The sequence below is a fragment of the Rhizobium quercicola genome (assembly GCF_021168455.1).
Classification (GTDB): domain Bacteria; phylum Pseudomonadota; class Alphaproteobacteria; order Rhizobiales; family Rhizobiaceae; genus Ferranicluibacter; species Ferranicluibacter quercicola.
On record NZ_JAJOZR010000006.1, the window covers coordinates 55,300 to 282,049 of the forward strand.

General features: G+C 64.3%; 211 protein-coding genes, 2 pseudogenes and 1 riboswitch (2 of these 214 running past the window's edge). Of the genes and pseudogenes, 144 read left to right on the forward strand and 69 right to left on the reverse strand.

What is annotated here, in order from left to right; translation table 11 throughout:
• The 4 genes in view from pxpB to LRX75_RS10390 are tightly spaced (at most 38 nt apart) and all read left to right on the forward strand, a layout consistent with a single transcriptional unit that may run on beyond the window.
• On the forward strand, window positions 1-375 hold the 3' portion of the coding sequence (pxpB, locus tag LRX75_RS10375) for a 5-oxoprolinase subunit PxpB (RefSeq protein ID WP_231814086.1). Its footprint begins 321 nt before the window's first position; the window shows 375 of its 696 coding nt (coding positions 322-696); its start codon lies beyond the left edge, outside the window; the stop codon is at window positions 373-375.
• Window positions 372-1,367, forward strand: a complete 996-nt coding sequence (locus LRX75_RS10380) for a 5-oxoprolinase subunit C family protein (RefSeq protein WP_231814088.1) — start codon at window positions 372-374, stop codon at window positions 1,365-1,367. The genes pxpB and LRX75_RS10380 overlap by 4 nt, the downstream gene beginning before the upstream one ends.
• A gap of 14 nt (window positions 1,368-1,381) precedes the next feature.
• A complete protein-coding gene (locus tag LRX75_RS10385; protein WP_231814090.1) occupies window positions 1,382-2,152 on the forward strand; it encodes a 5-oxoprolinase subunit PxpA in 771 nt (256 codons plus the stop codon).
• 38 nt (window positions 2,153-2,190) lie between these two features.
• Window positions 2,191-3,393: a pyridoxal phosphate-dependent aminotransferase gene (locus tag LRX75_RS10390; protein WP_231814092.1), complete on the forward strand. Its 1,203-nt coding sequence runs from the start codon at window positions 2,191-2,193 to the stop codon at window positions 3,391-3,393.
• Window positions 3,394-3,402: 9 nt separating this feature from the next.
• Here LRX75_RS10390 and nac read toward each other — a convergent pair whose 3' ends face one another.
• The gene (gene nac, locus LRX75_RS10395; protein WP_231814094.1) at window positions 3,403-4,317 is read right to left on the reverse strand and encodes a nitrogen assimilation transcriptional regulator NAC; all 915 of its coding nucleotides are present in this window, start codon (window positions 4,315-4,317) and stop codon (window positions 3,403-3,405) included.
• Between the two features lie 256 nt (window positions 4,318-4,573).
• Here nac and LRX75_RS10400 point away from each other — a divergent pair, with 256 nt between their 5' ends.
• The 8 genes from LRX75_RS10400 (at window position 4,574) to LRX75_RS10435 (ending at window position 11,226) form a co-directional block, all read left to right on the forward strand.
• Window positions 4,574-5,353 (forward strand): SDR family oxidoreductase, encoded by a 780-nt coding sequence (locus LRX75_RS10400; protein ID WP_231814096.1) that lies wholly within the window; start codon window positions 4,574-4,576, stop codon window positions 5,351-5,353.
• Window positions 5,350-6,057 (forward strand): amino acid ABC transporter permease, encoded by a 708-nt coding sequence (locus tag LRX75_RS10405; protein WP_231814098.1) that lies wholly within the window; start codon window positions 5,350-5,352, stop codon window positions 6,055-6,057. Before LRX75_RS10400 ends, LRX75_RS10405 begins: the two co-directional genes overlap by 4 nt.
• Window positions 6,054-6,815, forward strand: coding sequence for an amino acid ABC transporter permease (locus LRX75_RS10410; protein WP_231814100.1), 762 nt, complete (start codon window positions 6,054-6,056; stop codon window positions 6,813-6,815). Before LRX75_RS10405 ends, LRX75_RS10410 begins: the two co-directional genes overlap by 4 nt.
• A complete protein-coding gene (locus LRX75_RS10415) occupies window positions 6,812-7,591 on the forward strand; it encodes an amino acid ABC transporter ATP-binding protein (RefSeq protein ID WP_231814102.1) in 780 nt (259 codons plus the stop codon). Before LRX75_RS10410 ends, LRX75_RS10415 begins: the two co-directional genes overlap by 4 nt.
• 41 nt (window positions 7,592-7,632) lie before the next feature.
• Window positions 7,633-8,469, forward strand: coding sequence for an ABC transporter substrate-binding protein (locus LRX75_RS10420; RefSeq protein WP_231814104.1), 837 nt, complete (start codon window positions 7,633-7,635; stop codon window positions 8,467-8,469).
• 282 nt (window positions 8,470-8,751) lie between these two features.
• Window positions 8,752-9,024, forward strand: coding sequence for a hypothetical protein (locus LRX75_RS10425; RefSeq protein ID WP_231814106.1), 273 nt, complete (start codon window positions 8,752-8,754; stop codon window positions 9,022-9,024).
• Window positions 9,025-9,122: 98 nt separating this feature from the next.
• Window positions 9,123-9,644, forward strand: coding sequence for an RNase H family protein (locus LRX75_RS10430; RefSeq protein WP_231814108.1), 522 nt, complete (start codon window positions 9,123-9,125; stop codon window positions 9,642-9,644).
• A gap of 211 nt (window positions 9,645-9,855) precedes the next feature.
• Window positions 9,856-11,226: an ISNCY family transposase gene (locus tag LRX75_RS10435; protein WP_231814110.1), complete on the forward strand. Its 1,371-nt coding sequence runs from the start codon at window positions 9,856-9,858 to the stop codon at window positions 11,224-11,226.
• 288 nt (window positions 11,227-11,514) lie between these two features.
• Here LRX75_RS10435 and LRX75_RS10440 read toward each other — a convergent pair whose 3' ends face one another.
• Together LRX75_RS10440 and LRX75_RS10445 are read right to left on the reverse strand one after the other, a co-directional pair.
• Window positions 11,515-11,919 carry a hypothetical protein gene (locus tag LRX75_RS10440; RefSeq protein WP_231814112.1) on the reverse strand — a complete coding sequence of 135 codons (405 nt, stop codon included), beginning with the start codon at window positions 11,917-11,919 and terminating at the stop codon, window positions 11,515-11,517.
• A 60-nt stretch (window positions 11,920-11,979) separates the two neighbouring features.
• Window positions 11,980-12,585 carry a BA14K family protein gene (locus LRX75_RS10445; RefSeq protein ID WP_231814113.1) on the reverse strand — a complete coding sequence of 202 codons (606 nt, stop codon included), beginning with the start codon at window positions 12,583-12,585 and terminating at the stop codon, window positions 11,980-11,982.
• A 380-nt stretch (window positions 12,586-12,965) separates the two neighbouring features.
• On the opposite strand from LRX75_RS10445, the gene LRX75_RS10450 reads away from it, so the two are divergent.
• Window positions 12,966-13,430: a hypothetical protein gene (locus LRX75_RS10450; protein ID WP_231814114.1), complete on the forward strand. Its 465-nt coding sequence runs from the start codon at window positions 12,966-12,968 to the stop codon at window positions 13,428-13,430.
• Between the two features lie 42 nt (window positions 13,431-13,472).
• Here the strand turns inward: LRX75_RS10450 and LRX75_RS10455 are convergent, their stop codons facing one another.
• Together LRX75_RS10455 and LRX75_RS10460 are read right to left on the reverse strand one after the other, a co-directional pair.
• Window positions 13,473-14,123 (reverse strand): LuxR C-terminal-related transcriptional regulator, encoded by a 651-nt coding sequence (locus tag LRX75_RS10455; RefSeq protein WP_231814116.1) that lies wholly within the window; start codon window positions 14,121-14,123, stop codon window positions 13,473-13,475.
• Entirely contained in the window at window positions 14,120-15,532 is a 1,413-nt protein-coding gene (locus LRX75_RS10460) for a sensor histidine kinase (RefSeq protein ID WP_231814118.1), read from the reverse strand. The genes LRX75_RS10455 and LRX75_RS10460 overlap by 4 nt, the downstream gene beginning before the upstream one ends.
• Window positions 15,533-15,959: 427 nt before the next feature.
• Between LRX75_RS10460 and LRX75_RS10465 the strand changes: the two genes are divergently transcribed.
• Window positions 15,960-16,205: a hypothetical protein gene (locus tag LRX75_RS10465; protein WP_231814120.1), complete on the forward strand. Its 246-nt coding sequence runs from the start codon at window positions 15,960-15,962 to the stop codon at window positions 16,203-16,205.
• A 7-nt stretch (window positions 16,206-16,212) separates the two neighbouring features.
• On the opposite strand, the gene LRX75_RS10470 is transcribed toward LRX75_RS10465, so the two are convergent.
• Together LRX75_RS10470 and LRX75_RS10475 are read right to left on the reverse strand one after the other, a co-directional pair.
• On the reverse strand, window positions 16,213-18,099 hold the full coding sequence (locus LRX75_RS10470; protein WP_231814122.1) for a putative bifunctional diguanylate cyclase/phosphodiesterase: 1,887 nt from the start codon (window positions 18,097-18,099) through the stop codon (window positions 16,213-16,215).
• Window positions 18,096-19,919: a CHASE4 domain-containing protein gene (locus LRX75_RS10475; RefSeq protein WP_231814124.1), complete on the reverse strand. Its 1,824-nt coding sequence runs from the start codon at window positions 19,917-19,919 to the stop codon at window positions 18,096-18,098. Before LRX75_RS10475 ends, LRX75_RS10470 begins: the two co-directional genes overlap by 4 nt.
• A 279-nt stretch (window positions 19,920-20,198) precedes the next feature.
• On the opposite strand from LRX75_RS10475, the gene LRX75_RS10480 reads away from it, so the two are divergent.
• Window positions 20,199-20,600 carry a DUF1236 domain-containing protein gene (locus LRX75_RS10480; RefSeq protein WP_231814126.1) on the forward strand — a complete coding sequence of 134 codons (402 nt, stop codon included), beginning with the start codon at window positions 20,199-20,201 and terminating at the stop codon, window positions 20,598-20,600.
• Window positions 20,601-20,680: 80 nt separating this feature from the next.
• Here LRX75_RS10480 and LRX75_RS10485 read toward each other — a convergent pair whose 3' ends face one another.
• Window positions 20,681-21,568, reverse strand: a complete 888-nt coding sequence (locus LRX75_RS10485) for a LysR family transcriptional regulator (protein ID WP_231814128.1) — start codon at window positions 21,566-21,568, stop codon at window positions 20,681-20,683.
• A gap of 95 nt (window positions 21,569-21,663) precedes the next feature.
• Between LRX75_RS10485 and LRX75_RS10490 the strand changes: the two genes are divergently transcribed.
• The 4 genes from LRX75_RS10490 to LRX75_RS10505 all read left to right on the forward strand — a co-directional run bounded on the left by LRX75_RS10490 (window position 21,664) and on the right by LRX75_RS10505 (window position 26,399).
• A complete protein-coding gene (locus tag LRX75_RS10490; RefSeq protein ID WP_420851183.1) occupies window positions 21,664-22,968 on the forward strand; it encodes an MFS transporter in 1,305 nt (434 codons plus the stop codon).
• Window positions 22,965-24,065, forward strand: a complete 1,101-nt coding sequence (locus tag LRX75_RS10495; protein ID WP_231814130.1) for an alpha/beta hydrolase — start codon at window positions 22,965-22,967, stop codon at window positions 24,063-24,065. Before LRX75_RS10490 ends, LRX75_RS10495 begins: the two co-directional genes overlap by 4 nt.
• 74 nt (window positions 24,066-24,139) lie before the next feature.
• Complete coding sequence (locus LRX75_RS10500) at window positions 24,140-24,559, forward strand: cyclophilin-like fold protein (protein WP_231814132.1); 420 nt, start codon at window positions 24,140-24,142, stop codon at window positions 24,557-24,559.
• Window positions 24,560-24,692: 133 nt separating this feature from the next.
• Window positions 24,693-26,399, forward strand: coding sequence for a hybrid sensor histidine kinase/response regulator (locus LRX75_RS10505; protein ID WP_231814134.1), 1,707 nt, complete (start codon window positions 24,693-24,695; stop codon window positions 26,397-26,399).
• A gap of 28 nt (window positions 26,400-26,427) precedes the next feature.
• On the opposite strand, the gene LRX75_RS10510 is transcribed toward LRX75_RS10505, so the two are convergent.
• The 4 genes from LRX75_RS10510 to LRX75_RS10525 all read right to left on the reverse strand — a co-directional run bounded on the left by LRX75_RS10510 (window position 26,428) and on the right by LRX75_RS10525 (window position 32,243).
• Window positions 26,428-27,078: a LuxR C-terminal-related transcriptional regulator gene (locus LRX75_RS10510; protein WP_231814136.1), complete on the reverse strand. Its 651-nt coding sequence runs from the start codon at window positions 27,076-27,078 to the stop codon at window positions 26,428-26,430.
• A 154-nt stretch (window positions 27,079-27,232) separates the two neighbouring features.
• Entirely contained in the window at window positions 27,233-27,805 is a 573-nt protein-coding gene (locus LRX75_RS10515; RefSeq protein WP_231814138.1) for an invasion associated locus B family protein, read from the reverse strand.
• Window positions 27,805-31,098 carry an autotransporter outer membrane beta-barrel domain-containing protein gene (locus LRX75_RS10520; RefSeq protein WP_231814140.1) on the reverse strand — a complete coding sequence of 1,098 codons (3,294 nt, stop codon included), beginning with the start codon at window positions 31,096-31,098 and terminating at the stop codon, window positions 27,805-27,807. The genes LRX75_RS10515 and LRX75_RS10520 overlap by 1 nt, the downstream gene beginning before the upstream one ends.
• 245 nt (window positions 31,099-31,343) lie before the next feature.
• On the reverse strand, window positions 31,344-32,243 hold the full coding sequence (locus tag LRX75_RS10525) for a LysR family transcriptional regulator (protein WP_231814142.1): 900 nt from the start codon (window positions 32,241-32,243) through the stop codon (window positions 31,344-31,346).
• 328 nt (window positions 32,244-32,571) lie between these two features.
• On the opposite strand from LRX75_RS10525, the gene LRX75_RS10530 reads away from it, so the two are divergent.
• The 3 genes from LRX75_RS10530 to LRX75_RS10540 all read left to right on the forward strand — a co-directional run bounded on the left by LRX75_RS10530 (window position 32,572) and on the right by LRX75_RS10540 (window position 35,596).
• Complete coding sequence (locus LRX75_RS10530; RefSeq protein ID WP_231814144.1) at window positions 32,572-33,261, forward strand: hydrolase; 690 nt, start codon at window positions 32,572-32,574, stop codon at window positions 33,259-33,261.
• Between the two features lie 65 nt (window positions 33,262-33,326).
• A complete protein-coding gene (locus tag LRX75_RS10535; protein ID WP_231814145.1) occupies window positions 33,327-33,614 on the forward strand; it encodes a XapX domain-containing protein in 288 nt (95 codons plus the stop codon).
• Window positions 33,614-35,596: an amidohydrolase gene (locus tag LRX75_RS10540; RefSeq protein WP_231814146.1), complete on the forward strand. Its 1,983-nt coding sequence runs from the start codon at window positions 33,614-33,616 to the stop codon at window positions 35,594-35,596. Before LRX75_RS10535 ends, LRX75_RS10540 begins: the two co-directional genes overlap by 1 nt.
• Before the next feature lie 87 nt (window positions 35,597-35,683).
• On the opposite strand, the gene LRX75_RS10545 is transcribed toward LRX75_RS10540, so the two are convergent.
• Window positions 35,684-35,992, reverse strand: coding sequence for a HigA family addiction module antitoxin (locus LRX75_RS10545; protein WP_231814148.1), 309 nt, complete (start codon window positions 35,990-35,992; stop codon window positions 35,684-35,686).
• Between the two features lie 9 nt (window positions 35,993-36,001).
• Window positions 36,002-36,298, reverse strand: coding sequence for a type II toxin-antitoxin system RelE/ParE family toxin (locus tag LRX75_RS10550; protein ID WP_231814150.1), 297 nt, complete (start codon window positions 36,296-36,298; stop codon window positions 36,002-36,004).
• Between the two features lie 202 nt (window positions 36,299-36,500).
• Here LRX75_RS10550 and LRX75_RS10555 point away from each other — a divergent pair, with 202 nt between their 5' ends.
• The 5 genes from LRX75_RS10555 (at window position 36,501) to LRX75_RS10575 (ending at window position 41,790) form a co-directional block, all read left to right on the forward strand.
• Window positions 36,501-36,953: a DoxX family protein gene (locus tag LRX75_RS10555; RefSeq protein ID WP_231814152.1), complete on the forward strand. Its 453-nt coding sequence runs from the start codon at window positions 36,501-36,503 to the stop codon at window positions 36,951-36,953.
• A complete protein-coding gene (locus LRX75_RS10560; protein WP_231814154.1) occupies window positions 36,950-38,548 on the forward strand; it encodes an MFS transporter in 1,599 nt (532 codons plus the stop codon). Before LRX75_RS10555 ends, LRX75_RS10560 begins: the two co-directional genes overlap by 4 nt.
• 179 nt (window positions 38,549-38,727) lie before the next feature.
• Window positions 38,728-39,564, forward strand: coding sequence for an alpha/beta fold hydrolase (locus LRX75_RS10565; protein ID WP_231814156.1), 837 nt, complete (start codon window positions 38,728-38,730; stop codon window positions 39,562-39,564).
• A 121-nt stretch (window positions 39,565-39,685) separates the two neighbouring features.
• Window positions 39,686-40,378 carry a gamma-glutamylcyclotransferase gene (locus tag LRX75_RS10570; RefSeq protein ID WP_231814158.1) on the forward strand — a complete coding sequence of 231 codons (693 nt, stop codon included), beginning with the start codon at window positions 39,686-39,688 and terminating at the stop codon, window positions 40,376-40,378.
• A gap of 296 nt (window positions 40,379-40,674) precedes the next feature.
• Complete coding sequence (locus tag LRX75_RS10575; protein WP_231814160.1) at window positions 40,675-41,790, forward strand: branched-chain amino acid ABC transporter substrate-binding protein; 1,116 nt, start codon at window positions 40,675-40,677, stop codon at window positions 41,788-41,790.
• 152 nt (window positions 41,791-41,942) lie between these two features.
• Here the strand turns inward: LRX75_RS10575 and LRX75_RS10580 are convergent, their stop codons facing one another.
• Window positions 41,943-42,491, reverse strand: a complete 549-nt coding sequence (locus tag LRX75_RS10580; RefSeq protein ID WP_231814162.1) for a cysteine hydrolase family protein — start codon at window positions 42,489-42,491, stop codon at window positions 41,943-41,945.
• A gap of 84 nt (window positions 42,492-42,575) precedes the next feature.
• On the opposite strand from LRX75_RS10580, the gene LRX75_RS10585 reads away from it, so the two are divergent.
• Window positions 42,576-43,559: a GlxA family transcriptional regulator gene (locus tag LRX75_RS10585; RefSeq protein ID WP_231814164.1), complete on the forward strand. Its 984-nt coding sequence runs from the start codon at window positions 42,576-42,578 to the stop codon at window positions 43,557-43,559.
• 84 nt (window positions 43,560-43,643) lie between these two features.
• Window positions 43,644-43,889: a DUF982 domain-containing protein gene (locus LRX75_RS10590; protein ID WP_231814166.1), complete on the forward strand. Its 246-nt coding sequence runs from the start codon at window positions 43,644-43,646 to the stop codon at window positions 43,887-43,889.
• Window positions 43,890-43,994: 105 nt separating this feature from the next.
• Here LRX75_RS10590 and LRX75_RS10595 read toward each other — a convergent pair whose 3' ends face one another.
• Window positions 43,995-44,720 (reverse strand): anti-sigma factor, encoded by a 726-nt coding sequence (locus tag LRX75_RS10595; RefSeq protein WP_231814168.1) that lies wholly within the window; start codon window positions 44,718-44,720, stop codon window positions 43,995-43,997.
• Entirely contained in the window at window positions 44,717-45,268 is a 552-nt protein-coding gene (locus tag LRX75_RS10600) for a sigma-70 family RNA polymerase sigma factor (RefSeq protein WP_231814170.1), read from the reverse strand. The genes LRX75_RS10595 and LRX75_RS10600 overlap by 4 nt, the downstream gene beginning before the upstream one ends.
• 199 nt (window positions 45,269-45,467) lie before the next feature.
• Between LRX75_RS10600 and LRX75_RS10605 the strand changes: the two genes are divergently transcribed.
• Window positions 45,468-46,256, forward strand: a complete 789-nt coding sequence (locus tag LRX75_RS10605; protein WP_231814172.1) for a DUF4394 domain-containing protein — start codon at window positions 45,468-45,470, stop codon at window positions 46,254-46,256.
• A 56-nt stretch (window positions 46,257-46,312) separates the two neighbouring features.
• Here LRX75_RS10605 and LRX75_RS10610 read toward each other — a convergent pair whose 3' ends face one another.
• On the reverse strand, window positions 46,313-47,413 hold the full coding sequence (locus tag LRX75_RS10610) for a LacI family DNA-binding transcriptional regulator (RefSeq protein ID WP_231814174.1): 1,101 nt from the start codon (window positions 47,411-47,413) through the stop codon (window positions 46,313-46,315).
• Between the two features lie 224 nt (window positions 47,414-47,637).
• Here LRX75_RS10610 and LRX75_RS10615 point away from each other — a divergent pair, with 224 nt between their 5' ends.
• The 3 genes from LRX75_RS10615 to LRX75_RS10630 all read left to right on the forward strand — a co-directional run bounded on the left by LRX75_RS10615 (window position 47,638) and on the right by LRX75_RS10630 (window position 51,299).
• Window positions 47,638-48,477 (forward strand): ABC transporter substrate-binding protein, encoded by an 840-nt coding sequence (locus LRX75_RS10615; protein WP_231814176.1) that lies wholly within the window; start codon window positions 47,638-47,640, stop codon window positions 48,475-48,477.
• A gap of 99 nt (window positions 48,478-48,576) precedes the next feature.
• Window positions 48,577-50,091 carry an amino acid ABC transporter permease/ATP-binding protein gene (locus LRX75_RS23285; RefSeq protein ID WP_269456158.1) on the forward strand — a complete coding sequence of 505 codons (1,515 nt, stop codon included), beginning with the start codon at window positions 48,577-48,579 and terminating at the stop codon, window positions 50,089-50,091.
• 83 nt (window positions 50,092-50,174) lie between these two features.
• The gene (locus LRX75_RS10630; RefSeq protein ID WP_231814178.1) at window positions 50,175-51,299 is read left to right on the forward strand and encodes an NAD(P)/FAD-dependent oxidoreductase; all 1,125 of its coding nucleotides are present in this window, start codon (window positions 50,175-50,177) and stop codon (window positions 51,297-51,299) included.
• 122 nt (window positions 51,300-51,421) lie between these two features.
• Here LRX75_RS10630 and LRX75_RS10635 read toward each other — a convergent pair whose 3' ends face one another.
• A complete protein-coding gene (locus tag LRX75_RS10635; protein WP_231814180.1) occupies window positions 51,422-51,736 on the reverse strand; it encodes a hypothetical protein in 315 nt (104 codons plus the stop codon).
• Between the two features lie 287 nt (window positions 51,737-52,023).
• Here LRX75_RS10635 and LRX75_RS10640 point away from each other — a divergent pair, with 287 nt between their 5' ends.
• The 5 genes from LRX75_RS10640 to LRX75_RS10660 all read left to right on the forward strand — a co-directional run bounded on the left by LRX75_RS10640 (window position 52,024) and on the right by LRX75_RS10660 (window position 54,359).
• Window positions 52,024-52,341 carry a PepSY domain-containing protein gene (locus tag LRX75_RS10640; RefSeq protein WP_231814182.1) on the forward strand — a complete coding sequence of 106 codons (318 nt, stop codon included), beginning with the start codon at window positions 52,024-52,026 and terminating at the stop codon, window positions 52,339-52,341.
• Between the two features lie 29 nt (window positions 52,342-52,370).
• The gene (locus LRX75_RS10645; protein WP_231814184.1) at window positions 52,371-52,982 is read left to right on the forward strand and encodes a general stress protein; all 612 of its coding nucleotides are present in this window, start codon (window positions 52,371-52,373) and stop codon (window positions 52,980-52,982) included.
• 227 nt (window positions 52,983-53,209) lie between these two features.
• A complete protein-coding gene (locus tag LRX75_RS10650) occupies window positions 53,210-53,353 on the forward strand; it encodes a hypothetical protein (protein ID WP_162743140.1) in 144 nt (47 codons plus the stop codon).
• A gap of 176 nt (window positions 53,354-53,529) precedes the next feature.
• Entirely contained in the window at window positions 53,530-53,880 is a 351-nt protein-coding gene (locus tag LRX75_RS10655; protein WP_231814186.1) for a hypothetical protein, read from the forward strand.
• Between the two features lie 98 nt (window positions 53,881-53,978).
• Window positions 53,979-54,359 carry a DUF6180 family protein gene (locus LRX75_RS10660; protein ID WP_231814188.1) on the forward strand — a complete coding sequence of 127 codons (381 nt, stop codon included), beginning with the start codon at window positions 53,979-53,981 and terminating at the stop codon, window positions 54,357-54,359.
• 36 nt (window positions 54,360-54,395) lie between these two features.
• Here LRX75_RS10660 and LRX75_RS10665 read toward each other — a convergent pair whose 3' ends face one another.
• A complete protein-coding gene (locus LRX75_RS10665; protein ID WP_231814190.1) occupies window positions 54,396-54,728 on the reverse strand; it encodes an ArsR/SmtB family transcription factor in 333 nt (110 codons plus the stop codon).
• A gap of 76 nt (window positions 54,729-54,804) precedes the next feature.
• Here LRX75_RS10665 and LRX75_RS10670 point away from each other — a divergent pair, with 76 nt between their 5' ends.
• Both LRX75_RS10670 and LRX75_RS10675 read left to right on the forward strand, forming a co-directional pair.
• A complete protein-coding gene (locus LRX75_RS10670) occupies window positions 54,805-56,001 on the forward strand; it encodes an MFS transporter (RefSeq protein WP_231814192.1) in 1,197 nt (398 codons plus the stop codon).
• Between the two features lie 136 nt (window positions 56,002-56,137).
• Entirely contained in the window at window positions 56,138-57,025 is an 888-nt protein-coding gene (locus LRX75_RS10675) for a DMT family transporter (RefSeq protein WP_231814521.1), read from the forward strand.
• Window positions 57,026-57,096: 71 nt separating this feature from the next.
• Here LRX75_RS10675 and LRX75_RS10680 read toward each other — a convergent pair whose 3' ends face one another.
• Window positions 57,097-57,690 (reverse strand): TetR/AcrR family transcriptional regulator, encoded by a 594-nt coding sequence (locus LRX75_RS10680; protein WP_231814194.1) that lies wholly within the window; start codon window positions 57,688-57,690, stop codon window positions 57,097-57,099.
• Window positions 57,691-57,827: 137 nt separating this feature from the next.
• Between LRX75_RS10680 and LRX75_RS10685 the strand changes: the two genes are divergently transcribed.
• Entirely contained in the window at window positions 57,828-58,217 is a 390-nt protein-coding gene (locus LRX75_RS10685; RefSeq protein ID WP_231814196.1) for a RidA family protein, read from the forward strand.
• Between the two features lie 65 nt (window positions 58,218-58,282).
• Here LRX75_RS10685 and LRX75_RS10690 read toward each other — a convergent pair whose 3' ends face one another.
• The gene (locus LRX75_RS10690; protein ID WP_231814197.1) at window positions 58,283-59,017 is read right to left on the reverse strand and encodes an SDR family NAD(P)-dependent oxidoreductase; all 735 of its coding nucleotides are present in this window, start codon (window positions 59,015-59,017) and stop codon (window positions 58,283-58,285) included.
• Between the two features lie 83 nt (window positions 59,018-59,100).
• Between LRX75_RS10690 and LRX75_RS10695 the strand changes: the two genes are divergently transcribed.
• Complete coding sequence (locus LRX75_RS10695; RefSeq protein WP_231814198.1) at window positions 59,101-59,541, forward strand: winged helix-turn-helix transcriptional regulator; 441 nt, start codon at window positions 59,101-59,103, stop codon at window positions 59,539-59,541.
• Between the two features lie 21 nt (window positions 59,542-59,562).
• Here the strand turns inward: LRX75_RS10695 and LRX75_RS10700 are convergent, their stop codons facing one another.
• Window positions 59,563-60,456 (reverse strand): LysR substrate-binding domain-containing protein, encoded by an 894-nt coding sequence (locus LRX75_RS10700; protein ID WP_231814523.1) that lies wholly within the window; start codon window positions 60,454-60,456, stop codon window positions 59,563-59,565.
• A 133-nt stretch (window positions 60,457-60,589) separates the two neighbouring features.
• Between LRX75_RS10700 and LRX75_RS10705 the strand changes: the two genes are divergently transcribed.
• A complete protein-coding gene (locus tag LRX75_RS10705) occupies window positions 60,590-61,462 on the forward strand; it encodes an oxidoreductase (RefSeq protein WP_231814199.1) in 873 nt (290 codons plus the stop codon).
• Window positions 61,463-61,526: 64 nt separating this feature from the next.
• Here the strand turns inward: LRX75_RS10705 and LRX75_RS10710 are convergent, their stop codons facing one another.
• The 4 genes from LRX75_RS10710 to LRX75_RS10725 all read right to left on the reverse strand — a co-directional run bounded on the left by LRX75_RS10710 (window position 61,527) and on the right by LRX75_RS10725 (window position 65,648).
• Window positions 61,527-62,618 (reverse strand): quaternary amine ABC transporter ATP-binding protein, encoded by a 1,092-nt coding sequence (locus LRX75_RS10710; RefSeq protein WP_231814201.1) that lies wholly within the window; start codon window positions 62,616-62,618, stop codon window positions 61,527-61,529.
• Window positions 62,611-63,498, reverse strand: coding sequence for an ABC transporter permease (locus LRX75_RS10715; protein ID WP_231814203.1), 888 nt, complete (start codon window positions 63,496-63,498; stop codon window positions 62,611-62,613). Before LRX75_RS10715 ends, LRX75_RS10710 begins: the two co-directional genes overlap by 8 nt.
• Before the next feature lie 100 nt (window positions 63,499-63,598).
• Complete coding sequence (locus LRX75_RS10720) at window positions 63,599-64,600, reverse strand: ABC transporter substrate-binding protein (protein WP_231814205.1); 1,002 nt, start codon at window positions 64,598-64,600, stop codon at window positions 63,599-63,601.
• Between the two features lie 418 nt (window positions 64,601-65,018).
• Window positions 65,019-65,648, reverse strand: a complete 630-nt coding sequence (locus LRX75_RS10725; RefSeq protein WP_231814207.1) for a TetR/AcrR family transcriptional regulator — start codon at window positions 65,646-65,648, stop codon at window positions 65,019-65,021.
• Window positions 65,649-65,772: 124 nt separating this feature from the next.
• Between LRX75_RS10725 and LRX75_RS10730 the strand changes: the two genes are divergently transcribed.
• Window positions 65,773-67,824 (forward strand): NADH:flavin oxidoreductase, encoded by a 2,052-nt coding sequence (locus LRX75_RS10730; RefSeq protein WP_231814209.1) that lies wholly within the window; start codon window positions 65,773-65,775, stop codon window positions 67,822-67,824.
• A gap of 123 nt (window positions 67,825-67,947) precedes the next feature.
• On the forward strand, window positions 67,948-68,148 hold the full coding sequence (locus LRX75_RS10735; RefSeq protein WP_113152573.1) for a hypothetical protein: 201 nt from the start codon (window positions 67,948-67,950) through the stop codon (window positions 68,146-68,148).
• 205 nt (window positions 68,149-68,353) lie between these two features.
• Here the strand turns inward: LRX75_RS10735 and LRX75_RS10740 are convergent, their stop codons facing one another.
• Entirely contained in the window at window positions 68,354-70,315 is a 1,962-nt protein-coding gene (locus LRX75_RS10740; RefSeq protein WP_231814211.1) for a methyl-accepting chemotaxis protein, read from the reverse strand.
• A 508-nt stretch (window positions 70,316-70,823) separates the two neighbouring features.
• Here LRX75_RS10740 and LRX75_RS10745 point away from each other — a divergent pair.
• Complete coding sequence (locus tag LRX75_RS10745; RefSeq protein ID WP_231814213.1) at window positions 70,824-71,909, forward strand: PAS domain-containing protein; 1,086 nt, start codon at window positions 70,824-70,826, stop codon at window positions 71,907-71,909.
• A 66-nt stretch (window positions 71,910-71,975) separates the two neighbouring features.
• Here the strand turns inward: LRX75_RS10745 and LRX75_RS10750 are convergent, their stop codons facing one another.
• From LRX75_RS10750 to thiC, 3 genes are all read right to left on the reverse strand, one after another.
• A complete protein-coding gene (locus LRX75_RS10750; RefSeq protein ID WP_231814215.1) occupies window positions 71,976-74,333 on the reverse strand; it encodes a methyl-accepting chemotaxis protein in 2,358 nt (785 codons plus the stop codon).
• A gap of 304 nt (window positions 74,334-74,637) precedes the next feature.
• Entirely contained in the window at window positions 74,638-74,916 is a 279-nt protein-coding gene (locus LRX75_RS10755; RefSeq protein WP_231814217.1) for a hypothetical protein, read from the reverse strand.
• 285 nt (window positions 74,917-75,201) lie between these two features.
• The gene (gene thiC / locus LRX75_RS10760; RefSeq protein WP_231814219.1) at window positions 75,202-77,070 is read right to left on the reverse strand and encodes a phosphomethylpyrimidine synthase ThiC; all 1,869 of its coding nucleotides are present in this window, start codon (window positions 77,068-77,070) and stop codon (window positions 75,202-75,204) included.
• 91 nt (window positions 77,071-77,161) lie between these two features.
• Window positions 77,162-77,272, reverse strand: a riboswitch (TPP riboswitch).
• Window positions 77,273-77,439: 167 nt separating this feature from the next.
• On the opposite strand from thiC, the gene LRX75_RS10765 reads away from it, so the two are divergent.
• The 11 genes from LRX75_RS10765 (at window position 77,440) to LRX75_RS10815 (ending at window position 90,275) form a co-directional block, all read left to right on the forward strand.
• On the forward strand, window positions 77,440-77,715 hold the full coding sequence (locus LRX75_RS10765; RefSeq protein ID WP_231814221.1) for a WGR domain-containing protein: 276 nt from the start codon (window positions 77,440-77,442) through the stop codon (window positions 77,713-77,715).
• A 479-nt stretch (window positions 77,716-78,194) separates the two neighbouring features.
• Window positions 78,195-79,466, forward strand: coding sequence for a plasmid partitioning protein RepA (gene repA / locus LRX75_RS10770; RefSeq protein WP_231814222.1), 1,272 nt, complete (start codon window positions 78,195-78,197; stop codon window positions 79,464-79,466).
• Window positions 79,467-79,570: 104 nt separating this feature from the next.
• The gene (gene repB / locus LRX75_RS10775) at window positions 79,571-80,743 is read left to right on the forward strand and encodes a plasmid partitioning protein RepB (protein ID WP_231814224.1); all 1,173 of its coding nucleotides are present in this window, start codon (window positions 79,571-79,573) and stop codon (window positions 80,741-80,743) included.
• 340 nt (window positions 80,744-81,083) lie between these two features.
• The gene (gene repC / locus LRX75_RS10780) at window positions 81,084-82,295 is read left to right on the forward strand and encodes a plasmid replication protein RepC (RefSeq protein ID WP_231814226.1); all 1,212 of its coding nucleotides are present in this window, start codon (window positions 81,084-81,086) and stop codon (window positions 82,293-82,295) included.
• 220 nt (window positions 82,296-82,515) lie between these two features.
• A complete protein-coding gene (gene sfnG, locus LRX75_RS10785; protein ID WP_231814228.1) occupies window positions 82,516-83,619 on the forward strand; it encodes a dimethylsulfone monooxygenase SfnG in 1,104 nt (367 codons plus the stop codon).
• A gap of 132 nt (window positions 83,620-83,751) precedes the next feature.
• Window positions 83,752-84,747 (forward strand): ABC transporter ATP-binding protein, encoded by a 996-nt coding sequence (locus tag LRX75_RS10790; RefSeq protein WP_231814230.1) that lies wholly within the window; start codon window positions 83,752-83,754, stop codon window positions 84,745-84,747.
• Window positions 84,747-85,643, forward strand: a complete 897-nt coding sequence (locus LRX75_RS10795; protein WP_231814232.1) for a branched-chain amino acid ABC transporter permease — start codon at window positions 84,747-84,749, stop codon at window positions 85,641-85,643. Before LRX75_RS10790 ends, LRX75_RS10795 begins: the two co-directional genes overlap by 1 nt.
• Before the next feature lie 2 nt (window positions 85,644-85,645).
• The gene (locus tag LRX75_RS10800) at window positions 85,646-86,698 is read left to right on the forward strand and encodes a branched-chain amino acid ABC transporter permease (protein ID WP_231814233.1); all 1,053 of its coding nucleotides are present in this window, start codon (window positions 85,646-85,648) and stop codon (window positions 86,696-86,698) included.
• 82 nt (window positions 86,699-86,780) lie between these two features.
• On the forward strand, window positions 86,781-88,127 hold the full coding sequence (locus tag LRX75_RS10805) for an ABC transporter substrate-binding protein (protein WP_231814235.1): 1,347 nt from the start codon (window positions 86,781-86,783) through the stop codon (window positions 88,125-88,127).
• A gap of 79 nt (window positions 88,128-88,206) precedes the next feature.
• On the forward strand, window positions 88,207-89,004 hold the full coding sequence (locus LRX75_RS10810) for an ABC transporter ATP-binding protein (RefSeq protein ID WP_231814236.1): 798 nt from the start codon (window positions 88,207-88,209) through the stop codon (window positions 89,002-89,004).
• A 23-nt stretch (window positions 89,005-89,027) separates the two neighbouring features.
• Window positions 89,028-90,275 carry an SfnB family sulfur acquisition oxidoreductase gene (locus LRX75_RS10815; protein ID WP_231814238.1) on the forward strand — a complete coding sequence of 416 codons (1,248 nt, stop codon included), beginning with the start codon at window positions 89,028-89,030 and terminating at the stop codon, window positions 90,273-90,275.
• Window positions 90,276-90,304: 29 nt separating this feature from the next.
• On the opposite strand, the gene guaD is transcribed toward LRX75_RS10815, so the two are convergent.
• The 6 genes from guaD to LRX75_RS10845 all read right to left on the reverse strand — a co-directional run bounded on the left by guaD (window position 90,305) and on the right by LRX75_RS10845 (window position 97,605).
• Window positions 90,305-91,717 carry a guanine deaminase gene (gene guaD / locus LRX75_RS10820; protein ID WP_231814240.1) on the reverse strand — a complete coding sequence of 471 codons (1,413 nt, stop codon included), beginning with the start codon at window positions 91,715-91,717 and terminating at the stop codon, window positions 90,305-90,307.
• On the reverse strand, window positions 91,714-92,571 hold the full coding sequence (locus LRX75_RS10825) for an aromatic ring-hydroxylating oxygenase subunit alpha (protein ID WP_231814242.1): 858 nt from the start codon (window positions 92,569-92,571) through the stop codon (window positions 91,714-91,716). The genes guaD and LRX75_RS10825 overlap by 4 nt, the downstream gene beginning before the upstream one ends.
• A gap of 135 nt (window positions 92,572-92,706) precedes the next feature.
• Window positions 92,707-93,642 carry an ABC transporter permease gene (locus LRX75_RS10830; RefSeq protein WP_231814244.1) on the reverse strand — a complete coding sequence of 312 codons (936 nt, stop codon included), beginning with the start codon at window positions 93,640-93,642 and terminating at the stop codon, window positions 92,707-92,709.
• Window positions 93,643-93,653: 11 nt separating this feature from the next.
• Window positions 93,654-94,694, reverse strand: a complete 1,041-nt coding sequence (locus LRX75_RS10835; protein ID WP_231814246.1) for an ABC transporter permease — start codon at window positions 94,692-94,694, stop codon at window positions 93,654-93,656.
• A 1-nt stretch (window position 94,695) separates the two neighbouring features.
• Complete coding sequence (locus LRX75_RS10840) at window positions 94,696-96,219, reverse strand: ABC transporter ATP-binding protein (protein WP_231814248.1); 1,524 nt, start codon at window positions 96,217-96,219, stop codon at window positions 94,696-94,698.
• A gap of 264 nt (window positions 96,220-96,483) precedes the next feature.
• Window positions 96,484-97,605: a BMP family ABC transporter substrate-binding protein gene (locus LRX75_RS10845; RefSeq protein ID WP_231814250.1), complete on the reverse strand. Its 1,122-nt coding sequence runs from the start codon at window positions 97,603-97,605 to the stop codon at window positions 96,484-96,486.
• 436 nt (window positions 97,606-98,041) lie between these two features.
• On the opposite strand from LRX75_RS10845, the gene LRX75_RS10850 reads away from it, so the two are divergent.
• From LRX75_RS10850 to LRX75_RS10910, 13 genes are all read left to right on the forward strand, one after another.
• Entirely contained in the window at window positions 98,042-98,281 is a 240-nt protein-coding gene (locus LRX75_RS10850) for a hypothetical protein (protein WP_231814252.1), read from the forward strand.
• A gap of 21 nt (window positions 98,282-98,302) precedes the next feature.
• Window positions 98,303-98,956 carry a Rieske (2Fe-2S) protein gene (locus LRX75_RS10855; protein WP_231814254.1) on the forward strand — a complete coding sequence of 218 codons (654 nt, stop codon included), beginning with the start codon at window positions 98,303-98,305 and terminating at the stop codon, window positions 98,954-98,956.
• Window positions 98,956-99,588 carry a glutathione S-transferase family protein gene (locus LRX75_RS10860; RefSeq protein WP_231814256.1) on the forward strand — a complete coding sequence of 211 codons (633 nt, stop codon included), beginning with the start codon at window positions 98,956-98,958 and terminating at the stop codon, window positions 99,586-99,588. The genes LRX75_RS10855 and LRX75_RS10860 overlap by 1 nt, the downstream gene beginning before the upstream one ends.
• Before the next feature lie 59 nt (window positions 99,589-99,647).
• The gene (locus LRX75_RS10865; protein ID WP_231814258.1) at window positions 99,648-101,447 is read left to right on the forward strand and encodes an adenine deaminase C-terminal domain-containing protein; all 1,800 of its coding nucleotides are present in this window, start codon (window positions 99,648-99,650) and stop codon (window positions 101,445-101,447) included.
• On the forward strand, window positions 101,447-102,385 hold the full coding sequence (locus LRX75_RS10870) for a LysR family transcriptional regulator (RefSeq protein ID WP_231814260.1): 939 nt from the start codon (window positions 101,447-101,449) through the stop codon (window positions 102,383-102,385). The genes LRX75_RS10865 and LRX75_RS10870 overlap by 1 nt, the downstream gene beginning before the upstream one ends.
• A 93-nt stretch (window positions 102,386-102,478) precedes the next feature.
• On the forward strand, window positions 102,479-102,979 hold the full coding sequence (locus tag LRX75_RS10875) for a thiamine pyrophosphate-binding protein (protein ID WP_231814262.1): 501 nt from the start codon (window positions 102,479-102,481) through the stop codon (window positions 102,977-102,979).
• Window positions 102,976-103,584, forward strand: a complete 609-nt coding sequence (locus tag LRX75_RS10880) for a thiamine pyrophosphate-dependent enzyme (RefSeq protein WP_113152504.1) — start codon at window positions 102,976-102,978, stop codon at window positions 103,582-103,584. The genes LRX75_RS10875 and LRX75_RS10880 overlap by 4 nt, the downstream gene beginning before the upstream one ends.
• 3 nt (window positions 103,585-103,587) lie before the next feature.
• Window positions 103,588-105,153 carry a GMC family oxidoreductase gene (locus LRX75_RS10885; RefSeq protein WP_231814264.1) on the forward strand — a complete coding sequence of 522 codons (1,566 nt, stop codon included), beginning with the start codon at window positions 103,588-103,590 and terminating at the stop codon, window positions 105,151-105,153.
• 41 nt (window positions 105,154-105,194) lie between these two features.
• Complete coding sequence (locus LRX75_RS10890; RefSeq protein ID WP_231814266.1) at window positions 105,195-106,580, forward strand: amidohydrolase family protein; 1,386 nt, start codon at window positions 105,195-105,197, stop codon at window positions 106,578-106,580.
• A gap of 37 nt (window positions 106,581-106,617) precedes the next feature.
• Entirely contained in the window at window positions 106,618-107,472 is an 855-nt protein-coding gene (locus tag LRX75_RS10895) for an aromatic ring-hydroxylating dioxygenase subunit alpha (protein WP_231814268.1), read from the forward strand.
• Between the two features lie 2 nt (window positions 107,473-107,474).
• Window positions 107,475-110,657 carry a molybdopterin cofactor-binding domain-containing protein gene (locus LRX75_RS10900; RefSeq protein WP_231814270.1) on the forward strand — a complete coding sequence of 1,061 codons (3,183 nt, stop codon included), beginning with the start codon at window positions 107,475-107,477 and terminating at the stop codon, window positions 110,655-110,657.
• Complete coding sequence (locus tag LRX75_RS10905; RefSeq protein ID WP_231814272.1) at window positions 110,654-111,151, forward strand: (2Fe-2S)-binding protein; 498 nt, start codon at window positions 110,654-110,656, stop codon at window positions 111,149-111,151. The genes LRX75_RS10900 and LRX75_RS10905 overlap by 4 nt, the downstream gene beginning before the upstream one ends.
• Window positions 111,148-112,662, forward strand: coding sequence for an aldehyde dehydrogenase family protein (locus LRX75_RS10910; protein WP_231814274.1), 1,515 nt, complete (start codon window positions 111,148-111,150; stop codon window positions 112,660-112,662). Before LRX75_RS10905 ends, LRX75_RS10910 begins: the two co-directional genes overlap by 4 nt.
• A 45-nt stretch (window positions 112,663-112,707) precedes the next feature.
• On the opposite strand, the gene LRX75_RS10915 is transcribed toward LRX75_RS10910, so the two are convergent.
• Window positions 112,708-114,042, reverse strand: a complete 1,335-nt coding sequence (locus LRX75_RS10915; RefSeq protein ID WP_231814276.1) for an MFS transporter — start codon at window positions 114,040-114,042, stop codon at window positions 112,708-112,710.
• Between the two features lie 109 nt (window positions 114,043-114,151).
• Here LRX75_RS10915 and LRX75_RS10920 point away from each other — a divergent pair, with 109 nt between their 5' ends.
• From LRX75_RS10920 to LRX75_RS10950, 7 genes are all read left to right on the forward strand, one after another.
• Window positions 114,152-114,595 carry a winged helix-turn-helix transcriptional regulator gene (locus LRX75_RS10920; RefSeq protein ID WP_231814278.1) on the forward strand — a complete coding sequence of 148 codons (444 nt, stop codon included), beginning with the start codon at window positions 114,152-114,154 and terminating at the stop codon, window positions 114,593-114,595.
• 522 nt (window positions 114,596-115,117) lie between these two features.
• Window positions 115,118-115,528 (forward strand): carboxymuconolactone decarboxylase family protein, encoded by a 411-nt coding sequence (locus LRX75_RS10925; protein WP_231814279.1) that lies wholly within the window; start codon window positions 115,118-115,120, stop codon window positions 115,526-115,528.
• 254 nt (window positions 115,529-115,782) lie between these two features.
• Window positions 115,783-116,529, forward strand: a complete 747-nt coding sequence (locus LRX75_RS10930) for a GntR family transcriptional regulator (RefSeq protein ID WP_231814281.1) — start codon at window positions 115,783-115,785, stop codon at window positions 116,527-116,529.
• A 68-nt stretch (window positions 116,530-116,597) separates the two neighbouring features.
• Window positions 116,598-118,154, forward strand: a complete 1,557-nt coding sequence (locus LRX75_RS10935; protein WP_231814282.1) for a putative N-acetylmannosamine-6-phosphate 2-epimerase — start codon at window positions 116,598-116,600, stop codon at window positions 118,152-118,154.
• Between the two features lie 36 nt (window positions 118,155-118,190).
• The gene (locus LRX75_RS10940) at window positions 118,191-119,522 is read left to right on the forward strand and encodes an extracellular solute-binding protein (protein ID WP_231814283.1); all 1,332 of its coding nucleotides are present in this window, start codon (window positions 118,191-118,193) and stop codon (window positions 119,520-119,522) included.
• Between the two features lie 55 nt (window positions 119,523-119,577).
• A complete protein-coding gene (locus LRX75_RS10945; protein WP_231814285.1) occupies window positions 119,578-120,447 on the forward strand; it encodes a carbohydrate ABC transporter permease in 870 nt (289 codons plus the stop codon).
• Between the two features lie 3 nt (window positions 120,448-120,450).
• Window positions 120,451-121,272, forward strand: coding sequence for a carbohydrate ABC transporter permease (locus LRX75_RS10950; RefSeq protein WP_231814287.1), 822 nt, complete (start codon window positions 120,451-120,453; stop codon window positions 121,270-121,272).
• Between the two features lie 56 nt (window positions 121,273-121,328).
• Here the strand turns inward: LRX75_RS10950 and LRX75_RS10955 are convergent, their stop codons facing one another.
• Complete coding sequence (locus tag LRX75_RS10955) at window positions 121,329-122,501, reverse strand: ROK family transcriptional regulator (protein WP_231814525.1); 1,173 nt, start codon at window positions 122,499-122,501, stop codon at window positions 121,329-121,331.
• Window positions 122,502-122,904: 403 nt separating this feature from the next.
• Here LRX75_RS10955 and LRX75_RS10960 point away from each other — a divergent pair, with 403 nt between their 5' ends.
• From LRX75_RS10960 to LRX75_RS10985, 6 genes are all read left to right on the forward strand, one after another.
• Entirely contained in the window at window positions 122,905-124,368 is a 1,464-nt protein-coding gene (locus tag LRX75_RS10960) for an ABC transporter substrate-binding protein (protein WP_231814289.1), read from the forward strand.
• 75 nt (window positions 124,369-124,443) lie between these two features.
• Window positions 124,444-125,373 carry a carbohydrate ABC transporter permease gene (locus LRX75_RS10965; protein ID WP_231814291.1) on the forward strand — a complete coding sequence of 310 codons (930 nt, stop codon included), beginning with the start codon at window positions 124,444-124,446 and terminating at the stop codon, window positions 125,371-125,373.
• Between the two features lies 1 nt (window position 125,374).
• A complete protein-coding gene (locus tag LRX75_RS10970; RefSeq protein WP_231814292.1) occupies window positions 125,375-126,208 on the forward strand; it encodes a carbohydrate ABC transporter permease in 834 nt (277 codons plus the stop codon).
• 28 nt (window positions 126,209-126,236) lie between these two features.
• Complete coding sequence (locus LRX75_RS10975; RefSeq protein WP_231814294.1) at window positions 126,237-127,262, forward strand: Gfo/Idh/MocA family protein; 1,026 nt, start codon at window positions 126,237-126,239, stop codon at window positions 127,260-127,262.
• 71 nt (window positions 127,263-127,333) lie between these two features.
• Entirely contained in the window at window positions 127,334-128,497 is a 1,164-nt protein-coding gene (locus LRX75_RS10980) for an ABC transporter ATP-binding protein (RefSeq protein WP_231814296.1), read from the forward strand.
• A 168-nt stretch (window positions 128,498-128,665) separates the two neighbouring features.
• Complete coding sequence (locus tag LRX75_RS10985; protein WP_231814298.1) at window positions 128,666-129,700, forward strand: LacI family DNA-binding transcriptional regulator; 1,035 nt, start codon at window positions 128,666-128,668, stop codon at window positions 129,698-129,700.
• A 3-nt stretch (window positions 129,701-129,703) separates the two neighbouring features.
• Here LRX75_RS10985 and LRX75_RS10990 read toward each other — a convergent pair whose 3' ends face one another.
• Complete coding sequence (locus tag LRX75_RS10990; RefSeq protein WP_231814300.1) at window positions 129,704-130,651, reverse strand: alpha/beta hydrolase; 948 nt, start codon at window positions 130,649-130,651, stop codon at window positions 129,704-129,706.
• A complete protein-coding gene (locus tag LRX75_RS10995) occupies window positions 130,648-131,796 on the reverse strand; it encodes a Gfo/Idh/MocA family protein (RefSeq protein ID WP_231814302.1) in 1,149 nt (382 codons plus the stop codon). The genes LRX75_RS10990 and LRX75_RS10995 overlap by 4 nt, the downstream gene beginning before the upstream one ends.
• A gap of 290 nt (window positions 131,797-132,086) precedes the next feature.
• Between LRX75_RS10995 and LRX75_RS11000 the strand changes: the two genes are divergently transcribed.
• Genes LRX75_RS11000 through LRX75_RS11025 form a run of 6 tightly spaced genes read left to right on the forward strand, consistent with a single transcriptional unit; the run spans window position 132,087 to window position 137,280 of the window.
• A complete protein-coding gene (locus LRX75_RS11000; protein WP_231814304.1) occupies window positions 132,087-132,932 on the forward strand; it encodes a sugar phosphate isomerase/epimerase family protein in 846 nt (281 codons plus the stop codon).
• Window positions 132,929-134,005 (forward strand): Gfo/Idh/MocA family protein, encoded by a 1,077-nt coding sequence (locus LRX75_RS11005; RefSeq protein WP_231814306.1) that lies wholly within the window; start codon window positions 132,929-132,931, stop codon window positions 134,003-134,005. Before LRX75_RS11000 ends, LRX75_RS11005 begins: the two co-directional genes overlap by 4 nt.
• Window positions 134,005-134,841, forward strand: coding sequence for a sugar phosphate isomerase/epimerase family protein (locus tag LRX75_RS11010; protein WP_231814308.1), 837 nt, complete (start codon window positions 134,005-134,007; stop codon window positions 134,839-134,841). Before LRX75_RS11005 ends, LRX75_RS11010 begins: the two co-directional genes overlap by 1 nt.
• Window positions 134,838-135,593: an alpha/beta fold hydrolase gene (locus LRX75_RS11015; RefSeq protein WP_231814310.1), complete on the forward strand. Its 756-nt coding sequence runs from the start codon at window positions 134,838-134,840 to the stop codon at window positions 135,591-135,593. The genes LRX75_RS11010 and LRX75_RS11015 overlap by 4 nt, the downstream gene beginning before the upstream one ends.
• Complete coding sequence (locus LRX75_RS11020; RefSeq protein ID WP_231814312.1) at window positions 135,590-136,303, forward strand: ribulose-phosphate 3-epimerase; 714 nt, start codon at window positions 135,590-135,592, stop codon at window positions 136,301-136,303. The genes LRX75_RS11015 and LRX75_RS11020 overlap by 4 nt, the downstream gene beginning before the upstream one ends.
• Window positions 136,300-137,280: an ROK family protein gene (locus LRX75_RS11025; RefSeq protein ID WP_231814314.1), complete on the forward strand. Its 981-nt coding sequence runs from the start codon at window positions 136,300-136,302 to the stop codon at window positions 137,278-137,280. Before LRX75_RS11020 ends, LRX75_RS11025 begins: the two co-directional genes overlap by 4 nt.
• Here LRX75_RS11025 and LRX75_RS11030 read toward each other — a convergent pair.
• Window positions 137,271-138,032 (reverse strand): DeoR/GlpR family DNA-binding transcription regulator, encoded by a 762-nt coding sequence (locus tag LRX75_RS11030; protein WP_231814316.1) that lies wholly within the window; start codon window positions 138,030-138,032, stop codon window positions 137,271-137,273. The genes LRX75_RS11025 and LRX75_RS11030 overlap by 10 nt on opposite strands.
• Window positions 138,033-138,239: 207 nt before the next feature.
• Between LRX75_RS11030 and LRX75_RS11035 the strand changes: the two genes are divergently transcribed.
• The 6 genes from LRX75_RS11035 (at window position 138,240) to LRX75_RS11060 (ending at window position 144,887) form a co-directional block, all read left to right on the forward strand.
• Window positions 138,240-139,040, forward strand: coding sequence for a class I fructose-bisphosphate aldolase (locus LRX75_RS11035; RefSeq protein WP_231814318.1), 801 nt, complete (start codon window positions 138,240-138,242; stop codon window positions 139,038-139,040).
• A 4-nt stretch (window positions 139,041-139,044) separates the two neighbouring features.
• On the forward strand, window positions 139,045-139,974 hold the full coding sequence (locus LRX75_RS11040) for a PfkB family carbohydrate kinase (RefSeq protein ID WP_231814320.1): 930 nt from the start codon (window positions 139,045-139,047) through the stop codon (window positions 139,972-139,974).
• 257 nt (window positions 139,975-140,231) lie between these two features.
• Window positions 140,232-141,377, forward strand: coding sequence for an ABC transporter ATP-binding protein (locus LRX75_RS11045; protein ID WP_231814322.1), 1,146 nt, complete (start codon window positions 140,232-140,234; stop codon window positions 141,375-141,377).
• Between the two features lie 377 nt (window positions 141,378-141,754).
• Entirely contained in the window at window positions 141,755-142,990 is a 1,236-nt protein-coding gene (locus tag LRX75_RS11050) for an ABC transporter substrate-binding protein (RefSeq protein WP_231814324.1), read from the forward strand.
• Window positions 142,991-143,098: 108 nt separating this feature from the next.
• Window positions 143,099-144,025 (forward strand): carbohydrate ABC transporter permease, encoded by a 927-nt coding sequence (locus LRX75_RS11055; RefSeq protein WP_420851187.1) that lies wholly within the window; start codon window positions 143,099-143,101, stop codon window positions 144,023-144,025.
• Window positions 144,026-144,029: 4 nt separating this feature from the next.
• Entirely contained in the window at window positions 144,030-144,887 is an 858-nt protein-coding gene (locus tag LRX75_RS11060; RefSeq protein WP_231814328.1) for a carbohydrate ABC transporter permease, read from the forward strand.
• A gap of 132 nt (window positions 144,888-145,019) precedes the next feature.
• On the opposite strand, the gene LRX75_RS11065 is transcribed toward LRX75_RS11060, so the two are convergent.
• Window positions 145,020-146,045: a LacI family DNA-binding transcriptional regulator gene (locus LRX75_RS11065; protein WP_231814330.1), complete on the reverse strand. Its 1,026-nt coding sequence runs from the start codon at window positions 146,043-146,045 to the stop codon at window positions 145,020-145,022.
• 271 nt (window positions 146,046-146,316) lie between these two features.
• Between LRX75_RS11065 and LRX75_RS11070 the strand changes: the two genes are divergently transcribed.
• The 5 genes from LRX75_RS11070 to LRX75_RS11090 all read left to right on the forward strand — a co-directional run bounded on the left by LRX75_RS11070 (window position 146,317) and on the right by LRX75_RS11090 (window position 152,037).
• A complete protein-coding gene (locus LRX75_RS11070; protein ID WP_231814332.1) occupies window positions 146,317-147,360 on the forward strand; it encodes an ABC transporter substrate-binding protein in 1,044 nt (347 codons plus the stop codon).
• A gap of 72 nt (window positions 147,361-147,432) precedes the next feature.
• On the forward strand, window positions 147,433-148,251 hold the full coding sequence (locus LRX75_RS11075; protein ID WP_231814334.1) for an ATP-binding cassette domain-containing protein: 819 nt from the start codon (window positions 147,433-147,435) through the stop codon (window positions 148,249-148,251).
• Window positions 148,248-149,498, forward strand: a complete 1,251-nt coding sequence (locus LRX75_RS11080; protein ID WP_231814336.1) for a sugar ABC transporter permease — start codon at window positions 148,248-148,250, stop codon at window positions 149,496-149,498. The genes LRX75_RS11075 and LRX75_RS11080 overlap by 4 nt, the downstream gene beginning before the upstream one ends.
• A gap of 125 nt (window positions 149,499-149,623) precedes the next feature.
• The gene (locus LRX75_RS11085; protein WP_231814338.1) at window positions 149,624-150,352 is read left to right on the forward strand and encodes an SDR family oxidoreductase; all 729 of its coding nucleotides are present in this window, start codon (window positions 149,624-149,626) and stop codon (window positions 150,350-150,352) included.
• A 47-nt stretch (window positions 150,353-150,399) separates the two neighbouring features.
• Window positions 150,400-152,037 carry an FGGY-family carbohydrate kinase gene (locus LRX75_RS11090; protein WP_231814340.1) on the forward strand — a complete coding sequence of 546 codons (1,638 nt, stop codon included), beginning with the start codon at window positions 150,400-150,402 and terminating at the stop codon, window positions 152,035-152,037.
• A 135-nt stretch (window positions 152,038-152,172) separates the two neighbouring features.
• Here the strand turns inward: LRX75_RS11090 and LRX75_RS11095 are convergent, their stop codons facing one another.
• From LRX75_RS11095 to LRX75_RS11135, 9 genes and pseudogenes are all read right to left on the reverse strand, one after another.
• A complete protein-coding gene (locus LRX75_RS11095) occupies window positions 152,173-152,445 on the reverse strand; it encodes an ArsR/SmtB family transcription factor (protein WP_231814342.1) in 273 nt (90 codons plus the stop codon).
• A gap of 448 nt (window positions 152,446-152,893) precedes the next feature.
• Window positions 152,894-153,472, reverse strand: a complete 579-nt coding sequence (locus tag LRX75_RS11100) for a PIN domain-containing protein (RefSeq protein WP_231814344.1) — start codon at window positions 153,470-153,472, stop codon at window positions 152,894-152,896.
• On the reverse strand, window positions 153,462-153,908 hold the full coding sequence (locus tag LRX75_RS11105; protein ID WP_231814346.1) for a MerR family transcriptional regulator: 447 nt from the start codon (window positions 153,906-153,908) through the stop codon (window positions 153,462-153,464). The genes LRX75_RS11100 and LRX75_RS11105 overlap by 11 nt, the downstream gene beginning before the upstream one ends.
• A 444-nt stretch (window positions 153,909-154,352) precedes the next feature.
• Window positions 154,353-154,685 (reverse strand): transposase, encoded by a 333-nt coding sequence (locus LRX75_RS11110; protein ID WP_231814527.1) that lies wholly within the window; start codon window positions 154,683-154,685, stop codon window positions 154,353-154,355.
• Window positions 154,686-154,730: 45 nt separating this feature from the next.
• Window positions 154,731-155,117 carry a helix-turn-helix domain-containing protein gene (locus tag LRX75_RS11115; protein ID WP_231814348.1) on the reverse strand — a complete coding sequence of 129 codons (387 nt, stop codon included), beginning with the start codon at window positions 155,115-155,117 and terminating at the stop codon, window positions 154,731-154,733.
• Window positions 155,118-155,132: 15 nt separating this feature from the next.
• The gene (locus LRX75_RS11120; protein WP_231814350.1) at window positions 155,133-155,279 is read right to left on the reverse strand and encodes a hypothetical protein; all 147 of its coding nucleotides are present in this window, start codon (window positions 155,277-155,279) and stop codon (window positions 155,133-155,135) included.
• Window positions 155,280-155,595: 316 nt separating this feature from the next.
• Window positions 155,596-156,525, reverse strand: coding sequence for a hypothetical protein (locus LRX75_RS11125; protein ID WP_231814352.1), 930 nt, complete (start codon window positions 156,523-156,525; stop codon window positions 155,596-155,598).
• A gap of 436 nt (window positions 156,526-156,961) precedes the next feature.
• Window positions 156,962-157,355: pseudogene (locus LRX75_RS11130) on the reverse strand (transposase); the annotation flags it as partial.
• Window positions 157,356-157,514: 159 nt separating this feature from the next.
• Complete coding sequence (locus LRX75_RS11135; RefSeq protein ID WP_231814354.1) at window positions 157,515-158,681, reverse strand: dihydrodipicolinate synthase family protein; 1,167 nt, start codon at window positions 158,679-158,681, stop codon at window positions 157,515-157,517.
• 256 nt (window positions 158,682-158,937) lie between these two features.
• Between LRX75_RS11135 and LRX75_RS11140 the strand changes: the two genes are divergently transcribed.
• From LRX75_RS11140 to LRX75_RS11210, 15 genes are all read left to right on the forward strand, one after another.
• Entirely contained in the window at window positions 158,938-159,984 is a 1,047-nt protein-coding gene (locus LRX75_RS11140) for a LacI family DNA-binding transcriptional regulator (protein ID WP_231814356.1), read from the forward strand.
• The gene (locus LRX75_RS11145) at window positions 159,981-160,985 is read left to right on the forward strand and encodes a Gfo/Idh/MocA family protein (RefSeq protein WP_231814358.1); all 1,005 of its coding nucleotides are present in this window, start codon (window positions 159,981-159,983) and stop codon (window positions 160,983-160,985) included. Before LRX75_RS11140 ends, LRX75_RS11145 begins: the two co-directional genes overlap by 4 nt.
• Before the next feature lie 8 nt (window positions 160,986-160,993).
• Window positions 160,994-162,604, forward strand: coding sequence for an acyl CoA:acetate/3-ketoacid CoA transferase (locus tag LRX75_RS11150; RefSeq protein ID WP_231814360.1), 1,611 nt, complete (start codon window positions 160,994-160,996; stop codon window positions 162,602-162,604).
• The gene (locus LRX75_RS11155; RefSeq protein WP_231814362.1) at window positions 162,597-163,376 is read left to right on the forward strand and encodes an enoyl-CoA hydratase/isomerase family protein; all 780 of its coding nucleotides are present in this window, start codon (window positions 162,597-162,599) and stop codon (window positions 163,374-163,376) included. Before LRX75_RS11150 ends, LRX75_RS11155 begins: the two co-directional genes overlap by 8 nt.
• Window positions 163,376-164,896: an aldehyde dehydrogenase family protein gene (locus LRX75_RS11160; RefSeq protein ID WP_231814364.1), complete on the forward strand. Its 1,521-nt coding sequence runs from the start codon at window positions 163,376-163,378 to the stop codon at window positions 164,894-164,896. Before LRX75_RS11155 ends, LRX75_RS11160 begins: the two co-directional genes overlap by 1 nt.
• A 183-nt stretch (window positions 164,897-165,079) precedes the next feature.
• A complete protein-coding gene (locus LRX75_RS11165) occupies window positions 165,080-166,279 on the forward strand; it encodes an ABC transporter substrate-binding protein (protein WP_231814528.1) in 1,200 nt (399 codons plus the stop codon).
• A 163-nt stretch (window positions 166,280-166,442) separates the two neighbouring features.
• The gene (locus LRX75_RS11170; RefSeq protein WP_231814366.1) at window positions 166,443-167,321 is read left to right on the forward strand and encodes a carbohydrate ABC transporter permease; all 879 of its coding nucleotides are present in this window, start codon (window positions 166,443-166,445) and stop codon (window positions 167,319-167,321) included.
• Window positions 167,321-168,205 (forward strand): carbohydrate ABC transporter permease, encoded by an 885-nt coding sequence (locus LRX75_RS11175; protein ID WP_231814368.1) that lies wholly within the window; start codon window positions 167,321-167,323, stop codon window positions 168,203-168,205. Before LRX75_RS11170 ends, LRX75_RS11175 begins: the two co-directional genes overlap by 1 nt.
• Window positions 168,206-168,210: 5 nt before the next feature.
• Window positions 168,211-169,326 (forward strand): ABC transporter ATP-binding protein, encoded by a 1,116-nt coding sequence (locus LRX75_RS11180; RefSeq protein WP_231814370.1) that lies wholly within the window; start codon window positions 168,211-168,213, stop codon window positions 169,324-169,326.
• Between the two features lie 13 nt (window positions 169,327-169,339).
• Complete coding sequence (locus LRX75_RS11185; protein WP_231814372.1) at window positions 169,340-170,866, forward strand: GMC oxidoreductase; 1,527 nt, start codon at window positions 169,340-169,342, stop codon at window positions 170,864-170,866.
• Window positions 170,863-171,642 carry a 3-ketoacyl-ACP reductase gene (locus tag LRX75_RS11190; protein ID WP_231814374.1) on the forward strand — a complete coding sequence of 260 codons (780 nt, stop codon included), beginning with the start codon at window positions 170,863-170,865 and terminating at the stop codon, window positions 171,640-171,642. The genes LRX75_RS11185 and LRX75_RS11190 overlap by 4 nt, the downstream gene beginning before the upstream one ends.
• Window positions 171,643-171,656: 14 nt before the next feature.
• Entirely contained in the window at window positions 171,657-173,312 is a 1,656-nt protein-coding gene (locus LRX75_RS11195) for a GMC family oxidoreductase (RefSeq protein ID WP_231814376.1), read from the forward strand.
• Between the two features lie 78 nt (window positions 173,313-173,390).
• Window positions 173,391-174,656 (forward strand): glycerate kinase type-2 family protein, encoded by a 1,266-nt coding sequence (locus tag LRX75_RS11200; protein WP_231814378.1) that lies wholly within the window; start codon window positions 173,391-173,393, stop codon window positions 174,654-174,656.
• A 59-nt stretch (window positions 174,657-174,715) separates the two neighbouring features.
• Window positions 174,716-175,195 carry a heme-degrading domain-containing protein gene (locus LRX75_RS11205; protein WP_231814380.1) on the forward strand — a complete coding sequence of 160 codons (480 nt, stop codon included), beginning with the start codon at window positions 174,716-174,718 and terminating at the stop codon, window positions 175,193-175,195.
• Window positions 175,196-175,486: 291 nt separating this feature from the next.
• Entirely contained in the window at window positions 175,487-175,897 is a 411-nt protein-coding gene (locus LRX75_RS11210) for a carboxymuconolactone decarboxylase family protein (RefSeq protein ID WP_110807826.1), read from the forward strand.
• Window positions 175,898-175,945: 48 nt separating this feature from the next.
• Here LRX75_RS11210 and LRX75_RS11215 read toward each other — a convergent pair whose 3' ends face one another.
• A complete protein-coding gene (locus LRX75_RS11215; protein ID WP_231814382.1) occupies window positions 175,946-177,325 on the reverse strand; it encodes an amidohydrolase in 1,380 nt (459 codons plus the stop codon).
• A gap of 350 nt (window positions 177,326-177,675) precedes the next feature.
• On the opposite strand from LRX75_RS11215, the gene LRX75_RS11220 reads away from it, so the two are divergent.
• The 5 genes from LRX75_RS11220 (at window position 177,676) to LRX75_RS11240 (ending at window position 182,875) form a co-directional block, all read left to right on the forward strand.
• A complete protein-coding gene (locus tag LRX75_RS11220) occupies window positions 177,676-179,202 on the forward strand; it encodes an ABC transporter substrate-binding protein (protein WP_231814529.1) in 1,527 nt (508 codons plus the stop codon).
• A gap of 96 nt (window positions 179,203-179,298) precedes the next feature.
• Window positions 179,299-180,240 carry an ABC transporter permease gene (locus LRX75_RS11225; RefSeq protein WP_231814383.1) on the forward strand — a complete coding sequence of 314 codons (942 nt, stop codon included), beginning with the start codon at window positions 179,299-179,301 and terminating at the stop codon, window positions 180,238-180,240.
• Window positions 180,240-181,115: an ABC transporter permease gene (locus LRX75_RS11230; protein ID WP_231814384.1), complete on the forward strand. Its 876-nt coding sequence runs from the start codon at window positions 180,240-180,242 to the stop codon at window positions 181,113-181,115. The genes LRX75_RS11225 and LRX75_RS11230 overlap by 1 nt, the downstream gene beginning before the upstream one ends.
• A 1-nt stretch (window position 181,116) precedes the next feature.
• Entirely contained in the window at window positions 181,117-182,346 is a 1,230-nt protein-coding gene (locus LRX75_RS11235; protein WP_231814386.1) for an amidohydrolase/deacetylase family metallohydrolase, read from the forward strand.
• A gap of 31 nt (window positions 182,347-182,377) precedes the next feature.
• Window positions 182,378-182,875 carry a RidA family protein gene (locus LRX75_RS11240; RefSeq protein WP_110736571.1) on the forward strand — a complete coding sequence of 166 codons (498 nt, stop codon included), beginning with the start codon at window positions 182,378-182,380 and terminating at the stop codon, window positions 182,873-182,875.
• On the opposite strand, the gene LRX75_RS11245 is transcribed toward LRX75_RS11240, so the two are convergent.
• Window positions 182,865-183,653 carry an IclR family transcriptional regulator gene (locus tag LRX75_RS11245; RefSeq protein WP_231814387.1) on the reverse strand — a complete coding sequence of 263 codons (789 nt, stop codon included), beginning with the start codon at window positions 183,651-183,653 and terminating at the stop codon, window positions 182,865-182,867. The two genes, LRX75_RS11240 and LRX75_RS11245, sit on opposite strands and share 11 nt — an antisense overlap.
• A 157-nt stretch (window positions 183,654-183,810) precedes the next feature.
• Between LRX75_RS11245 and LRX75_RS11250 the strand changes: the two genes are divergently transcribed.
• From LRX75_RS11250 to LRX75_RS11290, 9 genes are all read left to right on the forward strand, one after another.
• A complete protein-coding gene (locus LRX75_RS11250) occupies window positions 183,811-185,007 on the forward strand; it encodes an aminotransferase class V-fold PLP-dependent enzyme (protein WP_231814389.1) in 1,197 nt (398 codons plus the stop codon).
• 50 nt (window positions 185,008-185,057) lie between these two features.
• A complete protein-coding gene (locus LRX75_RS11255) occupies window positions 185,058-186,905 on the forward strand; it encodes an ABC transporter ATP-binding protein (protein ID WP_231814390.1) in 1,848 nt (615 codons plus the stop codon).
• 492 nt (window positions 186,906-187,397) lie between these two features.
• The gene (locus LRX75_RS11260; RefSeq protein ID WP_231814392.1) at window positions 187,398-188,591 is read left to right on the forward strand and encodes a carbohydrate kinase family protein; all 1,194 of its coding nucleotides are present in this window, start codon (window positions 187,398-187,400) and stop codon (window positions 188,589-188,591) included.
• Window positions 188,592-188,629: 38 nt separating this feature from the next.
• Window positions 188,630-189,415, forward strand: a complete 786-nt coding sequence (locus tag LRX75_RS11265) for a glutamine amidotransferase (RefSeq protein ID WP_231814393.1) — start codon at window positions 188,630-188,632, stop codon at window positions 189,413-189,415.
• Window positions 189,416-189,443: 28 nt separating this feature from the next.
• Complete coding sequence (locus tag LRX75_RS11270) at window positions 189,444-190,217, forward strand: ATP-binding cassette domain-containing protein (RefSeq protein ID WP_231814395.1); 774 nt, start codon at window positions 189,444-189,446, stop codon at window positions 190,215-190,217.
• Between the two features lie 30 nt (window positions 190,218-190,247).
• Window positions 190,248-191,234, forward strand: a complete 987-nt coding sequence (locus LRX75_RS11275; RefSeq protein WP_231814397.1) for an autoinducer 2 ABC transporter substrate-binding protein — start codon at window positions 190,248-190,250, stop codon at window positions 191,232-191,234.
• A gap of 18 nt (window positions 191,235-191,252) precedes the next feature.
• Complete coding sequence (locus tag LRX75_RS11280; RefSeq protein WP_231814398.1) at window positions 191,253-192,230, forward strand: ABC transporter permease; 978 nt, start codon at window positions 191,253-191,255, stop codon at window positions 192,228-192,230.
• A complete protein-coding gene (locus LRX75_RS11285) occupies window positions 192,227-193,183 on the forward strand; it encodes an ABC transporter permease (RefSeq protein WP_231814400.1) in 957 nt (318 codons plus the stop codon). Before LRX75_RS11280 ends, LRX75_RS11285 begins: the two co-directional genes overlap by 4 nt.
• 2 nt (window positions 193,184-193,185) lie before the next feature.
• Window positions 193,186-194,502 (forward strand): M20 family metallopeptidase, encoded by a 1,317-nt coding sequence (locus LRX75_RS11290; RefSeq protein WP_231814402.1) that lies wholly within the window; start codon window positions 193,186-193,188, stop codon window positions 194,500-194,502.
• A 744-nt stretch (window positions 194,503-195,246) separates the two neighbouring features.
• Here the strand turns inward: LRX75_RS11290 and LRX75_RS11300 are convergent.
• The 3 genes from LRX75_RS11300 to LRX75_RS11310 are packed head-to-tail and all read right to left on the reverse strand — an operon-like array spanning window position 195,247 to window position 198,027.
• Window positions 195,247-196,386, reverse strand: coding sequence for a mandelate racemase/muconate lactonizing enzyme family protein (locus LRX75_RS11300; protein ID WP_231814404.1), 1,140 nt, complete (start codon window positions 196,384-196,386; stop codon window positions 195,247-195,249).
• 14 nt (window positions 196,387-196,400) lie between these two features.
• Window positions 196,401-197,321 carry a dihydrodipicolinate synthase family protein gene (locus LRX75_RS11305; RefSeq protein ID WP_231814406.1) on the reverse strand — a complete coding sequence of 307 codons (921 nt, stop codon included), beginning with the start codon at window positions 197,319-197,321 and terminating at the stop codon, window positions 196,401-196,403.
• Between the two features lies 1 nt (window position 197,322).
• Entirely contained in the window at window positions 197,323-198,027 is a 705-nt protein-coding gene (locus LRX75_RS11310) for a GntR family transcriptional regulator (RefSeq protein ID WP_113152549.1), read from the reverse strand.
• Window positions 198,028-198,147: 120 nt separating this feature from the next.
• On the opposite strand from LRX75_RS11310, the gene LRX75_RS11315 reads away from it, so the two are divergent.
• The 5 genes from LRX75_RS11315 to LRX75_RS11335 are packed head-to-tail and all read left to right on the forward strand — an operon-like array spanning window position 198,148 to window position 203,418.
• On the forward strand, window positions 198,148-199,743 hold the full coding sequence (locus tag LRX75_RS11315; protein WP_231814408.1) for an ABC transporter substrate-binding protein: 1,596 nt from the start codon (window positions 198,148-198,150) through the stop codon (window positions 199,741-199,743).
• A gap of 13 nt (window positions 199,744-199,756) precedes the next feature.
• Window positions 199,757-200,851, forward strand: coding sequence for an ABC transporter permease (locus LRX75_RS11320; protein ID WP_113152551.1), 1,095 nt, complete (start codon window positions 199,757-199,759; stop codon window positions 200,849-200,851).
• A complete protein-coding gene (locus LRX75_RS11325) occupies window positions 200,848-201,765 on the forward strand; it encodes an ABC transporter permease (RefSeq protein ID WP_269456160.1) in 918 nt (305 codons plus the stop codon). Before LRX75_RS11320 ends, LRX75_RS11325 begins: the two co-directional genes overlap by 4 nt.
• Complete coding sequence (locus tag LRX75_RS11330) at window positions 201,758-202,618, forward strand: ABC transporter ATP-binding protein (protein ID WP_231814410.1); 861 nt, start codon at window positions 201,758-201,760, stop codon at window positions 202,616-202,618. Before LRX75_RS11325 ends, LRX75_RS11330 begins: the two co-directional genes overlap by 8 nt.
• Window positions 202,619-202,626: 8 nt before the next feature.
• Window positions 202,627-203,418: an ABC transporter ATP-binding protein gene (locus tag LRX75_RS11335; protein WP_162743159.1), complete on the forward strand. Its 792-nt coding sequence runs from the start codon at window positions 202,627-202,629 to the stop codon at window positions 203,416-203,418.
• 673 nt (window positions 203,419-204,091) lie between these two features.
• Here the strand turns inward: LRX75_RS11335 and LRX75_RS11340 are convergent.
• Complete coding sequence (locus LRX75_RS11340; RefSeq protein ID WP_231814412.1) at window positions 204,092-204,439, reverse strand: hypothetical protein; 348 nt, start codon at window positions 204,437-204,439, stop codon at window positions 204,092-204,094.
• A 197-nt stretch (window positions 204,440-204,636) separates the two neighbouring features.
• Here LRX75_RS11340 and LRX75_RS23405 point away from each other — a divergent pair, with 197 nt between their 5' ends.
• Window positions 204,637-204,957, forward strand: a complete 321-nt coding sequence (locus LRX75_RS23405) for an ArsR/SmtB family transcription factor (RefSeq protein WP_420851184.1) — start codon at window positions 204,637-204,639, stop codon at window positions 204,955-204,957.
• A gap of 628 nt (window positions 204,958-205,585) precedes the next feature.
• Here LRX75_RS23405 and LRX75_RS23290 read toward each other — a convergent pair.
• Window positions 205,586-205,714: a hypothetical protein gene (locus LRX75_RS23290; RefSeq protein WP_269456161.1), complete on the reverse strand. Its 129-nt coding sequence runs from the start codon at window positions 205,712-205,714 to the stop codon at window positions 205,586-205,588.
• Window positions 205,715-206,504: 790 nt separating this feature from the next.
• On the opposite strand from LRX75_RS23290, the gene LRX75_RS11345 reads away from it, so the two are divergent.
• Window positions 206,505-206,804, forward strand: a complete 300-nt coding sequence (locus tag LRX75_RS11345) for a DUF736 domain-containing protein (protein WP_231814414.1) — start codon at window positions 206,505-206,507, stop codon at window positions 206,802-206,804.
• Window positions 206,805-207,325: 521 nt separating this feature from the next.
• On the opposite strand, the gene LRX75_RS11350 is transcribed toward LRX75_RS11345, so the two are convergent.
• The 3 genes from LRX75_RS11350 to LRX75_RS11365 all read right to left on the reverse strand — a co-directional run bounded on the left by LRX75_RS11350 (window position 207,326) and on the right by LRX75_RS11365 (window position 210,836).
• A complete protein-coding gene (locus LRX75_RS11350; RefSeq protein ID WP_231814416.1) occupies window positions 207,326-208,045 on the reverse strand; it encodes a hypothetical protein in 720 nt (239 codons plus the stop codon).
• A gap of 749 nt (window positions 208,046-208,794) precedes the next feature.
• Window positions 208,795-210,468 carry a type IV secretory system conjugative DNA transfer family protein gene (locus tag LRX75_RS11360; RefSeq protein ID WP_231814420.1) on the reverse strand — a complete coding sequence of 558 codons (1,674 nt, stop codon included), beginning with the start codon at window positions 210,466-210,468 and terminating at the stop codon, window positions 208,795-208,797.
• On the reverse strand, window positions 210,465-210,836 hold the full coding sequence (locus LRX75_RS11365; protein ID WP_231814422.1) for a mobilization protein: 372 nt from the start codon (window positions 210,834-210,836) through the stop codon (window positions 210,465-210,467). The genes LRX75_RS11360 and LRX75_RS11365 overlap by 4 nt, the downstream gene beginning before the upstream one ends.
• 208 nt (window positions 210,837-211,044) lie before the next feature.
• On the opposite strand from LRX75_RS11365, the gene traA reads away from it, so the two are divergent.
• Window positions 211,045-214,596: a Ti-type conjugative transfer relaxase TraA gene (traA, locus tag LRX75_RS11370; RefSeq protein WP_231814424.1), complete on the forward strand. Its 3,552-nt coding sequence runs from the start codon at window positions 211,045-211,047 to the stop codon at window positions 214,594-214,596.
• Between the two features lie 12 nt (window positions 214,597-214,608).
• Here traA and LRX75_RS11375 read toward each other — a convergent pair whose 3' ends face one another.
• On the reverse strand, window positions 214,609-214,863 hold the full coding sequence (locus LRX75_RS11375) for a hypothetical protein (RefSeq protein ID WP_110803020.1): 255 nt from the start codon (window positions 214,861-214,863) through the stop codon (window positions 214,609-214,611).
• A gap of 557 nt (window positions 214,864-215,420) precedes the next feature.
• On the opposite strand from LRX75_RS11375, the gene LRX75_RS11380 reads away from it, so the two are divergent.
• The 5 genes from LRX75_RS11380 to LRX75_RS11405 all read left to right on the forward strand — a co-directional run bounded on the left by LRX75_RS11380 (window position 215,421) and on the right by LRX75_RS11405 (window position 219,338).
• Complete coding sequence (locus tag LRX75_RS11380; RefSeq protein ID WP_231814426.1) at window positions 215,421-216,014, forward strand: DUF6088 family protein; 594 nt, start codon at window positions 215,421-215,423, stop codon at window positions 216,012-216,014.
• Window positions 216,007-217,017 (forward strand): nucleotidyl transferase AbiEii/AbiGii toxin family protein, encoded by a 1,011-nt coding sequence (locus tag LRX75_RS11385; RefSeq protein ID WP_231814427.1) that lies wholly within the window; start codon window positions 216,007-216,009, stop codon window positions 217,015-217,017. Before LRX75_RS11380 ends, LRX75_RS11385 begins: the two co-directional genes overlap by 8 nt.
• 21 nt (window positions 217,018-217,038) lie before the next feature.
• On the forward strand, window positions 217,039-218,424 hold the full coding sequence (locus LRX75_RS11390; RefSeq protein WP_231814428.1) for a hypothetical protein: 1,386 nt from the start codon (window positions 217,039-217,041) through the stop codon (window positions 218,422-218,424).
• A gap of 182 nt (window positions 218,425-218,606) precedes the next feature.
• Window positions 218,607-218,783, forward strand: coding sequence for a hypothetical protein (locus tag LRX75_RS11400; RefSeq protein ID WP_231814430.1), 177 nt, complete (start codon window positions 218,607-218,609; stop codon window positions 218,781-218,783).
• 207 nt (window positions 218,784-218,990) lie between these two features.
• The gene (locus LRX75_RS11405) at window positions 218,991-219,338 is read left to right on the forward strand and encodes a hypothetical protein (protein ID WP_231814432.1); all 348 of its coding nucleotides are present in this window, start codon (window positions 218,991-218,993) and stop codon (window positions 219,336-219,338) included.
• Window positions 219,339-219,441: 103 nt separating this feature from the next.
• On the opposite strand, the gene LRX75_RS11410 is transcribed toward LRX75_RS11405, so the two are convergent.
• From LRX75_RS11410 to LRX75_RS11425, 4 genes are all read right to left on the reverse strand, one after another.
• Window positions 219,442-220,365: a glycosyltransferase family 2 protein gene (locus LRX75_RS11410; RefSeq protein WP_231814434.1), complete on the reverse strand. Its 924-nt coding sequence runs from the start codon at window positions 220,363-220,365 to the stop codon at window positions 219,442-219,444.
• 45 nt (window positions 220,366-220,410) lie between these two features.
• Entirely contained in the window at window positions 220,411-221,715 is a 1,305-nt protein-coding gene (locus LRX75_RS11415) for a fascin domain-containing protein (protein ID WP_231814436.1), read from the reverse strand.
• The gene (locus tag LRX75_RS11420) at window positions 221,712-222,662 is read right to left on the reverse strand and encodes an O-fucosyltransferase family protein (RefSeq protein WP_231814438.1); all 951 of its coding nucleotides are present in this window, start codon (window positions 222,660-222,662) and stop codon (window positions 221,712-221,714) included. Before LRX75_RS11420 ends, LRX75_RS11415 begins: the two co-directional genes overlap by 4 nt.
• A gap of 374 nt (window positions 222,663-223,036) precedes the next feature.
• Complete coding sequence (locus LRX75_RS11425) at window positions 223,037-224,074, reverse strand: hypothetical protein (RefSeq protein ID WP_231814440.1); 1,038 nt, start codon at window positions 224,072-224,074, stop codon at window positions 223,037-223,039.
• A gap of 185 nt (window positions 224,075-224,259) precedes the next feature.
• Here LRX75_RS11425 and LRX75_RS11430 point away from each other — a divergent pair, with 185 nt between their 5' ends.
• Window positions 224,260-225,063, forward strand: a complete 804-nt coding sequence (locus LRX75_RS11430) for a hypothetical protein (protein WP_231814442.1) — start codon at window positions 224,260-224,262, stop codon at window positions 225,061-225,063.
• Between the two features lie 170 nt (window positions 225,064-225,233).
• Window positions 225,234-225,378: pseudogene (locus LRX75_RS11435) on the forward strand (IS3 family transposase); the annotation flags it as partial.
• Here the strand turns inward: LRX75_RS11435 and LRX75_RS11440 are convergent.
• Window positions 225,317-225,787, reverse strand: coding sequence for a zinc-binding metallopeptidase family protein (locus tag LRX75_RS11440; RefSeq protein ID WP_231814444.1), 471 nt, complete (start codon window positions 225,785-225,787; stop codon window positions 225,317-225,319). The pseudogene LRX75_RS11435 and the gene LRX75_RS11440 overlap by 62 nt on opposite strands.
• A 192-nt stretch (window positions 225,788-225,979) precedes the next feature.
• Window positions 225,980-226,750: the 3' end of an FAD-dependent oxidoreductase gene (locus LRX75_RS11445; protein WP_231814446.1), read on the reverse strand. 819 nt of this gene lie beyond the right edge of the window; the window shows 771 of its 1,590 coding nt (coding positions 820-1,590); its start codon lies off the right edge, out of view; its stop codon occupies window positions 225,980-225,982.

The window sequence follows — 226,750 nt, forward strand, 5'->3', positions numbered from 1 at the left end:
TATGGCGGCGCGCATGCAACCGATCTCGCAGCCCTCTGCGATCTCTCCGGCCTCTCCGACAGGGAGGTCGTGCGGCTGCACCATCAGGGCAGCTATACGGTGTTCGCGCTCGGCAGCGCGCCGGGCTTCGGCTATCTGCACGGGCTCGACCCGCGCATCCACATGCCGCGCAAGACCGTGCCGTCGCTGCGGATGGAAAAGGGGTGCGTCACCATCGGCGGCATGCAGACCGGGGTTGCGGTTCTCACCGGACCGAACGGCTGGAATTCCATCGGCTTTGCCGACCTGCCGATGTTCGACCCCGCGGCCGCGGTGCCCGCCCTGATGGCGCCGGGCGATATCGTGCGCTTTCTTCCCGAAAGGATCGAGCTGTGATCGAGATCGTCGACACCGGACCGCTGAACACGATCCAGGACCTCGGCCGCCCGGGCTACCGCGATATCGGCGTGACGGTGAGCGGCGCGATGGACCCGCTGGCCCTCAGGATCGCCAACCTGCTCGTCGGCAACGATGCGGCGGCGGCAGGGGTCGAACTCCAGACCTTTCCCGTTCGCATCCGTTTCCAGGAGAAGACGGCGTTTGCGGTCACGGGTGGCGGCACCGCGACGCTCGACGGGGAAACGCTTCCGCCCTGGTGGATGCAGACGGCTGACGCCGGCCAGATCCTCGACATCGGGCCGTCGAAGGCATCGGCCCGCGCCTATCTGGCCCTTGGTGGCGGTGTCGATATCGTGCCGGTCATGGGCTCGCGCAGCACGTCGTTGCGCGGGGCGTTCGGCGGTCATGAGGGTCGCGCGCTGCGCAAGGGGGATGTGCTTCGGCTGGGCTCTGCTGCCGCTGGCCTGCGCCCCGCAGGCGGGTTCGGCGTCGTGCCGCCGTTGCGCGAACTGGCGCCGCTTTTCCCTGTGGCCGACGATGGCGCCCTGCTGATCCGGGCGCTGCCGGCCGGCGAACACGATCTGTTCGGACCGGATGCCGAGCGGTTCTGGAGCGAGGACTGGAAGATCTCGCCGCAGAGCGACCGCACGGGCTATCGCCTCTCGGGGCAGGCCCTCCGTCTGACCGAGCCGGTCGAGATGCGCTCCCACGGCATCGTCGCCGGTGTCGTTCAGGTGCCACCGGGCGGCGAGCCCATCGTGCAGATGAGCGATGCCAATACGGCGGGCGGCTATCCGAAGATCGCCGGCATCATCGAGGCCGATCTCTGGCGGCTGGGCCAGGCGCGCATCGGCAGCCGTCTGCGCTTCGTGCGCGCAACCTACGCGCAGGCGCGGATGCTGGATCAGGCGATTGCCGCCTATATCGGCGACGTCGAGACCACGGCGGGGCAGGTCGGGCGGGCGCTGACGGCGATGGCCGGTCGATGACAGGAGGAGAAGGCGTGAAGATCGACATCAATTCCGACATGGGGGAGGGCTTCGGGCCCTACAGGCTGTGCGACGACGAAGCGCTGATGACGGTCGTCTCCTCCGCCAATATCGCCTGCGGCTTTCATGCCGGCGATCCCGAAACGATGGCGCGGATGGTGCGGCTCGCCAAGGCCAACGGCGTCGGTGTCGGTGCGCATCCGGGCCTGGCCGACAGACAAGGTTTCGGCCGCCGCGAGATTCCCGCCTCGCACGACGAACTTCGCCAGCAGATGCTCTACCAGCTCGGCGCGCTGACGGCGGTGGCGAAAGGGGAGGGCGTGCCCGTCGCGCATATCAGCTTCCACGCCGCCATGGGCACTATGGTCAACCGCGAGCCCGTGCTCGCCGACCTGATGATGGACGCTGTCCGCTCCATCGATCCGAACCTCATCGTCTTTGCCATGCCGGACAGCGTCATCGCGACGGCCGCCGCCCGTGCCGGGCTGAAGACGCTGCTGCTGTTCCTTGCCGACCGGGCCTATGATGCGGACGGCAAGCTGGTTGCCCGCGGCCTGCCGGGCGCCGTCATCAAGCAGGAGGACGCGCTGCGCGCCCGCGTTCGCCAGTTCCTCCGGCACGGCACCGTGACCACCATCGACGGCGCGACGCGCGCCATGCCGGCACGCTCCATCCTCGTCCACAGCGACACGCCGGGGTCGCTCGACCTCGCGCGGATCGTCCGCAGCGAGGTCGAGGCCAGCGGCGCGACCGTCGCCCCGGCCGCAACGATCATCGAATCCTGATCCGAACCCCAACCACACAGACCGAAAGCGCAACCCCGATGCCCGCCATTGCCGACCGCCTGAAACACGTCTCCATCTCCGCCTCCGCCGCCATGACCCAGCGCGCGCGCGATCTCGCCGCGCAGGGCATCGGCGTCATCAGCCTTTCGGCCGGCGAACCGGATTTCGCAACGCCCGCCCATGCGACAGAAGCGGCCCATGCCGCAGCGCTTGCCGGCGACACGAAATATCCGTCGATGGACGGGACGCCGGCGCTGAAGGCCGCAATCGCGCGAAAATTCAAGCGCGACAATCATCTCGATTACGATGCCAGCCAGATCGTCGTCTGCGGCGGCGGCAAGCAGGTGATCTTCAACGCCATTCTCGCCACTTGCAATCCCGGCGACGAGGTCGTCATCCCCACGCCGTCCTGGATCAGCTATGCCGATATCGTGCGCTTTGCCGGTGCCGTGCCGGTGCCGGTCGCCTGCCCGCAGCAGGCCGGCTTCAAGATCCGGCCGGGAGATCTGGAAGCGGCGATCACGCCGCGCACCAAGTGGCTTTTTCTCAATTTTCCCAACAACCCGACAGGCGCTGCCTGCTCGCGGGCGGAGATGAAGGCGATCGCCGAGGTGATGCTGCGCCATCCCGACGTCTGGATCATGACCGACGATATCTACGAGCACCTGATCTATGACGGTTTCGAATTCTGCACCATCGCCGAGGTCGAGCCCCGTCTCTACGACCGGGTCCTGACCATGAACGGCGCCTCGAAGGCCTATGCCATGACCGGCTGGCGGCTCGGCTTCTGCGGCGGCCCCAAGGATCTGATCAAGGCGATCAGCAACGTCAACGGCCAGAACGGCGGAGGCACCGCGACCGTCGTGCAGGCGGCAGCCGTGGCCGTGCTCGACGGACCGCAGGATCTCCTGAAAGAGCGCGCCGGCATCTACGAGCAGCGGCGCGATTTCGTGCTCGGCAAGCTGGCGGAGATCGACGGCATCCGCTGCCACAAGCCGGAAGGTGCCTTCTACATCTTCCCCAACATCGCCGGCCTGCTCGGCAAGACGTCGAAGGGCGGCCGCAAAATCGAGACGGATACCGACTTCGTCATGACGCTGGTCGAGGAACATCACGTCGCGACCGTCCAGGGCGCGGCCTATGGCATGAGCCCGTTCTTCCGCATCTCCTACGCCACCAGCATGGAGAAGCTGGAAGAGGCCTGCGCCCGGCTTGCCCAGTTCTGCGCCGATCTGCGGTAATATCGGATCTCAGCCGCGCGGCAGTTTCAGCCGCGCGGTGAGCTCCAGCAGAATGTCGCGCACGGCGGCTGCGGGTTCCGACAGCGACATGCCGTCCGCCACGCAGAGCGACAGCGTTTCCTCGATGCGCGGCGTGACCATGCGGCAGACCAGCGGCTCGCCGGATTCGGTCACGATCCGGTCCGCGATCGCCTTCGGCATGATCGTCGCACCGAGACCGTCGCTGACGGCACGGGTAAGCGTGCGCACGATCTCCACTTCGCCGACGACCTTCAGAGTGACCCGGCTGCGGGTGAAGGCCGTATCGACCGCCCGACGCACGAAATTGTAGGCCGGCGGCATCAGCAGCGGCAGGCCGTCCAGCGCCGCGACCGCGATCGGCTTCTCGTCGGCCTCGATGGCGAAATTCGGATGGGCGACGAGGAAGAATTCCTCGCTGAGGATCGGCTCGAACTTCACGCCCTTCAAGGGCCCGACGCCATGGATCAGCGCCATCTCCAGACGGCCGGTCATGATCATCTGGCTATAGGTCTGCCCGACGCTTTCCGTCAGATGCAGGAGAATGCCGGGATGCCGCTTGCGGGTTTCGGCCAGTAGATCGACCGACAGCGTCGCCGCGCTGCTGAAGGGCACGAGCCCGACGGAGACGCGCCCCGCAAGCGAATTTCCGGCGGCCGAGGCGTCGGCCTGCGCCTGGTCCATCTGTCGCAGGATGATCTGCGCATGGCGATACACCGCATGGCCCGCATCCGTCATGCTGACGCCCTGCTGGCTGCGCAGCAGCAGCTTCTGGCCGAAGTGCTCCTCCAGCGAGGCCAGCTGCTGGCTGAGGGCCGGCTGGGCGACATGCAGGATGTCGGCCGCCCGCGTGATGCTGCCGGTGTCCACGATGACGATGAAAGATTTTAACCGTCTGATATCCACGTTCTGCCTACAGATCGCCCCACTCGCCGCCACTCTACAATCCGGCTCCGATATTTCAAAGCCAAATCCATCACTTAGCAGATCGACGCATGGGACATTGCAAGCGTGTTCTGCTGTATTTCCAAGCGTTTGCGCGAGCGGCTGCCTATTTTATGATCACCATAAGGCTTGCTTATTGCTCCAGAGATAATCGGTCTTATTCAGGTCCGGACAGTTCCGGTACTGTGCAACAAACACACGGTGAAGGGGAACAAGCATGTCATTTTCCGACTACAGGACAGCCCTCGTCACCGGCGCCTCGTCCGGAATCGGTGCTGCCGTGGTGGAGCGCCTTCGCCGCGAGAATATCGAGGTGCATGCGCTGGCGCGCAGTGCCGCGCCGCTGGAGGCGCTGGCCGCGAAGACGGGCTGCATCCCCCATGTCATCGACGTCACGGACCGCGCGGCGCTGGCCCGGCTGACCGCCGGAACCGACTTCGACATCCTCGTCAACAATGCCGGCGTCGACCGGCCGAAGAAATTTCTGGAGGCCGACGAAGCCGACATCGATCTCCTCGTCGACGTCAACCTGCGCGCCGTCCTGCACCTTTGCCGCATGGTCGTGCCGGGCATGGTGGCGCGCGACAACGGCCACGTGATCAACATCTCCTCCATCGCGGGCGCCTACAATTTCGGCGGAAATTCCTCCTACCACGCGACGAAGGCCGGGGTGAGCATGCTGTCCAACCAGCTGCGCATCGATGCGTTCGGCAAGCGGGTGAGGGTGACCGAGATCTGCCCCGGCCGTGTGGCGACCGATATCTTCACCCATGTGCACGGCGACGACCCGTCCATCCGCGAACGTTTCATCGACGGCTTCGAACTGCCGGAAGCCGCCGATGTCGCCGAGGCCATCGCCTTTGCCATCGCAGCCCCTATCGCCGTCAATATCGGCCATATGGAAATCACGCCGACGCTTCAGGTCATGGGTGGCCTGCAGACCGCGCGCCCGGAAACGGTGCGCCCCAGGGCGCCGGCGCCGGACCAGACGCCGTGAGCGGGTTCGACATCACGGCGATCCTGTCCAATCCGGACTATGTCGCGATGCTGATCGAAGGCATCGAGATGACCTTCGTCATCGCCATCGGCTCCTGGGTGCTGGCAATGACGCTCGCCGTGCTGCTGCTGGCGCTGCGCTTTTCACCCGGCCGCTTCGGCAATGGCTTCGTTTCGGCCTACGTCTCCTATCACCGCAACGTGCCGACGCTGGTGCAGCTGATGCTCTGGTATTTCGGCATCTTCACGCTGCTGCCGGACGCGCTGACCTTCTGGCTGTCGAACCACAATGCCGAGGCGATCTTCGCCGTGGTGGGGCTCGGCCTCTGCCAGGCGGCCTATTTCAGCGAGGATCTGCGCTCCGGCCTTCGCTCCGTCGGCCCCGGGCAGATGGAGGCGGCGCGGGCTCTCGGCCACGGCTATCTCTCGGCCATGCGTTACGTGCTGATGCCGCAGGGGGTTCGCAACGCCCTGCCGCCGCTCATCAACCACAGCGTTTCCCTGTTCAAGAACAGCAGCCTCGGCATCGTCATCGGCGCGTCCGAGCTGACGCATGCGGTAAAAGAGGTCGAGAACCTGAGTTTCCGCACCTTCGAGATCTACGTGATCGGAACCGTGCTCTACCTCGCCTTTACCCTGCTGATCATGGCGGCCGGCGCCGTGATCACCCTGCGCACCGACGTCTCGCGGAGGGCGCGGCCATGATCTCCGATATCGTCACGATCTTTCAGGACTACTGGCTGCTGCTGCTGATCGGCCAGTATCCCAATGGTCCGCTCGGCGGTCTCGCCAACACGCTGATCCTGTCGGCGCTCAGCATCGCGCTCGCCTTTCCCGTCAGCATTCTCCTGGCGCTCGCGCGGCTGTCGAAATGGCGGCTGCTGCGCTGGCCGGTCACGGTGCTGGTCTATGTCACACGCGGCGTGCCGCTGCTCATGCTGATCCTCTGGAGCTATTTTCTCGTTCCGCTCCTGACGGGTGCCGACGTGCCGAGCTTCGTCACCATGCTGACGACGCTCGTCATCTATCAGGGCGCCTTTCTCAGCGAGGTCGTGCGCGGCGGCATCGTCGCTCTCAGCCACGGGCAGATGGATGCGGCGAAGGCGCTCGGTCACAGCTATCTCGGGGCGATGCGCTTCGTCATTCTGCCGCAGGCGCTCTACAATATGATTCCGAGCATCCTCTCCACCTTCGTGTCCACCATCAAGGATACGACGCTCGGCTATGTCATCAACGTTCCCGACCTCACCTTTGCGGCGAGCCAGGTGAACAACCAGCTGCTGACGCAGCCCTTCCAGGTCTTCCTCATTCTGGCCGTGATCTACTACGTGATCTGCTGGAGCCTGACCCACGCCACCCATCGTCTCGAACGCCGCATCACCCGCAGGCGTGCCGGCCTCACGGCAGGCGGCACCGCCGCCGTGGTTGCGGCGCCGGTCAAAATCGCAACGGAGCAGCCATGACAAGCCTCGATCAGACAGTCCCTCACGATGGACAGGATCCGACGGCCATCCGGATCGCCGGCGTCTCCAAGACCTACGGAACCTATCAGGTGCTCAAGGGCATCGACGCCGAGGTGGCGCGGGGCGAGGTCGTCGTCATCTGCGGCCCTTCGGGCTCCGGCAAATCAACGCTGATCCGCACGATCAACCGGCTGGAGGAGATCGACCGCGGCACGATCACCTTCGACGGCCAGAACATCCACGCGCCAATGAAGACGCGGGACCTGAACCGCCTGCGCAGCCGCATCGGCTTCGTCTTCCAGAGCTTCAACCTCTTTCCGCATCTCTCCGTGGTCGACAACGTCTCGATGTCGCCGATCCGGGTGAAGGGTGTTGCCCGCGACGTCGCCTACGACAAGGCCCTGCTGCTGCTCGACCGCGTCGGCCTGGCCGACAAGGCCAGTGCCTATCCGGGCCAGCTTTCCGGCGGACAGCAACAGCGCGTCGCCATCGCCCGCGCTTTGGCCATGGAGCCCCCGGTGATGCTCTTCGACGAGCCGACCAGCGCGCTCGATCCCGAGATGGTCGGCGAGGTGCTCGCCGTCATGAAGGGCCTCGCCAAGGACGGCATGACCATGCTCTGCGTCACCCACGAGATGGGCTTTGCGCGCGATGTCGCCGACCGGATCTGGTTCATCGATGCCGGCGAGATCATCGAGAAGGCGACGCCCGAAGAATTCTTCACCCATCCCCGCCATCCGCGCGCCCAGCGCTTCCTTGCCGACCTGCGGCACTGATGGACGTCTATCTTCGACCCATAATAACAAAGGAGAACAGCATGACCCTGACACGCATCACCCTCGGCCTCGTTCTGGCGGCGACCGCGCTTGCCGCACCGGCAAAGGCCGATCAGCTCGCCGATATCCTGTCGGCAAAGACCCTGCGGTGCGCGACCTTCGCCGACGTTCCGCCGTTCGCATCCCCCGACCCGAAGACCCGCGAAATGGCCGGCTTCGACGTCGATCTCTGCAATGCCATCGCCAAGGAGCTCGGCGTCAAGGCCGAGGTGAAGCCCGTGTCGGTTGAGGCGCGCGTGCCGGAGGTCAAGCTCGGCCGCGTCGACATCACCGTCGCCAATCTTGCCTACACGCTCAGCCGCGCCGAGCAGATCCAGTTCAGCGATCCCTACTATCTCGCCAAGGAAATGCTGATCGTTCCGGAGGAGGATCCGGGCAAGACCAAGGCCGACTTCGAAGGCCAGCGCATCGCGTCCACCAAGGGCTCGACCTCGGAAATGTCGATCAAGCTCAACAAGTCCACGCCGCTGACCTTCCAGGACACGGCATCGGCCTACCTCGCCGTCCAGCAGGGCAAGGCCCGCGGCATGGTCGCCAACACGATGACGACGACGAAGTTCGTCAACCAGTCCCAGACGCAGGGCAAGAAGATGCGGATGATCCCGGATCCGATGATCTTCCAGCCGATCGGCATCGGCATGCAGAAGGACCAGCCGGCCCTGACGGCCAAGATCAACGAGGTGCTGCGCAAGCTCGACACGTCCGGCGAACTCGGCAACATCTGGAACAAGTGGCTCGGCCCGGATACGGAATACAAGATCGTCCGGAACGACAAGGTCGTCCCCTTGAGCGAACTGAAGTTCGAGCCGATCCCCTGACGCCCGATCCCCGGATCTCGAAAGCGGATCTCGAAATCCCCGTGCGTCCTTTGGCGTCGTGGAAGGGGTCTTGCGGTCATCGATGAAGCCGACGCGACACGCTGCTTGAGCCGCGTGTCGCGTCAAGCCGTTCTAACGCCACTCTGTCACCTTGCTCTAACGGAAATTTTATCGCCGGTATCGATGGCGTGATGGCCCGGCCTCACCATCTTCCTGCTACCTCAAGGAGGTTCCGTCCGGCGCGTGCCGGCGCTTAGACGAAAACGTAAAAAGGAAACATCGATGACCACAGCGCTTGGGCCGCACGTTCAGATGGCGGAGCTCGCAAGACACCTGGCGCTGATGTACGAAGCCGACAAGAATCTCGATCTCGCACAGCTGGTGTCGCACTATGTGGAGGAGGTCGACGTGAACGTCCAGTCTGACGTCTTCGATCATTCGAGCTTTGTCGGCAGGATCCGCGACGGGCTTGCGGCGGAAGCGACCTTGGCGGGCGACTGCCGGCGCCGGGACTATCTGTTGGCTGTCGTCGAGGCGCTTGACGGCCGAGGATAGCCGTCTCACGATGACGGGCGCGCCGGATTTGCCGTCGCGGGACGGTTGTCTTGCGCACGACGCCACATCTGCCGGCATGGCGTCTCGGTTGCAGTCCGATGGAGATCAATCTGAGGGACGTTTTCGCCGATGGGTCGTTCCGACCGCAGTCTTCACGAGGAGGGTGGGCATTCGTCGCCTATGAAGACGGGCAGGACATCTACCGACAGCACGGATGTGCGGCCGGCGGATCGAACAGCCGCTTCGAGCTGATGGCGGTCGTCAAAGCCGCGCACTGGATCGTGACCGAGGGCCTCGTCACGCCGTCCACGATCTGGACCGACTCCCGCGAAACGGTCAGAGGATGCCAGATCTCCCGAACGATCTGGAGAAACAATGGCTGGCGCCGTATCGAGCCGAACCCGAAAAAGCGGAAACGCCCGATACCGGACGCGGCCTTATGGCAGGAGCTCGACCACCTGCTGCTTTCGAACCCCTTCATTCGGATCGATTGGTGCCGAGGTCACGACGGCGTGGCCGGCAACGAACTGGCCGACACCATCGCGCGCGCCGCCGCAATCGGCGCTATATCCCCACCAGCGGTCCGGGAAGCATCCGTCCGTGATCCTTTGCAGGGATGAGGACGCTTGGCCTGCAACAGATGCTCGGCCTCGGGCGGGGTTCGCCGAAGGTGCGGCTCAAGCCGGATCGTCCGGAAGTTGCTCCTCTCGTAATCGATGTTCCATAAGATCCCTTATCCAATCCGGATGTGTAGCCGCAAAGTTAAAGTGTCCTGTTTCTGCAAAGTTGGAATGTCACACTCCCCGTGTTTGATAACGCGGAGACGAGCGGATGGGATTGATAGCGATGAGCGAGCGGGATCTGCAGCGGATCGAGGTTTTGTCGAAGGTGATGGGCGGAGGCATGACGATGGTGTCGGCTTCGCGTGTGCTGGATCTGAGCGAGCGGCAGGTGCGCCGGCTGCTGGAGCGGATACGGACGGGTGGCGCGGCAGCGATCCGGCACAAGGCCATCGGCCGGCCGTCGAACAATCGGATCAGTGAGGGTGTTCGGGATTACGCGGTGACGCTGGTACGCGAGCGGTATGCGGATTTCGGGCCGACGCTGGCGACCGAGAAGCTGACCGAGCGCGATGGCCTGCATGTCTCGCGAGAGACCGTGCGCGGCTGGATGGTCGATGCCGGCCTCTGGCTGTCGCGCAAGCAGCGCCGGACGTTTCATCGGCCGCGATTGCGACGTGAGGCCTATGGCGAGCTGGTGCAGATCGACGGGTCGGAGCATCGCTGGTTCGAGGATCGGGGACCGGCGTGCTCGCTTCTGGTATTCGTCGACGATGCGACCGGCAGATTGATGCAGTTGCGTTTCGTGCGTTCGGAAAGTGCCTTTACCTATTTCGAGGCGCTGGCGCTCTATCTCCAGCGTCACGGTGCGCCGATCGCCTTTTATTCCGACAAGCATTCGGTGTTTCGGGTGGCGAGACAAGATGCCAAAGGCGGCCAGGGCATGACTCAGTTCGGGCGTGCGCTGTGTGAGCTGAACATCGAGATTCTTTGTGCAAATTCCAGCCAGGCCAAGGGCCGCGTCGAGCGGATGAACCGGACGTTGCAGGACCGGTTGGTCAAGGAGCTCCGGCTTGCCGGGATCGACAGCATGGAGTCCGGCAACGTGTTTTTGCCGGACTTCATGGAGGATTACAACGCGCGGTTTGCGGTCGTCCCTGCCCGATCCGACGATCTGCACCGGCCGATGAACCTGGCGCCGGACCGATTGACCGAGATCCTGTGCAAGCGTGAGCAGCGTTATGTCGGATCGCAGCTGACGTTTTCGTTCGAGCGCAAGCGGATCATGCTGGAGGAGACGGAGATGACGCGCGGTCTGGTCGGTCGCTATGTAGAAACCTATGCGTACGCGGATGGTCGGCTGGATGTACGCTGGAAGGGACATTCCCTACCCTACACGGTGTTCGACAAGGACCAGCGGGTGACGCATGCGGCGATCACCGAGAACAAGCTGCTGGGTGACGTTCTTGCGTATGTGAAGGAGCGCCAGGACCAGCAGGTGCCGCCGGTCGTCAAAACCAACAGTGACAAGAATGGCTATCAGCCGAGAGGCCGCAAACCCGGTCAGCGCACGGATGATAGGAACGATCCGGCCGTGATTGCCCGGCGGGAGAAAGCACTGTTAAGACCTGCGGCGGAATGAATGTTCGTTCGAACAACCTCAAAGCGGTGTGCTTATCACCCGCCCCGATCCGATCCTGCAAGCGGGATGAGCCGCTCGGATCGGGGCTGGCCGGTTGGCGACCTCTCGGACATTTCGACTTTGCACAACAGCGGACAGTTCAACACCGCCGCCACAGGATGTAGCCGCAAAGTTGAAATGTCCTGTTTCTGCAAAGTGGCAATGTCACACCCCCCCGGCGTTTGCGAACGCGGAGACGAGCCTATGGGATGGATCGCGATGCGTGCGCGGTTTGCGGCAGGTCGTCGCTTACGGATGTGCCGGGAGGCCGGTGAAGAGGACTTCGACGGCGGAGGACAGGGTGTCCGTGGGGTTGGCGGCGCAGTAGGTTCGCACGTGGCGCAGGATCGACGCTTCCGAGACGGCCGCGATGTCGCGCTGGCGGGATGGTTCGCCCAGCGCTTCCGCGTTGGAGCCGCTGATGAAGCCCGAACTCCATGCGGTGACGATGCGGTCGAAATGGGCGTCGCCCAGCATTTCGATCGTGGATGCGCAGGAATGGGCGCCGATCCCGACATCGGTCGGCGCATGCGCGGCGAATGTTCCCATCGCATAACCCATGCCGAGGAACGCCGCGAGGCTTCCGGCGGCAATCTTGAGCCCTGGCCGGCGGCGCTGTCGTGGCTGTTTCTGATCGTCGAAGGTCTGTGTCATATCGGTCTCTCCGACGCCGATATGACCCCTGCCAGATGAACGTAAACTGAATCCGCCGGATCAGAAGCCCTCCAGCGTGCAAAGCCGGCGTGGACCGCTGAACGGTTGATAGGTGTTGTCGGAGGCGCGATAGGAGGCATATCGCGCGCGGCAGCGGGCAACACGGCCATCGTCGTCGGACACCGCCTCGGCAAGTCCCTGCGGTTCGCCGCCATCGAGGCTGGCCTCCGCAATGAGGTCCGCCATGGGCGAGATGCAGTCCTTCCGGCTTCCGCCATAGGATGTGTAGGTGTTGTCGGACGACCGGTAGGAACGGTATCGGCTCCTGCACCAGCTTTCGTGCGCCGTGCGGTCCGCGATGCCGGCGCTGTCCTCCGCCTCGGTCGCCGGGATGGGCTCCGCCTCCGTCGTGAGCGAGATGCGGGTCGGCGTCGGGCTTGTCGCATCGGAGCGCGCGGCCGCCGTCGTGCCCGTCATCGCCGGCGTTCCGCCCTGCCCGGCCGCCCGCACCCGCCGGACGTCGGCCGGCCACAGATCGGGGCTCTGCAGGTTGGACAGATGCTGGGGTGCGGGCTTCGACACCAGGGCGAAGGCGCTGAGGAAACCCGAACAGACCAGGATCGATGCCCCGAAAAGACAGGCGGGAAGGACGGTCGTTGCTCTCATGGCGGGGCTCCTGGCGCTGTGCGATGGCCTGCGGCATGCCGATCGTTCGGATCGTGGGCGGACAGGTCCGTTCGCCGGGCCGCCGAAACCCGCCGGGACCGCCGAACGTCTGCCTGCCGTGTCATGCCGGATGTTCGAACAGGCAACGGATGTCATTTCCGCCGGTTCCCCGGCCGGGACTTCAGTCTCCCTGCCCTCAGACCTTTGTCGGCGGACGACGGCCTTTGGTTCGATGCCGTGCCGCGGACGGGAACCTTGACGGCCTCCGGGCTTTCATCGAGGACCCCTGTTATCGGGTTCGGCCATGTCGGCATAGTCCGATCGGGCAGGCCGTGCGTATCGTGTCATGTGCTGATGACGCCCCCGGGATCCGGATGGAGATGATGAACGGCAATCTGTTTCTCGCAGGCCTGCTCGGTGGCCTTCTGGCCATGGCGCCCGTTCGCCTTGTTCTCGATCACGCCGCCCTCCTCGAGACCGCATCGGCCTTTGCCAAGAACGGCAGTGGCGGCGGGAACGGTAACGGTAACGGCAATGGCGGTGGGAACGGCAATGGCAATGGCGGCGGCAACAACGGCAACGGCAACGGCAATGGCGGCAGCCGCGGCAATGGCGGTTCGACGGGCGGCGGGAATGCCGGCGCGGCCTCCGACGCGCCGGCCGCATCCAAGCCGGACGAGGGGGCGGCGGATGCCCAGGCCCTGAGCGTCCGGCACCGGAACGGCTTCCGGGAGCAACTGACCGGCGGGCGCTACGTGATGCGGGACGCGCAGGGGCGGGTCGTCGTCGATCGCCGCGCCACGCGTGCCGATCGCGACCGCTTGAAGCGGCTGACGATCCGCTGACGCAAGCTTTCGAGGCGGCAGGGCGACGGGTGGTTCATCGCGTCATCGCGGCGGGTTCGCGTCCCGCATGGCCAGGGCCGCCTCGGTGCGGTTCTTCACGTTGAGCTTCACGAAGATCCGCGTCATGTGGTGCTTGATCGTCTTTTCGTGCAGGTTCAGATCGCGAGCGACCATCTTGTTGCTGAGGCCGGACGCCACGAGCTTCAGCACGTCCTGCTCGCGTGACGTCAGGCTCGCAAGCGCGGTCTCGTCGGCGGGCTTTGCATGCGCCTCCGTCATGTCGGCCACCAGTTTGAAGGAAAGGGCCGGCGCGATATAGCTTTCTCCGGCAAAGACCGTCCGGATGATATCGGCGAGCGTGCGCGACCCCACGCCCTTCAGCACATAGCCCCTGGCGCCGCGCTGGATGGCGGTCTTCAGGTCGTCGGCACTTTCCGACACCGTCAGCATGATGAGAATGCGCTTGGGACAGTCCTCGAGGATCGGTTCGATCGCCTCCAGACCGCCGCCGGGCAGCGAGATGTCGAGAAGCATGACATCCGGCGCGCATTCCCGCGACAGGCGCACGGCATCGGCACTGCTGCTCCCCTCGCCGACGATGCGGAATCCGCCGATCTCGTTCAGGCTGCGCGCCACGCCCTCGCGAAACAAGGGGTGATCGTCCACCACGGCGATGCTGATCGTCTGCGTCATGCCTGTTCTCCCTCCTCCAGCCCGAGACGCATCGTGACCACGGTGCCCTGCGGGGTGGCGCTTATATTGAACTGTCCACCGAGGCTTTCAATCCGTTCGCGCAGGCCGGCGAGGCCCAGGCTCTTCGGCTGCACCGCGGCCACGTCGAAGCCGGGCCCCGTATCGGCCGTCTCTACGGTGAGCGTGTGCCCCGTCACGCTCAGCCGGACGCTCTGCCCTTCCGCCCGCGCGTGCCGATAGCCGTTGTTCAGCGTTTCCTGCACGAAGCGGTAGACGCAGATGCGCACGGCCGTGGGCGGTGCCGGCAGGTCGCCGGACACCTCCTGCACCAGCGTCACGCGCGCGCCCGTGCGCTGGCGATAGGCGCGAACGGCGCGCTCGACCACCTCCCCCACGCCGAGCGCCTCGATATCGGGCAGGACGAGGCCGGTGCAGATGCTGCGGATTTCGTGCATGGCCTCGTCGAGGCTGTCCTTGATCGCCGTGATCTCCTGTTCGCGGCGGGCGCGCGACACGGCGGGATCGAGCAGCACCTCGCTGTCGATCCGCAGGCCGGCGAAGGCCACCAGCTGGGCCGGCCCGTCATGCAGGTCGGCGCCCACGCGGCGCAGAAAATTCTCGTTCAGCGCGGCGGTGCGCTGCGCGGCGCGCTGCACCCGCGCGCTCAACGCCGTGTTCTGTGCCAGAAGCGACGACAGTTCCGCGATCCGGTCGGCCAGCGCCAGACGCTGCCGCTCGATCGTCCGGTTGCCGCGAAAGACGATGAGGGAGAGGACGCTGAAGAACAGCAGGGTCACCAGAATGACGGCCGCCCAGGTGGCGAGGCGCGCGCTGCGAATGTCGTTTTCGAACTCGTTGGACACCTCGTAGAATTCGAGGACCGCGACGATCTCGCCCGACCAGGGCTGCAGCACGGGATTGTAGATCTCCAGCAGCCGCTTGCCCGTCGCCCGTTCCGTCGTGCTCTCCTCATCGTCCGCGTGGTCGAAATGCGCGACGATCTCGCCGGAGAATGCCCGCTGGAGATCGCCGTTCGGCGCAAAGCGCCGGCCCATCAGCGCCTTGTCGTTGGAATAGAGGACCGTGCCGTCCTGTCGCCAGAGCCGGAACGAGATCAACCGCTGGCCGAGCGCGCCCTGGCTCAGCGTCTCGTCGAGAGCCCGCTCCACGGTCTCGTCGAGCGCCAGCGCGGTCTTCAGATCCGGCAGGATGGGCGCGATGATGCTATCCACGTAGAGCGCGGTCGCCGCGGCCGAATTGCGCGTCACGGTGGCTTCGATCAGGTTCGTGACGAACGCCCCGACGAGCGCGATGGCCAGAAGCGCCACCGCGCCGCCTGCGACGAAGAACTGCCGCGCGAGCGACTGCGCATTCCACCGGTCCGTCATTGTCTGAATGTGCAGGCGCATGGGTCCTCGAGATCCGCCGGCCTCCACCAGCATCGTCACTGTGCGATTACATGGAATGCGGCGTCGGAAGGGCAAGCGCAAGCCGGGCGCGCGGGCAAACCGGTCGGAAACGCCGATATCGGACCTAAGTCCGAGGCAGGGAGCAAAGGTCTGAGCGCCGGAACGGGTCGTCAGGGTGCGGGTTGAGAGGCGCGGGTCGAGGCATATCGCACCGATGCACGGACGGGATTGCCCTCTCGTCCGTCGCCGACACGCTCGATCGCTTCGATCACACGACGCTCTTGAACCCCTTGCGAGCGCCGTGGCCTGCGGCAGGCCGCCCCGGCGGCGGCCTGCCGCAGACGGGTATGCAGGGGGCGGAATGTCTTCAACCCGGCGGAAATCCTTCGGCCGGGTCGAAACCAGTGAACCGGAAAGTCGATGCACCATGGCCAGGGATGAGAAAAAGGACCCGTTTCGCGAGATCGAGAAGTTCCACCTGCTTCACGAGGCCCAGCTTCTGGCGCTGGTCGCGACCTTCGAGCAGGCGGGCACGCTGAAGGGCGGCCACTACAAGGCGAATGTGCTCGCCCTTTCGGAAAGCATGAAGGGCACGCCGAACTATGGCGTCGCGGACGCGCTGGTCGCCTTTTCCGGCCAGCTCGGTTCCGACAAGGGCGCTGCCGGCAAGTAGATCCGCGTCAGGCGGCATCCTCTCGGGCAAGGGTCTCGCGGTGAAGGATCGCCTCCACCTCGCTGCGCGAGCAGGGCCGGTGGAAGAGAAAGCCCTGCAACTGATGACAGCCGACGGCTTTGAGGATGTCGTGCTGGATCACGTCCTCCACGCCTTCCGCGGTGATGGTCAGCCCCATGGCCGCGCCGAGGCTGACGATCGAGCGGATCATCCGGTCGGAGTCGGGCTTTGTCGAGAGGGCGCTGACGAAGGACCGGTCGATCTTCAGCTTGTGGAAGTTGAGGCGCGAGAGATAGCCGATGCTCGCGTAACCGCTGCCGAAATCATCGAGCGCGAACCGGAAGCCGGCTTCCCGCAGGATCTCCACCTGCACAAGAAGCGAGGCGATGTCGTTCGTCATCGCCGTTTCGGTGATCTCGAACTCGACCTTTTCAGCCGCGACCTGCATATCCCCCGCGAGCCTCAGCACCGTTTCGGCAAAATCCGGCTTTGCGAACTGCAGCACCGACAGGTTGATCGAGGTGGTCACCTCGGGCCACGCCCGGGCGTCCTCGAAGGCCCGTCTCAGGACCCATTCGCCAAGCTCTCCCATCAGCCCGTTCTTCTCCGCGATCGTGACGAAGATCTCGGGCGAGATGAGCCCGTGGGCGTCGTGATCCCAGCGCAGCAAGGCTTCGACGCCGGTCACCCGCTTCCCGTCGATGCACATCAGCGGCTGGTAGCTGAGACGGAGGCCATTGCCGTCGATCGCCGCTTTCAGGTCGCGGGCCAGCGTCTGGTCGCGCAGGAAGATCCGGTCGAGATCCGGATCGAAGGGCCGCGCGACGCCGCGACCGGCCTCCTTGGCGACGTAGAGCGCGACATCGGCCCGGCGCATGTGCTCCTGCAGGTCGATACCGCCCCCGCCCTCGTCCCCGCCTCGCGAATAGCCGACGGAGAAGCTGACCGGAAGCACATGCCCATCCGTGAGGAAGGGCTCGTCCGCCATGGCGAGGATGCGGCCGAGCACCGCGTCGAGCCTCGGCGATCCGCAGACGATGGCGAACTCGTCTCCCCCGAGGCGGGCGGCGAAACCATCCTGCGCAACGGCATTCGACAGCCGCCGGGCGACCTCGCAGATCAGCCGGTCGCCGATCCCATGGCCGTAGGTGTCGTTGACCCGCTTGAAGCGGTCGAGATCCAGATAGAGGAGCGAGGCCCCGGCGCCATTGTCCCGCGCCTGCCGGTCGACGCTGTCGAAATGCTCCCGCAGGCCGGTCCGGTTGAGGAGGCGCGTCAGGGGATCGCGCCGGGCGGCGTCGTGCGCGGAGGCTTCGCTGGCGCGCAGGGCCTCGTTCAGTGTCTCCAGCGCGGCGACCTGCGCGGCGAGTTCGCCGGCGATGCGGCTGTCGCTCGTCCAGCGGTTGACGAGGGTGGTCGCCATCTGGCGCACCTCGTCCGCATCGAACGGTTTGACCAGATAGAAGAGCCGGTCCACCGTTCCCACCTTGGAGGCGATCTCGGTCGGCCGATGGTCGGAATAGCCGGTGACGATGACGATGTTGATGACCGGTTCAAGGGCGCGGATCTGCCGTGCGGCCTCCACGCCGTCGATGCCGGGCGGCATGCGCACGTCGAGGAACACGACGCCGAACGGCTTCCCGGCCGCTTTCGCCGCGCGCACCGCCTCCACCGCCTCCTCGCCCTGGCGGCAGGTGACGATCTCGTCGATCACGGCCGCCGCGTGTTCCGGCGCGTCGCCGAACAGATCGGCCGACAGGGCGTCGTAGTCGCTGGCGCCGTCGTCGGCCGTCTGGGCGACGAGGTCGGAAAAGATCCGGCAGTAGGCGTCGAGAATGCCCGCCTCGTCGTCGCAGATCAGGATCCGGCGCGTCTCGTGGGTCGGTATCGTCATGCCGCATCTCGTTTCGAAAGGGCCGCGGGAAGGATGATCCGGAAGGTCGCGCCCCGTTGCGGCCCTTCGCTTTCGACGGACAGGCGTCCGCCCATGGCGTTCACGGCATTCGCGCACCAGTGCAACCCGACGCCGCGCTTGCCGCCGCTTTTCGTCGTAAAGCCTTTTTCGAACAGCCGGACCCGGTTTTCCGCATCGATGCCGACGCCGTCATCGCTCACGGTCAGCTCGATGCTGGCAGTGCCCTCGGCGTCCGCGATCCGTCGCGCCGCGATCCGCACCTGCCCCGCGCCCGAACCGGACGCCTCGATGGCCTCGGCCGCGTTGACGACCAGATTGCCGAGCACCTGTTCGAGCGGAACCCGGTGGCCGAATGCGGTGAGGCTGCAAAGCGCGCTGACATCGACCGCGATGCCGCGGCGGTGCGCGATGAGCGGCAGCGCATTGCGCAGCGATGCCGCGATATCCACCGCGTCCAGCACGCGGTCGCGCTGGGCGGAACGGTCCTGCTCCTTCAGGATGTCGTCGACATGGCGAAGCATGGCGACGAGCGACCCCACCTCCTCCTGCCGGGCCCTGTCCTCGTCCATCAGCCGGGCGGATGACAGGGCGACGAACTGCTGGAGCTTCGCCGCGCGGTCCGGCGCAAGGTCGGGCTCGGCCAGCTGGTCGAGGGCCTTGGTCAGGTTCTGCTTCCAGGGCGCGGCATTCGCCTTCGCCAGACCCCAGGCGGCGACCGAGATGGGGCTGAGCGCGTTGCGGACATTGTGGAGAAGGCCGGCCGCCTCGTCCGCCGCGCCGTGATCGTAATCCTGCCGCCGCAATCTGTCGCGAAGCTCGTCAAGCTGCCCGGCCATTGCGTTGAAGGAGAACACGGTCTCGCTCAACTCGTCGCCCTTCCTGTCCTCCGGCATCGCGTCGAGATGACCCGTCGCCGCAACGGACAGGAGGTGGGAGCGCAGCGTCTCGATGCGGCGAATGACGATATGGCGCAGGATGACCCCCAGCGCGAGAAGCAGGATCGTGGCGCCGGCAAGCAGCATGAGCAGCGTCGTCAGGATCGTCTTTTCGCCGAGTGCGGTGATGTCGCGCGTCGTGTGCGACCGGATCATGGCGAGCGCCCGTCCATCCGGACCGAGCAGCGGATCGACCCTGTCGACCGTCCTGCCGCTTACCGCCAGCGGCCGTGTGGGGAAGGTGGAGGTCGCCAGAAGATCGAAATCGACGCGGGTCGCCGACCGGATCGCGCCCATGTCGAGGAGCCGGCCGAGCACCAGCGTCCCCGTCTGCGTGCCGGACCTGTCGGAGCGCAGGATGGGCGAGATGCCGATGACGGCGAGCCCCTGCGGAGTCTGGATCAGCGACGAGCGGATCTCGACATCCCGCGCGCGCGACAGGAGCGGACTGTCGGGCGGCAGACTGTCGGCAGACAGCAGTTTGAGCGGCCGGGGTTCGTCGGCATCGAAGACGAAGCCGCTGTCGAGAACCACCCGGCCCGCAACGTCGATCGCGACGAAATAATTGACGCCGAGCGTCTTCAGGGACTCGGCCGTGACGTTCTTTTCCTCGTAAGCGGGCGCCACGCCCGCCATGAAGTCGTAGGTGTCATCCCAGATGGCATAGTCGCCCGCGCTGCTGGCGACCTGGTCCTTCTGCAGCTGGATGGCTTCCAGAACGCGGCTCTGGTTTCGCTCGGCCGCCTGCTCCTCGAGCGCCGAGAAGCTCGGCAGCACGGCAAGCCGCAGCGTGGCGAAGTTGAGAACGGCGGAAACGGCGACGACGCCGACAAGCGCAACGTTCAGTTTGGTGACAAGACGCATGAAAGATCCCCTCGGGACAGGCTTACACTGTCTTCGTAAAGCCGCGGTTGCAGAGGGTGGTTAATGCGTTCGCCCGGACCGAAAGATATTGACCCCGTCACAGTCTCGTTTGCGAAAGGTGACTGTTTTACTTCGGTAATAGCTGACGCGACGTCGGTTCGCCGGCGTCCGACTTAAGTCCGACGCGCCGGGCGGGATCCATGGACTGAAGTCCCGGGCAGGAACCAATGCTGCCGGCAAAGCCTTTCCCTGCCGAACCACAACACAAGGATCAGAACCATGAAAACCGCTCTTCTCATTCCCTTCGCCGTCCTGTCGCTCGGTTTCTCCACGGCCGCTTTTGCTGACGGCAGCGGCACCGTCACCGGCCTTGCCGGCGGCGCGGCAACGGGCGCCGTCGTCGGTGGTCCGGTGGGTGCCGTGGTCGGGGGTGCCGTCGGCGCCATCGCCGGCGCAGCGATCGACCCGCCGCCGGAACGCGTGGTGACCTATGTGCGCCAGCAGCCCATGCCGACGCAGCGCGTCGTGGTGGAAGAGCCGATCGTGGTCGGCAAGCGCGTGCCGCAGACGGTCGTCCTCACGCCCATCCCCGAGGATCCGACCTATTCCTACGCCATCGTCGACCAGCAGCGCCTGATCGTCGATCCGCAGACGGGCCAGGTCGTCCAGATCGTTCAGTAAGCATCGCGCGACACAAAAACGGAAAGGCTCCTCGCAAGGGGAGCCTTTTTCGCGTTCGCCTTCCGCGCGGACACGCATCGTCATGCCTTGAGGGCATCCACGACGATCTTGAAGGCCGGGGAGTTCTGCCGGCGGCTCGGATAATAGAGGTAATAGCCGGGAAACAGCGGGCACCAGTCATGAAGGATCTGGACGAGCCTGCCGGCGGCGATTTCGGACGTGACCAGACTTTCCGGGACATAGGCGATGCCGTAGCCCGCCACCGCCGCATCGATCATGGCATAGGAGGTGTTGAACGTCAGCTGTCCGTCCACGCGGACCCGAACCTCCCGTCCGTCCTTTTCGAATTCCCAGGCATAGAGGCCGCCGGCGCGGGCTTGCCGATGGTTGATGCAGACGTGGCCGACGAGCTCCTGCGGTGTCTTCGGTATCGCGCGCGTCGCAAGATAGTCCGGCGATGCGACGGCGACCAGCCGCCAATCCGGGCCGATGCGAACCGCGATCATGTCCTTGTCGACACTCTCGCCCAGCCGCACGCCGGCATCGAACTTCTCCTCCACGATGTTGCGGAACCCGTTGTCGCTGTTCAGCTCGACCTTGATGTCGGGATAGGCGCGCAGCAGCGGGCGGAGCTTCGGCCAGACAACGCTTTCCTGCGCATGGTCGGACAGGGTGATGCGGACGGAGCCTGTCGGCGTGTCGCGGATTTCCATCAGCTGGTCGATCTCGGTCTCAAGCTCCTCGATGCGCGGCGCGAGCGCGCGGATCAGGCGCTCGCCGGCCTCCGTCGGTACGACGCTACGCGTCGTGCGGGTGAGGAGCCGCAGTCCGAGCCGAGCCTCCAGCTTCTTGATCGTGTGGCTGATGGTCGATTGCGACGTCCCGAGCTTGGCTGCCGCCTTGGTAAAGCTCCGCTCCTCCGCAACGGCGAGAAACCAGAGCATATCGTTGAGATCTTCGCGCTTCATCGTCTTCCCATGCCCTCGATTGATGTTCATCATCGATAAGTCCATGTGAATTGCAACGGCTAATTCCGGAACTGAATCCGGATTATCGTGCCGGCATGACCCATACGGCACCGACTGAGCACATCGCAGACCCCGATCCCGGCACCACCGGCCACAGGGACGCTTCCGTTCCCGCCGTGCCCAGGGCCGCCTGGGGCGCCGTCGTCTCCATGGCGCTCTGCGTCGCCGTCCTCATCGCATCCGAATTCCTGCCGGTCAGCCTTCTCTCCCCCATCGCCGCCGAGCTCGGGGTGACGGAAGGCCGAGCCGGACAGGCGATTTCCGTTTCCGGCATCTTCGCCGTCGTGACGAGCCTGTTCGTGGCGGGCCTCACGCGCCGGGTCGACCGGCGGCTGGTGCTCGCGTCCTTCTCGCTCCTGCTCGTGATGTCGGGCGTGATCGTCACGGTCTCGCCGAACTATCTCGTCCTGATGATCGGGCGCGCCCTGCTCGGCGTGGCGATCGGCGGGTTCTGGTCGATGTCGACCGCGATCGTCATGCGGCTCGTCCCCGAGGACGCCGTTCCCAGAGGGCTGGCCATGCTGAATGCCGGCAATGCCATCGCTGCGACGATCTCGGCGCCGCTCGTCAGCCTGCTCGGAGCCTCCATCGGCTGGCGCGGTGCCTTCTTCGCCGTCGTTCCGATGGCGCTGGTGGCGCTCGTCTGGCAGTGGATCAGCCTGCCGTCGCTGCCGCCACGCCGCGCCCGACGCGACGAGGGATCGCTCACCGTGTTCCGGCTTCTCCTGCGGCGGCAGGTCGCGATCGGCATGGCGTCGATCCTGTCCTTCTTCATGGGGCAATTCGCGCTGTTCACCTATCTCCGGCCCTTCCTGGAAACGGTCACGGCGGTGTCGATCTCGACCCTCTCGCTGCTTCTCCTGCTGATGGGCCTGGCCGGCGTTCTCGGCACGGTGCTCGTCAGTCGCCTCCTGCGCGGCCGGCTGTATCCGGTTCTCGTCGCGATCCCGCTGGTCATGGCCGTTATCGCGCTGGGGCTCATCGCTTTCGGCACGTCCGCCACCGCGACCGCCGCCCTGCTCGTCGGCTGGGGCCTGTTCGGCACGGCGGCACCCGTCGGCTGGGGCACCTGGCTGAGCCGGACCATGCCCGAGGATGCCGAGGCCGGGGGCGGGTTGCAGGTCGCCACCATCCAGCTCGCCATCACGCTCGGGGCGTCCACGGGCGGCCTGCTGTTCGATGCGATGGGCTGGTGGACGACCTTCCTGTTCGCAGCTGCGCTTCTGGCCGGTTCGTCCCTTCTTGCCGTGACGGCCTGGCCGTCCGAGCGCCGCCGCCAAGAGGCAGCCCCCTCGCCGACCCTCCCCCACACCCACCCCGCACAAGGACCATGGACATGACCGATGACATCCACCGCGACGCCTCGAAGACCGGCATCGATCGCCGTTCCCTTCTCAAGATGACGAGCGCCGGCGTTGCCGCGCTCGGGGCGACATCCTTTTTCGACATGATCGCAGCAAGGGCTCAAGACATGACCAACGGCGCCTCCAATTTCTACACCAGCGACCGGGTGACCGTTCAAAAGGCGCGGTTTCCGACCCAGTACCGGACGATGGTCGCGGGCAACCTCTTCCTGCCCGAGGACATGGACCGGGCGGCCAGGAACCCGGCGATCGTCGTCGGCCACCCGATGGGTGCGGTGAAGGAACAGAGCGCCAATCTCTACGCCACGAAGATGGCCGAGCAGGGCTTCGTCGCCATGTCGATCGACCTGCCCTTCTGGGGCGAGAGCGAGGGCCAGCCGCGCAATCTGGTGTCGCCCGAGGCTTACGCCGAAGCCTTCAGCGCCGGTGTGGATTTCCTCGGGTCGCAGGCCTTCGTGGATCGCGGCAACATCGGCGCCATCGGCGTGTGCGGCAGCGGCAGCTTCGTCATCAGCGCGGCCAAGATCGACCCGCGCATCAAGGCCATCGCCACCGTCAGCATGTACGATATGGGTGCCGCCTTCCGCGACGCGCTGAACAAGGGGCAGACGGTCGAGCAGCGCAAGGCCTTCATCGCCACGGCCGCCGAGCAGCGCTGGGCGGAAGCGGATGGCGCCGACATCCGCTACATCGGCGGCACCACGCTGCAACTGACGGCGGACACCGATCCGATCCAGCGCGAGTTCTACGACTTCTACCGCACGCCGCGCGGTGCCTTCACGCCGGCCGGCGTTGCCCCGGAGACGACGACGAAGCCCACGCTCGCCAGCAGTGTCAAGTTCATGAACTTCTATCCGTTCAACGACATCGAGACGATCTCCCCGCGCCCGATGCTGTTCATCTCGGGCGATCGGGCCCATTCCAGGGAGTTCAGCCAGGATGCCTACAACAGGGCATCGGAGCCGAAGGCGCTCGTCTGGGTCGAGGGTGCGGGCCATGTCGATCTCTACGATCGCGTGGATCTCATTCCCTTCGACACGCTCAAGGGTTTCTTCGATCAGCACCTGGCCTGAACGCGAAAGCAGGCGAGACCCGCCCGCCCGCCGGTGCGGCCGCCGAACACCTCACCGCAGGGGAAAGGCCGAAGATGAAACATATCGCAGCGCCGGCACGGATCGGTATCCTGCTCACGCTTCTCATGGGAGGACCAGCCATGGCCGAGGATCGTATCCGCATTGCGTCGGATTGGGGTGACGTGACGGCGAACCTGACCGGCAACGTTGCCGCACGGGCGCTATCCGCCATGCTGCCGCTGACGATCGAGATGGATGACCATCTGCGTCAGGAAAAGACCGGCACCCTGCCGCAGGCTCTGCCGGCCGCCCCGCGCCAGCGCGCGTTCTCCGCCGGCACCCTCGGCCTGTGGAGCTCCGGCGACTTCGTCATCTACTATCGGGAGGGACGCGTGCCCCCGCCGGGCATCGTCGTTCTGGGGCAGATCGACGGCGACGTCTCGATCTTCGACCGGCCCGGAAAGGTCACGATCACTGTGGACAAGGCCCGCTGAGCCTCGCCGCCCTGCCGCGCGACGGCAGGGCGGCGGCGGCCCCCCGTTCCTGAAAAGGTTGATTCCGGCTTACATGGCTTGTACCCCTGCACGCACACGAAACCGTGATGAACCGGAATGAATGGGTGGCGGGATGGCTTTGACGGATCGCGTGAACGTCGGCTTCGGCCGGGTCCTCGACAGGTTTTCGGCCTCGTCCACCGGCCAGGAGGAGGGTGAGGACCTGAAGCAGGCGGTGGTGCGGATCATCGTCTCCGGCATCGCCTTCGTCACCGTCGTGCCGGGCACGCTCGCCGGCTACTGGCGGGATCTGCCGACCGGGATCCTCTGGCTCTTCGTGATCTACCTGCCGTTCTCCTGTGCGGTCTGGTGGTGGATGAAGACGCATCCGGGCGATCAGCCGTGGCGGCGAACGATCGCCATCGTCTGCGACATCCCGGCGCTGACCTATACGCTGGCCAATGGCGGCGCGGGCATGTTGCCGCTGTTTGCGCTTCTTCTCTGGGTCACCGTCGGCAACGGGCTGCGGTTCGGGCCGCGCATCCTGATCGCCTCGACGGTGATGGCGCTCGGCTCGATCGCCACTGCCGCCGTGTTCAACGATTACATGCGGCAGAACCCGTATATCGCGGTGACGCTGATCGCGACGGCCGTGCTGGTGCCGGCCTATATTTTCGTGCTCATGAAGCGTGTCCACAAGGCCTATATCGCGGCGCGCGAGGCCAACCTGTCCAAGTCCCGCTTTCTGGCGCAGGCCAGCCACGATCTCCGCCAGCCCGTCCATGCCATCAGCCTCTTCACCGCCTGCCTTCGCGATGCCGATCTGCGGCAGAGCGAGCTGGGCATGGTCGACAATATCGACCGCTCGCTCCAGAGCATCTCGCGCCTGTTCAAGTCGCTGCTCGACGTCTCGACGCTCGACAGCGGCAAGGTGGTGCCGCGATACGAGGCCGTCGCGATCGCCGACATTCTCGACGACGTGCTGCAGCAGAACACCGACATGGCACAGGCGAACGATTGCAAGCTCGGCGTCAGCAACTGCAAGAGCGTCGTCATCACCGACCGCGCGCTGCTGACGACCATGCTGCAGAACATCGTCAGCAACGCGATCAAATATGCGCCGGGCCGCGCCATCATGATCGGCTGCCGGCGGGAAAACGGCATGCTCTCCGTACAGGTCTGCGACCAGGGACCCGGCATTTCGCCGGAACACCAGCAGCGGGTCTTCGAGGAGTTCTATCAGGTGCGCGCGCGCGGCGATCGCGATATCGAGGGCGTCGGCCTCGGCCTGTCGATCGTCAAGCGGCTGGCCCAGCTGATGGACATGAAGGTCAGGCTGCGCTCGACGCCGGGACGCGGCACCAGCGTGACGCTGGCCGGGCTGACGATCTCCGCGCGTGACGCTCCGGTTCCGCGCCGTGCGGTGCGCACCGCGCATGCGGCACCCGGCATAGACGGCCTGCGCATTCTGCTGGTGGAGGATGACGGTGCCGTGCTGTGCGCGACCGCGAGCCTGCTGCGGAAATGGGGCTGCGCGGTGCAGGCGGAAACCGGCGTTCCCGCCGAGGTCGCGCCCTGCGACCTCGTCATCGCCGATTTCGACCTCGGCGAAGGCACGACCGGCAGCGACTGCATCAAGGCCGTGCGCCGCATCCTCGGGCGGCTGGTCCCCGCCGTGGTCATGAGCGGCCACGATCCCGGCCGCGTTCGCGACGAACTCGGCGACGACGATATCCCCATCCTGTCGAAGCCTGTGCGCCCCGCCGAACTGCGTTCCGTCATCATGGCCGCAGCCATGGAAGCCGAGGGGCGGGCGACCGGGAAAGCCGCGCTCTCGTAGCGAAGCGATCCCGCCTCGGCGGCGCGCGCTATGGCTGGCGCGTCACCAGCAGCCCTTCGGCCGCACCCTTGGCAACGGCGGCGGCCCGGGAGGCGACTCCGAGCGCGCGGAACAGGGCCGATACGTGAATGCGGACGGTGAAGGGCGATATGCCGAGCGCGATGCCGATCTCCTTGTTGCTCTTGCCCTCGGCAATCAGCATGAGAACGGCCGACTGGCGGTCTGTCAGGCTCAGGGGCCGTGCCTCCGCCTCGCCCGCGGCGCCCTCACCTCCCGCCGTGTCGGGAAGCAGCAGCACCAGATCGCCGTTCCGCACGGCCTCGATCGCCGCGATCATCGCCTCCGGCGACACGGCCTTGTTGATGAAGCCGTTGATGCCGCAGGCCATGGCCGCATCCACCGTCGCCAGCGCGTCGGTCATGGAGATGATGACGATGGACGATTGCCGGAATTCCTGACGAAGGGCCGGGAGCGTCTCCAGAATGCTGTGCCGGGAGAAGAACAGGTCGAGCAGGAACATGGACGGCGGCTTGCCGCCCCGCCTGGCGATCGCGAGGGCATCGTCCAGCGTGTCGCTCGCAATCACCGTCGCCAGCGGCAGTCTTCGCCCGATCAGGGCGCGCAATCCGTCGCGAAACACAGGATGGTCATCGACCACGATGATGGTTTCTGTCGTCAAATCGGGATCTCCCGGGTCTTGCGACCGAACATCTAGCAGCCCGCACCCTCAAAAGACATCTCCGTCTTCGCGCCCGTAGCGCGGGGGAGGCTCTGTCCGGATCGTGTTGAAACAACGAGATAGGCGTCTTGCACCCCGCGGCGCGGTAAGAGTGTCACTCCGGCTTCGACAGGGCCACGGTGCGCTGGAGGGCGGCGTCGAACCCCTTGAGCGAGATGGAAAAGGGAACCTCCGTCTCGGGATCGCTGGCCTGCGCCTTGACGGTCAGCGTCGTGCCGGACCGGAGCGACTGCGTAATGCCATCCGTGAAGAGAAGGGAGACGACACAGCCGACCGGCAGACAGGTGCGAAACGGCGCCGGTTTTCCCGGCGGCAGGTCGTCCACGGCAAAGGTCGCGCCCTTCTGCAGGGCGAGACCGAAGGGCAGGACGAGATTGCCGCGCAGACGACCATCCTCGGCCGGGCGCAGCTCGACCAGCAGCACGCGCTGGCCGTTTGCATTGGTCTGGCTCTGGGAGAGCGAGCATTCCCGCGCGCCCGCGCTGCGGCCACCCTTGGCCGGGTCGCCGGCCGTCTCCGCCGGAGCACCCTGCGTCGCGCAGCGCACGGTCCAGTCGTCATAGCTTTCCGACAAGGCGGAAGGCTTTGCGGCCGTCTGGGCGGAAACGCCGGTCACGGCGGCGCATGCAAGCGCCGCCGTGACAGACAGGAGGGACAGGCGGCGCATCAGAAGCGCACGCGCAGCTTCGCATCGACGCCGTTGGCGATGCCATCGTCGCCGAACTCGCCGTTGTAGGAGAGGCCGAGCGTCGTCGTCGGCGACAGCGTCATGTCCAGTCCGACCTGGACGATGAAGGCATCCTGCGAGACCGGCGCGCCCTTCACGGCAAAGCTGTCGCTGCCGGCAAAGGCGAGACGCGAGGCGGGATCGATGTCGCCGAAGGCATGCCGCCAGCCGAGCGTGCCGCTCGCGACTGTGGGAAGACCACCGAGCGTGACGTCCGACGAGGCACGCAGGCCGAGCGTCGTGAACGTCGTGTTGGTCGTGTCGCCATCCCCCCGCAGCGCGGCGGAGCCGCCCTTCTCGCGGAAGCCGTCGGTATCCAAATTGACATGCGCCACGTTCACGAAGGGCTCGAAGGCCGCGAACGTCGTCTGGATCTCGTAGCCGAGTTCGCCATAGACCTGCACGGAGCCGGCATCGTAGTCGGCTTTGAGATCCTGCGAGACGCCGGGGAAATCCACCGACCGCTTCGTGGAGATCTGGTGGTTGGTGTAGGAGAGGCCGGAGCGCAGCGACAGCGCGCCCAGCTGCGTGCCACCATAGAGACCGATGGTGTAGTTGTCGCTGTCGGCCGAGGACGACCGGCTGTCGACGTCGATGCTGGTGCGGCTGTAGCCGAGGAAAGCACCGAGCCGCGAGACCGGACCGACCAGCGTGTCGATACCCGTGACGAGGCCGCCGGTCGCGACGTCCGCATCCGCCACGCCATTGCCGGCGTCGATATTGCTCCACGAGCCGAACGCCTGGCCCCAGACGGACCATGCCGGGTCCACCGTCTTCGGCGTGACGGCCGACATGGGATCGTCCGTCCAGCGTCCATTGTCCCAATAATTGTTGACGGGCACGGGCTTGGCCGCAACGTCGCCCGCGGCGGCGCGCAGACGATCATTGGTCGCATCGCGCGTCTGGCGGTCTCCGGCGATCAGGCCGGATTTGACAGAGGCATGTGCCTCGCCCGACAGCCGGTCGAAAGCGCCCCGCGCCTCGTCGGCACTCAGCAGCAACAGGCTGTTGTAGAGCGCCAGCGATCCGCCGCTCTGCTCGAGCGTGTTGAGCGACCGCGCCACGGCAACCTGGTTGCGCGTGTCGGCAACGCTGTCGAACAGGCCGGTTTCCGGCGGTTCCGGGTTCGTGGGCGGTTCCGGGTTCGTTGGAGGTTCCGGGTTGGTCGGGGGCTCGGGGTTGGTGGGCGGCTCCGGCGTCGTCGGAGGCTGGGGATTGGTCGGGGGTTCCGGCGTCGGCGGGTTCGGGTTCGTCGGCGGCTCCGGGTTGGTCGGGGGCGTCGTCGGAGGTTCCGGATTGGTGGGGGGTGTCGTAGGCGGTTCCGGGTTCGTCGGCGGTGTTGTCGGCGGTTCCGGGTTGGGTTGGCCGTTGCCCGGATCCTTGACGGAAATCCTCAGATCCACGTCCTTGGCGGTCTGGTCGAGCGCGACGTCGAGGAAGGCGGATTTCGACACGGCCTGGGCGAAGGTGCCGGTGATGCCGCCCTGCGCCGTGAGGATCTTGTAGGTCTGGCCGGACTGGTAGCTGGTCGCCGCGTCGAGCGCCGTCACCTGCACCGTGCTGTCCTTGCCGATCGTCGCGCGGCCGAGGGCATCGACCGTGATCTTGTTGCCGGCGGCGTCCGTGCCGGCATATTGCTTGACGGTTTCCACTGAAATGCGGTCGCTCGCGCCGTTGCCGGCGACGTCGACATCGTAGATCGCGCCTTCGGCGAAATCGAGATCGCCGCGCACGGTGAACGTTCCCAGGGGATTGCCCGTGTCGCCGGGCGAGATCGTCGCGCCGCGATCGACGAAGGTGGTGCCGATGGTGCCGAAGCCGGCAAGCTTTCCATAGGCGCCCGTCACGTTGCGCTGGCCGTTCAGCGTGTCGCCCCAGACATCGATGGTGCTCGTATAGATCTCGCTGCCGAGGAAATTGGTGATGACCTGACCGGTCTGGCCCGCGATGACCAGTGTGCCGTTCTTCACGTCGAAATTCGTGCGGTCCGGGGTGACGGTATCTGTGTCGGCAAGCGCGGTGCCGAGGTCGCCCTTCAGCACCAGCCGGCTGTTTCCATCCACGATCACGCCGCCGGCATAGCTGTCGAGCGAGGCGAAGCCCGTGAGGTCGCCGGAGAGGATCGTCTCCCCGGACAGGCTGACGATCGATCCGTCGCCGACGATCTTGTTGGCGAAGTCGTAGCCCGTATTGGTGTGGTTGAAGACCAGGCGGCCGGAGCCAGAGGTGCCGAAGTTCACCACGGTGCCCGTGCTGACCGTGCCGGCGGCCTGCGTGTCGAGCGCGCGGGGAAGGCCCTGCAGCGCACTCGTATCGATCTGCCCGCCGATGACGAGATAGCCGTCCGAGCCGATATTGATGCCATTGGCGACATTCAGGGTACCGCCATTGGCGACCACAATATGACTGTCGGCGATGACGCTCATCGTGTTCGTTGCGGTAAAGGACGATCCCGCGCCGGTAACGGTCAGGTTGCCGCTGTCGTCGAGAACAGCGCGCGACGTGCTCATCTGGCCACCGTCTGCGATCGTCAGATTGCCGGTAAGGTCGAGCCGACCCGTATTAATCCAACTCGAGCCCGTCCCCGTGACGATCGCGCCGCTCTCGGCCGTGGTCGTCGTGAACTGGCCGATCGAGGCGCTGTTCGTCAGAATCGCACCGCCCTGCTCGACCTTGATGAGGCTCGGTGTTGCGAGCAGACCCTGCATGCCGAGGTAGTCGGCCGAAACGACCGATCCCGCGCCGGTGACCAGCAGCTTGCCCTGCGAGCCCGATCCCTCACTGACATAGATGTTCTTGGCATCCACTTTGCCGCCGCCTTCGACGATCAGCGTGCCGTCGCCGCCGCCAATGCACATGACGGAGTATCCGTTACAGCCGCCGCCGATGGTCAGGCTGTTGCCCAGCACGTAAGGCGTGCGCACCACGTTCAGGGCGGAGCCGGGGCCGGAGACGGTCACGGTCGCCTGCGAGCCGCCGAGGCCTGCGATGATGCCGCGATTGGCGATCACCACATCCGCACCATTGTTGATGGTCAGCGTGGTGCCCTTGTTCTCAAGGCCGATGATCATGTCGTCGGCAAAGCTCTGGTCGGTGCTCCAGACGACGTTGCCGCTGTCCTGGATGTAATCCTTGTCGTCCAGCGCCAGCACCGGGCCGGCCAGAAGCGAGGCGGAGACCGGCAGCAGCAGGAGGGAGCGGCGGGTGACGGTCAGTGCCGTCGAACTGCGCAAGCCACGATTCCGGTTTCGCAATTGCTCTTGTCGTCCCATGCTTTCCATCTCCACTGCTCAAGCAGACCTCCCAGAATTCGGGTAAATTCGGTAAGGTCGAGATAGCGGATAAAACACAGTCCAACGGGCACGGCCATTAGCACGCATGTGCTAGTCTTTTCAGGCGAAACGCGGATGACTTGCTCGTTTGTCGTTCAACCAGCGCGGCGGCGCGCTCCGCTGAGTATCGCATGTCGCGGACGCGTTCAGTCCAGAGATGGCATATGGGCGGGCAGTTGCTCCTCGAAATATTTGCAGAACGAGGCGATCCGCGGGGGGAGCGTCTGGTAGGGCGGATAGAACAGGGTCAGCCAGAGGTCCGGCGGGGCCCAGCCCTTGAAGACGTGGACCAGGCGTCCGGCGCGGATGTGTTCGGCGATGTTGAAGCCCGGAAGCAGGGCCACCCCTGCCCCGTCGGCGGCCATGTCGGCGAGGACCTCGCCGCTGTTGGCGCTGAAGCCGCGACCGGCGGAGATCACGATGCTCGAGCCGCCATCGGAGAGAGACCAGCTTTCCCGCCGGCTCTCGCCGCTATAGGCGAGGCAATCGTCCGGTTTCAGTTCGTTCGGATGCGCCATCTCGACGAAGCGGCTGCCCGGTGCGGCCACCAGAATGCGCGGCACGACCCGGATCTTGCGCCAGATGGTGAACTTGTCCGAGGGCTGCGCGGAGATGCGGATCGCGAGATCATAGTCGTCGTTGACGATGTTGATCAACCCGTCCGACAGCGAGATCTCGAAGCTCATCTTCGGAAACTTCGTCTTGAAGCCGGACAGGATCGGCGGCAGCACGGCCTTGCCGAACCAGGTGGGCGCGCTGATCCGCAGGCGTCCCTGGTCGGCCTTGTGCGCGTTCATGACGTCGCGCCGTGCGGCCTCCAGCGTCTTGACCGCCGGCTGGATCTGCGCGGCGAAGACCGCCCCATCGGTGGTCAGCGAGACCTGACGCGTGGTGCGCACGAACAGCTGTACACCCAGTTCCGCCTCCAGCGCCGCGATCGCCCGCGTGACGGCGGCGGGCGTCATGTCGAGCTCGCGCGCCACCTGGGCGAAATTGCGCTTTTCCGCGGCAAGGAGAAAGGTTCGCAGAGCCTTGTAGTCGTTCATGGCAGTGTTTCACCCGTGGCCATTCAAGAGACTGTCCCTATTGCGATCCGGCATCGCGATCAATGGCCACCCGCATCGGCCCGACGGCGTCACCCGGTAAGAAGCCCTGCGATATTATTGCGATATCCGGCATGCATTCGCAATATTTATTGCAATTCCGAAGAGGTAAGTTCCGGCGTAGGTTCTTGTTCAGCAGCAGACAGGGCGGCGCATCGCTTCTCCCGACGGCGGACACGCCGCAAGGGCGCGCAAGCAGACCCGCCGGACGACCGATCGCTGCCGACAGCTGAGACACCCGCAGACGCGGCGAAACCACAAGGAAGAGACCATGTCCAAGTTCGACGTCCTGACCCCTGAGAACAGCCAGCTCATCTTCATCGACCAGCAGCCCCAGATGGCTTTCGGCGTTCAGTCGATCGACCGCCAGGCGCTGAAGAACAACGTCGTCGGTCTCGCCAAGGCCGGCAAGATCTTCGACATTCCCACGACGATCACGACGGTGGAGACCGAGAGCTTCTCCGGCCACACCTACCCCGAACTCCTGGCCGTGCACCCGGACAACGACATTCTCGAGCGCACCTCGATGAATTCCTGGGACGACCAGAACGTGCGGGATGCGCTGGCGCGGAACGCCGCGAACGGCCGCAGGAAGATCGTCGTTTCCGGTCTCTGGACCGAAGTATGCAACACCACCTTCGCCCTGTCGGCGCTGCGGGACGTGCCGGATTATGAAATCTACATGGTGGCCGACGCCTCCGGCGGCACCTCGCTCGAAGCGCACAATCGCGCCATGGACCGCATGGTCCAGGCCGGCGTCATTCCCGTCACCTGGCAGCAGGTCCTCTTGGAATGGCAGCGCGACTGGGCCCGCAAGGACACCTACGATGCGGTCACCACGCTGGTGAAGGAGCATTCCGGCGCCTATGGCATGGGCATCGACTATGCCTACACCATGGTTCACGGTGCCAAGGAGCGCGTCGGCCATGGCAAGCGCATCGGCCCGAACCCCGCGAAGTAGACGCGTCCCGCAACCGCCCCGATCACCCGTCGGGGCGGCCTTTCCGCCATCGTGGAGGATCTCCCGTGAAAGTCTATCTCCTGTCTCTCGGTGCCGGGCTGCTCGTCGGCATCGTCTATAGCCTGCTCAATGTCCGCTCGCCGGCACCGCCCGTCATCGCTCTCGTCGGCCTTCTCGGCATTCTCGTCGGCGAGCAGGTCATCCCGCTCGCAAAATCGCTCTGGACGCGCGAGCCGGCGGCCGTCTCCTGGCTCCATCAGATCAAGCCGCATATGTTCGGGCATCTGCCGAAGGGCGGGGCAGGCGTCGAGGTTGCCGGCCACCCGACATCGTCGGACAAGGCGGCCAGCTGATGGCGACGCGTCGAACCTTCCTGGGCGGTGCGTCGAGCCTGGCGCTCTCCAACCTCTTCCCGCCGGCCAAGGCCGCCGATCCCTACCAGACCGGAGTGAACCCCATGCATCCAGACCGCATTCTCCAGAACGGTCGCGTCACCACGCTCGACCGCGCCAACCCCGCCGCCACGGCCATCGCCATCAAGGACGGGCTGTTCCTGGCGGTCGGCTCCGACAGCGAGATCATGGCGCTGGCCGGGCCCGACACGGAGATCATCGACCTCAAGGGCCGGCGCGTGCTGCCCGGTCTGATCGACAACCACACCCACGTCATCCGTGGCGGCCTCAACTACAATATGGAGCTGCGGTGGGATGGCGTGCGGTCGCTGGCCGACGCGATGGACATGCTCAAGCGTCAGGTGGCGATCACGCCGGCGCCGCAATGGGTGCGCGTCGTCGGCGGCTTCAGCGAGCATCAGTTCACGGAAAAGCGCCTGCCGACGATCGCGGAGATCAATGCGATCGCCCCGGATACGCCGGTCTTCCTGCTCCACCTCTATGATCGCGCGCTGCTGAACGGCGCCGCCCTGCGTGCGGTCGGCTATACCAGGGACACGCCGAACCCGCCCGGCGGCGAGATCACCCGCGACGCCAACGGCAACCCGACGGGCATGCTGCTGGCCAAGCCGAATGCCGGCATCCTCTATTCGACGCTTGCCAAGGGCCCGAAGCTGCCGCTCGACTATCAAGTGAATTCGACCCGGCACTTCCTGCGCGAGCTGAACCGGCTGGGCGTGACGGGCGTCATCGATGCCGGTGGCGGCTTCCAGAACTATCCGGACGACTATGTCGTCATCCAGAAACTGTCGGACGAGGGGCAGATGACGGTGCGGCTCGCCTACAACCTCTTCACCCAGAAGCCGAAGGAGGAAAAGCAGGACTTTCTCGACTGGACGGCGAGCGTCAAATACAAGCAGGGCAACGACTATTTCCGGCACAACGGGGCGGGTGAGATGCTCGTTTTCTCCGCCGCCGATTTCGAGGATTTTCGCCAGCCGCGCCCGGACATGGCGCCGGAGATGGAAGGCGAGCTCGAAGAGATCGTCCGGGTGCTGGCCGAAAACCGCTGGCCCTGGCGCCTGCACGCCACCTATGACGAGACCATCTCCCGCTCGCTCGACGTGTTCGAAAAGGTCAACAAGGACATTCCGCTCGAAGGCCTCAACTGGTTCTTCGACCATGCCGAGACGATCTCGGACCGCTCCATCGACCGAATCGCCGCCTTGGGCGGTGGCATCGCCACCCAGCACCGCATGGCCTATCAGGGCGAATATTTCATCGAGCGCTATGGCCATGGCGTTGCCGAAGCGACGCCGCCGATCCGGAAAATGCTCGACAAGGGCGTCAATGTCTCGGCCGGCACCGATGCGACGCGCGTCGCCTCCTACAACCCCTGGGTCTCCCTGTCCTGGATGGTAACGGGCAAGACGGTCGGCGGCATGCAGCTCTATCCCAGAGCCAATTGCCTCGATCGCGAGACGGCGCTGCGCATGTGGACGGAGAAGGTTACCTGGTTCTCCAACGAGGAGGGCAAGAAGGGCCGCATCGAAAAGGGCCAGTTCGCCGATCTCGTCGTGCCGGACAAGGATTTCTTCGCCTGCGCCGAGGACGAGATCTCGTTTCTGGTGTCGGAACTGACCATGGTCGGCGGCAAGGTGGTCTACGGCGCCGGCGACTTCAAGGCGCTGGACGAGAACGACGTGCCGCCGGCGATGCCGGACTGGTCGCCCGTGCGCAGCTTCGGCGGATATGCCGCCTGGGGCGAGCCGGAGGGCGCCGGCGCACGCTCGCTGCGCCGCACGGCGATTTCCACCTGCGGCTGCGCCAGCGATTGCGGCGTCCACGGCCATGACCATGCCGGTGCCTGGACGTCGAAACTGCCGATCTCGGACCTCAAGGGCTTCTTCGGGGCGCTCGGCTGCTCTTGCTGGGCGGTTTGACCGCGACGAAAGGCGGGCGGCCCATGCCGCCCGTCAGATGTCGCCTGCTCGACGCAGCGCCGGGGATCGGGACGGGATCGTCGCCCGCTATGCCGCGGTCGCCAAAGGCCTGGCCCGATCGATCCGCGCCCGCTGGTCGGGCGAATTCATGACCGTCCACAGGTCGCAGCGCCGCTGCGTGTTCAGCCAGAAGTCCGGACTGTTGCCGAACACGCGCGCCAGAATGAGCGCCGTCGCCGCCGTCACAGTGCGCCGGTCGTTGCAGAGTTCGTTCACATGCTTGCGCTGCACGCCCATTGCCTCAGCCAGCACGGCCTGCGTCAGGCCGAGCGGCTGCAGGAACTCTTCCGTCAGAATTTCGCCGACCGTGGCCGGCCTGCGTGTGGTCATTAACATGGCATTTCCTCATCGATAGCTGTGGTCGTCGAGATAGACATCCGACGCCTCGCCGCGACCGTCGTCCCATCGGAAGATCAATCGCCATTGCTTGTTGACGCGGATCGAATGCAGGCCCTCAAGAGAACCGCGCAGCTTCTCGAAATGATTGCTGGGCGGCGCACGCAAATCCTGATCGCTCATGGCGTCGTCAATCATCTGGAGCTTACGGAACAACCGCCCTTCGAGATCAGACGGAATATTGCGGGAACGGACATCGCTCACAAAGAAGGCCCGCAGCCATCCGTCCCGAAACCCGACGATCATTTCACACCTCTCTTGATCAGGTCATTGTACCACTCTATGGGTCATACTACAATACCCCCGCGACGCGAGAACTCGCCGCCGGATTATTCCATTTATCGAAATAAAATCGTGAGTATTCCTTCAATTGTGTGACGGGGTGCAACCGAGCATGATCGCTCCATCGACTGCAGCCGATCGTCCCGGCCAATGCCAAGGAGCAGACATGACCCTACCACCTACGGACACGATGCGCAGCCAGGCCGCGCGTCTTATCGGATCGCCGGTGACGCGCACGCTTTCGCTTCTGGCGCTCTGCGCGGCCTATATCCAGGGCCCGCTGACCAAGATCCTCGACTTCGACGGCGCGCTGGCGGAGATGGATCATTTCGGCCTCCATCCGGCCGGCTTTTTCGCCCTGACCGTCATCGCGTTCGAACTGACCGCCTCCGCCATGGTGGTCTCGGGCGTCCTGCGCTGGGCCGGTGCGCTGGCGCTGGCCGGCTTCACGCTTCTCGCCACGCTCATCGCCCTGCGCTTCTGGGAGATGGCGCCGGGCATGGCGCGCATGATGGCGACCAACGCCTTCTTCGAACATCTCGGCCTTGCCGGCGCCTTCGTGCTGGTCGCCGCCCGCGACCTCGACACGACGAACCTCACCACGGGAGCACGCACATGACCGCCGCAAAACCGACCGGGGGCAGCTTCGCACCGCTCGCCCAGCCCGTCTTCGCCGTTCTCTGGATCGCCACGGTCCTCGGCAATACGGGAAGCTTCATGCGCGACGTCGCCAGCTCCTGGCTGATGACCGACCTCTCCGCCTCGCCGGCCGCCGTCGCCATGGTGCAGGCGGCGGGAACCCTGCCCATCTTCCTGCTCGCCATTCCCGCCGGCGTGCTCACCGATATTCTCGACCGGCGCAAGTTCCTGATCGCGGTCCAGCTGTTGCTGGCCTCCGTCAGTATTTCGCTGATGGTTCTGTCGCAGGCCGGCATGCTCTCCGTCAGCGCATTGATCGGTCTGACCTTCCTCGGCGGCATCGGCGCCGCCCTGATGGGGCCGACCTGGCAGGCGATTGTGCCGGAACTGGTCAAGCGCGAGGACGTGAAGAGCGCCGTGGCACTCAATTCGCTCGGCATCAACATCGCGCGCTCCATCGGCCCGGCCGCGGGCGGCCTGCTGCTGGCGGCCTTTGGCGCCGGCATCACCTATGGTGCCGACGTCGCCAGCTATATCGTCGTCATCGCCGCGCTCGTCTGGTGGCCGCGCGCCAAAAAGGCGGACGACGCGCTGCAGGAGAACTTCTTCGGTGCCTTCCGGGCCGGGCTTCGCTACACCCGGTCGAGCCGGCCGTTGCATGTCGTCCTGGTTCGGGCCTTCGTCTTCTTCGCCTTCGCCAGCGCCGTCTGGGCGCTTCTGCCGCTGGTCGCGCGCCAGCTGCTCGGCGGCGATGCAGGCTTCTACGGCATCCTGCTCGGCGCGGTCGGCGCCGGTGCAATCGCCGGCGCGCTCCTGATGCCGCGGCTGCGCGCGCGCCTCAGCGCCGACGGCCTCCTCCTGTCCTCCGCCCTCACCACCGCCGCCGTCATGGGCATCCTGTCGCTCGCCCCGCCGAAAGCGGTCGCAATCGTCGCCCTGCTCTTTCTCGGCGCCGCCTGGATCACGGCTCTGACCACGCTGAACGGCACCGCCCAGGCGGTGCTGCCCAACTGGGTGCGCGGCCGTGGCCTTGCCGTCTACCTCACCGTGTTCAACGGCGCGATGACGGCGGGCAGCCTCGGCTGGGGTGCCGTGGGCGAAGCCGTGGGCATCCGCTCGACGCTGGTGATCGGCGCGGCAGGTCTTCTGCTCGCCGGCGTCCTCATGCACCGGGTCAAGCTGCCGGCCGGCGATGCCGACATGGTGCCGTCCAACCATTGGCCCGAACCCCTCGTCGCCGAACCCGTCGCCCATGATCGCGGACCGGTTCTGATCCTCATCGAATACACCGTCGACAGCCACAACCGCCGTGCCTTCCTCCACGCTCTCGACGGCCTGTCCCACGAGCGTCGCCGCGACGGTGCCTATGGCTGGGGCGTGACCGAGGACTCGGCGGATCCGGAAAGGATCGTCGAATGGTTCATGGTCGAATCCTGGGCGGAGCACCTGCGCCAGCACAAGCGGGTGTCCCAGGCTGATGCCGACCTGCAGGGCCAGGTTCTCGCCTATCATCGCGGCCCGGAACGGCCGGTCGTCCGTCACTTCCTCACGATCAACCGCCCCGGTACGGCTTGAGGCCAGACGGGAGGCGAAACAACCGCCTCCCGATCATTGCGGAAATCGCAATGAATTCGACACGATTGTCGCAATTGTGTTAGCCTGCGCTTTCCGACAAAATCGCCTCATCGGACAGGCGGTCGCCAATGTCGCACCGGTCACACCTAGCCGACCCAACTCCAGAAGGAATCACGAGCATGAGCACGATCACCACCACGGACGGCGTCGAGATCTTCTTCAAGGACTGGGGCGCAAATGATGCGCAGCCGATCGTCTTCCACCACGGCTGGCCGCTGTCCTCCGACGACTGGGACGCGCAGATGCTGTTCTTCGTCTCCAAGGGCTACCGCGTCGTCGCCCACGACCGGCGCGGCCATGGCCGCTCGGCCCAGGTCGCGGAGGGTCACGACATGGATCACTACGCCGCCGACGCCTTTGCGGTCGTCGAACATCTCGACCTCAAGAACGCGGTCCACATCGGTCACTCGACCGGCGGCGGCGAAGTCGCGCGCTACGTGGCCAAGCATGGCCAGCCGGCCGGCCGTGTCGCCAAGGCCGTGCTCGTTTCCGCCGTGCCGCCGCTGATGCTGAAGACCGCAGGCAACCCGGACGGGCTGCCGATGGAGGTGTTCGACGGCTTCCGTTCGGCGCTTGCAGCCAACCGGGCCCAGTTCTTCCGCGATGTCCCGGCCGGCCCGTTCTACGGCTTCAACCGCGACGGCGCGACGGCACAGGAAGGCGTGATCCAGAATTGGTGGCGTCAGGGCATGGCGGGCAGCGCGAAGGCCCATTACGACGGCATCAAGGCCTTCTCGGAAACCGACCAGACCGAAGATCTGAAGGCGATCACCGTTCCCACGCTCGTGCTGCACGGCGAGGACGACCAGATCGTGCCGATCGGCGCCTCGGCCCACGCCTCCGTGAAGCTCCTGAAGAACGGTACGCTGAAGACCTATCCCGGCTTCTCGCACGGCATGCTGACCGTCAATGCCGATGTGCTGAACGCCGATCTCCTGGCCTTCGTACAAGCCTGACCCCGCGGACTGAGCCGCCACGCGGCGACGGGTGCATGCACCGCATCCGTCGCCGCCCTCCCTCTCCGCCCGGCCGGGACGATCATCGTCCCTCCGGGCGACCGAACGAAACGGTGACGACATGACCCGCAACCCCGCCGCCCTGCGGCTCACGCCCGAGCTGGTCGCCAAGACGTTGCGGGTCGTCGAGGATCAGGGCCCGGAACCGGGTCGCACGCCGATCTCGCCCGCGCAGCTGGACGAGATCGTGCACCGTGTCGAGGCCCAGGCCGAGGGCGAGATCTGGGTGTTCGCCTATGGCTCCCTGATGTGGAACCCGGGCTTTGCGGTCGCGGCCAGCGAACCCGCCACCGCCTATGGCTGGCACCGCGCGTTCTCGCTGCGGATCGAGCGCCTGCGGGCGACCACGGCGGCACCCGGGCTGATGCTCGCGCTGCGGCCGGGCGGAAGCTGTGCCGGCCGGATCCTGAAACTGCCGGCGGAAACGCAGCGTCAGGACCTGCGCACGCTTCTCGCCCGCGAGATCCGCTATGCGGAAGTGTCCGGCATGGTGCGCTGGATCCCGGTGCGCACGCCGGCCGGCCCGCGCAGGGTTCTGACGTTCTGGGCGAGCACCCGGCAGTGTCCGCTGACCGAAGACGTGCCCCTCGAGGAGGCCGCCACGCTCATCGCCCAGGCCTGCGGCCCCGCCGGCTCCTGCGCGCAATATCTTCACCGCACGGTCTCGGATCTCGGCGAACGCAATATCGTCGACCGCAACCTCTGGCGCCTGCAGGAAATGGTCGCCGCCCGGCTGACCGCGCTTCCCGCCTGACGCGGAGGATCGCGGGCTAACGCGCGCTTCACGTCTGCGCGAGAACCGGCGAAATTCCCTGTCGAAGCGGTGCGGATCCCGGTCATCTTCTTGCGCGAACGCCCGAATATTTTTACAGATCTGTCGCTGACGACGCGAGCCAAACATGGCCGCGTCGCGGGACGGGCCCCTGCCCTCGTCGTCCTGCGCCACGCGCCGCGGACCCCGAGCCGGGACCTCGAACGACGGGAGAGCCCCAAGCAGCATCACGCGCGGGTCGGGAGGCCCGCCTCCCCCCGCGTCCCAAGGAGACGGACATGACATTGAAGACCATCACGGCGGCGCTCGCCGCCACGCTCGCCTTTTCGCCGCTTGCCGCAACGCTGGCCCATGCCGACATCACCATCGGCCTCGTCGCACCGCTGACCGGCCCGGTCGCGGCCATCGGCGCGCAGATCAAGAACGGCGCGGAAACCGCTGTCGCGGAGCTGAACAAGAAGGGCGGCGTCAATGGCGAGACGCTCGTTCTGAAGATCGCCGACGATGCGGGCGAGCCCAAGCAGGGCGTGTCGGCTGCCAACCAGCTGATCGCCGAGAATATCCGCTTCGTCGTCGGCCCGGTTACCTCCGGCGTCTCGATTCCGGCCTCCGTCGCCTTCGCCGAGAACGGCACGCTGATGGTCACGCCCACCGCGACCTCGCCGGAACTGACCGCGCGTGGCCTCACCACCGTTTTCCGCACATGCGGCCGTGACGACCAGCAGGCCGACGTCGCCGCGAAATATGTGGTCGAGAATTTCAAGGACAAGAAGATCGCGATCCTTAACGACAAGGGCCAGTACGGCAAGGGCCTTGCCGACGCCTTCAAGACTTCGCTGAACGCCGCCGGCATCACGGAAATCTTCAACGATGCGCTGACGGCCGGCGACAAGGATTTCAGCGCTCTCGTGACGCGCATGAAGGCGGAAGGCGTCGAGGTTCTCTACTTCGGCGGCTACCACCCGGAAGCGGGCCTTCTGGTGCGCCAGATGAAGGATGCCGGCATGAGCGTGCAGCTGATCGCCGGCGATGGCCTGTCGAACAGCGAATTCATCGCCACCGGCGGCGATGACGCCAACGGCACGATCTACACCAACGCCGCCGACGCACTGAAGAGCGCCGACAGCAAGGCCGCAGCCGACGCGCTGACCGCCCGCAACATCCCGGTCGAAGCCTTCACGCTCAACGCCTATGCCGCCGTCGAAGTCATCGCCGCCGGCATCGCCAAGGCCGGCAGCAAGGACGACGCCGAAGCCGTCGCCCAGGCCCTGAAGGACGGCACTCCCATCAAGACCGCCATCGGCGACCTCACCTATGGCGAGACCGGCGACCTCACCTCGCAGAGCTTCTCCGTCTACAAATGGGAAGGCGGCAAGACCGTCGCCGCCGAGTAATCCGGCCTACGACCGATCCGCAGCGGGCGCCGACACGGCGCCCGTTTGCGTTTCGGGCCATGGTCCCGTTTCCGCGATCGGCACGCGCTCAGCGCCTATTGTCTTGCCGCAACGTCCGCCATCGAAACGATTTCGCTTCGGCGGGACATGCTTTAGCGGGACCTAAGATAATCGTCCGTCGTCGTGACCTCGGCATAGCCGTAGGCGAGTGCGGCCATGAAGGCGGCGTGGACCTTGGCGGCCGGCACGGTCTCGCCCCGAAAGACGAGGTCGCGCGTGGCGCACGCGTCCTCAATGACGGTGAGCGCGTAGCCGAGATCGGCAGCCGCGCGTGCGGTCGCATCGATGCACATGTGGCTCATGGCACCGACGATCGTCACGTTCACGATGCCCGCCGCCTTCAGCAGGGCATCGAGCTCCGTCGCGCGAAAGGCGTTCGGATGCGCTTTCACGACGACAGCCTCGCCCTCTGCCGGCGCCATCGCGGGGACGATCTCGGCACCCTCCGTCCCCGCGACGAAGAAGGGCGAGCCCTGCGGGCTTTCGTGGCGCACATGGATCACGAGATCCTGCGCGTGCCGGGCGGCGGCGAGCACCGCCGCGGCGCGCGGGATGGCAGCATCGATTCCCGTGAGCGGAAACCGGCCAGAGGCCAAATAGTCCTTCTGCAGATCGACGATGATGATGGCGCGTTTGCTCATGCTGTGTTCTTTCCGATGGAGGGGCTAGACTAGCGCGCCCGGAGGTTGGACAAGAGTGGCGGGATCGACAGATATCGGGGCGATATGGACAAACATGCGTGTATGGTCGAGATCGGCATTCTCGGATATGCGGGCGCGCAGGCGGCCGCTCGTCTCGGCATGACCGATCTTCTGATCGCCGCGAACGGCATCGCCGGTCGGGCGCGTGCGCCCGGACAGCCGCAGTTTCGCGTGACGCACTTGTCTCTGGAGGCGGGGCGATCCGAACCCGGCCGAACCTTCGATACCGACCCTGAGGGTGTCGGCCATCCCGCCGTGATCATCCTGCCGCCGGGGCTCGGCGAACCCCTGGCGGCGCCGGAGGCGAGGATCCATGCCGACTGGCTGACCCGGCAGCATGCGCAGGGCGCGATCCTGTGCTCGATCTGCAAGGGCGCCTTCCTGCTCGGGGAAACGGGCCTGCTCGACGGCCGGCCGGTCACGACGCACTGGAGCTACGAGGAGCCCTTGATGGCGCGGTTCCCCGCGATACGGCTGAACACCGACCGTCTTATCATCGATGACGGCGACATCATCACGGCCGGCGGCATGATGGCCTGGATCGACCTCTGCTTGATCCTCGTTTCCCGCTTTCTCGGCCCGGCCGTCATGATGAACACCGCGCGGGCCTTTCTGGTCGATCCGCCCGGACGGGAGCAGAGCTTCTACAGCCCGTTCTTCCCGCGCCTGCATCATGGCGACGGGGCCGTGCTCAAGGTTCAGCACTGGCTTCAAGCCACTGGCGGCGCCGAGATGCGTCTGTCGGTCCTCGCCGGTCATGCCGGGTTGGAAGCGCGCACCTTCACGCGCCGGTTTCAGAAGGCGACCGGACACACGAGCGGCGACTATGTGCAGCGCCTGCGCGTGACGCGGGCGCGCGACCTGCTGCAGCTGACGCGCGACCCGATCGACGCCATCGCGTGGGCGGTGCATTACGCAGATCCCGGCGCCTTCAGAAAGGTCTTCACCCGCATCGTCGGTCTCTCCCCGGGCGAGTATCGCCAGCGCTTTCGCGTGACGGCGGCATAGGCTTATGGCATCCCTCCCGAATCGATTCCGGTTCGCGGAGTTTTGCCGTAAGAGACGGACCAACCGGCATTTGGAGGCCATGACGTGAGCAATGACTGGAACAAGGGTGTGTCGCTAGCGCTGGAAGGACCCGGCATGTTCACCACCATCACCAACAATCAGCAGGCATCCTGGGCGCTCATCGAAGACTGGCCTCTGGAGGACGGCGAAGCGCTGGACGCGGCGCTCCTGACCCTGGAGGCGGCGATGAAGGGCAAGAAGTCGGCCGAAGCCGCCCGGCTGTCGTTCATTGCCGCCGCCCATGAGGCGGGCATCGAGATCAGGGAGTAGCGGTTCCGCCCGCACCGAGCGCGCCCGAGAGCCGGCGAGCCGTCTCTCGCGGTCATGCGACGGCCATCCGGACGCAGGCCGCTGCTCCCTTCCGGGGGAACGACGCTAGCGTGTGATCCGGGCCAATCCTTTCGCAAGGATGACGCCCGTCGGCCGGCCGGTCGGGGAGCCGCCCGCCGGCTCCAGGGTCAGCTCGTAGAGCTGGCTGTCGCGCGGCAGGGGCAGGCCGGATCCGGCAGCAGCATGCCCTTGCAGGCGCACCGAGCGGGCATCCTCGATCAGCCCGAGCGAAACCGGGCCGCGTTCGGGCGACGGCAGGGTCCAGACCTCGATCGTCTTGTCCGCGGGCACCGTAAAGTCCGCCAGCAGCCGGACGGCCGCCGTCTCGTTGCCGAAATCCTCCACGATCGCCTGGATCTCGCCGGCCTCGTTGACGAGAACCGCCACGACGAGCGGCTCGACGGTGCGCAGGAGGTTGAACGACAGCGCCACGGCCAGAAGCACCGCCGCAGCCAGCGCCGCAAGCGCCGTCGCCCGCCACCGCCGCCCGCCCGGGCTGTTGTCGTTGGCCGTCGGCCGGCGCGTTTCGGCCGATGCAGCGCCCTGCACCGGCAGCGCGGCGTCGATGCGGCTCCACAGATCGTCACCGACGACGGCAGGGTCGGCCGTATCGTCCAGCGGCAGGAACCGGTCCCGGCTGGCGGCGATGGCCGCCTTGAGGTCGGGATCGCGGTCCATCTCGGCCTCGACCTGCCGCGCCTCCGCCGGCTCCAGCAGTCCGAGCACATATTCGTCGGCCATGGCGGCGATCTCGGTCCGGTCCTTGCTCATGCCATGCACTCCCGCAATGCGGAGAGGCCGCGCCGGATCCAGGACTTCGTCGTGCCGAGCGGGATACGCAGCTGGCCGGCGATCTCGCCATGGGAATATCCGCCGATATAGGCCATGAGAATGCCGCGCCTCTTGGTGTCGTCGAGGGCGCCCAGGCAATCGTGCAGCCGGGAGGTCCGATCGAGCCGGTGCCATGCGGCCATCACGTGATCCACCTGATCGCGCTCGCGCAGCCCCTCGACATCCTCGACCGTATATTCCCGCCTGCCGTCGCGCAGCAGGTTGAGGGCGCGGTTTCGCACGATGGCATAGATCCAGCCGCGGGCGGAGCCGCGATCCGGCCGGTACTGATGCGCCTGCGTCCAGATGCGGATGAAGCTGTCCTGAACCACCTCTTCGGCCAGATCGCGCCGCCGCACGATGCGCTCGGCAATCGTCACCAGCCGGCCGGCCTCCCGATCGAAGATGCTGCGCAAGGCCGTGCGATCCCCCTGCGCACAGGCGGCAAGGGCCGTCGTCAGATCGTCCGGCGCTGAACCCGTCACCATGCAAACCCTTTTCCCGTCACCCGCACCGTCGGTGCGTCCCGACATACTCTACCCGCCGGAACGCCGGAATGGATGCGGCCGGCAAATTTTTTTCGATGGCCTGCATCCAAACGGGTCCTCTCCGGTGTCTTCACCACAGGAAGCATCGTCATCCACGCCGAGATGCCTTCTCAACTGGATCAACACACGGGAGATTTCCATGAAGACCGTTCGTTTTGCCCTGCTCACCTCCACCCTCCTCGTCGCCAGCGCCGGCAGCCTTCTCGCCGCGCCCGTCCTCGGCCTGACCGGCGACAAGACCCTCGTCCTGTTCGACACGGAGAAACCCGCCGTCACGAAGAGCATGGACGTCACCGGCATCGACAAGCTCGTCGGCATCGATCTTCGTCCGGGAACCAAGACCATCATCGGCGTCACGCCGGAGCACGAGATCGTCTCGATCGATCTTGAGACGGGTGCCGCGACGTCTGTCGCCAGGATGGACAAGATGCTGACGATGACGGCCGCGCCCGTTGTGGTCGATTTCAACCCGATGGCCGATCGCCTGCGCTTCATGACCGGCACCACCAACCATCGCGTCCACCCCGATACCGGCGCCGTCACGGTCGATGGCACCCTCGCCTTCGAGGACGGCGACATGCACAAGGGCGAGACGCCGGACATCGTCGCGGCGGCCTATACCAATTCGATCGGCAAGCCGGAGAAGACGGCGATGTACAACATCGACGCGACGATCGGCGCCCTGATCCAGCAGACGAAGCCGAACGACGGCACCTTGAAGGCCATCGGCAAGCTCGGCCTGAAGGACAAGCCGGCCACCTATGCCTTCGATATCCAGGGCATGGAGAACGGTGGAAACGCTGCCTATCTCGCCGCCGGCAAGACGCTCTATACGGTCAACCTGGAAACCGGTGCGGCGACCGAAGTCGGTGCGATCACGGGCCTCGACGGCGATCTGCGCGATATCGCGATCCTGCCGGCGATGTAAGGCTTTGGCAGACCGGTGCGGCCGTGCCGATGCGCGGCCGCACTTCCCCCCGTCGTCTACAGACGGCGAATGCGGGGACCCGCATCCGCCGTGCCCGGCACGGCGACGGAGGCACGCTCCACCAGCTGCGTCGGCAGGATCAGGCGGCGCGGGGCGCATGTCTCGCCGTTCAGCCGCTCGATGAGCATTCTCGCCGCCGCCTCTCCCATGTCGTAGACGGGCTGGCGGACGACCGTCACCGATGGCGTCGTCACCGCCGTCCATGCGGCATCGTGGAAGGTGACGAGCGACAGCGCATCGGGCATGGCGATGCCCTGCTCGCGCGCGATCTTGAAGATTTCCAGCGCGATGAGGCTGTCCGAGGCGATGATGGCGCTGGGGGGCGTGGCCGCGCCCAGCAGGTCGATCGTCAGGCGGCGCGCCGCATCGGAGGTGTTCGCACCGAGCCGCACCCATCGCGGCATATCCGCTATGCCGGCCTGCGCGCCGACCTGCAGGAACCCCTCGATCCGCTCGCGCACCGACGCCGTCAGGATGTCGCGCGTGTCGCGATAGAGATGCGTCGGCGTATCGCAGGCCGTGACATAGGCGATGTGGCGATGGCCGCGCTCGACCAGCAGACGCGTGACGGCTTCCGCCGCCTGCCTGTCGTCCGCCGTGACGCTGTCGACGGCCAGGGCGGCGATGGCGCGATCCAGAAGAACCAGCGGCCGGCCGGCGTGCCCGATGTCTTCGAGATGGCCGATCGCGCTGTCCTGCGCCGGGGAGACGATCAGGCCGTCGACCCGCTTGGCCACCAGCGTCTCGATCGCCATGCGCTCGGCGGCGACATCCTCGCCGGAATTGGCAAGCACCACATTGAAGCCGCTCGCGCGCGCCGCATCCGAAATGCCGCGGACGGCCGAGCCGAAAAACGGGTTCTCGATATCCCCGACGACGACGCCGATCGTTCCCGACCGGCCGGTGGTCATGCTGCGGGCCAGTTCGTTGGGCCGATAGCCGAGCGCCTGCGCGGCCTGCATCACCGTGTCGCGCGCCTTGTCGCTCACGGTGCCATAGCCGCCGAGCACGCGTGCGGCGGTGGCTTTCGACACCCCCGACAGACGCGCCACGTCGGCCACGGTCGCGGCAGTCGTTTTCGGCTGAGCTTCTTTCATCCGCCCAGCTTTACAAGAGATATTGACGACGGGTCAACGCGTATATATCAATCGTGAAAGCGCAAAGAGACCGGTCTCTTTCAAGAAGAAACCGGTCTCACGCTCATGATAACGAGATTGGCTCATGACATCACGGTCATGGCGGAGGGAGATCCTCTGTCTGGCGACGCCGCGGCGTGTCCTGCAAAGCCGATCCGCCCCAACCCCAGAGACGGAGAACCATCATGACGATTTCAGCTGTGTCCAAACCCTCGCTTTCGGCCCGCCTGCGGCAGGCGGCCGTCGCCGCCACGCTCGCTTTCACGGGCGCCCTTTCCACGACGGCGCTTGCCGCCGAGAACCCCTATGGCCTGATCGACCCGCAGACCATCAGCGTCGGCACTATGGGCGATGCCAAGCCCTACACCTTCACCACGGTCGATGGCGGCTTCACGGGCTTCGACATCGAGTTGTTCCTCGACGTCGCCCGGCGCATGGGGTTCACGAAGGAACAGGTGATCTTCACCGGCCAGGAGTTCTCCGCCCTGATGCCGTCCGTGGCGAACGGCCGCTTCGACGTCGCGGTCGCCGCCATCGGCACGACGGACAAGCGCAAGCAGACGGTCGATTTTTCCGACGGCTATCTCGCCGGCTACCTTTCCATCGTCACGCCGGAAGCGGCCATCACGGATGCCGCCGCGCTCAAGGGCAAGCGCCTCGGCGTCGTGCAGGGCACACTGCAGGAGATCTACGCCGAAAAGACCTTCACCGGCACCGATCTCGTCAAGTTCCCGGACAACAATTCCGCGATCTCCGGACTGAACAACGGCACCGTGGACGCGCATTTCCTCGACTACGAGGCCGCCAAGGACTACACGGCGCGCTATCCCGCCCTGAAGGTCGCCATCAACATTCCGAGCTTCGACGCCCCGGCCGGCTTCGTCATCCGCAAGGGCAACGACGCGCTGCGCACGGCCTTCAACACGGCGCTCCACGACGCCATGCAGGACGGCACCTGGAAGACGCTGTACGAAAAGTGGTTCCCGGGCTCGCCGATGCCGGACGCCTACCTCCCCAAGAAGTGACGCCTGAACCCGGTCGCATGTCGCGGCCGGGTATTCACCTGCCGCCGCCCGGCATTGCGTGTGCCGGCGGCGGCTGGAGACACGCTGAAGGAAGACTGCATGACCTGGTTCGACAATATCAGCCGGAGCTTCTTCGATTGGACCGCGATGGCCGAGGTTCTGCCGACGATGATCACGGTCGGGCTCAAGAACACCCTCATCCTTGCGGCCGCATCCACGGTCTTCGGCGTCGTCATCGGCATGATCCTCGCCATCATGGGCATATCGCGCTCGGCCTGGCTGCGCATTCCCGCCCGGCTCTACACCGATATCTTCCGCGGCCTTCCCGCCATCGTCACGATCCTGCTGATCGGCCAGGGCTTCGCCCGGATCGGGCGGGACCTGTTCGGCCCCTCGCCCTATCCGCTCGGCATTCTCGCGCTCAGCCTCATCGCCGGGGCCTATATCGGCGAGATCTTCCGCTCGGGCATCCAGAGCGTCGATCGCGGGCAGATGGAGGCGTCGCGGGCGCTCAGCATGAGCTATTCCCAGGGCATGCGCATCATCGTCGTGCCGCAGGGCGTGCGCCGGGTGCTGCCGGCGCTGGTCAACCAGTTCATCGGCAATGTGAAGGATTCGAGCCTCGTCTACTTCCTCGGCCTTCTCGCGTCAGAGCGCGAAATCTTCCGGGTCGGCCAGGATCAGGCCGTCGTCACCGGCAACCTCTCGCCGCTGCTGCTGGCCGGCATCTTCTACCTCGTCATTACCGTGCCGCTGACGCATGTGGTCAACACCATCGATAACCGCCTGCGGATCGGCAAGCAGAAGACGACCACGGTGGCGAGCGGGCTGGAGGAAGTCTCCGAACTCGACCGCGCGCAACAGGCCCGGGACACCAGCGCCGGCTTCAAGGGCGGCAGCATCGCGGTGCGCGATTTGACCATGGCCTATGGCGAGCTCGACGTGCTGAAGGGCGTCGATCTCACCGTCCGGCCGGGCAGCGTCACCTGCATCATCGGCCCGTCAGGCTCCGGCAAATCGACGCTGCTGCGCTGCCTCAACCGCCTCGTCGAGCCGAAAGGCGGAACGCTGCTTCTCGACGGCGACAGCATTCTCGCGATGAAGCCGGAGACGCTGCGCCGGCGCGTCGGCATGGTGTTCCAGCATTTCAATCTCTTTCCCGATCACACCGCCCTCGACAACGTCATGCTGTCTCTGACCCGGATCAAGCATATGCCGCGCGGCGAGGCCGAGCGCATTGCCAAGGCCCGGCTGGCCGATGTCGGCCTTGCCAGCCGCCAGCATCACCGGCCCGGCGGCCTGTCCGGCGGCCAGCAGCAGCGCGTCGCCATCGCCCGGGCGCTGGCCATGGAGCCCGAAGTCATCCTGTTCGACGAGGTCACGAGCGCGCTGGATCCGGAGCTGGTCAAGGGCGTGCTCAACCTCATGGCGGATCTCGGCGGGCGCGGCATGACCATGGTCGTCGTCACCCATGAAATGGGCTTTGCCCGGCGCGTGGCCGATCAGGTCGTGTTCATGGACGAGGGCCGCGTGGTGGAGGCCGGCACGCCGGCGCAGATCTTCGACGACCCGCAGAGCCCGCGCCTGCGCCGCTTCCTGGCCGAAGTGCTGTGACGCGCAGACCATCAGAAGGCCGCCGCTTCCCTTCGCCGGGGTCCCGTTTCCATTCCATCCGCAAGCAGTGAAAGACACGTTCCATGTCCGACAACACCATCTCATCCGCCGTCATCATCGGCGCCGGCATCTTCGGCGTCTCGACCGCCGTGCAGCTTCTGCGGCGCGGCGTTTCCGCGACCCTCGTCAATGACGGCCCGGTCGCCAACGGCGCATCCGGCCGCTCGCTCTCCTGGCTGAACTCCGCCCGCATGCGCTCGAACCCCTATCACCTGCTGCGCATGGCGGGCATCGACCGCTACAGAACATTGTCGAGCCGGATCGGTCCGGTCGACTGGCTCCGCTTCGATGGCGGCCTCACCTGGGATGCGGATGACGCGACCAACGAGATCGCGGCGGCCTATGCCCATGAAGTCTCGCTCGCCTACGACGCGCAACATCTGGCACCTGGCGCGGTAGAGGCGGCGACGCCCGGCGTCGATGCCGCGGCCATCACGGGACATGCGGCGATCTTCAATCCCGGCGAGGGCTGGGTCGATCTTCCCGCGCTGATCGCCCTGCTGCTGGCCGAGTTCGACACCCTCGGCGGCACGCTCGTCACCGGGCAAGGCAGCGCCCGCGTGCTCGTCGAAAACGGCCGCGCGGCCGGCGTCGAGACGACGGCGGGCGTGCGGCACGGCGCGGATGCCGTGCTGATCGCCACCGGCCCCGCCGTGCCGGCCATGGCCGCCGAGCTCGGCGCGACGATCGCCGACGGCACGCCGGTCGCCCTTCTCCTGACGACGAAGCCGATCGACCATCCGCTGAAAGCCGTGCTCAACACGCCGCGCGTCGCCGTGCGCCCGGCCCCGGGCGGCGCTTTCGTCATCGATGCCGACTGGGCCGCAAACGAGGTCGTCCCGCAGGCCGACGGCACCTATGCGGTGAAGGACACGACCCTGTCGGGCCTTCTGGCCGAGGCGTCCAAAGTTCTCTCCGGGCACCCCCGGCTGGAGCTCGCGTCCTACGCTGCCGGACGCAAGCCCATCCCGGCCGATGGCGATCCGGTGCTCGGCCGCCTCCCCGGCATCCCCGGCTGCCATGTCGCCTTCAGCCACAGCGGCGCAACCCTCGGCCTCATCGTCGGCGAACTCACCGCCTACGAAATGGCAACCGGCCAACGCCACCCCCTCCTCGAAACCTTCCGCCCGGAGCGCTTCGGCGCCTGACGGGAGGAACGCGCGATTCGCGAGCGATACGACTTGCCATTTCCGCGAGACACCGTCGATCACCCGGCACGCTCGCAGCGCGCGTAAGGCCCTTGGCCTTCACGTGCGCTGCGACAGAACTTTTATCGGGTCGCGACATGTTCGGCGCCGGCGTCCCGCAGTGCGGCCTGGGCCTTGTCGATATCGTCGAGTGCGAGATCGACGGAGACGAGCAGCCGGCCTCCGAGTGCCGCATCCGTTCGCACGCCGTCGCCGTCCGGGTTCTCGACGTCGCCACCCGAAGGCTTCGTTCCCGCGGTGTTGTCGGCCCCCGCCGCCTCCACGAAGACATCGCTGCGGTCGATGCCATATTGCTGGACGAGATGTTCGATGGCGCGATCGGCGGCCTCGCGGGTGTCGAAGGTGGCGGTAAGGGTTTTCACATTGTCGCTGGACATGCATCGTCTCCTGTTGCGTCCCCGGGGGAACGACGGGAGGCGTCGGTGGTTCCCGCGCGACGGCGGAGACGCCGCCCGCGCTTCGCTCGTCTCCGTCGTGCTGGGAGACTACATCGGTCGTTTTCCCAGGTTCCTGGCATGGTCATCGCACCGCAACGACACATCCTGAGCGATAGATGCGCACTCTCTTAAGTAAAATCGACAGTCGAAAGCGACGGAACATTCGGCAGGGGAAAGGGTTTTCGATCCGAGACCTGAAACATGGTCTGGGAATAAAGGACCAACACATGAAAAAGCTTTTCCTCGCCACGGCTATTCTTGCCGCATCCGCATTCGGCGTCAACGCCCAGACGACACCGGCACCGTCGGCCAATGGCGACACCCCGGCCGTCGCGACCCCTGAGAGCGGCAATGTCACGGCACCGGTCGAAGGCGCCAACTCGTTCACCGAAGCCCAGGCCAAGGAACGCATCGAGGCGGCCGGCTACACCGAACTTGACGGTCTGATGCTCGACGACAAGGGCATCTGGCAGGCGAAGGCCATGAAGGACGGAAAATCGGCAGCGGTTTCCATGGACTATCAGGGCAACATCGTCTCGAAATAACAGGCGCTCTGCGCTGGAAGGTACGTATCATGAAGACCGTTACAGGACTGTTCGACGACTATAGCGATGCAAGTGCCGCCGTGAGCGCACTGGAAGCCCGCGGCATCCATTCCGACAATATCAGCATCGTCTCCAACAATGCCGACGGCCGCTACAAGGATGGCGACCATGACAGCAATGCGGCCGAGGGTGCCGGAACCGGCGCCGGCATCGGTGCCGTGGTCGGCGGTGCCGGGGGCCTGCTCACAGGTCTCGGCATCATGGCCATCCCCGGCGTCGGCCCCGTGGTCGCAGCCGGCTGGCTGGCGGCAACGGCGCTCGGCGCAGTAGCGGGTGCCGCGGCCGGCGGTGCGACGGGCGGCCTGATCGGCGCGCTGACCTCGTCGGGCGTCGATGAAGACCATGCCCATGTCTATGCCGAAGGCGTGCGCCGCGGTGGCACGCTCGTCACGGCCAAGGTCGATGACGCGCTCCATGCGGAGGCGGAAGCCATCCTCAAGAAGTCGAATTGGGTCGATCCCGTCGAGCGGCGCAACGCCTATTCCGAACAGGGCTGGACGAAGTTCGACGACACGGCAGCACCTTATGGCGCGACCGAGGTCGAGGAAGAGCGCGCGCGCTATCCGCGTCGCACGCTGTAATCAGGCGTCATTTCGTCAAGGCAAAGGGCTGGAGCAATCCGGCCCTTTCGCCATGCCTTGCGTCCCGTGGCAGCACTCGGGCCCGTCCGGCGCGCGCGATTCTCGCCGCGACGCCTTGCCTTCGCCGGGTTCGCTCTCTATCTCATGTCCACCACCAAAAAGCTCGAGGCTCATGCTCGCTTTGCGAGATCCTGACCCTGCGCGCATGTCTCCCGAAGGATAATGCCTTGACCACGATCGAAAAACCGTACGAACCCGTCGCCTTTGCCAAGAAACACCGGATCTCCGTGGAAGACGCGACCGCCATCCTGAAGCAGGCCGACGGCAACAAGAAGCTGGCAGACAAGGAAGGCCGCCGCGTCGCCGTCTGAGCGGCCGAAGCCTTCCAGAGGGCCGTGAGCGTTGCGTTCGCGGCGAGGCCCTCTCACCCGCGATCATCGTGGGTGACAGCGGGGAACCTGCGCGGACCGGAAGACCCCGTCGCGCCCCGCCGCTGCCACAAAACCGACCCTTCCCGCGCTAGCGATCGCCCCGCAACGAGGAATCGATGATGCGCCTGCCCCTACCAAACCTCCCCCTTCTCAGCCTGCCCTTGCTCACCCTTCCCCTCCTGATGGCGGCACCCTCTGCCCATGCATCGTCCGACGACGCCTGGGCGAAGCTGAACCTCACCGTCGCCCAGACCTGTGCGGCGGCGAGCGGGCTGAAGCATGCGCATGTCTCCGAGATCGTCGCGTTCGACGATACGCTCGGCAAGGTGGCGACGCTGGTCAGCGGCGTCTTTCCGCAGAAGGCGCTGAAGGGCGCGCATGGCAAGATGCTCTGCATCTTCGACAAGACCTCGGGCAAGGCCTGGATCGACGAGGCCAAGGGCTGGAGCGCGCCCGACCTGCGCTGATCGCCAAAAATGGAGCCGGAGCCTGACCGGAAACGATGCGCACGGGCGGCGATCCCGAAGCCCGTGCCGCAAGACCTCAACACCAGAAGGATCACCCCATGAAAGCTGTCACCCTGTCGCTTGCCGCGCTTGCATCTCTCGGCCTGTCCGCGGCGTCCCGGGCGGCCGACCAGGACTTTACGCTGACCTACCATGTCGAGCGTCTTCCCGCGGCAAAGCTGAGCATCGAGACCTGCGGCAGCGTCGTTTCCGGCGTTGCGCAGAGTGCCGGCCTGAGCGCCGCGCTCCAGAGCTTTCCGGGCCAGCTCGTCACCGTACAGGGCGGCACCTCCGGCAGCGGCGCCTTCGTCGTGCAGTGCATCGCGGTCGATGCGACGACGGTGGCGGTGGTGCAGGGGTTCGATTACCGCAGCACGAAGGGTCCGCTCGGCGATGCGGCGGACCAGATGATCGCCGCCGTGAAGGCGCAGGCGCAATAAGGCGCAGAGGTCTTTCTCAAACCTGAAAATGCCGCCTCATGCCGTCCCGTCGGATGTGTCGGCGAGCACGCAGGCGAGCAGGCCCGGAAAGCGGGCCTCGAGATCGTCCCGACGCAGGGTCAGCCGGCGTCCCCGGCCGGCGGCCGCGTTGTGGATGATGCCCGCCTCGCGCAGCACCTTCATGAGATGCGACTTGGTCGATTTCGGCGTCGCGGCGTCGGAAGGATGGCATTGGGCCATGTCGAGCGGGCCCGCAGCAAGCTGCCGCACAATCGCCAGCCGCTCGGGATCGCTGAGCGCGAAGAGCACCTGCGTCAGTTTGAGGTCGCCTCGGTCGGGATGCGGGAGGGGCGCGATATCGGACGTCATGGTTCGAATTTAGTTGAACCGAGACCGCTTTGCCAGTAGAGATGTGTTCGAAAAATCTCGAACCGTCAGGGGCCTCATGACCGACGTGCTGCGCAAGACGCCGGCAGAGACGCGCGCCGGATTCCGCATCACCCTTGCCGGCATGGCGGTGATGATGGCCGGCGCCAGCGCGCCCTCGCCGTTTTATCCCACGCTCCAGCAGGAGATCGGTTTCACGTCGATGACGCTGACCGCCGTTTTCGCGGTGTACACGGTCACGCTGCTGGCGGCGCTGCTCGTCATGGGATCGCTGTCCGATCATGTCGGCCGGCGGCCGGTCATTTCGGCGGGCTTCGCGCTGATGGCGGTCAGCCTTTTTCTGTTCTGGCACGCGCAGGACGTCGGCAGCCTCGTCGTCGCGCGCATCCTGCAGGGCATTGCCGCAGGCCTGCTCCTGTCGACGCTGTCGGCCGCCGTCGTCGATTTCGAGCCGGGAGACAAGCCTGGCAGCGCCTCCGTCTGGAATTCCGTCGTGCCGCTCAGCGGGCTGGCCGTGGGGGCGCTGGTCGCGGGGCTGCTGATGGATGCGACGTCGGGGGCGAAGGCGAGCGTCTTCGGCGCGCTGGTTGCCGGCTCCGCGCTCTTTGCCGGTCTCATCTGGTGCGTGCCGGAAACCGCGCCGCGCCATGAGGGCGTCTGGGCGTCGCTGCGGCCGCGCATCGGCGTGCCCGCAGCCGCGGCCACGGCCTTCTGGCGCAGCGCGCCGGCCGTCATCGCCGGCTGGGCCACCGGCGGGCTCTATCTGGCGCTGGGCGCGCCGCTGGTGCGCCACGTCTTCGGCGCGCAGGACCATACGAGGCAGGCGATCGTCATCGTCATCCTCTGCGGTGCAGGTGCGGCCGCCTGCTATGTCGCGCGCGGCCGCTCGTCGCGCAGCGTCACGCTGTTCGGCACCTCCGCGCTCGCGCTCGGCACCACGCTCACGCTCGCCGCGATGGTCTGGACGTCCCTCCCCGCCTATCTCCTGGCCCTCGTCGTCGCCGGGGCCGGCTTCGGCACCTGCTTTTACGGCGTCCTGCGCTCCGTCGTACCGGTCGTGCGCCCGCAGGAGCGCGGTGAGCTCTTTGCCGCCCTATTCACGCTCAGCTATCTCGCCTTCGGCCTGCCGACCCTTCTGGCGGGCGTCGCCATCGGTGCCTTCGGTCTCGCCCCCACGGTCCTCGTCTATGGCGGGCTCATCGTGCTCTTCTCGTCCGTTGCGGGGCTGCTGCGGCGGTTCGGCACGCGGGATTGAGCCCGTCGCGGCGGCCGTCGCGCCTGTGGGCGCCGATGTCGTGACCGCACTGGCCTTCGCCCTGTCCGGGGCGTAGAGAGGAAGACCCCCACCCGAACGCCCGCATCACCGCGCCGGCACGGATACCCGGTCGATGATGACACAGAAGACACGCGGCTACCTTTACGTTCTCCTCGCCGTGACGATTTTCGCGGGGCAGGATGCCTTCTCCAAGCTGCTCGGGGAAAAATACCCGCCAATCATGGTCGTCATGGTCCGCTTCTGGGCCTTCGCCGTGTTCGTCATGATCATGGCCGCCTTCGCGCCGGGCGGGCTGCGGCGCGCCTTCGTCACGCGGCGGCCGGTTCTGCAGGCGTTTCGCGGCGTGCTGCTGGTCGGCGAGGTCGTCATCGTCGTCTTTGCCTTCGTCACGGCAGGCCTCGCCATGAGCCAGTCCATCCTGCAGGCGACGCCGCTGATCGTGACGGTCCTGTCCGTGCCGCTGCTCGGCGAGAAGGTCGGCTGGCGGCGCGGCCTTGCGGTGGTCGCTGGCCTCGTCGGCGTGCTCGTCATTCTCGATCCGCTGTCGGTCGCGTTCGATCTTCGCCTGCTCGTCCCGCTCGTCGCCGCCTTCATGTACGGCTTCTACAGCATCGCGACACGCGCGGTCAGCCGGGACGATTCGGCCATGACGAGCGTTCTGTATGCCGGCGTCTTCGGCGCGCTGGCGGCAACCCTCGTCGGCCCGTTCTACTGGACGCCGATCGCCCCGGCCGACTGGCCGGCCATGATCGCGCTCTGCATCTGCGGCGCCACCAGCCACTATTTCCTCATCAAGGCCTATGGCCTGCTGACGGCCGTCGAGGTGCAGCCGCTGACCTATCTGCAGCTCGTCCTCAGCGGCGGTGTCGCGGTCCTGTTCTTCGGCGAAACGGTGACGGTCAACATGATCGTCGGCGCCCTCATCGTCGTCGGCGCCGGGCTTTTCACCGTCTGGCGCGAGCACCGGGTCGGCCTGCGGCCAGAGCCCGCAGCAGACATCTAGAGCCTGTCTTTGCCGCATTGTCCGGCGCCGCATCGTCCGACACCGAAGCGATGTCGCTTTGGAGGGGCATTCTAGCGCGGCGCGGCGAGAAGTCCGCCCGCCAGCACCCGGAAGGCCTCGATCGCGTTCGGCAGCACGCGCGCCGCATCGTCGCTGGCGGCGACCCAGAGGGCCGCGTTGAGGGCGGCGCCGCTGAGAAGCCGGGCGGCCGCCTCCGGATCGACCGGCTTGACGATACCGTCCCCGATCAGCCGCTCGATCGCGCGCTGCGTCACCTGCAGGCAGCTGTCCTGGCTCGGCCATTTCGACGGATCGCCCAGCACCGCCGGCCCGTCGAGAAGCACGATGCGCTGCACGTCGGGGTCGAGCGACATCTCGATATAGGCCGTTCCCTCCGCCAGAAGGCCCGCCCATTCGTCCTCCATGCCGGCGCCGATCGCCTGCGCGCGCGCCGCCATCTCGCCGTCGATCTGATCGACGACGGCGGCCAGCAGCCCCTTCTTGTCGCCGAAATTGTGGTAGAGCGCGCCCCGCGTGAGCCCCACCTCCGCCGTCAGCTCGTCCATGGAGGCTGCCGCATAGCCCTTGTCGGCAAAGGCCCGCCGGCCGGCCGCGATCAGCTTGGCCCGGTTCTCCTCCATCGTCTGTGCCCGTGATCTCGCCATCTCACCCCTCATTTCACATACGGCGCGTATCTTGAATTGACATACGCGCCGTATGCGACTATCTCTCTGCATACGCATCGTATCTGAAAACTGGCGCGACCGGAAGCCGGCCGCCGCAACCCTTGAGGATCTCCCCCATGACCGCACGTCAGGCCATCATGCCCGCAGACCGCCATGCGCTCTATGAGAAGCACGGCTACTCCGCCGCCATCCGCTCCGGCGAGCTTCTGTTCGTCTCCGGCCAGGTCGGCAGCCGCCCGGACGGCTCGCCCGAGCCCGACTTCTCAGCCCAGGTCGAACGCGCCTTCGAAAACCTGAAGGCGACGCTGGCCGCTGCCGGCTGCACGCTGGACGACGTGCTGGACGTGACGACGTTCCACACCGATCCCGAACGCCAGTTCGACACCGTCCTGCCGATCAAGGCGCGGCATTTCGACACGAAGCCCTACCCCGCCTGGACCGCCCTCGGCGTCACCTGGCTTGCCGGCTTCGATTTCGAAATCAAGGTGATCGCCCGCATTCCCTGAGCTGCAAAACGCGCAGGAGCCGGCGCCCGTCGCAACGGGCGCCGGCTCTTGAAGCCTTGGGCGCGTCAGACCTGCGCCAGTCCACCGTCCACGAACACCTCGGCACCCGTCATGAAGCTGCTGTCGGCGGAGGCGAGAAAGGCGGCGACCGCACCGGTCTCGGAGGCGTCTCCCACGCGGCCGAGAACGGTCGTCGCGCCGATCGCGTCCATGCCGTCCGCGCCCAGCACCTCCTGCGCCAGCTCGGTGGAGATCGGCCCCGGCGACATCACGTTCACGCGGATGCCCGTGCCGCGCAGGTCGAGCGCCCAGCTGCGCGCCAGGTTGCGCACGGCCGCCTTCGTGGCGCTGTAGACGCTGAAGGCCGGCGTGCCCTTCACTCCGGTGCTGGAGCCGGTCAGGATGATCGAGCCGCCGGCGCCCATCAGCGGCAGCGCCTTCTGGACGGTGAAGATCAGCCCTTTGACATTAAGGCCGAAGGTCTCGTCCACATGCTCGGGCGTGATGCTGCCGAGGGCCGCGAAGGCACCCGTGCCGGCATTGGCCAGCACGATGTCGAGCCCGCCCCGTTCGGCTTTCACCGTTTCGTAGAGGCGGTCGAGATCGGGCAGATGGGTGACCGAACCCTGCACGGCGCGTGCCGAAGGCCCGAGCTGCGCCACCGCCGCATCCAGCATTTCCTGTCGCCGGCCGAAGATGTAGACGAAGGCGCCTTCCTCGATGAAGCGCTTGGCGGCTCCGAGCCCGATGCCCGTTGCGCCTCCGGTGATGACGGCGGTTTTCCCTGAAAGTCTGGTCATGATGTGCTCCTTGGTTGAGACCACTCCAAGGTGGCCAGCTGCACACCGCTTGACAAGTATGCACCTTTTGGTAAGTACCTCTCATGACCACGGAAACGCAAAAACGACCGACGCCCGAACCCGCCACCTGCACGCCCACGCTGCCCGGTTTCACCTGCGGACTGGATGCCACGCTGCGCGTGATCGCCGGCAAGTGGAAACCGCTGATCCTCTATTTCGTCGCCCAGGACGGCCCGACCCGCTATGGCGCCCTGCGCCGCGCCGTGCGCGATGTCAGCGACAAGATGCTGATCCAGCATCTGAAGGAACTGGAGGCCGACGGCCTCGTGAAGCGCACCGACTACAAGGAAATCCCGCCGCGCGTGGATTACAGCCTGACGCCGCTCGGCCACAGCCTTGCGCAGGCGCTCGTGCCGCTCTGCACCTGGGGGACCGAAAACATGGCCGAAGTGGCCCGCGTCTTTGCCGAACGCGACGCCATGGTCCTGCCGGAGGAGGCCGGACGCGCGCGGCAGGACGGCTGATACCGCCGCCGACGAAGCGGTCTACCCCTCCCGCCGCGCCTTGAGGAAATCGACGAAGGCGCGCAGCGGCGTGGGGACGAGGCGGCGGCCGGGATAGTAGAGAAAGGGGCCGGGAAAGCTCGGCCACCAGTCCTGCAGCACCGGCTCCAGCGCGCCCGCGTCGAAATGCGGCTGCAGCCAGGTCTGAAAGAGCGAGACGATGCCGAGCCCGTCGATGGCGGCGGCGACACCGAGATCCGATCCGCCGCCGGCCTGCACGATCAGCTGCGCCGCAGGATCGACCTTCACCGTCTCGTCCCCGCGCTCGAATTCCCAGGGCGTGATGGCCCGCCCGGCAAAGCGGCTGCGAATGCAGACATGGGACAGGAGGTCGCGCGGATGCGCCGGCCGTCCCCGGGCCGCGAGATAGGCCGGCGATGCGGCGCTGGCAAAGCGCTGGACGCGCGGGCCGATCGGCACCGCGATCATGTCCTGCTCCAGACGCTCGTCATAGCGGATGCCGGCATCGCAGCCGGCGGCGGTGATATCGACAAAGGTCTCGTCCGTGAGAATTTCCAGCCGGATATCCGGATAGGCCTTGAGGAAGGCGGGGACGATCTGCGGCAGGATCAGCCGTGCCGCGCTGATCGGCACGTTGAGCTTCAGGTTTCCCGCGGGCCTTTCTCCCAGGCCGACGACATGGCGGAGGGCGGCATCGATCTCGCGCATGGCCGGATTCACCCGCGCCATCAGCGCGCGCCCGGCCTCCGTCGGCACGACGCTGCGCGTCGTCCGGTTGAGAAGGCGGATGCCGAGCTCAGCCTCGAGCCGGCGCACCGCATCGCTGAGCGCCGAGGCGCTGCTGCCCGACGCCCGCGCCGCCTCGCGAAAGCCGCCGGCCGATGCCACCGCCAGAAACGCCCTGATATCGCCCATCTCGAACGCATCGTCCTGCACGACCACCCCTCCCCGCATTGTCCGCCAAACCGGACACGCTGTGCACATTACCACGGATTATCAGGCGGACGCGCGCGCTCTATCTTGGTCTCATCGTCACAAGGAGAATCCCATGACCGATATCCGGAACGCCAGCACATTTAAGCTCGGCAGCTTCACCGTCAAACGCCTCGGCTACGGCGCCATGCAGCTGGCCGGTCAGGGCGTCTTCGGCCCGCCGCGCGATCGCGCCGAGGCCGTCGCGGTGCTGCGGGAGGCGGTGGACAGCGGCGTCGATCACATCGACACCAGCGATTTCTACGGCCCGCACATCACCAACCAGATCATCCGCGAGGCGCTTCACCCCTATTCCGACGATCTCGTCATCGTCACCAAGGTCGGCGCCGTGCGCGGCACGGACGCCTCTTGGAACCCGGCCTTCTCGAAGGAGGCGCTGACGAAGGCGGTGCACGAAAACCTCGACAATCTCGGGCTCGAAACGCTTCCCGTGGTCAACCTGCGCGCCATGTTCGATGTGCATGGCCCGGCCGAAGGGTCGATCGAGGCGCCGCTGACGGTGCTGGCCGAGCTGCAGGCGGCGGGTCTCATCCGCCATATCGGCCTGTCCAACGTCACCCCGACGCAGATCGCCGAGGGCCGCGCCATCGCCGAGATCGTCTGCGTGCAGAACCAGTACAATCTCGCCCATCGCGACGACGACGCGCTGATCGATGCGCTCGCCGCCGCGGGCACGGCCTATGTGCCCTTCTTCCCGCTCGGCGGCTTCTCGCCGCTGCAGTCGGCGGCGCTGACGGACGTGGCGAAAGAACAGGCGGCCACACCGATGCAGGTGGCCCTTGCCTGGCTCCTGCAGCGGTCGCCCAACATCCTGCTCATCCCCGGCACGTCCTCCCGCCCGCACCTGCGCGAAAACCTCGCCGCCGCCGGTCTCGCGCTGCCGGCCGATGCTCTGGCGCGTCTCGACGCCATCGCGATGGCGGTGTGACGGCGCGCGCCTTTCCCCTCCCCGGCCTGCGCCGGGGATGGAGTTCGCCAACGGATGCGGCGCCTCAGGCGACGTTCGCCCGGCTTTCCCCCGCCTGCCCGGCGATGTCGTGGGCGTTGACCATGGCGCCAGCAAGCTGGCGGAAGCTGACGGTGCCCACGGGCTTGCCCGTCGCATCCACCACGGTCGCTTCGTCTTCCGGCACGCCGACCAGCAGGCGGAGCGCCTCCTCGATCGTGACATTGGCGGCGATGCTCCGGCCGCCATGCGTGTACCCGCCGCCCGCCGCTGCGCGCAGCGGCGTCATCACCGCCTCGACATGCACGACGCGGCCGCGATTCACCTCGCGCACGAAGCTCGCCACATAGTCGTCGGCGGGCCTGAGCACGATGTCCTGGCTGGTGCCCTGCTGGATTACCTCGCCGTCGCGCAGGATGACGATCCGGTCGCCAAGCCGCAGGGCCTCGTCGAGGTCGTGCGTGATGAACACGATCGTCTTGCGGATCTCGGCCTGGATGTCGAGCAGCACGGACTGCATGTCCATGCGGATCAGCGGGTCGAGCGCGGAATAGGCCTCGTCCATCAACAGCACGGGCGCGTCGTTGGAGAGCGCGCGGGCAAGCCCCACTCGCTGCTGCATGCCGCCGGAAAGCTGGTTGGGATATTTGTTCTCGAAGCCCTTCAGCCCCACCCGCTCCAGCCAGCGCATGGCGATCTCGCGCGCCTGCGCCCGCTCCGTGCCCTGGATCTCCAGGCCGAACATGGTGTTGTCGAGCACGCTGCGATGCGGCAGCAGCGCGAACTTCTGGAACACCATGGCCGTCTGGTGGCGGCGGAAGGTGCGCAGGTCGGCAGCGCCCATCTTCACCACGTCGACGCCATCCACCAGCACCTCGCCGGCCGTCGGGTCGATCAGCCGGTTGATGTGGCGGATCAGCGTGGACTTGCCCGAGCCCGACAGGCCCATGATCACCTGGATCGAGCCGGAGGCGATCTCGATATTGATGTCGCGCAGGCCGAGCACATGGCCGTGCACGGCGTTGAGCTCCGTCTTCGTCATGCCGTTGCGCACCGCCTCCACATGGGCGGCGGCGTTGGGGCCGAAGATCTTGTAGAGATTGCGGACGGCGATGCCGCCGAAAGCCGGATCAGCCATGGATGATCTCCCGGTGCTTCTGCAACCGTTTGCCATAGGCCTGGCTGACGCGGTCGAAGATGATGGCGATGCCGACGATGGCGAGCCCGTTGAAGATGCCGAGCGTGAAATACTGGTTGGCGATGGCCTTGAGCACCGGCTGGCCCAGTCCCTGAACGCCGATCATCGAGGCCACCACGACCATGGCGAGCGCCATCATGATCGTCTGGTTGATGCCGGCCATGATGGTGGGAAGGGCAAGCGGCAGCTGAACCTTGAAGAGTTTCTGCGCCTCCGAGGTGCCGAACGCGTCGGCTGCCTCCAGCACGTCCTTGTCCACCAGCCGGATGCCGAGGTCGGTGAGACGGATCATCGGGGGAATGGCGTAGATCACCACGGCGATGAGGCCGGGAACGCGGCCGATGCCGAGCAGCATGACGACCGGGATGAGATAGACGAAGCTCGGCATGGTCTGCATCACGTCGAGGATCGGATTGACGATCCGCTGGACGGTGTTCGACCGCGCCATGAGGATGCCGATCGGCAAGCCCACCGCGATGGACAGCACCGTGCAGACGAAGATCATCGCCACCGTGCGCATGGTGTCGGTCCACATGTCGAAATAGCCGATGAGCAGCAGCGTCACGAGACAGCTGAGCACGATCTTCACGTTGCGGCTGGCAAACCAGGCGATCACCAGAATGATGGCAGTGATGATCGGCCAGGGCGTCTGCGTCATGAAGCGATCGGTGGCGAGCAGGAAGCTCTGCAGCGGCGAGAACAGGCTCTCGATCGCGTCGCCATAGCTGCGGGTGAAGCCTCTGAATCCCTCGTCGATGGCTTTCTTGAGGTTGCGAAGCGCGTCGTCATCCATGTGTGGAAATGTGTAAAACCATTCCATGCGGGTTCCTTTCTCTGGAAGGAGCCGTGCGACGTCTTTTTCTTCTTCTGACGGCAAGCGGAAAGGCGGCGCGCCGTGCGCACCGCCCTGGAAGCATCGACTAGAGCGCCGCTTCGATCTTCGCGGCGGCGTCGGCCGAAACCCACTTGGTCCAGATGTCCTTGTTCTCCTTCAGGAAGTGCTTGGCGCCGTCTTCGCCGCTCGCCTGGTTGTCGGTCATCCAGGCCATCAGCTTGCCGATCGTCTCGTTGCTCCAGGAGCGCTTTTCGAGATAGGCCATGACCTCGGGACCGGCCTTTTCCGAGAAGGGCTTGGCGACGAGGGTGACGATCGTGTCCACCGGCCAGGCATTGGGCTTGGGGTCCGGGCAATCGGCAACCGTGTTGCAGCGCTTCCACTCGGCCGCATCCGCGTCCACGCCGGCTTCCAGCTTCACCATCGGATACTTGCCGAGCAGGGCCGTCGGCGCCCAGTAATAGGCGGCAAAGCCCTTTTCGCGCTCATAGGCCTTGGCGATGGCACCGTCGAGGCCGGCGGCCGAGCCGGTATCGACCAGCGTGAAGTTGGCCTTCTCGCCGTCATAGGCCTTGAAGAGCTGCGTCGTCACCACCGTGCCGCCCCAGCCTTGCGGGCCGTTGAGAACCGCGCCCTTGCTCGGGTCTTCCTCGCTCGGAAAGAGGTCGGGATGCTTGAGCAGGTCGGGAATGGTCTTGATGTCGGGATGCTTGTCGGCGATGTATTTGGGGATCCACCAGCCCTGATTGCCGCCGTCCGGCAGGGGCGAGCCGACCTTGACGATGCGGCCCTCTTCCGTGCCCTTGGCGACGACGTCGGGAAGCAGGTCGATCCACGCCTCGGGCGCGATGTCCGGCTGGCCCTTCTCGGCCATGGAGGTGATGGTGGGAACGGTATCGCCGACGGTGATTTCGGCCTGACAGCCATAGCCTTCGTTGAGGATCAGCTTGTCGAGATTGGAGATGACCTCCGCGCTCTGCCAGTTCATGCTGGCGATGGTGACGCTGCCGCACTCGGCGGCACTGGCAGCCGACAGGCCGGCAAACAGGCCCATCGTCAGGCAGCTCGAAGCCAGAAGTTTCTTCATTGTCGTTCCCCTTTGTTTTTAGCGGCAAGGCGTGAAAAGCGGGGCGCCGCGGATACCCGCTTCATGGGCTGTGAAGGACGGTCTCCTCATCCTTGAAAACGGATGCAGGACACGCCTGCGATGCGAACGTCTTGCCCTCCCCCACGGCCCGGGCCGGATGGAGGGTCAGTCGATTGTGGCGGATGGGCCGGGCGACCGGCATCCCTGTCGCGCCATTCCAGGGCGCGATTAGACGGGCGAGCGCGCGATGCGCCGCGACCGGACGCGGCGAGACGGGCGACGAACAGGAGGAAACGGCCTGGGTGCGTGAGGACGGGCGGGGCGCGGGGGCTGCGCTGTCGAAAGGGTGCCGCGCGGTCGTCATGGGAGCGGTCGTCATAGGAAACGTGTTCGATATAGCCACGGCCGCCATCCTCCGCTACGCCTGCCCGTAGCCGTGCCGGGCATGGAAGCGGTCGAGCTCCCGCGGCTGCGGCTCCTGCCCGGTAAAGATCGAGACGTAATGCGGAATGCGCTGCATCCGCAGCGCCACGTCCTCTCGGGCCTGCATGGAGATATAGCCGATCTGCACGAGATAGGTCGTGCGCGCCCGGACATCGGCGGCGACCTCGTCATGGCCGAAGCGCGCGAACATGCGGGCGAGCGCCTGCATCCGCGCCGCATCCGCCCGCTGCACCTCCGCCTCGATCTCCGCCGATTGCAGCGCCCAGCTGCGCACCGCGAACTCGAACCGCGCGTCGAACAGCCCGGTGTCGATCCAGCAGTCGAACACGTTCAGCATCGCCTCCGCGAGGGTCTCCGCATAAGCCTCCGACTGCCGGACGACATTGGCGGTGTTGGTGTCGCGCCAGCGGGCGATCAGAGCGTCCAGCAGCGCCTCGCGGTCCTTGAAGAACCAGTAGAAACTGGTGCGCGACAGACCGAGCCGCTTGGCAAGCGGCAGGATCTTTACCGAATCGACGCCCGATTCCAGCAGCACGGCGTAAGCGGCGGCAAACCACCCCTCGTAAGACCCGCGCCAGCCGCTCTCGTTCACCGCCTGCTCCATGCCGTCCTTTCTAACAAAAGCCGCCGCTGCCGACAAGCGGAATGTACACCCCTGTTTTTAATGTTGACACTCCTGTACATTTCTCGCTAGCCTCGCCCGCATCCCCCTCATCGGAGCTCAAGGCATGTCCAGCGACCCCCTCCTGCAGCCCTACACCCTGAAGCACCTCACGCTGCGCAACCGCATCATCGTGACGTCGCACGAACCGGCCTATCCCGAGGACGGCATGCCGAAGGAGCGCTACCGCGCCTATACGGTGGAGCGGGCCAAAGGCGGCGTCGCGCTGACCATGACGGCGGGATCGGCCGCCGTGTCGAAGGACAGTCCGCCGGTTTTCAACAACCTGCTCGCCTACAAGGACGAGATCGTGCCGTGGATCCGGCAGATGACCGATGCCGTGCACGAGGAAGGTGCGGCGATCATGATCCAGCTCACCCATCTCGGCCGGCGGACGCGCTGGGACAAGGGCGACTGGCTGCCGGTCCTCGCCCCCTCGCACCAGCGGGAGGCCGCCCACCGCGCCTTTCCGAAGAAGCTCGAGGACTGGGACATCGCCCGCGTGATCGCCGACTTTGCGGACGCGGCCGAGCGCATGAAGGCCGGCGGCATGGACGGCGTCGAGCTGGAGGCCTATGGCCACCTCATCGACCAGTTCACCTCGCCCGTGACCAACGAACTCGACGGCCCCTATGGCGCCGCCTCGCTCGACACGCGCCTGCGCTTCTGTCTCGACGTGTTCCGCGCCATGCGCGCCCGGGTGGGCGACGATTTCATTCTCGGCGTGCGCTATACGGCGGACGAGTGTCTTCCCGGCGGCACGGGACAGGCCGAAGGGCTGGAGATCTCGCGCCGCCTGCGCGACAGCGGCCTCATCGACTATCTCAACGTCATCCGCGGCCATATCGACACCGATCCCGGCCTCACCGACGTGATCCCCATCCAGGGCATGGCCAATTCGCCGCATCTCGACTTCGCCGGGCAGATTCGCGCGGCGACCAACTTTCCCACCTTCCACGCCGCCAAGATCCCCGATGTCGCCACCGCCCGCCACGCGATCGCCAGCGGCAAGGTGGACATGGTCGGCATGACGCGGGCGCACATGACCGACCCGCATATCGTGCGCAAGATCATCGAGAAGCGCGAGGAGGACATCCGCCCCTGCGTCGGCGCCAATTACTGTCTCGACCGGATCTACCAGGGCGGCATGGCCTTCTGCATCCACAATGCGGCGACGGGCCGCGAGGAGACCATGCCGCATGCGATTCCCGCAGCGGAAACGAAGCGCCGAATCGTCATCGTCGGCGCCGGACCTGCGGGGCTGGAGGCCGCCCGCGTCTCGGCCGAGCGCGGCCATGCCGTCGTCGTCTTCGAGGCGGCCAGCCAGCCCGGCGGCCAGATCCGCCTCACCGCCCGTAGCGCGCGCCGCCGCGAGATGATGAGCATCATCGACTGGCGCATGGCCCAGTGCGAAAAGCACGGCGTCACCTTCCATTTCAACAGCTGGGCGGATGCCGACACGATCTCGGCGGAAAACCCCGACGTCGTCATCATCGCGACCGGCGGCCTGCCGCACACGGAGGTGCTCACCGCCGGCAACGATCTCGTGGTATCCTCCTGGGACATCATTTCCGGCGATGTAAAGCCGGGCACCAACGTGCTCGTCTTCGACGACGCCGGCGACCATGCCGGCCTGCAGGCCGCCGAGATCATCGCGGCCGCGGGCGCCAGGGTCGAGATCATGACGCCGGACCGCGCCTTCGCGCCGGAGGTGATGGCCATGAACCTCGTGCCCTACATGCGCGCGCTGCAGGCGCTCGACGCCACCTTCACCGTCACCTACAGGCTGCAGGCCGCCGAGCGGCGCGGCAACACCCTCGTCGCCCGCGTCGGCAGCGATTACGGCGGCGATCTGAGCCTCGGGGCCAAGGAGCGCATCGTCGACCAGATCGTCGTCAACCACGGCACCATCCCGCTCGACGACCTCTATTTCGACCTCCGCCCCGGCTCCACCAACCTCGGCGAAGTCGCCTACGACGCCCTCATCGCCGGCACACCCCAGACCGTCACCCGCAACCCCGACGGCACCTACCAGCTCTTCCGCATCGGCGACGCCGTGGCGGCGCGCAACACGCATGCGGCGATCTACGATGCGCTTCGGCTGGCCAAGGATTTGTAAGGCAATGGCCCGGCTGGCGTGAAACCCCTTCTGGAGCGCGACATGCGGTCATTGCGGCGGCGCGGATGAAACGCTATGCGTGGCGACGTGCATGAGCCAGGGACGAACACGATGATCAAGATCATGGTCTTGCTCCACAGCGCCGACGGTCTGGAGTGGCAGACGCCGCCCAAGGGAACGAGCCTGAAGACGCTGAGCGAAGCCGAGGAGCAGGGCTTCATCCTGATCCGCGGAGAGTACCAGAAACGCCAGTTCCGTCTGACCGAGCGGGGACACCGCCACGTCGAACACGACCGGCAGCGCCTCGCGGCGCGCAAGCTCTGAGCGGCCACGACCTGCCCACGACCGGGCAGGAAACGCCTCGGAGAGTACGCGGTATGACCGTGTGACGAGGGAACTGTGACACGGCGACATCCCTCACGATTGACGGTGGGCGTAAACTTTTCGTCTGCATCCGCCGTCGCTGTGAAATGTTGCGACACCCGTCAGGCCCGCGCCCTTGTCTGGCCGCGGGCCTTTTCGTTGTCGCTCAGAAATCCTCCCACGTCTCCTGGATCGCGGCGTTGCCGGAGAAGGCCTGGGCGACGTGGCCGGCGAGGCGTTTTGCCGGGGAGGGCACCGGGCGGTGGGTGGGGGTGGCGGCCATGGCGGTGGCGGTGTGGCGCAGGGCGGTGCCGAGTTCGAACTGCGCGATCAGCGTGCGCAGGCGCTGGGCCTCGCCGGCCAGCGTCGCGCTGGCGGCCGTGCTTTCCTCCACCATGGCGGCGTTCTGCTGGGTCACCTGGTCCATCTGGTTGACGGCCGTGTTGACCTCCGACAGCCCGACCGACTGTTCGCGGGCGGAGGTGGCGATGGCGTCCATATGCTGGTTGACGGTGACGATATAGCCTTCGATCGTCTTCAGGGCCTCGCCCGTTTCGCTGACCAGCCGGACGCCGCTCTGAACCTCCTCGGAGGAGTTGCGGATCAGGTCCTTGATCTCCTTGGCGGCCTTGGCCGAGCGCTGGGCGAGCTCGCGCACCTCCTGCGCCACGACAGCGAAGCCCTTGCCCGCATCGCCCGCCCGCGCCGCCTCGACGCCGGCATTCAGCGCGAGCAGGTTGGTCTGGAAGGCGATTTCGTCGATCACGCCGATGATGCTGGAGATCTCGTTGGAGGACTGTTCGATCTTCTGCATGGCGTCCACCGCATTGGCGACGACCGCGCCGGAATGGGCCGCGCTCTCATTGGCCAGCAGGGCCGTCCGGCGCGCCTCCTCGGCCCGCTTGGAGGCGTTGGCGACATTGGCGGTGATCTCGTCCAGGGCCGCGGCCGTCTCCTCGAGCGAGGCGGCCTGCTGCTCGGTGCGCTTGGAGAGGTCCTGGGTGCTGGCGCTGATCTCGCGCGTGCCGGTGTCGATCTGGGTGCTGGCATCGGCCACGGCGCCCAGCGTTTGCGCCAGCTGTCCGACCGCGCCGTTCAGATCGTGGCGCAGCGCCTCGAAATCCGGGGCGAAGGCCTGGTCGAGTTGGAAGCCGAGATCGCCGGCCGCCAGCCGGCGAAGACCGGCCGCGAGACCGGAGGTCGCCTCCTGGAGACGCTGCCGGGCAGCGGCGTCCGCCTCCGCGGTCAGGCGGGCGCGATCGGCCTCCGCCTGGCGGCGGGCGGCGTCCGCCTCCTGCTCCAGGCGCGCCTTGTCGATCGCCGCCTGACGGAACACCGCGACGGCGCCGGCCATGTCGCCGATCTCGTCCCTGCGTCCGGTCGAGGGGAGATCGATATCGGTGTGGCCTTCGGCGAGCTTGCGCATGGCCTGCGTCATCCCGCGGATGGGCCGCCCGACGCTGCGGATCAGCAGGACGGCCGAGAGCAGGAGGACGAGCACGATGGCAAGGCCGATGCCGAGCGCCACCGTATTGGCCTGCGCGACCGTGGAGCCCAGCGTGGCCTTCGCGCCGTTGGTGAAGCGGGTGGCGTTCGCCTTCGCCTGTTCGATGGCGACCGCCGCATCGTCGGCGATCTTCTTGCTGTCGGCGGCCGACACGACGGCCATGGCAAGCTCCATCTCTGCGTCCGTCAGCTGCACGCCGCCCTTCTTCCGGAAGGCGGTCTCCACCGCGGTCGCCCGCTTCGCCACGGTCGTCTCGAACGCCTTGAGCCCGTTGCGGATCTGCACGAGCACGTCCGGGATCATGGCGAGCGCGATCGGCTGCTCGAGCGCGTTCCAGCCGCTCTCGCTGTTTGCCCGTACATCCGCAAAGGCCTCCGCCACGCCGCTCGTCGTTTTGGCGAGATTGATGCCGCGCGAGGCGAAGCGCATCCGGAGGAGCGCCAGTTCGGCATTGACGATGCCGTTGAGGATCGTCTGCTCGTGTTCCACGATCTCGTTCGCCGCCGTAACCCGCAGACGGGCGATCTGCTGGTTGGCGATCATGCCGGCGATCAACAGGATGCCGATGCCCGAGGACACGAGCAATTTGGTTCCGACCTTCATATTCTGCAGTACTGACATCAGGATCTCCTGGGGATGAAGCCCGCTGCCTCTGTCCGGGCGGCGGACGCCGGGCGGCACACTCATTCTGCCGGCGGCTCTGGGACACACGGAGGTCATGTCCGTATGCATCATGCGAAAGCGGCGGCCCCGCTTGGGGGTCGCCTCGACGACGAACCGGGCGGAGCCGCCGGTCGTCATTAGCGGTCATGCGCGCGCATCGGCGACCGCGGGCGCGGCGTTAGCCGGAGGATGAAACATTGCTCATGGCGACCTTCTGGCGGAACGGATGGCCGTCGGGCGGCAGGGCGCGACACGCGTTTTCCCGTCGCCGAACGCGATGCGCGATCATCGGATTTATGTGTTGTATTTCAGATAATCCTTGATTTAAGAAGGGCATAGACCCTGCGCTTTCGACGCGAAAAATGGGTCGTTTCCAACGCAGCGTGCCGGGCCAACTCTGGATTTGACCGAAAACCGGTCACGGACCGCCGGCATCGACGGCCGGCGGCCGGGGAGATGACGCGCAATGCCGACGACAGGACTTTTCGGGCGCGAGACACCCCCCGCCGGGCCGGGCCGGGAGAGCGCCCGCCCGCGCCCGTCGGGCATTTCCTCGCGGCATTTTCTCAAGCTGGTGGAGGATCAGGGCCGGGTGGGCTTCTGGTCGATCGATTTCGGCATCGGCGACATCAACGGCTCGGTGGGGCTCTTCCGCCTTCTCGGCCTCTCGCCCTTCGCGCGGCTCGACTTCGCCGATGTGGTGCGCATGATCCACCCGGCCGACCGGGGCGCGAACGCCGATATGCTGGCGGTGATCCGCGCCGGACAGGCGATCGAGCGGGAGTTCCGCATCATCCGCCCCGATGGGAGCCTGCGCTGGATCCAGAACACGGCGGAGGTCCTCGTCGATCCCGACGGCGTGCCCCTGCGCGCGCTCGGCATGATGACGGATGTCACCGAACAGCACGAGGCGCGGCTGATGGCCGGCGAGGGATGGCAGAGCTACCAGCGCCTGATCGCGGCCATCGCCGCCGTCAAATGGCGCATGCTGCCCGACGGCAAGATCCTGTCTCTGCTGAAATGGGAGGAGCTGACGGGCCAGACGCTGGCGGCGGCGGACCATTGGGGCTGGCTGGAGGCGATCCACCCGGACGAGCGCGAGGAGGTTCGCGCGCTCTGGGCCGATTGCACGCGCACGGGGCAGCCCAACTCCGTCGATCTGCGCATCCGGTGCCTGGACGGCGCTTTCCGGCGCTATCTGATGCGCGGCGCGCCGCTCTGCAACGCGGACGGTGCCGTGCGGGAGTGGATCGGCGTGCTCATCGAAACGGCGCCGCTGCCGTCGGCGGCGTCGCGCCTGGCGGTCCTCCAGACGCTGGACGGCGCCCATATCCGGGCGGCGCGGGCGCTTCTGGACTGGAGCGTGGAAGATCTGTCGGCCAAGGCCGGCGTCTCCGTCTCCACCATCCGGCGGCTGGAACATGGCACGGGCAACCGCACGCGGCTGCCGCATGTCGAAGCGCTTCGCGAGGCCCTGCAGACGGGCGGCGTCCGCTTCGGCCTCGGTTCGCAGGGCGAGATCGCGGTCAGCCTCGGCCGGCGCGAGGGCTGAGCGCCGGCGCCGGGCGAGACGGGCGGACCCGGGGGTGCGGCCGCTGCGCCCGCCGGTCCGGGCGGCTCAGAACTCTTCCCAGCTTTCCTGCAGCGCGGCGTTGCCGGCGACGGCGCGGGTCACCTGTGCGGCCGGATGGCGGACCGGTGCGGCGGCGGTGTGCGGGGCCGGACGCCCGGAGGCACCCCCCGATGCGCGCGGCGCTGCCCGCGTCGGGGTCGGGCCGGCCGCCATCGCCGTGGCGGTGAGGCGCAGAGCGGTGCCCAGCTGGAACTGCGCGATCAGCGCGCGCAGCCGGCCGCTTTCCGTGGCGAGCGTCGCGCCGGCGGCGCTGGTCTCCTCGACCATGGCCGCGTTCTGCTGGGTCACCTGGTCCATCTGGTTGACGGCCGTGTTCACCTCGGCCAGACCCACCGACTGTTCGCCCGCCGATGTGGCGATCGAGGCCATGTGCTGGTTGACGGTGATGATGTAGCCTTCGATCAGCCGCAGCGCCTCGCCCGTGTCGCTGACCAGCCGGACGCCGTTCTGCACTTCGTTGGAAGAGGTGCGGATAAGGTCCTTGATGTCCTTGGCGGCCTTGGCCGAGCGCTGGGCGAGCTCGCGCACTTCCTGCGCGACGACCGCGAAGCCCTTGCCCGCCTCCCCTGCCCGCGCCGCTTCCACGCCGGCATTCAGAGCCAGAAGATTGGTCTGGAAGGCGATTTCGTCGATGACGCCGATGATGTTGGACACCTCGTTGGACGAGGCCTCGATCTTCTGCATCGCATCCACCGCATTGGCGACGACACGACCGGACTGGGCCGCGCTGTCATTGGCGAGAATGGCGACCTTGCGGGCCTCGTCGGCGCGCTTGGAGGAATTGGTGACGTTGACGGTGATCTGGTCGAGAGCGGCGGCGGTTTCCTCCAGCGACGCCGCCTGCTGCTCGGTGCGTCTGGAGAGATCCTCGGCGCTGCTGCTGACCTCGCGGCTGCCGGTGTCGATGGCGTCGGTGGCCTGCGCCACGGCCGCGAGGGTCTGCGACAGCTGCGTCACCGCGGCGTTGAAATCTGCGCGCAGCGTCTCGAAATCGGCGGCGAAGGGGTCGGCCAGCTGGAAGGTCAGGTCGCCATCGGCCAGATGCCGCAGGCCTTCGCCCAGGCCCGATGTCGCCTGCGCCATGTCGGCGGCGCGCCTGCGATCGGCTTCGGCCTTGCGCTGGCGTTCCTCCTCGCTCAGGCTGCGGTTGGCGGCGGCTTCCTGTTCCAGCCGCATGCGGGCGACCGTGCTGTCGCGCAGCACCTCCAGCGAGCGCGCCATGTCGCCGATCTCGTCTTTCGCGGTCGTGTCGGAGAGATCCGCATCCACGCGGCCCGCCGCAATCGAATTCGTCGCGGCGATGACCTTGCCGAGGCGGTTGCGGAAGCGGTTGGCGAGCGCGGTGGCGACGGCGATCAGAAGCACGGTGGCGATGCCGACGACGACGAGCGAGGTCAGGGCAAGGCTCTTCAGCCCGGCGAACAGCGCGGGAACGGGCACGGAGACGACCGTGTACCAGGTGGTTCCCGGAAGGATGTTGACCGGCACGGCGACGGCGAGGTTCTGCGATCCGTCGGCATTGGCCATCTCCACCGGCGTGCCGGGACGCGCGACCACCTGTTCCCAGGCCGCCGCATCGAGCCCGGAGTCCTTCAGCGACTTGCCGAGCAGCGCCGGATCGGGATAGGCGACGATGCTGCCGCTCTGGCTGATCAGCGCGACGAAGCCGGCACCCAGGGGCTTGAGGCTCGAGAGATCCCGGGACAGGCTGTCGAGGGCGGTATCCACACCGGTGACGCCGACGAAGCGGCCGTCCTTCAGCAGCGGCACCATGAAGGAGGTCATGAGCACGTTCTTGCCGTCAATGGCATACTGATAGGGCTCGGTGAAGAAATCCCGGCCGGTCTGCTTGGGCACCTGATAATAGTCGCCGGCGCCGGGCTTGTCGTAGTCGATCAGCGGATCGTGCAGGATGGTTTCGCCCGAGCGCGCGAAATAGGGAACGTAGCGGCCGGTCGCATCATGGCCGGGCTTGCCCTTGAACGCGGCATCCTTGCCGTCGAACGCGTCGGGCTCCCAGCCGGTGCTGACGCCGACGGCCGCGGGCGTGTCGATCAGCAGCTGGCGCAGAAACGCATCCGTCTCCTCGCGCGAGGGGGCGCCGGTCCGCGTGGCGGCGACGAGATAGGAGCGCATGTTGAAGCTCAGCGCCTTCAGCGCGCCGAAGCGGGTCTCGACATTGGCGGCGCTGGTGGCGGCCGCATTGGTCATCTCGGCGATCGAGCGGTCCCGCACCTCGTGATAGGCGAGGTAAAGAAGAATGCCGGCCGTCGCCACCGTCGTGGTGACCCCGGTGGCGACGATGGCGAACATATTGCGGCCCGTGGCCGTTTTCGGGAACATCCGGCGTCTCCAAACGAGGTCTTTGCTTCAACGGTTCGGCGATAGACTTGGGCACGCCATCGTAGGCGACGGCACGGTTCTGTCCATTCTGCCAGTTTTACAAAGGTTTGGTTGAAATACGCTTAACGCAACCGCCGCACCGTGATGTGGGCAAGCTCCGTGGCGGCGTTTACCGTATCGCTGCGAGGTCTACCTGATATTTAGGGTAGAAACGTCTGTCGTCTCCGGCGGAATGTCCAGGGAAGGACGCGACGGGACCGAAGGCATACTGTATTGCCCCCTCCCCTCTTCTTGTCCGCGCGGGTCAGAGGCGATCTGGCCGCCGCGCCGACGCGCGTCGTTCGGCAAGAACGAGCAGCCGGCCGAGCGCCATCAGCGCGATGCCGATCGGCACGGCGGGGGTGGTGGTGAGCGTCTGCAGGACGGCGAGGAAGACATAGGGGTGGATGCCGGTGATCAGCGCCAGAGGCACGAGACCGGCGACGAAGATCAGAAGACCCGCGAGAATGGTCGCCCCACCGGGAGACCGCAGGCAGCCGAAGAGGAGAAGGAGCAGGAAGAGGACGGCGACGAGGGTTCCCATGACAGCCTTTCGCACGGTTCGGACCATGCGCCATTGAACCCTCGCAGCGGGAGAAAGGCAAGGCGCGGGTTTCGAAGCGGCAGGTCCGGTTTCCGGGAGGGTCGGCGTGCCGGCAGGCACCTCGGCCCCGTCTGTCAGCGAAGCGGTCTTGCGCGGGCAGCACGACACGCCGTCGGTCCGGGTCGAGCCCGGAGCGACGGCGTGTGCGAACCCGCCTTCAGACCACGTCGTGACGGTGAGCAGATGTCGCCTTGGCGCATCCGAAGGCCAACGACCGGAACCGTCTCACGCCTCCCCTTCCCGCCCCGGGCCCGCTCCGACGCCTGCGCCCTCTCCCTCTCCCTTGCCCTCGCCGACGGGCATGTAGAGATCGCCGCCATCGCGGTATTTCGCGGCCATGGCCGCCAGACCGTCCTTCTGGGCTTCGGCGCGGATGTCGTGGGAGATGCGCATCGAACAGAATTTCGGGCCGCACATGGAGCAGAAATGCGCGACCTTGTGCGCCTCCTTCGGCAGGGTCTCGTCATGGAAGGCGCGGGCCGTATCGGGGTCGAGCGAGAGGTTGAACTGATCCTCCCAGCGGAACTCGAAGCGTGCGCGCGACAGCGCATCGTCGCGCAGGCGGGCGGCCGGGTGGCCCTTGGCGAGGTCGGCGGCGTGGGCGGCGATCTTGTAGGTGATGACGCCGGTCTTCACGTCGTTGCGGTCGGGCAGGCCCAGATGCTCCTTCGGCGTGACGTAGCAGAGCATGGCCGTGCCGAACCAGCCGATCATCGCCGCCCCGATGCCCGAGGTGATGTGGTCGTAGCCGGGCGCGATATCGGTGGTGAGCGGCCCGAGCGTGTAGAACGGCGCCTCGCCGCAAACGGCCAGCTGCTTGTCCATATTGGCCTTGATCTTGTGCATCGGCACATGGCCGGGCCCTTCGATCATCACCTGGCAATCGTGGCCCCAGGCGATCTTCGTCAGCTCGCCCAGCGTCTCCAGCTCGGCGAACTGCGCCGCGTCGTTCGCATCGGCGATCGAGCCGGGGCGCAGCCCGTCGCCCAGCGAGAAGGAGACGTCATAGGCGCGCGCAATCTCGCAGATCTCCTCGAAATGCTCGTAGAGAAAGTTCTCCCGGTGGTGATGCAGGCACCACTTGGCCATGATGGAGCCGCCGCGCGAGACGATGCCGGTCACCCGGTTCACCGTCAGCGGGATATAGGAGAGCCGCACGCCGGCATGGATGGTGAAATAGTCCACCCCCTGCTCCGCCTGCTCGATCAGCGTGTCGCGATAGACCTCCCAGGTAAGATCCTCGGCGATGCCGTTGACCTTTTCCAGCGCCTGATAGAGCGGCACGGTGCCGATGGGCACGGGGGCGTTGCGCAGGATCCAGTCGCGGATATTGTGGATGTTGCGGCCGGTGGACAGGTCCATCACCGTATCCGCCCCCCAGCGGATGGCCCAGACCATCTTGTCCACCTCCTCCGCCATGGACGAGGTCACGGCGGAATTGCCGATATTGGCATTGATCTTCACGAGAAAATTCCGGCCGATGATCATCGGCTCGAGCTCGGGGTGGTTGATGTTGGCGGGAATGATCGCCCGGCCCTCCGCCACCTCGCGCCGCACGAATTCCGGCGTGACGACATCCGGGATGTGGGCGCCGAAACTCTCGCCGTCGCGCTGCAGGGCCGCGATCTGCGCCTGCCGCCCGAGGTTTTCGCGGATGGCGACGAACTCCATTTCCGCGGTGACGATGCCGGCGCGGGCATAGGCGAGCTGCGTCACGGCGCCGCCTGCGACCGCCTTTCGCGGCCGGGCGCGAAGGGGAAACGCGGGCGTCAGGCGGTCGCCGGCGACGAAGCCGTTATCGGCCGCAGTCACCGCCCGGCCTTCATAGGCCACGGTGTCGGCACGCGCGGTGAGCCAATCGGTGCGCAGGCGCGGCAGGCCGCGATCGATGGAGACGGCATAGGCCGGATCGGTATAGGGGCCGGAGGGATCGTAGACCGTGACCGCGGGTTCGCCGGCGGTTGGGTGCAGCGCGATCTCGCGCATCGGCACGCGCAGGCCGGGATGAAGGATCCCGGGTTTGAACACCTTGGTCGAGGCGGGCAGGGCGCCGGTGGTCACGCTCGGCAGGGGGGTGGGAATGGCAATCGTCATGGCAGGCTCTCCGGGTTGGAGACCCAGTCCGCCTGGCGACGAGAGCCGAGAAAACGCGATGCCGGCCACAAGGCGAGGGATCGCCGGAGAGCCTGCAAGCGCCTCACCGTCCCTCCGCCAGTATGAACTGGATCAGGTTCAACGGGTCACTGCGCGTACAGCAGTATCTCAGCCCCTTGGCGGGACCCCCCTGGTGAATATGCGGAAGGTTGCATGGAGCCGTGGCCATGGTCAAGCCGGCTTTTGCCGATGGCGTCCGGCTGTCGCGGGGTGGATGGCGCCCGTTCGATCACCACCGTGAATCGATCGGCCCGGATCGATTCACAAGTCTCGTTGGACCTCGGCTTCCCGGCGCGCGACTCTCTGCCCATGACCCACGCATCCTACCGCCTGCATCTGGAACGCTGCGACCCCGCGCGCAACATGGCGCGCTTCTACGCCCTGTCGCTCGAACCCTCGCTCTTCGGCGAGATCGTGCTGGTGCGCCGCTGGGGACGGATCGGCGCACCCGGCCGATCGCGCCTCGAGGTCTTCGCCGACGAGCGGGCGGCGGTAACAGCGATGATGGCGCTGCTCAGGCAGAAGCGGGCGCGCGGATATGCGGTGGGGCAGTGGGGTTTGCGGCCGGTGGCGCGGCGGAGTTGACAGCTGTCAACTTTCGATAGGGCGCAATGCACTTTGTCACGGCATCCAAAGTTGACAGCTGTCAACTTTGAAGGCGTGCGTTCCCGCGGGGAGAAAAACGGCCAATCCGCCTTGTTCTTCAATGCCACCGGCCTCGATTTTTCCCCGCGGTTCGCCGACCCCTTATCCTGTCGGGGCTGCGAGGCGGGAAAAGGCGGTGCCGGACCGCTGTGGACAGGCAGAAGGATTCGGATTTGGGCATCCAGAAATCGCTTGACGCGACTCAGCAACAGACCTCAACCTCTAACGGCTGGAGACGAATATCGACGGCTCCGGCGTAACAGGCCGTCCCCTCTGTAGATGACGCGCCCCGACGTATACACTGATGCATGAGAATCGCCGCCGACGGCACCAACCGGACGACAGGATCGGCCATCCGCCCACGGGAGACCAGTGCGGCGGGGCCCCGTGAGCCCGGAAACGATGAGGAAAGACGCAACATGGCCCCAACGGCCCACACGACACGCACCGGCCCGAAGGACGCGGCGCCGGCACCATCGGCGGATCTGACGATCGCGGCGGATGCGAGCGCGCTGTCGGAACAGCTGAAGGCGATGCGCGAGCGGCTGTTTCCGCCGACCTCGACGAAGACGCTTCGGCCGTTCTCCTCCGGCGAGGCGGCCAAGCTGATCGGCGTTTCCGACGGCTATCTGCGCCAGCTGTCGCTGGCCGGCGAGGGGCCGCAGCCGGAAACCGGCGCCGGCGGACGGCGCTTCTATTCGCTTGCCGATATCAACGCGCTGCGCCTGCACCTGTCGGAACAGGCGCTCGCCAAGGGCAACGCCGCCAAGGCGCGGGCCTATCTGCCGCGACGGGATGCGGCGGCCGGCGAACGGCTGCAGGTCATCTCCGTCACCAATTTCAAGGGCGGCTCCGGCAAGACCACGTCGGCGGTGCATCTCGCGCAATATCTGGCGCTGACCGGCCACCGGGTGCTGGCCATCGACCTCGATCCGCAGGCCTCGCTGTCGGCGCTGTTCGGCTACCAGCCGGAGCTGGATCTGACCGGCAACGACACGCTCTACGGCGCCATCCGCTACGATGCGGAGCAGCGGCCGCTGTCCGATGTGATCCGCCAGACCTATTTTCCCGGTCTCGACCTCGTGCCCGGCAATATCGAGCTGCAGGAATTCGAGCATGTGACGCCGCAGGCGCTGGCCGACCGGCAGTCCGGCCGCGAGGGTGCGGCGGGGGGCGGGCCCTTGTTCTTCGCCCGCATCCAGGCGGTGCTCGACACGGTGGAGGCGGATTACGACGTGGTCGTGATCGATTGCCCGCCGCAGCTCGGCTATCTCACGCTGTCGGCGCTCTGCGCCTCCACCTCCGTCATCGTCACCGTGCATCCCCAGATGCTGGACATCGCCTCGATGAACCAGTTCCTGTTCATGACGGCCGACCTGCTGTCGGTCGTGCGGGATGCCGGGGGCACGCTGAATTTCGACTTCCTGCGCTACCTCGTCACCCGCTTCGAGCCGAATGACGGGCCGCAGGCACAGATCGTCGGCTTCATGCGCTCGCTGTTCGGCGAACGCGTGCTGACGGCCCCCATGGTGAAATCGACCGCCGTGTCGGATGCCGGTCTCACCAAGCAGACGCTCTACGAGGTCGGCCGCGAGAACTTTACCCGCGCGACCTACGACCGGGCGGTGGAATCGATGAATGCCGTCAACAGCGAGATCGAAGCGCTGGTGCATGCGGTGTGGAACCGCTGACGGACTGTGGCGACCGGCGAGGGGGCGATCGGCCCCGGACCCGGTCGGATCGGCAGACAGATGAAGCGAGAGGCCTCCGGGCCGGAATCGCGGGAAGGAACGGAATGATGGCGGGGAACCGCAAGAGCGAGTTGAAGGCGTTGTTCGGGGGCGGGCTGAGCCCGGCCGACGTCGCGCGTGCGGCTGGCGCACGCCCGTCCGGCGAGAGCGACGGGGCCGCACCCGAGCGCAAATCGGCCGACGGGTCGCAGACGGCCGGCACGGCTACGGGCGGCACGGGCCCGGCAGGGGAGGGCGCGACGCCGGTTCCCCCGGCCCGCAGCGCCTCCGGCGCCGTCAAGGCCATGGGACTGTCGCTGAACGCCATCACCCGCGAGGCCGAGGAGGCGCGCGTGCTGCGCCAGGCGCTGTCGGACGGCGAGCGCGTCGTCGGCATCGACCCCGCGCGGATCGAGGCCTCCTTCGTCGAGGACCGGCTCGTGATCGACGGGCCGACGGACGAGGATTTCGAGGCGCTGGTGGAGAGCATGCGCGAGGCGGGCCAGCAGGTGCCCGTGCTTCTGCGGCCGCATCCGGACAAGCAGGGCGTCTACCAGACGGCCTATGGCCACCGCCGCATCCGCGCCGCCGCCCGGCTCGGCCGCCCGGTCAAGGCGATCATCCGCGCGCTGACCGACGACGAGCTGGTGCTGGCGCAGGGCAAGGAGAATGCCGAGCGCCGCAACCTCTCCTTCATCGAGCGCGCTGTGTTTGCCCGCAACCTCACCGAGCGCGGTTTCGACCGCAAGACGATCGGCGATGCGCTGGCCGTGCAGAAGAGCGAGCTGTCGCGGCTGATGCAGGTGGCCGAGGGCGTGCCCGACCGGTTCATCCGCTTCATCGGCCCGGCGCCGAAGGTCGGGCGGGACCGCTGGATGAAGCTCGGCGAGATCCTGCAGAGCGACGCCCGGCAGGTGCAGGCGATCGACGTCGTCTACTCCGACAGGTTCAAGGCGGCCGACAGCGACCGGCGGTTCCAGATCCTGTTTTCCCATCTGGATGCCCTGGGCAAGCCGGTCAAGACCAGGCGCCGCGCCGGGGAGGTCGATAGCACCGGCGCGAGGACGCTGACGGATGGCCGTGGCCGGGTCTTTGCCCGGCTGACGGTGGAGAACGGGGCGACGCGCATCGAATTTGCCGCGGACACGCCACCGGCCTTCATCGACGCCGCCGCCAGCCTTCTGGCCGAGGCGCATGACAGCGTCGATCGCGCGGCGGACGGCGAAAGCCGGGCCTGACGGCGCAAACCCCTTGCCGCGCTGACGATCGGCGCGGCCGCAAACGACATGAACCAGAAAAGGACGACCAAGAGAGCAAGAAAAAAGGCCCCCAAAACGTCACCGTCATGGAAGCCCTCTTCAATCTAAGCAGTTCGAGAGAATCACTTCCAGCCATCAAAGTCAAGAGTCAGCGGCAGAAATGCCGACGGGCGGAGCCATGACCGGAGGTTTCCGGGCGCTCGGCAACGCCGTCTGACATCGAGGACATCCGTGCCTGAATGCCCAGAAAGAAAGGGCGTCAGCGAAGGCAGATGCGTGCCGTGCCGGGGGAGGCTTGCCTCCCAACGGAGATGGAGAGATGGAGAGATTTGCAACGACGCCCTTTGGCGGCGCACGGCTGACTGCGCGCAATTTCGCGCTTCGGGCCGACCTCGAGAAGCGACAGGCGCGCCTGCGCGACGGCGAGTGCGGAAATACCACCGGTCAGGCGGAGAAATACGGGATCATCCGGGCGCTCAGCGAGGCCCGCACCGCCTGGAACCTGTCCGACCGGGCGATCGCCGTGCTCGAGGCGCTGGCGAGCTTCCATCAGGATCGCCATCTCGACGGCCGCGCGCCGATCATCGTCTTTCCCTCCAATGCCGAGCTGTCGCTGCGCGCGCGCGGCATGTCGCCCGCCACGCTGCGCCGGCATCTGGCGAGCCTCGTCGATGCCGGGCTGATCCTGCGCCGCGACAGCGCCAACGGCAAGCGCTACTGCCGCCGCGACGATCACGGCGACGTGGAGACGGCCTTCGGCTTCGATCTCGCGCCGCTGGCCCTGCGCGCCGAGGATATCCTTGCGACGGCCGCCGCCGCCCGCGACGCCGCACGCCGGATCTCGCGCCTGCGCGCCGAAATCACGCTGCATCTGCGCGATATCGCCAAGACCATTGCCGCAGCGCTTGCCGAAGGTCGCACCGAGCCGGGTGCCGAGCTGTGGCAGGGCTTTATCGAGCGCCTGCGCAACCTCTCCGGCCGCGTCCAGCGCAACGGCACGGAGGACGACCTGTCCGCCCGTCGCGACGCGCTTGTGCGCCTGCGTGCCGAGGTGGAAACCGCCTATCTCGCCGCCCTGACGGACGAAGAAATGAGCGCCAATGACCATCAGTCTGAGCACCATATTCAGACTTCAAAATCAGACCATTTCTTTGATAAAAACGGCCAAAGACCTAATACAGGAGGCGAAGCCGGTATTCCCATCGCACCGGAGCGGAAATCGGCAGGCATCGCGCTGAAGGATTTTCTCGGGCTTTGCCCCGATATCGCGGATTACGCCCGCGGCGGCGTCTCCGGCTGGCAGGATGTGATCGGCGCGGCGGAGGTCGTCCGCTCCATGCTCGGCATCAGCCCCAGCGCCTGGGCCGCCGCCCGGGCCGCGATGGGTCCGATCGCCGCCGCCATCGTCCTCGCCGCCATCCTGCAACGCAGCAGTGCCATCCGCTCGCCCGGCGGCTATCTGCGCGACCTCACCGCCAAGGCCGAACAAGGCCGCTTCTCGATCGGCCCGATGCTGAAGGCGCTGGGATGAGCGTTTGGCGGGGCAAGGAGGGCGGGACGGGGCAGGGCGCTGGGATGCGGGCGTTTCGCGGGGTCACGCACCGGCCTTTCCCGCGGGCGGAGTTCAATCATCCGCTTTCCCTGCCGGATCGCGAGATCTTTATTCCACATTCGACCGGAACATTAGCAAGCGTTTGTTACCAGTAACCTACAAAATCCATAGAGTAAAAGGAGCCAACGAGGAGACCATCATGTCCTATTCCAGCCGCGCGCCGGTCAAATTCGCCTATTGGGTGCCCAATGTCTCGGGCGGCCTCGTCATTTCCGACATCGAGCAGCGGACGAGCTGGACGATCGAATACAACCGGAAGCTGGCGCAGATCGCCGAGGCGAACGGGTTCGACTATGCGCTGAGCCAGATCCGCTTCACGGCCGGCTATGGCGCCGAATTCCAGCATGAATCGGTCTCCTTCAGCCATGCGCTGCTGGAATCCACCACGACGCTGAAGGTGATCGCCGCGATCCTGCCGGGGCCGTGGAACCCGACGCTGGCGGCCAAGCAGATCGCCACGATCAACCACCTGACCAATGGCCGCGTCGCGGTCAACGTGGTCAGCGGCTGGTTCCGGGGCGAGTTCCACGCCATCGGCGAGCACTGGCTCGACCATGACGAGCGCTACCGCCGCTCCGAGGAGTTCATCCGGGCCCTGCGCGGCATCTGGACTCAGGACAATTTCACCTTCCATGGCGATTTCTATCGCTTCAACGACTATTCGCTGAAGCCGAAGCCGATCGATCCGCAGCCGGAGATCTTCCAGGGCGGCTCGTCCCGCGCCGCCCGCGACATGGCCGCGCGCGTGTCCGACTGGTACTTCACCAATGGCAACACGCCGGCGGAGATCGGCAAGCAGGTGGCCGACATCCAGGCGAAGGCCAGGGAGAACGGCCACAGCGTGCGCGTCGGGGTGAACGCCTTCGCCATCGTGCGCGACACGGAGGAGGAGGCCAGGGCGGTGCTGGCCGAAATCATCGAGAAGGCCAATCCGGAGGCCGTCAACGCCTTCGGCCACGAGGTGAAGAATGCCGGCAAGGCCTCGCCGGAAGGTGAAGGCAACTGGGCGAAATCCTCCTTCGACGATCTCGTGCAGTACAATGACGGCTTCCGCTCCAACCTCATCGGCACGCCGGAACAGGTGGCCCAGCGCGTGGTGGACCTGAAGCGCGCCGGCGCGGATCTCATCCTGCTCGGCTTCCTCCATTTCCAGGAAGAGGTCGAATATTTCGGCAAACACGTCATTCCCCTGGTGCGGGCGATCGAGGATGCCGAGGCGGCGAGCGCGATCGCGGCGGAATGACGCCATGAAGGCGGCGACCGGCTGACGGTCGCCACGACAGGCTTGCGACAATCGAAACGGTCGACACCGCGGCGCCGCACGGCGCGATCGCGGAGGGGATCCCGCGCGCCGATGGGCCGGGGAAGAGGGGCGATGACAGAGGTGCTGACACGGGTTCTCGACGGGGTGACGAACGGCGCGGCAGCGTCCGTGCAGACGGTGGCGCGCGCGCGGCCCGGTCTTGCGGCGGATGCGGATGCCGATGCGCAGCTGCATCCCGCCGCCAAGCCGCCGGCGGCTTTGGAGACCGTCGCCGGGAACGGGACCGCCGAAAATGGGGCAGCACGGGCCATCGTGCTCGAACTCGCTGGCATCTCCCTGTCCTTCGGCGGCGTTGCGGCATTGTCGGAGGTCCATCTGTCGGTGCGGCGGGGCGAGATCCTCGCGATCATCGGGCCGAACGGCGCCGGCAAGAGCTCGATCCTCAACATTATCAGCGGCGTCTACCGGGCCGATCGCGGTCATGTCCGGCTCAAGGGACAAAGCTATGCCCAGGTTCCGACGCAGGCGCTTGCGGATCTCGGCATTGCCCGCACCTTCCAGAATCTGGCGCTGTTTCCGGGGCTGAGCGTGCTCGACAATGTGGTGGCGGGCCGGGCGCACAGGGTGCGCTCCAGCTTCGTCGAGCAGATCGCCGGCGTCGGCCGGGCGCGGCGGGAGAGGCTCGACGCACGGGCACGCGCGATCGAGGTGATCGATTTCCTGCAGCTGTCCGCGCTTGCGGCGCGCCCGGCCGGCACGCTGCCCTATGGGTTGCAGAAGCGCGTGGAACTGGCCCGCGCGCTCGTCGCCGAGCCCGAGATCCTGCTGCTCGACGAGCCGATGGCCGGGATGACGGCCAGCGAGAAGGCCGAGATGGCGGGCTTCGTGACCGCCGCGCGCGACAGGTTCGGCACGACGGTCGTGCTGATCGAGCACGATATCGGCGTCGTCATGAGCCTGTCCGACCGCGTCGCCGTGTTCGACCACGGCCGCACCATCGCGCTGGGAACGCCGGCCGAGGTGCAGCGCGATCCGCGCGTCATCGACGCTTATCTGGGCGTCGCCGTCGAGGACGACGGGGATGTCGCGCGCGGGGAGGGGCTGTGATGGACGGGTTCGACGGTCTGTTCTTCCTCGAGGTGCTCGCAGGCGGTCTGCTCTCCGGCGTCATGTATGCGCTGGTGGCGATCGGCTTCGTGCTGATCTACAAGACGTCCGGCGTGCTCAATTTCGCGCAAGGGGCCATGCTGCTCTTTGCCGCGCTCACCTTCGTCAGCCTGACGGAGCGGGGCCTCTCATTTCCGCTCGCCTTCGCCGTCACCTTTTCGATCATGGTCGCGCTCGGCATCGCCATCGAGCGCACGGTGCTGCGGCCCCTGACGAACCGGCCGCCGATCACCCTGTTCATGGCGACGCTCGGCCTCTCCTATGTCATCGAGGGTGCGGCGCAGCTGATCTGGGGCACGCAGGTGCACGGGCTCGATCTCGGCATCGAGGATGTGCCCTTCGATGTCGGCGGCGTCTTCATCAGCCAGTTCGATCTCTTCGCTGCCGCCGTCGCCGCCACGCTGGTGGCCGTGCTCTCCGTCTTCTTCCGCTATACCCGCATCGGGCTCGGCTTCCGGGCCGTGGCGGACGATCCCTTCGCGGCACTCGCCGTCGGGCTGCGGCTGCCCTTCATCTGGGCGACCGTGTGGGCGGCGGCCGGGCTCGTGGCGCTGGTGGCGGGGCTTCTCTGGGGCGCGCGCGTCGGCGTCCAGTTCTCCCTGTCGCTGGTGGTGTTGAAGGCCCTGCCGGTGCTGGTGCTCGGCGGCTTCGATTCCATTCCCGGCGCCATCGTCGGCGGCCTGCTGATCGGTGCGGCCGAAAAGCTCGCGGAGGTCTATCTCGGCGACTATGTCGGCGGCGGCATCGAGAGCTGGTTTGCCTATGGGCTGGCGCTCGTCGTGCTGCTCGTGCGGCCCTCCGGCCTGTTCGGCCAGAAGCGTGTGGAAAGGGTGTGACCATGACCGCCTTTGCGACCGATCTGGTGCCCGAAGCACGGCCCGCGCGCGGCCTGCCCGGCTGGGCGCTGCCCGTGGCGACACTCGTTGTTGCCTATCTCGCCGTGCCCCTGCTTGCGACGAACTATCTCTTCGAGGCGATCCTGCTGCCCTTTCTGGCGCTGTCGCTCGCCGGCGTCGGGCTCAACATTCTCACCGGCTATGCCGGTCAGGTCTCGCTCGGCAGTGCCGCCTTCATGGCGGTCGGCGCCTATGCCGCCTATAATGTCCATCTGCGCGTCGAGGGGTTGCCGCTGATCGGCAGCATCGTCGCCGCCGGCCTGTCGGCGGCCGCCATCGGTCTTGCTTTCGGGCTTCCAAGCCTGCGGCTGAAGGGCTTCTATCTCGCCGTTTCCACGCTCGCCGCCCAGTTCTTCGTGCAATGGGCGCTGACGAAATTCAGCTGGTTTTCCAACGACAGCGCCTCCGGCGTCATCGATGCGCCGCCGCTGCAGATCGCGGGCTTGACTGTGGAGGGGCCGGTCGGGCGCTATCTCTTCGCGCTCACCGTCGTCGCCGTGATGACCTTTCTCAGCCACCGGCTGGTGATCTCCCAGACCGGCCGCAACTTCATCGCCGTGCGCGACAACGAAACGGCGGCGCGCATTATCGGCGTTCCCGTGCTGAAGACCAAGCTTCTGGCCTTCGCGGTCTCCTCCTTCATCATCGGCATCGCCGGCGTGCTCTGGGCGTTTGCCTATCTGCGCACGGTGGAGCCGGCCGGCTTCAATCTCGACCGGTCGTTCCAGATCCTGTTCATCGTCATCATCGGCGGGCTCGCCACCATTCGCGGCGCCTTTTTCGGCGCGGCGCTCATCGTCGTCTTTCCGCTCGTGCTCTCGCGCCTCGGCGCCCTCGTGCTCGGCGACGTGTTCGATTCCGGCGTGCTCGACATGAGCCAGCGCATCGTGCTCGGCGCGCTCATCATCCTCTTTCTGGTGCTGGAACCCGACGGGCTCGCAGCCCTGTCCGATCGCCTCCGGCGCCGCATCGCGACCGGGCTCCGGCGAGGCTGACCCGCCGCCACACGACATCCCAGACCTTCGAACGCCAACAGGACCGGCATCGCGCCGGCCGACACCAGGAGTGTGCCCAGACATGACCATCCTCAGCAAAGTCAGAACCGCGGCGCTTGCCGCCGGCCTCGCCGTCACGGCAGGGCTGACCGCCGGCCTGTCCGCGGCTCATGCCGGCGAGCAGTATTTTCCGCTGCAGAGCTACCGCGTCGGGCCTTATGCGGCCGGCGGCACGGGCTTCTTCGGCGGCTTCATCGACTATCTCAACCTCATCAACACCCGCGACGGCGGCGTGGGCGGCGTCAAGCTGACCTGGTCGGAGGCCGAAACGCAGTACGAGGTGGAGCGCGGCGTCGAGGCCTACGAGCGGCTGAAGAGCAACCCGAACGTCGCCGCCTGGAACCCGCTCTCCGTCGGCATCGCCTATGCGATGATCGACCGGATCACCGCCGACAAGGTGCCGCTGATCACCATCAATCACGGCCGCACGGACTCCACCGACGGTCGCGTCTTCCCCTATGTCTTCCCGCTGCTGCTCAACCCCTACAGCGAGACCTCCGGTATCGTGAACTACATCGCCGGCAAGGAGGGCGGGCTGGAGAAGCTGAAGGGCAAGAAGATCGCCGTGCTCTATCACGGCTCGCCCTATGGCAAGGAAACCATTCCGATCTACGAGCTTCTGGCGCAGAAATACGGCTTCGAGCTGCAGCAGATCGAGGTGCCGCATCCCGGCAACGAGCAGCAGTCGCAATGGCTGACGATCCGCCGTTCCAAGCCTGATTACGTCGTGCTGCGCGGCTGGGGCGTGATGAACCCGGTGGCGCTGAAGACGGCGGCCAAGACCGGCTTCCCGGTCGATCACATCATCGGCAATGTCTGGTCGAATTCGGAAGAGGACGCCATTCCCGCCGGTGCGGCCGCCAAGGGCTATACCGCCATCACCACCCAGGCCTCCGGCACGGAATATCCCGTGGTGCAGGAGATCGTGAAGACGCTCTACGACGCCGGCAAGGGCAATCTCGCCGACAAGGCCCGCATCGGCTCGGTGTACCACAATCTCGGCATCGTCAACGGTATCCTGAACGTCGAGGCGATCCGCATCGCGCAGGCGAAGTTCGGCCAGCGCACGCTGACCGGCGACGAGGTGCGCTGGGGCTTCGAGCACCTGCAGCTCGATCCGGCCCGCGTCGAGGCGCTGGGCGCCAAGGGGCTGTTCCACTCGATCAACGTCACCTGGGACAATCACGAGGGCAATGGTTACGTGACCTTCCAGCAGTGGGATGGCACGAAGTGGAAGGTCGTCTCCGACTGGATCGCCCCGGACTGGGCGCTGCTGCGGCCGATCATCGAAAAATCCTCGCAGGCCTATGCGGCCGAAAAGGGCATCAAGCTGCGCACGGCGGAAGAAGCCGAAGCGGCCCTGAACTGACGCCCCCATGCACCCCCCGCGCCGGCTGCCGGCGCGGACCCCTTCCGTCCCGCCCGTTTGCGGCAGAGGAACGCTCGCGATGTCCGACCCTACCCTCCTTGTCGTCGATGGCCTGAAGGCGACCTATGTCCATGCGATCACGGCGCTTCACGATGTCGGCTTCACGCTGGCCGAGGGCGAGATCGTGGCGCTGCTCGGCGCCAACGGGGCCGGCAAGACAACGGTGCTGAAGGCGCTGTCGAACCTTCTGTCGGCGGCACGCGGGCAGATCCGGGCCGGCAGCATCCGCTTTGCCGGCCGCGACGTGACCGCGACGCGCCCGGCCGATCTCGTGCGCGCCGGCCTCGTGCCGGTGCTGGAGGGCCGGCACTGCTTTCCGAGCCTGACGGTGGAGGAGAACCTGATCTCCGGCGGGCTCGGGCGCGGCAGCACCCGCCGGGAGATCGCGGCCGATCTCGACAAGGTCTATGCGCATTTTCCGCAGCTGGCGGAGAAGCGCCGGACGGCAAGCGGACTGACCTCCGGCGGCGAGCAGCAGATGACGGCGATCGGCCGGGCGCTGATGTCGCGCCCGCGGCTCCTCGTCCTCGACGAGCCCTCCATGGGGCTCGCCCCCCTCGTCGTGCAGGATATCTTCGCCACGCTGCAGCGGCTGAACCGCGAGGAGGGGCTCTCCCTGCTCGTGGCCGAGCAGAATGCGGCGGTGGCGCTGCGCGTCGCGCACCGGGCGATCGTGCTCGAAAACGGCGTCACGGTTCTTTCTGGCACCGCGGCGGAGCTGACGGCCCGCGACGACATCAAGGCCTTCTATCTCGGCCACAAGGCCCCGGTGCCAGTCCCGTCCAGAGCGTCCTCAACCCCGGCCTTCGCCGGCTAACCGATGTCACAGGAGTGATCGACATGACGATTTCCAACATCAAGACCGAGAATGCCGCCAGAGCGGTGCCGGCCGTGGCGCGCCCCGCCGAGCCCGCCCATATCGTTTCGAGCGATGCCGAGGCGATCGCGATCGCGAAACGGCTCGCGGCCGATTTCGTCAAGGAGGCCGCGCTTCGCGACCGCGACCGCATCTGGCCCGTGAAGGAACTCGACGCCTTCTCGCAGAGCGGCCTCTGGTCGATCAATGTGCCCAGGGCCTTCGGCGGGCCGGAGGTGTCCTATGCGACGCTCGCCAAGGTGATCGAGATCATTTCGGCGGCCGATCCCTCGATCGGGCAGGTGGCGCAGAACCATCTGGGCGTCGTCGCCGCCATCCGCACCGTCTCCGATCCGGCGCAACAGGCGCTGCTGTTTGCCGAGGTGCTGCGCGGCACCCGCTTCGGCAATGCCTTTTCCGAGTTCGGCTCCAGGCGCGCGGTGGATTTCGAGACGCGCTTCGTGGATGCCGGCGATCACGTGGTGGTCACGGGTCAGAAGTTCTACGCGTCCGGCGCGCTGCTCGCCCATCTCGTGCCGATCGTCGCGCTCGATGACGCGGGCCGGGCCTGGTACGCGATCGCCGAGCGCGATGCGCCGGGGCTGACGGTGATCGACGACTGGTCCGCCTTCGGGCAGCGCACGACCCTGTCGGGCACCGTGCTGCTGGACAATGTGAAGGTATCGAAGACCCATCTCGTACCCGGCTACAAGGGTTACGAGGTGCCGACCGCCGACGGGGCGATCTTCCAGATCATCCAGGTGGCGGTGGACACCGGCATCGCGCAGGCCGCAATCGATGAGACCGTGTCCTTCGTGCGCACCAAGAGCCGCGCCTGGGTGGATTCCGGCGTCGACAATGCCTGGGACGATCCCTACACGATCCAGGCGGTGGGCGATCTGACGCTGCGGCTGCATGCGGCGCAGGCGCTGCTGGAAAAGGCCGGATACGCCATCGACCGGGCGATCCTCGACCCCAATGCCGAGACGGTCGCGGAAGCGCAGATCGTGACGGCGGAGGCGAAGATCCTCTCCACCGAGATCGCCATCGCCGCCACCAACAAGCTCTTCGAGCTGGCCGGCACGCGCTCGACGCTTGCCGAACACGGCCTAGACCGCCACTGGCGCAACGCCCGCACCCACACGCTGCACGATCCGGTGCGCTGGAAATATGCCATTCTTGGCAAGTATTTCCTCAATGGCGAAAAGCCGCCGCTCCACGCCTGGAGCTGAGCGGGGGCCGGACACCCGGGTCGGGGGGCTCACACCCCGCGCCCGCCGACCCAGACAGTGGCGATGTTCGCGGTCGAGGCGGTGTAGAGGATCTTGTCGAGAATGCCCCCGGCATCGGTCTCGTCGAACAGGCGGATGGTGCCGCGCTCGGCCTGCGTGTCGACCGCCAGCGCATCGAACTGGTAGCCGACCGCGAACCGGCCGACCGGCAGATCGAGCGCATCGCCCCCGCCGGCCGTGGCGAGGTGAAAGGCCGTGCGGATATCGATCCGGGCGGCCGGGCCCGTTCCGCGCTCCGCCGGCGGCCGTGCTGGATCCACGCCGCTCTCCAGCATGCGCGAGGCCTGCACGGCGCTGCGGCAGGTGTCGAGCATGAAGGCGCTCGGACCGCCCGAAATATCGGTGCCCAGCCCGACATGCAGGCCCTTTTCGAGCGCGGCGCGCAGCGGGAAGACGGCATTGGCGAAATAGATGTTGGACAGCGGGCAATGGGCGACGGCCGCCTGCCGCAGCCGCGTGGTCTCCATGTCCGCCTCCGTCAGGAAATTGGCATGGGCCATCACCGTGCGCCGGCCGAGAAGACCGAAGCGGTCGAGCATGGTGGTGTCGGTGGCGCCGAAGCGGGCAAGCACATGGCCGTGCTCCCAGTCGCTTTCCGAGCCATGGGTCTGGACATGGCAGCCGCAGTCGGCCGCCAGCTGCCCGAGCCCTTCGAGCGTCGCATCGGTGCAGGCGGGAATGAACCGCGGCGTGACGACGGGCAGGACGCGGGCCTCGCCATTGTCGGCATGCGCGCGCACATAATCGATCAGCGCCCGCGTGCCCGCGATCGCCGCCTCCGGCGAGGCATCGCGGTAGGTATCCGGGCAGCTTTCGGGATGGTCCATCGCCACCTTGCCGATCAGCGCCCTCTGGCCCCTCTCCAGACAGGTATCGACCAGAATGCGGGTCGCGTCCTGATGCAGCGTGGCGAAATAGAGCGCGGTCGTCGTGCCGCCGGCCAGCAGATCCGCGACCAGCAGGCCGTAACTCCGGCGAGAGAAGGCGAGATCGGCATAGCGGGCTTCGAGCGGGAAGGTGTAGGTCTGCAGCCAGACCTCGAGCGGCACGTCCAGCGCCAGCCCGAGCTGGGGATATTGCGGGGCATGCACATGCAGATCGACGAAGCCCGGCAGCAGATAGGTGCCTTGCGGCAGGGTCTTAAGCGTCCCCTCCGCCAGGCGCGCGGCGCGCACGTCGTCGTAGACGGCATCGCCCGGCCGGTGGATGGCCTCGATCGCCCCGTCCGCGCCGATCGCGATCAGCGCATCCTCCAGCACGTCGATCGTGCCGCGGTCGGGCGCGTGAAAGCCGGAGGCGAGCAGCGTGCGGCCACGCAAATGCGGTCCGGTTTGCCGTCCCGCGCGTTCGTTGGTCGGCTTTGCGGTCTGCGGCGCCGTCACGCGGCCATCGCGGTCGTGCCGTAGGTGATGCCCTTCTCCTTCAGCCAGCGGCGATAGGCGATGGACGAGGCGTCGGCCCGCGTCGGGATCTCCGCGCGGGGCTCCATCGGCAGGAGCAGGGGCCGCTGGTTTTCCAGAATGATCCGGTCCTGCAGGAAGATCAGTTGCTGGAACTGCACGAGCTCGGTGGTGGTCGAGACATCGTCGATCAGGAACATCACGGGATGGGCGATGCAGCGGTCGGGATCGAGCGGTTGGACGAACAGGCAGATCACGTCCCAGCGGTTGGCGGCATTCGGGCAGGTCTTGTACAGGAGCGTCGCGAACGGGGTCATCACCCGGTAGATATAGTCGGTCATGATGCCGGATGTGGCGGACAGGGCGGCCTGCGGCTGGAAGAACTGGCAATTGGTCGCCCAGACCTCGTCCACGTCGCGGCGGATCTCGGCATTGTAATGCAGCACCTCGGTGTGCGGTTCGGCGCCGAGAATATCGGTATGGACGAAGGGAAAATGCGCCATGTCGAGGAAATTCTCCACGATGCGCAGGCCGGAGGCGTGCACCGCGACCGTGCCGCAATTGACCACGCGCCGGTCGGGCTCGTCCGCTTCGGGCAGCGAGAACAGGCCGCCGGCGGGCGTGCCGGGCGTCGCCCAGAGAAGGCCGAAGCGGCGGAGGGTCGGCAGCGGATCGTCCCGCCCCTTTGCCCTCACGGTGAGGGTGCCGTCGTCGGCGCGCGTGACGGCGAGGTCCGTGCCGAGAAGCCGGGTCGCGGACGTGCCGCGGGGCAGGTCCGCCTCGGTCGCCAGCGGATACCACTGGTCGAGCGCGGCCTTGTCGGAACAGGTGGTCATGCGACGCCTCCTCTGGGTCGTGGGTCCGGTCCGTCACGGCGCGATGCCCGGCCGTCCGTCGGTTTGCGCAACAGTATAGCGCGAACCGCCGGAGGGGAAACAGCGCCGCTCAAGGCCGTGCGCGGGAGAAGCCGGTCAGCGGACATCGCGATAATAGGGCAGGCCGAGGGCGGCGGGGGCGGCCATGATGCGGCGCATGCGCTGGAAGGCGAGCACCGGCACGATGATGAAGGCCACGGTGCCGAGATAGGGCAGCATGGACAGGAAGGCGGGCGCGACCGGCCAGCCGCGCGCCTGCCCGACGAAGCCGAGCGCGGTGATGAAGCCGAACAGGAGGCCCGACAGCACCGCCGGGATCGGCCGGTAGCCCGCGAAGATCACCAGCGCCACCGCGATCCAGCCGCGCCCGGCCACCACGCCATCCGACCAGGAGGGCACGAAGGTCAGCGTCAGATAGGCGCCGGCGCCCGCCGCCAGCGCCGAGCCGGCGGTGACATAGGCAAAGCGGATCAGCGTCACCGGGATGCCCGCCGCATCCGCCGCCGCCGGGTTCTCGCCCACGGCGCGCAGGTTCAGCCCGTGGCGCGTCCGGAACATCAGGATCGACAGCCCGACCGGCAGGATGATGTAGATCAGGTAGACGAGGATGTTCTGCGAGAAGAAGGCCTTGCCGAGCACGGGAAGGCTGCTGAGGATCGGCACCTCGACGCCGGGAAAGACGGCGCGGGCCGGCATGCCGGAATAGGCGCGGCCGATGGTGGAGGCAAGACCGCTGCCCATCAGCGTCAGCGCCAGCCCGCACAGCACCTGGTTGGCCCGCAGGATCACCGTCGCGAAGGCGAACACCATGCCGAACAGCGCGCCGACGGCCAGCGCCGCGAGAAAGCCGATGCTGGGCGAGGGCACGGCGGCGACGGTGGCGATCGCCGTCAGCGCGCCCATGGCCATCAGCCCCTCGACCCCCAGATTGACGACGCCGACCCGCTCGGCCAGCACCTCGCCGAGCGCGGCGAGCGCCAGAACGCCGCCTGCGAGAAAGGCCGTGGTGAAGAGACCGGTCAGAAGATCCATCGTCTGCTCCTTCACGCCGTATCGCGCGTGATGCGGTAATGGGCGAGCTCGTCGCCGATGGCGGTGAGAAACAGGATGAGCCCGGTGATGGCCAGCACCGCCGAGGTCGTCAGCCCCTGCGTCTGAAGGATGATGCCGGAATTGAGGATGAAGGCCATCAGCGCGGCGGAGAAGATGACGCCGATGGCCGAGGAGCGCGCAAGCACCGCGACCATGATGCCGAGATAGCCGTAATTGTTGGAAATGCCGCCCTGCAGCCGGTGCACGGTGCCCGCCACCTCCAGCATGCCGGCAAGGCCGGCGATCGCGCCCGAAAGCAGCATGACGGCGATCAGGTGCCGGCGCACCGGAATCCCCGCATATCTCGCCGCCGATGGGTTCGAGCCGACGAGGCGGACCTCGTAGCCCCAGCGCGAGAAGGCGAGACACAGGCCGACGAGAACCGCGACCAGAACCGCGATCGGCAGGCCCCAATGGACCGAGCCCCAGAACTCCGGGATCTCGGCGGACAGGCGCGGCGTCGCGGAATTGGCGGCGCGGTCGCGCCAGACGCTGGTGGAGACGTAGAAGACGAGGAGGATGGCGACGAAGTTGAGGAGCAGCGTCGTGATCAGCTCGTTGACATTGGCATAGGCGCGGGCCAGCGTCGGGATCAGGATCCACAGCGCGCCGCCGAGCAGGCCGGCCGCGAACATGGCGGGAAGGATGACGGCCGGCGGGCCGGGCACGAACAGGCCGACCACCGCCGCCCCGAAGGCGCCGGCATAGAACTGGCCCTCGGCGCCGATGTTCCAGGCGCCGATCTGCTGGGCGACGGCGACCGACAGGCCGGTCAGGATCAAGGGAGTCACCAGCAGCGCCAGATCCTCCAGGCCGAAGCTGGAGCTGAAGCTGGCGGAGATCACCTGAAAGCCGAGATCGAGCGGATCGGCGCCGGTCGCCGCCAGGACGAGGCCGGCGACGGCGAGGGCGAGCAGGATGGCCGCCGCACGCGCCGCAAAGGCGACGCCGGACGAGGCGGAGGCGATGCGCTGGACGCGGAAGGCGGCCATGTCAGGCGGCTCCGGGGACGCGCATGCGGCCGCCCATCATCAGGCCGATCTCGTCGATATCGGTCCGGTCGTTGTCGAGGATGCCCATGATCTTTCCCTCGTAGAGAACGGCGATGCGGTCCGACAGGTTGAGCAGCTCTTCCAGCTCTTCGGAAATGAGGACGATGCCGGCGCCGGCATCGCGCAGCTCCACGATGTAGCGCAGCATGGTGTTGATCGCGCCCACGTCGAGGCCGCGGCTCGGATAGGCGGCGACGAGCACCTTGCTCGCGATGCGGATCTCGCGCCGCGCCACCAGCCGCTGCTGGTTGCCGCCCGACAGATTGCGCACCGGCATGCCGAAATCGGGAATGGCGACCTCGGCGGCCGCCGCGATCTCGCGGGCGAGCGCCGCGGCCGCGGCCGGCCGGTAGAGGCCGCCCTGCGACACCGGCGACCGCCCATATTCCCGCATCACCGCGTTGACGGTGACGCTGAGCGCGGGCGCAAGGCCGCTGTGCAGCCGGTCTTCGGGAATGTGGCCGATGCCGCTGTCGGCGAAGGTGGCGGGATCGCTCGCGGAAACTTCCTGGCCCTCGATCAGGATACGCCCGGCGCTGGGCGGGCGGATGCCGGTCAGCACCTGGCTCAGCTCGCGCTGGCCGTTGCCCGCCACGCCCGCGATGCCGACGATCTCGCCGGCGCGGATGTCGAGCGAAACGCCGCTCAGCGCCAGATGGCCGCCGTCGCCCAGCGCCGACACGTTGTCGAGGCGGACCACCGGCGTGGCCGAGACCGGGCGGGCGCCCGGCGCGCGCTGGCGCATGTCGGCCAGCACGATATCGCGCCCGACCATGCGCCGCGCCAGCAGGCGGGGCGTGCAGTCGGCCGTGTTCTCGGTGGCGATCTTGCGGCCGCCGCGCAGGATCGAGACGCGGTCGGAGATCTCCAGAACCTCGTCCAGCTTGTGGCTGATGAAGATCACCGCATTGCCGGCGGCCGCGAAGACCCGCAGCGCCTTGAACAGCTCGCGCGCCTCGGCCGGGGTCAGCACCGCCGTGGGTTCGTCGAGGATCAGCACGCGGGCATCGCGGGCGAGCACCCGCAGGATTTCCACGCGCTGCTGCTCGCCGGTCGAAAGGTCGCTCACCCGCGCGCCGGGGCGGGTCGCCAGGTTGAACCGGTCGGCGAGCGCCTGCGTGCGCGCTTCCAGCACGGGGGCGGAGGCGCGGCGCGGCGTGTCCGACCAGCCGAGATGGATGTTTTCGGCCACCGTGAAGGCCTGCACCAGCTTGAAATGCTGGTGGACCATGCCGATGCCGGCCGCGATCGCCTGCACCGGCGTCGAGAACTGCCTGGCATAGCCGTCGATGATGATCTCGCCGGCATCCGGCTGGTAGATGCCGGTGAGGATGTTCATCAGCGTCGACTTGCCGGCGCCGTTCTCGCCGAGCAGCGCATGGATCTCGCCGGGCATGACCTCCAGATGCACGTTCTCGTTGGCGACGACGCCCGGAAAATACTTGGCGATGCCTTTCAGCTGCACGAGGGGCGGCGTGCCGGGAGCGGGCTGGAAACGGGGTGCGGGCGGGACTGTCGACAGGGCCGGGGACCTTGTGAGCGGGAGGGATGGAGGCGAAAAACGCGGCGGCTGAGAATGGGTCTTCAGAGTCGGGGGCTTGAGGTCGGGTCAGGCGTGGAGGGCAGGGCCGGGCTTCGCCCCGCCCCGGCATCCCCTGTCGGGACGCGCGGGGGCGGGTTTTCGTCCGGCGATGCCGGCCCGGGGGTGCAATCCCCGGGGGGAGGCTCCTTAAGACGTCAGCCCCGACACGCCCTCGACGGACCAGTCCCAGTTGTAGAGGTCGAGTTCGCTCATCTTCTGCCCGGCGGCGACGCGGACCGTGCCGGTGGCATCCTTGATCTCGCCCTCGAACGGCGACCAGCCGGCGATGATCTTGTCGCGCACGGCGTCGGCGGCCTTGCCGACATCGGCCGGCACCTTTTCGCCCCAGGCGTCGCGATCGACGCCGGCGCCCATGGCCAGCAGCGTCTCGCTCGGCGTCCAGGTGCCGGCCAGGCGCTTGGCGACCTGATCGACATAGAATTTTTTGAAGTCGATGATGACGGAGGAGACGTAGGAATTGGGGCCGTAGCGGCGGATGTCGGTGTTCCACATGGCCGCCCAGACGCCGCGTTTCTCGGCGACCTGCAGATAGCCGGCCTCGTCCATGATGCCGAACAGGAAGTCGCAGCCATTGTCGATCAGCGCCGTGCCGGCCTGGGTCGCGGCCTGCGGATCGAACCAGGAATTGATGACGATGGTCTGCAGGGTGGCCTGCGGATTGACGGTGCGCGCCCCCATCAGGAAGGCATTGGTGGAGGCATAGACGGAGGCCACGGGGAAGGATGCGACATAGCCGAGCTTGCCGGTCTTCGACAGGTGGCCGGCGGCCACGCCCAGAACATAGGTCGGATACCAGTGGGCGAGGTAGTACCAGCCCAGATTGTCCATGGTGATATGGCCGTTGCACTCCAGGAAGGCGACGTCGGTCGCGCGCTTGACGACCTCGTGCAGGAAGTCGCCGTTCGACGAGGTGTCGAAGATCAGGTTGGCGCCTTCCGAGACGAACTGCCGGTAGGTGCGCGTCGCATCGGCGGAATAGGGAATGTTTTCGACCTCGAGGATCTTCTTGAGCTTCGGATAGGCCTCCTTGACGGCCAGCAGGCCCTGATGGTGCGACCAGGTCCAGCCCTCGTCGGAAATGGGGCCGACATGGCCGAAGCCGATCACGGCATCCTCCTCGGCGATCGCCGGAAGCGGGGTCGCGGCCAGTGCCTGGCGGGCAAGGCCCGCCGGCAGCATCAGCGAGGCCGCACCCACCGCGCTCATGTTCAAGAAGCCGCGGCGGGAAAGTGTACGCAGGTCGATCATGGCATCCCCTTCAGGTCGTTCTCCCGAGCGACGTCGCGCCCTTGACCTTGTTTCAAGCAACTGCCGTGCCAGTTGGCGCAGCTTGCGGCGCCCGCGCCCGCCATCGGACGGCCGGCCCGAACAATTTCGCGGGAACGGCGCTGACCTGACGCAACCGCGCGCCGTCGCGCCGTGCCGCAAAGCCTTTCCGCACCGGCAACGGCGCGTCGCGCGGCAGGGGTTGTTCGGTATTTCGAAAAATTTTCCGCCATGACGATGTGTAAAAGGCAACACCGGATCAGACCGGGTGGCTTGATGTGCGCGGTGAAAAGTGCCTAGAATGCCCAAAAGAAAGACGTGCAATTTTTTTATGCAGTCTGGTGACTTTTGGGGCGCAGGCTTGCGGTTTGTAGCGGTCGGGATGTGCCAGCGCCGGGATGCAGGAGACAGGACGCCGATGTCGGACAGGAGCGCTGCGGCGCGGTTCACGTTTCGCGGACGGATGGTGTGCGTAAGCTTCACCGAATTCGCGCTGCACCGCGCCCGGCGGCTGGATATCGAGATCGATGTCGGCGCCTGCGATGCGGAGGCGGCCACCTTTCGCGTGCGCGGTCAGGACGACCTCGTCGATGCCTTCGAAATGGCCTGCAGCCTCGGGCCGGAGGATTGCATCGTCCTCGATGTGGAACGGAGTTGAGCGCATGAGCGGGAGCGGGACATGAGACTGGAAGAGGGGTGGGTGCCGGTCGCCCTGTCGGCGTCGATCGAGGCGGGAACCTCGGCGGGCGCCGTCGTCGCCGGCAGCGAGATCGTCGTGTGGCGCGACACCGGCGGCACGGCGCATGTCTGGGAGGACCGCTGCCCGCATCGCGGCATGCGCCTGTCCTTCGGCTTCGTGCGCGGCGACCACATCGCCTGCCTCTATCACGGCTGGCAGTACGATGCCGCCGGCCAGTGTCGCTACATTCCGGCCCATCCGAACCTCGACGTGCCCCAGACCATCAAGGTGCCGCTCTACCGGGTCGCCGAACGCTACGGCATTCTCTGGGCGACCGCCGCTGCGGAGGCGCTTCTGCCGGATGTCGGGGCGGATACCGCCTTTGCCCCGGTGCGCAGCATCGCGATCGACTGTCCGGCCGCAGCCGTCCGGGCGGAACTGGGGCTGGAAGGCGCCGGAGAAGGCCCCGTGTCGGTGATCACGCGCGACGGCGACCGGCTGCTGGCGGCCGTGCAGACGGTGGCGCCCGCGCGCAGCTGCCTGCATCTCGTCCTTCTCGACGCGGCGCCCGGCCCGGTCGCACGGCAGAAGCATCATGCGCGCTGGGCGCAAGCCCTGCGCGTCCGGCTGGAAACCGCAAGCGAGGTAGCCTGATGGCGCAGCCGACACTCTATCAGTACGAGCTGGACGAGGCGAGCTATCGGGTGCGCCTGCTGCTGTCCATGCTGCGATGCGACTATGAGACCGTCGCCGTCGATATGTTTCCCGGGCAGGAGCATGTGAAGCCGGCCATGCTGGCGCTCAATCCGCAGGGCACGCTGCCGGTTCTCGTGCAGGACGGTCTCGTTCTGCACGGCACGGCGGCGATCCTGATGTATCTGGCCCAGGCCTACGATCCGGCGGGCCGGTTCCTGCCGGAGGCGCCGGCCGCCTTCGGCCCGGTCGTCACTTGGCTCGGCTTTTCCGAAACGGCGCTCGCACCGGCGCTTCAGGCGCGGCTCGCCGCGATGTTCGCCGCCCCCGGCGATGCGGACGCGCTGCGCGCCCGGGCCCGGGCGGCGTTTCGCATCATGGACGACCATATGACGATGCGGCATTTCGACGGGCAGGAGTGGTTCTGCGGCGACGGGGCGACGCTCGCCGATATCGCCCTCTTCCCCGCCTTCGCGCTCAGCCGCGACTACGGCATCGATCACGACGCCTTCCCCGCCTTGCGCCGCTGGATCCGCCGCGTCCGCGCGCTCGACGGCTTCATCACGATGCCGGGCATCCCGGACTACCACTAGAAGGTTCGAAACGACCGGCCGACCCGTCACGCTCCCCCAACCCGTCCCCGGAGATCGCCATGCCGCCGCTCACCCGCTTTTCCGTCCAGCCGCTTTCCACCATGACGCGCCGGCTGGCCGACGTCGCCTCCGGGCGCCGCGATCCCGATCTCGTCATCGGCGATGCGCGGGTGCTCTCCACCTATTCCGAACGGATCCTGCCGGCGCGGGAGATCTGGATCTCGGGCGGGCGCATCGCCGCCGTCAAGCCCGCCGGAAGCCACAGGGGCGGGGCGGCGCGCTACGATGCGCGCGGCGGCATTCTCGCGCCGGGGCTGGTCGATCCGCATATCCATATCGAATCCAGCATGGTCACCGCCTGCGCCTATGCCGAGGCCGCGCTTCTCAACGGCACGACGACGATCTTCTGCGACAGCCACGAGATCGGCAATGTCATGGACGTGGCGGGGGTGGAGGCGATGCTGGAGGATGCGCGCCATGCGCCGCTGTCGATCTTCCTCACCGTTCCGAGCACGGTTCCCGCCACCTCGCCGGAACTTGAAACCGCCGGCGGCGACCTGACGCCGGGCAAGATCGCGGCGCTGTTCGATGCATGGCCGGAAGCCGTGGCGCTCGGCGAGAAGATGGATTTCGTGCCCGTCGCCATGGGCGACGAGCGCGCCCATGCCATCCTCGCCGCGGCGCTCTCGCGCGGCCGGCCGGTCTCCGGCCATGTCTATGGCCGCGAATTCGTCGCCGCCTACGCCGCCTCCGGCGTCACCGACACGCATGAGGCCATCGACCGGGAGATCGCCGACGACCTGCTGGAGGCCGGGATCTGGCTGTTCCTGCGCGGTGGGCCGCCGACGACCGCCTGGCATTCCCTGCCGCATGCGATCCGCACGATCACCGAGCTTGGCGCGTCTCACAAGCGCGTCGCCGTCTGCACCGACGACCGCGATGCCGACGACCTCCTGTTCTTCGGGCTCGACTGGGTGGTGCGCGAGGCGGTGAAGGCCGGCATGACGCCCGAACAGGCCTGGTCGATGGGCTCGCTGCACGGCGCCACCCGCTTCGGCATGGAGGGCGAGATCGGCGGCCTGGGCGGCGGGCGCCGCGCCGATCTCGTGCTTCTGAGCGACGACCTCGCCCCGATCAGCACCTGGTATGGCGGCGAACTGGTGGTCGACCAGCGGACGATCACCCCCGTGCTGGAGGAGACCCTGTCCCGTCCCTACCGCTATCCGGACGCCGCCTATAGCACCGTGAAACTGCCCAAAGGACTGAAGCTCACGCCCGATCTGCCGACCGAAACGGTGATCGCCCACACGATCCGCACCGAGCTGCCCGGCATCATGCTCGGTCATGTGCCTGTCGTGCTCGAGCCCGCCAACGACTGGCAGACCCATTTCGACCGCCACGGCCTCTGCTTCGTCGCCGTGGTCGAGCGGCACGGCAAATCCGACGGCAATGTCGGCCATGGCCTGCTCGGCAATTTCAGCCTCAAGCGCGGCGCCGTCGCCTCCTCGGTCGGCCATGACAGCCACAACATCATCGTCGCCGGTGCCAGCGAGGCCGACATGCAGGTGGCGCTGGAGGCGATCGCGGCGGTGCAGGGTGGCGTCTGCGTCGTCATGGACGGCGTGGTGACGGCCATGGTGGAACTGCCGGTCGCGGGGCTCCTCTCCGACAAGCGCGTGCATGTGGTGGCCGACGCGGTAAAACGGCTGAAGATCGAATGGGACAAGGCCGGCTGCACCATTCCCTATATGGGGTTCAACCTCATTCCGCTGTCAGTCATCCCCGAAATCCGCATCACCGACAAGGGCAATGTGCTGGTGCCGCAGATGGCGCTGCAGCCGCTGTTCGAGCCGGCCTGATGGACCCCTACCGGCTCGGCCTCGTCGCCATCCGCATCCACTATTTCCAGCTGGTGGCGCGGCTGGGCTCGATGCGGCAGGCCGCCCAGCTTCTCAATGTCGCGCCTTCCTCGGTCAGCCGCATCATCAAACAGCTGGAGGACGATCTCGGCCTGCCGCTGTTCGAGCGGGTGCGCCAGCGGCTGAAGCTGACGAGCGCCGGCGAGCTGATGCTCTATCACGCCCGCCAGAGCTTTTCCGAGCTCGACCGCGCCTGCAACGAGATCAACGCGCTGCATGGCCTGCACCGGGGCACGGTGTCGGTGGCGATCATCGAAAGCGTGTCGCGCGGGCTGATGCCGGAAGCGCTCGAGGCCTTCTGGCGGTCGCATCCCGGCATCGCCGTCGATGTGCGGGTGATGAGCTCCCAGCAGGTGGCGACCGCGGTGGGGGAGGGCGAGTGCGATCTCGGCCTCGTCTTCGACATCCGCGTGCCGCGCAACGTGCGGCGCATCGGCATGGTGTCGCTGCCGCTCGGCGTGGTGATCCGGCCCGACCACCGGCTGGCCGGCAAGGCCGACCTGCGCATGTCGGACCTCGCGGGCGAACGCGTCATCCTGTCGGATGCGAGCCTGACGCTGGGCGCCTGGGTGGAGGAGGCCTTCGGGCGCACCTTCGCCGAGTTGAACCAGCGCGCCCGCACCAATTCCATCGCGCTGATGACGGATCTTGCCAAGCGCGATCTCGGGCTCGCGCTCCAGACCCGCGTCGGCATCGAGCAGGATATCGCCGAGGGCACGCTGGGCTTCGTGCCGCTGCGCGATCCCAAGCTCGCGCTGCGCAAGCTCATGCTGCTGTCGCGCACCGAAAAGGAAATGTCGCCGGCCTCCGCCGCGCTCGGCCGCGTGCTCGGCGGCCATCTCGACCGCCTGCGCGACGCCACCGGGGAGGCGGCCTGAGGTGTTGCGCAGAGCGCACCGCTTTGTCACGAAATCATGGACTGTTCGGAACACCGCGTTCTTGCCACCCTGTCCGCCTCGAAAGGATGCATCATGAAGTCATCGGCCGTCGACGCGGTGATCCGGGGATTGAAGAGAGCGGGCGTCAGCATCGTCTGCTACCTGCCGGACTCGCTGTTCAAGGAACTCTATCCGGCGCTCGACGCCGATCCCGACATCCGCGCCATCCGCGTGACCAACGAGGGCGAGGGCGCGGCCATCTGCGGCGGGGTCTTCCTGTCGGGCAAGCGCGCCGCGCTGGTGATGGAGAATTCCGGCCTGCGCGCCGCCGTCGAGCCGCTGGCCCGCATGGGTCTCGGCGCCGGCATTCCGGTCGTGATGCTCATGAGCTATCGCGGCGAGCTGGGCGAGAACAACTGGTGGGCGATCCCCCACGGCATCACCATGGAGCCGGTGCTCGACGCGCTGCGCATTCCCTATCGCGTGGTGCGCGAGGAGGACGCCATCGAGCGGGCGATCGTGGACGCCTACAACTGGTCCTATGCCGGCTATTATCATTCGGCGATCGCGCTGGGCGGGGAGATCGTGCGATGAAGCGTTTCGACTGCATGACGGCGCTGGCCGCCCGGCTGAAGGACGAGCTGGTGATCCTGTCGCTCGGCGCAAGCGTCGACGAATGGTACAATGCCGCCCCGCACATGCGCACGGCGAGCCTCTTCCAGCAGCAGCTCGGCTGCGTCACGCCGCAGGCCTTCGGGCTCGCAGCCGGCCTGCCGCACCGACGCGTCGTCTCGCTCGATACCGATGGCGGCATGATGTTCAATCTCGGCATTCTCGCGACGCTCGGCAACGAGCAGCCGAAGAACCTCTTCGTCGTCGTCTGGGACAACGAGTGCTACCAGTCGATCGGCGGCCCCCCGACCCACACCGCCTTCGGCCGCGTCGACATCGCCGCCATCGCGCGCGGCTGCGGCGTGGACCACGCGTTCACCGCCCGGACGGTGGAGGAATTCGACGCCCATTGCCAGGCCGGCCTGTCCGCCGACGTGCCCTATCTGGTCGTCGCCAAGGTGGCCGGCAGCGTGCAGCCGGACATCCGGCGCAAGCACAGCGACGGTCGGGAGGACAAGTACATCTTCGTGCGCCATGTGGAGGCCAGCGAGAGCGTGGTCATCATGGGGCCGAGCGAGCACAACTAGACCATGGCGCCCCCGACCGTCCTGCCCGTCCGCCCGCTGGCCCCGGCCTACGACTATATCGTCGTCGGCGCGGGGTCGGGCGGCTGCGCGGTGGCGCGCCGGCTGGTCGAGGGGTCGGACGCGACCGTGCTCCTGATCGAGGCCGGCCCGGCCGGTCTCGACGTCGCGGCGCTGGACGATCCCGCCGCCTGGGTGCCGCTCGGGCGGGGCGCCTACGACTGGGGCTACGACTACACGCCGACGGACCGGGTGAACGGCCGCACGATCGGCATTCCGCGCGGCAAGGTGCTGGGCGGCTCGTCGGCGATCAACGCCATGATGTGGTATCGCGGCCACCCGATGGACTACGACGCCTGGGCAGAGGCGGGATGCGCGGGCTGGTCCTTCGCCGAGGTGCTGCCCTTCTTCAAGCGCGCGGAGGACTGGGAGGACGGCGAGACGGCGCTGCGCGGTGCCGGCGGCCCGCTGCGCATCGAACGCGGCGCGCCCGTCCATCCGGTCGCCGGCGCCCTGCTCGGCGCTGCGGCGGAGCGCGGCATTCCCGTCATCGACGATCCGAACGGGCCTGACAACGAAGGGGCGGCGATCGCCAATTTCAACATCTCGGGCGGGAAGCGCTGCAGTTCGGCGACGGGCTATCTCCGGCCGATCCTCGCCCATCCGCGCCTGACGGTGCTGACCGGCGCGCTCGCCGTCCGTCTCGCCGTCGCGCACGGTCGCTGCACCGGCGTTCACCACCGGGTGGAAGGCCAGCTGCGCGAGACGCGCGCCACGAGCCAGGTCGTGCTGGCGCTCGGTGCCATCGACACGCCGCGCCTCCTCATGCAATCGGGCATCGGCGATCCCGCGGAGCTCTCCCGGCTCGGCGTGGATGTGCGCGCCGCGCTGCCCGGCGTCGGGCGCAATCTGCAGGATCATCCGCTGGTCCAGTCCTGCGTGTTCCGGGCGAGGCGACCGCTGGGGCCGGTCGTCGGCAATGGCGGCGGCACCATGATCAACTGGAAATCCTCGGCCGCCCTGCCGCAGGCCGACCTTCACGCCTTTCCGATCCAGGGCAATGGCGCGGAGACGCGGATCCGCGAGCTTCACGATCTCTCCGGCGACGTCTTCTCCATCGGCTGCGGCCTGATGCGATCGAAAAGCATCGGTCATCTGCGCTTGCTCGACGCCGCACCCGGCGGACGGATGGAGATCCAGCCGAATTATCTTGCCGAACAGGCCGATCTCGACGCGCTGGTCGTCTCCGTGGAAACGGTGATGGACCTCGTCGAGACCCGCGCCTATGCCGACTGGTTCGGCGGCCATCTCGCGCCCGGCCGCCGGCTCTCGCGCCGCGAGATCGTCGCCTATATCCGCAATGCCTGCTCGACCTTCTTCCATGTCTGCGGCACCTGCGCGATGGGCACGGGCGAGATGGCGGTGACGGACGCCCGCCTGCGGGTGCGCGGCGTCGAGGGCCTGACCATCGCCGACGCCTCGGTGATCCCCATCATTCCCACCTGCAACACCCATGCGCCGGTCACCATGATCGGCGAGCGCGCGGCCGATTTTCTCCTGCAGGCGGCGTGACATCCATGACCGACAGAGCTTCAACCGGAACGGGACAGAGAATGGCAACGCACACGCAGATCATCGCCGGCGATACGCTCCTGACCATGGATGCCGCAAACAGCGTGATCGCCGGCGGCGCCGTGCTGGTCGGCGACGGCCGCATTCTGGAGGTCGGGCCGCTCGACGAGTTGACAGCTGTCAACCCGCAGGTGCCGGTCAAGCGGATGACGAACTGCCTGCTGATGCCGGGCCTCGTCAATGCGCATGCCCATTCCGGGTTCCTGCGCGGCACGGCCGAGCATCTGCCGGTCTGGGACTGGCTGACCCTGCACGTCAACCCCATGCACCGCGTGCTGCGCCCGGAGGAAGCCGAGGCCGCCTCCTTCCTGTGTTACGCGGAATCCGTGCTCGGCGGCACGACGACGGTGGTCGACATGTGGCGCTTCATGGAGGGCAGTGCGCGCGCGGCGGAGGTGGTCGGCAACCGCCTGGTGGCCGTGCCCTATGTCGGCGAGCACCCCGATTACGACTATTTTGACACGCTCGACATGAACGAGGCCCTGCTGCAGACATGGCACCGCAAGGCCGGCGGCCGCATCCATGTCTGGGTCGGTCTGGAGCATCTGTTCTATGCCGACGAGGCCGGCCAACGGCGCGCCATCGACCTTGCCAGACGCTACGATACCGGCTTCCACACCCATTGCAGCGAGGCGCAGATCGAGCTGGCCGAATTCGACCGGCGGTACGGCAAGCGCCCGATGTTCGCGCTCCGCGACCTCGGCTTCTTCGAGGCGCCGCGCACCATGATCGCCCATGGCGTCTGGCTCGATGCGTCAGAAATCGACCTGATCGCGAACCATGCCGTCTCCGTCGCCCACAATCCGGTGAGCAACATGAAGCTGGCCAGCGGCATCGCGCGGGTGGCCGATATGCTCGCCGCCGGCGTGCCGGTCGGCATCGGCACGGACGGCGAGAAGGAGAACAACAATTTCGACATGTTCGAGGAGATGAAGGTGACCTCCCTTCTCGGCAAGCTGAAGGACCTCGACGCCGCTGCCATGGACAGCTGGGACGTGCTGCGCCTGGCGACGATCACCGGCGCGCGGGCGATCGGCCTCGATCACGAGATCGGATCGCTGGAAGCCGGCAAGCGGGCCGACCTGATCGCGGTGCGCACCGACACGCCGCGCATGACGCCGGTGTTCTCCGCGGGTCCCTATTTCAACCTGCAGCACAATCTGGTCCATGCCGTGCGCGGCGGCGACGTGCGGATGACCATGGTGGACGGGCAGATCCTGGCCGAGGACGGGGTGTTGAAGACCGCCGACCTCGACCGCATCCTCGCCGACATCCACCGCCTCGCCTCGCCCCATTTCGCCCGCCGGGCGGCCTGGCTCGCGGACAACCGAGACGGCACGGCGCAGTGGACGAAGGCGGGGCACTGAGCCCTCCGAAGGCCGGCAACGACAAGGGAGCGAGACCGTGACGAAGACCACCGACAGGGCAGCGCTCGACGAATGGTATGCGGTCGAAACCGCGGCGGACATCGGCCCTGGGCCCGTCTCCACCCGCCTGCTCGGGCAGGACATCCTCGTGTCGCGCGGGCCGGCGGGCATCATCGTGCGCGAGGCGCCTGCCGGCCCGCCGCTGCCGGTGCGGGAGAAATACGGTTGCGTGTGGACGACGCTCGGCACCCCGCGCCGGGACATTTTCGACATTGCGCAGGCGCTGGAGATCGATCGCCGGTTCGTGCCCTGCGGCTGGGTGACGATGCGCGCCTCCGGCCTGCGGGTGGTGGAGAATTTTCTCGACATGGCGCATTTCCCCTTCGTCCATGCCGACATTCTGGGGTCCGAGCCGCACACGGAGGTGCCGGGCTATCTCAGCGAGATCCGCCGCGACGTGGACGAGGTCTGGGCGACCAACTGCACCTTCTTCCAGCCGCGCATCGCCGCCACCGAAAGCGACGGCGCCTTCGTGCAGCTGACCTACCGGGTGCCGATGCCCTTCGTGGTCATGCTCTACCGCGTCTGTCCGACGGCGCCCGACCGGCTCGACGCCATCGCGCTGTTCATCCAGCCGATCGAGGAAGATCTCTGCCGGGCCCAGCCGGTCATGTATCTGGTGGACACCGCCTCCACCCGGACCTCGCTCCTGCATTTCGAACAGGTGATCTTCCTGCAGGATCGCATCATCGTGGAGAACCAGCGCCCGCTGCTCCTGCCGATGGAGCCCCGGCGAGAAATTCCGACCCGCGCCGATTCCTCCTCCATCGCCTATCGCCGCTGGCTGAAGGAAAAGGGCCTGCGCTTCGGCACCATTGCAGGGGCGGGCTGACGATGGCCGCCCTGTCGTTCGACGTCCTGCACCCGGCCAGCGTCCGGGAGGCGCGCGATCTGCTGCAGGGCGACGCGCGTCTCGTCGCCGGCGGCACGGCGCTGCAGCTGGACTGGGCGCGCGGCCTGCCCAGGCCTTCACGGCTGATCGATCTCGGCCGCATTCCCGGCCTCAAGGGCATCACGGACGACGCGGCGGGCCTGCGGATCGGGGCGCTGACGCCGCTTGCCCGTCTCGTCGCCAGCGCGCGCGTGGCGCAACACCTGCCGCTGCTGCAGGCCGCCGCCCGCAGCGTGGCCGGGCCTGCGGTGCGCAACCTCGCCACGCTCGGCGGCAATATCGCCGGCCGCACCGGCTGCCTTCTGCCGGCGCTGCTGGCGCTGGACGCGGTGCTGGAGATGACGGGCCGGGACGGGCGCTGTCTCGAAGCCCTGTCCGACTGGCTCGCCCGCCCGGCCGACCCGATGGAGGTGCTGGAGGCGGTGCATCTGCCGGTTCCGGTGCCGGTACCGGATCCGCAGAGCCGCTGGACGCAGCGCAAGATCGGCCTGCGCGCCGCCTTCACCCCCAGCGTCATCGGCATTGCCGGCCGTCTTGAATGCCGGGACGGCACCATCGTTTTGGCGCGCCTTGCGGTCGGCGGCGGTCTCGTCGTGCCGTGCAGGCTGTCTGCGATCGAGCGGCAGCTCGTGGGGCAGGATGTCGCCGGGGTGGACTGGCCGGCGCTGCGCACGGCGCTGATCGCCGCCATCGACGCGCCGGACGATGCGTTCCGGTCGGCGCGCTACCGGCGCATGGTCGCGGCCAATGCGCTGGTGCGGGGCCTGCAGGAGGCCGGAGGGTCCCGCCCGGCCGCGCCGCCGCCCGGGCGATCGTCGCCGGCGGAGACGCCGGCCACGCCCCCGGAGATCCGCCTGTCGCGCACCGAGCAGGCGTCCCGCTGGCACGTCCGGCCCGATATGGCACCCAAGGTTTCCGGAACCCTGTCCTACCTCACCGACCGGCGGGAGGCCGGCATGCTGGTCGGACGGATTCTGAGGGCCGGTCGCCCGCATGCGCGCATCCTGTCGATCGATACACGCGCCGCCGCGGCGCTACCGGGCGTCGCGGCGGTCGTCACGCATCGCGACATCGGCGGCGAGAACGCGTTCGGCATCGTGGTGCAGGATCAGCCGGCCTTCTGCTTCGACAGGGTGCGCCATGCCGGCGATCCCGTGGCCGCCGTCGCGGCCGTGGATGCGGCGACGGCCGAGGCGGCGCTGGCCCTGATCCGGGTGGACTATGAAGACTTGCCCATCGTGACGGACCCGGAACAGGCCCTGTCGGACACAGCCCCGGCGATCCATGCGGGCGGCAACCTGCAGCGGATCCTGCATTTCTCGCGCGGGGATGTCGCGGCAGGCTTTGCAGGGGCGGCGCATGCCGTCGAGCGGCGCTACGAGACCGCGCGCCAGATGCACGGCTTCCTGGAAACGGAAGGCGGCTTTGCGCGCGTCGAGCCGGACGGAACGCTCGCCGTCTTCGTGGGCGGCCAGCACGGCGCGCGCGACCGGCTGCAGCTGGCACGCATTCTCGGGCGCGGGGAAGACACGATCCGCGTCGTCACCAGCCCGACCGGCGGCGCCTTCGGCGGCAAGGACGAGCTGACGGTGCAGCCGGCGCTGGCCTTGCTGGCGATCACGTCCGGCCGGCCGGTGCGCCTGCAGCTGTCGCGGGCCGAGTCGGTCGTCGCCGGCATCAAGCGCCATCCGATGGTCATCCGCATGCGCACCGCCTGCGACGCCGCCGGGCGCCTGATCGCGCAGGAGGTGGACCTGATCGCCGATGCCGGCGCCTATGCCTCGCTCGGCCCCGGCGTGCTGGAAACCGCGCTCGAGCATGTGGCCGGCCCCTATGTGATCCCCCATGTTTCGACGCGCGGGCGGCTGGCCTATACCAATAACGGCGTCTGCGGCGCCTTTCGCGGCTTCGGCGCCAACCAGATGACCTATGCGATCGAATGCCAGATGGATGTGCTGGCGGACCTCTGCGGCCTGACGCCGGTAGCGATCCGCCGGCGCAACCTGCGGGCGCCAGCGTCGCCCGGCTTTCTCGGACAGACGGTCGCCCCGTCGGAGCGGCTTTCGGACATGCTGGAGGCCGCAGCCGCCAGCCCGCTCTGGGACGGGCTTGGGCGCGGGGACGACGGCGGCGGCGACGATGGCGAGGAGATGATCGGCACGGGCATGGCGCTGAACTATCAGGGCAACGGGCTCGGCTCGCTGGTGCCCGATCCGGCCGGCGGGCGCCTGCGCCTGCGCGCCGACGGGCGGATCGAGGCGGCCTACGGGCTGGACGAGATGGGGCAGGGGCTGCTCGCCTCCATCCAGGCGGCGGTGTCGGACGAACTCGGCTGCGGCCGCGGCGACATCCTGCCTGTCACCGGCGACACGGCGCTCGCCCCGGATTCCGGCTCGACCAGCGCCTCGCGCGGTGGCCATGTCGTCTGGCGCGCGGCGCGGCTGGCGGGACCGGACTTTTCCGCCCGGCTGAGGCAAGCCGCCGCAGGCCTGCTCGGCCGGCCTGCCGACGGGCTGAAACTCGCCCCCGGCGGCGTCGCCGACCGGCGCAGCAACAGCGGCCGACTGCTCCTGCGCTTTCGCGACCTCGCCGAGGCGCTCGCCCCCGACGCCCGGCCCTGCGTCACGGTCGCCTTCGACTTTCCCAAGACGGACCACACGGCCGGCAATGCCCGCTACATCTTCGCCTTCGGCGCCTGCATCGTGCGCGTGGCGGTGAGCCGGGTCACGGGCATGGTCCGCGTCCTCGACATCCACCAGCACACGGCCGCAGGCCCCGTTCTCGACGTCGCCGCCTATCTCGGGCAGATGGAGGGCGGGGCGATCCAGGGCCTGGGCTTCACCCTGACCGAGAACGCGCGGATGGCGGACGGCGCCTATCTGACCGCCAATCTCGACACCTACATGCTGCCCGGCATCCGCGATACGGCGCGCCGCCTGTCGGTCTTCGCGCTGGAAGGGCTGGACGACGGCGACGGCCTCGGCCCGCGCGGCGCCGGCGAACTCGGGATCGGCGCCATCACCCCGGCGATCGCCAACGCCGTCGGCCGGGCCATCGGCCACACGCCGCTGAGCCTGCCCTTCTGCCCGGAAACACTGCTGGATGCGATCGGAGCACGCCCATGAGCGCCGTCGCCTTCCGCCTCGATGGCGAAGCGCTGTCGGTCGCCGTGCCGGCCGAGACGCGGCTGTCGGAGATCCTGCGCGAGCAGTGTCTGCGCACGGCCAGCAAGGTCGCCTGCGGCATCGGGCGTTGCGGCGCCTGCACGGTGATGATGAACGGCGAGGCCGTCAATGCCTGCCTCGTCATGGCCTGGCAGATCGAGGGCGCCGAGATCGTCTCGCCGGAAGGGCTCGACGCCTTCGAGACGGGCCGCATCGTCAAGGCGGCGCTGATCGCGGAAAACGCCTTCCAGTGCGGCTATTGCGCCCCCGGCATCGTGATGGCGCTGACCGCGCTGTTTCTCGCCGACCGGCGGGCCGGGGAGGCGGAGATTCTGTCAGCGCTGGAGGGCAATCTCTGTCGCTGCACCGGCTATCATTCCATCCTGCGCGGCGCGCTTTCCGCCGCCAACCGCCTGCGTGCCGGCGCGGCCGGCGAGACCGGAGCCCCCCCATGACCCTCATCCTTCGCCCCTTCAAGCCCGAGACCGCAGGCGCACAGGCCTTTCTGGCGGTGCCGCGCAAGCGCCTGCTGATCGGCGGCGCCTGGGTGGAGGCGGCCGGCGGCGCGACGTTCTCGACCCACGATCCGGCGACCGGCGCGCCTCTGGCGGAGCTTGGCGACGCGAAGGCCGCGGACGTGGATGCAGCCGTCGCGGCCGCGCGCGTCGCCTTTGAAAGCGACGTCTGGCGCGGCATGACGCCGTCGGCCCGCGCAAGACTGCTCTGGCGGATCGCCGACCGGATCGAGGCGCAGGCGGATGCGCTGGCGGAGCTCGAGACGCTCGACCAGGGCAAATCGCTGAAGACCGGGCGCTTCGGCGAGATCCCGGCCGCGGCCGAACAGTTCCGCTATTTCGCGGGCTTCGCCACCAAGATCCTCGGCACCACCATTCCCACCTCGATCGCCTATCAGCCGCCGGGCAAGACGATCTTCGCCTATACGACGCGCGAGCCGATCGGCGTGGTGGCGGCGATCACGCCGTGGAATTCGCCGCTGCTGATGGCTGCGATGAAGCTGGCGCCGGCCCTTGCCGCCGGCTGCACCGTGGTGCTGAAGCCGGCCGAGGAAACCTCGCTCACCGCCCTTCGCCTCGGCGAACTGATGATCGAGGCGGGATTGCCGGCCGGCGTCGTCAACATCGTCACCGGCTCCGGGGAGGTCGCGGGTGCCGCACTCGCCGCCCATCCGGACGTCGACAAGGTGGCCTTCACCGGATCGACCGAAGTCGGCAAGCTGATCGTGGGCGCCGCGCGCGGCAATCTGAAGAAGCTGACGCTCGAACTCGGCGGCAAGTCGCCGGCCATCGTGCTGGCGGACGCCGACATGGCTCTGGCCGTCCCCGGCATCGCCCGCGGCATCTTTGCCAATGCCGGGCAGGTCTGCGTCGCCGGTTCGCGCGTCTATGCCCACCGCTCCGTCTACGACCGGCTGGTCGAGGGGCTGGCGCGCGAGGCGGGCCGGCTGCGCCTCGGCCACGGCCTCGACCCTGAGACCGATCTCGGCCCGCTGGTGAACCGCAAACAGGCCGACCGGGTGGCGCAGTATGTCCGCACCGGCGTGTCCGAAGGGGCGGAGATCGTCGCGGGCGGGGTGCAGGACGGCGAGCAGCAGACCTTCTACACCCCGACCGTCGTCACCGGCGCGCGCGCGGACATGGCCTTGATGCGCGAGGAGATCTTCGGCCCCGTCGTGGCCGTCACGCCCTTCGACGAGGCGAGCGAGGCGCTCGCCTTCGCAAATGATTCGCCCTACGGCCTTGCCGCCAGCGTCTGGACCGCTGAGCTCAGCGCTGCCCACCGCCTGTCGGCCGCCATCCGCGCCGGCACGGTCTGGATCAACTGCCATTCCTATTTCTCGCCCGAACTGCCCAAGGGCGGCTACAAGCAATCCGGCTGGGGCTACGAAAACGGCGCGCCGGGACTGGAGAACTATCTGGAGACGAAGACGGTGTGCGCCGTGGTGTGACGCCACGGTGCCTGCGCGCTCTTCGTTCGATGTCCATGCCCGATGTCAATGACACCGTCGCCGATCCACACGAGCCGGCCTGCGGCCTCCTCCGGGAGGGGCGTCGCGCCGGCGAGGAACGCGGCGCCACGGACGGGCCCGGCAAGCCGGTTGCGCCCGTGTTTTCGCGCCCGTCCGGCCGACGGACAGGGCCGTCGCCGTCCCCCAGACGAGGAGGCCGGTGGCGCTGTAGCCGGCGCCCAGCATCGACACCCCGCGCCATCCCCCCTGGGCATAGGCGATCGTGGACGTGATGGCGCCGACCGCACTGCCGATCGCGTAGAACACCATATAGCCCCCGACGATGCGGCTGCTGGCCTGCGGATGGCGCGCGAGAAGGACGCTCTGGTTCGTCACGTGAACGGCCTGCACGCAGAGATCGAGCAGGACGACGCCCGCGAGGAACAGGGGCAGGGAGGTCTGAAGCCGTGCGATGAGCGCCCAGGACGCCAGCAACAGCGCGAGCGACAGGCCGGTGGTCCAGGCCCCCAGACCGCGGTCCGAGAGCCGGCCGGCGCCGGTCGCCGCTGCCGCCCCTGCCATGCCGACGAGGCCGAACAGGCCGATCTGCGTATGGGAATAGGAGAAGGGCGGCGTGCTGAGCGGCAGCACCAGGGCTGTCCAGAAGGTGCTGAACGTCGCGAAGATCAGGAAGGCCAGAAGGCCGCGAACCAGCACGATCCGGTCGCGCAGGAACAGGCGCGGCATCGAGCGGAGCGTGGCGGCGTAGCTGTCGGTGCTGTCCGGCGACGACCGGCGGGGGAGGACCCGCATCAACAGGCCCAGCATCGCCGTCGTCAGAACGGCGGAGGTGAGATAGACCGCGCGCCAGCCGCCGAGATCGGCGAGCGCGCCAGCGATGAAGCGCGCGGCAAGGATGCCGATGACCACGCCGCTCGTCACCCTGCCGACCGCCTTTCCGCGTTCGGCAGGCGTCGCCAGCGTCGCGGCGAACGCCACCAGCACCTGCACGACGACGGCCAGAAGACCCATCGCCGCGAGGCTGGCAAACAGGATCGCCTCTGTCCGCGCCGTTGCCAGGGCCACCAGCGCCGCGACCGACAGCATGCCCTGCGCGAGGATCAGGCGGCGGCGGTCGATCAGATCGCCGAGCGGCACCAGAAAGATCAGTCCCAGCGCATAGCCGATCTGGGTGAGCGTGACGACGAGACCGATCGCGGACGGCGACATGGCGAAATCCCGCGCCATCGCATCGAGCAGGGGTTGGGCATAGTAGATGTTGGCGACGCTGAGGCCGGCCGCTGCGGCGAAGATCAGCGTCGTGTTGCGGGACAGGCCTTGCGTTTCCGTCCGCGTGCCGCCGTCGTCTGCGCGCTGCATGGAAGTCCCTTTCGTCAACGATGATCCGGTCTCATATCAAGACCACTTGCCGGTCGCCAAATCCAGTTCTAGTTTAGGACCGGAACGAACGGATGGGAGAGCGACGATCATGGTCAAGCGGGTCAGCCTGTGGGATGCCGGGTGCCCGGTCGCGCGCGCGCTGGATGTCATCGGCGACTGGTGGTCCCTGCTCATCATCCGCGATGCCTTCGATGGCGTGCGCCGGTTCGGCGCGTTTCAGACGGGGCTCGGTATCGCCCGGGGGATGCTGGCCACGCGGTTGCGGGATCTGACGGACCGCGGCATCCTGGAGACGGCCCCGGCCTCGGACGGCAGCGCCTACCGGGAATATGTCCTGACGGAGAAGGGGTGCGGCCTGTTCCTCGTCATCGTCGCGCTGCGCCAGTGGGGCGAAGCGCATCTCTATCGTCCGGACGATGCGATATCCGCGCTGGTGGACGCCGAAACGGGCGCACCCGTCGCCCGGCTGGAATTGCGCGCGCAGGACGGGCGGCGTCTGGCGTGGAGCGAAACCCGTGTGGAGAAGATCTGACGCCGCTGCACCAAGGTTTGCAGTCCCTCGCGGTTTCCGCCAGACAGCGGCGTCGTCGCATCCACGGCCCGGTCGCCGCCGGATGCCGGACGATCCCGTGATCACGCTCATCTCCGGCGGCACACGACGCCCGGTCGGCCTTCTCGCTCTCCGGCGACCTGTTCGAAACCGGCCCGACCGGCACCGATGTCAACGACCTCAGGGCGTTTCTGCTGCTCTAGGCGCGCGCCCCTCTGGAACGATATCGCGCGGGGAGGCCGGGAATGAGATGCATATGTCCCATCCGCCCGGTCCGACGGCGTCTGGCGTCTTTGAACGCCGGACGAGAACAGGTCATTCTGTTCCCGGCCGGTTGCCCTCCCATCCCCCTCCCGGATCGATCGCAGCCAGCCGTTCCCCTCTGGAGGTTCATCCTTCACGCCTCAAGGCCGCGGGTCACCCTGCGGCCCTTTTTTCAGAGGGACGGCGAGAGCCGCCGCCGGGCAGGGGCCCGGACTTTGAGGAACACAGGAGGAGGGTGACATGGCGACGGTAAAACTCTTAACGGATGCCGAGGCCGAAGCGGACCCGCGGGTGCAGGCCGTGTTTGCGGATATCCGCGCCGTGCGCGGCTCGGATGTCATCAACAATTTCTGGCGCGGGCTCGCCAACGATCCGGCCACGCTGGAGCGGACCTGGAACAGCCTGAAAGCGGTGATGGTTGCCCCCTCGGCGCTCGATCCGCTGACGAAGGAGTTCATCTACATCGCCGTGTCGGTCGCCAGCGGCTGCAGCTACTGCATCCACTCCCACACCGCGGCGGCGCGCGCCAAGGGCATGACGGAGGCGCAATATGGCGATCTCCTCGCCGTCATCGGCATGGCATCCCAAACCAACCGCCTCGTCACCGCCCTCGGCATCCCCGTCGACCCCGCATTCGACGTGACCGGGTGATCCCGGTGGGGTGTTTCGGCGGGGGCAACGAACGCAAGGCCAAAGCGCACGGGGTCTCCCTCAGCACTCGTTTTGCTGCCGAACCGTTTGCTTGACGAGCCTTGTCGCCTTCAAAATCCGGCGTGACTATGCTTGCAGCACGGATACGGGCGCGCGACGAGATACGACATTGTCGCATCATTCTAATACCAGTATAGCTCCAGAAAATTTTTTGAGGCCAGGTATCGGTCATGTGCGCAAGGTAAGGGAACAGGATGGGCGAGGATTTGCTCGGGTCGATCGGGAGAGAACTGCAGGCTGCGCCTCAAGGACAGCCGCTCTACAAGCGGCTGAAGACGGCGATCGAAACCGTCATCCGCGCAAATACGGTCAAGGCCGGCGCTCTCCTGCCGGGCGAGCGGACGCTCGCGGACGCCCTGTCGCTGTCCCGCGTGACGGTCCGCAAGGCGCTCGCGCTTCTGGAGGAGGAACGGCTGCTCAATCGCCGTCACGGGTTCCGGACGGAAATCGGATCGCGCGTCGAGAAATCCCTCTCGACCCTGACCAGCTTCTCCGAGGACATTGTCGCACGGGGCCTGGTGCCCGGCTGCATATGGCTTTCCAAGGAGATAGGCCGCCCGTCACCCGCCGAGATGATGGCGCTGGGCGTTGCGGGCAACAGCCAGATCCTGCGCATGAAGCGCATCAGGACGGCTGACGACGTCGCAATCGCGGTGGAGACCTCGACGGTTCCCGTTCGCTTCATTCCCTCGGGCGACATGGTCGGCGCGTCGCTGTACGAGACGCTGGAAGCCCGTGGCTTCCTGCCGCAACGCGCCGTTCAACGCATGCGCTCGCGCGGTGCATCCGCGCAGGATGCCGTACACCTTCACTGCGAGGTGGGCGCGCCGCTGCTGATGACGGAGCGCCGGTGCTTCCTGGCCGACGGTCAGATCGTCGAGTTTTGCGAGACCCGCTACAAGGGCGAGGTCTACGACTTCGTGTTCGAACTGCAGAGATAATACCAGTTTATGGCTGGTTGCCATCTGGTCTTTTCCGATTATCGTGATGCCGAACCGGAGTGTCGCGTGTGTTCGCCGAAGATCTGAAGAACAGCCTCATCGTCTCCTGCCAGCCGGTGCCCGATGGCCCGACGGACACGGCCGACTTTGTGGTCGGCTTTGCGAAAGCTGCCATCGATGCCGGCGCCCGGGCCTTGCGGATCGAGTCCGTGGCCTATGTCGCGGCCGTCCGGGCGGCGGTCGCCGTTCCGATCATCGGGATCGTCAAGCGCGACCTGGCCGATAGTGCCGTCCGCATCACGCCCTTTGTCGCAGATGCGGAAGCGCTGATGGCCGCGGGTGCCGACATCGTCGCTTTCGACGCGACCGACCGTCCCCGTCCGTCCTCCGTGGAGGCACTCGTGCAGGCCGTCAAGGCGCGGGGCAAGCTGACGATGGCGGATTGCGCGAGCCTCGCGGATGCAAGACGGGCGCTGGCCGCCGGCGCCGATTTCGTCGGCACAACACTGTCGGGCTATGTCGGCGGCCCGGAGCCGGTCGATCCCGATCTCGACCTGATTGCGGCCATGCGCAGGCTGACCCCCTTCGTGATTGCGGAAGGGCGCATCCGCACGACCGAACAGGCGGCGGCGGCGGCACGGGCAGGGGCCCATGCCGTGGTCGTCGGTTCCGCCATCACCCGGACGGAGCATGTCACGGCCTGGTTCCATGACGCTGTCACGTCCGCCTACCGGAGCAGGCCCGATGGCGAAAACGCGGTGCTTGCCATCGACATCGGCGGCACAAAGACGATGGCGGCTTTGGTCGTCGAAGGCGATGTGGTCGAAGACATCACGGTTCCCACGCGACGGCAGGACGGCCCGGACACATGGCTTGCGGGCATCGCGGAGGCCACACGCTCCTGGGCGGGGCGTTACGCGCGCGTCGGTATCGCGGTTACCGGCTTCATCGAGGATGGACACTGGTCGGCTTTGAATGCCGCAACATTGAACATTCCCCATCGATATCCGCTTCTCGGCCGGGCGGCGGCCCTGTTCGGTGTGCCGGTCCTTGCCATCAACGATGCGCAGGCGGCGGCCTGGGGAGAGTTCAGGTTCGGCGCCGGGGCTGCGTCACCGTCGCGCGACGGGCACGGCAACCTGGTGTTTCTCACGATCTCGACCGGCATTGGCGGCGGCATCGTGATCAACGGCCGGCCGCTTGCCGGACTTGCCGGCCATTTCGGGCTCATCCGCGGTCCGTCTGCCGGTCAATCGCCGCTGGAGGACCTGACCTCGGGCCGGTGGATGGCTGCAGAGGCCGCAAGGCTCGGCCATGAGGCAACGGCGGCAGAGATCTTCACATCGGCAGGGGAGGGGGCGCCCTGGGCGAATGAGATCGTCGCGCAATCCGCTTTCCGCGCCGCAACGCTCTGCCGGGATATCCAGATGATGCTGGACCCCGGCTTGATCGTGATTGGCGGCGGCATCGGGCTTGCCGGTGGCTATATCGAGCGCATGCGCCGTGCCTTCGACGGGATGGATGCCCGCGTGACGCCCCGGCTGGTGCCGGCGCTGCTCGGCAGTCGGGCGGGCGTCGTCGGCGTCGCAAACCTTGCGGCGGAGACGTCTCAGAGACAGACCTGACAGGAACTTCCATCAACGATAACAAAGGGAACGTAGATGACATCGAACAGAACATGCCTATCGGCGCTTGCCATGCTTCTCGCGAGCGTCGCGCTGCCCACCACCTCGAACGCAACGGTAACGGTGCTCGGCTGGCCGGGCGGATCGGAGGAAACAGCCCTGCGCGCTGCAGTCGAAACCTATAACGGCACGTCCGGCGTGGCAGATGCCGACAAGGTGGAGCTGCTGTTCTTCAACCGCGAGGGTTTCTACGACAAGCTGCAGGCCGACATGGCTGCGGGCTCGACCGCTTTCGACATCAACCTCGTCGCAACCTACTCGATCGGGCGCTATGCCCCCTACATGGAGCCGATCGATCTCGGCAGCGAGGCCGAAAAGACGTTCGGCGATGCCGTGCTGAAGACGATGCAGTTCGACGGCAAGCAATATGGTGTGCCGACCGATCTGTCTCTGCACTTCATGTACTACCGCAAGGACCTGATGGACGCCCTGATGCAGGACGAGGCGGGCAAGAAAAAATATGCCGAGCTGTCCCAGCAGTTTCTCGGCAAGGCACTGCAACCGAAAGACCCCGATAGCTGGACCTGGGACGACTGGGCGGCAACCTCTCTCTATTTCTCCAAGCAGGTCAATTCCGAAAGCCCGGTGCGCTACGGCACCGTGCTTCAGATGAAGAACCTGCTGTTCAACATGATGGTGTTCCAGTCCCTGCCGCGCGCCTATGGGGGCGACTGGACAGACAAGGACGGGAACGTGACGGTCGACAGCAAGGCCTACCGGACCGGGCTCGAACTCTACAAGACGCTCTACGACGCCGGCGCATCGCCGAAGGACTCGCTCAGCTACGAATATCCGGAAACGAATGCGGCCTTCAGTTCCGGCCAGGCGGCAACCGCCCTGCAATGGAATGCTGCCGCCGCCGATCTGATGAACCCGGAGATCTCTCCGGCCGTGGCCGGGGTCACCGGCATCGTCGCGCCACCCGCAGGGCCGAACGGCCGTGCCGACCATATTCACGGCCTTGGTCTCGGCCTGAACAAGAATGCCAAAAACAAGGAGGGTGCCACCCGGTTCCTGAAATGGCTGGCGACGGAAGAGGCAGCCCTCGCCTATGCCCGCAGTGGCGGTTCTCCCGCGCTCGTGCCGGAGGTGGTCGCCAAGGTTGCGGAGGCACGTCCCGATCTCGTCAAGCTGGGCGCGTTCGCCAGCAAATACGGTTACGTCATGAACGGCGCGACCTCGGCGAACGCGCTTTCGATCTATGAGCTTCAGGCAAAGGAGTTCACCGGTTACTGGGCCGGTCAGCAAAGCCTCGACGAGGCGTTGGCAAACACCACGTCCGGAATGCAGACCCTCCTCAAGAAGTGACGGCATCCCCCGGGCGGCGCTGTCATCGCGACGCCCGGGCCGTCCATGGATCGACATGACCATTGTACGACGCTCCGAGGGACTTGGCTTTCTGACGCCGCTGGTCGGCTTTCTCCTGCTGTTCCTCGGCTTCCCCGCCATCATCAATCTGGTCTACTCCGTCTCCACGGTGACGTTCGAGACGTTGCGCGCGCCGACGATCAGCGGTTTTGGCAACTATCTCGCCGTGCTTGCAGATAGGGATTTCTGGCGGGCAACATCCTTCTCTCTCCGCTTCGGCCTGCTGACGGCCATTGCGGAATGCCTGCTCGGCCTGTTCCTGGCGGTATTCCTCGCCCCCCTTCTGACGAAGCGTCCCGTGCTGATGGCGCCGTTGATGTTGCCATTGATGGTGGCGCCGGCGATGGTCGGCCTGATGTACCGGCTGGTGCTGCATGAGTTTGCGGGGCCGGTGCCCCACTATCTCTTCGAATGGTTCGGCGACAGCCCGGCCTTTCTCGACATCAACAATGCCTTCTGGACGCTGAGTGTCGTCGAAATCCTGCAATGGACGCCATTCGCCTTCCTGCTGTTCTACATGGCCTATGTCGCCGTACCCAACGATATCCGCGAGGCCGCCGCTCTCGACGGCGCTTCGGGCTGGAAGGTGCTCTGGCTCATCGAACTGCCTCTGATGCTGCCGACGCTCGTCATCGCCGTCTTCATCCGGTTTATCGACGGCTTTCGCGTGTTCGACAATGTCTACGCCCTGACCGGCAGCGGCGCTGGCGGCTCGACGATGTCGTTATCGATCTACATCTACCAGGCCTTCTTCAAGCAAGGGGCGATCGGCAAGGCCGTGGCTGCATCCGTGGTGCTGTTTCTGGCCTCGCTCGCCGTCCTTTCCATGCTGAACTGGCTGGCCAGCCAGCGGCGCAGGAGATAGACCATGATGAAAACCTTGCGCTGGATCGTCTTTGTCATTGCCGTTCTCGCGATGAATTTTCCCATCATCGTCACACTCGTCACGTCGTTCAAAAGCGCGCGCGAACTGTCGGTCAATCCCGGCCTCTGGATCGGCCAGCCGACGATCGAGAACTATCTGCGGATCCTCACGCAGACGGACCGGTTCAATATCTATGCCTATCTGTGGAACAGCACCGTCGCCGCATTGATCGGGACGGGCCTGGCCATCCTGCTCGCGTTTCCCGCTGCCTATGCGATTGCCAAAAGCGATGTCGGACGGCGGACGCTCCTGCCGATTGTCATCAACCTGCGCGCCGTACCGCTGATCATCTTCGCGATCCCGCTCTACATGATGTATCAGTGGCTTGGACTGCTCGACACCCAGCTCGGCCTCGGGCTGATCCTCACCATCGTCAACATACCGCTGGCGCTCGTGATCCTCGTTGATGCCATTTCCGACGTTCCGCTTGAGCTTGACGAGGCGGCGAGGATGGACGGTGCCAGTTCCTGGCAGATCATGACACGGATCGTTCGTCCCGTCGTCCGCCCAGCGCTCGTGACGACCTTCATTTTCGGGTTCATCACGGCGTGGAACGAATTTCTCTTCGGTTTGATGCTGACCACCAGCCGAGCCGTTCCTGCAACCGTCGGCGCGTCGTTCTTCTTCGCGGCCAGCGGTGGCGGCGTTCAGTGGGGAACAGCCTCTGCCGTCATGGTCCTTGGTGCCTTGCCACCCGTTCTCCTCGGACTGGTCATGTACCGTCAGATTTCCGGCTCGATGATGGCGGGCGCGGTCAAAGGGTAGCGTGGATCTGCATCGTTCCAACGCGACGGATAGGCGCATCCCGCGCGGGGCGCCGTTTAAATCTTCAGCTTCAGATGTTCTGAAACCACGAGCCCGGCCGCCCCTCGCAAGGCGGTATGGCCTTCGCCGAGGCCGTTGCTGACGATGGTGATGTCCTGGTTGGGACGTGTGAGGACGAAGCTGCGCACATGGCGTTCGATGGCGCTCGACAGACCTGCCCCACCGGTCGCGGCGTCACCGTGCAGGATGTAGAAATTGAGCGACAGCGTCTGCTGCAGGTTGGCGATGCCGACGGCGATGTTGCGGGCGTAGCGGTCGAGCAGGCTTTCGGCGCGCGACCCGCCGCCTTCGGCCTCGGCGACCAGACGTGCGCTTGTCACCGTGTCGGGCCTGTCCAGACCGAGCCTCTCCGCTTCGCGTCTCAGCCAGGAGAGGGTGGCGATCGTTTCCCAGCAGCCTTGCTTGCCGCAATTGCAGGCATGTCCGTCGAGCTGAACGACGGTGTGCCCGAGTTCGCCACCGGACCCGGCAAGACCGCGATAGACCTGGCCGTTGATGTAATAGGCGCCGCCGAGAACCTCGCCGGTGTAGATGGCGGCGAAATTCTGTTGTCCGCGCCCTGGCCCGAACCATCGGTCGCCGACCAGAAGCGCGCGGGGATGGTGGTCGATGACGACGGGCAAGCCGAAATGTGTGCCCAGAATGTCGGTGATCGGAAGACCCGTCAGGACGGGTGCCAGACTGACGGTCACGATCACGCCCCTGTCGCTGTCGATCATGCCGCCGGCAGCGATGCCAATGCCGAACGGCGGCTGCGCCGCTTGTTCGAGCGACCGCGCCAGCGTTTCCGTGAGAATCCGTTTGAAGGCCTCGACGTCGCCGTTCACATCGAAGGTCGCCTTTTCGAGCGCGGAGATTTCGCCCGTCAGGGTGACAAGACAGGTCTGGATTCTGCCGGGAAGCAGAAGAACGGCAGCGAGCATCGGCGCATCGCGGTTGAAGAACAGAGGCCGCGCGGGTTTTCCGCCCTGGACGGCCGGACGTGCGGCCTTGCCTTCGACCAGAAGCTTTTCCTCGATCATCGGCTGGACGATGCCGGTCACGGTCGTCCTGTTGACGCCAGCCTTGCGCGCAAGATCGGCCCGGCTCGTCGGACCGTTGTCGTAGAGCGCCTGGAGAATGCGGCCCCGGTTGATGGCACCAATATCCGACGGGGAAACCAGCATCATGGCGGTCGATGACGCGCCCTCGGCGCCAGGTTCGGTTCTGCCGCTGTCCGACTTCGTCGCCCGCAGGCCGCTCAAGGTGTTCCTGTTGTGAAGATCAGAGACCACGGCATCTTTCCTGTTCAATCGGTACGGACCCGGAGCATCGTGCCATTCGTGTCGTCTTATCATGCGCGTCGTTGATGGAAACCGCTTCCGCCTTTTCTCTGCAGACCCATGCATGGCGGCGCACAAAATTCTCGGCTCACATCGTCGCGATTGACACGTAGCATAAGTTTGTGCGATGTACAAACATACTGCCTCGAAGAAGTGCAGGCAGATAACGGGAACATCGACGCAAGCCATCATCGTGCAGGAAACACGAAAGATGCGCCGCTTGCGCCAGCGACAAACTGTGGAGAGAGACATGCAGAAGGATACGATCGCCTTATCACGTCGGAACCTGCTCAAGGGCGTTTCGGCGGCAGCCGTTTGTTCGGGTGTCCTGGGTGCCGTCTCGGCGCCGCGGGCGCAGGCACAGGACGTGACCAGCGTTCGCGTGCTCTCCGTGGAGGACCCCTTCTTCTTTTCGATGAAGGCGATGTTGCCTGATTTCGAAAAGGAGACAGGCATCAAGGTCGAGTTGGAAAGCCTCTCCTACGATGCCCTCCAGGCGCGCCTTGTCTCTGCCTTCGTCGCCAATACCTCGGACGCCGATGTCATCGCCGTCGATCAGATGTGGCTCGGACAGTATCTCGACAATGGCTGGATCATCTCCCTCAACGACCATATCGCCAAGGATGCGGATATCGATCTTGCCGACTTTATCCCGGAGGTCCTGTATTCCTCCAATATGTGGCGCGGGCAGATCGCGACGCTGCCTGTTGCGGCCTACGCTCAAGGCGTGATGTATCGAAAAGACATGTTCGAGGCGCTGGGCATCGCCGCGCCACCGACGGATACCTCGGATGCCTGGACGTGGACGGCCTATATCGACACGCTGAAAAAGCTCGAAGGCAAGTCCTTCAAGGATATGCCGGTGTTTCCCACCGTCGTTTGCGGCTCGCAGCCGTCGCCGATCGTCCATATGTTCACCCAGATCTCGGCGAGCCACGGCGCGTCATGGTTCAAGTCCTTTCCGGCAAAGCCTTGGGATTTCGAGCCGACGCTTTCGGGTCCCGCCTGGGAGACCTCGATCGAGGTCTATCGTGAGCTCTACCGGCTGTCGCCGCCAGAGGCGATCAACTACGTCTGGTTCGATGCCGGTACCCGGTTCGCCAAGGGCGATATCGGCATGTTCTACTGGTGGACGCCGTATTTCTACCTGATCAAGAATTCGGGCTACATGACGGGCAGCAAGTCCTCGGTGATGGATGTCTACGCGACCGCGGCTCTGCCGAAGGCCGAGGGTGTGGCGCAAACCATCAGCGTCGGCGGCTGGAGCCTCGGTGTGCCCGCCAGTTCGGTCAAACAGGCGGCAGGCTATGCCTTCATCAAATGGGCGACCTCCAAGGCGACCCAGAAGAAGATGGCGCTTTGGCCGGACCTCAACTACCAATTCTCCGATTTTGGTCGCGCCTCCCTTTACGAGGACAAGGATCTGAAGGCGATCTACCCCTATCTCGACGTACAGTATCGCATGATGAAGCAGGGCAACGGCAAGATCACGCGACCGCCCGTTCCCGGTTACACGGCACTCGAAAGCGTGTTCGGTCTCACGCTGAACCAGCTCCTCACCGGCACGGAGGCGCCAGCGCCGGCGCTCGAGCGGACGAACAGCCTGTTTGCGAGCATCCTGAAGGGCAACTTCATGATCCCCTATCAGAAGGAAAGCTTCGATGACACGCTCGACGGTGCCAAAGCCCTGATCGGCAAGCTCGCGAAGAGCTGATGTGCGCGCGGCCCGCGCCTGCCTGCGCTGGTCGGCGGGGCAGGCGTTTCGGGAACTCTCAATCAGGACGGTGATATGACGACGATAATGGTCCATGCACCCGTTGCCGCTGCAACTGGCCGGCGAAGCTTCGTTCGCCGAAACCTGCCCTATCTGCTGATCGCGCCATCCGTCATCATGCTGCTGGTCCTGATTGCCTATCCGCTGCTGTTTGCGCTGCGATCCAGCTTCTATTTCTGGAACCTTCAGATCGGACCTGAGCCACAAGCCTTCGTTGGCTTCGACAATTACGTCCAGGCCCTCAACGCCTTCGATTTCCGGGCAGCGCTCACCAACACGCTGCTGCTCTCCTTTGTGGGAACGGCCGCAGAATTCGCGCTCGGCCTTTCGATCGCTCTCATCTTGCTTCGAGCACTGCCCGGCATGAATGTCGTGCGGGCATTGCTCATTCTGCCCACGACGATCGCTCCCATCGTCGTGGGCTTTTTATTCCGCTACCTCTACGATCCCGGCGGGGGGCTCCTGACCTGGGTGCTGACGTCCATCGGCATTCCGATCCCGGCTGTCGGCCTCCTTGGCTCGCCCTCGACAGCGCTTGCCGCCGTCCTCTTCGCCGACATCTGGCAATGGACCCCCTTCTTCGCGATCGTCCTTTATGCGAGCCTTCTCTCGGTGCCGGAGGAGATCATCGAGGCGGCACGGCTCGATCGCGCTTCGGCCTGGACGATTCTGATGCGGATCAAGCTGCCGCTGATTAAGCGAACCGCCATCATCATCGTGATGCTCCGCTTCATGCAACTCTTCAACACCTTCGACACGGTGCTGGTGCTGACACGTGGCGGCCCGGGCACCTCGACACGCACGCTCGGCTACTCGCTTTACGAGCAGGGCTTGATCAACTTCAACATCGGGCTCGTCAGCGCCATGACGTGGATCACGGTCCTGATCGTCAACATCATCGTCGCCCTCTACGTCTTCTTCGCCTTCCGAAACGAGGAGTGGTGACATGTCCTCAGCAAAGACGAGCATTTACACGATCCTGACCTATGCTGCGGGCCTTCTGTTTCTCGCGGTGTTTATCGGGCCCATCCTCTGGTTCATCGCGCTGGCGCTCCGCCCGCCGGAAACCGCCTTCGCGATGCCGCCGCAGTTCGCCTTCACGCCGACGCTCAACGCCTTCCGCCACATCCTCGTCGATCCCGGCACGAACGCGCCGCAGCTCGTCAACAGCCTCGTCGTCGCCATTGGCGCCGTGCTCCTCAACCTGCCTTTCTCGATCCCTGCCGCCTATGCGCTGTCGCGGTTCAAGCTGCGGGGCAAGAAGAACATCATGCTCTGGTATCTCGGTCTGCTGATGGCCCCGCCGATCGCCTTTCTCATTCCGTACTTCGTGCTGATGAACCGCATCGGTCTCACCGGCTCCTACCTCTCCATGGTGCTCGTGCTGCAGACCATGACCATTCCCTTCTCAGTCTGGCTGATGAAGAGCTTCATCGACGAGGTGCCGGCCGAACTGGAAGAGGCGGCCCGAATGGACGGCGCCCGCTGGTACACGATCATGTGGCGCATCACGCTGCCGATCGTGCGCCCCGGCATCATTGTCACCTCCATGTTTGCCTTCGTCTTCGCCTGGAACAACGCGGCCTTCCCCCTCGTGCTCAGCGCACGATCCACGGCCACGCTTCCCGTGGGCACGCTCGGCTACTTCGCCACCAGCGGTGTCACCTGGAACTACATCGCCGCGGCTGCCGTGGTCGCGATGATCCCGCCGATGATCATCTTTCTCGTTTTCGACCGCTACGTGGTTCGAGGTCTCACCTTTGGTTCGGTGAAAGGCTGATCGGCCACCTTTTTGGAGTAGAACTGACATGACCAAACTGAGAATGGGCGTCATTGGCGCCGGCCTCTGGGGCACCAACCACGCCCATACCTTCAACGTGCTGCCCGAGACCGAACTCGTTGCGGTCTGCGATATCGACGAAAGCCGGGCGCAGAAGATGAAGGAAAGCTCCGGTGCGGCTTTCGCGCTGACGGACTATCGGGCACTCGTGGCACGTGACGATATCGATGCCGTTTCCGTGGCGACCCCCGATTTTACCCATACGCCGATCATTTTGGCCGCACTGAAGGCAAACAAACACGTCTTGAGCGAGAAACCACTTGCGACCACCGTTCGCGAGGCCGAGGACATTGCGGAAGCTGCAGCCGCCTCCAAGGGCAAGCTGATGATCGATTTTCATAACCGGGTGAACCCCATTCTGGCACAGGTCCGCACGATGGTGCAGTCCGGCGAGATCGGGTTGCCCCGCCATGGTATGGCACGCCTCTCGAACACCACGTTCGTGCCATTCGAAATGCTGAGCTGGGCTGCAAAATCCTCCGCTCTCTGGTTTCTCGGCAGCCATCTCGTGGATGTCCTCCGCTTCATCCTCAGTGATGAAGTCGTCAGGGTCTATGCCGTGACACGCGACGGCGTCTTGAAAGCCGGCGGCGTCGATACGCGGGATTTCCATCTGTGCATCCTCGAGTTTGCGGGCGGCGCTGTCGTGACGATGGAGAACAGCTGGATTCTCTCGCGCGACAACCCGTCGCTTGTCGATTTCAAACTGGAGCTGGTGGGCGACAAGGGCCAGATCCAGGCCGATCCGACCCACAATGGCGGCTTGCGTCGGATGGTCGAGGGCGGCCTGCGCTATTCAGACTATATCGGCATGACGCCGACCGGCGAGACCCGCATCGGCGGCTTCGTTCTGGAGTCCATCGGTCGCTTTGTCGATGCCGTCGTGCGCGATGCGCCGCTGCTGGCCGATGCGATGGACGGCTTGGCCAACACCAAGGTTCTCGCAGCGATCGAAGCGTCCGCTGCCAGCGGCAAGGCCGTCGACATCGCCTGATCCTTCCCGAGACCGCCGCCCTGATCGTCTACGGGGCGCGGTCCAACTTTGACATGCAAGGAGTCATCTCAATGGCATCGCTCGCCTTCGACCGGGTCGGAAAGACATATCCGGATGGAACGGTCGCCGTTTCCAATGTGAGCTTTACGATCGAGGACGGCGAGTTCGTCGTGCTCGTCGGCCCGTCCGGCTGTGGAAAATCAACGCTTCTGCGGATGGCCGCAGGCCTTGAGATGCTCAACAGCGGACGACTGATCATGGACGACCGCGATGTCAGCCATGTCGAGCCGCAGGATCGCGATATCGCAATGGTGTTTCAGAACTACGCCCTCTACCCGCATATGACGGTCTACGAAAACATGGCGTTCGGCTTGCAACAGCGAAAGATGCCGAAGGGTGAGATCGACCGGCTTGTGCGTGAAGCAGCGGACATGCTGGACCTTACGCGCTACCTTCAGCGCAAGCCGGGGGCCCTTTCTGGGGGCCAGCGGCAGCGCGTTGCGATGGGGCGCGCGATCGTTCGCCACCCCTCGGCCTTTCTGATGGACGAGCCGCTGTCCAATCTCGACGCGAAATTGCGTGTCCAGATGCGTGGCGAGCTGAAGCTTCTGAACGAGCGCCTCGACGTGACGACTCTTTACGTGACGCACGACCAGGTGGAAGCCATGACCATGGGCGACCGGGTTGCCGTGCTCAAGCCCGTGAGCAGCGCGGCCGAAAGCAACCTGCAGCAGATCGACACGCCGCAGATGCTCTATGACCGTCCGGCAAACCTGTTCGTTGCCGGCTTCATCGGCTCGCCGGCCATGAACTTCGTCCGTGTCGACCTCTCAACCAGCGCCGCCGGGCTGACGGCAACCATCGTCGGCACGGGCACGCAGATCGTCCTGCCTGCCAACGCCGCCTTGTCCTCTTTTGCCGGACGTCAGGCGATCATGGGTATCCGGCCCGAAATGTTCCGGGTCTGCACTCCGGAGGAGGCGATCTTCAACGAGGTCGTGCCGGTCGCCGAAGCGCTCGGGGCGGATACCTTTGTCTTCTTCGACATCCCGTCGCCGCCGGTCGATGTGACGGATGCCGAGGAAGCGGGGACACCCAGCAGCAAGGGCAAGAACCGGCTCGTCGCGCGCATTCCCCCATCCAAAACACCCCGCGCCCGAGAACGCCTGCCACTGACGGTCGAGCTGGAAAGTCTCCATTGGTTCGATCCGCTGTCGGGTCTCGCGATCTGCTGAAAAGCGATTGGCATTTACGGCATGCAAAGCCGGGGTTCACTCGGAAAGGACCAAGTCTCCCGAAAATTTCCCTGCAAATTTTTTTCTTTTCGCTTGTAAAAATCTCGCCCGGTGTGAATTTGACGTCGAACGTGGGTTTGGGTGAAAAGCGGTAGGCAGGACGCGTGCATGGCGAAGAAAAGCTATAAGTCCATGGACGAATTCGCCAATGCCTGCGGTGTTTCGCGCCCGACCCTATCGAAGTATTTCCACGATCCGTCGAACGTCAAGGAGGTCACGCGCAAGCGGATCGAGGCGGCGTTGAAGAAGTCGAACTTCGAGCCCAACCTCTTTGCGCGACACCTGAACCGCAAGCGCACGCGCAATATCGGCGTGCTGGTTCCCACGATCTCCGACCCTTTCTATGTGCAGGTGGTCACTCTCATCGAGTTGGAGCTTCGCGCCAGGGGGTACTGGCCCATCCAGATTTCCTCGCATACACGGCCCGATCTGGAAGAAGAGGCGATCCGCACGCTGCTGGCACTGAAGGTCGCGGGAGCCATTGTTGCCCCGCTCGGTGCCGGCTCACAGGCGTCCACGCTTCAAAGGCTGACGGATACGATTCCCGTTGTCTGCTTTGACAGTCCGGCGAGCTTCGACTTGCCCTATGTCGGCAACGACAATGCGCAGAGCGTGGCGGCCATGGTGCAGTATCTCTGTCGCTCGGGCGAGCCGCCGGTCTTTCTGGAGATTCCGCAGGTCAACGAAAACTCCGGCGAACGGCAGGAGAGCTATCGGGCGACGATGCTGAAGGAGGGGCATGAACCGCTGGTGATCGACTGCGAAACGCCGGCATCCTGGGAATTCGAACGGCTGGGCTTCGAGCAGATGCAGACGATCCTGAAGCGGGACGGCCTTCCGGGCCGCACGCTGTTCTGCGCCAATGATCGCTTCGCCTTCGGTGCGATGGCCGCGGCGTTTGCGGCCGGGCTGAAGATCGGGCGGGGCGAGGGCTGCGATGTGCGGATCGCCGGCCATGACGACCATCCGCTCAGCCGTTACACGTGCCCGCCCTTGACGACCATGGCGCAGAACGCGGCCGCCATCGCCGCGACGAGCGTCGAAATCCTGCTTCGCCGGATCGACGATCTGGACGAGGGGCGTCCGATGCAGGACGACAAGGTCATTCTCGAGGCAACGCTGGTCATGCGGGAGTCCGCCTGAAGCTTATCGTCGTGCCCCGCCGCCTTTCGCATCGAACCTTTCCCAGGCTTCGGCGGCGGCCGTCAGGGCTTCCAGCGCTTCCGGGATCATGCCGCCCATGGAGACGAAGCCGTGGATCTGGCCCGGCCATGTCCTGACGATCGCCTCCGCCTCCGTTTTCAGGCGCTCGGCATAGGCGGCGCCCTCGTCGTAAAGCACGTCATGACCGGCAAGGGCGACGAAGGCCGGGGCGATACCGTGCAGCGACGAGGCCAGCAGCGGAGACAGGCGCCAGTCCGTCCTGTCGACGCCTTCCGGCAGGTAGTGCGCGCGGAACCAGGCCATGCCGGCGGCGGTGAGCCCGAAATCCGTGGCGTATGCGGCATAGCTGTCGGAGGTTTGCCGCTGGTCCGTCACCGGGTAGATCAGGATCTGCGCCGTCACCTGCGGCAGCGTGCCGTCCCGCGCCATCAGTGCAAGAACCGCCGCGAGATTTCCGCCGGCACTGTCTCCGCCGACCGCGATGCGGCCGGGATCGATGCCGTAGCGATCGCCGTGCGCCGCCATGTCGGCGAGCACCGCGGCGCAATCCTCAAGTGCTGCGGGATAAGGATGGTCAGGTGCGAGCCGGTAGTCGGGCGAGACCACGACGGCGCCCGCCAGGTTTGCAAGGATGCGGCAGATATCCTCATGGCTCTCCGGCGCCCCGATGACCCATCCGCCGCCATGCAGGTAGAGAAGGGCCGGCGCATGGTCGACCGGTGCGCGCTGCCCGCGCCAGATCCGCAGACGCAGCGGCCCGAGAAAGCGTTCCTGCGTCGCCGCGACGTCTTCGAGCGGCTTTTGCAGCCGGGCGAAGCCTTCGAGAAAGCCGCTGCGGGCCTCTTCCGGCGACAGCGTCTCGATCGGCGGCGCATCGTCTCGTGCTGCCATGTCGAGGACGCGCCTTGCGGAGCGATCGAGCCCGGTCATGCGAGCAGGCTCCGGGCTTCATCTTCTCGCAGTTCTGCCGGCTGGTCCAGCACCCCCTCGATCGCTTGAGCGTTTCCGGTTTCGCCCGCGCGCAAGATACCCTCCATGATCTCCAGCACATGCAGCGCAAGGTCGCCCGAGGCACGCGGCTGACGTTTTTCGGTGATGGCGCGGGCGAGATCGGCGAGGCCGAGCATGCGATAGTTTGCTCTGTCTGGCGCCTCGACGGGCCAGTTGACGGCGCCGTAGGGAAGCGTCGCGGTATCCGTCGTCTTCCAGCCGTCGCCCCGCGCGGAGAGGGCCACCATGCCGCCGAACGTATCGGGATCCGGCAGTCGGAGCGATCCCTCCGTGCCGTGCAGTTCGATCGGATGGTTGGAATGTCGGAAAACATCCCAGGACGCACCGAAGGTGACCGTGGTGCCGTTTTGAAATTCGAGCAGAGACAGAACGCTCGTCGGTGTGCCCACGGAGAAGCGGGTGCCCTTCTTCGGGCCGTCCGCCGTGATCAGCCGGTCCTTCTGGCCGCTGGTGGCCACGGCCTGCACCCGACGGACGGGGCCTATGAGGTTGACCAGCATTGTCAGATAATAGGGACCCATATCCATGACCGGGCCGGCGCCGGGCTGATAATAGAAACCGGGGTCCGGATGCCAGTGCTCCATGCCGCGCCCCATCATGAAGGCGGTGCCGGTCACCGGCCGGCCGATCGCGCCGGCCTCCATCAATCGCCGGGCATGCCGCCCGGCCGCGCCGAGAAACGTATCGGGCGCCGAGCCGATCAGAAGCCCGCGTGCCGCGGCATCCCGCACAAGCCGGCGACCGAGCTCTGCCGTCACAGCCAGGGGCTTTTCCGTGAAGACGTGCTTCTGCGCCTCCAGAGCCTGCATCGAAATGTCGAAATGCGCGGCGGGAATGGTGAGGTTGAGCACGAGATCGACATCGGCCGCCGCCATCAGGGCATCCACGCTGCTCGCGCGCAGGCCGAACTGTGCGGCACGCTGGTCGGCTGCCTGCGGATTGACATCGGCGCAAGCGACAATCGCGACGTCGCGGAACAGCGGCGCGTTGCGCAGGTAAGCCATCGAGATGTTGCCGCATCCCACGATGCCGATCCGAAGAGGTTGCCTTGATGTGTTCGTCATGTGCGGAACCTGCTCTTGAGCCGTGTGGTCGAAAACACGCAGACAAATATGTTGACGTGCGATAAGATTTTATCTTACGTACAACCAACCAATCTGGGAGGCAACGGTGACATTCATCAAAATCACGACGGCCTCCCGTCCTCTCGGTGGCATCGACATCTGCCGCCGCAAGGTCGTTGCCGCTCGCCGCGTCGCCCGCATATCCGCCTGACGAAGCCGGCACGGCGTCTGCCGGCAACGGACGGTGACGGCCGCGCGACGAACCCGGAAACCATGACAGGAACAGACGGATGACGAAAACGGAACTGACGTTCGGCTGCCAGACCTACACATGGGAAATGCTGGGCTCCGCGTGGAAAGGCGGGCCGGACGACCTGATCGCGGCGGTCGCCCATGGCGGCTACACCGGCCTTGAGATCACCAACACGATGATTGGCGATTACGCGGCGCGGCCCGCGGCGTTTGCGCGGGCGCTGCGCGATGCCGGGCTGACGCTTGTCTCCTTCGCCTTCGGTTCCGACAGCGGTTTCACACTGCCCGACCGGATGGAAGACGATCTGGATGCCGTCACGCGCTGGGTGGATTTCGTCGCCGGTTTTCCCGGTGCGCTGGTCTCCCTCGGCTCCGCCACATCCGTGTCGGATGGCCCACGCGAAGACGGCTTCGGAATCGCGTCCGAAATCTACAACAGGGCAAGCGATATCGGGCGTGCGGCCGGCGTCGCCGTCGCCGTTCACCCATCCTCCCATCACCGGACGCTGCTGTACACCCGCAGCGACTACGACCAGATCTTCTCGCGCCTCGACCCGCAGGTCGGCTGGGTGCCTGATACGGGGCATATCCTGCGGGGCGGCCAGACAATGGCCGACACGCTTGTCGCGTATCGGGATCGCATCCGCTACGTCCATCTCAAAGACGTGGATGCCGCGGGCGAGTGGGCGATGCTCGGCGCCGGCGTCTGTGACATCGGAGAGGTGATCGCCATCGTCGCGACGGCGCCGCACTTCAACGGCTGGATCGTCGTCGAGGAGGAATCGGAAGAGGCCGGCAGAGATCCGGCAAGTGCCGTGCGCATCAACCGCGAGACGCTTTCCCGCATGGGCTTTGCCGATGACCGCAAGGGAGCACAGTCGTGATCCGCAAACAGGAAAGACGGCTCCGGGTGGGCGTGCTCGGATGTGGGCCCATCGCGCAGTTCGCGCATCTGGAATCCTGCGTGAAGGCGGGAAATGCCGACCTCTATGCCATCTGCGATGCGGCGCCGGACCTTCTGGCGCGCATGGCGGCGACCTACGAGCCGCAACGTCGTTTCACCGATTATGACGAGATGCTGGCGGACCCGGAACTGGAGGCCGTTATCGTCGCAACGTCGGATGCCTATCACGTGCCGATGTCGATCAAGGCGCTCGAGGCCGGCAAGCACGTGCTCTGCGAGAAACCCATTGGCGTCTCGATTGAAGAGGGGGAGGCGCTGGCGCGCACCGTCGAGGCCTCCGGCAAGATCCTGCAGGTCGGGCACATGAAGCGGTTCGATCCGGCGCTGGAGGCGGCACGCGATTTCGTGCGCGACGACATGGGCGAGATCCTGGCGCTGAAGGCTTGGTACTGCGACAGCACGCATCGCTACACCAATACGGACGCCATCCAGCCGCTGCCCGTATCCAGCAAGCTGGCGCGACGACCGGGGGGCAATCCCAAGGCCGATCTCCGCCAATATTTCATGCTGGCGCACGGGTCGCATCTGGTCGACACCGCCCGCTTCTTCTGCGGCGACATCGTCGCGGTGCGCGCACGCCTGTCCACGCGCTTCGGCGCCTATTGCTGGTTTGTCGAGACCGAATTCGCCAATGGCGCACTCGGCCATCTCGACCTGACGGTGGCGGTGCGGATGGACTGGCACGAGGGCTTCCAGCTTTATGGCGAGAACGGCTCCGTCATCGCGAAAACGTTCAATCCCTGGTACTTTCGTGCGTCCGAGGTCGATATCTTCCATGAGAAAGATGCATCGTCGCGGCGCCCGCTCGGGGCCGACGGTCACTTTTTCCGCCGGCAGCTCGAAGGTCTTGCGGATACAATTCTCTACGGTGCGCCGATGCGCGGTGCCGATGTCCGTGACGGCCTTGCCTCCATCCGTGCCATGGTCGCGATCGCGCGCTCGGTCGAGACGGGCGAACGCGTCGCGCTCGCCTCCGTCACGGGAGCGGTCTGATGCAGCTCGGCATCTTCGCCAAGACCTTCGCCGGGACCGACCCGACACAGGTGCTGCTGGCGGCGCGCGCGGCCGGATACGGGACGGTGCAGTTCAACCTCGCCTGCGCCGGTCTGCCCTCGCTGCCGGACGAGATCGTGGACCCCAAGGCACTGATCGCGCGGATCGATGCGGCGCGTGTCGCATCCGGCGTTGGTATCGCGGCACTTTCCGGCACCTACAACATGGCGCATCCCGATCCTGCGGTCCGTGCCCGCGGACGGCTGGCGCTTGGCCACATCATTGATCTTGCAAGCGCGCTGAACATCCCGCTCGTCACGCTCTGCACCGGCTCCCGACATATCAGCGACCAGTGGGCGCACCATCCCGACAATGCGACGCCCGAGGCCTGGGCCGACATGGCCGGGGACATGGCCGAGGCACTCCGACGTGCCGAGGCCGCTGGGATCACGCTCGGTATCGAGCCGGAGCAGGCGAATGTCGTCACATCGGCCGAGGATGCTCGCCGGCTGATCGGGGAGATGGGATCGGATCGGCTGAGGATCGTGCTCGATCCCGCGAACCTGTTCGAGGCCGCGGATGCGCAGCGCGCACGCGAGATCGTCGCACGTGCCGTGGATATCGCGGCAGGGCTCACCGTCATGGCGCATGCCAAGGACCGGCATGCCGACGGCCGCTTCGCCGCACCGGGACGGGGCGTCGTGGATTTCGCTGATTTTGTCGCACGGCTGCGCGCCTCCGGCTTCGACGGCGCCGTCGTGACGCATGGCCTGGAACCGGAAGACGCGCCCGGCGTCGCCCGCTTTCTGGCCCCGCTGCTCGCGGTGCCGGCATGACGCAGACCGTTCTCTTCCAGCACGGATTGGGCGGCGACGACGCGCAGGTTGCCGCCAACTGGCCGGAGAGCGCGGATGCGCTGCGGGTGACGATCAACTGCCGTGGCCACAAGGATACGCCGCTCGGTCACGATCGGCCGTTCAGCATTCCGCTTTTTGCAAGAGACGCTCTTAAAGCCATGGCGGGGCATGACAGGTTCATCGCGGCCGGCATCTCGATGGGCGCTGCGATCGCTCTCTACCTGGCGTGCCACCATCCCGAGCGCGTGACGGGCCTCGTCCTCGTGCGGCCGGCCTGGAATGTCACGAGCGCCCCGGAGAACATGGCGCCCATCGCCGAGATGGCGGCCCTGCTGCAGCATTTTCCGCCCGAGGCAGCACGCGCAGCGTTTTCCGCCGGAGAGACCGGCCAGCGTCTCGCGCGGGATGCGCCCGACAATCTTGCCTCGCTGCTTGCCTATGCCGACAGGCCGCAGCCGTCGCGCTTTGCTGAAATACTTGCCGATATCGCGACGGGTTCTCCCGGCATCACCCGACAAGACGTCGAAGCCTTGCGGCTTCCCGCTCTGATCATCGCCAACGACAACGACGCCATTCATCCGCGCGCCTGCGCCGAAACGCTCGCGGCCGCGATACCCGGTGCTCGGCTCGTCAACGTGGCGTCGAAGGCGCTCGACCGAGATCGCCACCACCATGACGTCAAAGCCGCGATTGCGGACTTTCTCGCCTTGCACACCCGGAGCTCATCATGATCGACAACCACGCTCTTGCCATCTCGGCGCTGCCCCGCAACCGGCTGCTTGCGGAATTCTCGTTGTGGTCGGCCGATCTGGTCAATCTGGAACGTGATCTGAACCGGATCGAGGCGGTGGCGGATCTTCACCATATCGATGTTGCAGACGGGCGTTTTGCACCGGGATACCTGTTCTTCCCCGATCTCGTGGCCCAGATCTCGCAGCATACGAAGGTTCCGATCCACGTACACCTGATGGTGGAGGCCGACAGCGTGGAGGCGCAGGCAGCACAGTTCATCGAGGCCGGTGCCAGCCTTCTCAGCGTGCATGCCGAGAACGGCGAGGCCGGGCTTCGGGCACTGGCGGCCGCGCGCGAGGCCGGTGTCGTCGGCGGGGTGGTCCTGCGGCTGGAGACCCCGGTCGAGGCAATCCTGCCCTTCCTGCCGCATGTCGGCATGGTCACGCTGCTCGGCACGCGGATCGGCGTCAAGGGACAAAGCCTTGCGCCTGAAGCCTGCAGCCGGCTTGGGGACGCGCGGCGTCTCATCGAGGCGGCCGGGCGTGCGGAGATCATCCTCGCCGCCGACGGCGGTATCCGCGAGACCACGGTCCCGGATCTGCGTGCGGCGGGCGCGGAGACCGTCGTGCTGGGGTCGCTCGCCTTCGGCGCGTCGGATCTTGCTGCCCGGATCGCGTGGCTGCACGGGCTCGGCGGCAGGGCGGCATGACCGCCACCGCACTCGCCTTCGATCTCGGCGGTACGGATTTGCGGGCAGCGATCGTCACGCAGGCAGGCGAGGTACGGCAAGCCTTGACCGTGCCCACCCTCGCGCGCGAGGGTGTCGACGCGGTGCTCGATCAGATGACGTCTCTCGCCAAAACCTTGATGGCGGGAACGGACGGCACCATAGCCGGCGTCGGCCTCGGCGCGCCCGGGCCGCTGGATCCCCTGGCCGGCATCATGGTTGCGCCGCCGACGCTTTCCGGCTGGCACGATGTCGCCGTGGTCAAGCGGTTGTCCGCGCGGCTGGGCCTGCCGGTGTTCCTCGACAACGACGCGAACGTGGCAGCCCTCGGCGAATGGCGCCATGGCGCGGGACGAGGCTTCGAGACCGTACTGTTCGTCACCGTTTCCACCGGCATCGGCGGTGGCGTCGTCTCAAACGGACGCATCTTTCACGGCCGTCGCGGCCTGGCGGTCGAGATCGGCCATATGACCATCTCCGGTTTCGGCCCGACCTGCCTCTGCGGCAATGTCGGGTGTTTCGAGGCGCTGGCATCTGGAACCGCGCTCGGGCATCGCGGTGCCGACGCCGCCCTGCGGCCGGGCGGCGAGAAGATCGCTGCGGCCCAGTCGGCTATCGGTCGTCCGGGGGCGCGTGCCGTGGTGGAGGCGGCACGGGTGGACGATCCCGTCGCCCTCGCGCTGATCGCGAAGGAAGCGGAATGGCTCGGCATCGGATTGACCAACCTGCTGCACATCTTCTCGCCCGATATCGTCGTTTTCGGAGGCGGACTTTCGAATGCCTTCGATCTCCTGATCGGCGGCATTCGCAGCGTCGTTGCGACGCGGGCCATGTCGGCCTATCGCGACGTCGTCATCGTGCGGGCCGGGCTCGGAACGAATGCGGGGCTGGTGGGGGCCGCCGGTCTGGTCTTCACGCCATCCTCTTCCGCAACGCGCGAGGACCGGCATCAGACGTAGCGGACCTCGACGCCCAGCTTGTCCAGGCGGCTGCGAATCGAATAGGGCATGCCGGTATCCGTGATGATCATGTCGACGCGGGACAGCGAGAAGGCCTTGGACGAGGCGCCGGTATCCCACTTGGTCGAATCCGCCACCAGGATGACGCGCCGCGCCATGCGCACGAGGTTGCGCTTGGTGCGGGCGATATCTTCGGAGACGTCGACAACGTCGAAGGCGTGATCGATCGCATGCGCGCTGACGAAGGCCTGATGCGCGACCAGTCCGCCCACGGCCTTGTCGGCATCCGATACGATGGTACTGACCGTATGGGGAAACACCCGGCCGCCGATCATGTGGACGTCCAGTCCGGGGCGGTACATCAGGTGCTGGGCGATGTTCATGGCGGTGGTGGCCACGACCACATTGTGGACCGGCGGCATCTGCATCGCCAGCTGCAGCAGCGTCGAGCCGCTGTCGAAGACGATGGACTGGTTGTCGATGATGAGCCGCGCCGCCATCTGGGCGATCCGGCGCTTGGCCTCGAAATTCCGGTTCATCCGCTCCTCGAAGGCAGCAGCCGGCGAATCCACCGGCAAGGCGATGGCGCCGCCATGCGTCTTGATCAGCTGCTTCTTCGCATCGAGATTTTCGAGGTCCGCGCGAATGGTGACTTCGGACACGCCGAAGCGCTCCGCAAGCTCCCGCGTCTTTGCCTGCCCCCCGCGCTGGAGCTCAAGCATGATCTGGTGTCGTCTCTGTTGTGCGAGCATGATGGCTCCGAATGACGGGAAACTTTCGAAAAAACAAAGATGATATCGCAAGTGTGCTAGCGGAATAAGCGTGTGCACTGCAATACGGCGCTTAAATTTGTAAATTTTCATAACGCAAATGTAAAACGAAAGAAATCGAAATATTGTGTATTTGTTTTCTTTCGCGTTAGCTGGGGTGCAGATAGAGGATTTGCGGAGGAGATCATCATGGGCCTTGGAACCAAAGTACGGCTGTCGCGCCTGTTTTCGCATGCATCGGGAAACCTGTTCGGCGGCGCCGTCGACCATTTCGTCGGCTACGGCAATGTGCGCGAAGGCGGGCTTGCCGACCTTCCCGGCGCACTGGAGCGCGTCATGGCGGGAGGCCCGGACTATATCAGCATCCAGCCGGGCGCCGCACGGCACCTCTGGTCGGCCTATGCCGGCAAGGCGGCGCTCGTGATCCAGGCCGGTTGCTTCACGCCGGACGATCGCATCCGGCAGCTCATCGCCACGCCGGAAGATGCGGTTCGCTACGGCGCCGATGCGCTGGCCGTCGCTATTCCCGTCCGCGGCGATACCGAAGGTCACTATATCCGCTGGCTGACGGACACGGTCAACGCCGCCGCACGTTTCGAAATGCCCGTCGTCGCCCACGTCTATCCGCGCGACTACGCCAATGGCGGCAAGATCGTCTTCACGCCGGACGAGATCGCCTACGCCGTCCGCATCGGTTTCGAGACCGGCGTCGATGTCATCAAGATCGGCTACACCGGCGACTTCGACAGCTTCAGGGAAACCGTCGCCACCTGCCCGGTCCCGATCGTCATCGCAGGCGGCCCCAAGACCGATACGCTGCTCGGCGCCCTCAAGCAGACCAGCGACGCGCTGCGCGCCGGTGCCCGCGGTGCCGTCGTCGGCCGCAATCTTTGGGGCCACGGGGACACGACGAAGGCTGCCCGCGCCTTCAAGTTCGTCATTCACGACGGCATGGCGCCAGAGGAAGCTCTGGCCGCTGCGGGCGCCTAAGGTCATGGCATCTCACCGCCTCGACGTTCTCGGTTTCGGCGCCGTTGCCATCGATGACATCGTCTATGTCGATCGACCGCTGAAGGCGGGGAAGGGCAGGGTCGTGGGGCGCACGCGAGATTTCGGCGGCAACGTCGCAACCGCCCTCGTGGCGGTTGCGAGGCTCGGCGGCCGGGCGGGCTTCATCGGCTGGCTCGGCGGCGCACCGGAAGACACGAGCGCCGGCGAGTTGGCGCGGCACGGCGTGGACATTTCCCGCGCCCCGCGCCGGTCAGATGCCCGGGCCATCCGGTCCGTCATCACCGTTGCACCGGATGGAGAGCGTTTCATCGCCTATGACGATGATGTGCCTCACGGAACCTGCGATGATCTGGGCAACGAGGTGCTCTCCGAGGCGCGTGTTCTGCTTATCGACGGTTATGCGACGCATTCCGAACGAACCGTCGCCCAGGCCCGCACTCTCGGACTGTCCGTGGTCGCCGACATCGAGTGGTCGGTCGGTCCGGCGACGGACCGCCTGATCGCGCTTGCCGATCATCTCGTTCTGCCGCTCGCCTATGCCGAGGCGCAGACAGGCGAGACCGCGCCGGCTGCCATTCTCCAGCGTCTCTGGGCCGATGACCGCGCAGCCGTGGTGCTCACCGACGGCGACCGTGGTGCTTTCTTGCGGCAGGCGGACGATGTGCGGGACTGGCACGTACCGGCCTATGCGGTGCGCGCCGTGGATACCACCGGTGCCGGCGATTGCTTCCACGGCGCTTATGCGCTGGCGCTGTCGCGGGGAGAGCTGCCGATCGATTGCGTGCGCTATGCCGCGGCCGCGGCCGCCGTCTCCGTGACCGGAAAAGGGGGGCGAATGGCTCTTCCCGATCACGCCGCCTGCACCGACCTGATGATGGCTGCGGGTGCGCCAAGACCTCTGGCGATGGCCTGACGCGCACGTATCGAATCCGTCGATAAAATTGCACGCGTAAAAAAATATTTTTTCGTTCGCGATGCCGATGAAGCGCTGAAAAAAGCGTTTCCTGTGAATGTGATACGGAATTTGATGCTGAAGTGTTTGGTAATGACGGATGCTCTTGCCGGCAACAAGCCGTTGACGAGCGGCGCGGGGACGCGCCTTCTATGGGCGCCGTCGTACAAGGGCCATCGCAAGGTTCCGATGGCTGAGGAAACAGGGAGGAGAACACCGTGGCCGACGTGGTGCTGGACAAAATCTGCAAGACCTTTGGAACCGAGTTCCACGCGATCAAAGATCTGAGCCTGACGATCCGTGACGGCGAGTTTCTGATCCTCGTCGGGCCGTCAGGCTGTGGCAAGTCGACGGCTCTTCGCATGATCGCGGGGCTGGAGGAGATCAGCAGCGGCACGTTGAGCATCGGCGGCGAGAACGTCGTCGATCTTTCGCCGAAGGATCGCAACATCGCCATGGTGTTCCAGTCCTACGCGCTCTACCCGCATATGACCGTGTTCGACAACATCGCCTTCTCGATGAAGCTTGCTGGCAAGAGCAAGGATGAACGCACAAAACGCGTCAACGAAATCGCGAAAACGCTGCAATTGACGAAGGTGCTCGGCAGCAAGCCGGCGGAACTTTCCGGCGGGCAGCGCCAGCGTGTGGCGATGGGTCGGGCGATGGTGCGGGAGCCGGCCGCGTTTCTGATGGATGAGCCGCTCTCCAACCTCGACGCCAAGCTGCGCGTTCAGATGCGCGCCGAGATCGTCAATCTGCAGAGGCAGCTTGCCGTGACGACGATCTACGTCACGCACGACCAGACGGAGGCACTGACGATGGGAGATCGTGTCGCCGTTCTCAAGGGCGGCGTGTTGCAGCAGGTGGATACGCCAAAGGTTCTCTACAGCAAACCGGTCAACGCCTTCGTCGCCGGCTTCATCGGCTCGCCGTCGATGAACCTGTTCCAAGGACGCCTCGAAAACGGCCGCATCGTCCTGCCGACCTTTTCGATCCCGCTGGCGGAGGAGGTCTTCGCGCAGTCTCCGGGGCTCAAGGCGTTCGAGGGGCGGATGGTTCTGTTCGGCATCCGTCCCGAGGATCTCCACGACAGTGGGCTCGCCTCGGGCGCGAGGTACCCGACAATACCGGCAACGGTCAAATCCATTGAGGAACTGGGTTCCGAGTGGATCGTCCATCTGAACATCGACGCCATCCGCGTGGATTCCGGCGACCCGGATGCCGTGGAAGAGCTGAGCAGTGCGGCGAACGCCGTCGCCAAGTTTGAAGCCACCAGCAAGGCCATGGCAGGGTCGCGGATCGATGTGGCGATCGACGTCGCCAAACTGCACTTCTTCGATCCGGAAAGCCATCTGGCGCTCTGAAGCGCTGTGTCTGCCCATCGTGCACCGGGCAGGCTGGCAAGGGAGCCGTTCACACGAAAGATCGGAGATCGACCGGCTTGCATGGACCGCACCCACATGCGCGAACCGCATTGAAAAACCGTTGGAAGCCTGCTCTTTCATTTATTTACGGAAGTAAAGAAATAACGATCCGCAGGTAATTTAAATTGCTGTGAAGCGCTGTGCAGAGATGAGGTATAAAAGATATATATTTCAATGGTTTGATAGTTGATTTCTGAACCCAGAAATATCGAACCGACTGCATGCGAAAATTGGACGTTGACAGGCATCGGCGTTCGGGACCCTACTGCCATATCGATCTGGGAGGATCGAACAAACCGTATTCCTGGGAGGGGATCATGAAGGCTACGAAGCTTCTTGCCACCGCAGCGCTCTGGGCATTGTGCTCGACGGCTGCGTTCGCTGATACCACCATCGAGTTCATCCAGTGGTGGGAGCCGGAAATGCCCGCGGGCGCGCTGCGCGGCATCATGGACGATTTCGAGAAGGCCAATCCGGGCATCAAGGTCACGCTGGTCAGCGGCCCCTATGCTACCACCCGCGACCAGATCGTCGTCGGCGCAGCGTCCGGCACGCTCAGCGATGTCGTCGGCCTGGATGGCGCCTGGGTCAACGGCCTTGCCAAGCAGGGGGCCATCGCGTCGATGGACCCGCTGATGGCCAATGCGAAATACGATGCCGGCCAGATCGCCGACATCGTCAAGGTCGACGGCAACAGCGTCATGTTCCCACTCGCCTCCTTCGTCTATCCGGTGTTCGTCAATCTCGATCTCGCCAAGGCCGCCGGCATCGACAAGATGCCGAGCACGCGCACGGAATTTGCCGATGCCGCCAAGAAGATGACCGATGCGTCCAAGAACCAGTATGGATGGGTGCTGCCACTGTCGCTGCAGAACCCCGGCGGCATTCAGAATGACGTGATGTCCTGGTCCTGGGCGTCCGGCGGGTCGATGCTGAAGGACGGCAAGCCGGATCTCGAAAACGAATCCGTCGTCGGCACCCTCGAATACATCAAGTCTCTGCACGACGCGGGCTTCATCTCGCCCGGCATCTTCGCCAAGAAGGAGCAGGACAAGGTCGAAGAGTTCGTCAACGGCCGTGTCGGCATGATGGTCGACTCGCTGGCGCACATCAATCTGATCCGCGAACGCAACCCGAAGCTCAATTTCGGCATCTCGGCCCTGCCCGCCGTCGATGGCTATACCGGCAAGCGCGGACTGCCCTATGCCTCCTGGGGCATCGGCATCAGCGAAGGCAGCAAGCACAAGGAAGAGGCCTGGAAACTCGTCGAATACCTGATGAGCCCCGAGGTCAACGGCCGCCTCGTCTCCATCGCCAATGCGTTTCCCGGCAATGTGAACGCAAAGCCCGACTTCTCGAAGTCCGACCCGCTGTTCGAAGAGGCCTTCGCGATCTTCCAGAGCGGCCATCTTGCCAACGAGTTCGTCGGGCTTCCCGTGGCCGAGGAACTGATGCGCCAGATGGGCATCGAGGTTCAGAAGATGTTCGACGGTTCGGAGACGCCAAAGGAAGCCGCGGCCAACGCGCAGAAGCAGTGGCTGACCAAGTTCTAGCCGAGCAGGTTCGGCATCCCCGGCACGCGACCGATCCGCTTGTCGGGGATGATTTTCGCTTCATCCGCCTTTGAAGAAACCGGGAAAACAACCGTCATGAGCAGTGTGATGCAGGGTGTGGCCGTCCGGCCGGCGAAAAAGCGCAAGAGCGGCCTTCTGACCTATCGGACGCGCAAACGGCTGGTCCCCTATCTCTATATCGCGCCGGCGACCCTGCTCTTCTCGGTGCTTATGCTGTTTCCCATGATCATGGTCTTCCGCTATTCGCTGATGGACGGCGCGATCATGAAAAAGGATGCAGCCTTCGTCGGCTTTCAGAATTACCTGATGATCTTCCGGGACGCGATTTTCTGGCAGGCCTTCGGACAAACGCTCTATTTCACGGTCATGAGCGTGGTCTTCCACTTCCTCATCGGCCTCGCCTTCGCGCTTCTCCTCAATACCCAGCGCATCGATCCGGCCGTTCGAAGCCTGTTGCGCGTGCTCTACATCCTGCCGTGGCTCTTCACTGCCGTCATCATCGCCATCATATGGCGTTTGCTTCTCGACCCGAACGGCGTCGTCAACAGCGTTCTCATGGCGCTTCACATCGTGGATTTCAAAGTCGAGTGGTTCTCATCCACCGCGACGGCCCTCCATGCCCTGACCTTCGCCAACATCTGGGCCGGCTATCCCCTCTACATGGTCAGCCTGCTGGCCGGTCTGCAGGGTATCTCCAAGGAACTCTATGAGGCCGCCGGCATCGACGGGGCGAACGCGTTGCAGAAGTTCTGGTACATCACCATCCCGCAGCTCATGCCGATCATCATCTCGATCGCGCTTCTCGATTTCATCTGGACGATGCAGGTCTTCCCGCTCGTCTGGATGACGACGGGCGGTGGGCCGATCTATTCGACCGAGGTGCTGAGCACCTACACCTACAAGCTCGCCTTCTCGCAGTACGAGTTTTCACTGGCCTCGGCGAGCGCGATCATCATTCTCGTCATCTCGATGAGCATGACGTATTTTTACATCAAGCATCAGAAGGGCAGGTGATCCCATGGCCCAACGTTCATCAAAGCGCTCATCCGGCCGTTCCGTCATTCCCACGGTTCTCACCTATATCGGGCTTGCAATCGGTCTGGTCTTTGCGGGCTTTCCCATTCTCTGGATGTTTTTCAGCTCGTTGAAATCCAACACGGAGATCTTCGCTCTTCCCCCTAAATTGTTGCCGGACGTCTATACGCTCGTCGCCTATGCCTCGATCTTCGACGATCCGGTGAAGATCCGCTTCTTCATCAACAGCTACATCGTCGCCGGCGTCGTCACGCTGCTCACTTTGCTCGTCGCGATCGTCACGGCATACGGTTTCAGCCGCTATTCGTTTCGCTTCAAGAACACGCTGAACGTCTTCATCATCAGCACGCAGACGGTGCCCCCGATCACGTTGCTCATCCCCTATTTCGGCATGGTGGTCGCCTTCGGCATCTTCGACACCTATTTCGCGCTGATCCTGACATACCTCGTCTTCACGCTGCCCTATGCCATCCTGTTGATGACCGGCTATCTCAACACGCTGCCGAAGGAGCTGGACGAAGCCGTGCTGGTCGATGGCGGCACCAGCTGGACCGCCCTCTGGCGCGTGATCGTTCCGGTCTCGGTGCCCGGCATCGTCGCCACGGCGGTCTACACGTTTCTGCTTTCCTGGAACGAGTTCCTTTTTGCGCTGACGCTGACGAAATCCATGGACCTTCGCACCGTGCCGATCGGCATCCAGCTTCTCATGGGGCAGCACGCCTTCGAGTGGAACGAGATGATGGCCATGAGTGTGCTCGGCTCGCTGCCGCTCCTCCTCCTCTACCTCTTCGCCCAACGCTACTTCCTCGCCGGCATGACATCCGGGTCGGTCAAGAGCTGACCCGCGAGCTTTGACGTAGCACGGCGGAAACGCGATGCGTCTGGGTCTCGTCTCGCTGTTCCCGGATGTCGCGCAACCATCTTCGCGATAGAGATGATTGAGGGACGCTCTCGCTTGGCGTTCGACACACGGCTACGGGGAGAAGTTTTCGCGGAAGATCGGCGGGATCTCGATCAGTGTCCTGTCCGCCGCACCATTCTGTATAATGAGAAAAACAGCGTCGAGCATCGAGGGGACATCCTGCCGGACCATCTCGATGTCGTCTCCGAGAAGAGCAGCGAATGGATCCCAGTCGAAGCAGCCGATGACGGGCGAGTGCTCGCCGTAATGACCCGAACGCTTGATCCAGCGCATCACACCTTCAAGCGAGATCGTCGAGTTCACGAACATTCCGTTCGGTAGGGATCCCTCGGTTCTCGCCAAGGAGGCGAGAGAGGCCTCGGCCTTTTCAGGTGCATAGCCGCTCGCCAGGATATGGCTTTCGTCCAGGAGAACACCGATATCGGCATGGGCGGCGCGGAAGCCGCGGATGCGCTCCGACGTGTTGTGATCGCTCGCCCGCCCTCCAATGAAGAGGAGAGGCCGAGCCTCGCCCATCCTGGCGCGGCTGTTCAGCATGATGCGGCGCGTCAGTTCGCGGGCACCGGTGAAATTGTCCGAGATGATCGAGGGTGCCTTTGTGCCGGGCAGGTCGAGATTCAGGCTTCCGACGTTTGCGGCGGCACACAGGTCGCTGATGCGATCCGGATCGGTCGCCCCCGTCGAGACGAGCCATTCGACCTGATAGGACAGCATGGTCCGCGCTGCCTCGACCTCCAGTTCCGGATCGCGCCGGGTGCAGGTGATGATGGGGAAGAGCCCGCGCTCGCGCGCCATCGTTTCGAACGTCTCGACGATGGAGCCGAAATAGCGGTTGTCGTATTTCGGCACGATCATGCCGATGATCTTGGATTTCTCCCGTCGGAGCAGGCTCGCCTGCATGTTGACCGCGTAGCCCTGCTCGTCGGCGAGCGTGGTGATGCGCTCGGCCAGCTTGGCGCTGATCCGGCGCTTCTTCCAGGTTCCGTTGAGAACCGCGCTGACGGCACTGGCCGACGTGCCGGCAAGCTCTGCCAGATCGTAGATGGTCGTCTTTTTCGCCGATTTTTCCTGACTCACATCCGTCTCCATTCCAACCCAACTTGACACCAATCCGATCTCGTGACAAACATGCTTCATCGATTGAGCATAAGTGCACAATCGATGAATTGGCCGACTGGAGGGTTGGCCGGGAGAGGATCGTCTCATTTCGATCAAGGCCGATGCGGAACCGTGATGGTCCGCCTCTGCGGACCGCGATGCCAGGAGGCATCGGCGCGTCTGAGGGACGGCGACGAATGAGGTGTGGCGAAGTCTTCGGTGACGCAGACGAATTCAAAAGGAGGAGACTATGACTTTTCGCTCTACACTGTTGGTCACGACCGCTGTCGCTGCCATGTTCACTGGCTCTGCTTTCGCACAAGAGGCGGCGACCGTCGCGTTCCTGATGCCGGACCAGGCCTCGACGCGCTACGAGAACCACGATTATCCCGGCTTCAAGGCCGAGATGGCAAAGCTTTGTGCCGCCTGCACGGTGATCTACCAGAACGCCAATGCCGACACGGCGTTGCAGCAGCAGCAGTTCAACTCGGTCATCGCGCAGGGTGCAAAGGTGATCGTTCTCGATCCGGTGGATTCCGCCGCTGCCGCCGCTCTCGTGGAAATCGCCCAGTCGCAGGATGTGAAGGTCATTGCCTATGACCGTCCGATCCCGGCCAAGGCCGCCAATTTCTACGTGTCCTTCGACAATGAAGGCATCGGCCATGCCATCGCCCAGTCGCTCGTCGCCCATCTGAAGACGAGCGGCGTTGCCGAAGGCGCCGGCGTGCTGCAGATCAACGGCTCGCCCACCGATGCTGCCGCGGGCCTGATCCGGGACGGCATTCATCGCGGCCTGAAGGACTCCGGCTACAAGACGCTGGCCGAATTCGACACGCCGGAATGGGCGCCGCCAAAGGCGCAGGAGTGGGCCGCCGGCCAGATCACCCGCTTCGGTGCCGACATCAAAGGCGTCGTTGCGGCCAATGACGGCACCGGCGGCGGCGCGATCGCGGCCTTCAAGGCGGCCGGTGTCAATCCCGTGCCCCCGGTCACCGGCAATGACGCAACCATCGCCGCGCTGCAGCTGATCATCTCGGGCGACCAGTACAACACGATCTCCAAGCCCTCGGAAATCGTGGCGGCCGCTGCCGCCAAGGTCGCCGTTCAGTTTCTGAAGCGCGAGACGCCGGAGGCGAAGACCTCGCTTTACGATACCCCGTCGGAGCTCTTCGTTCCCGCTGTCGTGACGGCCGAGAACATCAAGGCCGAGATCTTCGACAAGAAGATCCAGACGGTGGCCGAGGTCTGCACCGGCGAATATGCCGAAGGCTGCGCTAAGCTCGGCATCAAGTAGGCCCCTTGCGACAAGCGACCGGTCGCGGCTCAGCACGACCGGTCGATCCCTTCTCAACAGAGAGCGCGCATCATGGCGAACAGACAGACGGAAGGCCCGGCGACGGGCGGTCCCATTCTCCGCTTGACCAAAATCTCCAAAAATTTCGGCGCGGTTTCCGCGTTGACCGATATCGATCTCGAAGTACATGCCGGCGAGGTCGTCGCGCTCGTCGGAGACAATGGTGCCGGCAAATCGACGCTGATTAAGGTTCTGGCCGGCGTGCACCAGCCGACCTCCGGACAGATCGAATTCTGCGGCAAGCCCGTTAGCCTCGACAGCCCCAGCCTGGCGCTGGAGCTCGGCATCGCCACCGTCTTCCAGGATCTGGCGCTGTGCGAGAACCTCGATGTCGTCGCCAACCTGTTCCTCGGCCATGAAGTGTCGCCGTGGAACCTCGACGAGGTGGCCATGGAAGTCCGCGCCTGGACGCTCCTGAAAGAGCTTGCCGCCCGCATACCCTCCGTTCGCGAGCCGATCGCGTCGCTCTCCGGCGGCCAGCGCCAGACCGTTGCCATCGCCCGCTCGCTGCTGCTCGACCCGAAGATCATCATGCTCGACGAGCCGACAGCGGCTCTCGGGGTGGCCCAGACGGCCGAAGTCCTCAACCTGATCGAGCGCGTCCGGGAGCGCGGGCTCGGGGTCATCATCATCAGCCACAATATGGAGGATGTGCGTGCCGTCGCTGATCGCATCGTCGTGTTGCGGCTCGGGCGTAACAACGGCGTCTTCAGCCCGGATGCCTCCAATCACGAGCTTGTCGCCTCGATCACCGGCGCGACGGAAAATGCCGTGTCGCGTCGGATCGAACGAAAATCCGACGTCAACCATAGGGGTGGGAGCACCGCATGAGCCAGAATCCCAACGACAAGGCCCCGGCGCTCGACCGCAGCGATGTGCGCGTCATTCATGCCGAGGGACTTTCAGGTGCCCTTCACACCCTCGTCGGCCGTGTCAAATCCGGCGATCTTGGCATGCTGCCGGTCGCCATCGGCCTGATCGTCATCTCCACGGTCTTCAGCGTCCTGAACCCGATTTTTCTCGCGCCGAACAACCTCGTCAATCTGCTGTTCGACTGCGCGACGGTCGGGATCATTTCGCTCGGCATCGTCTGCGTCCTCATCCTCGGCGAAATCGACCTTTCGGTCGGCTCCATAAGCGGTCTTGCCTCGGCCATCATCGGTGTTCTCTGGGTCAATTCCGGGCTGCCGCTGGTCGTCGCCATCGGTGCGGCCCTCGTCACGGGCGCGGTCGTCGGTGCGCTCTATGCCTTCATGTACAATCGCCTTGGTATGCCGAGCTTCGTCGCCACGCTTTCCGGCCTGCTCGCGCTTCTCGGCCTGCAGCTCTACATTCTCGGGCCGACCGGCAGCATCAATCTGCCCTATGCCTCGCCGCTCGTGCGCTTCGGTCAGATCCTCGTCATGCCCGGCTGGCTGTCGGCGCTGCTCGCGCTGTTGCCCGGCCTGGTCATGGTGATGGTCGGCCTGTCGGTGCGCAAGCGTCGGGAAGCCGTCAACCTGTCGTCCCAGCCCCTGAGCACGCTTTTCGTCAAGGCCGGCATTCTCACGATCGTGCTCGAGGCCATCGTCTCCTATCTCAATCTCGGTCGCGGCGTGCCGTGGATGTTCGGCCTGTTCGTGGCGCTGGTCATGGTGCTGAACTACGGGCTGACGCGGACGCAGTGGGGCCGGTCCATGTTCGCCGTGGGCGGCAATCGGGAAGCCGCCCGGCGCTCCGGCATCAACGTGGGCCGCATCTACACCAGCGCCTTCGTGCTCTGCTCGACCCTCGGCGCCCTCGGCGGCATTCTCTCCGCCTCGCGCCTGGCATCGTCGAGCCAGCAGGCCGGCACCGGCGACGTCAACCTCAACGCCATAGCGGCAGCGGTCATCGGCGGCACCAGCCTCTTCGGCGGACGCGGCAGCGCCTATTCCGCGCTTCTCGGCATCATCGTCATCCAGGCCATCTCCAACGGCCTGACCCTGCTCAACCTCAACTCGTCGCTGCGCTACATGATCACCGGCGCGGTGCTGGCCATCGCCGTCATCGTGGATTCGCTTGCCCGCCGCTCGCGCGTCAGCCATGGCCGAGCGTAAGGAGCTTTTCCAACCGGAGCGGAATTGTTTCGGCTTCTGTCACGGCTTCAAACAACAATTCAGGATGTTTCCTGCGAACCGGCGTTCACGGCAGATATTCTGAGAACATACTGGAGAGTTACATCATGTCCGACCTCATGACCGGAAAAGTCGTCGCCATCACCGGCGCTGCCTCTGGCATTGGCCTTGCCTGTGCCCGCGCCCTCCTTGCCGAGGGTGCCACGGTCGTCCTCATCGACCGCGCCAAAGACAAGCTCGACACCCTCTGCGCCGAGCTTGGGAACCGTGCCAAGCCATTGGTCATCGACCTCATGAACGGCGAGGAACTCTCGGGGATTTTGCCCCGGATCCTCGACCTTGCCGGAAGACTCGATGTCTTCCACGCCAATGCCGGCTCATATGTCGGTGGCGCGATTGCCGAGGGCGATCCGGATGCCTGGGACAGGATGCTGAACCTCAACATCAACGCCGCCTTTCGCTCGGTCCACGCGGTTCTGCCGCACATGATTGCCCAGAAGTCCGGCGACATCCTGTTCACGAGTTCGATCGCCGGTGTCGTGCCGGTGATCTGGGAGCCGATCTACACCGCATCGAAGTTCGCCGTTCAGGCCTTCGTCCATGCGACGCGCCGCCAGGTCGCGCCGCATGGCGTTCGCGTCGGTGCCGTCCTGCCCGGCCCGGTGGTCACGGCGCTTCTCGACGACTGGCCGAAGGCCAAGATGGACGAGGCTCTGGCCAATGGCAGCCTGATGCAGCCGAAGGAGGTGGCCGATGCCGTGCTCTTTATGCTGACGCGGCCGCGCAACATCACCATCCGCGACCTCGTGATCCTCCCGAACAGCGTCGATCTCTGATCGGCGTTTCATCTGCGACGCCCAGAGACAAAGCCAGAGACAAGGCCATGATAGAAGACGATAGTGCCATCACGCAGCCATCCACCCGATATGTCATCGGCGTCGATGTGGGCACGGGCAGCGCGCGCGCCGGCGTCTTCAATTTCGAAGGCCAGATGCTGGGCGTCGCCAAGCGCGACATCACGCTGTTTCGCGATGCCGGCGGGATGGTCGAGCAGTCGAGCAGGGAGATCTGGTCGGCGGTCTGCGCTGTCGTGCGCAACGCCGTCGCCAATGCGGGCGTCGATCCGGCGCTGGTGATCGGCCTCGGCTTCGACGCGACATGCTCGCTGGTCGTGCTCGGGGAGGGAGGCGCCTCTCTTCCCGTGGGACCGTCGGAGGATCCAGGCCGGGATATCATCGTCTGGATGGATCATCGCGCCGTGGCGCAAGCCGCACGGATCAACGATCTCGGCCATGACGTGCTTCGCTATGTCGGCGGGCGGATCTCGCCGGAGATGGAGACGCCGAAGCTTCTGTGGCTGCGGGAAAACCGGCGCGCCGTCTTCGATGCGGCCTGGCAGTTCTTTGATCTTGCCGACTTTCTCACCTGGAAAGCGACGGCGAGCCTTGCCCGCTCCACCTGCACGGTCACCTGCAAATGGACCTATCTCGCCCACGAGAAGCGATGGGACCCGAGCTATTTCCGCAAGATCGGCCTTGACGTGCTGGCAGAGGAAGGCTTTGCGCGGATCGGCACCGAGATCGTTGCGCCTGGCACGCCGCTCGGGCAGGGCCTGTCGGCGGATGCTGCCCTTGCCATGGGCCTCAACCCGGGGACAGCCGTTGCGGCGGGAATGATCGATGCGCATGCGGGCGGCATCGGCACCGTCGGGATCGACGGGGGCCCAAGCGCCAATCTCGGCTATGTCTTCGGAACCTCGTCCTGCACCATGACCTCGACGGCAGAGCCGGTCTTCGTCCCCGGCGTATGGGGCCCATATTTCTCCGCAATGGTGCCCGGAATGTGGTTGAACGAGGGCGGACAAAGCGCGGCCGGCTCTGCTGTCGATCATCTCCTGGCGCTCCATCCCGCAGCCGCAGCGGCGAGACGGGAAGCGGCGGCAGCCGGTCTCTCCCTGCCGGTGTTCCTGGCAAACGCGGCCGCCACCCGTGCGGCCTCGGCGTCGGAAGCCGTGCGGCTTGCGACCGGCCTGCATGTCGTGCCGGAATTCCTTGGCAATCGCGCGCCGTTTGCCGATCCTCATGCCCGCGCCGTCATCGTTGGGCTCGGCATGGACACGGACGCCGACAGCCTCGTTGCGCTCTATGTGGCCGGCCTGTGCGGTATCGGCTACGGTCTGCGCCAGATCATCGACACGCAGACGCAACCCGGCGCCCCTGTGGAGCGCGTCGTGATCAGCGGTGGCGCGGGCCAGCATGATCTGGTCCGCCAGATCCTCGCCGACGCCTGCGGCAAGCCGGTCGTCGCGACCCGCTCGGAAGAACCGGTCCTGCTCGGCTCGGCGATCCTTGGTGCCGTCGCGAGCGGCATATTCGCCGAGACCGGAGCGGCCATGCGCGCGCTCAGCCACGCAGATCGAACATACGCACCCACCGAAGGCGAGATCGCGGCCATTCATCGACGCCGCTATGGAGCCTTCAAGACGCTACAGGAACAGGCGCGCACGGTGAGAGAGATCTGAGACAGGCGATGCAGACATTCGCGTTAAACGCCTGGGTGACCGGCGGCTCTGGAAGACGCGGAAACAACCGTCAAGTCTTCCAAAGCCTTAATGCGGCATTTATTATGAAGCACGTCAGTCAGATCGCGAGAAAAATTATGAAATCTTAGATAAACTCTTAGCCTCGGTCCCGTCGCGCGATGCTGGCCCTCTCGCAATTATCTCTAGCCAGTTGACTAAAGCGCTGAAGCCAGCTGCGTTAATTCTGCAAATGCGGCTCGCACCATTTTTCTCGAAAGAAACCAAGTTCCCTGCAAGAAGCACCTGAAGGTGCTGCGAAACAGCTGGTCTGCTGATTGGTAGGCCTACCGCTAGCTGGCCGACGGTTAGTGGAGACGCTTGAAGCCTTTCCAAAAGGTGTTGGCGCACGGGTGTTGATTATCACTCCGATTTAGACCACATTTTCATTTCGGAGGGATCCGCCTGCGCTACGAGAAAATGTTGGCGATCAACACTTTAGTTTCAGTTAGGCGGTTTACCGCGAAATGAAAAAACGGGTCAAATCCAGCTGAAATCCAACACGCAGGCGTCTTTTTAAAGGTAATCAAACCCAGAAGGTACGGCAGTATGTTCTCTACGACCCAATCCGGCGCGACGGGCGCAATACGGACATCGCAGTAGGTCGAAATCTTCTTCTGAAAATGGAGTTTGGAAAGGTCTTCGTTTGGTATGTGTCATTCCGCAGTTTCTCGGGGCCTCAGGCCGAGGGCGTGCGGAATTAGGGGCAGACAGTTAAAAATCCGTGAAGCTGGCGAGCGCGACACGGTAAGCGAGAGAAGTCGTCGGGCACTCTCGGCAGTTCAAGGATGGCGCCTGCTCACTTCAATCCGGCTATGTTCCGGCGAAGTACCCCTGAAAACTTCTTCAACCCGCCTTGATCAAGCGCGTCGACGAACGCCTCAACCGATGGGATTGTCTTACGCAGATTATGCCTCGCACTTCGGACGCTGGAGATTAGCGCTTCCGCAAACGCCGCATGGAGATCGGTAAGAAAATCATCTGGCGACTTGCTGGTCACACCATGTGCGAGAAGGATTTTTGCGGGAAAGTCCTTAAGGTTCCAGGTAACGATGATGGAGGCTTTGCCGGCAATGGCTGCCGCGAGGACATGTCGATCGTCGGGATCCGGTAGGGTGAGATCCGCAATAAATAGGCGATGGTCTTTCACAACTGCCTCTGGGATGACAGCGTTCATCCGGTCGCGCGTGGCTTCCAGGCGTTCGATTGACAAGCCTGGTGTGTTGGCGGCGAGATTGCGCATCCACTCATCATGTATATCGTCGGTCCAGCGCGCCTCGACGAGACCGTCGAAGGCGCACTGGATCAGAATGTTGCGCAGGTGGAAGGGGTAGAGGACGCAGGCATCATAGACCGCGACGGGCGGATTAGAGGCCATAGGTCTCGATCAGGTCCTCTGTGTCCTCGGCTAGCGCTTCCATCGCCGTTTGTCGTTTGTCAAGCTTCGACTTCAACGCGAGCACGTCCTTAAGGAGGGCGCGGCGGTGTTTGCCGACGTAGCGGAATGGCAGCTCACCCCGGTCCATGCGCAAGACGACGAGCGGGCGGGAGATGCCAAGAATTGCTGAAGCTTCGCTCGGGCTTAGTTCCTGGTCCTCGGCCAGCACTGCGACACCCTCTCCGCGCAGCATGTGCGCTAGAAGAGCTTCAACAGCCGCGGCGGCTGAGGGCGGGATCGGGAGCATCTGCTGTTTGCCACCTGCATCACGAACGTGGAGTTCCAGCCTGTCGCCGGCAACCAGCTTTGGTAATGGCGTTGCTATTTTTCGGTCGCGATCTGAAAGTCTGGCGAAATGAACAATCTGGCTGGCCATGACGATATCTCCTTAGCCGTCAGTATAGCGAACAAGGCCTCTAACTGCAATAACTGAAAGTGTGGGTTGGTTGTAATGGTGGTATGGAGGGGCCGTTCTTCGGAACGCTGGTTCGATTCCCATCAAGAGCATAAGGCAGAAATTCCTGGCGTTAGTCTGTATCGGGCAACCGATAGAAACGGCCTTAGACCGGAACGAGAGGCGTTTGCTTCATTTGACCGCCGACAGCACGCTCTGCTCTAGCTGTTGCAGACTGAAGGGATTCGCCAAGATCTCGATGCTCATTAGGCACGAGAGTCGCGCAGCGACGACGGCCCCGGTTGCTGTCCCAGCAGAGCCCGTTACCGTAAGCCCTGGTGTCGCCGCCGTCCTGAAGACGCTCGAAGACATCTTCAATCCCCCGCCAGCGCGACCTCAGAGGGTCACCAAAGACTTCAGTCCATATCAGACAGGAATGACCTGTTGAAGGGCGACGGCCAAAGCGCTGATCGCGACAGGCTTGCGCACGACCGGCACACTAGCAAAGCAATCCGGAATGCTCACGCTGTCGCGGTATCCCGCCTGATCCATGATGAGGATGGCGTGCGCGTTCTCGTCGACATGGCGGGAGATTTCGGCCAGATGCCGTGTTATCGCGTAGGTGTCGCACCACGGCATGACCAACGCTGCTGCCTTGCCGAGCTTCGGACAAATCGCCCCGAAGATGTAGGCCGACTTTGTGCGCTGATCATGCGGCGCTGAAGGCCGCGTTCCGCGCCTGGCCCAACGGCGCGTGATTTTTGTTCTTCTGGCCGATCCGAGCCTCGTCCTGGAACCAAATCTCTACTTGTTTTCCTCGGGCGGCTCCGGCGGCAATTTCTGCCACAGCGGCGGGGAAGTTTTTTCAAATTCTTCAATCGCTTGGCTATTCTGTGCATGATGCTTCGGCCGGGCCGTGAGCTTGCGATAGCCCATCGCATGCAGTTCGCGCCCAAGCGTCTGACGGCTCACTAAGATGCGGTGCTCCTGCCAAAGCCACTGCATCAGATCGACGAGCCTCCAGCGCACCACGCCATCGAGATAGGGAACGGGACCTTTCTCGACCGCCTCAACGAGCGCCTTGCGCTGCTTATCGTTCAGCAACGGCTCTCGACCCTTGGCCTTTCCGGTCTTCAGGCCAGCTGGACCGTGCCGGTTGAAGCGCTCAACCCAATCGCGGATGATCTGCAAACCGACCCCACTGATTCATGCGGCAAGGCTCCGAGAGCCGTCTTCGTAGATCACCGACAAAGCAAGCAATCGGCGGGACCAGTCCGCGTCCCGGCTCTTTCTGGCAAGCTGACGCAGGTCATCAGCCGTGTAGTCCTGACGGATATTGAGGGCCTTTCCCATGGCGAAATCTCCTTCCGCCATGTTGAATCATGATTTGCCCGAAAACGGAATCCCGTGAGTCAGTTTCAACGGGCCTTGGTATTAGAGGTTCCACGACCTCCCAAGACTTGAAATGCACGCCCCCTTGCCTTTAATGGTGGCTTCGTCCGCTATCATCTCAATACTCACTAGACGTTCTTTCCGCCGAGAAATCCGGCGATAACATCCGTTGCCAACTTCAGCCCAGAAATGCCGCGTACCGGCGCACTGTAGCAAGAATGCCATATGTGTGCTTGCTCGTATCACGGGGTTCTAGAAACATACGCAAACGCAGGTTTCAAACCCCTCCAGTTTCAAGGCCGTTCATTCGATCGCAGTGATAGAGGATCGAGCATTCTGGGAAACAAGCTTGAAGTGCTGCGGGGCTATTTAAAGATGAAACCAAAGTTGCCCAAGCGGGACTGAAGCCGGTGGAATGACTCAGAATCGAAAGCTGTTCAACGCTTAACCATTCAGGGAGATGTGCAATCCCGGAAGTGCCGTAGCTTAGAATCTGAGTGTCGCAATAGAGGGCGCGGAAATAGGTAAAGACGACGTTATCGAAAGCGTGCCAACCAAGGGCTTCATAAAAGCCTTTCTGGCCGCTGTGAACTTCTCCCATGTAACTGAAGAACCGCTGAAGGTCGTCCAGCCTGTAGCACGGAGGGTCAAGAAACCACGTGTATATCTTTTCCCAGCCAGATGCCCGCACCCTTGCTTGATCATGGTCCGAGAATAGCTGAAGCGATTGTTCGTTAATTTTTGGATATGCGAGGGCGTCGAGCTCTGCGACAAGGGTCGCTCCCCACTGAACGTTCAAATCGTAAGCAGCTGCGACTTTACCGACGAAGCTATCCAGGTCGAAAGTAGGAAGACACAGGATGTCGCAGTCCATTACAATCGAATACTCAAACCTTTGTATGGAAGCCCAGTGCAACGCTAAAAACTTTTTTCGGTTAATGATTGCTGGCCCTGCATTTTCCAGCGTTTTGTGGACCTCCTCTTGACCAAAGCAGAAGCGGGCTTGATGCTCGACGTTGATCAGTTCAACCAATCCGCCGAGTTTCAGTGACTCTAATGTGCGGGCAAAGAAACCGACATCCAGATGGTTTGAGCAGGCTAAGACTACCCTTGTCTCTGATTTGTGATGAAATAGACGTAGACTGTTGAGGAACGAAATCGCCCAGAATATTTTTGGTGGATGTACGGGGATGATAATGGCGTTCAAGGGAGTTCCAAGGGCGTTGATGTTTGATGGAACGAGCCTAGGACATGAACCTTGCGCGACTATGTTCGACGTGGCCGGGCGCTCCACGCCTCTTTTGAGTCTGATGGGGTGGGCCCACTCTACGTTGTGCTGCTGAACCGTGTCGGGTTTGCCGGAGGCTCCATGTGTGGATGCCCCGGTTCATGCAAGCGGTTTTCGAACATTTCCAGCATGTGATCGGGTGCGGTCATTTGTCAGGCCCGTTCGCGCGACATAAGATGCAGCCGCTGACCGTCATGGAGATACGCGAATCAGGCGCAAATCAAATTAACGAGTCTTTCCACTCTTGGAGCCTCGGTGCATTTCCTGATCCCGATCGAACCGATCATTTGCCCTTGATGTTCAAGGTCTCCTCACATGCCCGCCTATCCAGTCCTATAGCTGCGCGATCGATTGATCAGACAGCTACGACTGGATTCCGGTAATCTTCATTCTTTCGTCAACATGGCCCAGATCGAGCGTGCCATCTTGTTCGCCAGCGCCATCGCGACGAGCATTTTGGGCTTCCGTTGTATCATTCTGTGCAACCAAGATCCAGTTTGTGCTCCTCGGCGCGAGGCCCATTAGATGACAGCCATAGCGCCAATGATCAGCAGCCTGCAAATGTCTCGTTGCCCCATCTTTGATGTTCGACCAAGTCGTTGCTTCCCTCCGGTCGAGTGCTGGACAGGGACCAACCCCAACCAAGCCGCAAAGTCACGACCGCGTTTGAAGGTCTTTAGTGGTGGAGCAAAGGCCTCTACTGCCATAGCGGTTATCGGTCCGACACTTGGCATGGTCTGAGCACGGCTCGCTTCTGGATGAACGTGCAGTCGAACTACGAGCTGTCGAAGGCGCAAGAGCGGGGCCAAGCCTAACGTTCAACCGCTGCAGCCGGCAGCGTGAAGCGACAGGAAACCGCAGTTCTTTCTCGGTAACGTCTTCTCCAGGCATTGATCGTTTTCCAGGTTTCAGTCAAACCCATGCGTCCCTACAAAATGGCGCATGCGGTGTGTGGCCAGATCGGGTCGATCGAGGATGTCGGCTTGGTCGGCGAGGCGGAAGATGTCGGCGTAGTGATGGATGCCGCGGGCCGACTGCATGCCGGCCGGAAGGGTGAAGTGCGACTGGTGGCCGTTGAGCCAGGCGAGAAAGACCACGCCCGCCTTGTAATACTGCGTCGGCGCCTCGAAGATCTTGCGGGAGAGGGGAACCGTCGGGTCGATGACCGCGCGGAACGTCGTGCCATCGCCCGCGGCCAGCGCAGCCAGCGCCTTCGAGGCAGCCGGTGCGACGGCGTCGAAAATGCCAAGGAGGGCATGGCTGTGGCGCCGACCGTCGCCTTCGATGAGGCCGGCATAGTTGAAATCGTCACCCGTAAAACAGAGCACGGTCTCCGGCAGCCGATCGCGCAGGGCGATTTCCTTCTCGTGTTCGAGCAGCGAGATCTTGATGCCCTCGACCTTGTTCGCATTCTCGGAAATGATCCGCAGCGCGCAATCTAGCGCCGGCGCGAAGTCGGTGCTTCCCCAGTAGCCGCTCAGCTGCGGGTCGAACATGTCGCCCAGCCAGTGCAGCACCACCTTGTCCTTCGTTTGCGAGAGAATGCGGCCATAGACCGTCGCGTAATCGTCGGCAGAGCGGGCGATGCGGGCGAGCGCCCGGCTCGCCATCAGGATCGCGCGGCCGCCGTGTTTTTCGATATGCTCGATCTGCGTCTCATAAGCCCCGATCACGTCGTCCAGCGTGCGGGCGTCGGCCGGGTCGAGATGATCCGTGCCGGCGCCGCAGGCGAGGTCGGCCCCCGCAACTGTCCGCGCTTCGGCAAGCGAACGGGCGATGAGCTCCTGCGCGCCGGCCCAGTCGAGACCCATGCCGCGCTGCGACGTGTCCATCGCCTCGGCGATCTTGAAGCCGAGGCTCCAGAGATGATGGCGGAAGGCGAGCGTCGTGTCCCAGTCGATGGCCGGGCGGTTCCACGGATCTGTGTCCCGCTCCGGCGCGGAAACGACATGCGCCGCGGCATAGGCGATGCGGTTGAAGACGGGTGTGGTCGCAGGCCTCGCGATCGGCGTGCCCACGAGGCGATACGCTTCGACCGCACCTGCGGACGTCGGCAGATTGAGAACCTGGGTCATGATGTCTCCTCGATTTTGCCCACCGGATAATTTGGATCGATCCAAATTGCAAGGCCATATTTCGGATATGGATAAGACGGACCAGTGCCGCAGGCACGGGCGGTTTGCATCGAGTATGCTGCACTGCATGCAGAAGCGCGCCCATACTGCCTTCCGTGTCGCCCATTGGGGAATCTGCAGATGGTGAGAAAAGTCTCTTGATATTTTGGAACGATCCAAATATTGAGGGGGTCAAGATGGAGGCGCATGAAGGTTCATGGCGAACGAACGGGTCACGGTCATCGATATTGCGAAGGCGGCGGGAGTGTCGAAATCGACGGTCTCGCTCGTCCTGCAAGGGTCGCCGCTCGTCAACGAGGGCACGCGGACGAAGGTCAATGCCGTCATGCGGGATCTCGGCTATGTCTATAATCGCGGCGCGGCCAATCTCCGGCAGTCCAGCGCCAAATCGAAGATCATCGGCGTCGTCGTCAACGATCTGACCAACAGCTTCTTTGCCGAGCTTGCCGTCGGTGTCGATCTTGTCGTGCAGGATGCAGGCTTCGTGCAGTTCCTCGCCAATACCAGCGAGAGCCTCGACCGGCAGACGGAGGTCATCGCCTCCATGCGCGAGCACGGCATTTCCGGCCTCGTCGTGTCGCCCGCCCGCGGCTCGCGGGCCATCGACTTCAAGGCGCTGGTGTCGGCCGGCATGCCGGTCGTCGCCGTGGTGCGCCCAGTGGCAGGTGCGAAGGTGTCCTCGCTCATATCCGACAATCACACCGGCATGTTCGCAGCCGTCGAGCATCTGGCAAGGCTCGGCCACACGCGCATCGCCTTCTTCGGCGGGTTCGAGGATACTGCGATCTTTCAGGAACGGCTTGCCGGCTATCGCGACGGGATCGCGGCTTCAGGGCTCGTCTATGACGAAGGCCTGGTCTTTGCCTGCGCACCCTCGCGGGCGGAAGGGGCAAAGGCCGTGGTGCGCGCGATGGCGGCGGTCGACCAGCCGACGGGCGGGGTCTGCTTCAACGATGCCGTCGCCTTCGGCGTTTATGACGGATTGCGGGCGCGGCGGTTGGAGCCGGGCGTCGATTTCGCGATCGTCGGTTTCGACGACGTGATCGAGGCGGGCACATCCGTGCCGGCGCTCACCACCATCGCGGTGGATCCGCAGGGCATGGGCCGGCGTGCCGCCCAGCTTCTGCTCAAGCAGATCAATGCCGGCAAAGCGGAGGCGGAGGCCGTGGTGACGCCCGTACGGCTGGTCGTGCGGGAAAGCTGCGGCGTGAACAAACTGAAGCCGGGGAGGCGATCTGCATGACGAACCGTTGGGGATTGATCGGCGCAAGCACGATCGCACGGGAATGGGTGATCGGCGCGATCCGCGCGACGGGCGGGGAGGTCGTCTCCGTCATGAGTTCCAGCCCGCAGCGTGCTGCAGCCTACGCATCGGAAAACGGGATCGGCAAGGCCGTCTCGGATCTCGATGCCCTGCTTGCCGATCCGGAGATCGATGCGGTCTATATCTCGACCACCAACGAGCTTCACCGCGACCAGGCGATCGCCGCCGCCAGGGCCGGCAAGCATATTCTCTGCGAAAAGCCGCTGGCGATGACGCTGGAGGATGCCCACCGCATGCGGGACGCGGCACGGACGGCCGGCGTGGTGCTGGCGACGAACCACCACCTGCGCAATGCGGCCAGCCACAAGGCCATGCGGGACGCAGTCGCCGCCGGGCGGATCGGCAAGCCGCTTTCGGCACGGGTCTTCCACGCGGTCTATCTGCCGCCGCATCTGCAGGGCTGGCGGCTCGACAATCCCAAGGCCGGCGGCGGCGTTATCCTGGATATCACGGTGCACGACACGGACACGTTGCGCTTCGTGCTGGGGCAGGACCCGGTGGAGGTCACGGCCTTTGGCCAGACCGGCGGGCTCGGCAAGGCGGGGCTCGAAGATGCCGTCATGGGCGTCATGCGGTTTGAAGACGGGCTGATCGCTCAGTTCCATGACGGGTTCACCACGAAATATGCCGAGACCGGCTTCGAGGTTCACGGAACCGAGGGGTCGCTCATTGCCCGCAACGTCATGACGCAGCGCCCGGTGGGCACGGTGGTGCTGCGCGACGCGCAGGGTGAACAGACGCTGCCGCTCGACGGGCGCAACCTTTATGAAACGGGCCTTGCGGCCTTCCATGCGGCCATGGCCGGGACGGGATTACCGGCTGCAACGGCGGAAGACGGCATCTGGTCGTTGGCGACAGGGCTTGCCGTCGTGGAAGCCGCACGGTCCGGCCGCGCCGTCACGGTTCAGACGGGGTTGTGAGGCATATCATGGGCAACCACATCACTCCGGCGGAAGCGGCCGCCATGATCCCGGACGGCGCCGTCGTCTCCGTTTCCTCCTCCAGCGGGCTCGGCTGCCCCGATCTCATGCTGAAGGCGATCGGCGAGCGCTTCGCGGCGACCGGCCACCCACGCGAGATCACCACCCTGCATCCGATCGCCGCCGGCGACATGAGCGGTATCAAGGGTGTGGATCATATCGCGCGCAAGGGCCTCCTCAAGCGGATCCTCGCCGGCTCCTATCCCTCCGGCCCCTCGACATCCGAGCCGCCGCTGATCTGGCAGATGATCACGGCCAACGAGATTCCGGCCTACAACATTCCCTCGGGCATCCTCTTCGACATGCACCGCGAGGCTGCAGCCAAGCGTCCCGGCGTCATCACCAAGATCGGGCTGGAAACCTTCGTGGACCCCGAGCGGCAGGGCTGCGCCATGAATGCGCTGGCGGCGGAGACGCCGGTGGTCAAGCGGGTGTCGTTCGAGAACGAGGACTGGCTCTATTTCCCCGCCATCGTGCCGCAGGTTGCCATCATCCGCGCAACCACGGCCGACGAGCATGGCAACCTGACCTATGAACACGAGGGCGCGACGCTCGGCGGGCTCGACCAGGCGCTGGCGGCGCGCAACAATGGCGGCATCGTCATCGCGCAGGTCAAGCGCATCACCAAGCAGGGCGCGCTGAAGCCACACGACGTGCGGGTTCCCGGCATGCTGGTCGATTACGTCATCGTCGATCCTGACCAGAAGCAGACGACGCTGACGGATTACGATCCGGCGATTTCGGGCGAGATCTTCCGGCCGCTCGAAAGCTTCTCCGTGCCGGATTTCAACATCCAGAAGGTCATCGCGCGGCGCGTGGCACAAGAGCTTCAAGCCGGCAGCTGCGTCAATCTCGGCTTCGGCATCTCCGCCAACGTGCCGCGTATCCTCCTGGAGGAGGGCCTGCACGGCGCGGTCACCTGGGTCATCGAGCAGGGGGCCGTCGGCGGCGTGCCGCTGCTCGATTTTGCCTTCGGCTGCGCGTCCAATGCGGATGCCTACATGCCCTCGCCCTACCAGTTCACCTACTTCCAAGGCGGCGGCTTCGATGCCTCGCTGCTCTCCTTCCTCGAAATCGGCCGCGACGGCTCGGTCAATGTCTCCCGTCTGTCCTTCCGTCCGCATGTGACGGCCGGCGCCGGCGGCTTTGTCGATATCACCGCCCGCGCCCGCAAGATCGTCTTCTCCGGCATGTTCAATGCCGGCGCCAGACTCTCGATCAGCAACGGCAAGCTCGTGATCGAGAAGGAAGGCAAGCTGAAGAAGCTGGTCGAGGCGGTCGAGCATGTCACCTTCTCCGGCAGCCGCGCCATCGCGCAGGGGCAGGACATCACCTACGTCACCGAGCGTTGCGTGCTGAAGCTGACGCGGGAAGGGCTGGTTCTCACCGAAATCGCACCCGGCGTCGACCTGCAGACGCAGGTGCTCGACCAGTCCGAATTCCCACTGATCGTCTCGCCGGACCTGAAGCTGATGGATGCCGCGCTGTTTGGCGAGGCGCCCCTCGGTCTTTCGCTGTCCGCCAAGGCGCCCCGCGTTCTGGAGGGTGCCCATGTCTAAGGGAGAGGTGCGTATCGAGATCGAGGGGTCCGTCGCCATCCTCACGGTGTCCCGGCCGGAAAAGCGCAATGCGCTCGACCTCGACATGCTGAAGGCGCTCGTGGCAGCGGCCGACACGGTGGAAGCGGACGCGCGCGTTCGCGTCGCCATCCTCACCGGTGAGGGGTCGGGGTTTTCGGCCGGCGGCGACATCACCGCTTGGGGCGGCATGCGACCGGACGCGTTCGGGCATGGCTGGGTGCGCTACGGGCACCGCGTGTTCGAGCGGCTTGCGACGCTGCGCATGCCGCTGATCGCGGCGCTGAACGGGCACGCGCTTGGCGGCGGTCTCGAGCTTGCCGGCATCGCCGACATCCGCATCGCCGAGGAACACATCCGGATCGGGCTGCCGGAAACGGGCCTCGGCATGGTGCCGGGCTGGTCGGGCACGCAGCGGCTGGTCAAGCGCTTCGGCGCCCAGCCCGTGCGCCGGATGGCGCTCGGCGGCGAGATCTTCACGGCAGAGCAGGCCCTGTCGCTTGGGCTCGTGGACCGGGTGACCGCGACGGGACATGCGCTTGCCGCTGCAAAAGACATGGCGACAGGCATCGCCGCGCGCGGGCCGGCGGCGCTGGAGATCGTCAAGCTGATGATCGCAAGCGCCAACGGGGAGGACAACGGGACGGCCGTGGAGGCGCTGGGGTCGATTCTTGCCGCCAAGACGGCCGACCTGAAGGAGGGCGTTTCCGCTTTCAAGGAGAAGCGTGCCGCACAGTTCAAGGGAGAATGGTAATGACGGTTCTGGTAAACCCGACGGCGCTCGCGGATCATGCCCCGCGCGACTTCAAGATGCTGATCGACGGCCGGTGGAGCGAAGGGACGACTGATCCGATCGAGCGGGTCGCGCCCGGCCATGGCGTCGTCGTCAGCCGGTTCCAGGCAGGAACGCGCGCAGACGCCGAACGCGCCATCGCTGCAGCCCGCAAGGCCTTCGACACCGGACCCTGGCCGCGGATGACGGCGTCGGAGCGCTCCGGCATCCTGCTGAAGGCCGCCGATCTCATCGCCGCGCGGGCCGAGGAACTCGCGTTTCTGGATGCGGTGGAAGCCGGCAAGCCGATCTCCCAGGTGCGCGGCGAAATCGCCGGTTCGGTCGATATCTGGCGCTATGCCGCGGCCCTTGCCCGCGATCTCCATGGAGAAAGCTACAACACGTTGGGCGACGGCACGCTGGGCGTTGTCCTGCGCGAGGCGATCGGCGTCGTCTCGATCATCACGCCGTGGAACTTTCCCTTCCTGATCGTCGGGCAGAAACTGCCCTTCGCGCTGGCCGCCGGCTGCACCACGGTCGTCAAGCCGTCGGAACTCTCGTCCGGCTCGACCGTCGTGCTCGGCGAAATCCTCGAGGAAGCGGGTGTTCCCAAGGGCGTCGTCAACATCGTCACGGGCACGGGCGCCGAGGTAGGCGCTGTCATGACGACGCATCCCCACGTGGATATGGTGTCGTTCACCGGCTCCACCGGCGTTGGCAAGCTGACGATGTCCAACGCGGCGCAGACGCTGAAGAAGGTGTCGCTGGAGCTCGGCGGCAAAAACCCGCAGATCGTCTTTCCCGATGCCGATCTCGACGGCTTCATCGATGCCGCCGTGTTCGGCGCCTATTTCAACGCCGGCGAGTGCTGCAATGCCGGCTCGCGGCTGATCCTCCACAAGAGCATCGCCGAGGACGTGGTCAAGCGCGTGGCCGCCCTATCGGAAAAGGTGCGGGTTGGCGATCCGCTCGATCCGCAGACGCAGGTCGGTGCGATCATCACGCCACAGCACCTGGAGAAGATCGCCGGCTACATTTCAGGGGCGGCAAGCGGTGGCGCGGATGTGGCCTATGGCGGCAAGGCGCTGGATCTCGGCCGCGGCCAGTTCATGGCGCCGACGATTCTCGCGAACGTTACGCCCGACATGCCGGTCGCACGCGAGGAGGTGTTCGGCCCGGTTCTCTCCGTGCTCACCTTCGAGACGACGGCGCAGGCGATCGAGATCGCCAATGCTGTCGATTACGGGCTTTCGGCCGGGGTGTGGAGCAAGGATTTCGATACCTGCCTGACGATCGGCAGACAGGTGCGGGCAGGAACCGTGTGGATGAACACCTTCATGGACGGCGCCTCCGAGCTGCCGTTCGGCGGCTACAAGCAGTCGGGGCTCGGCCGCGAACTCGGGCGCCACGCGGTGGAGGATTACACCGAGACCAAGACGCTCAACATGCATATCGGCGGCCGCACGAACTGGTGGATGCCGCAGACGGAAAAGCTGGCCTGACGAACCTTGCCCGAACGCGGAACGCGCTTTCGGGAGAGACTGCGGCTTAATAGGCCGGCTGACGCCGACGCTCGAGGAGGGCGGCGGCAAGGGAGCGGAAATGGGTTTCGCTCTTCACTGTGCTCATGGGAGGAAAACATCGTGCGCAAGTTTCTGACATCGACTGCAATAGGTCTCGCTTTGATGACCGGCGCCGTGCAGGCTGCCGAAAACGTCGAGGTGCTTCATTGGTGGACATCCGGCGGCGAGGCCTCGGCGCTGGAAGTCCTCAAGAAGGACCTCGAAGCCAAGAACATCTCCTGGACGGACATGCCGGTCGCCGGCGGCGGCGGCACGGAAGCCATGACGGTGCTGCGCGCCCGCGTCACGGCCGGCAACGCGCCGACCGCGGTGCAGATGCTCGGCTTCGACATTCTCGACTGGGCCAAGGAAGGCGCACTCGGCAATCTCGATGCGGTCGCCGCAAAGGAAAACTGGGACAACGTCATCCCCAAGGCGCTCCAGAAGTTCTCGAAATATGACGGCCACTGGATCGCGGCACCCGTCAACCTGCATTCGACCAACTGGATGTGGATCAACAAGGCGGCGCTCGACAAGGCCGGCGGCAAGGAGCCGCAGAGCTGGGAAGAGCTGATCGCCCTCCTCGACAACTTCAAGGCGCAGGGCATCATCCCGGTTGCCGCCGGCGGCCAGCCCTGGCAGGACGCGACCGTCTTCGACGCCGTCGTGCTGTCGCTCGGTGTCGATTTCTACACGTCGGCCTTTATCGATCTCGACCCGAAGGCGCTTGGCGGCGACAAGATGAAGGAAGCCTTCAACCGCATGACGACGCTGCGCTCCTATGTCGATCCCAATTTCTCGGGCCGCGACTGGAACCTCGCCTCCGCCATGGTCATCGACGGCAAGGCCGGCGTGCAGTTCATGGGCGACTGGGCGAAGGGCGAGTTCTCCAAGGCCGGCAAGACGCCGGGCAGGGACTATGTCTGCATGCGCTTCCCCGGCACGCAGGGTGCCGTCACCTTCAACACCGACCAGTTCGTCATGTTCAAGGTCGCCGACGACAAGGTACCGGCGCAGATCGAGATGGCCTCCGCCATCGAAAGCCCCGCGTTCCAGTCGGCCTTCAACGTCGTCAAGGGTTCGGCGCCGGTGCGCACCGATGTGTCGGACACAGCCTTCGACGATTGCGGCAAGAAAGCCATCAAGGATGCGGCCGAAGCCGACAAGAACGGCACGCTCATCGGCTCCATGGCTCATGGCCACGCCAATCCGGCAGCCGTGAAGAACGCGATCTACGACGTCGTGACCCGCCAGTTCAACGGCGACCTGACGGCCGACGACGCGGTCGCCGAGCTGGTGAGCGCGGTCGAAGCCGCCAAGTAAGCGTGGCGCGGCGCTGCGGGCCTTCGCGTCCGCGGCGCCCGCCATCACACCATCCGATACGTCAAGACTGCCGGGGAGACCGGGTGCGCCGAGAGGCCGGCCATGATGGCCGGCGCCTGAGGCCGTGCACCCGTATTCCGGGCGAGGGGAGGGGAACGAAGCCATGCAGAGCCGCAGCTTCCTACAGGACCAGTTGCCGAAAATCGTGCTCGCGCCGAGTTTCCTGGTCATCGTCATTTTCGTCTACGGCTTCATCGCCTATACCGGCTTCCTGTCAATCACCGACAGCAAGATGCTGCCGTCCTACAACGTCGTGGGCCTGTCGAACTACAGCAAGCTCTGGGCCCTGCCGCACTGGTGGCGGGCGATCACCAATCTGGCGATCTTCGCCTCGCTCTACATCCTCATCTGCTCGGCGCTCGGCCTGTTCCTGGCGATCATGCTCGACCAGAAGATCCGCGGCGAAGGCTTCCTGCGCCCGATCTACCTCTATCCCATGGCGCTCTCCTTCATCGTCACGGGCACCGCCTGGAAATGGATTCTCGATCCCGGCATCGGCATCGAGAACACCATGCACCTCTGGGGCTGGGAAACCTTTGCCTTTACCTGGATCAAGGACAGCAAGATGGCGATCTACTGCGTCGTGCTGGCCGCCGTCTCGCAGTCCTCGGGCTTCATCATGGCGATGTTCCTCGCCGGCCTGCGCGGCGTCGACAACGAGATGATCAAGGCCGCGCAGATCGATGGTGCGGGCACCGTGACGATCTACCGACGGATCATCATTCCCCTGATGCGCCCGGTCTTCCTGTCGGCCTTCGTCGTGCTCGCCCATCTCGCCATCAAGGCCTACGATCTGATCGTCGCCCTGACCGGCGGGGGCCCGGGGCAGGCGACCGAACTGCCGGCCACCTTCATGTACTCCTACACCTTCACCCGAAACCAGATGGGCATCGGCGCGTCTTCCGCCATCATCATGCTGGTCATGATCTTCTCGATCATCGTTCCCTATCTCTATTCCGAAATCCGCGGAGGAAAACGCTGATGAGCGGCGCCGCCAATCCGCAAAACGCGATCTCGCACGGCCTCCTCACCCGCGCCCTGATCTATACCGCCCTGATCTTCTTTGCGATGTTCTACCTCATGCCGCTCTACGTCATGGTGGTGAACTCGCTGAAGCCGCTGGAGGAGATCCGACAGGGCGGGATGGTCAACCTGCCGCAGGTCTGGACCGTCGAGCCATGGCTGTCGGCCTGGTCGACCGCGCAGATCGGCATCCAGCCGACGGGCCTCAAGCCCTTCTTCATCAACTCCATCCTCATGGTCATCCCCGCCGTCGCCATCTCGACGGTGATCGGTGCGCTCAACGGCTATGTGCTGACCAAATGGCATTTCCGCGGGTCGAACGTCGTCTTCGGCATGCTGCTCCTGTCCTGCTTCATCCCCTTCCAGATCGTGCTCATTCCCACCGCGCGCATCCTCGGCATGCTGGGCCTTGCCGGCTCCATCCCCGGGCTCGTTCTGGTGCACGTCGTCTACGGTCTCGGCTTCACCACGCTCTACTTCCGCAATTACTACGAGGCCTTTCCGACCGAACTCGTGCGGGCGGCGCAGATCGACGGCGCGACCTTCTTCCAGATCTTCCGCCGCATCCTTTTGCCTTCCTCCGGCCCGATCATCGTCGTCTCGGTCATCTGGCAGTTCACCAATATCTGGAACGACTTCCTGTTCGGTGCCTCGTTTGCGGGCGCCAGCTCGACGCCGATGACGGTCGCGCTCAACAACCTCGTTCAGTCGTCCACAGGCGTGAAGGAATACAACGTCCACTTTGCCGGCGCGATCCTCGCCGCCCTGCCCACCCTCATCGTCTACATCGTTTCGGGTCGCTACTTCGTGCGCGGCCTGATGTCCGGCGCCGTGAAAGGCTGATCCTCATGTCGTTTCTCAAAATCTCGCATCTGCGCAAGTCCTATGGCGCGCTGGAAATCCTGAAAGACATCAACATCGAGATCGAGGAAGGCGGCTTTCTCGTGCTGGTCGGCCCGTCCGGCTGCGGCAAGTCCACGCTGCTGAACACGATTGCGGGCCTGGAGCCGATCACGTCCGGCGAGATCGCCATCAACGGCCGCTCCATTGCAGGACTGCCGCCGTCGCAGCGCGACATCGCCATGGTGTTCCAGAGCTATGCGCTCTACCCGAACATGACGGTGGCCGGCAACATCGCCTTCGGCATGGAGATCCGCAAAGTGCCGAAGGACGTGCGCGAGAAGGCGATCAAGGAGGTGTCGGATATCCTCCAGATCGGCCATCTGCTCGACCGCAAGCCGAGCCAGCTCTCCGGTGGTCAGCGTCAGCGCGTCGCCATGGGCCGTGCGCTCGTGCGCAATCCGCAGGTCTTCCTGTTCGACGAGCCGCTGTCCAATCTCGACGCAAAGCTGCGCGTCGATATGCGCACCGAGATCAAGCGGCTGCACCAGCGCCTGAAGACCACCATCGTCTACGTCACCCACGACCAGATCGAGGCGATGACGCTGGCGACCAAGATCGCGGTCCTGAAGGACGGCGTGCTGCAGCAGTTCGGCTCGCCGGCCGAGATCTACAACAACCCGGCCAACATGTTCGTGGCCGACTTCATGGGCTCGCCCGCCATGAACCTGCTCGCGGCAACGGTGGAGAAGGATGCGGCAGGGCTCTCCGTCTCGCTTGCCCGCCCGAACGGCGCGCTGGTGAAACTGCCGGTGGCGGCCGGGCAGGCGCAACTGGAGGGTCATCTCGGCCGCCAGATCGTCTTCGGCATCCGGCCCGAGGCGCTGACCGACATCGACGGTGCCGACCGCAATGCGCGCACGATCGCGGAAGGCGATTGCCTGATCGAGGTTGTGGAGCCGGCCGGTGCCGACACCTTCGCCGTCACCCGGCTCGGTGGCAAGGAAGTGGTCGCGCGCCTGCGGGCCGATGCCCGGATCCAGGCCGGCCAGACGGCAAGGCTCGCCTTCAACCTCGACAAGGCCGTCTATTTCGACCCGCAAAGCCAGCAGCGCATCGCATGACCGGGGGAGCGAGATGAGCAGAACCCCCGACATCGTCATCATCGGATCCGGCATCGGCGGGGCGACGCTGGCCGCCTGTCTTGCCGCGTCCGGCTGCGAGATCCTGATCCTGGAGGCCGGCGAGCACATTGCCGACACGCCTGAAAACCGCGACCAGCGTGCGATCTTCCAGCGGGGGCATTTCCGCCCGAAGGAGACCTGGTACGAATGGCAGGGCCAGGGGCAAGGGGAGCACAAGGGGTTCAATCCCGGCAATTACTACAATGTCGGCGGCAATTCGAAGTTTTACGGGGCAGTGCTCTCGCGCTACCGGCGCGAGGATTTCGAAGAGATGCAGCATCAGGAGGGCGTCTCCCCCGCCTGGCCGTTTCCCTACGCCGAGCTCGAGCCCTGGTACGGGGCAGCCGAACAGATGTATCAGGTCCGCGGCGCGCTGGGGGACGATCCGACCGAGCCCGAACATTCCACCCCTTACGCCTTTCCACCGGTGCCGGACGAACCGTCGATTGCCGACGTCCGCGCGCGCCTGAAGCAGAAGGGGCTCCACCCGTTCTCCCTGCCGCTCGGCGTCGATATCGACCGGTGGCTCGCGAAGGGTCGCACGCCGTGGGATGCTCATCCGAATGCCGACGACGGGAAGATGGATGCCGAAAGCGCCGCCCTTTCCGTTGCGCTGGGCTATCCCAATGTCACGCTTCAAACGTGCGCGATCGTCCGGCGGCTCGAAACGGGCGCGTCCGGCGGCCGCATCGAGCGCGTCGTCTATACCGTGGCCGGGGACGCCCGAAGCGTCTCGCCGAAGCTCGTGGTGCTCGCCGCCGGCGCGGTCCAGTCGGCCGTCCTGCTGCTGCGGTCGGCCACTGCCCGTTTTCCCACAGGCCTTGCCAACAGCTCGGACCAGGTCGGGCGCAACTTCATGAACCACAATTCGTCCGCCGTGCTCGCTCTGTCGCCGCGCTACCGGAATACGTCGGTCTATCAGAAGACCTTCGCCTTCAACGACTTCTACCTGTCGGACGGCGAGGGCGGGCCGCCGCTCGGCAATGTCCAGCTTCTCGGCCGCGTGTCCGGGGCGATCCTCAAAAGCAGCCTGCCGCGCATCCCGGAGCGGCTGCTCGACCGGCTATCGGCGCATGCGATCGATTTCTACGCCATGAGCGAGGATATTCCGCACCCTGAAAGCCGGGTCATGGTCGATGGCGAGCGGATCGTCCTCAAATGGCATCGCACCAACTGGAACGCGCATCTGGCGCTGGTGGCGAAACTCAAGGCCGTTCTTCGCTCGGTCGGCTTTCCGCTCGTGTTGTCGCGGCCGTTCGACAAGCGCACGCCGTCCCATCAGTGCGGCACGGTGCGCATCGGCAACGATCCCGCAACGGCGCCGCTCGATCCCTTCTGCCGCGCCTATGACCACGACAACCTGTTCGTCGTCGATGCGAGCTGCCTGCCGACCTCGGCCGCCGTCAATCCGGCGCTCACGGTTGCGGCCCAGGCCTTGCGGGTCGCAGATCACATCGTCTCGAAGGACCTGCAACGATGAGCGAACGGCGGCAAAGACCGGTGGCGGTGGTAACCGGCGGACGGCGGGGGATCGGCTTCGGCATCGCCTCGTGCCTCGCCGCTGCCGGCTACGACATCGTCGTGACAGGCATCGGCGGTCCTGAAACGGCCGAGAACGCACTGGCGGAGCTGCGCGCCGCTGGTAAGGCAGACGCTGTCTACATCCAGGCGGATATCTGCGACGTCGCCGGGCACGCAGCGACGGTCGACGACGTCATGGCCCGGTTCGGCCACATCGACTGCCTTGTCAACAATGCGGGCATGGCGTCCGTCGTGCGCGGCGATTTCCTCGACCTTTCGCCCGACCATTACGACCTGATCATGGCCACCAACCTGAAAGGGACGGTGTTCTTCACCCAGGCCGTGGTGAAAGCGATGCTGGCGACCGCGCCTGACCATTCCCGGTCGATCATCAACATCACCTCGGTCTCCGCGCAGGCGAGTTCGCCCGAGCGTCTCGACTATTGCATCAGCAAAGCGGGGCTTGCGGCCTTTTCGCAAGGGCTGGCATTGCGGCTTGCGGCCGATGGCGTCGCGGTCTTCGAGGTGCGGCCTGGCATCGTGCGGACTGACATGACGGCCGGCGTCACCCCGAAATACGACGCCCTGATCGCCGGGGGCCTGGTGCCCATGCGGCGCTGGGGAGAAGCCGGCGATATCGGCGCCATCTGCGCAGCGCTCGCCTCGGGCAGCTTCGCCTTTGCAACAGGGACCGTGATCGATGCCGATGGCGGCCTGTCGATCCCGCGTCTGTGACAGGAATGGAAACCATGCGCTTCGACTACATCATCACTGGGGCAGGCCCTGCCGGCTGCGTTCTCGCCAACAGGCTGAGCGAGGACCCCGATGTCACCGTGCTGCTGCTGGAAGCGGGCGGCGGGGACTGGAATCCTCTGTTTCACATGCCGGCCGGCTTTGCCAAGATGACGAAGGGCGTCGCCAGCTGGGGCTGGGAGACCGTGCCGCAGAAGCACATGAACGGCCGCGTCCTGCGCTACACACAGGCCAAGGTCATCGGCGGCGGTTCGTCCATCAACGCGCAGCTCTATACCCGTGGGAACGCCGCCGACTACGATCTCTGGGCAAGCGAAGACGGCTGCGAGGGCTGGGACTACCGTTCCGTGCTGCCCTATTTCAAGCGGGCGGAGGACAACCAGCGCTTTGCCGACGACTATCATGCCTATGGCGGGCCGCTCGGCGTGTCCATGCCGGTGTCCGCGCTGCCGATCTGCGACGCCTACATCCGGGCGGGGCAGGAGCTCGGCATTCCCTACAATCACGACTTTAACGGGCGCCAGCAGGCGGGTGTCGGCTTCTACCAGCTGACGCAGCGCAACCGCCGCCGCTCCTCCGCCTCGCTCGCTTACCTCTCGCCGATCAAGGATCGAAAAAACCTGACGATCCGCATGGGCGCCCGCGTCTCGCGCATCGTCCTGGAGGGCACGACCGCCGTCGGCGTCGAGATTGCCACCAGCCGGGGCAGCGAGATCGTGCGGTGCGAGCGCGAGGTGCTCGTCACGTCGGGCGCCATCGGCTCGCCGAAGCTGCTGCTGCAATCGGGCATCGGCCCGGCCGATCATCTGACGTCCGTCGGCGTTCCCGTGGCGCACGACCTGCCCGGGGTCGGTGGCAATCTGCAGGACCATCTGGACCTCTTCGTCATTGCCGAATGCACCGGCGACCACACCTATGACGGCGTTGCGAAGCTGCATCGCACGCTCTGGGCCGGCCTCGAATACATGCTGTTCCGCACAGGCCCCGTCGCCTCCTCGCTCTTTGAGACCGGCGGCTTCTGGTATGCGGATCCGGACGCGCGCTCTCCGGATATCCAGTTCCATCTCGGTCTCGGCTCGGGCATTGAGGCGGGCGTGGAAAAGCTGAAAAATGCCGGGGTGACGCTGAATTCGGCTTACCTGCATCCGCGATCGCGCGGCACGGTGCGGCTCTCCGCGTCCGATCCGGCCGCAGCCCCGCTGATCGACCCCAATTACTGGTCGGACCCGCATGACCGGAAGATGTCGCTGGAAGGCTTGCGGATCGCCCGCGAGATCTTCGAGCAGGCGGCATTGAAGCCCTATATTCTGGCCGAGCGCCTGCCCGGTCCGAAGGTCCGCACGGACGCCGAGCTTTTCGACTATAACTGTGCGAACGCGAAGACCGATCACCACCCCGTCGGCACCTGCCGTATGGGCACCGGGGCGGATGCGGTCGTCGGGCTCGATCTGCGCGTGCGAGGGTTGCAGGGGCTTCGCGTCTGCGACAGCTCTGTCATGCCGCGCGTGCCCTCCTGCAACACCAATGCCCCGACCATCATGGTCGGAGAGAAAGGCGCCGACATCATCCGCGGCCTCGATCCGCTGCCGGCGACGATCTTTGCCGACGAGCGCAACGACCAGCGCCCCCGTGCACGCGCGCATGTTCGCTGAGCCAATGATGCGGCTTTGCATTCCGCCATCGGCTTTGCCACAAAAAGGTGTCGTCACGCCCAGGAAGGTCAGACCCTGATGCCCATCGAGACCCCGCGCGCATTTCTGGCGTCGCTCTTCCACGCTGCGGTTCGCGCGGCCGATCCGCTGGAGGCGATCCGCGCCCATCTGCCGGCGCGACCGAAAGGCCGCACGGTCGTCGTCGGCGCCGGCAAGGCGGCAAGCCAGATGGCACAGGCGCTCGAACACCTGTGGGATGGCTCTCTGGAGGGCGTGGTCGTCGCGCGCCACGGCCCGGTCGCCGCCTGTTCGCGCATCCGGGTGCTGCAGGCCGCCCACCCGGTGCCCGACCAGGCGGGGATCGATGCGGCGCAGGCCGTGATGGCGGCCGTGCGCGGGTTGACGCCGGACGATCTCGTGATCGCGCTCATCTCGGGCGGCGGCTCTGCGCTGCTGCCGTCGCCGCCGCCGGGCTTTGCGCTTGCCGACGAGGTTGCCCTGAACGCGGCGCTGCTCGCCTCCGGCGCGCCGATCTCGGCTATGAACGTGGTGCGCAAGCACGTTTCGTTGATCAAGGGCGGGCGGCTGGCCGCGCTTGCTTCTCCGGCCCGTGTCGTCAGCCTCGTCGTCTCCGACGTTCCCGGCGACAACCCGGCCTTCGTCGCCTCCGGCCCGACCCTTCCCGACGCTGCCGGCCGCGAGGAGGCACTGCGGGCGATCCGGGACTACCGGATGACCCTTCCCTCAAGCATTCTCGACCATATCGCAACAGGAGAGACCCCGCGCCCCGACGATCCGGCCTTTGCCGGGCACGAAGCCCATGTCGTTGCGTCGGCCCGGGTCTCGCTGCAGGCGGCCGCGCGGGAGAGCGGTGCGGCCGGCGTCACGCCGTTGATCCTCTCCGACAGGATCGAGGGAGAAGCCCGCGATATCGGGCGCATGCATGCGGCGCTGGCGATGGAGTTTCAGGCGGGGCTGCGGCGGGAGAAGGGCCCGATGGTTCTGCTCTCGGGCGGGGAGACCACGGTGACGATCGGCCCCGGAGGTAGCGGCAAGGGCGGGCGCAACAGCGAACTTCTGCTGGCCGCCGCCATCGATCTCGACGGGACCACCGGCGTCACCGCCCTTGCGGCCGATACCGACGGCATCGACGGTTCCGAAGACAATGCCGGCGCCTTCTGCGACGGGGGCACCGCCGCGCGCATCCGGGCGGCCGGCGGAGAACCGCGCGGCCACCTCGCGGCACACGACGCCTGGTCGGCCTTCGCGCTTGCGGGCGACCTGTTCGAAACCGGCCCGACCGGCACCAATGTCAACGACTTCAGGGCGTTTCTGCTGCTGTAGGCGCGCAACGACCGTTTTTCGGGATGTCGCCCAATCTCAACCCTTCAAGGACGCCCTTCATGCCTCAGCCGGATAACAGGACATGCACAGACCTCCTCTTGGCCGAGCGCGAGGGGGTCGTCACCCGGTTCACGACCGAGGATGCCTGGACGCTTGGCAGCCTGATGCGGCAATCGGCCATGGCCGGCCGCCTGGCCGTGGCGATCGAGATCACGATCGCGCGCGAACCAGTGTTCTTCACGCGCCTTGCGAACGCTACCGAGGACAACCGGCACTGGGCGGAGCGCAAGCGGCGCGTGGTCGAGCGGTTCCACCACAGTTCTCTCTACATGCGGCGTCTCGCGCAGAAGGAGGGCTACGACTTCCACCACCGCTACGGCCTGTCGTCCGATCTCTTTGCGGCCTTCGGCGGTGCCGTCCCCATCTTTCAGACGGACGGCAATCTCATCGGAACGGCGACGATCAGCGGCCTTCCCGATGTCGAAGACCACGATTTCGTGGTCGCGCATCTCCAGCGGTTTCGGGCGCAAGCGCGCTGAGCATCCCGGCCGGAATGAAATAGCGCCGAAGGGGCGCGGGTTAGATGAAAATATCACATCCACCCGTTCCGACAGCGTCTCCCGTCTTTGAACCCGCTGACATAACGGGTCATTCTGATCTTGGTTGACTGCCCTCATCCTCTTCCCGGATCGATCGCAGCCAGCCGTTCCCCTCTGGAGGTTTAACCTTCATGACTTGAGGCCGTGGGTCACCCTGCGGCCCTTTTTTATGCAATTTCGAACGAGGCAGACGGCTGTTTCGTCTCCCGCCGGTTACATCAGGAGGTTGGCATGGCGACGGTAAGACTTTGGACGGATGCCGAGGCCGAAGCGGCGCCGCGGGTGCAGGCCGTGTTTGCGGATATCCGCGCCGTGCGCGGCTCGGATTTCATCAACAATTTCTGGCGCGGCCTGGCCAACGATCCAGCAACGCTGGAGCGGACATGGAACAGCCTGAAGGAGGTTATGGTCGCACCGTCGGCGCTCGATCCGCTGACGAAGGAGCTGATCTATATCGCCGTTTCCGTCGCCAGCGGTTGCAGCTATTGTATCCATTCCCACACGGCGGCGGCGCGCGCCAAAGGCCTGACGGACGCGCAATATGGCGATCTCCTTGCCGTGATCGGCATGGCGTCGGAAACCAACCGCCTCGTCACGGCGCTCGGCATTCCCGTCGATCCCGAATTCGACGTCACCGGCTGATCTCTTCGCGCCCCTGCGGCTCGCCGAGCCAGGCAACGCCGTCGCGCTTCAGATCGTGATCGTTGCAAGGGCCGCCTCGGCGTCCGCTGCAAGCTTTGCCTCGTCGAGGCCGGGAAATGCGCCGTTCGCCCACACGACCCGGCCGTTGATCATGGTCATATCCGTCGCCATGCCGATGCCGACGCGGGGAATGAGGCTCAGCGGATCGTGCCGTGTGCCGACATAATCCATGCGGCGGGTGTCGATGGCGAAGAGGTCTGCAGCCATTCCGGGCGCAAGGCGGCCGATATCGCTGCGCCCGAGCAGGCTCGCGCCGCCGCTCGTGCCGTAGCGCAGGAAGTCGACCGGCGGTGGCACGGGGTGCGCGCGGGTGGAGGATGCGAGGCACTGCAGCATGTAGGCCGAGTGAAGGCTGTGCATCAGGTTGGAATTGTCGTTGGAGGCCGCACCATCGCAGCCGAGCCCGACGCGCAGGCCGAAGGCCGCCATGGCGGGGATGTCGGTGACCTCGGCGCCGACGAGATAGACGGGTTCGGGGCAGTGGGAGACGCCGGTGCCGCTTGCGGCCATCGTCCGCAGTTCGTCATGGGTCAGTTCCCAGCAATGGGCGTAGAACGTATCCGGCCCGGCAAAGCCGAGCGCTTCGAGATAATCGACGGTGCGCAGGCCGTGGCGCGCCTGTATCACGGAGCTCTCGCCCTCGCCGACATGCGTGTGCAGCATGACGCCGCGGTCGCGCGCCAGCGCCACCGATTCCACGAAGGTTTCGCGGTAGGCGTTGACGGGCTGGCAGGGCGCGACGACGACCTGGCGCATGCTGAACGGCCCGGCATCGTGGTAGGTGTCGATCAGGCGGGCGCAATCGGCAATGAATTCGTCCGTCGTTTCCAGCATTTCGTCGGGGATCGTGGACCCCTCCGACTTCGGCAGGGTGTTGCCGCCGCGACCGGCGTGAAACCGCATGCCCAACAGATCCGCGGCCTCGAACTGGCGGTCGATCAGCCGCTTTCCGGCGTGGCGGGGAAAATTATACTGGTGGTCGAAGGCCGTGGTGCAGCCATGCTTGATCAGCTCGGCCATGGCGGTGACAGAGGAATGGTAGAAGCAGGCTTCGTTCAGCTGCGAGAAGACCGGGTAGATGCGGTCGAGCCATTCGATCACCGAGAGCTTCGTCCAGTCGAGATCGGCGCGGTTGCGCACGAAGCACTGGAAAAAATGGTGATGTGTGTTGACGAGGCCGGGATAGACGAACCAGCCGGTGGCATCCTGCACGCTCGTGCCCTCGGGCAAAGCCTCCGCCTCAAGATGTTCGCCGATGGCACGGATCGTCGGCCCCTCGGTTAGGAGATCGACATTGCGGCGAACGACCGGGCCCTTGCCCTCGTCGGTGATGACGGCCGCGCAGTTTTTGAGGACAGTGCCACCCATGTCAGACCTCGTCCTGCTGTAACCGTTTGGGAGAGCCCGAACCAGCGTCATGACGACGGATCCAGGAAAGGAGCGACAAAGTGTCCGGCGCCTCAAGGATCGTCATCCGCTGTACCTGTCGTTTTGATGTCCCTGGGTCATAACGATCTCGTACAGTTCGGGCTGCAGGTTCCGTCGCTATGTGACCCACGGAGACGCCGGGCGTCAAGCATGCGGCGCGCAGGGATGTGAACCGGTTGGGTCGCGACGGCACGGCAAGCTCCTAGGCCATTGACAGCACATCCTTCTCAGTTATTCTGTTATAAAAGTCGTAATAACATAATAATGGAACAAAACTGGAGGACTTCATGATGCGCCTGAAACCTGCGTTCTTCCTTGCAAGCGCGCTCGTCGCTATTCCATCCTTTGTTGCGGCCCAGGAAAGGGGCGGCGTCATCAATGTCGCGACGATCGGCGAGCCGCCGACACTCGACCCCATGGCCTCCACGGCCGATCTCGTGGGTATCGTTTCCCAGCATATGTTCGAGACCCTTTACACGTTTGACAAGGCCTGGAAGCCGACGCCGCTTCTGGCGGAGAGCCTGCCCGAGATCAGCGCGGATGGCAAAACCTATACGATCCGGCTGCGTAGCGGCATCATGTTCCACGATGGCTCGGACATGGCATCGGACGACGTCGTCGCGTCGCTCGAGCGCTGGTTCAAGGTTGCCTCGCGCGGCAAGCAGGCAGCTGCATTCCTGGACAAGATCACGGCCACCGATCCGCTGACGGTGACGATCACATTGAAGCAACCTTACGCGCCGCTCGTCTCGCTGCTCGCTTTCAACAACTCCGCCGCGATCGTCCTTCCGAGCGAGAAACAGGCCGAGCCCATGACGGATTTCGTCGGGACGGGCCCCTATATGCTGAAGGAGCGCAAGGCCGACCAGTACATCCAGCTCGCCCGCTTTGACGGCTATACGCCGCGGTCCGGCGAGGCCGATGGCTACGGCGGTGCGCGTCACCAGTATCTGGATGAAATCCGCTTCGTGCCGGTTCCCGATGCAAACACGCGCGTCGAGGCGGCGATCTCCGGCCAGTACGACTATATCGACAGCCTTCCCGTCGAATCCTTCGACAGGCTGAAGGGCTCGACGGCATCGGAACCGCTTGTCTTGAAGCCGTTCGGCTATCCGGTCTTCGTTTTCAACACGGCAGAGGGTGTTGCCAAGGATGTCGCCATCCGAAAGGCTATCCGCCAGGCTCTGAGCATGGAAGACATGCTGGCCGCCGCCTTCGGCAGCACCGATTTCTACGCGCTCGACGGCGATATCTATCCCAAGAGCTTCGTCTGGAACACGGATGCCGGCGTCGAGGGCCATTACAATCTTGCCGATCCCGAAGGATCGGCAGAAGCCGCCAAGGCCGCGGGCTATGACGGCAAGCCGATCCGCATCCTGACGAGCCGCCAGTACGAGTTCCACTACAAGATGGCGCAGGTTGCCGCCGAATATCTGAAGCTTGCGGGGTTCACCGTCGATCTGCAGGTCGTGGACTGGGCGACGCTCACCCAGCGGCGGGCCGACAAGGGCCTCTGGGACATCTACATCACGCACAGCCCTTTTCTTCCCGAGCCTGCGCTGATCGGATCCCTGTCGCCGAGCTCGCCCGGCTGGTGGGACACGCCGCTGCGCAAGCAGACGGTCGAGGCGTTTTCCGCAGAGGCCGACGAGACGAAGAGGCTCGCTTTGTGGGCCGATGTGCAAAAGGCCATGTACGCGGAGATTCCCTACATGAAGATCGGTGACTTCAACGCTCTCGCTGCCAAGAGCACGAAGGTCGAAGGCGTCGTGCCGGCTCCGTGGCCGTATTTCTGGAACGCATCGATCAAGAAGTAATCCGGAACCGGCCTCCCGGACGCCGCCCGCGGGGCGGCGTTCTCTCAGCCAGCGTTCGTCACACCTGTGTCCCTCCTGGGACCGGAGAGCCAAGACATGCTCCGTTACATCCTCCAGCGACTGGCCGGCATGATCGTCGTCATGTTCCTGGTCGTGACCATCGTGTTCGTCATCGTCCGCGTCACGCCGGGAGACCCGGCCGCGGTGATGCTCGGGCCCGATGCCTCGGCACAGGATATCGCCGATCTGCGCACGCGGCTCGGCCTCGACCAGTCGCTTCTCGTGCAATATCTCTTCTATCTCGGGCAGATGATCAAAGGGGACCTCGGCCAGTCGATCTTTCTCAACATGCCCGTGACGTCGGCCCTCCTCGACCGCGCCGAGCCCACATTCTTCCTGACGCTGTTTTCGCTGGCGATCGCCTGCGTCATCGCGCTGCCGATCGGCATCTATGCCGCCTATCGGCGAGGGTCCCTCGTCGATCAGGCGGCAACGACCGTCGCGATGCTGGCGGCCAGTATTCCGAGCTTCTGGCTGGGCCTCATCCTGATGCAGGTCTTCGCCGTCAATCTGAACATGTTTCCCGTTTCCGGCTATGGCGGGCCGGGCTCGACCTTTCTCGACCGCATGTATCACCTGACTCTGCCGGCCTTTGCGCTCGGGCTCGTCTCCTCGGCGCTGATCCTGCGCTTCACGCGCGCCTCGATGCTCGACGTGTTTGGCGACGATTATATCCGCACGGCGCGCGCAAAGGGCCTGATCGAGCGGAAGGTCGTGCTGAAGCATGCGTTGAAGAACGCGCTGATCCCCATCCTCACCGTGATCGGCCTGACCGCCGCGGTTCTCATCTCCGGCGCGGTCGTCACCGAGACCGTGTTCGGCCTGCCCGGCGTCGGAAGCCTCGTCGTCTCCGCCGTACTGCGGCGGGACTACCCGGTTATCCAGGGTGCGCTGCTGGTGATCGCCGGACTCTACGTCCTCATCAACTTTGCCATCGACATGCTTTACCTGCTGATCGATCCGAGGGTGCGCTACTGATGACAGATGTATCTCTCACGACAAAGCCACCTGCCAGCGACGCAGCGAGGTTCATCCGCCGCTTTCTGCGGCGCAAGACGGTCGTCGCCGGGCTTGGCATCCTCGTTCTCTTCGTCCTTCTGGCGGTGCTCGCACCATGGATCGCGCCGTATTCGCCCTCGAAGCTGTCGATCGTCAACCGGCTGAAGCCGCCGAGCGAGATATTCTGGTTCGGCACGGACGAGTTCGGCCGCGACGTCTTCTCCCGCACGATCTATGCGGCACGGCTTTCGCTTCTCGTCGGCGCGGCCGTGGTGGTTCTCTCGGCGGTCATCGGCGTCACGCTCGGGCTGCTCGCCGGGTTCTTTCAGCGGCTGGACACGCCGATCGCCCGCCTGATCGACGCGATGATGGCCTTTCCGGATATCCTTCTGGCGATCGCGCTGGTCGCGGCGCTCGGACCCTCGTTGACGACGGTGATCGTGGCGCTGTCGATTGTCTATGCGCCACGGCTCGCCCGCATCGTCCGCGCCTCGACGCTCGTCATCCGCGAACTGCCGTATGTCGAGGCGGCGCAAGCGCTCGGCATCTCCACCTTCCACATCATGACGCGGCACGTGCTGCGCAATCTCCTGTCGCCCATCCTGGTACAGGGAACGTTCCTCTTCGCCAGCGCCATGCTCGCCGAAGCCGGCCTGTCGTTCCTCGGGCTCGGCGTCAGCCCCGATGTCGCGACCTGGGGCACGATGATTGCCGCCGGGCGCCAGTATATCGGGCAGGCCGGCTGGATGACCTACTTCCCCGGCTTTGCCATCATTCTTTCCGTCCTGTCGCTGCAGATGGTGGGCGACGGATTGCGGGACATGCTCGACCCCAGACTTCAGAAGGACTTGTGACATGACCGGCGAAACCCAGAAGCCGCTCCTCCTTTCCAATGTCAGGCCGATGGCCTTCGGCCAGTCCGAATCCAGCCCTGCCGGCAACCTTGGAGCCGATGGAACGACCGACATCCTCATCGGTGCAGATGGTCGTATCGCGGCCATCGGCCAGGGGCTCGCGGTGCCCGGCGGCACGGAGCGCGTCGATGGAAAAGGCGCGTGGATGTCCCCCGGCTGGATCGATCTTCACGTTCACATCTGGCACGGGGGCACCGACATCTCGCTGCGTCCGTCCGAATGCGGCGCCGAGCGCGGCGTGACCACGCTGGTGGATGCAGGATCTGCCGGTGAAGCGAACTTCCATGGCTTCCGGGAATACATCATCGAGCCCTCGAAGGAACGCATCAAGGCGTTTCTCAATCTGGGTTCGATCGGGCTCGTTGCCTGTAACCGTGTCGCTGAACTCCGCGACATCAGGGATATCGACCTCGACCGGATCATCGAGTGCTACGCCGAGAACAGCGAGCACATCGTCGGCATCAAGGTGCGCGCGAGCCACGTCATCACCGGGTCGTGGGGCGTAACCCCGGTCAAGCTTGGCAAGAAGATCGCCAAGATCCTGAAGATCCCGATGATGGTGCATGTCGGCGAACCGCCGGCTCTCTACGACGAGGTGCTCGAAATCCTCGGCCCGGGCGACGTGGTCACGCACTGCTTCAACGGCAAGGCCGGCTCGAGCATCATGGAGGACGAAGACCTATTCGATCTCGCTGAGCGCTGCGCTTCCGAAGGCGTGCGGCTCGACATCGGCCACGGTGGGGCGTCCTTTTCCTTCAAGGTGGCGGAAGCGGCGATCGCGCGCGGGTTACTGCCGCATTCGATCTCGACCGACCTTCACGGCCATTCGCTCAACTTCCCCGTCTGGGATCTCGCGACCACCATGTCGAAGCTGCTCTCCGTCGGCATGCCCTTCGACAAGGTCGTGAATGCCGTCACGCATGCGCCGGCCGACGTTATCAAGCTTTCTATGGACGACAGGCTTGCCGTCGGCGCGCGGGCGGATTTCACCATCTTCGACCTTGTCGATGCCGACCTCGAGGCAACCGACAGCAATGGCGACGTCTCGCGCCTCACCCGCGTGTTCGAGCCGCGTTTCGCCGTCATCGGCGCCGAGGCGATCACGGCCAGCCGATACATTCCGAGAGCCCGCAGGCTCGTGCGCCACAGCCACGGTTACGCGTATCGCTGAGGCCGACAAACTGCATGACACAGGAGTTCTCGTGACACATCTTTCCACTTTCGCCGATCCGAAGACGACCACGCCCTATCAGCGCTTGGCCGACCTCGGCATCGAGCTTCCGCCCGCACCGCCGCCCATCGCCAATTTTCTGACCCATGTGATCGAGGGAAACATGCTGTATCTCTCGGGGCAGGGGACCCGCGAGGCGGACGGGCGCATGCGCACCGGCAAGGTCGGCGCCGAGATCAGCACCGAGGCGGCCTATGACGATGCGCGTCTGGTCGGCATCAACCTCATTGCCGTGATGCACGAGGCCCTTGGCGACCTGTCGCGCGTGAAGCAGGTGGTGAAGCTGCTCGGAATGGTCAACGCCGCACCGGAGTTCCGGGATCACCCCAAGGTCATCAACGGCTGCTCGGACCTCATCAACGCTGTCTTCGGGGAGGCCGGTCGGCATGCCCGGTCGGCCGTCGGCTTCGGCTCGCTGCCGGGCAACATCACGGTGGAAATCGAAGCCATCGTGGCGCTTAAGGATTGATGCCGTGAGGAGACGTTCCGTGCTGCCGCCAGCCCATCAGGGCCTCGATCCGCGCCGCCGAAGCCTTTACACGGTCGGCATAGCCGGCCTTGTCGGCAAAGGCCTTCTGTTCGGGAAGGACGATGGAGATGGTCGCAACGCAGTTGCCGTTGCGATCGACGATGGGCGACGCAATGCACGCAACCGCATAGTCGGATTCACCGGCCTGGATGGAGAGCCTCTCTTCGAACGCCGTGCGCGCAGCATCCGACAGGGTCTCGGCATCCACCGCCGCGCGGCCGGTCGGCGACATGCGGGCACCACGCCGGAAGAGTTCGACGCGCTTGGCTTCCGGCATATGCCCGACGAGCAGCCGGCCGGAGGCCGTCCAGTTGAGCGGCACGCGGGTGCCGACCCGCGATGCGACCTGGAAATGGCTCGGCCCGTCAGCCATGGCGAGCACCAGCATGTGCTCTGCATCGCGACCGCAGACCTGCACCGTCTCACCGGCATCCCGGCAGAGGTCATGCATTTCCTGCGTGGCGACGCTCATGAAATCCAGCGAACGGGCATAGGCAAGGCCATAATGGTAGAGCCTGGACCCCAGCCACAACGTGCCGTCGCCATTGCGAGCAAGCATGTTCTTTTCCACAAGGTCGTCGATGATGACATAGACCGTGGAGAGCGGCGCGCCGACAGCCTTGGCAATGGCGTAGGCGCCGGCCGGGGCACCGGTCTCGTAGAGATGATCGATAACCTGAAGAGCCCGGTCGATCCCGCTGACGCGCGAGCGGCGCATGCTCTTTTCCGTGGTTTCGGAAACCGGTTCCGAGGCTTGCCTGTTCACAACAATCGTCCCGCATATCCGTCCTGTCTATTGCAGTATTATGGCATAGGCTCTGAAAGAGCAAGAGATGCCCGCGGCGTCACGACGTCGCGCAGCCTGGAGAACGACCATGTCCGCTGATATCCGAACGACCCTCGGCCTTCGCCCCGTGATCAACGTGTCAGGAACCATGACGAGCCTTGGCGCGTCGATCGTCGTGCCGGAAGCCATCGCCGCGATGACGGCGATCCTGCCGCATTTCGTGGAGATCAACGCGCTGCAACGTCAGGCAAGCGCGGTGATCGCTCGCATGACCGGCGGGGAGGCGGGCTTCATTACGGCGTCGTGCTCCGCCGGCGTGAGCCTTGCCGTCGCCGGAACCATTACGGGGCCTGATCTCCTTGCGATCGAGCGGCTGCCGGAAACAAACACCGAGAAGAACGAGGTGCTCCTGCAGATGGGGCATGTCGTCAGCTACGGCGCTCCGGTCGATCAGGCCATCCGCATCGCGGGTGGCAAGGTCGTCATGATCGGCCAGGCGACATCGACGCATCGCTATCACATGGAAAATGCCATCACCGAGAGGACCGCAGCGGCCGTCTACGTCGTGTCGCATCATGTCGTCGACTACGGTCTGCTGAACCTAAAGGAATTCGTCGAGATCGCCCATGCGAGAGGCGTCCCGGTGATCGTGGATGCGGCATCCGAATACGATCTGAAAATCTTCCTCGCGCAAGGAGCCGATATCGCACTCTATTCGGGCCACAAGTTTCTCGGGGGCCCCACCTCCGGCATCGTTGCCGGTCGAAAGGATCTGGTCCGCAACGCCTTCCTCCAGAACATGGGCATCGGGCGCGGCATGAAGGTCGGTAAGGAGAGCATCTACGGCGCAATGGCGGCGCTGGAAGCATGGGAGACGCGCGATCACGCGGGTATCCGGGCTCGGGAAGCAGGCGCTCTCGCGCTCTGGAAGGAAACGCTCGACGGTCGCCCCGGCGTCACCGCGCTGATCGAACCCGATCCGACGGACAACCCGCTCGACCGCATGCGTGTGATCATCGATCCACAGGAGGCGCATATCACGGCCTGGGACCTTGCCGCAGCGCTCCGATCGGGCGACCAGCCGATCATCGTCCGGGATCACGAGGTCGAGCACCGCTATTTCTACCTCGATCCGTGCAATCTGCATCCGGGTCAGGAGCATATCGTCGCCACCCGTCTCGCCGAGGAACTCGACAAGGCGCGTGCCTCCAACGCGATGATCGCAACCCCGATCGAAGACCTCAGCCGACACCGCTTCGACGGGATGCTGCGCTGGCCGGACTGACCGCGGCAACCGAACAGAACGAGCGGAGACGAGAAACGATGGGAATGATCATGACGACGCAACAGGCCCACACCCGTCAGACCACGCCGCCAGAGGCGCAACCGGTGCTCTCCGTCGAGGCGCTGCGAACGTCGTTCCGCGTCGATGGCGCGTGGAAACCAGTCGTCCGCGATATCTCCTTCACCATCGCGCCCGCCGAGACCGTGGCGATCGTCGGCGAGTCCGGGTCCGGCAAGAGCGTCACGTCGCTGTCGATCATGCGGCTTCTCCAGCCCGATACGAGCCGCATCGAGGGTCGGGTCATGTTGGGGGGCCGCGATCTCCTATCCTTGCCGGAGCCGGAGATGCGCAAGGTGCGCGGCAACGATGTCGCGATGATTTTCCAGGAGCCGATGACCAGCCTCAATCCGCTGTTCACGATCGGCGACCAGATCTCGGAGGCGATCCTCTGCCATACGGCGATGAGCAAAGCGGACGCGCGCGCCGAAACCGTGCGCATCCTTGAAAAGGTTCGTATTCCCTCGGCAGCCTCGCGCTTCGACGAGTATCCGCATCGCTTCTCCGGCGGCATGCGGCAGCGGGTGATGATCGCAATGGCGCTTGCGACCAAGCCGAAGCTGCTGATCGCCGACGAGCCGACGACGGCGCTCGACGTGACGATCCAGGGTCAGATCCTCGATCTCATCCGGATGTTGCAGGACGAGGAGGGGACCTCCGTCCTGTTCATCACGCATGACATGGGCGTGGTCGCCGAGATTGCCGACCGGACCGTCGTCATGTATCGCGGCGAGCAGGTGGAAACCGGACGCACGACCGACATCTTTCACCGAGGCCAGCATCCCTACACCCGCGCGCTTCTGTCCGCCGTGCCTGTGCTCGGTGCCATGCAGGCCTATCGCCGCCCCTTGCGTTTTCCAACGGTCGATCCGGCGACCGGACTGTCCGCCGTCCCGGTCGAAGTCGCCGATACCGTCATTGCCTCAGGCGAGCCGACCCTGCAGGTCCGCAATCTCACCAAGCGCTTCGACATCCATACCGGTCTTCTCGGCAAGGTGAGCGGGCGTGTACATGCGGTCGAAAATGTCTCCTTCGACCTGCGCGCCGGTGAAACCCTGTCGCTGGTCGGCGAATCCGGATGCGGCAAGTCTACGACGGGACGGGCCATTCTCCGCCTGATCGAGCCAAGCAGCGGTTCGGTTCTCGTCGAGGGCCGCGAGGTTCTGACCCTTCCGAGGCGCGACCTGCGTGCGATGCGCAAATCTGTGCAGATGATCTTTCAAGATCCGTTCGCCTCGCTCAACCCGCGCATGACGGTGGGAGCCGCGATTGCCGAACCTTATCTCGAGCACCGGCTGGGCAGTTCGAAGGAGGCAAAAGCGATGGTCGCCGATCTTCTGGAGAAGGTCGGCCTTACCCCGGACATGGCGTCGCGTTATCCGCACGCGTTCTCCGGCGGTCAGCGCCAGCGGATCTCGATCGCGCGTGCGCTCGCCCTCTCTCCCAAGATCATCGTGGCGGATGAGAGCGTTTCGGCACTCGATGTCTCGATCAAGGCGCAGGTCATCAATCTGATGCTCGACTTGCAGCAAAGCCTCAACCTTGCCTTTCTGTTCATCAGCCATGACATGGCCGTCGTCGAGCGCGTCAGCCATCGTGTCGCCGTCATGTATCTGGGAGAGATTGTGGAGATCGGGCCGCGGAGCGCCGTCTTTGGCAATCCTCAGCATGCCTATACGAAGAAACTGATGTCCGCCGTGCCGGTCCCGGATCCCGACCGTCGGCGTGAGACGCCGATGGCCGCTGCCGATGAACTGAGGAGCCAGATCCGTCCGGCAGATTACGTGCCAGTGCAGCGGAAATTCCGCGTCGTTTCCGAGGGGCACCTCGTCGCCACCTAGCCCAGGTCAGTGATCGCGCCTCGACGATATCGTGCTAGTCGGTGATGGAAGTCTTGGCTTGCATCGTCTTCCACCCAGCACGGACGGTAGGCGAGCCTTCGGCAACTTATGACTTTGGGAATTCAGTGCCTGCCTGATCCGCTTGACGTGGTTTTGACAGAGATGACGATCTCCCCACAAAGGTGCTGAGCGACGGACGGGAGTCGTCGTTCGCTGGGCTCGTGCCCTATCCATGACACCAACCTTCTTGATCGGCTTAGATGGGAACAGTCTGAGAGCTGTCCGGCAGGCAACGCGCATCGTCAACAATGTACACCGGCACGACACGACACGCCGCGCATCGCGATTGAAGTATTTTCAATTCGGCGGCTCTGGAGAGATTTTTTCCAAAAACGGATGGTGATCCTATTCTCTGTAGGAAAATAACTCCACTGATTGGAAGACTGTTTCTTTGACGGACGGAAAATCTACCCCTAGCCTTGAACCGCTTCAATGGTTGAGGAAATGATGAAAAAGGGCCGTCCCACCATTACGGATGTTGCACGTGCCGCCGGTGTCTCCGTTGGCACCGTGTCCAATTTTCTCAATGGGACAGTGCCGGTCAAAGCCGAAACTGCCGATAGAATTCACGCAACCATCCAGAAGCTCGCCTATCGTCCAAGCGTGTTCGCGCGGTCGCTGCCGATGATGTCCGCCCGCAAAGCCAAGGCGTCCGAGGGTAATCCCCGGCTTCTCGTCGTTGGTCACATCTGCGTCGATTACCTCTGCCGCGTTCAGGTCCTGCCCCATCGCGACGACCGCGTGGCGGCAAGACACATCGATAAGGCGCTGGGTGGCCCGGCTGCCAATCTTGCGGTTGCCGCTGCCGCCGTCGGTTCGCCTTACGGGTTGCAAGTCGATCTCGCCACGTCAGTCGGCGACGACGCCGATAGCGAGTGGGCAATGGCTGAACTGCTGGCCCACGGCGTCAACGTGTTGCCGATCCGGCGGCCGAGCAAGAACCGACTGCCGCGAGCGATGGTGATCATCGAGGCCAACGGCGGCCGTACGATCATTCACGAGACCTTCGAGCTCACTGAGGTGGACCTCACCGCCAACATGGATATCGCGCCCGGTTCAGTGCGGTCGTGCCTGCACATTGAAGGGTTCCATTATGAACGAATGATGCCGTCGATTGCACGCTTCCACGCAGCGGGTTGGAATGTGAGCCTTCACGCCGCCGGCCTGCCCGAAGGATCGCGCAATCCGGACGCCTTCGAGCGGCTGATCGAGCAGATTGATCTGACCTTCATCAACGACGACACGCTGCGGGACATCTACGCGATCCGCACGCCGCTCGCCTCGATGATTGAGGAGGCGGCGCGGACGATCGCGCGGGTCAAGCGGCGCGGTGATGTGGTGCTGACGCTTGGTGAATTTGGGGCTGTCGTCTTCCGCAAGAGCGGCGGCCCGCCGATCGAAGTGCCGGCGCTGCCGGTCAGCCGAGTCGATGCGACCGGTGCGGGCGATGCATTCGCCGGAATTTTTCTGAGCCTCTGGCTGAATGGACAGGCACTGGTCGATTGCGCACGTCACGCCGCGGTCGGCGCCAGCCTGACCACCACCTCCGAAGGCGCGCAGGCCCGCACAGCCAGAGCGCAGGAACTCGAAACACTCCTTTCTGCCGTCGAGGCAAAGGCCGGATGATTTTTTAGACCACATAATCGCATGCATAGGAGACGGACATGATAACGAAGGTTTTGTTGGTAGGAGAGAGCTGGGTCAGCTCGGCAACCCATTACAAGGGTTTCGATCAGTTCGGGAGCGTGACCTTCCATCTCGGCGCCGAACCGCTGGTCGCAGCCCTTCAGGGCGAAGAGTTCGAGATCACTTACATGACGGCGCATGACTGCGTCGAAAAGTTCCCCTTCACGCTTGAAGGTCTTTCCGAATACCAGGTCATCCTGCTGTCCGACATAGGGGCGAATTCGCTGCTGCTGCCGCCTGCGGTATGGCTGCACGGCAAGCCGGTTCCCAATCGCTTGAAGATCATCCGCGAATGGACCCAGGCCGGCGGCGGGCTTGTCATGGCAGGGGGCTATTTCTCCTTCCAGGGCATCGACGGCAAGGCCCGCTGGCGGCGTACGCCTGTGGAAGAGGCTCTGCCCGTCACCTGCCTTCCCTATGACGACCGACTGGAAGTTCCGGATGGCTTTCATGCCGTCGTGACCGGGCCAAAGGACCATCCGATCCTACAAGGCATCGAAGGACAATGGCCGCTGCTTCTCGGTGCAAACGAGGTCGTCGCCAAGGAAGGCGATAGCATTCAGGTGCTTGCGACGCTGCCGGAAGAGGAGGGTGGTCATCCGCTACTCGTCACCGGCAGCTACGGCCGGGGCCGCACCGTCGCCTGGACCTCTGATATCGGGCCGCATTGGGTTCCGAACGAGTTCGTCGCCTGGGCTGGATACGCGACGATCTGGAAGAACATTCTTCGCTGGGCGGCCAATACAGCTGGCACGGCCAAGTGAACCTGCAGCGAACGCAAAGGACAGCACGATGACCGTTCCATTCCTGCGCGCAACCGGGATCACCAAACGCTTCGGCGCGCTTACAGCACTGAAGGGTGTCGATCTCGACATCAACTGTGGCGAGGTTCTGGCGCTTCTCGGCGATAATGGTGCCGGAAAGTCTACGTTCGTCAAGATCCTAGCCGGTGCGCATCCTCAGAGTGACGGCGCGTTGTTGGTCGAAGGCGAGCCTGTTCGCTTTGCCTCGCCCAAGGACGCGGCGAGCTCCGGAATCGCGACGATCTTTCAGGAACTGGCATTATCGGAGAACCTGTCGATCTCGGAAAATGTCTTTCTTGGACGTGAACTCAAGCGCTCTGTGCTTGGTGTTCCGTTTCTCAAGCGGAAGACGATGCGCGACCGGGTGGATGGCCTGCTGCACGAATTGGATGCACATATTTCCGATCCGGAAGCGCCTGTCGGCAGTCTTTCGGGAGGCCAGCGCCAGGCGGTGGCGATCTGCCGCGCGCTCAACCTAAACGCCAGGCTCGTCATTATGGATGAGCCGACGGCGGCGCTCGCCGTCGCTGAAACCCGCAAGGTGCTGCAGCTGACGCGCAAGCTTGCCGAACGAGGCTGCGCTGTCGTCCTGATCAGCCACAACATTGCCGATGTCTTTGAGGTCGCCGACCGCATGGTCGTTTTCCGCCGCGGTAGAAAGGTCGCGGAGCGGCAGAAAGATGAAACTAGCCCCGAAGAAATCGTCTCTCTCATCACAGGCGCTCATCCCGACGTGCGAGCGCTTGAACAAAACAGCCAATAAAGCGCGTCAAACCGTTCCAGAGAGGTTCCAATGTTTTCCAAACTCAAGACAATTCTCGCCGCATCTGCAGTGACGCTTGCGCTTGGCTCTTCCGCTTTCGCGCAAGACAAGCCGAAAGTAGCCTTCGTTCCTCAGCTGATCGGAATTCCCTACTTCAACGCCATGGAAGCCGGCGGCAAGCGCGCTGCTGAAGATCTTGGCGTCGACTTTATCTATTCCGGCCCGGTCGATACCAATCCAGTTGACCAGCTGCAGATTGTCCAGAACCTGATTGACCAAGGTGTCAGTGCCGTGTCCGTCAGCGTGCTCGACGCATCCGCTATCGCACCGGTCGTCGAGGCCGCCAAGGCAAAGGGTGTCAAGCTCTTCACCAGCGACAGCGACGCTCCTGACAGCGGCCGTGCCGTCTATGTCGCCCAGGCAACCGACGAAGGTCTCGGCACCACCATTATCGACGAAATGGTCAAGCGCGTCGGCGAAGATGCCAAGATCGGCATCGTCTCGGGTGAGGCCACGGCCTCCAACCTCAACGCCTGGATCGGCTTCATGCAGAAGCGAGCGAAAGAGAAGTATCCGAAGCTCACCCTTCTTGAGCCGCAGTTCGCCGGCGGCACGGCACAGCGTGCGGCACAGATCGCTGGCGACCTGATGACCGCAAACCCAGACATCAAGGGCATCATTGCGGTCGCCTCCTCCACATGCCCGGGCGTCGCTCAGGCGATCGAAACAGCCGGCAAGATCGGCGCGGTGGTTGGTACGGGCTATTGCAGCCCGAATACTGCGCGATCCTACCTCAAGAGTGGTACCTTCGGCTTCTCGGTGCTCTGGGATCCGGCGCAGCTCGGCTATTTGACAGTCTGGGCCGGCAAGCAGCTGATAGACGGCAAGCCGTTCGCGGCTGAAAACGTTGTGAAGGGCTTCGCCTCGCCGGTCACTTACGATGCCGGTAGCGGCATCCTGCTGCTTGGCCCTCCGGCCGTCTTTACCGCCGACAATGTCGACAAGTTCGACTTCTAAGGCTGGATGTAATTTGTGATGCGACAGTCAAGTCCACGTCTTCCTGCCATCGGCGGACGTGAAGGGGCGCTGCTTGGCGCCGTCATTCTCGCCTCGATCATCTTTTCTGTCGCGTCACCCTATTTCGCGACGGCAGGCAATGCCACGACCATCGCCCGCAACAGCACCGAGTTGATGTTGGCTGGTCTCGGCATGACCCTGCTCCTCGCTATGGGCAGTATCGACGTTTCCATTGGCATCCTCATGGGGCTTGCCGCCATCGCCGTCGCCCATGCTCTGCTGGCATCGGTTGCACCGGCACTCGCCCTGCTCGTCGGGCCGGCGGCGGGTGCAGCACTGGGCCTCGTGACGGCGCTGGTCGTCGTTCTCGGCCGCGTGCCGGCAATCGTCGGCACGCTTGGCCTTCTCGGCGTCTATCGGATGGGGGTCTTCGCACTTCTCGGCGGGCAATGGCTTTCTGGCCTGCCCGTCGGCCTCACGCAGCTTCTGTCCGTCACCGTGCTCGGCCTTCCCATGTCGATCTTTGCGATCGGGCTTGCCTATCTCGCGGTGTGGCTGGCGCTTCGCCGCACGCCTTACGGCCCGCATCTGCTTTCGATCGGAAATTCAGAGGAAAAAGCGCGGCTCTCCGGCGTGCCCGTCAGCAAGGTCCGGATCGCCACCTTCATCATCAGCGGCGCTCTGACCGGACTGGCCGCAAGCTTCTATGTCGCAAACTATCGTAACGTCGAAATGGCCATCGGCAGCACGCTGGCCCTCGATGCGATCGCCGCGGTTGTGCTCGGCGGCACCAGCATCATGGGGGGGCGCTGCAGCCTTCTCGGAACCGCACTTGGCGTCATCCTCCTGCGCATCCTGCAGAACGGCCTGCTGCTGATGGGCGTGCCGTCGCTCTGGCAGCCTGTTGTGACCGGCGCTCTGCTGATCGGCGTGCTCGCGCTTGAACTGCCGGCCTCACGCATGGGTGAATTCAAGGCAAGGTGGATGCAGCGATGAAACACCTTCTAAAACGCTCCGGCTCCAGCCGCATCCTCCTGCTTCTCGCCGTGCTGTGGATCGCCGTCATCTTGCTTTTCGCGGCGCTCAGGCCGTCGATGTTCAGCGCATCGACGGTGACGACTGTCCTGCAATTCTCGACCATCCTTGCCCTGGTCTCGCTCGGCCAATGCCTCGTCATTCTGGCCGGCGGTGCCGGTATCGATCTGTCGGTCGGTGGCACTGTATCGCTGTCGGTGGTGCTGGCTATGCTTGCGATCAAGGCCGGCATGCCGCCGGCACTGCTGCCGGTCGCCTGCGTCGTCTTCGGGCTACTGCTCGGCTTGCTCAACGGGCTATTGGTCACCTGGCTGAAGATCCTGCCGCTGATCGCGACGCTCGGCACGCTGTTCGTCTATTCGGGCATGGCTCTGGCGCTGACCGGCGGTGGAGCCCAATCGGGCGTGCCGACCTGGTTGCTCCCCTGGGGCAGGGGGATGATGCTGTCGCTGCCCATGCCGTTCGTGACGTTGGTGGTGCCCGTCTTCGTCATTGCCGCAGTGCTCCTTCTCTACAGTGCATGGGGTCGGTGGCTGTTCGCCATCGGGTTCAACGAGCGCTCGGCGCGCCTTGTCGGCATTCCCGTCGATCGCGCCCGGCTTCTGGTCTACGGTCTCAGCGGTCTGCTTGCCGGCCTGGCGGGGCTTGTCTCGATCGCGTGGCTCGGAAGCGCGAGGCCCAATATTGGGCAAAACCTGGAGCTTGAATCGCTGACCGCGGTGATGCTCGGCGGAGTCGCCATCACTGGCGGTATCGGCGGCGTAGGCGGCGTGATCGCCGCCGTCATCCTGCTCGTCACACTGAAGACCGGGCTCCTGCAGCTCAACGTCAACTCTGTCTGGCAGGTCGGTATCGTTGGCGCGCTTCTGATCGCCGTCCTGCTTATCGAACGTCTTTCAAAACGCTGGAGTTAACCATGCCATCCATTGAACAACAGATCTCAGACCGTGTCGAGGCAGCGCAGGAGCGGATTGTCCAGACGCTGAGCGACCTCGTCGCCTTCCCGTCCGTTGTCAAGTCGAACCCGAAGGAGGCCGGTCCGGGCGAGCGGGACTGCCAGCGCTACCTTCAGACGCGGCTTGAAGCGATTGGCTTCACCACAGATCTCTGGGATCCGGACGGTCCGGCTCTCTATGCCAAATATGAAGGTCGCCCCGGCGCCAACAAAGGGCGTACCTTTGAGGGACGCCCCAATCTCGGGGGGACGCTGAAGGGAGCTGGCGGCGGCCGCTCGATCATGCTGACCGGCCATATCGACGTCGTGCCACCCGGTGCCGCCGAGCATTGGACGACCGATCCGTTCGTGCCGGTGCTAAAAGACGGCTTCCTGCATGGCCGTGGGACCGTCGACATGAAAGGCGGTGTCGCCTGCATGCTGATGGCGGTCGAGATCCTCAAGGAGATGGGTTTAGAGCTGAAGGGCGATGTCGTCTTCACCACCGTGGTCGACGAGGAAATCGGCGGCATGGGCTCCCTCGCCATGGTTGATCGCGGCTTCAAGGCCGACGCCGGCATCATGACGGAGCCGACCGCTAACCGCATCGCGCCGCTGTGCCACGGCATTCTCTGGGGCAGGATCATCATCGACGGGATCGGTGGCCATGCCGAGCTGACGCCGAATTCCTGGTACACGAGCGGCCCGGTCGATGCTGTACAACTCTGCCGCCAGATGCTCGACGGCATCGACATCCTCAACCGTCGCTGGATGTTCGACCCCAAGAAGAACCATCCCCTGATGGACCTGCCGAACCAAATCATCGTCACCCAGATGACTGCCGGCGAGCACCCGTCGTCGATGGCCGGTCGTGCCGAGATCATCATCGACGCGCAATACTTGCCGAGCGAAAAGGACGAATTCGCTCTTGGCGGCCATGTAAAGCGCGAGATCGAAGAGCATGTCCGCAACGTCTGCCAGGCAGATCCCTATCTGCGTGAGCATCCAGCCCGCGTTGAGTGGATCCTCGATGCCGATTGCGCCGAGATCCCAGCCGACAGCCCGTTCGTGACGATCTTTCAGCAGGCGGTGGAGATGGCGGACCTATCGCCGAAACTCTCCGGCTTCGGTGCACATAGCGATATTGGCCTGCCGACGGGACTAGGCAACACGCCGACAGTCAATTTCGGACCCGGCGATCCGGCCCAGGCGCACCAGCCAAACGAGCGCGTCGCGGTTCGCGACCTCATTGACTGCACCAAAGCTATTGCGCTAGCGGTGCAGAAGTGGTGCAACTGAGCGGAATACCCGAGCGACCCCGATCAGCTATCAGTAAGAGATCGTCGAGAGAGATCAGGCCAAGCCGGCGTTGGCAGCCTGCGTCAAAACGGATCCAGTGAAGAGATACCGGCTCGCCGGAGATACACAATATTGCTGCTGGGGTTATCCGATCCTGGCAGCAGACCGGTGCGAGTATAGGGGTCATGCCCGCCTGACTTGCAGGCGACCGGGTCGGCGAGACGACGTTGTCAAATGCCTTGACCCAGCATGTTCCGAAGACTGAGCAAATCGTCACGATCAGGGACACGCCGGAGCTTGTCGTGCTCGACCGAACCCTGTCCGGCTGTTTTATCTTAAAGGCGCACAGACACTGTCGACGAAAACACCAAGTATACCTTTGGAATCCTCCTTGCGGATGCGCCCGCTTGCTTCTCTTGTAGGACGAAGTTACCTAATCAGCCAAGGTGTTGGATAGCCGAAGGACAATTGCGCTACGAACCATTTCCGGGGATACGGTGAGTGGGAGAAGAGCCTATTCAGGCAGCCCCTCTTGGTGCATGAGGGCTTCATTCTCATGTTCGCTCGAAATCGGCAAGCAATCTTGATCTAGAACATCCAACGCTTAAGAAGAGAACTCTTTTTCGTCAATTTTTTGCCTTGAGGTGGATCATCGAGAGTGTAGTCGAGCCACGTCGCCAACCGCTGTAGGTGGTTCAAATATTGATGCTCCGGCTTTTTTTTAAGAACTATGACTGAGCCTACTTAAGGATAAGCTGTCGACCCATCGGGTTTGCGAGTGATCTTACGCTCCCAATGCACGTAGTCGTCCTTCTGGAGGCATGCCTCATCGATTTCGATACCCCAGCCTGGGCGGTCGGGGCGCAGCTCCATATGTCCATCGACAGGCATATATGGATCCACAGCCCAAGGGGCGTGGACATGCGGCTTGAACTCCAGAATCTTGAAGTTTGGTTGCGCCGCGCAGAAGTGGATGTTGACGGCGGTGGCCAGCGGACCCATGGGATTGTGCGGCGCCACCGTAACATAATGCGCCTCGGCAAGTGTCGCGATGCGGCGCATTTCCGTCATGCCTCCCACCACGCAAATGTCTGGCTGGATGATGTCAGCACCTCTCGCATTAAGCAGCGCCAGAAACTCGAAGCGGGAATAGAGGGACTCCCCCGTTGCAAGCGGCACGTTGATCTTCGATTTCAGTTCGCTCCATGCCGGAATGTGCTCCGGCCGGATCGGCTCCTCGTAGAACAGAGGATCGTGGGAGGCGATAGCGGCTGCAAGTTGAATGGCCTGATATGGTTCAAAGATCTTGGCATGCGCGTCGAACGCGAATTCGAATTCCGACGGTGTTATCTCACGAATGCGCCCGAAGTAGTCGCCCGTTTCCCGCACCAGCTCCCCCCAGCGCCCCTTGTGCAAATCTCGTCGGTAAGGGCTGATCTTGAATGCGGTGTAGCCGTAATCCTCATGCAACTGCAGTGTCTGGTCGCGTGCATACTCGGGATCTGGAGCGGTGTAGACACCGCAATACACTTTCACACGATCCCTGACGTTTCCGCCGAGGAGCATGTAAACTGGCAGGCCTGCGGCCTTACCGGCAATATCCCATAGCGCATGATCGATCGCGGAAATCGCAGCGAGGCCAAGGGCGCCGGGCGGAAAGCGGCATTGTTGGTTCAGCTTCAGGATCAGGTACTCCACGCGGCGCGGATCCTCTCCCTCGATCTGGTGGAAGAGGTAGTCGAGCAACGGCGGCAGAGCAAGATCGGGTCCATGATTGTAGCACTCGCCCCAGCCGGAGATGCCTTCGCTGGTTTCGATCTTCACAAGCAGCCGAGGACGTTCGTCCACCCGCTGCATGTATGTTTTCAGGCTTGTAATATACACGGTTAGGTCTCCGGTCAGGCGGCGCGGGTTTCGGTATCGACGCGATCAACGATCGAGCGTAGCAAGGAGCGCTCGTCTTTCGTCAAGGCTGTCACGCCGGGAACGCGCACGGGGCCGACATCCGTTCCTAGCATTCCCAGGGCCTCTTTCACGACGGTGACGTTGGCGCCGTTGTTGTACTTGGTGCGCAGCGCTTCGAAGCCGGCAATACCGTCAATCAGGGTTCGGGCCGCGGCATAGTCCCCGGTCTCCAAAGCCCGATGGATCGCGTGGCTGCGTTCCGGAAAGACGTTGACGAGCCCCGACGTAAAGCCGCGCGCGCCGAGCGCGTAGAAGGCTGGCGCCCAGCCTTCTGCAAGGCCACAGACCCAGATAGCCGGTGCATCGCGCGTGGATCGTATGACATCTGCAAGCAGCATGAGGTTAGTGGAGGCAAACTTGATGCCGGCGATGTTGCCATGCAGAGCAAGCGCTCTGAAGTCATCGACCGAAAAACTATCACTGCGAACATAGGCGATCAGCGGGACGGTGACGGCATCAGCCAGATCAAGAAAATAGCGGGCCTGATAGCTCGGTCCAGCGAAAGGATCCATGGGATGATGCCCCATGATGGCATCTGCGCCTTCCGCGATGGCGTCACGTGCAAGGGATTTCGCTTCCGTCAGAGACCGGCCCACGGCGGCACTGACAAGGGTCTTCCGGTCTGCCGCGTGAATCGTAACGCGGTGCACCTCCCGAATTTCCTCCATCGTCAGGGTGAAAAATTCACCGGTGTTACCGGCAGCCATGAGGTTTTGGACGCGGGCGGCCGCAAGGCCCTGAATGAGGGTCGTTAGTTTCCCGGTGTCGATGCTGCCGTCAGGATGATAGGGCGTCACCGGAACGCCGGAAATGCCGGTCAAGGCCGTCCGAACGACCTGAAGCGTGTCAGTCACATCAACTCTCCTTATTACCGAATACGATGGCGAGGTAGGTCTCGCCGGACCGAACGACGTGGTCGCGCATCTGCCGTTCGGCGAGATCCGCATTGCCTTGCGTTATCGCCGCCGCGATGGCGGCATGTTCCCCAAACGCCTTTTTGCGCTCCGCAGGATCTGAATGAATGATACGGCGGGTGCCCGCGTCGTAGAACTGCTGGCGCTCGATCAGCTTGCCGAGATAGGCACACCGCGACGCGACGTGTATCTGGTCATGAAAGGTCTCGTTCAGCAGGATCAGGCTGTCGACATCCCCACTGTCTGTGGCCTCGTGCATCAGGTTGACCGTCGCGGTCAGCGCGGTTCCTTCTAAAGGTTCCCGGCGCTTGGCGGCGAGGTGGGCGATCATTGATTCAAGAGCCGCCCTCGCAAGGATCATTTCCTCCGCCCAGATGGCATTGAAACGAACGATGACACCTCGGCGCGGCTGTGTCTCGACAAGCCCGTCGGATTCAAGCTGGCGCAAAGCTTCCTTGATGGGGGTCGTGCTTACTCCGAGTTGCTCGGCCAGGTGTCGCTCGTTCAGCTTCTGCCCAAAGGCAAAGCGTCCGCCAATGATCGCCGCGCGAAGGCTGCGATGAACATGATCGCGCAAAGTCGCGAAGACGCGGGGGTCCAGTTTGGACATTGCATCACCGAGATCCTCTGTCGTGTTTTGAGCCATGGTTTCGAGAACCCCGTTGACGTCGATTGCGTTTTGTGAAATCTGATATATCAAATTTCAGATCGTTGTCGATATGAAAGTTTGCAAAGCATGAGGTTGAGGAGCCTCGGAGGAGACGGAATGACCAACGCCCATATCTTCGCATTGGCCGGCGCAACCGCGCTGTCCATTTTCGCAGCACCGTTCGCGAGCGCAGCCACTCCGGCAGACCAGCTCGTCCTTGCCTCCAACATGTCTTCGATGCGGGGACTAGACCCGCACGAGCTCAATCAGCTCGAGTCTGCCGAAGTCGTCGCCAATCTCTATGAGCGGCTCGTCGTTTTGGCGGCCGATAAGATGTCCGAGCCGGAGCCGGGACTCGCGGAAAGCTGGATCGTCTCACCCGATGGAAAGACGTTCACGTTTAAGATCCGATCCGGTGTGACGTTCCACTCCGGCAATGATCTCACGGCGAGGGATGTCGAATGGTCGTTGCGCCGGCTCGTCAAGCTTGGGCTAGCGCCCTCTACCGATCTTCGTCAGTGGGGCTTTTCCGCCGAGAATGTCGATACGCTCATCCGCGCGACGGACGACGCCACACTGGTGATCGAGACGCCGGAGGTCTGGAATGCAAATCTTATTCTTTTCTCGCTAGCCAGCTTCTCCACCTCCATTCTCGACAGCGCTTTTCTCGCGGACAAGGCGAAGGATGGCGATATGGGGCGTGCCTACCTCCAGACGGCGGATGCCGGCTCGGGGCCCTATGCCCTGCGGTCCTGGCGGTCAAACGAGCTTCTAATCGCGGACGCCTTCAAAAATTACTGGCAAGGAGCGCCGGCTATGCGCCGCGTCCTGATCCGGCATATGCCGGAATCCTCCGCGCAACGCCTGCAGATCGAGGCCGGCGATATCGATGTCGCGACGCGCCTATCGTCGACCGATCTGAATGCGCTGGACACGGGTGACAAGGTGACCATCCAGAAGACGCCAGGCTTTGGCTTCTACTACCTCGCGCTTAACCAAAAGGACGAAATCCTTTCCAAGCCCAAGGTCCGGGAGGCCTTCCGCTACCTCATCGATTATGATGGGCTTGCCGGTACGGTGATGAAATTTTACGGTGTTAAACAGCAGACAATCATCCCGGCCGGCCTGCCGGGTGCATCGGACGAGAACCCCTATACGCTCAATATCGATAAGGCGAAGGCTCTGCTTGCTGAGGCAGGGTACCCCGATGGCTTCTCGAAAGTCTACTATGCGACGCCGGTCACGCCAGAATACGAGGTTGCTCAGTCGCTCGCCGCCAATGCGGCCAAGGCCGGCATCAAACTCGATCTTCAGGGGGGTGACCATATTGGCAAGTTCCGGGCGCGGGATTTCCAGCTATTCTCGGCACGCTCCGGCGAACGACTGCCCGATCCCCATGCCGTGCTGAACTCCTACGCGACGAATGCGGACAACGCCGATGCTGCCAAGCTGACGGGACTGCTCGCATGGCGTTCCGCCTGGGACGTACCTGAGGAAATTCAGACCATGGTCACGGCCGCGGCCCACGAGACCGACCCGTCCAAACGCTCAGACCTCTACACGAAGATCAATGCTGCCTACCTTGCAGCTTCCCCAGCTGTGATCACCTCCTTCCAGCGAACGGACGCCAAGGCGGTACGCAACGTGGTGAAGGGCTATGTCGGCCATGCCACATGGCTCACCCGCTGGGACACGGTCACGAAGGCCGAGTGAAAACGGAGCGCCGATGGCTGATCAGGAAGGATGGAATGTCGTGAGCATAACTCAGACCACTGAGAGCAGACTGCCGGACAAATCTGCGCTGCTGACCGGGGCCGGCAAGTTGACCGCGTCGCTTGGCGTTATCGCAACGACGCTGTTTGGGCTCCTCGTTATCACCTTTGTCATCGGCCGCATGGTGCCGGCTGACCCGGTCATCGCCGTCATCGGCGATCAGGCCGACCAGGTGACCTATGACCGGGTCTACAAGGAAATGGGTCTCGATCAACCGCTCTACGTCCAATTCGGCACCTATCTTGGTGATGTCGCCCGGCTTGATTTTGGGCAGTCCCATATCACCAAGAATCCTGTCGCGAGCGATCTTGCGCGGGTGTTTCCCGCAACGCTGGAACTGGCAACGCTTGCCACGCTGATCGGCGCGGGTTTCGGCGTGCCGCTCGGCGTCGTCGCTGCCGTGCGGAAGGGAACCTGGGTGGACCATGTGGCGCGCGTGGTCGGGCTGCTGGGCTATTCGACGCCGATCTTCTGGCTCGGCACCATCGTCATCCTCGTGTTCTACGCGACGCTCGGCTGGATACCCGGCGGCGGGCGGGTCGATATCTATAATGAAGGCCTCGTCAATGGTCCGACCAACTCCTTGATCGTGGACGCGCTGCTGGCGGGCGAATGGGAAGTTTTCTGGAGCGCCCTTCACCATGTCGCCGCACCGGCAATCATTCTAGGCTACGCGGCCATGGCCTATCTCAGCCGCATGAGCCGCAGCTTTATGCTGGAGCAACTGCGTCAGGAGTACATACTGACAGCTCGTGCCAAGGGCCTGGGCCAGCGCCCCATCGTCTGGCGTCATGCCTTCCGGAACATTCGTGTCCAGCTTCTGACCGTGGTTGCTCTGGCCTACTGCGGTCTGCTGGATGGAACAGTGCTGATCGAGACGGTGTTCTCCTGGCCGGGCCTCGGCCAGTATCTGACATCGGCGCTGTTCTTTGCCGATATGAATGCTGTGCTCGGCAGCGTTCTGTTCATCGGGCTCATCTCGATTGCGATCAATCTGCTCTCCGACATCGTCTACCGCTTCATCGACCCGAGGACCCGGTCATCATGACAATTCGTTCCGGCACATTTCAAAACCTGCACGATTGGCTGATCCGCGAGGACTTCACTTCCAACCGTCAGGCGCGACTCCACAAAGCCTACGTCGGTTGGTTGAACCTTGTTGGCAATCCGCTGGCGCTGCTCGGCTTCATGGTCATCGTGCTGCTCGTGGCGATTGCGACGCTGGCGCCTGTGCTGACCATTCACGATCCGATCGCCCAGGATCTCAGCATGGCGCTTAAGGCTCCATCCGCCCTCCACTGGTTCGGAACTGACGAGTTTGGTCGGGATGTCTACGCCCGCTTAGCCTATGGTGCCCGCACCACGCTCTACATCAGTATTCTTGTCACCCTTATCGTCGCGCCCATCGGCTTCATCATCGGCGCAACGGCTGGCTATATCGGCGGCTGGGTCGATACCGTCCTGATGCGGATCACCGACATCTTCCTGTCGTTTCCCTCTCTCGTTCTGGCGCTCGCGTTTTCCGCGGCACTCGGCCCCGGTATTGAGAATGCCGTGATCGCCATCGCGCTGACCATCTGGCCGCCCATCGCACGCCTCGCCCGTGCGGAAACGCTCACCTTCCGCAAGGCTGATTTCGTGGTGGCGGCCGAACTGCAGGGTGCCGGAATGGCACGTATCCTGTTTCGCCATATCGTGCCGCTCTGTGCGCCATCGATTGTCGTGCGGCTGACACTCAACATGTCGAGCATCATCCTGACGGCTGCCGGCCTGGGGTTCCTTGGTCTTGGTGCACAGCCGCCAATGCCGGAATGGGGTGCGATGGCTGCATCCGGCCGCCAATATCTGCTCGATGCCTGGTGGCTAACGACCATTCCAGGCATCGCGATTCTTGTCGTCAGCCTCGCCTTCAACCTTCTGGGAGATGGTCTCCGTGACATTCTGGACCCGCGCAATGCCTGATCCATCGCCGCTCCCCCTGGACCCGATCCTGACGGTGCGCAACATGTCGGTGGGCTTTCCGTCCCTCTCAGGCACCATTCCTGCCGTCCGCGATGTCTCGTTCTCCGTCAGGCGCGAAAAGATCGGCATCATCGGCGAAAGCGGATCCGGCAAGAGCACCACGGGCCGCGCCATCATGCGCCTGCAGCCACCGGGCGCCATCGTAAAGGCGGACGCGTTGCGTTTCGAGGAAATCGATCTCCTGAAAGTCAGCGAGAAGGATATGCTGTCCATCCGGGGGCGTCGCATGGCGATGATCCTCCAGGATCCCAAATACTCCCTCAATCCCGTGATGACGGTGGGCGAGCAGATCGGCGAGACCGTGATGCTTCATGAGAAGGTTTCCCGCCGGGTCGCGCGGGAGCGGACGCTCGGCATGCTGGAGCGCGTCCAGATCCGTGATCCCCGCCGTGTGTTCGATCTCTATCCGCATGAAGTGTCCGGCGGCATGGGCCAGCGCATCATGATCTCGATGATGCTGATCGCGTCCCCCTCACTCATCATCGCCGACGAGCCCACATCCGCGCTGGATGTGACCGTTCGACAGCAGGTTCTCAGTATTCTTGACGATCTGGTGACCGAGCGCGACATCGGGCTGATCTTCATCTCGCACGATCTCAATCTGGTGCGCAGCTTCTGTGACCGCGTCATCATCATGTATGCGGGACGTATCGTGGAGACCATTGCGGCTGCTGATCTTGATCACGCCAAACATCCCTATACGCAAGGGCTTCTCAACGCCCTGCCGAGCCTCGACCATCCGCGCGACAGGCTCGACGTTCTAGCGCGCGATCCTGCCTGGCTGGAGGGCTGACGATGTCCATGATCACTGTAGACCATCTTGCCGTCTCCTACGGCCATCCAAACCGGCCAACCCGCGTGGTGGACGACGTCTCCTTCGACGTGGGAGCCAACGAAACCTTCGGTCTCATCGGGGAGAGCGGCTGCGGTAAGTCCACCATCCTCGGGGCGCTTGCCGGACGCAACAAACAGTGGACCGGCCGTATCACCATCGATGGTCAGATGATCGGGGCCAAGCGCAGTCATGAGCAGTTAGCCCTTCAGCAGATGGTCTTCCAAGATCCCTTCGGTTCGTTGCACCCGCGCCACACGATCGGTCGCATCCTCTTGGAACCGCTGGAGATCCACGGCATCAATGACCGCCAAAACAGGGTGGAGACCGTCCTCAGGGACGTTGGGCTTCCGGTCAATTTCCGATACCGGTTCCCTCATCAGCTCTCCGGCGGTCAGCGTCAGCGCGTCGCTATCGCCCGCGCCCTTATCCTGAAACCGCGGATTCTCTTGCTCGATGAGCCGACCTCCGCTCTCGATGTCTCCATACAGGCAGAGATCCTCAACCTTCTCAAAGACCTGAGAAAACGCGAAAACCTGACATATATTCTCGTGAGCCACGATATGGCAGTCGTCGCGCATCTTTGCGACCGTGTAGCGGTTATGCAAAACGGCATCTTTGTGGAGACTGTGACAAAGAAGCAGATCATCGACGGTACCGTGACACATTCATATACAAAAGTTCTAATGGATGGGAGCCGAGGCTATGTGCCGAAGACGCCGATCGCAACATACCGCAGTCCAGTTGATATCGCTGGTTAGAAGACGAGCGGTGTGTCACAATTTTCGGCGTTCACAATGATCACGTGGCCGGCCTGCAGATCCTCAAAGACATCGTCGGCCACAAGATCTGGCTTCTGCCTCGAAGGTGATTAAGTGATCATCCAAACGCGCTTCGTGGCTGCCGGGATTTGCTCGTCGCATAGAGCCCCTGATAGCTGACCACCACAGCCTGATATTTTTATTCACTCTTTAGAATCAACAACTTGAAGCAGATTATCCCCTCGCCGCCGTTTTCGCGCCGCGGCGCCGAGGAGTTGTTAAAATCGCCATTTCTGGAGAGCGAAGCGGCAGCTCTGTTTGTGAAAACAGGCGACCGTTTCGTCGCATCTGTGACCAATGCCACGTATCACTCTTCGATCTCTACCTCGGTATCGTCGGATCGCTGCGCGGCCTTCGCTAACAGTAATTTACACAAGACGCCGCTGAGGCGCGCCAGTTTCTATAAACTTGGCCCTCGATCCAAGGATAAGGCTCGATGTTGCGCGAACGAACAAGCATTGGTCACGGCAAGTTTAAGCGATGCTGCCGCCTGCGTCGGAGTTTACTATAACTGTCTGATGTCAACGGTAATGAGACTACGCGCCCTTTGCCTGACCCCTCTCACCCCGCAGATCAAAACGCGCGGGGTGGCTCACGTCGTATCGCCTTCACATCAAAGGATGGCGAGACGCATCCATGAATCCTCGTCGGCGAATGACTTTTTGCTGTCGAGCCAGTTTTCTGACTCGCAACGAGCCCGATAGCCCTGCCCGCTCTCTACCTCGATCGTGACAGCGAGGTAGGTGCTCTGCACATCACACCACCCTTCAAAAATATTCAAGGAGCCTCCGAAGCCTTGCTGCGAGACAGGCATGTCGTCGATGAGAGCGGCGAGCGCCTCAGCCTTTGGGACGGGCAGCACATCGCGGAGCGGGTTGTGCTGCTCGCCGACGATGGCGCGAAACTGGCTTTCGTAGGAGTTCATAATTGAGCGATCGGTTTCCTGGCTCTCGACGGCCATCCCAACGAGATTCACACGCAAAACACCCCCTCGCCTCCTCGGGCAAGGGGGAGTGCGTTTCAGGTCTTGGGAGGACCGCTGGGACTGTAACCGGGCAACGGTGCAGTCAGCCTCTGAAAGTATTCAAGCACGATAAGCTGGGGCGAGGCTATCCCAGCGCCAACTGTTTTGCTATCGGCTTATCTAAGTGGTCAGAAATGGAGATCGGCGTGGGCGAGGTTGAAGCTAACGAGGCATCGGCTTTGGTCAAGTTGATGGCGAACTCGGAACGAATTCGAATGCTCCAAGCGATGCTTGAAGGAGAAGTACGAGTATGCGCATTGGCTGACCGGGCCGGCCTCGCTCAAGCTGCGACGTCCCAGCACCTTGCGAAGCTCGTGATTGCTGGCATTGTTGTTCAGAGGCGAGACCGACAGTCTCGATACAACTCGATCGTACCGGAGTGGGCGGACATATTGCGGCGACTGATTCGTGCTGCTGAGCAACATGACGCCTTGAGGACAGCTAACTCGTCTTGACCAACGCGTGGTAGCTAGGATTCCCGTTGAACACCTCTCGGAATCATGTCAAAGCAACGCGCCTCGAAAGAGGTCAGGGTGTGATAGCTATCCTAACAGGCTGTCGGATGGGTTCTGTCTGCAAACGTGTCCGTCTTCGAGGGCTTGCCTTCGGCACCCTGTGCTTCATTTCAAACGCCCGCGGCGACGGCCTTACTCTTCGTCCTTCGCCCGATACGCGGGGTAGCTTCGCTGTCAGACAGTCTCATTTTCTAGCGGGTCGGGCCATCCTTTATCGCGACAGAACTGCTCCGCGGCTCGGAACGGCATCTTCTGATCGGTGTAAGGTCTCGAAAGGGTATATTCTTTACAACTGAATGAAACCATCACCGACTACGAAAACACGTCGAAGAAAATAGCCATTCCGGGTTCGTACCGCATGCCTGTCTCCGTTTTGGCTCGGGATGGCGTGCCTAGATAGTTTGTCCCTCGAGTGATGCAGCTAGGTTCCTTAAACAGAGAGATGGCGTTGACTTCTAATCTTTCTCGTCCAAGCTGGAGCTTTCAGAGAATGTGCTGAGGGAAGGTCGTGGCCGCAGACTGGATCGCAACGCTCCATGAGCAAAGTGAGATTTTCCGAAGCAAGTCGCTACATGTGGCGCGCCTTCTTGAGCATGGAGACCTGAGCGTTGAGGTTGCCACAATCCTCCGCAACGACGTCGATCACCTCGCAACCCGATTTGATGGTGTGATTGTCGATATGTATGCAGCGCTCCATGACGACGACCCGCTCATTGAAAGTGCCGAAGTCATCGAACAGTTATGGAGCCAACTGTGTCTTGCGACGGCAAACAAGGTGAGAGAGCTCCAAGGGCTTCCTCTGATAGATCCCTTTCAGGATGGTGACGATGGGAGTTAGCGGCAAACGGCATGCGCCGCATGGGCCGTGCCGACTTTCGCACGACCGAGGTCGTGCGCATGGACCCGTTAGAAAGCTGCGAGCGGTCGAGGCGTTGGTCCCTCCTGAACTTAGGCGCGGCTGGTGCAAGGCGCCAGACGCCCAAATAGTATCCTTGCTGTCGGGCTTGGGATAAGCAACGCGCTCCGAACGGCGTGCTGTTGAGTGAAGTTTGGCACCCGCAAGCGGACTGTCCGCTCCATCTCATAGTGCTCTCTGCATGGTCTCGATACCATGACGAGCGCGATGTGTTTTAGGTCTGGTGAGACGGCAGCTGGGACGCCGGGAGGGGTGACGCACCGGCGGCGGCGCTGATCATGCTGATGAAGAAACATCGATCATTCACGTCGTTCTCCCCTGACGGCGCGAAGCCATCAATACGGCCTCTCTTTTGGGCTGGTCTGGCACCGGACCGGCCTTGTTCTGCAACGGCTTCGCCGACCTTCTTCCCCTGACCGCAGGCGGTCATTCCTCGCGAGCCAACAAGCTCGGCTGCCACCGTCCTTCGCTAACGCTGCGGTCCTGCGGATGCATTCCGTCCAATCCGTCGCCTCTCGACCGCCATCGAGGCCGCATTGGGCGGCTTCGAACAACCTCAGGAGATACGACAATGGCTCAGATCGGCACCTTCACCCGCGACGAGACCGGCGCCTACAACGGCACGATCAAGACACTCACCCTCAACGTAAAGGCATACATCAAGCCCTGCGACCGCGACAACGACCGCGCACCTGACTTCCGGGTTACAGCGACGGGTGTCGAGTTCGGAGCAGGCTGGAGCCGGACAGCCCGCGAAACGGGCGTAGAGTACCTCTCGCTCAAGCTCGACGATCCGTCCTTCACGGCGCCCGTCTACGCCTTCCTCGTCCAAGGCGACAAAGGCGAGCACAAGCTCATCTGGTCACGCTGACCGGTTCCACGGCGCTCCGCTCAAAGCGGGGCGCTTACCTCCTCTCGCGCAATGATGCAGAAAGAAAACCACAGAATCACCGGGAAATCCGGCCGTCAAAGACCGACACTCTGCATCATCACCTTCTCAGCCTAAGCGACGTTTTGCGATGCACCGCAAAATGTCGAATCCGGCGCAGGCTTGCAAAAGCAAGCGCACGAGACCGAGCGCGATTACATCCCAGTCGAGCTCGGTGATTCGTGCTGGATTACGGCATACACGAAATCCCAGCTGCTGCTTATTGGTACTGGGACCTCGCATGACACCGGTCCGCAGCGACTGTCAGTTTACCGCTCGCGCCGCAAAGATCGAGTGTTCTCGATCATGCGCCGATGCAGTGCGGACATCCGACGACTTCACGGTGTCCGGACTTTCCCGAGGCATGAGACAGCACCTAAGCCCCTACGTTGCGGTGAAGCCGCCATAGCAGGATTAATGTCCCGTTCCGGACGTGAAACGGTTATTACAACGCTCTTACGGTACTAGGACCCGGCATGCTCGATCAAGGATTTAGCGCTATAATCCGGTCGTTGCCGAAGCTCGACAATTTCCCTCAGCATCCTGCGCAAGTGCAGCCAGGGCTCATGCTGATGTTCGAGCCTCGGGTCGTGCAGCGCGAGCAGGCAGTGAAGCTTGGCAGCGACCTCCATGAGGCAGGACGGTGGCATCAGCAGCAATACGTTGCTCGAAATACTCGCAGAGCGATCGAGCTCCCTTTCCCGCCTAAGAGCAGCGCTGTACCCGATGCGAGCGTCGGCTTCTTTCCAAGCTCGCCGCCTTTGCCGTAGCGTTGACAGTGCGGCGTCGACCCGCCTGGCGCCGATCCTTGAGGACAGGTGTCGGATCTCCGCGTATGTCGTCGCAATTTGAGGCGGCTCACCTTCAAGTCCGTCGATCGCGACAGACGGATAGCCATCAAGGTCTGCCACTAGCCTGTCGCGCAGCGTCCGTACTCTTCGACTTTGGCGAAAATGCTGCTGATGGAGGCTCCACCAACGTAACCAGATTTCGCTTACCGGAGCAGGCCCTCTCTCGGTCCGTGGCGGCATGTCGGTGAAGCGCTGCTGCAAAACTCGCGCTGTGTGTGAAAGAAGGTTTCGTCGCGTAATGATGGTCGGCGCGTCGTAAGCCTTGCCGCTTGTCGGGGCGCTCTTTTCAATCGAAATTTCGGGCAGAGTTCTGCTATTCTCAGAATCAGCCATGATCCGAGCTCCTGATAGCTTGGGTTGTGGTCAGGCCAGGCCGGGTGTTACGAGCACCCAGCCTGGCTGCATTATCGGACCGACTTTGAATCAAAACTAGATTATGTCAAGGCTATAATGTGCTGAGTGCTTCACAGGTACGAATGGCCCGCGCAGCCCTAAAATGGGGTGTACGTGATCTGGCAGCTCGGGCGGACATTACTGCTGCTACGATCACACGGATCGAAGCCGGTAAGCCGGCATACGACGCAACACTGGAGGCAATCCGCGTTGCGTTCGAAGCAGCTGGCCTGGAGTTCATCCCCGAAAACGGGGGAGGGGAAGGCGTTCGCTTCTCAGAGCCAATGCACCGCAGAGGAAGAGACGACACCTAGTCCACCGTCACCTGACAATGCTTTCTTTCTGTTCAATGGACGGTCATCTCTACCAGTCTCAACGTCCCCAGAACATCATCAACCAGAAAGCGGAGCGCCTGGCAGCCAAGCAGATTATGTTCTTTAACTTGCTCCTGGATCGCGGTGAGCAGCCACCCAGCGCCGGTAAAATCCTCTCATGCCTCGTGAACCTCGATCACTTCCAAGCAGGCCACGATCCGAGGCCGTGCATCGCCATTGTCGGTCGTGAAACCGCGACCTGCTCCTGTGCCTACCGATATGTTTGAGCGATCCGCCGTCGATCTTCCGGCCCGCTCTGCGACACCATGCCCGCCGCCCAGATCAGCGTTCTCGCGATGTCGTCGAACTCGTTTCTCATGCCGGATCGAACGCGCCTGCGAACTCCGGATCGGAATGGTAGACGAGCTTGCGCGCGACGATCGGACGTTGTCCGGCAAGGAACAGAAGCTCGACCGAATTTGGCAGATTGCGCACCTCGTCAGGTGTCATGAGGGCACGGCCGGTGTGCTGCTGGCTGAGCGAGATGCCAGGATCGCTCGCATCGAGATTGCGTCCCATCGTCTGGAAGACGACCGTCTCCTGTCCAAGGAGATCGGAGATCAACCGGGCACTGTCGTGATCGTTGACGCCGAACACCTGGAGGACGCCGGCATTCGACAGGAACGTGCCGGCACGCTTCTCGTATGTGGCGCGCAGCTGATGGATGTCCTGCAGGATTGGCCAGAGCTGGACGCCGTAGCCGGCCATCAATCCCATGGCCTGGCTGACGGGCGCGAGATACCCAAGGCTTGCGAACTCATCGAGGAGATAAAGCACGGGGACATCCGGCTTTTTCCGATCGCGCGCCATGTCCGTGAGGCTCTGGGTCACGAGCAGGCGCAGCCAGCGGGAATAGGCCGAAAGCCGATCCGGCGGCAGCACGAGGAACACCGTGGCGTGGCCCGCTTTGAGATCGGCAAACCGGACATCGGATCGTGCGAGTACAGCCGTCATGCGCGGACTGTCGAGGAAGTGCGTGTGACGCTGGGCGGATGACAGAACACCGGCCGCCTCGCGGTCGGATTTGGCAAGATGACGGTTGGCGGCACGCACAACAAGGTTACCGGCAGGACGGACGCTGGCGGACGCCTGCATGGTCTTGAGAAGCCCTTCAAAGGCACCGGGATCAAGGGTCAGACTGTCGCGCAGGGTGGCAAGCGTTCGCCGGGCTAGCGGCTCGTTGATGACGATGTGAAGGATCAGACCGGCGATCAGGGCTTTTGCCTCTTCGTTCCAGTGCGCCTCGCCGGACAGGCCCGGTTCGTCAAACACCAATGCATCGGCAAGCGTGCTTGCGTCCTCGGCGACATCGACGCTGTCGGGATCGATCTGGTCGAGCGGATTGAAGGTCGATGACGGTCGACCGGTGACGCCGAAGGGATCGAGAACATGAACCGGTCCGAAGCGTTCACGCGCACGCCCTGTCACCATCGCGTTCTCGCCTTTCGGATCGATGCAGATCACCGAGCGATCCGCTGTCAGCAGGTTTGGAATGATGGTGCCGACACCCTTGCCGGACCTCGTCGGCGCCATGGTGAGGAGATGGGCCGGCCCGTCATAACGCAGAAGCTTGCCCGTGCGCGGATCGCGTCCGATCAGCAAGCCCGAGGGCGCCTTGATGAGCGGCGCGATGTCTCTGGCGTTTGCAAGGCGGGCCGAGCCGTGCGTGGCATTGTCGCTCGAGCCGAAGTGCAGGATCAACGGTTCACTGATCACGCGGAACATGAAGGCGAACGCAAAGAGGGTCAGAACGATGTTGCCGAGATACCAGAGCGCGTCATGCGTCACACTGCCGGCAAGCCGTAGCAGATAGTCACGTGCGACAACCGCAGCGAAGAGAACGATCATCAGATAGACGGCGGCCCTTGCGACCATCTTCCAATAGCGGAAGGGTGCCGCGATCAGGGCGACGATTGCCCAGAGCGGATCACGGGCCACGTGCCGCATCATGTTGCCGAAGGCGTCAAAGGTGCGGGTCATCCTGTTCATGGCGCCACCTTGCCTTCCGTCTCACCGTGCCTGTCCGCGCCATTGCTGCCCGTGGTCGTAGAGGATGTCGTCACTTGATCTGATGCAAGCGGGCTTGATGGAAGCGGATCCGTTTGCAGCAGATCGGCAAAGAGCGCGTGATCGGCCTCGCGTGTCAGGAAGCCTGGCAGCTCACGTCTCAGCCAGTCATCGAGCTGCCGTGTGAACGCGCTGTTGCCGCTCGTTTGAAGCCGGTGGAGCACCAGTGCGCCCAGCAGGATCTTGCGCCTTGTCTCCTCCGATCGCTCCTGCTTTCCCAAGCGGGCTTTGAGCGTTTTGCGCTGGGCCTCGATCTGGGCCAGCCGTTCCCCAATGCTCTTTCGCGCCATGCCGACATCCTTTCTGATCCGGTTCTTCCACATCAGCAGCGAGGCTACGGAGCGGCTGTCGCATCGGCAATTTGGTGAATCCTACAAATAGCGGCACCCTGTGAGATCCCGTACGAAGAGAGCGAAGCGAACGAGGCACAAGGGCGCACTTACGAGTTGCTGCGCAACTCAAGTGGCCGATGGCGCATCGGGAAAGGCGACCGCGGATATGGCGATCTACCATTGCAGCATGAAGCCGATCGCGCGCAGCAGCGGCCGCAGCGCGGTGGCCTCGGCTGCCTATCGCGCGGCCGAAAAGCTCACCAACGCGCGCGATGGCCTGACCCACGACTTCCGCGCCAAGCAGGGCGTCGAGCATGCCGAGATCATCCTGCCCGAGCCGGGCGCCGGCACCATGGGCGTGAATGCCGCATGGGCGCAGGACCGGTCGGCCTTGTGGAACGCGGCCGAGACAGCCGAGAACCGCAAGGATGCCCGCGTTGCCCGCGAGTTCGAAGTGGCCCTTCCACACGAGCTATCGGCTGAGCAGCGGATTGAGCTCGTGCGGACGTTCGCCCAGTCGCTGGCGGACCGTTATGGCGCGGCTGTGGATTTTGCCGTGCATCGTCCACATCCAGACAGCGATGTGCGCAATCATCATGCGCATCTCCTGATGACGACGCGAGAGGTGACCGAGCGCGGTCTTGGCGACAAGACGGCGATCGAGCGGGAGAACAAATGGCTGTTGTCGAACGGGCTTCCCACATCGCAGATGCAGCTTCGCGATATCAGGCAATCGTTCGAGCAGATGACCAATCACCATCTGGCCAGGGCCGGTCTCGACATCCGGGTCGATCATCGCAGCCATGTCGAACGGGGACTGGAGATCACGCCGACCGAACATGCCGGCGTTCACGCGACACAGATGCAACGCCGCGGCCAGGATATCTCGCGCGCGCGACTGGATGAGGATGCAGCCAGGCGCAACGCCGATCTCATTCGCAAGAAACCGGAGGAGGTGCTGGCGATCATCACAGGCGAGAAGAGCGTCTTTGATCGCCACGATGTCGCGCGTGCCCTGCATCGGTACATCAACGACGATGCCCAGGCGTTCCGGAACGCGTTCGCAACCGTCATGGCCTCGCCGGCGCTGGTCGCGTTGCAGCCGGAACGAACGGATCGTGCGACCGGCAGGATTGCGCTCGCGCGCTATTCGACGCGCGAGATGGTCGAGATGGAAAGCGGGATGGCAAAGAGCGCCGAAAGGCTGCAGGCAGCGCGCACGCATGGCGTCGATCGTCCGCATGTCGATCATGCGATCCGCCGCCAGAATGAAGCCCTTCGAGCAGGCGTTGCCAGCGATACGGAAGCAAAGGTCGAGCGTGGCGAGCTGGACACCGCGGAGCGCGACCGGCGCCTCCACGCCGCCCGACTGTCCGGAGAGCAGCAAGCGGCGATCGAACATGTCACGGGGCCTGAGCGGATTGCGGTTGTCGTCGGCTATGCCGGTGCGGGCAAGTCGACCATGCTGACGGCCGCGCGGGAAGCCTGGCAGCGCCAGGGCTATCAGGTGCATGGTGCGGCACTATCGGGGAAAGCGGCGGAAGGGCTGGAAGAGTCGTCCGGCATTGCCTCCCGCACGCTCGCCTCCTGGGAGATGCGGTGGCAGAACGATCGTCAGCTGCCTGGCCGCCGGGACGTGTTCGTGATCGACGAGGCGGGCATGGTCGGCAGTCGCCAGCTTGCTCGGGTTCTGCGCGAGATCGAGCAGCGCGGTGCAAAGATCGTCCTGGTTGGCGACCACGAACAGCTGCAGGCGATCGGAGCCGGCGCGCCGTTCCGGGCGATCGCCGAGCAGATCGGGCACACCGAGCTCTCCGACATCCGTCGTCAGCGCGTGGACTGGCAGCGCGCAGCATCCGTGTCGTTTGCCACGCACAAGACGGCAGAGGGACTGGCGGCGTATCGGCGGCATGGCGACATCCGGTTCAGCTATACGGTGGATGATGCGCGGTCCGCCATCGTGCGCGACACCATTGCGGATCTGGAAGCCCGGCCGCAGGGCAGCCGGGTTGCCATGGCGCATCGCCGCGCCGACGTCTCCGCCATCAACGCCGATATCCGTTCAGCGCTTCAGGAGAGGGGCCGTCTGACGCGTGGTGAGGAGAATGGTGAGCTGTCGTTCCAGACGAGCAACGGTCGGCGCGCCTTTGCAATCGGCGACCGGCTGGTGTTTCTGGAAAACGATCGGGATCTCGGCGTGAAGAACGGGATGCTCGGGACCGTGCGGACCGTCGAGCCGGACGCACTCCAGGTGCAGCTCGACGGTGGTGCTGGTCGCGGTCAGAACAACGACCGCATCGTCACCATACCGACCAAAGACTATCAGTCCTTTGACCACGGCTATGCGACCACCATTCACAAAACGCAAGGCGCCACCGTCGATCGTGCCTTTGTGTTGGCCTCGAAGACGATGGACCGTCACCTGACCTATGTCGCCATGACGCGGCATCGTGACAGCGTCCAGCTCTATGCGAGCCAGGACGCGTTCACAGACGCCAGGACGGGTAAGCTGGTGGCGTTCGGTACAGCACCCTATGCCCATGATCCCAAAAACCACGACAGCACCTTCGTCACGATCGAGACGGACAAAGGCGAAAAGCAGACGGTCTGGGGCACGGATCTCAAACGCGCGATGGAAGCCGCAGCGCCAGAGGTAGGTGCAGCGATACGGCTTGAGCGCGTCGGCTCGGATCCGGTTCGGCTTCCCGATGGAAGCACCGTGACACGCAACCGCTGGCGGGTGCTCACCGGGGAGGATCTGGCATTCCGGCAGCTCGAGGAGCGGCTCAGCCGCTCGGGCGTCAAGGAAACGACGCTCGACTACACCAGAGACTTCGCCCATCGCCGGGGGATCGTGGAGAAGGATGGCATTCGCAGCGAGATCGTGGTGGATCGTGCCGGCATCGCGCGACAGGCGTACAATGCGTCCAGGGGGCGGACCGAGCACGCCACAATGCCCGAACGCCCAGCACCCCTCGTGCCCGCCATTACCCGCTACGACCGCAGTATCGAGGACGTCGCGCGCGAGAAGGCCACATCGGTGGACGAGCAGAGGTTCGGGACCGTCGCGTCGCTCGTGCAGCAGGTGTTCCGGGATCCGGAAACTGTCACACGCCAGCTGCGCGCAGGCATCACCGAGAAAGCAAAGAGGGGAGAGGAACTCGCGACGATCATGGCCAGACAGCCTGAGCGGTTCGGGGAGCTCCGCGGCAAGGCGGGGCTGCTTGGGGAAAACAGGGAGCGCAGACAGGCGAGAGACATCGCAAAGGCGGTGGCCGCCCATATCGGCCACGTCTCGAAAGCCTGGGAACGGCGCCTGGATGCGGAGCGGGCATCGGAAACCTGGCAGCGGGAGAAACGCGATGGCGTCGAGGTGCCCGGCCTGACACCTCGCAGCTTCGAGCTCATTGCCCAGGTGGAAAAGACAGCGATCGACAACCAGGGTCCGCTCATCAATCAGTTGCGGTCAACGCCGGAGGGGAGGATCGCGCTGGAAGAGGCAAAGCGAGTGGCCGATGCGCTCACGCTTCGGTTCGGGCATTCCGATCCGCGGAACTTTGCCCCCGAGCTTGAGAAGCGGCCTGAGCTCGCAAAACAGGCCGAGACGATCAAGAGCGTTGCCCGCATCGTGGAGCGCGCCCGCATGGCGGAGCTCACGCGGGATCATACGTTGAAGCAGCAGCTCAGCCGAACGAAGGGGCTCGGGTTGAGCCGGTAGGATGGTGAGCGGTCATGCGGTCCGGACCGGAAACATGTCCTCGCCATAGTGATGCAGGCGAGTGTGATGACGGCGGCAGAGCCAGCGGACGTCGAGAGGGTCGTCATACTGGTCGTGATGGGCGTCGACCGTGTCGATGCCGCAGACCTCGCAGGGTTGTTTGGCAAGATCGCCTGCCTTGACGGCTCGCTGCACGGCCAGATGCGCATCATACTTTGCCGGATTGGCCCGGCGCCAGTTTGCCTGACGGGTGTCGGTCTTCAGCATCGCACATTCATTCCTTCGGCTGGCTACTGGTGAAGATCAGCTGAGTTGGCGCGGCTTGCCATCTAGAAGAGCTATTTGTTCACATACTGGCGCGAATTTGAGGTAGGCGCAAGTAGAGGCTTTTGGGAAAGGAAGGCCACCCGATGTTGAATTGGAGATAACCATTCCATTTTCGCCAAACGGCCTCTCGACGTCTGGATTTCTGCTAGCGTCGCAGTGCGAGACATGTTGCGAGATCGGTGCTTCCCCGGGGCGTTGCTTCGTGGTTGCTGTGGGCCAACGGCAGGTGCAAACGATGAGAATGATCGCGGCACGATGATCATGTAAGCGAAGAGGTCAAGGCTCAGCGACAGATGCGGAGCTTCCAGGCGCTGGACCAACATAATGTCGATAACGCCGCCGACGCCGTAGGGCTGACCACGGTGCTGCCAAAGGTTGGCAGCACCAGTACCGGCAGAGGCGTTTCTTACAGATCGAGCAGGCTGCCTGACAGCTGCCCTTGTGACGTCGCTTGTAGAGTGTGAGAAAACTGCATATATTTCTGACAGGAGAAAGCCATGCAGCACCTTACATCTCAAATTCTCGGATATGCTGAGCAATTGCCAGAGGGTGCCGCCCTGTCCGCGAAAAGCCTGCTGCATCTCGGCAATCGTGCTGCTGTGGACCAGGCGCTGTCGCGTCTGCATGAGCGTGGAGAGCTGATCAGAGCGGGACGTGGTATTTACATGAAGGCTATCAAAAGCCGGTTCGGAAGCAGGCCACCGACTGTCGAGCAAGCCGTCGCGGCAGTTGCACATCAACGTGGCGAGGTTATCGTTTCAAACGGAGCAGCGGCTGCCAATGCCCTCGGGCTGACGACCCAGGTCCCTGTTCGCTCTATTTATCTGACCTCCGGCCGCAGCCGGACGATGAGTGTCGGAAGCCAGGAGGTTGAGCTGAAACATGCTCCTCGTTGGCAGCTTTCGCTCGCCAACCGGCCGGCGGGGGTTGCTGTACGCGCGCTCGCGTGGCTGGGGCCGGAAAGAGCAGAAGAGGCGCTCTCAAGCATCAAGCGGAAACTTTCACCTGAAGCCTTTACCGAACTCGTCGCTGCAGCACACCAGTTTCCGACGTGGCTTGCGCGGAGCGTGGGAAAGGCCGCCCATGGCTGATCACTTCCTCCAACTCTCGATCGACGACAAGCGTGAGGTTCTGGCGATCGCGTCAGACAAATCGAAGCGTCCAATACACCTGCTCGAAAAGGACGTCTGGGTCGTGTGGGCGCTGCAGACGCTTTACGCAACAGCCCTTGGAAAGAGCCTCGTCTTCAAGGGCGGCACCTCGTTGTCGAAAGCCTACGGTGCGATCCGCAGGTTCTCGGAAGATGTCGACCTCACATACGACATCCGCGCGCTTGCCCCCGATCTTGTCGGGGATCAGGAAGATGCGCTGCCGAAGACCCGCAGCGAGGAGAAGCGCTGGTCGAGCGAGGTGCGACGGCGACTGCCGATCTGGGTCGCTGACACAGTCGCGCCAGTTATCGCCGCAGAACTCCAGAGACAGTCAGTCCCCGCAGAGTTCCGGATCGAAGCCGACAGGCTCTACATCGACTACCAGGCCATCAGCTCAGGATCTGGCTATGTCGCACCCAGCGTCATGCTGGAGTTCGGAGCTCGATCCACCGGAGAACCGGCCAGCCTTCGAAACATTACCTGTGACGCGGCCGGTCTCGTTGACGGGGTCGATTTTCCGACGACAGCGCCGAACGTGATGCACGCCGAGCGGACGTTCTGGGAGAAGGCAACTGCAATCCATGTGTTCTGCCTGCAGGAAAGGCTTCGCGGTGAGAGGTTCTCGCGACACTGGCACGATATTGTGCGGCTCGATGACCTTGGCTTGGCAAACGGCGCCATCTCTGACCGCGAACTCGCAAACACAGTTGCCAAGCATAAGTCGATGTTTTTTGCTGAGAAAAGCGACGGATCGCCGATTGACTACGAGGCAGCAGTAAACGGCCACCTTCAACTGACGCCGGTCGGCGCCGGACAGAAGGCTCTCCAGGAAGATTACGCCAGGATGGTAGATGACGGCCTTCTTCTCGATGATGCCGAAACGTTCGATGCGTTGTTGGAACGATGTGCTGCCATCTGCCGGACAGCTAATTCCGCAGCCTGAGAATTGCTCAAGGGTTTTCGAATGGCAAAGCGCGACATGTCGAGAGAAGAGCTGTTCGCGATGGTGTGGGAACGCCCGACCAGCGAGATTGCCATAGAGCTTGGTATCTCCGACGTCGCAGTCGGAAAGCTTTGCCAAAAATTGCAGGTCCCAAAGCCTTCCCGAGGGTACTGGGCGCGCGTCGAGGCCGGTCAGACGCCGCGGCGACCCGCGTTGAAAGCGTTTCGGGAGGAACTGGAAGCGAAACGAAAAAGCGCGCTGCAAGCCCGCACCGCCGGACATTTTACGGAGCTTCAAGCGAAATTCGTAAAAGCCGCCCTGGACGAACTTCGAAATCGTGGCGTCGGACATCAGGTCAACACCTCCCGCCTGAGGCATATCTCCGCCCTCGATCAGGATGTAGCCGCGCAAGTGCTGCTCTTGATCCAGGGTCAGGGACAAAAATGGGCAGAAAGCGGTCGGGTCGAGGTTACCTGGGGAACGTCCGTCCGGGCAAGCGTCGGTAAACTCGTTGAACGATTGATGCCGATTGCCCGTCCTCAACTGTTGGCTTTCGAGACGGAAAAGAAACGCCACTCCTTCTCGGCAGCCGGCCCGATCGTGTTCGTCAGGTGGACGGCTGAACTTCAGGCAAGAATAGCAACCCTTGCGGCCATCGCGCGAAATCAAAATCTTAGCCATGTGGTGATGCCTTTGTCAGCGGCAGACCACGCATGGTCGAGTACCCATCTCTACCAGCCAGAGTCAGATTTCGTACTGAATAGCTACCTATGCATATCGCCGGAGGCAGCCTGGATAGAATGGTATCGACGATCCTGGAACGAGGAGAATCCTCTAGAGCGTCACGCCACGAATAACGTCAAGCTGCGTGACGTCATGCCAATCGATTTTCTCGATGGCGACGAGAGCAAAGCTCTGCCACTGACGATTCCCGAGGCCAGGGTAAAACCGTATCGGTCGCGTCTGAACGCGCTCGATGAGGCTGAGCGGATTTACGAGATGATGGTGAAAGCAGCTTATGCCATGGACAGGTCCATTCCGAATGACATCTTGGCCATGGCTGACCGTATCTGGTTTGGAACCGAGCGGCCGTTCCAAGCCGCCCGCGAAGCGTTTGCGCACATCGAAACTGATCTGGAGCACTGGGAACAGCAGCTCGAAGCTGAGCGATCCCAGCTAGCGCAAGCCGTTCTCGGCGTCACAATTGGCGATACAGTCACCTCACAGCGGAATGGTATGCTATTGCGTATTTCGTCAGAGTCGATTTCGCTCTACTCAACGGACAAAAGCATCACGTTTGTCATATCGGGAAAGCGCTTCCGCAAAGACGGAACGCTAGGCAAAATCTATGAAACGTTGAGTTTCGCTCTTGATCGTTCAGAGGCTGCGCCGAAAAGAGATGTATGATTTCAGCCAGTTGTGGTTCCTTTAGATTTGCGGAATTTCGATGGAGAGCACGATGGCCTGGACTGAAACCACCCGGCAGCAATATGCCCGTCTAACGAGCCGGTACCTGTGGCGCAGTTAAGCCAGGAGACCGCAGCGGGCAGCGGCGACTTTTCCAGATACTGGACTACGGCGACCCAGTGGTGAGCCGAGTGAACTATGGTGGTTACATGATGACGCGCAAGACGACGGCGCCGGCGGCGGCCGGTCTGGTGAATGGCGAGTTGACCTTCTGGTACGATCAGGAGAACGGCAAGTTCAAGATCACGGCGAAGACTGCGGCGGGGGTGGTTGTCTCGGGGCAGGTGGCTTTGTCCTGAGGAAATCAACCTTCGGAGATGAGAACCTCGTGCAATGTGACGTGTCTGGCGAGCGCGAGCCGAGCTATTCTCCTGCATCGAACGTGGCGTCCTTCATCTTTTCGATGTCCGGAATCGTCAAAACGTAAGCGCAACCTTAGATAACTTTCCGCTGAATAGGCAAGATGATATTCAGGCGACGGGAGGAATTTGCAGAGGACGGAACCCATGTTTTTCAAAGCAAAATCGGTTGACACCGAACATCTCGAGTCAGAGCTCGATAGGCTGAAGGCAAAAGTTCGTGCTTTTAGTCTCTTTGACGAGGATGACTATCTCGATGCAAACCCTGATGTACGAAAGGCCGTCCAAGACGGCGCGTATAAGGATGGGCTGACGCACTTTCGAAATGTCGGTCTCAAGGAAGGTCGGTTCCCTGGATACGGTAGTTTTAACTGGGAGTTATACCTCAGTTCACACGATGATTTAGCGCATTTCAAGAAGGAGAGCGACCCGGAAGCTATCGCTCGCAGGCACTTCCGAGAAGCAGGTTACAGAGAAGGAAGAACCTTTAGCTAGATAAGAATCCACGAGTGCTTCACTAGGTAGACCTACCTTTCAATCAAGAACGAAAAGACCACCCCTCTCGGGGTGGTTCAGTTCATTAAAAACTTTCGTGACATCAGATACGCGAAGTTATGGACCGCAGCCACTCAAACTGCTTGTCGACTTCGCCGTCGAAGCGCCGAATAGCTTTGTTTTCTTCGTGGTTTAGATCAAGCTGTGCAAAACGCTCCGCGCTACCATCACGAACTTTTCCAGGACCTTCCGGCACGTTCGCGTCACCTCGGCGCATACGCGCTGCGAATTCTTCGAACGTCTTGCACTGATAGTGATTGAGTTGGATACGGTGGTAGACAATCCTGTCTGAAAGGCCGTTATTCACCGTTTCGAAGTCAGAAAAATCTGAAACGGTGCGTCGGCCGCTTGATGTGAATACATTGTGGATCAAAGCTTCTGTTGCCAGTTTTGCCCGCGCTATCGTTTTAAAATGATGGTGATTTCCCCAGCCGACTTGCGCAGCCATGTTGAAGGTCCGCGTTACAAGCTCGTAATCTGCCGACTGGACACCGGCTGATCCGAACCCTCTCCAATTGATATGGACAGAGGAAACATCGGAGGGAACGGTGGCAAGCCAATCGGTAATCGTGCCATCTTCCAACGGGACCAGAAATTCATCGATATCGATGAAGCACACCCAAGGCGTGGAAACTCTTTTTAAAGCATCGTTATATGCGGAAATCTGAGGGGACACGCCTGGATGAGAAGCCCACTCCTGCCAAGAGACTCTCGTATCCTGGCGGGCGATCGCGTCAAGTTTTTGAGTTTGATTATCTTCGGACTCGTTGCTGTAGACGTGGATTCGATCAACACCGATGGCTAAGTGATAGGCCAGCCATTCAACTAAATAGCGACTTTCATTCTTTGCAATCGCAAAGATTGTTATACCGTTCGCAATTTGCTCACTCGAGAGAACACCCTGCTCAAACTCGTTAGGGAAGGTGCCGGTAGCAGGAAGGCCGCCGAACAACGGGGAAAAAACCATGGATAGAACTCGCTTCCAAGCGGATTGCATTGCGTATTCCCTAGTCTACCGAAGAGCGGCTGTCACCCTCACTTCGAAAAACTCCCACTGTGAGGCTTCCTTGCGGTCGCAAGAGATCGTTCCAGAGGGATCCGCGCTGAGAAATCGACCGTTCCTAACCAACGCAACACGACCGCGAGGCGCCTCCCGCATTTCGAAATCAAGCTCATTTCCGGCTTCGCCCGCTTTGAGTTGTGGAAGGCGCAACTTTGCAAAACGCCCTTCGACAAAAATTTCTAACCGCGTGTCTCGAAGGAACAGTTTAACTGGCGTACAGCCGGTTGTTCTTAGGTCAGACGGTGAGTGTAGAAGTTCCTGTGAATGGTGTTCGTAGTATACGTCTGTACCGAAAGGAGTGATAAGGCTGATATTTATGCTATTTTGATCAAAAATCGCCAATGATCTCTTTAATTTTTCAATAACGGAAGTCTCCTTGTTAAGGAGGAAGGCGGAGAAAGCTGGTAACTGTGATACTGTAGTATCCGACGCAACAGAAAATTTTAAGTCATCTGGCAGATTCCGCATGATCTCATCGACGAGTGGGTCAGTCGCGATAGCGTGTAAGCCGACACGCATGGTCAACAGTCGCTTTCGTACTAGTCCCTTTTCGATAAGAGCTTTTTTCCGAAAGAAATGCGGACGTCTGACACGGTTGACAACTGCCTGTAGCCTAGATGCCTCTTTAGTGCGGCAGAGCGTTATAATCTCTACGAAATTTGTTGTCCCAGAAAGGACAGGTGTGACGTTGTGATCGCAGAAGTACGCATCCACCCGTTGTACATTGACTGAGCGAAGACAAATTTGCTGCCGGTGGAATTCATCTCTCGTCTCGCCAGGGTCGGATATAATGAAGATCGCTCCGCTTAGATCTTCTTTCTTGATCGCCATATCAGCCATCAATTCAGGCTTGTAGTACTCCGGCCAGCCCAAGCCAGTGGTTGTTTGGTCTGCTGGATTGATACTCCATTGCGGGCACAAGGCTATCGTCGTTGATGCCTGCATAAGATGACTAGCCTTTAGCGCTCCATGGCCGCCCATCGAGGCACCATACAAAACGCGCTCGCTGTATCGATTGACGAGTGCAGAGACAGCGAACATTAGTTTACGCATGTTTTCGCGAGGGTACCAGTTCGGACGTTTCGCCATGATACCGAGACACGCGATCCCAGATTTCGTAGCAGGAACTTCCACGGAGAAGCTTTCGCCATTGGCCATCGACACGAGGTCACCGAAGGCAATTAGAAGAAAGTCGGACGGACCATCGAGCCAGAATGCCTGAAGCTCGTCATCCTCGTAAACGATTGATGTCATTCGACGAGACCGCAAGCAATGCGCGGGTCGTCGGCAGTGCCGGCGTCGATCCTCCGGCCTAGCTGCTCCCCAGGTAGATTGTAGATGAAGTCCACGTTTCGATTGCGGTAGGCAGTCGAAAATCGTTCGAAGGTCACCAAGTTACCGAAGGTTGAGCGGCTAAGCCCAACGAACCTTTCGGCAGTCTTCGCCAACTCGAAATCAATAAGCGACGCATCGAGTGGCGTCATATCGTCGTGTTCTTCTTCTGTTAGGAGGTCGCTTTTCCACAAAATGCTGATGCCGGTCCTCTCGAACACCACACGTTTCGTATCCGCCTTAGACATTGGCATGTGTTTCTCATCGCAGGAAATGTAGATCATCCCAGGCTTGTCAGAGAAGCTCGATGCGACCTTGTGTATGATGGCGTCTGGAGGAATGCAAAAGTCCTCGCCACTTCCGAGAACGGGCTCAAGCGTGTACTGACTATGAATCCTCCAGTCCTCTTCATATCTCGTCTGTACAACGGTATCGATGTTGTGCGCATTGAACACGGACGAGGCAATCCGGGCAAAGAGGAGCGAGTCCGCGACGCGGGGCCGGAGCGAGCGGAAAAAGTCCGAAGTGATATCGCGCGAGTCAAGCCCCTTGACGCGCAAGTGGGAAACATTCCACGCTCCTGAATTGAAGAAATTCCAGCCGCATCGCTCGATCCTGTCAGCGTAAACAGCATCAGAGGGCTCAGGTACAATTTTAACGTTCCAGCGGCTCGCGAATTCCTCGAAGGGCTCACGCCAGAAGACGCTCTCAAAGGCAAAAACGCCTGAGCGCCGGTCGCTGATATCTTTGCTGTAGATCTTCGGTAGATAGATGTCGGCGCCGTTGCGAGATGCCTCAATTACCAGACCCGCCAAAGCTAACTTTTGGTTGCTGATGCCGCCATCGTTCCAGTCATAGCCAAAAAGCATATCGTCTCCACTGCCGTCTCGAAACCTGTTCTAGGCTTCCTGTGTATATGATTATTCTCGTCTCTCCGCCACAGCTTCGGCAAATAGCGCCTGACTGCGTCCAACCATCGATAGAGCGAGCGAGAGTCGACGAGGAAGTAAGGATCCTCGAGCTGTATAACCGTGAACATCCTTCAGATTGCGAGCCCAATTCGGGTTGGGTGGGGAGGCGAAAACATTTTGTGGAATGGGTTCGTCGAGGGTTCCAGGGCCCGGTTAGATGCTTTGGAGCTCCTACTTGAACACGGAGATGGTTTTAAACTTCAGCTTTTCTGAAGACTTTTTCGCGAAATTGCTCCATCGTGCGGAAAATTCAGTGGCGTACTTCTAATGTACTATTTTCCCTTCTTCTTAAGGCTCAGGTTGCGGAACATTACAGTGGTAATATTTAGTCCTGTTAGTTCATAACCAATGTTTACACCGCCAATCTTGTAGTCTGTGAGATCTCCGGATTTTAATATGCCTCTATCTGCTGCAATCTGAACCGAGCGTATGGCGTACGGCAAGATATCTCCATGTAGATTAATCCATTCTCCACTGTGAGAGTTTTCCGCAGTCAACCTATCGGTCGGTACAAAGTAAATTAGCATCTTTGTTCCATAGTCAACCATCGACTCATCCGAGCTTCTGATGGGCTTTTCATGGCGATCATCGTACGGGTTGATCTGGAGCCAAACATACTGCCCATAGCCCGAGCTTTTGTTGTTGAGGTTTTGTATTGTAAAATTAACCGGCAAACTGAAGGCGTTTAACTTAGGATCGTAGCCATTCTTCTTGTTCTGATTTTCGTACATAAGACGAAAATCAAGATTGAAGATAAGCTGACTCATCTCGTGGAGTGAGCCGGTGTCTCGACTATAGTCTCCTGGAGCAGCAATTGTCTGTCCGGCGATCAAGCTGGGTTTTGAAGGGCGCTTGTTGTCATACTGTCCTTCCATCTCGCTATCGCCATTTACCGCCATCTCGATTGCGCCATCGGGATACACGACAAGACGTTTGTCAGGTGTTTCCCACCCATATCCACTGCCAAACTTTTTTGCTTCCGGAAGAAAACTGCTTCGACTTCCCCACTGTCTAATTTCCCACACGGGCTTGATCGCGGCAAGTTTGGGGTAGGATGGCAACTTTAGGCGGTAGCGCTTGTCGTCAGCGCATGCTCGCTCAGTCGGACTATTACATTTCGGTGTAGCTGAGAAACCTGCGGAGAATGTAGGATCCCCTATTAGCTCTTCGCCCGCGGTGGCTGACTTTACGGTTTCGGCTTTGTTTAAATCGAGGAGTTGATCTGCATGAGTTTGCGCCGGTGAAGCTAACGTGAGCAGTGCGCCGAACATCAAGAGGCGGACTTGTCGGCGTCTGTCTTTCATTAGCATGCGATCCCTTTTCCAGTTTCATCGGTGCGGTTGTCAGGATTGACTGACAGACAGTACTAGATCGTTGACGATTGACGTCGAGGCGAACCTAGCTCTAAACAAGCTTGGAACTCCCTGAAAGGCCTGAAATGAGAAACCCGGCTCCAATTCTCCATATGGGGAATCCTACTCGCTACGCTAATCTGATGATCAAATACATGGGTGCAGTCAGGGCGCAGCAACTTATCCCTGGGTTGCGCATCTCGAATATTTCAATGCCCTACTGGGGAATAGAATTGCCTGAGATCGAAGCGGAGCATGGTGAGCGTGTCGTTCAAATTCCTGATGAACAACACCTTGATTTGCCACGAATGATGGACCTGGCCGCGCGGGGATACGTCGATAGGTTTAATTGGACCGGCTACGGCCAGAGATTGGAGAATTTCCCTGATCTCGACTCATGCAGAAGCTTGTTCTCGAGGCCCGATGTTCCAGGGGTGGTATTGCCTGATGATTGTCTTGTTTGCCCAGTCAGAGCAAATGAAATCTTGGATGCGCGCAACCCACACTATACTGTAATACCTGTCGAATTCTACGCAGATGTGGCGGAACGCACCGGGCTTAAGCCTTTCTTTATAGGCGAGACGGCGGATAACGTTTACGTTCGAGCTTTACGAGAACGCTTTCCTGATTCGACGTTTCTCCCACATCAGGGAGTTATAGAGGATTTTCAAACGATCCGTCGCTCTAAGCATATTGTTGTCCCTATCAGCAGCTTTGCTTGGTTAGCATCTTGGCTTTCGTGCGCAGAAAAGATCATCTTGCCGGTGTGGGGTCTATTCAACCGTCAAATCAATCAAACAGATCTGCTGCCCGTCGATGATGCGCGATACGAGTTTTACCAGTTTCCGCCGCAACCTGCCGTGCAACTAGATGAAATGCTTGAGGCGCACAAGGTGCTAACGGGGATGTGGAATATAGTGGAACCGCAGCGTGCTAAACTACTCTGAGCATAAAAACTAAAACAACCATAGGGCCTCATTTGCATGCTATCTCAGGAGCGCTCTGATCCCCAAAAACTGGACCATTTATAACCGGAGTTATCCGCGGTATTTTCCCGGCTGGGAGAAGAAGCGGAAGCATGAAAGCATCGAAGTTTTCGGACGCTTAGAAGGCGTTCATTTTGAAGCAGGGCGACGACGGCGTGCCTTTTACTGGTCTGCCGGAAGGCAGGGATCAGGCAGGCGACGCCTCTAGATTGGCTCAAGAAGTATGCGGGTCCTCTGCCCGACGAGATGCGCCGACTGAAGGCTCTGAGATCGGAAGTTTTCGATGAGCGATCGCGGCATGAAAGTCGACCCCATGGATCAGGCCACTGTCGTCGAAGTCGTAGCGTGAATTGTGGAACAGCGCAGAATTGCCGTTCCCGAGAAAGACAAAGACTCTCGGCGCATGCTTCAGGACGCGGGTGAGGTCCTCCCTCCCCGTAATAGGTTCGCGCGCCGTGCTGAAGGGTTCCTCCGGCAAGATCGTCCGGGCAGCGAAGGCTTCTTCGACCAGCCCGGGACCGTTGAGCAGTGGTACGACGTTGCGCGCAGGCTTCACGTTGACCGCGACGTTGTAGGCGAGGGCGGTGCCTCCCGCGATGACGCGCATCTGCTTTTTGATCTCGGTGTTTTCGTTATTGCCGTCCGTCGCCTCACAACGGGCGGGCAGAGGCGTGCCAGCGAACAAGGACCAGCACGCTTAGCTAGCGTTTCCCCGAGCCTTTCCCATGCTCAAGACAGTGCTTTCCGCGAGATGCGTGGTCGCATTCACGGCTGGCTCCGTTATCGGCTGTGAGGTTGGCTCCAACATTCCGTCGGACGCTTTTTCCTTGTCGGTAAGGGCGAGATTGGATCAATTTACGATTCCGTCGAGGCTGGACTAGAATTTCAGAATCTGACCGGCGGCTGACAGGGTGCTGCGGAGTTTGGCGATGTTGACCTGGCTGACCTTGCCGCCCGGCGCAAGCGCAGCGGCGGCGCCTGCGGCCTGTCCGAGAACCATGAACGTCGGCTCGACGCGCACCGAGGTGAAGGCGGCATGGCTTGTGGAGAGGGCGACGGGGACAATGAGATTGGTCACCTGCGCAGTCTTCGGCAGCATGGTGCGGTAGGGAATCTGGTAGGGGCCGACGCCGATGCCGTCGCGCGCTTCCTCCGCGATGAAGCCGCCCAGAACCGTTCTGATCATGCCATGCTCGTCCATGGGGTAGTAGCCGAGGCCGATCGCGTCGGTGTAGGTCGCTTTCTTGAGGAGATCGTTCTGCGTCAGCACGAACTGACCGACGAGGCGCCGCGACTGGCGGACATACATCTGGTAGGGAAAGCCGTCATTGTCTTTGAACTCGTCGGCGCAGTAGCCGAACTTCGTCATATACTGACGGATGTGGGCGGGAACGCGCGGATCCGTCTGTGCAAACCACATCAGGCCGGTGATGTGGCTGCGGACGCGCGCCCGGATCTCCGCTCGCTTGGCTTCCGTGCCGATCGTATAGTCGTAGCCGATATGCCAGACATTGGTGGAGAAATAGGGCGTCGAATTGACGTCGAGCTTGCCCTCGACCGTCGAGCCATGGCCGATGAAATGCGCCGCATCCACGCCGATGCCCGCGGTCTTCAGGGCCTGCAGAAACCGTGCCGTCGTCTCGTAGCG

What these genes read in the sequence shown, in the direction of transcription:
- LRX75_RS10390 (WP_231814092.1), top strand. Translation starts at nt 2,191, where the DNA reads ATGCCCGCCATTGCCGACCGCCTGAAACACGTCTCCATCTCCGCCTCC.
- LRX75_RS10400 (WP_231814096.1), top strand. Translation starts at nt 4,574, where the DNA reads ATGTCATTTTCCGACTACAGGACAGCCCTCGTCACCGGCGCCTCGTCC.
- LRX75_RS10410 (WP_231814100.1), top strand. Translation starts at nt 6,054, where the DNA reads ATGATCTCCGATATCGTCACGATCTTTCAGGACTACTGGCTGCTGCTG.
- LRX75_RS10415 (WP_231814102.1), top strand. Translation starts at nt 6,812, where the DNA reads ATGACAAGCCTCGATCAGACAGTCCCTCACGATGGACAGGATCCGACG.
- LRX75_RS10420 (WP_231814104.1), top strand. Translation starts at nt 7,633, where the DNA reads ATGACCCTGACACGCATCACCCTCGGCCTCGTTCTGGCGGCGACCGCG.
- LRX75_RS10425 (WP_231814106.1), top strand. Translation starts at nt 8,752, where the DNA reads ATGACCACAGCGCTTGGGCCGCACGTTCAGATGGCGGAGCTCGCAAGA.
- LRX75_RS10430 (WP_231814108.1), top strand. Translation starts at nt 9,123, where the DNA reads ATGGAGATCAATCTGAGGGACGTTTTCGCCGATGGGTCGTTCCGACCG.
- LRX75_RS10435 (WP_231814110.1), top strand. Translation starts at nt 9,856, where the DNA reads ATGGGATTGATAGCGATGAGCGAGCGGGATCTGCAGCGGATCGAGGTT.
- LRX75_RS10440 (WP_231814112.1), bottom strand. Translation starts at nt 11,919, where the DNA reads ATGACACAGACCTTCGACGATCAGAAACAGCCACGACAGCGCCGCCGG.
- LRX75_RS10445 (WP_231814113.1), bottom strand. Translation starts at nt 12,585, where the DNA reads ATGAGAGCAACGACCGTCCTTCCCGCCTGTCTTTTCGGGGCATCGATC.
- LRX75_RS10450 (WP_231814114.1), top strand. Translation starts at nt 12,966, where the DNA reads ATGATGAACGGCAATCTGTTTCTCGCAGGCCTGCTCGGTGGCCTTCTG.
- LRX75_RS10455 (WP_231814116.1), bottom strand. Translation starts at nt 14,123, where the DNA reads ATGACGCAGACGATCAGCATCGCCGTGGTGGACGATCACCCCTTGTTT.
- LRX75_RS10460 (WP_231814118.1), bottom strand. Translation starts at nt 15,532, where the DNA reads ATGCGCCTGCACATTCAGACAATGACGGACCGGTGGAATGCGCAGTCG.
- LRX75_RS10465 (WP_231814120.1), top strand. Translation starts at nt 15,960, where the DNA reads ATGGCCAGGGATGAGAAAAAGGACCCGTTTCGCGAGATCGAGAAGTTC.
- LRX75_RS10470 (WP_231814122.1), bottom strand. Translation starts at nt 18,099, where the DNA reads ATGACGATACCGACCCACGAGACGCGCCGGATCCTGATCTGCGACGAC.
- LRX75_RS10475 (WP_231814124.1), bottom strand. Translation starts at nt 19,919, where the DNA reads ATGCGTCTTGTCACCAAACTGAACGTTGCGCTTGTCGGCGTCGTCGCC.
- LRX75_RS10480 (WP_231814126.1), top strand. Translation starts at nt 20,199, where the DNA reads ATGAAAACCGCTCTTCTCATTCCCTTCGCCGTCCTGTCGCTCGGTTTC.
- LRX75_RS10485 (WP_231814128.1), bottom strand. Translation starts at nt 21,568, where the DNA reads ATGAAGCGCGAAGATCTCAACGATATGCTCTGGTTTCTCGCCGTTGCG.
- LRX75_RS10490 (WP_420851183.1), top strand. Translation starts at nt 21,664, where the DNA reads ATGACCCATACGGCACCGACTGAGCACATCGCAGACCCCGATCCCGGC.
- LRX75_RS10495 (WP_231814130.1), top strand. Translation starts at nt 22,965, where the DNA reads ATGACCGATGACATCCACCGCGACGCCTCGAAGACCGGCATCGATCGC.
- LRX75_RS10500 (WP_231814132.1), top strand. Translation starts at nt 24,140, where the DNA reads ATGAAACATATCGCAGCGCCGGCACGGATCGGTATCCTGCTCACGCTT.
- LRX75_RS10505 (WP_231814134.1), top strand. Translation starts at nt 24,693, where the DNA reads ATGGCTTTGACGGATCGCGTGAACGTCGGCTTCGGCCGGGTCCTCGAC.
- LRX75_RS10515 (WP_231814138.1), bottom strand. Translation starts at nt 27,805, where the DNA reads ATGCGCCGCCTGTCCCTCCTGTCTGTCACGGCGGCGCTTGCATGCGCC.
- LRX75_RS10525 (WP_231814142.1), bottom strand. Translation starts at nt 32,243, where the DNA reads ATGAACGACTACAAGGCTCTGCGAACCTTTCTCCTTGCCGCGGAAAAG.
- LRX75_RS10530 (WP_231814144.1), top strand. Translation starts at nt 32,572, where the DNA reads ATGTCCAAGTTCGACGTCCTGACCCCTGAGAACAGCCAGCTCATCTTC.
- LRX75_RS10540 (WP_231814146.1), top strand. Translation starts at nt 33,614, where the DNA reads ATGGCGACGCGTCGAACCTTCCTGGGCGGTGCGTCGAGCCTGGCGCTC.
- LRX75_RS10545 (WP_231814148.1), bottom strand. Translation starts at nt 35,992, where the DNA reads ATGTTAATGACCACACGCAGGCCGGCCACGGTCGGCGAAATTCTGACG.
- LRX75_RS10550 (WP_231814150.1), bottom strand. Translation starts at nt 36,298, where the DNA reads ATGATCGTCGGGTTTCGGGACGGATGGCTGCGGGCCTTCTTTGTGAGC.
- LRX75_RS10555 (WP_231814152.1), top strand. Translation starts at nt 36,501, where the DNA reads ATGACCCTACCACCTACGGACACGATGCGCAGCCAGGCCGCGCGTCTT.
- LRX75_RS10560 (WP_231814154.1), top strand. Translation starts at nt 36,950, where the DNA reads ATGACCGCCGCAAAACCGACCGGGGGCAGCTTCGCACCGCTCGCCCAG.
- LRX75_RS10565 (WP_231814156.1), top strand. Translation starts at nt 38,728, where the DNA reads ATGAGCACGATCACCACCACGGACGGCGTCGAGATCTTCTTCAAGGAC.
- LRX75_RS10570 (WP_231814158.1), top strand. Translation starts at nt 39,686, where the DNA reads ATGACCCGCAACCCCGCCGCCCTGCGGCTCACGCCCGAGCTGGTCGCC.
- LRX75_RS10575 (WP_231814160.1), top strand. Translation starts at nt 40,675, where the DNA reads ATGACATTGAAGACCATCACGGCGGCGCTCGCCGCCACGCTCGCCTTT.
- LRX75_RS10580 (WP_231814162.1), bottom strand. Translation starts at nt 42,491, where the DNA reads ATGAGCAAACGCGCCATCATCATCGTCGATCTGCAGAAGGACTATTTG.
- LRX75_RS10585 (WP_231814164.1), top strand. Translation starts at nt 42,576, where the DNA reads ATGGACAAACATGCGTGTATGGTCGAGATCGGCATTCTCGGATATGCG.
- LRX75_RS10595 (WP_231814168.1), bottom strand. Translation starts at nt 44,720, where the DNA reads ATGAGCAAGGACCGGACCGAGATCGCCGCCATGGCCGACGAATATGTG.
- LRX75_RS10600 (WP_231814170.1), bottom strand. Translation starts at nt 45,268, where the DNA reads ATGGTGACGGGTTCAGCGCCGGACGATCTGACGACGGCCCTTGCCGCC.
- LRX75_RS10605 (WP_231814172.1), top strand. Translation starts at nt 45,468, where the DNA reads ATGAAGACCGTTCGTTTTGCCCTGCTCACCTCCACCCTCCTCGTCGCC.
- LRX75_RS10610 (WP_231814174.1), bottom strand. Translation starts at nt 47,413, where the DNA reads ATGAAAGAAGCTCAGCCGAAAACGACTGCCGCGACCGTGGCCGACGTG.
- LRX75_RS10615 (WP_231814176.1), top strand. Translation starts at nt 47,638, where the DNA reads ATGACGATTTCAGCTGTGTCCAAACCCTCGCTTTCGGCCCGCCTGCGG.
- LRX75_RS23285 (WP_269456158.1), top strand. Translation starts at nt 48,577, where the DNA reads ATGACCTGGTTCGACAATATCAGCCGGAGCTTCTTCGATTGGACCGCG.
- LRX75_RS10630 (WP_231814178.1), top strand. Translation starts at nt 50,175, where the DNA reads ATGTCCGACAACACCATCTCATCCGCCGTCATCATCGGCGCCGGCATC.
- LRX75_RS10635 (WP_231814180.1), bottom strand. Translation starts at nt 51,736, where the DNA reads ATGTCCAGCGACAATGTGAAAACCCTTACCGCCACCTTCGACACCCGC.
- LRX75_RS10640 (WP_231814182.1), top strand. Translation starts at nt 52,024, where the DNA reads ATGAAAAAGCTTTTCCTCGCCACGGCTATTCTTGCCGCATCCGCATTC.
- LRX75_RS10645 (WP_231814184.1), top strand. Translation starts at nt 52,371, where the DNA reads ATGAAGACCGTTACAGGACTGTTCGACGACTATAGCGATGCAAGTGCC.
- LRX75_RS10655 (WP_231814186.1), top strand. Translation starts at nt 53,530, where the DNA reads ATGATGCGCCTGCCCCTACCAAACCTCCCCCTTCTCAGCCTGCCCTTG.
- LRX75_RS10660 (WP_231814188.1), top strand. Translation starts at nt 53,979, where the DNA reads ATGAAAGCTGTCACCCTGTCGCTTGCCGCGCTTGCATCTCTCGGCCTG.
- LRX75_RS10665 (WP_231814190.1), bottom strand. Translation starts at nt 54,728, where the DNA reads ATGACGTCCGATATCGCGCCCCTCCCGCATCCCGACCGAGGCGACCTC.
- LRX75_RS10670 (WP_231814192.1), top strand. Translation starts at nt 54,805, where the DNA reads ATGACCGACGTGCTGCGCAAGACGCCGGCAGAGACGCGCGCCGGATTC.
- LRX75_RS10675 (WP_231814521.1), top strand. Translation starts at nt 56,138, where the DNA reads ATGACACAGAAGACACGCGGCTACCTTTACGTTCTCCTCGCCGTGACG.
- LRX75_RS10680 (WP_231814194.1), bottom strand. Translation starts at nt 57,690, where the DNA reads ATGGCGAGATCACGGGCACAGACGATGGAGGAGAACCGGGCCAAGCTG.
- LRX75_RS10685 (WP_231814196.1), top strand. Translation starts at nt 57,828, where the DNA reads ATGACCGCACGTCAGGCCATCATGCCCGCAGACCGCCATGCGCTCTAT.
- LRX75_RS10690 (WP_231814197.1), bottom strand. Translation starts at nt 59,017, where the DNA reads ATGACCAGACTTTCAGGGAAAACCGCCGTCATCACCGGAGGCGCAACG.
- LRX75_RS10695 (WP_231814198.1), top strand. Translation starts at nt 59,101, where the DNA reads ATGACCACGGAAACGCAAAAACGACCGACGCCCGAACCCGCCACCTGC.
- LRX75_RS10700 (WP_231814523.1), bottom strand. Translation starts at nt 60,456, where the DNA reads ATGGGCGATATCAGGGCGTTTCTGGCGGTGGCATCGGCCGGCGGCTTT.
- LRX75_RS10705 (WP_231814199.1), top strand. Translation starts at nt 60,590, where the DNA reads ATGACCGATATCCGGAACGCCAGCACATTTAAGCTCGGCAGCTTCACC.
- LRX75_RS10710 (WP_231814201.1), bottom strand. Translation starts at nt 62,618, where the DNA reads ATGGCTGATCCGGCTTTCGGCGGCATCGCCGTCCGCAATCTCTACAAG.
- LRX75_RS10715 (WP_231814203.1), bottom strand. Translation starts at nt 63,498, where the DNA reads ATGGAATGGTTTTACACATTTCCACACATGGATGACGACGCGCTTCGC.
- LRX75_RS10720 (WP_231814205.1), bottom strand. Translation starts at nt 64,600, where the DNA reads ATGAAGAAACTTCTGGCTTCGAGCTGCCTGACGATGGGCCTGTTTGCC.
- LRX75_RS10725 (WP_231814207.1), bottom strand. Translation starts at nt 65,648, where the DNA reads ATGGAGCAGGCGGTGAACGAGAGCGGCTGGCGCGGGTCTTACGAGGGG.
- LRX75_RS10730 (WP_231814209.1), top strand. Translation starts at nt 65,773, where the DNA reads ATGTCCAGCGACCCCCTCCTGCAGCCCTACACCCTGAAGCACCTCACG.
- LRX75_RS10735 (WP_113152573.1), top strand. Translation starts at nt 67,948, where the DNA reads ATGGTCTTGCTCCACAGCGCCGACGGTCTGGAGTGGCAGACGCCGCCC.
- LRX75_RS10740 (WP_231814211.1), bottom strand. Translation starts at nt 70,315, where the DNA reads ATGTCAGTACTGCAGAATATGAAGGTCGGAACCAAATTGCTCGTGTCC.
- LRX75_RS10745 (WP_231814213.1), top strand. Translation starts at nt 70,824, where the DNA reads ATGCCGACGACAGGACTTTTCGGGCGCGAGACACCCCCCGCCGGGCCG.
- LRX75_RS10750 (WP_231814215.1), bottom strand. Translation starts at nt 74,333, where the DNA reads ATGTTCCCGAAAACGGCCACGGGCCGCAATATGTTCGCCATCGTCGCC.
- LRX75_RS10755 (WP_231814217.1), bottom strand. Translation starts at nt 74,916, where the DNA reads ATGGGAACCCTCGTCGCCGTCCTCTTCCTGCTCCTTCTCCTCTTCGGC.
- thiC (WP_231814219.1), bottom strand. Translation starts at nt 77,070, where the DNA reads ATGACGATTGCCATTCCCACCCCCCTGCCGAGCGTGACCACCGGCGCC.
- LRX75_RS10765 (WP_231814221.1), top strand. Translation starts at nt 77,440, where the DNA reads ATGACCCACGCATCCTACCGCCTGCATCTGGAACGCTGCGACCCCGCG.
- repA (WP_231814222.1), top strand. Translation starts at nt 78,195, where the DNA reads ATGGCCCCAACGGCCCACACGACACGCACCGGCCCGAAGGACGCGGCG.
- repB (WP_231814224.1), top strand. Translation starts at nt 79,571, where the DNA reads ATGATGGCGGGGAACCGCAAGAGCGAGTTGAAGGCGTTGTTCGGGGGC.
- repC (WP_231814226.1), top strand. Translation starts at nt 81,084, where the DNA reads ATGGAGAGATTTGCAACGACGCCCTTTGGCGGCGCACGGCTGACTGCG.
- sfnG (WP_231814228.1), top strand. Translation starts at nt 82,516, where the DNA reads ATGTCCTATTCCAGCCGCGCGCCGGTCAAATTCGCCTATTGGGTGCCC.
- LRX75_RS10790 (WP_231814230.1), top strand. Translation starts at nt 83,752, where the DNA reads ATGACAGAGGTGCTGACACGGGTTCTCGACGGGGTGACGAACGGCGCG.
- LRX75_RS10795 (WP_231814232.1), top strand. Translation starts at nt 84,747, where the DNA reads ATGGACGGGTTCGACGGTCTGTTCTTCCTCGAGGTGCTCGCAGGCGGT.
- LRX75_RS10800 (WP_231814233.1), top strand. Translation starts at nt 85,646, where the DNA reads ATGACCGCCTTTGCGACCGATCTGGTGCCCGAAGCACGGCCCGCGCGC.
- LRX75_RS10805 (WP_231814235.1), top strand. Translation starts at nt 86,781, where the DNA reads ATGACCATCCTCAGCAAAGTCAGAACCGCGGCGCTTGCCGCCGGCCTC.
- LRX75_RS10810 (WP_231814236.1), top strand. Translation starts at nt 88,207, where the DNA reads ATGTCCGACCCTACCCTCCTTGTCGTCGATGGCCTGAAGGCGACCTAT.
- LRX75_RS10815 (WP_231814238.1), top strand. Translation starts at nt 89,028, where the DNA reads ATGACGATTTCCAACATCAAGACCGAGAATGCCGCCAGAGCGGTGCCG.
- LRX75_RS10825 (WP_231814242.1), bottom strand. Translation starts at nt 92,571, where the DNA reads ATGACCACCTGTTCCGACAAGGCCGCGCTCGACCAGTGGTATCCGCTG.
- LRX75_RS10830 (WP_231814244.1), bottom strand. Translation starts at nt 93,642, where the DNA reads ATGGATCTTCTGACCGGTCTCTTCACCACGGCCTTTCTCGCAGGCGGC.
- LRX75_RS10835 (WP_231814246.1), bottom strand. Translation starts at nt 94,694, where the DNA reads ATGGCCGCCTTCCGCGTCCAGCGCATCGCCTCCGCCTCGTCCGGCGTC.
- LRX75_RS10845 (WP_231814250.1), bottom strand. Translation starts at nt 97,605, where the DNA reads ATGATCGACCTGCGTACACTTTCCCGCCGCGGCTTCTTGAACATGAGC.
- LRX75_RS10850 (WP_231814252.1), top strand. Translation starts at nt 98,042, where the DNA reads ATGTCGGACAGGAGCGCTGCGGCGCGGTTCACGTTTCGCGGACGGATG.
- LRX75_RS10855 (WP_231814254.1), top strand. Translation starts at nt 98,303, where the DNA reads ATGAGACTGGAAGAGGGGTGGGTGCCGGTCGCCCTGTCGGCGTCGATC.
- LRX75_RS10860 (WP_231814256.1), top strand. Translation starts at nt 98,956, where the DNA reads ATGGCGCAGCCGACACTCTATCAGTACGAGCTGGACGAGGCGAGCTAT.
- LRX75_RS10865 (WP_231814258.1), top strand. Translation starts at nt 99,648, where the DNA reads ATGCCGCCGCTCACCCGCTTTTCCGTCCAGCCGCTTTCCACCATGACG.
- LRX75_RS10870 (WP_231814260.1), top strand. Translation starts at nt 101,447, where the DNA reads ATGGACCCCTACCGGCTCGGCCTCGTCGCCATCCGCATCCACTATTTC.
- LRX75_RS10875 (WP_231814262.1), top strand. Translation starts at nt 102,479, where the DNA reads ATGAAGTCATCGGCCGTCGACGCGGTGATCCGGGGATTGAAGAGAGCG.
- LRX75_RS10880 (WP_113152504.1), top strand. Translation starts at nt 102,976, where the DNA reads ATGAAGCGTTTCGACTGCATGACGGCGCTGGCCGCCCGGCTGAAGGAC.
- LRX75_RS10885 (WP_231814264.1), top strand. Translation starts at nt 103,588, where the DNA reads ATGGCGCCCCCGACCGTCCTGCCCGTCCGCCCGCTGGCCCCGGCCTAC.
- LRX75_RS10890 (WP_231814266.1), top strand. Translation starts at nt 105,195, where the DNA reads ATGGCAACGCACACGCAGATCATCGCCGGCGATACGCTCCTGACCATG.
- LRX75_RS10900 (WP_231814270.1), top strand. Translation starts at nt 107,475, where the DNA reads ATGGCCGCCCTGTCGTTCGACGTCCTGCACCCGGCCAGCGTCCGGGAG.
- LRX75_RS10905 (WP_231814272.1), top strand. Translation starts at nt 110,654, where the DNA reads ATGAGCGCCGTCGCCTTCCGCCTCGATGGCGAAGCGCTGTCGGTCGCC.
- LRX75_RS10910 (WP_231814274.1), top strand. Translation starts at nt 111,148, where the DNA reads ATGACCCTCATCCTTCGCCCCTTCAAGCCCGAGACCGCAGGCGCACAG.
- LRX75_RS10915 (WP_231814276.1), bottom strand. Translation starts at nt 114,042, where the DNA reads ATGCAGCGCGCAGACGACGGCGGCACGCGGACGGAAACGCAAGGCCTG.
- LRX75_RS10920 (WP_231814278.1), top strand. Translation starts at nt 114,152, where the DNA reads ATGGTCAAGCGGGTCAGCCTGTGGGATGCCGGGTGCCCGGTCGCGCGC.
- LRX75_RS10925 (WP_231814279.1), top strand. Translation starts at nt 115,118, where the DNA reads ATGGCGACGGTAAAACTCTTAACGGATGCCGAGGCCGAAGCGGACCCG.
- LRX75_RS10930 (WP_231814281.1), top strand. Translation starts at nt 115,783, where the DNA reads ATGGGCGAGGATTTGCTCGGGTCGATCGGGAGAGAACTGCAGGCTGCG.
- LRX75_RS10940 (WP_231814283.1), top strand. Translation starts at nt 118,191, where the DNA reads ATGACATCGAACAGAACATGCCTATCGGCGCTTGCCATGCTTCTCGCG.
- LRX75_RS10945 (WP_231814285.1), top strand. Translation starts at nt 119,578, where the DNA reads ATGACCATTGTACGACGCTCCGAGGGACTTGGCTTTCTGACGCCGCTG.
- LRX75_RS10950 (WP_231814287.1), top strand. Translation starts at nt 120,451, where the DNA reads ATGATGAAAACCTTGCGCTGGATCGTCTTTGTCATTGCCGTTCTCGCG.
- LRX75_RS10955 (WP_231814525.1), bottom strand. Translation starts at nt 122,501, where the DNA reads ATGATGCTGGTTTCCCCGTCGGATATTGGTGCCATCAACCGGGGCCGC.
- LRX75_RS10960 (WP_231814289.1), top strand. Translation starts at nt 122,905, where the DNA reads ATGCAGAAGGATACGATCGCCTTATCACGTCGGAACCTGCTCAAGGGC.
- LRX75_RS10965 (WP_231814291.1), top strand. Translation starts at nt 124,444, where the DNA reads ATGACGACGATAATGGTCCATGCACCCGTTGCCGCTGCAACTGGCCGG.
- LRX75_RS10970 (WP_231814292.1), top strand. Translation starts at nt 125,375, where the DNA reads ATGTCCTCAGCAAAGACGAGCATTTACACGATCCTGACCTATGCTGCG.
- LRX75_RS10975 (WP_231814294.1), top strand. Translation starts at nt 126,237, where the DNA reads ATGACCAAACTGAGAATGGGCGTCATTGGCGCCGGCCTCTGGGGCACC.
- LRX75_RS10980 (WP_231814296.1), top strand. Translation starts at nt 127,334, where the DNA reads ATGGCATCGCTCGCCTTCGACCGGGTCGGAAAGACATATCCGGATGGA.
- LRX75_RS10985 (WP_231814298.1), top strand. Translation starts at nt 128,666, where the DNA reads ATGGCGAAGAAAAGCTATAAGTCCATGGACGAATTCGCCAATGCCTGC.
- LRX75_RS10990 (WP_231814300.1), bottom strand. Translation starts at nt 130,651, where the DNA reads ATGACCGGGCTCGATCGCTCCGCAAGGCGCGTCCTCGACATGGCAGCA.
- LRX75_RS10995 (WP_231814302.1), bottom strand. Translation starts at nt 131,796, where the DNA reads ATGACGAACACATCAAGGCAACCTCTTCGGATCGGCATCGTGGGATGC.
- LRX75_RS11000 (WP_231814304.1), top strand. Translation starts at nt 132,087, where the DNA reads ATGACGAAAACGGAACTGACGTTCGGCTGCCAGACCTACACATGGGAA.
- LRX75_RS11010 (WP_231814308.1), top strand. Translation starts at nt 134,005, where the DNA reads ATGCAGCTCGGCATCTTCGCCAAGACCTTCGCCGGGACCGACCCGACA.
- LRX75_RS11015 (WP_231814310.1), top strand. Translation starts at nt 134,838, where the DNA reads ATGACGCAGACCGTTCTCTTCCAGCACGGATTGGGCGGCGACGACGCG.
- LRX75_RS11020 (WP_231814312.1), top strand. Translation starts at nt 135,590, where the DNA reads ATGATCGACAACCACGCTCTTGCCATCTCGGCGCTGCCCCGCAACCGG.
- LRX75_RS11025 (WP_231814314.1), top strand. Translation starts at nt 136,300, where the DNA reads ATGACCGCCACCGCACTCGCCTTCGATCTCGGCGGTACGGATTTGCGG.
- LRX75_RS11030 (WP_231814316.1), bottom strand. Translation starts at nt 138,032, where the DNA reads ATGCTCGCACAACAGAGACGACACCAGATCATGCTTGAGCTCCAGCGC.
- LRX75_RS11035 (WP_231814318.1), top strand. Translation starts at nt 138,240, where the DNA reads ATGGGCCTTGGAACCAAAGTACGGCTGTCGCGCCTGTTTTCGCATGCA.
- LRX75_RS11040 (WP_231814320.1), top strand. Translation starts at nt 139,045, where the DNA reads ATGGCATCTCACCGCCTCGACGTTCTCGGTTTCGGCGCCGTTGCCATC.
- LRX75_RS11050 (WP_231814324.1), top strand. Translation starts at nt 141,755, where the DNA reads ATGAAGGCTACGAAGCTTCTTGCCACCGCAGCGCTCTGGGCATTGTGC.
- LRX75_RS11055 (WP_420851187.1), top strand. Translation starts at nt 143,099, where the DNA reads ATGCAGGGTGTGGCCGTCCGGCCGGCGAAAAAGCGCAAGAGCGGCCTT.
- LRX75_RS11060 (WP_231814328.1), top strand. Translation starts at nt 144,030, where the DNA reads ATGGCCCAACGTTCATCAAAGCGCTCATCCGGCCGTTCCGTCATTCCC.
- LRX75_RS11070 (WP_231814332.1), top strand. Translation starts at nt 146,317, where the DNA reads ATGACTTTTCGCTCTACACTGTTGGTCACGACCGCTGTCGCTGCCATG.
- LRX75_RS11075 (WP_231814334.1), top strand. Translation starts at nt 147,433, where the DNA reads ATGGCGAACAGACAGACGGAAGGCCCGGCGACGGGCGGTCCCATTCTC.
- LRX75_RS11080 (WP_231814336.1), top strand. Translation starts at nt 148,248, where the DNA reads ATGAGCCAGAATCCCAACGACAAGGCCCCGGCGCTCGACCGCAGCGAT.
- LRX75_RS11085 (WP_231814338.1), top strand. Translation starts at nt 149,624, where the DNA reads ATGTCCGACCTCATGACCGGAAAAGTCGTCGCCATCACCGGCGCTGCC.
- LRX75_RS11090 (WP_231814340.1), top strand. Translation starts at nt 150,400, where the DNA reads ATGATAGAAGACGATAGTGCCATCACGCAGCCATCCACCCGATATGTC.
- LRX75_RS11100 (WP_231814344.1), bottom strand. Translation starts at nt 153,472, where the DNA reads ATGGCCTCTAATCCGCCCGTCGCGGTCTATGATGCCTGCGTCCTCTAC.
- LRX75_RS11105 (WP_231814346.1), bottom strand. Translation starts at nt 153,908, where the DNA reads ATGGCCAGCCAGATTGTTCATTTCGCCAGACTTTCAGATCGCGACCGA.
- LRX75_RS11120 (WP_231814350.1), bottom strand. Translation starts at nt 155,279, where the DNA reads ATGGGAAAGGCCCTCAATATCCGTCAGGACTACACGGCTGATGACCTG.
- LRX75_RS11135 (WP_231814354.1), bottom strand. Translation starts at nt 158,681, where the DNA reads ATGACCCAGGTTCTCAATCTGCCGACGTCCGCAGGTGCGGTCGAAGCG.
- LRX75_RS11140 (WP_231814356.1), top strand. Translation starts at nt 158,938, where the DNA reads ATGGCGAACGAACGGGTCACGGTCATCGATATTGCGAAGGCGGCGGGA.
- LRX75_RS11145 (WP_231814358.1), top strand. Translation starts at nt 159,981, where the DNA reads ATGACGAACCGTTGGGGATTGATCGGCGCAAGCACGATCGCACGGGAA.
- LRX75_RS11150 (WP_231814360.1), top strand. Translation starts at nt 160,994, where the DNA reads ATGGGCAACCACATCACTCCGGCGGAAGCGGCCGCCATGATCCCGGAC.
- LRX75_RS11155 (WP_231814362.1), top strand. Translation starts at nt 162,597, where the DNA reads ATGTCTAAGGGAGAGGTGCGTATCGAGATCGAGGGGTCCGTCGCCATC.
- LRX75_RS11160 (WP_231814364.1), top strand. Translation starts at nt 163,376, where the DNA reads ATGACGGTTCTGGTAAACCCGACGGCGCTCGCGGATCATGCCCCGCGC.
- LRX75_RS11165 (WP_231814528.1), top strand. Translation starts at nt 165,080, where the DNA reads ATGACCGGCGCCGTGCAGGCTGCCGAAAACGTCGAGGTGCTTCATTGG.
- LRX75_RS11170 (WP_231814366.1), top strand. Translation starts at nt 166,443, where the DNA reads ATGCAGAGCCGCAGCTTCCTACAGGACCAGTTGCCGAAAATCGTGCTC.
- LRX75_RS11175 (WP_231814368.1), top strand. Translation starts at nt 167,321, where the DNA reads ATGAGCGGCGCCGCCAATCCGCAAAACGCGATCTCGCACGGCCTCCTC.
- LRX75_RS11180 (WP_231814370.1), top strand. Translation starts at nt 168,211, where the DNA reads ATGTCGTTTCTCAAAATCTCGCATCTGCGCAAGTCCTATGGCGCGCTG.
- LRX75_RS11185 (WP_231814372.1), top strand. Translation starts at nt 169,340, where the DNA reads ATGAGCAGAACCCCCGACATCGTCATCATCGGATCCGGCATCGGCGGG.
- LRX75_RS11190 (WP_231814374.1), top strand. Translation starts at nt 170,863, where the DNA reads ATGAGCGAACGGCGGCAAAGACCGGTGGCGGTGGTAACCGGCGGACGG.
- LRX75_RS11195 (WP_231814376.1), top strand. Translation starts at nt 171,657, where the DNA reads ATGCGCTTCGACTACATCATCACTGGGGCAGGCCCTGCCGGCTGCGTT.
- LRX75_RS11200 (WP_231814378.1), top strand. Translation starts at nt 173,391, where the DNA reads ATGCCCATCGAGACCCCGCGCGCATTTCTGGCGTCGCTCTTCCACGCT.
- LRX75_RS11205 (WP_231814380.1), top strand. Translation starts at nt 174,716, where the DNA reads ATGCCTCAGCCGGATAACAGGACATGCACAGACCTCCTCTTGGCCGAG.
- LRX75_RS11210 (WP_110807826.1), top strand. Translation starts at nt 175,487, where the DNA reads ATGGCGACGGTAAGACTTTGGACGGATGCCGAGGCCGAAGCGGCGCCG.
- LRX75_RS11215 (WP_231814382.1), bottom strand. Translation starts at nt 177,325, where the DNA reads ATGGGTGGCACTGTCCTCAAAAACTGCGCGGCCGTCATCACCGACGAG.
- LRX75_RS11220 (WP_231814529.1), top strand. Translation starts at nt 177,676, where the DNA reads ATGCGCCTGAAACCTGCGTTCTTCCTTGCAAGCGCGCTCGTCGCTATT.
- LRX75_RS11225 (WP_231814383.1), top strand. Translation starts at nt 179,299, where the DNA reads ATGCTCCGTTACATCCTCCAGCGACTGGCCGGCATGATCGTCGTCATG.
- LRX75_RS11230 (WP_231814384.1), top strand. Translation starts at nt 180,240, where the DNA reads ATGACAGATGTATCTCTCACGACAAAGCCACCTGCCAGCGACGCAGCG.
- LRX75_RS11235 (WP_231814386.1), top strand. Translation starts at nt 181,117, where the DNA reads ATGACCGGCGAAACCCAGAAGCCGCTCCTCCTTTCCAATGTCAGGCCG.
- LRX75_RS11245 (WP_231814387.1), bottom strand. Translation starts at nt 183,653, where the DNA reads ATGCGCCGCTCGCGCGTCAGCGGGATCGACCGGGCTCTTCAGGTTATC.
- LRX75_RS11250 (WP_231814389.1), top strand. Translation starts at nt 183,811, where the DNA reads ATGTCCGCTGATATCCGAACGACCCTCGGCCTTCGCCCCGTGATCAAC.
- LRX75_RS11255 (WP_231814390.1), top strand. Translation starts at nt 185,058, where the DNA reads ATGACGACGCAACAGGCCCACACCCGTCAGACCACGCCGCCAGAGGCG.
- LRX75_RS11260 (WP_231814392.1), top strand. Translation starts at nt 187,398, where the DNA reads ATGGTTGAGGAAATGATGAAAAAGGGCCGTCCCACCATTACGGATGTT.
- LRX75_RS11265 (WP_231814393.1), top strand. Translation starts at nt 188,630, where the DNA reads ATGATAACGAAGGTTTTGTTGGTAGGAGAGAGCTGGGTCAGCTCGGCA.
- LRX75_RS11270 (WP_231814395.1), top strand. Translation starts at nt 189,444, where the DNA reads ATGACCGTTCCATTCCTGCGCGCAACCGGGATCACCAAACGCTTCGGC.
- LRX75_RS11275 (WP_231814397.1), top strand. Translation starts at nt 190,248, where the DNA reads ATGTTTTCCAAACTCAAGACAATTCTCGCCGCATCTGCAGTGACGCTT.
- LRX75_RS11280 (WP_231814398.1), top strand. Translation starts at nt 191,253, where the DNA reads ATGCGACAGTCAAGTCCACGTCTTCCTGCCATCGGCGGACGTGAAGGG.
- LRX75_RS11285 (WP_231814400.1), top strand. Translation starts at nt 192,227, where the DNA reads ATGAAACACCTTCTAAAACGCTCCGGCTCCAGCCGCATCCTCCTGCTT.
- LRX75_RS11290 (WP_231814402.1), top strand. Translation starts at nt 193,186, where the DNA reads ATGCCATCCATTGAACAACAGATCTCAGACCGTGTCGAGGCAGCGCAG.
- LRX75_RS11310 (WP_113152549.1), bottom strand. Translation starts at nt 198,027, where the DNA reads ATGGCTCAAAACACGACAGAGGATCTCGGTGATGCAATGTCCAAACTG.
- LRX75_RS11315 (WP_231814408.1), top strand. Translation starts at nt 198,148, where the DNA reads ATGACCAACGCCCATATCTTCGCATTGGCCGGCGCAACCGCGCTGTCC.
- LRX75_RS11320 (WP_113152551.1), top strand. Translation starts at nt 199,757, where the DNA reads ATGGCTGATCAGGAAGGATGGAATGTCGTGAGCATAACTCAGACCACT.
- LRX75_RS11325 (WP_269456160.1), top strand. Translation starts at nt 200,848, where the DNA reads ATGACAATTCGTTCCGGCACATTTCAAAACCTGCACGATTGGCTGATC.
- LRX75_RS11330 (WP_231814410.1), top strand. Translation starts at nt 201,758, where the DNA reads ATGCCTGATCCATCGCCGCTCCCCCTGGACCCGATCCTGACGGTGCGC.
- LRX75_RS11335 (WP_162743159.1), top strand. Translation starts at nt 202,627, where the DNA reads ATGATCACTGTAGACCATCTTGCCGTCTCCTACGGCCATCCAAACCGG.
- LRX75_RS11340 (WP_231814412.1), bottom strand. Translation starts at nt 204,439, where the DNA reads ATGGCCGTCGAGAGCCAGGAAACCGATCGCTCAATTATGAACTCCTAC.
- LRX75_RS23405 (WP_420851184.1), top strand. Translation starts at nt 204,637, where the DNA reads ATGGAGATCGGCGTGGGCGAGGTTGAAGCTAACGAGGCATCGGCTTTG.
- LRX75_RS23290 (WP_269456161.1), bottom strand. Translation starts at nt 205,714, where the DNA reads ATGGAGCGCTGCATACATATCGACAATCACACCATCAAATCGGGTTGC.
- LRX75_RS11345 (WP_231814414.1), top strand. Translation starts at nt 206,505, where the DNA reads ATGGCTCAGATCGGCACCTTCACCCGCGACGAGACCGGCGCCTACAAC.
- LRX75_RS11350 (WP_231814416.1), bottom strand. Translation starts at nt 208,045, where the DNA reads ATGGCTGATTCTGAGAATAGCAGAACTCTGCCCGAAATTTCGATTGAA.
- LRX75_RS11360 (WP_231814420.1), bottom strand. Translation starts at nt 210,468, where the DNA reads ATGAACAGGATGACCCGCACCTTTGACGCCTTCGGCAACATGATGCGG.
- LRX75_RS11365 (WP_231814422.1), bottom strand. Translation starts at nt 210,836, where the DNA reads ATGGCGCGAAAGAGCATTGGGGAACGGCTGGCCCAGATCGAGGCCCAG.
- traA (WP_231814424.1), top strand. Translation starts at nt 211,045, where the DNA reads ATGGCGATCTACCATTGCAGCATGAAGCCGATCGCGCGCAGCAGCGGC.
- LRX75_RS11375 (WP_110803020.1), bottom strand. Translation starts at nt 214,863, where the DNA reads ATGCTGAAGACCGACACCCGTCAGGCAAACTGGCGCCGGGCCAATCCG.
- LRX75_RS11380 (WP_231814426.1), top strand. Translation starts at nt 215,421, where the DNA reads ATGCAGCACCTTACATCTCAAATTCTCGGATATGCTGAGCAATTGCCA.
- LRX75_RS11385 (WP_231814427.1), top strand. Translation starts at nt 216,007, where the DNA reads ATGGCTGATCACTTCCTCCAACTCTCGATCGACGACAAGCGTGAGGTT.
- LRX75_RS11390 (WP_231814428.1), top strand. Translation starts at nt 217,039, where the DNA reads ATGGCAAAGCGCGACATGTCGAGAGAAGAGCTGTTCGCGATGGTGTGG.
- LRX75_RS11405 (WP_231814432.1), top strand. Translation starts at nt 218,991, where the DNA reads ATGTTTTTCAAAGCAAAATCGGTTGACACCGAACATCTCGAGTCAGAG.
- LRX75_RS11410 (WP_231814434.1), bottom strand. Translation starts at nt 220,365, where the DNA reads ATGGTTTTTTCCCCGTTGTTCGGCGGCCTTCCTGCTACCGGCACCTTC.
- LRX75_RS11415 (WP_231814436.1), bottom strand. Translation starts at nt 221,715, where the DNA reads ATGACATCAATCGTTTACGAGGATGACGAGCTTCAGGCATTCTGGCTC.
- LRX75_RS11420 (WP_231814438.1), bottom strand. Translation starts at nt 222,662, where the DNA reads ATGCTTTTTGGCTATGACTGGAACGATGGCGGCATCAGCAACCAAAAG.
- LRX75_RS11425 (WP_231814440.1), bottom strand. Translation starts at nt 224,074, where the DNA reads ATGCTAATGAAAGACAGACGCCGACAAGTCCGCCTCTTGATGTTCGGC.
- LRX75_RS11430 (WP_231814442.1), top strand. Translation starts at nt 224,260, where the DNA reads ATGATCAAATACATGGGTGCAGTCAGGGCGCAGCAACTTATCCCTGGG.